This is a genomic window from Enterococcus sp. AMC1086, assembly GCF_058216575.1.
In genome coordinates this window covers 980,412-1,211,097 of sequence record NZ_CM177100.1, presented here as the reverse complement: position 1 = coordinate 1,211,097, position 230,686 = coordinate 980,412, and the positions used below count along the sequence as shown (strand labels likewise).

Below are 230,686 nucleotides of genomic sequence, written 5' to 3'. Positions count from 1 at the left end.
GACGTCTGAGAAATGAAGATCGATAATGTTTCCTTTTATTGCACCACCTGTATCGCTGGCAATTGCTTCTCCATATCCTTCAACATATAATTTCGTACCTAACGGAATTACACTAGGATCAACAGCGATAGCCATCGGATCTACATATAGATCTTGTCCCATTGCGGTCAAATTCCCTCCACCAATAAATCCCTCATTACAGGAATAAGCTGTTGCTTCCATCATCATTGTTTGCTCTTTTTCTTTGGCTTTTTCAATTTTTTCTTTTTCTTCTTTTTCTTTTTCTATTTCTTTATTTAAAATATCAGTTTTTACTTGTTTAAAGGCTTCATTTTCCGTCACTGAATAAATCAGCGAGCTTGATAAATTTTGTGCTGTTTTTTTCCGATACAACTGTATAGTTACTTAATCCATTACTATCATTGTTTTTATTTTCTACTGCATATACTGGTATTATTGATCCTGTAATAAAACAAGTAACAATAAACAAAATGGCCGTCCATTTTCTCTTCATTAAATAGTTTCCCCCTAAAATTCGTACGAAAGTTATCATATCACGCCACGAATGTTCAATGGTTACCATTTAATTAAAACTACGTTACAGACTGTTAGAAACCATTCTAAGGATTGTTACATTGGAAATAAAAGAAAATCTCATTTTTATTTTACATTCTTTCAATTTTTTTATTACAAGAAACATTAGATTACAGAATAGTAACAACTGCAAATATAAAAATGAATAAAAAAAATAATCCAAACAGAAATACAGTTTGGATTATTTTGGCTCTATACTTTTTGATATTGGTGAACAATCACCGGCATCTTTTTTAATGCAAAATAATAGAAAAGACACCCTGATATCCTTTAGAATTAAGTCGTCTAAAACCAATCAAAAGGGGAAATCAAGATGTCCTATACAAATCTTATCAAAGAAACCTTAGATATTCTAGACTTAAACATTACTTTTAATGAAAATTCTTTAAAAAAAGAACGCATTAAAGGACGGATCTGCCAGGAGTTTTCTGGTACGTTGGACTATTTAGCGCACTCCTGTCCTCATTGTGGTGCCCATGAAGACGGATCGATTATTCGTTGGAGCTTTACAACCTGTCTGATTTTACTGAATGATGTTTCTGAATACCAAACATACTTACGCTTGAAGAAACGTCGTTTCTTCTGCCATTCTTGTGATAGAACTTTTGTCGCTGAAACAAGTCTTATCGAAAAGTGTTGCTCGATCTCTAAGAAAGTTAAGCTTTCGATTGCCGAGCGTCTACGAAACACTTCGTCTATGACCGAAATTGCCCGTCAAAAGAAGGTCTCTGTTTCCTCTGTTTATCGCGTATTGAAACAGTTTTACGAACCCCTAAAAATCAATCGACTCATCTTGCCAGAAGTTCTTTGTTTTGATGAATTTAAATCAGTGAAACAAGTCGCTGCCTCTATGAGTTTCATTATGATGGATGGACAAACAACGCAATTACTCGATGTCGTTGAAAACCGCCAGTTGCCTTTTTTAGAACGCTATTTCTCACGATTTTCTTTATCTGTTCGTGAAGGTGTAAAATACATTGTTTGCGATATGTATGCGCCTTATTTTTCTTTAATTAAGAAACTATTTCCCAAGTCTCAGATTGTTCTTGATCGCTTTCATATTGTGCAACACATTGGGCGAACGTTCTTAAAACACCGCATTCAACGAATGAATACCTTTCTCCATCAAGGATCTGTAGAAGCAAAAAAATACCGTCACTTGAAGAAATACTGGAAACTACTTCAAAAGAATCAATCGAAGCTCCATTTTGAAAAACGCCAATGGCGTCCTTCCTTCCGTGCTTATTTAACAGAAACCGAACTCGTGGATCGATTACTTGCCTATGATGAAGAATTAAAAGCTGGCTATACCTGTTATCAGGATTTTCTCTATGCCATACAAACAAGAGATTACACACGGTTTCACGTGTTATTAGAACAAGATTATTCTAGGCTTCCAGCTTATTATCAAACAACAATTACTACCTTTAAAAAAGTTCAAACGGGCATTAAAAATGCGTTGGATTTGCCTTATTCCAACGGACCGTTAGAATGCTTGAATAACCATATCAAAGTATTAAAGAGAAATGCCTAGGGCTTCCGTAACTTCTATAATTTTAAATTGAGAATTACTTTATGCTTTGGGTCTGTTCTTTTTCAACCAAATAGAAAAACCTAGAGGCATTTCCCTCTAGGCTTCATCATTGATTTAATTCGGCTCTATACTTTCTGATGTTGGTGAGAAATCACCGGCATCTTTTTTTAATGCAAAATAATAGAAAAGACATCTCGATATCCTTTAGAATTAAGTCGACTAAAACCAATTAAAAGGAGGAAATCAAGATGTCTTACACCAATCTTATCAAAAATACCTTAGATATTCTAGACTTAAACATTACTTTTACTGAAAATTCTTTAGAAAAAGAACGCATTAAGGGACGAATTTGTCAGGTATTTTCTGGTACATTAGACTATTTAGCCCACTCCTGTCTTCATTGTGGAGAGAAAGAAAAAGGAAAGATTATTCGTTGGGGCTATACGACTTGTCTTATTTTAATGAACGATGTGTCTGAGTATCAAACGTATTTACGCTTGAAGAAACGCCGTTTCTTCTGTTATTCCTGTGAAAGAACGTTCGTCGCTGAAACAAGTCTGATCCAAAAAGGGTGTTCGATTTCTAAGAAAGTGAAGCTATCCATTGCCGATCGATTAAGAAAGGTCACGTCTATGAGTGAGATTGCGCGTCAAAAGAAGGTCTCTGTTTCTTCTGTCTATCGCGTCTTGAAACAATTTTATGAACCGAAAAAAATCAATCGCCTGACCTTGCCTGAAGTCCTTTGTTTTGATGAATTTAAATCGGTTAAACAGGTCGCTGCTTCTATGAGTTTTATCATGATGGATGGTCAAACAAAGCAGTTAATTGATGTCATTGAAAACCGTCAATTGTCCTTTTTACAACGTTATTTTTCACGATTCTCTTTGTCTGTTCGTGAACGTGTAAAATATATCGTTTGTGATATGTACGCTCCTTATTTTTCTCTCGTCAAAAAATTGTTTCCTATGGCTCAGATTATTCTCGATCGCTTTCACATTGTCCAACACATTGGACGAACCTTTTTAAAACACCGCATTCAACGAATGAATCTGTTTCTCCAGAAAGGAACTGTAGAGGCAAAAAAATATCGACACTTGAAGAAGTACTGGAAACTTCTTCAAAAGAACCAATCGAAGCTCGATTTTGAAAAACGCCAATGGCGTCCTTCTTTCCGCACCTATTTAACAGAAACAGAACTCGTTGATCGACTCCTTGCATATGATGAGGAGTTAAAATCTGGTTACACCTGTTATCAGAACGTTCTTTATGCGGTACAAACACGAGACTACACAAGATTCCACTCGCTATTAGAACAAGATTGTTCTGGACTTCCCGTCTATTACCAAACAGTTTTTTCTACCTTTAAGAAAGTTCAAAATGAAATTAAGCATGCTCTAGAATTATCCTATTCCAATGGCCCATTGGAATGCTTGAACAACCATATCAAAGTGTTAAAGAGAAATGCGTATGGGTTTCGTAACTTTTATAACTTTAAATTGAGAATTGCTTTATGTTTTGGTAACGTTCTTTTTCAGCCGAATAGAAAAACCTAGAGGTATTTTCCTCTAGGCCTTACAATAATTGATTTAATTCTTTGGATTTTCTTCACCAACATTAGTTGACAAAGAGCCATTATTTTTACACTAAACACTTATTTAAAAAAGTCTAGAATATGAGTCCAAATTTCTTCTTTGAACACATCTTTTGGATTTCCTCCACCAATTACTCCATAACCGATCATTGTTCCGGCAACAAATAAAATAATCACTAAGGCAATCACTACTAAAACTTTCAACAAAGTCACTATAATATAGCGTGTCGAACTCATATCTATTTCCCCTTTTAGCTAACTGTTGACATTTTCTTTTCTGTCGCTTTTTCGTCGTTTACTCGTTCCACTTTAGCTCCTAATTTTTGAAGTTTTTTATGGAATTTATAGTAGCCGCGATCTAAATATTCTAAGTGTGATACACGAGTTATACCTTGGGCACGTAATCCAACTAAGATCAATGCAGCAGCAGCGCGTAAATCTGTTGCTTCTACAGCAGCACCTTGCAATGCTTGACTACCATTGATAATAGCAATATTACCATCCATTTTTACATCGGCATTCATTCGTTGCATCTCTTCTAAATGTTGGAAACGATTTTCAAAGACAGTCTCAGTTACAACACTTGAACCATCTGCCACCATTTGGATCGCAGTCATTTGAGCTTGCATATCCGTTGGAAAACCAGGATGCGGCATTGTTTTGACATCAGTGGGTTTGATCACTTTAGGTCCAACAACACGTAAACCGCCTCTTTCTTCACGAATCACAGCACCCATTTCAGTCAATTTAGAAATAAGCGGACGATTATGTTCTGGAATTGCTTCTTCGATCAGAACATCTCCTTCAGTCATTGCAGCTGCAACCATGAATGTTCCTGCTTCAATACGGTCTTGAACAATCGAATGTTCAACTGCATGAAGTTTTTCCACTCCTTCGATACGCATCATTTCAGTACCAGCTCCGACGATTTTAGCACCCATCTTGTTAAGGACATTAGCTAAATCAACGATTTCAGGTTCTCTAGCAACGTTTTCAATTACTGTCATACCTTTAGCTTTAACTGCCGCCATCATGATATTTTGAGTAGCACCTACGCTTGGAAAGTCTAAATAAATCGTATTTCCGATCAATTCATCGGCGATGGCTTCAATATAGCCATTTTTTTGAATGATTTTAGCACCTAATGCTTGGAAGCCTTTTAAGTGTAAGTCAATTGGACGTTTGCCAATTGCACAGCCACCAGGCATCGCAACTTTTGCATGACCATTACGCGCTAATAGAGGACCCATAACAACGATTGATGCTCTCATTTGGCTGACATACTCGTAATTTGCTTCGATGCCTAAAGGTTGTGTTGCATCTATCGTGACTTGGTTTTCTTCTTCATTAAATTCAATATCTACATTTAAGTGTTTGATTACTTGGTTCATTGTAAAAACGTCTGAAAGAATTGGTACATTATTTAATGTTGTTGTTCCTTCTTCTGCTAAAAGGGTTGCTGCTAAAATTGGCAATACTGCATTTTTAGCCCCTTCGATTTTCACAGTTCCTTTTAATTGGTTACCACCATGAACAATGATCTGTTCCATTTTGTTCCCCCCAAAAAAGTTAGAATTGGATGCTTCGCTCCAAAATCTTTTCTATTATACCACTAATTACCAACAAATAGTATCTTTTCTTTTTATTCATCATCCTTATGGGAAAAATACAATAAATAAGTTACGGCACAATGCAAGAAACTCTAAGAAAAATGAACTTGCAGTGAAACCAATAACAATTGAAAAAAGAACAATCAATAAGCGAACTTGAGAGGTTTGATGCATCTTAAAAAATTGCTCTACTCGAATAGATTGCATCGCCCAAAAACTAACGTATATAAACATTATATGACTGATGATTCGAACTAATGCATCAATACCAAAAAATTGCATAAATTGATCTCCTTAATTTAAAAGCGTAATGGGCTAATTTAGTCACAACTGACTTATTTCTAAAGCCACATACATAATTGCATAAATATAGTTTATCATAGATTGTCTCAAACAAAAAATAAAGATTCTCGATTCTCATAAAATTAATATATGTATACTGATTTGACTTACAATAAAAGATAGAGTTTAAGACAAAAGTATTTTTTACTTTTGTCTCACCCTCCACTATTTTACGTATGTTTTGACACGTTGATTCGATTGATTGCTCGATGAAGTGCGACTGTTGCACGACGTAATTCATCAGAGTTTTCATTTTCTTTCGCTTTTTCAATCATGCGTTCAGCTCGTTTCTTAGCACGTTCTGCGCGGCTTACATCGATATCTCGTTCACGTTCTGCGCTATCAGCAATGATTGACACAACATTATCACGGACCTCCATAATACCACCGTTCACAGCAATCCAATCGGTATGTTCATTCGTGTCGATTCTTTTTACACGAACTTCATCTATTGCTAAAGGAACAATGATCGGGGCATGTTTAGGTAAGATACCTATTTCGCCATCTGTTGTTTTTGCAACAACGATAGTTGCATGATGATCATAGACTAACCCATTAGGAGTAACCACATTGACAGTTAAATAATCCATTTTTGTGTCTCCTCCTTATTTAGTAGTTCAACGTTTTTGCTTTTTCGACAGCGTCTTCGATTCTCCCGACACTACGGAATGCTTCTTCTGGCAGATCATCGTATTTTCCATCAAGGATTTCTCTAAACCCTTTAACTGTATCAGCAACAGGAACGTAAGAACCTGGTTGTCCTGTAAATTGTTCTGCTACATTAAAGTTTTGTGATAAGAAAAATTGAATACGGCGAGCACGACCAACCAAGATTTTTTCTTGGTCAGATAACTCATCCATCCCTAAAATTGCAATGATATCTTGCAACTCACGGTAACGTTGTAATACATGTTGGACTTCTGTTGCAACGGCATAATGTTCGTCGCCTACGACTTCTGGCGCTAAAGCACTAGAAGATGAAGCCAGCGGATCCACGGCTGGATAGATACCCATTTCCGTTAAACGACGTTCTAAGTTAGTTGTTGCATCTAGATGGGCGAACGCTGTTGCTGGCGCTGGATCAGTATAGTCATCGGCTGGTACATAGATTGCTTGAATCGATGTGATCGAGCCTTTTTTGGTAGAAGTGATACGTTCTTGCAATTGTCCCATTTCAGTAGCAAGTGTCGGCTGATAACCAACGGCTGAAGGCATCCGACCTAGTAAAGCTGAAACTTCAGAACCTGCTTGTGTGAAACGGAAAATATTATCGATAAATAATAGCACATCTTGACCTTCAACATCACGGAAATATTCCGCAATCGTCAAACCAGTCAACGCCACACGCATACGCGCACCAGGCGGTTCATTCATTTGACCGAAAACCATAGCTGTTTTTTCAATAACACCAGAGTCTTTCATTTCAAAATAAAGGTCATTTCCTTCACGTGTTCGTTCACCAACACCAGTAAACACAGAAATACCACCATGTTCTTGAGCAATATTATGAATCAATTCTTGAATTAAAACGGTTTTACCAACACCGGCACCACCGAATAGTCCAACTTTACCACCTTTTAAATAAGGGGCTAGTAAATCTATAACTTTGATACCCGTTTCTAAAATTTCGTTGCTTGTGCTTAAATCTGCAAAATCAGGGGCTTTTTTATGAATGCCGCTACGTATTGCATCTTCTGGGAATGGTTCTTCCAAGTCGATTGTATCGCCTAAAACGTTGAATACACGGCCTAAAGTTTCTTTTCCAACAGGAACCGAAATTGGTTTTCCGGTATCGATAACTTCCATTCCACGCTGAAGACCATCTGTAGACTCCATTGCGATCGAACGAATAACGCCGTCGCCTAATTCTAATGCTACTTCCAGCACGACTTTTTGTTTTTCTTCGCCATTTTTGTATACGACTAATGCATTATTTATATCTGGTAAGGATTGATCTAGTGAAAATTCCACGTCAACAACGGGACCGATTACTTCAACAATCTTTCCTGAACTCATGTCTGTTTCCTCCGTTTCGTTTGAAGAGGCTATAAAACTATCGAGCGCTCGACAGTTTTATACCTAACGAGGTCGTAATAAAAACCTGTCTTCTCTATTACTTAGTAAAGACTTCAAGCCAAGCTGACTTGAATCTTGATTATTACTCTAATGCCGCTGCACCAGCTACGATTTCTGTGATTTCTTGTGTGATCGCACCTTGACGAGCGCGGTTGTATGAAATCGTCAAATCACTAATAATATTTTGTGCATTATCAGTGGCTGTCTTCATCGCTGTCATCCCAGCAGCATGTTCTGCTGTTTTTGCATCGATAATAGCACCATAAATCAAACTTTCGGCATATTGAGGCAACAAATTATCTAAGATAGCTTCCTCAGAAGGTTCTAGAATATATTCTTGCTCATATGTTGTTGCTTCTTCAGGATCTAAATCTGAAATTGGAAGCATCTGCTCTACTCGAAATTGACTCGTCAATGAATTGATATGGTGATTGTAACAAACGAACAATTCGTCAAACACTTCATTTTCGTACATTGAAGTCGCTGTCGAAACGATTTTTCTAACTTCATCAAAACTAGGCTGATCACTTAGGCCACGAAGTTCATATGCTACATTTATTCCACGGGCTTTAAAAAAATCTGCGCCCGTTCCGCCGATAGCAATCAAAACATACTCATCTTGAGATTTATGATCATCTGCCATCATTTTCATCGTTTGTTTCAAGATTGAACTGTTATAGCCACCGACCAATCCTTTATCAGAGGTGATGACGATATAACCCGTTTTTTTCACTGGACGTGATGTCAGCATCATATGATAGTTATCCGTTTCGGATACTCCTTCATGATCATATGAATCCAACACTTCTAGATCACTTAGCTGAGCTGCAACAAGATGCGTAACGATAGAACGGATTTTTGACGCATATTCTTGAAAACTTCTAGAAGCCGCTTCTGATTTCGTCAGTTTAGCGCCAGAAACCATCTGCATAGCATTGGTAATTTGGCTGGTTTTTTTCGTTGAAGCAATGCGTTGTTTGATCTCATTTAATGAAGCACCCAATTCTTGTCACCTCTCTTACGCATTTTGAATTGATTCAAGTGTATCTTTAGTTGTTAATCCTTCTGAATTAGCAGCACCAAAAATTTCTTTGAATTCATTGATTGCTGCATCTAAATCTTCTGATTTAGGTAAATCTTTTGTTGTACGGATCGTTTCAAAAAGTTCAGGATGCTTTCCATCTAAATAGTCAAATAGTTCTGATTCAAAATCTAGAATTTTTGCAACACTGATACTATCCAAAAATCCGTGTGTCAAAGCATATAAAATAACAACTTGTTTTTCTACTGCTAGTGGTGCATGTAATTTTTGTTTTAAAATTTCAACGGTACGACGACCACGATTTAATTTTGCTTGCGTTGCCGCATCTAAATCAGAACCAAATTGAGTGAAGGCTTCTAATTCACGGTAGCTTGCCAGATCTAAACGAAGGGTACCGGCTACTTTTTTCATTGCTTTGATTTGTGCTGAACCCCCAACACGTGATACAGAAAGACCGGCATCAACGGCTGGACGCGTGCCTGCATAGAACAAATCGCTTTCTAAGAAAATTTGTCCGTCAGTGATTGAAATAACGTTTGTTGGGATATAAGCAGAAATGTCTCCAGCTTGTGTCTCAACAAATGGTAAGGCAGTCATTGAACCGCCGCCTAATTCGTCACTTAATTTTGCCGCACGTTCTAATAGACGTGAATGTAGATAAAATACGTCACCCGGATAAGCTTCGCGACCTGGAGGACGACGTAAAAGTAATGAAAGTTCACGATAAGCTACAGCTTGTTTTGATAAATCATCAAAAATAATCAAAACATGTTTGCCGTTATACATGAATTCTTCACCCATAGCAGCTCCAGCATAAGGCGCAATATATAATAATGGCGCTGGTTGAGACGCACCTGCGTTTACGATAATCGTATAATCTAATGCACCATAAGCTCTTAACGTTTCAACTTGGTTACGAACTGTTGATTCTTTTTGGCCGATAGCAACATAAATACAAATGACATCTTGCCCTTTTTGATTGATAATCGTATCAATCGCAATCGACGTTTTACCTGTTTTACGGTCACCGATTACTAATTCACGTTGACCACGACCGATTGGTACCAATGCGTCGATTGCTTTAAGCCCCGTCTGCATTGGTTGATCAACTGATTTTCTTTGCATAACACCTGGAGCTGCTGCTTCAACCGGACGCGTTTTATCGGTTTTAATTTCGCCTAATCCATCAATTGGTTGACCTAATGGATTAACGACACGGCCGATCATTGCTTCACCTACAGGAACTTCCATGATTTTACCAGTTCGTTTAACTTTATCGCCTTCTCGAATGGTTTCAAAATCACCTAAAATAATAATACCGACATCATTGATTTCTAAGTTTTGCGCCATTCCATATGAACCATTAGAAAATTCAAGTAATTCTCCACTCATTGCATTCTCTAACCCATGGGCACGAGCAATTCCATCTCCAACATATGTGACAGTCCCAATTTCTTCAACTTCTAATTCTTGTTGATAATTCTTGATTTGTTCTTTAATCAAGGCACTGATTTCTTCTGCTTTGATAGCCATTCAATTCACCTCTTTATTGTGCTGAACGTTATTTTAATAACAATTCTTGGATTTGTTCTAACTGTTTGTGGATACTACCATCGATCACTTTATAATTGGCTTCTATAATTACACCACCAACAATATCTGGGTCGATTAAATTGATTAAATTAGCTCGTTCATAGCCTAAAAGTTTTGCTGCTTTTTCTTCCATTAATTGGTGTTGTTCCTTGGTCAACGGAATAGCTGTTGAAGCAGTACCTAAAAGCAAACTATTGTGCTCATCGTAACGTCTTTCATATTCATCAATCATCAATAATAAATCATTCATACGTGAGTAATTATAAACAACATATAAAAAGTTTTCCATCGTACCTTCATAATCACTAACTAAGTGCTTCATGATTTCATCTTTTTCATAAGGTTCCAAACGTGCATCACTTAGTATCTCACCTAAGTCGGGAACATCATGAAAAATTTCTCTTAGTGCGATCAAATCTTGATAAATGCTATCAGCTTCTTGGTTTTCAATTGCCAATTCAAACAAAGCTTTGCCGTAGCGTTTACCTACCGTATACTTATCTAACTTCATTTGACTTACCTAAGCCTTCGATATAAGAATTGATCAATGAATCATGTGCATCTGGAGTCAATTCTTTGTTTAATATTTTCTCTGCAATTTGAAGAGACAAATTTGCTACTTCATCTTTAACAGATGCTAATGCTTCTTCATGTTCTTGAGAAATATCAAGACGTGCTTTTTCTCGTAAACGTGAAACTTCATCATTTGTTTCTGCTAAGATTTTTTGGCGATTTTGGTCTCCATTCTCTTTCGCATGTTTAATAATATCTGCTGCTTCAGATTTAGAAGAAAGCAATTTTTGTTGACGTTCTTCTTGTAATTTAGCAGCTGCTATTCGAGATTGCTCTGCAGAATCTAAATCATTGGCAATTTTATCTTCACGTTTTTTTAACATATCAGTGATTGCTTCCCAAGCGAATTTCTTGATTAGAAGCATCAAAATTAGAAAAGCACCACTTACTACAATCATCGTACCTATTGTTGTACTTGGTCCTGCTTCACCAATTACTAAATAATTTAGCATGAAGTTTCAACTTCCTTTCTCTGCAATTCTCTGTGGTGATGTTGTTTAATTGGTTCTTTGTATGGTTTGGTCACCTTAATTGGGTGAAGTTTGATGTTTCTATTAATAGGTTACTTCTCTCTTCGTTCGCCAAGTACTGCTCAACATCTGCTTTTTTGTTTTGTTAAAGCTTTACAGTAAGCTTGTGTTCTTGACGGTCTGCTTTGCTTTGGAGAAGCTTGATGTTTCTTTTAATAGGTTACTTCTCTCTCTTCGTTCGCCAAGTACTGCTCAACATCTGCTCTTTTCTTTTGTTAAAGCTTTACAGTAAGCTTATGTTCTTGACGGTCTGCTTTGCTTTGGAGAAGCTTGATGTTTCTTTTAATAGGTTACTTCTCTCTCTTCGTTCGCCAAGTACTGCTCAACATCTGCTCTGCCAGAGGCAGTCGCAGTGTTTCGCAGCAAAGAAAGCAGCAACGCGTGGCGTTTTAAAAACTCAGCGTCCTGCCTTCTAAAGAGATTATTTAAGCACTAATAACAATGCAATAACTACACCTAGAATTGGAACCGCTTCGATCAAGGCTACCCCGATAAACATTGTTGTTCTTAATTGTCCAGCCATTTCTGGTTGGCGTGTCATTGATTCAATTGTTTTAGAGATAACTTTTCCGTTACCATACGCTGCTCCGACTGCTGCTCCGAAAACTGCGATTGCTGCTGCGATATAATTTAATCCGTCCATTTTTGTTTCCTCCTAAGAAATAGTTGTTTTTATTTATTGTTTATTCTTCGACTTCAACTTTGTGAGCCATGTAAACCATTGATAACGTTACAAATATAAATGCTTGAATTGCTCCTATAAATAATGAAAAGGCTAGCCAAATCATTTCAAGCGGTATCGCAAGTGGAATCGTCCAAAGTCCTACACTTGATACAAGTCCTGCAATCAGTCCAAGTAATACTTCACCCGCATAAATATTTCCATATAAACGCAGTGCCAAGGTAAGCAGGTTCGTAAATTCTTCCATCAACTTGATTGGCATTAGAAAAGCTACTGGACTTAAAAAACTATTTTTGAAATACCCTTTTAGACCAAAACGACTAACACTAAAGAAATGTGTTAAAGCAATCATGATCAAAGCTAAAGTTAATGTAACCATTGGATCAGCTGTCGGGCTCTTCCAATAAGTATAATCACCAATAGCGACTTTAGTCACTAAACCAATAATGTTCGCAACTAAAACAAACATGAACATCGTGAATGCTAGCAGGTGAAAATTTGTTACTTCTTTACTTGGCATATTGTCGGTAATAATACTCCGAACAAAATCAATGAGATACTCAATGACATTTTGTTTGCCTTTAGGTTTCAGTTTGAGATTCCTTGTGCAGAAATATACTATCCCGAAGACAACGACACAGGATAACAGAACCATCAAGCAAATCGTTCCATCAAACCAAATTGGCCCAATCTTGAAGAGTAATGTCTTCTCTTCCAAATTATTTCACCTCTTTTCCAACAAACTTGCCAGAAGCTTAAAAGGCTTCTATTTCTTAACCACACGTATCATACCACCAACACTAAATAATTTCAAAAGAATTTCATGAAAATTGGACACTTCTTTTAATATGACAAACGATTAAAGAAAATGTGTCTTATTGGTATTTGGTAGCACATAGGTCAGTTACTGAAAAAACGATGAAAACTCATCAGTTTCCTTACACTCTACCAAACTTTTCACATAAGTTAAAGCAAAGAAAACAAATATGCGAAAAAGAATAAATTTAGCATTGAAATTGTTTCATCTCATACATGAAATTCATACATTTTGATTTATTTAACGTAAATTATTTTTGAGTGTTCGGTTAATTTCACGATTGATCTCTTTACGTTTCAAATCTTCTCGCTTATCGTATTGTTTCTTTCCTTTTGCGAGACCGATCAGTACTTTGGCATAACCATTTCGTAGATATACTTTTAGTGGAATGATCGTGATTCCGGTATTTTTAGTCTCGGTAATTAGCTTAGCTATTTGCTTTTTGTGCAATAATAATTTTCTTGTCCGTAAAGGATCATGATTAAAAATATTCCCCTGCTCATAGGGACTGATATGCACATTGAGCAGGTAGACTTCTCCATTTCGAACTCTAGCAAACCCATCTTTTAAATTGATTCGTCCGTTTCTAATTGACTTGATTTCAGTACCTTGTAACACGATTCCAGCTTCCATTGTATCAACAACGGTATAGTCATGCCTAGCTTTACGATTTTGGGCAATCAGTTTCCCTTCCCCTTTTGGCATACCCATTCCTCCGCTTTCTATTTTTTCTTCTGTTTTTTTACTTTTTTCTTTTTAGCTACTTCTTTATAAAATGGCTTTTTGCCCTTTTTCTTGTTCTTCTGTGTAAATGATTTTTTATCCGTTTGCTTGCGATCAGAAGTTCTTCTGCGGCGACCATCTTGACGTTTTTTTTGTTTTGGCGTCTCGATTCTTTCTACTTCTTCTGCTTCAAGAAATTCAAAATCAATTTCTCTTGTTTCGGGATCAGCTTTATCGACTTTAACTTTAACTTTCTGGCCGATCTTCAGTGTCATTCCGGTTCTTTCGCCAACTAATGCCATATGATTTTCAATAAAATGGAAGTAATCTTGTTTTAAATTGTTGACGTGAATCAACCCTTCGATTGTATTTGGCAATTCTACAAAAAGACCAAAACGAGTGACAGAACTGATAATACCATCGTATTCTTCACCAATTTTATCAGCCATAAATTCTGCTTTCTTCATAGAATCAACTTCACGTTCAGTCTCAACAGCTCGACGTTCCATTCTTGAACTATGATCTGCAATGTCAGGTAAATCTTGTTCCCATTTTTCTTTTAACTTTTCTGAAACATTCCCTTCGTAACTACGAATCAATCGATGTACGATCAAATCAGGATAACGACGAATCGGTGAGGTAAAGTGAGTATAGTATTCTGCTGCCAAACCATAGTGTCCATAATTATCTTCTGAGTATCGCGCTTGTTGCATACTGCGTAGCAACATGGTATTGATCACTGCTTCTTCTGGTTTATCTGCTACTTGTTCTAAAACTTTTTGTAAGTCTTTAGGAGTGATATCTGCTTTCGTCCCTTTAACTAAGATCCCTAATACAGCTGCAAAATCAAAGAATCGCTGCATTTTTTCTTCTTTTGGCTGTTCGTGGATTCGATAAATAAAAGGGACTTTTAAATCGTTGAAATGTTTAGCTACTGTCTCATTGGCTGCCAACATAAATGATTCAATTAGCCGTTCGCCTACACCTCGTGTGCGTAATAAAATATCATGTGGATGTCCTTGTGAATCAACCAGTACTTTTGCTTCACGATCTTCAAATGAAATCGCACCTCGTTTTTCACGCATTTGTTCAAGAATATGATGCAGCTCACCCATTTCGTTAAACATCGCTACTAATTTTTTGTAGCGTTTCATCGTCTCTGGTTTTTGTTCTTCTAAAATTTCATTAACGGCTGTATAGGTCATACGTTCTGTTGTTTGGATCACGCTTTGGAAAATCTCATGGTTGACTACATACCCTTCTGGCGTTATCTCCATCTCACAACTCATAGTAAGCCTTGGCACATTAGGGTTCAGCGAGCAAATACCGTTAGACAATCTCTGAGGTATCATTGGGACAACTCGATCAGTTAGATAAACACTAGTACCACGTTCATATGCTTCTTGGTCTAACTCATTACCTTCTGTCACATAATAAGAAACATCTGCAATATGAACACCTAAAAAATAATTACCGTTTTCTAATTTGCGTACCGTCACTGCATCATCTAGATCTTTAGCATCTTCCCCATCGATCGTTACGATCATTTGATCACGTAAGTCTCTGCGGCCTTCGATATCTGCTTCTGAAATTGCATCAGGTACGTTGTCAGCTGCTTCGATCACTTCATCAGGAAAGCTTGTTGGAATCCCATGAGCCACCACAATCGATAAAATATCCATTCCAGGATCATTTTTGTGACCAACCACTTTTTTGACTATTCCCTCTAAACTCTTTGGGTACTCTTTTTCAGGGTAATGAGTCACTTCAACGATCACAATACTACCATCAACAGGTCTGATTCCTTGTGCAGCAATATTAAAGGTCAAACCAGTCATTTTTTTATCTTTTGGAACAGCATAACCATATAAGTCAGTCTCATTCACTTCTTTTTCGTCATAGGCGATAAACTCACCGACTACCTGCGTGATTGCACGAGTTTTGATTGCGATGACTTTTCCTTCCGCTCCACGGTCTGAAAAAGCATCGGCCGGTTGAACGATATCGATGACAACAATATCACCATCCATCGCAAAATTGACGGCTTCTTTTGGAATATAGACATCTGCTTCTTCTGGATCAATCGTTACAAAGCCAAAGCCACGTTCATTCGCACGAAAAGTCCCTTCGATATCTCCATTTTTTTGTGGTAGACGAATCTTACCTTTTTTATTGAATTCTACTAATTTTTCGCGTTCCATCAAGGCTACAGTCTGAACAAGTAATTTAAAATCTGAGCTCTTTTGCAGCTGCAAGCCTTCCGCTATTTCTTCCATAGAAAAACTTTTTTTCGTGTGCGTTTCCATAAAAGATAGGATTTTCTCCTTGATTGTTTGTTTTGTCATTCTTTCTCCTCATTCCAAGACAATGTATTCAAAAATGCGGATACATCTTGTTCTAATTGTTTATGATCTGGTCCAATCGTCAGCACATGTCCGCTATTTGGATACCAGTTTAATGTAAATCGTGTTTGCTGCAGTGCTTGGGCTGTCTTATAGACACCCATCGGATCAATCATTTGATCAACTCCTGCCTGCCCCATAAAAACGGGAACCGTAATTTGACCAAGCTTAGTTGCGGTCTTTTCCGAAAAAGTTTCAATATCTTTTAATTGAACACGAGAGGCTTCTTTGATTTTCACCATTCGTTTCACCCGTTCTTGATCTGAAATACCCGCTGTTTTTAAAACTTTATCGGCATATAAAACGAAATTTTCTGGAACACTATTTTTTACTGGAAAAATTGGTGAACAGAAGAAACCACCTCCGATGATTCCTTCTACTTGATCCGTTAGTGTGTTCATTGTAAAAATACCACCCATTGAAAGGCCAAAAACGGCTATTTCTTGGTAGCCTTTATCTTTTAAGAATTGAACGGCATCTAGTGTATCTTGCCACCAATCATTGGTTGATTTTCCCAATATATCTTCTGGTGCAACTGTTGCATGTCCAGAAAAATTAGGAGAATATACGGTGTAATTTTCTTTTTCTAAATAACGGCTCAACATCCGAACATCGTTGCTGCTTCCTGAGTAGGCGTGCAAAAGTAATACAGCACGGGAACCATTTTGCGTAAACAATGGTTTAGGTAGACTTATTTTTTTCACTATCTAATTCACCTCATCCCCATTTTAGCACATTATCCAGTGAAAACCTTATGAAAAGAAAGATGTTGCACGAACTTTTCACTAATGCTTATCCAATTTTTTTTAAGAAAAAAGTCCCTCAGTAAATGAGGGACTCCAAAGGTCTTACTTCGATGATAATAAAGCTAAAATAAATAATAGTAACATCCAAACAGCACCAATGATTGCTGTTGCGCGTTGCATAACAGCTTCAAATCCGCGTGCTTTTTGTTTACCGAAAAGTTTATCTGCGCCACCTGTAAATGCACTTGCTGCACTGTTTTGTTTACTTGGCTGCATCATAACGGCAATAACCATCACAACTGAAAGGATGATTACAAGTGCTAAAATAAAATTATACATAGTCTAATTCTCCCTTATTCACAAAATACATCTATTATACTTTAGCATATTTTCAATACAAATACCAGCTGTATTTGTATAATCTTGATTTTTTTCATCTATATTGAAAGAAAAAATGAGGAAGGATCAAAAACATTTACTTTCAAGAAATAAGAAGAGATTTCTGAAAATTGTTCTTTAAATTTTTGATGACTTTCGGGTCATTTCCGAACGGACTGTTTTTATATCACTATTTATTAGGTTCTTAAAACATCACTATATTCAGGTTTTGTATCAAATTCTTTTTTAGCAAATGGACACAGCGGAATGATTTTTTTCCCCTCACGCCGTGCTTTTTCTACACCGTTAAGTACCAGTTTCTCAGCTAATTTTTGTCCTCTGTACGTCGGATCAACAAAAGTATGATCAATGATCATGATTTTATCTCCAGCATTTGACCAAGTCATTTCACCAATTTCATGATTATGATCGTTTAGTAATACGAAGCGATCTTTTTCTTCTTTGATTTCCATTGTCATTTCCCGTCCTTTCGAATATATTTTAAAGCACCACTTGGACACGTATTAATTACACGAATATTCTCTTCCACACTACCATTATCCGTAATGATCCATGGTCGTCGGCCTACTTCAAAAACATCTGGATTACCGAAAACACAATTACCGATATGAGCGCAAATATCCTTACTGTAATAAATATCCAGTCCTTCTCCTGTATATTTACGGTACCCTTGCGATAAAAGTCGTTCTTCTGTTACATTTTTATCATTAATTTTACTTCCATCCATCATGTTTACCTCCTAATTTAAAAGCATAGCGGGCTCGTTCTGCTCTGTCAGAAAAATAGGGAAAGCTGAGCGTGGTGCTTTTTGCCACAAACAGATTTCATCTTTTTTCCGAAGAGCTAGCCCGTGAAGCTAGATAATAAAAGCGTAGCGGGCTCGTTTTGCTCTGTCAGAAAAATAGAAAAAGTGGACTGTGATATTCTTTCTTTCGTCCAGTATTTATCTATCCACGGAGTCCTTACTATTGCAACATTCTTACTTACAAGACAATATTAAGTTTGATGAATTAATTCTAACAATTCAAATAGGTAGTTGCAACTATCTGTTCTCTTGATCTTATTATTTTAAATTAAAACTACTACTCAATCATTTTTTGCTCGTAAAGAAGAGAGAATAGACACTGTATCCACCACTTCTTGTAAAACCGCACCAAATAATGCTGGAATAATTCCTGTACTTGCTATAAGCATTAAAACTGTACAAATCAAAATACCGATCAAAACCGATTGTTTTGCGATTTTCATAGTATCTTTAGAAATTTTCACTGCTGCACTGACTTTTTCTAGATCGTCTTTCAATATTACGACGTCTGCTGTTTCACTCGCTGCAGTTGCCCCATGAGCACCCATGGCAATTCCAACGTCGGCAACAGCTAATGAAGGTGCATCATTTACACCATCTCCCACCATGATCATTGGACGTTTAGAATCAGGGATTTTTTTTAAGGCATCAATTTTATCTTGGGGCAAGCATTCTGCGTGAACTTCAGTAATTCCAACTTCTCTTGCAATGCTATCTGCTACTTTTTGATGATCACCTGTCAACATCAGCAAGTGGTCAATATTCAAGTCGCGCAATTGCTCCATTGTTTCTTTTGCTTCTGGTCGAATACTATCCGTAAAGGTAATATAGCCTAAATAATGTTCTTCTTGAGAAATGTAAATAGCAGTCTGATCCTTGACCTCTTCAATTTTTCGTTCTGAAACAAATGCGGGTTTGCCGACACGAATCATTTTCCCATCTATTATCGCTTTAACACCTGAACCTGTCATTTCTTCTAGACCGGAAACCTTTTTTAATTTTTCTTGTGCAGAAACAGAGTCTATAAGCGAACGTGCTAATATATGGCTCGATTCTTGTTCCGCGCTTGCCGCCAATATTAGTAAATTATCCGCAGAAAGCGTACCTTCTGGAACAACCTTATCTACAGATAATGACCCCTTTGTGATCGTTCCCGTCTTATCAAAAGCAACTGACTTTGTTTGCGCCATTTTTTCTATTGTGGTTCCGGTTTTTACGACAATCCCGTTTCTACTTGAACGGCTCATTCCAGCGACCAACGCGATTGGTGCTGCTAATATCAGTGGACAAGGGGAAGCTACAACCAATACTTCAGCGAACCTCGTTGGATCTTTTGAACTATACCAAGCTACCCCTGCGATTATATACGCTATAATCGTAAAAGGCACTGCATAACGATCAGCCATACGCACAAAATTAGCAGGTTGAGCTTCTGACTCTTTCACTAGTTTCACAATCGTTTGATATTGACTATCTGCTGCACTTTTTTCAGCTACCATTGTAAGAGAACGATCACCATTAATTGCACCGGACATCAAAAAATCGCCCGTTTTTTTGTTCACTGGATGTGATTCACCGGTCAAAGAAGATTCATCAACAGTTGATGCCCCATTTGTGACATGACCGTCTACAGGAACAATTTCGCCTGGTTTCACAACAAGCTGATCCCCTACAACGACTTTTTCTGCCTCAATATCTGTCAATGCACCACTGATTAGCTGATGTGCTTTTTGCGGCGAATTATCCAACAATGATTTTAATTCTTTATTGGCTTTTTTTGCTGCATAATCTTCAAGAGAATCTCCGCCTGTCAACATGATCAAAATCATCAAACTAGCCCAGTATTCTCCAACTGCTAATGTTGCAATGATCGCTGTGATTGCTAAAATGTCTATACCATATTTGCCAGATTTCAACGTCTTTACCATCTCGATCAGCATTGACAACGCCATTACAGAACCTGTAATAACGATTACTCCATAAGCCCAAGCTTCTTGATGAAAAATAAATTCAAATAATAACGCTAAAACCCCTGTTGTGATCGTGATCATCAATTTTGTCAAATGTTTCATTTAAGCCACTCCTTTAAAAAACGAACTTATCATACTAAGATTACACTTGGTTAGATAAATAACAAAGGTAAAAGACTTAAATGAAAATGATTGTCATTCTTTATTAGGATGTTTTCTACTAAAAAGGATGTGAGACAAAAGTAAAATCTACTTTTGTTTCACATCCTAAATGCGAATAAGCGCTGGGATCACAAGCAATTTATTCTTATGAAATACTCCTACCCCAGTCACTTTCTATATAGTTAAATCACTCTTTTTTTCTTCTTCGTTTTTCTATTTTCTTTCCTTTTCTCAACCTCATATATCGCTCTTGTCATAAGTAAAGAAATGTAGTTAAAAATAGAACGACTACCAAGAACCAACGGTAGGTAGAACATAACATTTCTTGTAAACAGTGACGTCAACATAAAGAAATCACCAAAGAATAAGAAACATGCAATAAAGGCAATCAATAAAAGACTGATCATTATTTGTTTTTTTAAATCTAACGGTCGAGCTGCTCTTAATAATACTTGAAATCCTACACAACCTGTAAGCAAGACACACATTGTAGAAACATCTTGTTGTGATAAATCAAACCAGATACCCGCAAGTTGCAAGACTAAAATATTAAATACAACAGTCAACGCTCCAGGAACTGAAATTCGCAATATATTCGTCAAAAAATGCCCTTTGATCCGTTGATAATTCGGCTCTAGTGCCAAAATAAATGAAGGAATTCCAACAGTTAATGTATTGATAGGTGTGAGCTGTAATGGTGCAAATGGATAAGGTAAAAATAAAAAGATAAATGTTACTGCAAGAATCGCAGAATAAATTGTTTTTACCATATACATCGATGCAACACGTTCGATGTTATTGATGACTCTACGACCTTCATTCAGTACTTGGATCATTGAACTAAAATCTGAATTTAGTAAAACTACATCTGATACCGCACGAGCAGCATCACTTCCACTGGCCATTGCTACACTGACATCAGCTTCTCTCAATGAAAGAATATCATTGACTCCATCCCCGGTCATACAAGTCGTATGCCCATTTTGCTTCAAGGCTTGTATCAACTCTCTTTTTTGATAAGGGGTTACTCGACCAAAAACCGTTTTGTTTTCCACTAGTTCATTAAAGTTCTCTGAATCAGAAATAGTACTCATATCTACAAAATTTTCTGCTCCAGCAATTCCTGCTTGTTTCGCTATTTGCGAGACCGTGATCGGATTATCTCCAGAAATAACTTTTAATATAACGTCTTGTTTCGCAAAATAAGAGAATGTATCGACTGCATTTTCACGAATCGTATCTGAAATAATGAAAATTCCAACTGTTTCTTTTACTTGAGGCAATTCAGGTTTTGTTAATTCGTCTGAGAAATGGACTAAAATCAGGACACGATCACCTTGCTCATTATATGGTGCAAGTTTTTCTTTTAAATCCTCAGGAACTTCAGAATAAATAAATTCTGGTGCTCCCATAACAAATGATCCCTTTTCTTCAAATGTTACACCACTCCATTTTCGATCAGATGAAAATGGGATCACTTCTTTGACATTCCATACAGATTTGGACAATGGGAATCTGCTTCTAAGAACTTTTGCTGTTGCATTTTGATCCGATAAGCCTGCCATCATTTCACTCATAGCAAGTTCTATTTCAGTTGTTGGAAATCCCGCTTGAGGAATCAACTCTTTAAAAGTCAACGTACCATCTGTAATGGTTCCTGTTTTATCCAAACAAATGGTATCTACTCGAGCAAGAGTTTCAATACAAGATAGGCGTTGGATTAAGGTCTGTTTTCTAGCTAAATTAGCTGCTCCTACCGCAAATGCCACACTAGTCAATAGCATCAAACCTTCTGGGATCATACTAATTAACGCACCAGAAACACCTAAAACCGTTTTGGGAAATGACTGCGTAGATTGATATTGAGACCAAAATAACAACAATCCGATTGGAATGATAGCAAACGTTAATCCCTTAATCAAAAGATTCAATGAATTCATTAATTCAGAAGTTGAACGTTTCTCCGTTTTCGCTTCTTTAGATAATTTGGAAACAAAATTATCTTCACCGACTGCAGTGATTTTGACAAATCCTAAACCTGAAGTGATAAAACTTCCGCTCATGATTTTGTCGCCATTTTGCTTCATGATCTTATCTGATTCCCCTGTTAGTAGTGACTCATCAACTTCCATCCCTTCTCCATGAAGCACAATGCCATCTGAAGGAACTTGATTCCCCAAGGTCAAAACTAATACATCTCCCAAGACAATTTCATCTTGAAAGATTTTAATTAATTTATTGTCTCTTAAAGCAGTCACCTCTGCTTTATTTACGATAGATAACTTGTCGATAGTCCTCTTTGCATGTATTTCTTGAATCACACCAATTGCTGTGTTGATAATGATGATCCAAAAAAATAAAGCATTTTTAGGATAGCCGACAGCAAACACCGCTACTGCTAAAAACAAGTTAATGAAATTAAATAGCGTTAGCGAATTATCTAAAACAATTTGCTTTGTTGTTCTAGATAAATCCTCAACCTCTTTGTTGATCTTTCCTTGTGCAGAAAGTTCCTGTACTTCTTGATCAGATAAACCTTTGATATCTGATGGAATCCGAATATCATTATCATTGATTGGTTGTGCCTTTTCTTCAGCTGAAACAAACGCCTCATTATCTATATCTCTTTTTTTCCTAAACAATTTTTTCATATTTTCATTCACCTTCTTATTACAGTAATTAAGCCAATTGTAGAGTATATTTTTGATTATTTCAGATAACTAGTTTAATTTTACACTTTTTTTAACCATTTGAAAAAAATGAAGGAGATTAGATTTAAAACCAAGAGTAAAAAAAGAGGTTGGACAGAAGTGTTTATTCGAACTTCTTAAGGGTAGGATATGACTTGTAGAGTTATGTTTTAGCCTCTTTTTGATTGATCTTGATAAGTTCTCTCCTTGGCTATTTGAGTAGGACGATTCTCTAGTGTGTCAAATTCCAGTTTATATATTTTTAATGCACTCACTCTGTATTAGAGTGATACCGTTGCATCGCCCTGTATACGTGGATACTTGATTCATTTCAATCCACTCACTCTATATTAGAGTGAGACAATTGACACCATTACTACACGTATGTATCCTCTTATTTCAATCCACTCACTCTATATTAGAGTGAGACATAGCTGACTATTATAAAACAGTATTGACGATGAGAATTTCAATCCACTCACTCTATATTAGAGTGAGACACGACCTAAAAAAATTTCCGATGTTATGGATTTAATTTCAATCCACTCACTCTATATTAGAGTGAGACAAGGTGATGACCTAATCACCTCAGGGACAAAACAAATTTCAATCCACTCACTCTATATTAGAGTGAGACAAAATCTGGCTGTAGCCCATGTTAATGATGGACTAATTTCAATCCACTCACTCTATATTAGAGTGAGACGTAAAATTGATGAATCATGTCGATAGAGCTTTAATTTCAATCCACTCACTCTATATTAGAGTGAGACGCAGGAACCATCAAAATAACAGCTTTAACTATCGTCATTTCAATCCACTCACTCTATATTAGAGTGAGACAAGAATTGGCGCTGAAGACGGAAAGCCAGGGAAAATTTCAATCCACTCACTCTATATTAGAGTGAGACGAGTTCATATCTATTTTCCTCTTTTCTTATTATATTATATTTCAATCCACTCACTCTATATTAGAGTGAGACTCTCGCTTCTGAAAGCTTGACAACATTGTATAGTTCATTTCAATCCACTCACTCTATATTAGAGTGAGACCCGTTTCTCCCCTTCTCTTGTTCGGTAAAGAGGGTAATTTCAATCCACTCACTCTATATTAGAGTGAGACATCGGTCCTGAAATGCCTAAGTCTATTACAGACGGTATTTCAATCCACTCACTCTATATTAGAGTGAGACAGTTCCGCAGGCACTCGATCATGGCGCTATATTATTTCAATCCACTCACTCTATATTAGAGTGAGACGTTACAACAGCAGTTGTTGTTGGGGTTTATTTGATAATTTCAATCCACTCACTCTATATTAGAGTGAGACCTAATACTGTATTACCGTCATTATCTTCAAACGATTTCAATCCACTCACTCTATATTAGAGTGAGACAAGTGTAACGCTACACGTAACGTTGCACACAAAAAATTTCAATCCACTCACTCTATATTAGAGTGAGACAATAAAGCATGACCAAACTTATCACTAATAGCACAATTTCAATCCACTCACTCTATATTAGAGTGAGACTGTGAAAAAGAAGGTTTATTTGCCAAAATCTCCACACAAATTCCTAATTTCTCAAATAAATTCAAGTAAACATTAAATAAGGATGAGAAAAACAATTGAATCTAGCTTTTTTCTCTTGAATTTTGGTGCGAATCTGTCAGTGATTTCATGTTCACTTGAGGTTCGCACCAAAAAAATCTATTTTCTTCTCTTACTTCCAAAAATTATCAAAAATTGAAATTGGCATATGGCGTTTATGCTGCGTTTTTTTGTACCAGCTTTCGATCGTTTCTTTCGCTTTATCTGATATCGTTTTTCCTTCGAGATAATCATCAATATCATCATAAGTTACCCCGAGCGCGACCTCATCTGCTACCAATGGTTTATCATCTTCTAAATCAGCTGTTGGAATTTTTGTATACAGCTCACTAGGTGAACCTAATTCTTTCAACAATTCCTTACCTTGACGCTTATTCAAACGGAATAATGGTAAAATGTCTGCTCCGCCGTCACCATATTTTGTAAAAAAGCCCGTAATATTTTCAGCGCTGTGATCTGTTCCAATCACAGCGCCTGCTTTCTCTCCTGCAATCGCATATTGAATGATCATGCGTTGACGTGCCTTCATATTCCCTTTATTGAAATCGCTGATAGAAACCCCTGATTCTTCAAAAGAAAGTACACACGCATCAATTGCTGGCTTGATATTTACACGTAAAGAAACATCTGGTTGAATAAAATCTAAAGCTTTTTTGGCATCCGCTTCATCAGCTTGTTCGCCATAAGGTAAGCGAACAGCAACAAACTGATATTGCGCATCTTTTGTTTCATTACGCATCTCTTCCATCGTTAATTGAGCAAGTCGTCCAGCTAGTGTAGAATCTTGCCCTCCGCTGATACCCAAAACAAATGTTTTTAAAAAAGGATACTTATATAAATAATTTTTCATAAAATCAATACTTTTTCGGATTTCTTCTTGTGAATCGATCTTTGGTTTTACCCCTAGTTCTTCAATAATTGCTTTTTGTAATGGTTCCATAGAAATTCCCTCCTAATTTAAAGCGGAACAAATCGGCTGATCCTGTAGAAAATTAGCGCATTTGAATTGATGAGTTTGAATTCAAGTATAGCGCTAGTCCACGCGGATCAGATGCTATTTACCTACCTTCACTCAGCGCTTTTACATCTACTCGTACTTTTTCAAGTAAACGCATTTTATGATTCCAGCACTCAGTCGATAAATCAACTGGATATTTTTGTGGATTAAGATCACGTTTGTATTCTTCCCATAGTGAATCAAGATTTTCTTTTGCGTAGCTTTTGATTTCTTCTAAAGTAGGCATTTCGTAAACTCGTTTTCCATCAACAAAAATATCTTGTAAAACAGCTCTCGCTTCAAAATCTCTGACTGTCTTATTAATAAAGGTATGGACTGGATGGAACATATAGATTTCTTCTTGCTTGCGTGGATCTTCATCCCACAAGGTGACATAATCACCTTCAGATTTTTTATCTGACTTACGCGTAATACGCCAAACTTGTTTTTTCCCAGGTGTTGTCACTTTTTCTGCATTACTTGAAAGTTTGATAGTATCTTCCATCTTGCCATTTTCATCTTCAATTGATACCAATTTAAAGACCGCACCTAAAGCGGGTTGATCATAGGCCGTGATCAATTTCGTTCCAACGCCCCAGACATCGATTTTGGCTTTTTGCATTTTTAAACTTAAAATCGTATTTTCATCTAAGTCATTTGACGCATAGATTTTAGCTTCTGTGTAGCCTGCCTCATCTAATTGTTCACGCACTCGTTTTGAAATATAAGCCATATCTCCACTATCAAGACGAACGCCTAGAAAATTGATTTTATCACCCATTTCCCTTGCTACACGAATTGCACTTGGAACTCCTGATTTTAAGGTATCGTAAGTATCCACTAAAAAGACGCATTCTTTATGTGTTTGGGCATAAGCTGTGAAGGCATCATAATCATTTCCGTAGGACTGTACCAAAGAATGTGCATGTGTTCCACTGACAGGAATACCGAAGATTTTACCTGCTCGAACATTACTTGTCGCATCAGCTCCGCCAATATAAGCTGCACGTGTTCCCCAAATGGCTGCATCTAATTCTTGAGCACGGCGAGTACCAAATTCCATCAAAGGATCGTCCTCAATAACAGATTTAATTCGTGCCGCTTTTGTTGCAATCAGGGTTTGAAAATTTACCATGTTCAAAAGAGCTGTTTCGATTAGCTGGCATTGCGCTAAAGGTCCTTCAACTTGAATCAACGGTTCATTATTGAAAACTAAATCTCCTTCTAAAGCAGAACGAACGGTACACTTAAATTCAAACTCTTTTAAGTACCTCAAAAAATCTTCCGGATAATCCTCTACTTCTCGAAGATAAGCAATATCTGTCTCTGTAAAAGTTAAATGCTCTAAATAATCGACCAGACGTTCCAAACCTGCAAAAATAGCATAGCCATGATTAAAAGGCATTTCTCTAAAATAACATTCAAATACAGAATGTAAGTCTGCTCTACCTAATTTCCAATACGTTTGCATCATGTTGATTTGATACAGATCAGTATGTAACGTTAAGCTATCATCATCATAAACTTTCTTCATTTCAGTTTGCCACCCTTTATTTTTTCTAGAATTTTAATTTCTATTATAACAAAAAACTGTCTTTTTAACTAAAAACTTCTTTTAAGAAGTTTTTTTCTTGAAGATAAAAAACTTGCTGAAGAAGTAATTCAATACAACCACAGCAACTTGAGTCACCATTTTTGCCCAAAAATCAGAGATGTGCATCCATTCAATCATTAAAATCATCAAAGCCATATCAACAACGAATGATAAAATACGATACCAATAGAATAGTAGCATTTCTCTAACAAAAGAGCTAATATCCTCATGACTACTCGCAAAAACAAAGTACTTGTTTGTGAAAAAGGCAAACAACACTGATAAAAACCAGCCAATTGCATTACTTATTTTATAGTCGATTTCTAATACATCCTTACAGATGAAAAAAATAACTATATTAACGATCGTCGTCGCCACACCAAAAACTAAATATGAAATCACTTCTTTATATTTATGAAATAATTCTTTCAACTTTCACGCTTCCTTTCGTTCCTCTTCTTATTTTATCAAAGTTAGAATAGAAATCCTACTGATTTTCCAGTTTCTCCTATTTAATTATTGGTTTAGAAAAAGTTATAGTATGAAATCACTTCGTTGCGATGCAAATCGATACGTTTAAATCAAGTAATTAAAAATGTTGCTTCCAGCCATAATTTAAACTCCCCAAAAAAAGTTAAATTACAACTTTTTCTGAGGAGTTTCTATTTTTATCAGGGAGTAATATTTTTTTGAATCACAATAATATCTTTTCGAGGTGCGCTGAATGAATAGCCTTTTTGTTGCATTTCATTTTTAACACCTATTTGAACTGTTACTTCGTCTCTTGTCGTGTTCAAAAGTTTTTTGATTACATATTCGACCTCTTTTTTAGCGATTTTCTTTTTAGTGTTGATCATTATGATATCGATCTTATCGAATGCATCTGCGTAAATAATTTGTGTACGGTCGAGTGCATATAATTTAAAAAATTTAATTGCTTTAGTGCCAAATACAAACTTAGTGATATTTGGATAAAAATATTCTAAGTCCAGGTTTCTATTAATGGGGGTTTCAATTAATTTCATTTGTCTAGCTCCTTAATTATATATAACTTCTCTTGATAATCTCACATAAAAATTTTACTCTTTCATCTTCGCTTTGTAAATCAAAATATTCGTTTTTGTAAATAAATATGGTATGCTAAAAAAACCGTTGACCTTTACGTTAGGTTAAGGTTTATACTAATTTCATACAGGAGGGAAAAAGATGGAATACACAATTAAAAAAATTGCTGAATTATCCGGAATCAGCACTCGAACATTGCGGTATTATGATGAAATCGATCTTTTAAAACCTGCACGTATCAATTCTTCTGGCTACCGCATTTACGGAACGAAAGAAGTAGACAAACTGCAACAGATTCTTTTTTATCGTTCGATGGAGTTAAAATTAGAAGAAATCCAAAAATTGCTAAACACACCCAACTATGATCCCAAACACGCGTTACAGGATCATTATCAACAATTATTGGAAAAACGTCAGCAAATCGATCATCTCATCCTCACTGTAGAAAAAACATTACGTTATCAAAAAGGAGAACTATATATGACTGACAAAGAAAAATTTGTAGGTTTTAAACAAAAAAAACTACAAGAAAACGAACAAACATATGGCAATGAAATCCGTAAAAAATATGGAGAAGAAACAGTAGAAGCATCTAATCAAAAATGGTTGAATCTAAGTGAAGAGGATTTTTCCAGCATGGAAACAGCTGAAGAAGAGATGCTTGAAGCCTTAAAAATCGTGATAGCGACCAAAGAATATCGTTCAGATGAGGCTAAAACTGTATTTTTAAAACACAAAGAATGGCTACAGTATACTTCACCAGCCTATTCACCTGAAATGCATAGAGGTTTAGGCCAAATGTATGTTGGTGATGAACGATTTGCGGCTTATTACGATGAACGAGTAGGAGCCTTAGCCGCTCAAACTCTAAATCAAATTATTCAAAATTTTGCAAAATAAACAAAAGATTTTTTAAACAATTAAAGGATTAAAATATTTTAAGGGTCAAAAGTGTGCTTCTTTAAGCTACACCTTTGACCCTTAAATTCTTATGTGTACTAGCGAAAATCATTTCATTTGTTTTGAATGACTAAAATAGACCAAAGAAAGCAAATCCAAATAAAATCAGTAAAAAAATAGTTATTGCTGCTGATTTAAGTCTTCGTTTTCTCCGTTTCGCAATAAAATTGGCATTTTTCAAAAGCTCTTGTTTATAACTAGCAGCATACTTGATTTGCGTGATATCATAGTAAAAAAATTGCAATGGTTGTTCTAAGGTTTTCTCATCTAATTCATTCGTAAACCCCACTAATAATGTATACTGTCTGATTTTTGATGGGAAGTTTCGGGAATTTTTCTTTTTTAACTTTACAAATAGCTCTTGATCATCTAAAAAGTAATACGCTTGATCATCTTCTTGAACTTCGATCGATTCCATTTTTTGAAATTCTGCAGGTAATTCCCCTTTAATCTGCTGGAAATACCTTTCAAAGACTTCTGCACGTAAATAACGAAGAATATAGACAACTAAAGCTATCTCAATAAGAAATAATAACACCAACACAGCTCTAACTATTGATTCAGATAGACCGATACCAATAGCTGTTACCAACATGATTGCTAAAAGACTCATTAAATATTTTTGATACTGTTTCATGTACAATTGTCTGATGCCTGATTGATAATATTCTAGATCATGTTCGATATTCTCTTTGATTTCTTCCATTGTTACTCCTCCCACTTTACAATGTACTTTTTTTACTTCCAATGATTTCGTCAAAAATAAAGGTGCCAACACCGCCATCCAAGCAATCTCCGATAATCAACTGACACTGCTCTTTTACAATTTCCTTGGCATTCCCTACTGCAACTGGAATATCGACAACTTCCAACATGGCTAAATCATTTTCACCATCGCCGATACCAAAACTACGTGCATCTGGATAATTTTTCATGAACTCATTAATAGCATTGCCTTTGCTACTCTTTGGATTAACAATTTCCAAACATTGTGTAAATGAAGAAAAAACATCTGCCGACTCACTACTCAATAACTCGCGCAACGTCTCATGCTCTTCATCGCTTGCTTCCATCAATTCTATTTTCATCACTTTTAATTCTGGATGTTTTTTCAAATAAGTAAATGGATCTTTCACATGCTGACATTGTTCTTTGAAGAATGCTTCTTTGAAGTCCATGATTTGCTTGCCAGTTTCTCCCATTGATTCAAGCTTTTGTCTCAATGCAAGTATATTCATTTCGTAATTTTCAACTGGTTTCAAAATGATTCCTTCATTCGTATGGATATGATAAAAAATAGCTCGTTCTTCTAAAATTGCGATGACTCTTTCACATTCAGCCATTGATACACAGTGATTGTACTGAATTGGTTCACCCACCAACTTATGTCCACCACCGTTACTAAAAATAACATCACACTCACTGTCTAATTCATTCATCAATTCAGTCAACTGCGCATAACCGCGCCCACTGATAAAAACAAAATGATCACCCTGATTTTGTAAAGCATAGATTGCATCATAGTTGACTTTTGGCACTTCACCGCCTAAATCTTGAAATGTTCCATCTATATCACAAAAAACAATATTCATTGGTCAAACTCCTTTTTCCTATCGATACATGGCTCTCTTTTTATACTCTATCCTTCATAAAAAAGCATGTATTTTATATTTTTAACTCTTTGAGTATAGCATAAAATCATTAGGATCTTTTTAAATTTATTCATAATAATCAATGAATCAATCCAGCTATTTTCTACTTGGTAATTTTTTTCATTTCAACTAAGCAAAAATAAATTCTTTGATACGGTTGGACTTCATACTGTGGTAAAATGATATATCTCAAATCTAATAAAAAGGAGCACACTTATTGGACTCAAAATCTTTTTTCTCTGGTAGCCAATTGAAATGGATTGCTATTATCGCTATGCTGCTCGATCATACTGCAAAAATCATTCCTTTTCAGCCCTCTGTAACACTGTCGGTTCCGTATGCAGTTGAACCAACTACGAATAATTTGATTGATTTAAGCCAAGCACTTTTCCCCGTATTTATTATGATCGGAAGACTGGCTTTCCCTATATTCTGTTTTTTACTGGTAGAAGGATTTATTCATACTTCGAATACTAAAAAATATCTACTCCGTCTATCCTTATTTGCTTTCATTTCTGAGATACCTTATGATCTGGCTTTTTCACATCGAATAGTCGATTTGAAAAGTCAAAATGTCTTTTTCACCTTATTGATTGGTTTGTTGGTCATTATTGGTTTACAACGATTAAAGAATCACTCAGTAAAGAATATTTTTTTCTCTATTATTATAGTAGGATTAGGGATTTTTACAGCGCAATGGCTGCATACCGATTATGGCGGTTGGATTGGGGTTTTGTTGATTGTCGTTTTGTACCTATTTAGAGATTTTCATCTGTTTAAATGTGTTCTTGGAGCACTTATTCTTTTACAAAATAGTTGGTTTGGGTTGATTGCTTTTATTCCCATCTATTTTTATAATGGTCAGCGTGGAAAGCAATGGAAATATTTTTTTTATTGGTTTTATCCAGCTCATTTGTTGGTGTTAATAGGGATTCAACAGTTTTTGATTCTGCCTTATTTCTGTTAGATAATCAGACAATTGAAACAAGAAAACGAGGATGATACAAAAGTATTTTTTACTTTTGTATCATCCTCATTTTTATTGATTAAAGCTTGATTACATCATGCCACTTACTATCAACTAAAATAACCGACTAGTTTAAATTAGTGTAAAAACACTGATTGATACCTTTTCTTTTAAAAATAGACTAGTAAACACTAATAGAGTTTTTGATTTTTAATTGCTTCTATTTTTAAGAATTTTGAGCACTTACTATTTAATCAATCCAGTAAATTTGAATAGCCTATCTTTTTCTCGTATTAATGGTTTACATTAAATGGTGTTTATGATTTTAATCAACTACTAACTCATAAATACCAGGATTTGTTCCATCGTATCCCTTGGCAAACTGGTCTCCTGAGTTATAAATAATATCTGCCTCTTTATTCATCCACGCAGAATTCGATAATCCTGTATTATATACTTTTTTAAATCTGAACTCTTTTCCTAAAATTAATTTTGACACTGCCGAATTGGTGAATAGATACGACATACTCGTTACTTTTTCTGTATTCCAATTGCTAAAATCAACTTCCTGTAATGATGGAGTATCTTTGAACATTTCAGATGCATCTACTACATTACTCATCGTCTTATCGCTAAATTTGACAGTCTGTAACGCGCTTGCTCCTTTGAAAATAGAAATCATACTCTCTACCTTACTCATATCTAATTGACTCATATCTATTGTGGTAAGTGTTTTAGCGTCTTTAAACATACTTCCCATCGTACTTACTTTGCTTGTGTCTAATTGATTGATATTTACTTTTGTAAGAGCAGTATTACTAAACATGCTTTCCATCGTCGTTACGTCACTTGTATCCAAATTATTCAGCTGTTTAATTTCTTTTAAGTTCGTTAGATTTTCAAATAAATGATTAGCAGCTCTTAACTTCAATTTTTCTGAAAAATCGATCATTTCTATTTGTTGTGGATCAATGTTATTTTGTTCCGCAAACTTCTTCATTGTATAACTATACGCAAAAGTCCCTTTCTTAAAAGTGAGCGTTTTAGTTATTTGATCCCATGTGTAATCCGCCGTACTATTCCCAATTGTATAGGTCCCTGGAACTGTTCCATCGTATCCTGAGACAAACTCTGTTCCTGAGTTATAAATAGTATCTGCCTCTTTATTCATCCACGCAGAATTCGATAATCCTGTATTATATACTTTTTTAAATCTGAACTCTTTTCCTAAAATTAATTTTGACACTGCCGAATTGGTGAATAGATACGACATACTCGTTACTTTTTCTGTATTCCAATTGCTAAAATCAACTTCCTGTAATGACGGAGTATCTTTGAACATTTCAGATGCACCTACTACATTACTCATCGTCTTATCGCTAAATTTGACAGTCTGTAACGCGCTTGCTCCTTTGAAGATAGAAGTCATACTCTCTACCTTACTCATATCTAATTGACTCATATCTATTGTGGTAAGTGTTTTAGCACCCATAAACATTTTTTCCATCGTTGTTACTCCGCTTGTGTCTAAGTTCTCTATACGAATGATAGTTTCCAAATCAGATAATCCTGCAAACAAAGAACTAGAATTTCCACCAGCTTTTACAGGCGCAACAAAACGAATATTTTTAATTTTTTTACCATTTAAAACACTATTTTTTTCAATTTCTTGCGCAATAGATTTACCTTCTGGAAATTGACCGTCATAAAAACTTAACGTTTGAGATTCTTCATTCCATCCCCATTCAGCAGTACCAAATTTCCCCATGGTCTTACTATTAGTAGTGTAAAGATTAATATCGTAAGCAGTTGTTGCTCCATCATTTTTAGGTTCTGTACTCCAATTAATACGACGTCCATTTGCCTCATCAGCATCAGAATATTTAGCATAATTAGAGTCAAGTATATTTTTTCTTAAAAATGGATACTTCTCATAATTGATATAACTGTAGTCACATCTTATAATATTTGAAGAAGGATTATATTTATATCTAACAACAACGGAAATACTCTCATTACTGGTAATTTTTATTGGCTTTTTCAATGCAATTCTTTTAGTTCCAGAACTCTCCATTATCCCAGAGGCAACTTTTTCATAATCCTTCAAGGATGTTTTTTTATTATTCTTTGGATTTATATAGATTTCATAAGGTGCATTAGCTTGATTACTGTTAATAGATACAGCAACAATTGTTTCATCCTTACTTGCATCAATAGAAAAATCATTTGAGAAAAGCATTGATTCTGTTGGCTTTTCTATTCGTCTAGCCCAACTAGTAGTTTCACCGACTTGAGAAATATAGCTATTGTCATAGTTTTTCTCATTATAAACTTCAGAAATGGATCCAATTTTTGTATCAAATAAGAACTTGTCTTCATAAGAAACATAGTAATAACCATTTTTACCATATCTAGTGCCCCAACTATTCTTCATCACAAAAGCACCATTGTTCTTAGGACGGTTTCCTAGTTTAAAATTATCTTTATTATAATTATCGTCCCAACCTACCAAAATCGTTTCATGATTTGTACCTGGAAACTTTTCATAATTATTATAAATACCACCAGTTACTTCATTGATATTTGCTTTAAAGTTTGTATTATACTCATAAGTAATTGCACCATTTTCTTTAATTAGTTGTTTCATAAATTGGACAATTTTCGCTTTTTCCTCGTTAGTTGAATGGGCTGAGGCATTATATGTTACATAGGAAGCAACATCTAAATCTGGATTTTTACCTAACTCTTCAATTTTAATTGGATCAGTGGAATAGCCCTTATCGAAATTCTGAGTAAGAACAGGTAATCTATTTTGTGTATATAATGGCATCGTCTTTGTCCAAGAATGACTGCTTCCTATACCTTGATTTCTATTTGTTGCATAAGGGTTTTCCCCAACTGTGCCTGTTGCATTACTAGCTGAAATATAGTCAACGTATCTTTCCGAAAAATTATATTGTTTTCCTAGTTTAATAGCTGCTGCGTGTTCAACTAGGCCAGTTGCTGAATAAGCCCAACAAATATCTAATGGACCTTGATTTTTGATTGGTGTTCCTAATTTACCATCGAAATTAAATGTTTCAGGTAATTCCTTCTTATAACTCCTAGTGTTTTTTTCGAATTCTTTTGGAAATTCAAATCTCTCTCGTTTAACCTCTTCATCTTTAACTACAGGGTTATTTTTATTGAATTCATTAATAAAATTTTCTTGTTCTTGCGTTAATCCCTCAGTTGCGTTAGCTCTGAGTGGAAAAAATCCCCCTATACATAAAATAGACAACAATAACCCAACTTTTTTCATTAAACTTCCTCCTTTTCTAACTTAGTGTCTATTATAACTAACTTTTATACAAAAAAAAACCCTATATTAATATTAAATAGAGAATTCAACGCTTAATTTTCTTTTTATGTATTTTCACTTTCAAAAAACGTTTGTTTTTAAGAAGATGTATTTTGCATTCATAATTAATCAAAAGAAAGTTATTAATCTAGGATTATCAAAAGTGACTTTTGGTTATCCTCTGTTTTTTTAGACCTTTGTAGAACTAAGTTGATTGGTGTATTGAAGTGAAATATTTTAGCGTAACTTACAATCTCCCCATTAAAATTATAACGTGAGAATTTCATTCCTTTATGCATTCAAATTTTATAATTTATTAGTAAATATAGACATAAAAATAGCCTCTCCGACGCACCAGACAACTATTTTTTATAAACAAAAAAAGGCTAGGGAATAACTCTATGAGTCATCCCCTAGCCTTAAGGAATCTGAATGGACGATAGCAGCAAAAGTAATTCCTGCTGTCCCAGCTTCCCTTGATTTTTACATCATGCCGCCCATTCCCATTGAAGGATCCATTGGAGGCATTGCAGCACCTGCTGGTTCTGGTTTGTCTGCAACTACTGCTTCTGTAGTCAATAATAAAGCAGCCACTGATGCAGCGTTTTGTAATGCTGAACGCGTTACTTTCGTTGGGTCAACGATTCCTGCTTCTACCATGTTTACCCATTCACCATTTGCAGCGTTGAAACCGATACCTAATTCGATATTTTTTAGTTTATCAACAATTACTGAGCCTTCATAACCAGCATTTTCAGCAATTTGACGAATTGGTTCTTCTAAAGCACGAACAACTATTTTCACACCAGTTGCTACATCACCTTCAGCATCTAATGCAGCGACTTTACCGATAACATTTACCAATGCCGTACCACCACCTGAAACCATACCTTCTTCAACAGCGGCACGAGTAGCGTTCAATGCATCTTCGATACGTAATTTTAATTCTTTTAGTTCTGTTTCTGTTGCAGCTCCAACTTTAACAACTGCCACACCACCAGCTAATTTAGCTAAGCGTTCTTGTAATTTTTCACGATCAAAATCAGATGTTGTTTCTGCAATTTGATTTTTGATTAATTGAACACGAGCATCAATACCCGCTTTTTCGCCAGCGCCTTCAACGATAGTTGTGTTGTCTTTATCTACAACAACTTTACTTGCGTTACCTAAGTTTTCGATCGTTGTATCTTTTAATTCTAGACCTAGATCATCCGTAATCACTGTTGCGCCAGTTAAGATAGCGATATCCTCAAGCATTGCTTTACGACGATCACCAAAACCAGGCGCTTTAACAGCAACTACGTTAAATGTTCCACGAATTTTGTTTAATACTAATGTTGGTAAAGCCTCACCATCAACATCATCAGCAATGATCAATAATGGACGACTTTGTTGTAAAATTTGTTCTAACAATGGCAAGATATCTTGGATGTTAGAGATTTTTTTGTCAGTGATCAAAATATACGGATTTTCTAAGGCAGCTTCCATTTTATCATTGTCTGTCACCATATATTGAGATAAGTAGCCGCGGTCAAATTGCATACCTTCAACGACATCTAATTCCGTTTCGATCCCTTTTGATTCTTCAATGGTAATGACCCCATCATTGCCAACTTTTTCCATTGCGTCAGCGATCAATTGACCTACACGGTCTGATCCAGATGAAACTGCTGCTACTTGTGCAATTGCTTCTTTGGAATCAACGACTGTTGAAATATTGTGTAATTCTTCCACAGCAGTCTTTGTTGCCAATTCGATACCGCGACGAATACCTAATGGATTAGCACCAGCAGTTACGTTTTTCAATCCTTCACGAACGATTGCTTGCGTTAAAACTGTTGCAGTAGTTGTTCCATCTCCTGCGATATCATTGGTTTTAGATGCAACTTCAGAAACTAATTTCGCACCCATGTTTTCAAAATGATCTTCTAATTCGATTTCTTTAGCAATCGTTACCCCATCATTTGTAATCAATGGTGATCCGAAAGATTTTTCTAAAACAACGTTCCGGCCTTTAGGGCCTAATGTTACTTTTACTGTATCTGCTAAAATATCTACGCCACGAAGCATTGCTGCACGTGCATCTTCTGCGAATTTGATTTCTTTTGCCATAATTCCTTCACCTCAAAAATTTTATTTTTTCTATTTTAATTAGTTTTTTCATTTAAAAATGTATTACTCCACAATGGCAATAATGTCTTTACCAGAAACGATCAAATAATCATTTCCTTCGTATTTAACCTCAGTACCTGAATATTTTTCAAACATCACGGTGTCGCCTACTTTTACATCGGCAGGAACTTTTGTACCGTTCTCTAAAACACGGCCTTCACCTACCGCGATAACGTTTCCTGTTTGAGGCTTTTCTTGAGCTGCAGATGCTAAGACAATGCCCCCCACTGTTTTTTCTTCTTCTTTCGCGACTTCAATAACGACGCGATCGCTTAATGGTTTTAACACAATAAATCCCTCCATAAAAAATATTTATCTTTTTTAGCACTCTTAGTTATCGAGTGCTAACTACACTATTTATAATACTCATTTCCCTATCGTTTTGCAAGTCTTTTGACTAATTTTATTGAACAAACAATCGAAGGAAGTCTGTTTTCTAGCAAGATTCGGTATATTTCTTCTATATCTTCTATTTCATGGTAAAATAAAAACAGAAAGAGAGGCGATTGAAATGAAACAACGAATCATGGGAGCTTTGACGATAACAGGACTCTATCTAATTATTGCGAATATTGGGAATTTCTTTTTTGGTGTCAGTAGGCGCGTTGACTGGACGACGACCTTATGGGAAGCGGCATTTTTCTTTGTATTTATCTTTCTATTATTAGGCTATCGTAATAATCATAAAAAATAAGCATCTGCTTGCATTATTACAGACTTTGGTATACGTTTATAGTCTGAAACTATTGGAAGGGGTTTTCTATGTTTATGCCTACAAATATGTCTATTAAAAAAGTAAGTTTTTCAATGATTCTACTCTATGGATTGGTGTTTTTCTCTCCTTATATTTTCAGTCCATTTTCTCCAGATATCGTAATCAGTGGTACAACATTTACCTATATTTTAGGCGCTGGTTTGATGATTTGGCTTTATATAAAAAATAAAGAAACTGCCGTTACAATAGTAGAAAAAGAAGCCAAACTGACCTCACCTGTTTTTATCTTCTTACTTGGTGTCAGTGGTATTTTTTTGGCAATGATCATTCAAACAATTGTGTTCAGTATCGAAACCGCCATCACAGGCGCTGATCCAAATTCACAAAACACGCAAAATATTATCAAAGTTATTTTGGCAAATCCACTGTTTATCTTAGCAACAACAATCGGTGGTCCTATTATGGAAGAATTTGTTTTTCGTCGTTCTATGATTGGTTTAACAGAACCTTATACTGGATTTTGGTTCTCTGCTATTATTAGCTCTGCTTTGTTTTCAGTTATTCATCAAGATGGTCATTTCTTTGTTTATTTCTTTATGGGCTTCTTTTTTGCTCTGCTATATAAAATGACTGGGAAAATTTGGACCTCGATCATCGCGCATTGCGGCATGAATACGATCGTGGTGATTGCTCAACTTGTGATCCATTTTGGAAATATTGAAATGCCTAAATAACATAAAAATAAAAAAGTCCTATGAATGCAAATTTTACAAAAAATGCACTCATAGGACTTTTTTAATTATTCTTTACTATCTTCGATTTCAGTATCAACAAATGTATTATCATTGTGCAAGAAGTAAATCAATGTTTGTAATTCATTCGTCAAGTCGACGTTTTGAATCAAAACATCAGTCGGTGCTACTAAACGAGCCGCAGTAAAGTTCAAAATCCCTTTCACTCCAGCATCAGCCAGCTGACTTACAACTTCTTGGGCTTTTCTGGCCGGTAAAGTCAAGATTGCCACTTCGATTTGTTGTATCCGAATCTGTTCCATCATATCCGTCATTGGATAAACTGGGATACCATCAACGATTCTGCCGACAATATCATCGTTGACATCAAATGCACAACTAACTCGAATGCTGTTACTTTGATGGAATTTATACTTTAGTAAGGCACTTCCTAAGTTACCTACACCAATCAAGGCTACATTTGTAAGTTCATCATCATTCAACGTTTTTGCAAAGAAATTCATCAAATTCTCTACATCATAGCCATAGCCACGCTTACCTAATTCGCCAAAATAAGAAAAATCTCGTCGAATTGTCGCGCTATCTACTTGCACCGCATCACTTAGTTCAGTAGATGAAACTTTATTTTTGCCTGCATCATGCAGAATTCTCAAATAACGATAATATAGGGGAAGGCGTCTTGCAGTTGCTTTTGGAATAATTTGGTCTTTCACAATCGTACCTCCAATACTCTAAATATACACAAATATCCACTTCTCATAATATCAGTTATTCTAGAGAAAAAGCAATCTTACAGCTCAAGAAAAGAAATATTTTTCAAACTTTCTTAAATAGCCCAATTAAAATTTATCTCTTACAGTAGGACAGGTGCTTTTTATGATCAATTTATGCTACACTAAAGGCATCGAAATAGAAATGAGGATGCCCCATGATTTTACTCCAAGCAAACCAAATTGCGCGATATTTTGGCGCAGAGACTTTGTTTGACAACATACAAATGGAGATCAGCACAAACAGCCGAATCGCTTTAGTCGGCCGTAATGGTGCTGGCAAATCTACTCTTTTAAAAATAATTGCTGGGATCGATTCTCCAGATGCTGGTACAATTGCTAAAAATAAAACAGCCAGTCTAGGTTACTTAGCCCAAGACACTGGACTTGATTCTGATAAAACGGTTTGGGATGAAATGCTTGAAGCTTTTGTTGATGTCATCACAATGGAAAAGCGCATGCGTGAATTAGAATTGATCATCAGTGAACTGTTGCCTGATGCATCAAATTATGAATCCGTTATGAAAGAATATGATCGTTTACAACATGATTTTTCAGAAAAAAATGGATACGGTTATGAAAATGAAATTCGCTCTGTCTTACATGGTTTTGGATTCAAAGAAGAATTTTACTCAAAAGACATCAGTACCTTATCTGGTGGACAAAAAACCCGATTAGCGTTAGCTCGTATGCTTTTGCAAAAACCAGATATCCTTATTCTTGACGAACCGACCAACCACTTAGATATTGATACTCTCTCTTGGCTAGAGAATTATTTACCTGGTTACGCTGGTGCACTTTTAATCGTCTCACATGACCGGTATTTTTTGGATAAGGTCGTTACAGAAGTTTATGAAATCAGCCGCCATAAAATGCGTTATTACAAAGGTAACTACTCAAAATATTTGGAATTAAAAGCGGAACAATTGACTAGTGAGTGGAAAGCTTACGAAAAACAGCAAACTGAAATCAATAAATTAGAAGATTTTGTCGCTCGAAACTTAGTAAGAGCGTCTACCACCAAACGAGCACAAAGTCGTAGAAAAACGCTAGAAAAAATGGAACGTTTAGACCGACCACAAGGAGATGAAAAATCTGCGAATTTTCTTTTCGCAATCGATAAAGTTTCTGGAAATGTCGTGCTTCAAGTAGAAGATGCTGCGATTGGTTATGATAAAACTATCTTATCAGAACCCGTTTCCTTAGATATTCGTCGCCAAGAAGCCATTGCGTTGGTTGGACCTAACGGAATTGGAAAATCTACTTTACTAAAATCGATTATTGGATCTATTCCTTTTATTAAAGGAAATGCCACATTAGGCACCAATGTCCAAATCGGCTATTATGATCAAGAACAAGCAAATCTACATGGAACCAAAACTGTTTTGGCAGAACTTTGGGACGAACATCCGACGACTCCTGAAAAAGACATCCGTAATATTTTAGGCAGCTTTTTATTCAGTGGAAATGATGTAGAAAAGACGATTCCTCTTTTGAGTGGCGGTGAAAAAGCCCGCGTTGCTTTAGCAAAATTATCAATGGACAAAGAAAATTTCTTAATTCTGGATGAACCGACCAACCATTTAGATATCGATAATAAAGAAGTTTTAGAAAATGCCTTGATTGATTATGAAGGAACACTTCTGTTCGTTTCACATGACCGGTATTTTATTAATCGGATCGCAACAAAAGTAATTGAACTTTCTGAAACGGGTAGTAAGCTTTACCTTGGGGATTATGATTACTATCTAGAGAAGAAAAAAGAAGAGGAAGAATTAGCTGCATTGTTGGCTGACCAATCTATTTTAAAACAAACAGAAACTAGCAAGCCAAAAAACGATTTCTATCAAAACAAAGAGCAACAAAAAATGATACGTACTTTAAATCGAAAAATTACACAGCTAGAAGAAGATTTAGCAACGTTGGATACGACAATTGCCCAGATAGAACAATCGATGAGTGATTCAACACTCATCGATGACCATGTCAAACTAATGTCTTTAAATCAAGAATTAGAGACGCTGCGGACACAACAAGAACAATTGCTGACTGAGTGGGAAGATCTTAGTTTAGAACTTGAAGAAGTAAATGAAAACAATTGACGAAAGGCGGTCGGACATGACTTCAAAACGCATGAATGTGACCAAACCTAAGTACCAACAAATCGCAGTAGATGTTGCCTCTAAAATCGCAGATCAAACATTTACGGTCGGCGATAAAATCCATGCACGTTCAACTTTAGCTAACAAGTACAGTGTTTCTCCTGAAACTGCCAGAAAAGCAATCAGCGTATTGGTCGATTTAGACATTGTACAAGCGAAACATGGTAGTGGCTTTTATGTTCATTCAATAGAAAAAGCCAAACTATTTGTCGAGCAATACCAAGATGTTCAATCTATCCATGATTTAAAAGATGATTTGATCGATAGTGTAAAAAAACAAAAAGAAGAATTGAGTCACTTCTCAGAAATTTTAGATAAACTTGTTGACCAAACCAAACGTTTTGATTCACTTAATCCACTAAATCCAGTAACGTTTACACTAACAGAAGAAGCGTCTCATTTGGAAATGACGATCAGTGAATTGAACCTCTGGCAAAGTACCTCTGCTACTTTGATTGCAATAAAACATGGTGATGAATTACTGGTTTCACCTGGTCCATATGCCAAACTTACCGCAGGTGATACGATTTATTTTGTTGGACATGAGTCAACATTACAACGGATTCAGAATTTTTTCTATCCGAATCTATAATAAAAAAATGATGAGAACAGCTGTATAGGAAATTATCGAAGGTCCGGCCTATCACCGTCCTTATTTGAATCTCCCGTGACGCGAATAAAACTTTTGACGTTTTATTCGCGCCATTTTTTTGTTTTGTCATCGTTAGGCTAGTAATTTGACAAAGTGACTGCACGATGTTAATCTAGTATGGTCACTTTTTTTACAGAAAAGAAAATGATTTTCTTTACATGTAAAATCAAGTTTTAGCGTTTGAGTTAAACGAACTATTACGCTTTTATTATTATCTGGCTTCAAGAGCTAGCTTCTCAGGAAAAAGATAGAACAGAATGAGAGAAAATGGCTCCGTCACTTTTATCTATTATCCTGTCTAAGCTAAATAAGCTCTTTCAGCTTTTAAATTTAGGAGGAATTTTGTTTTGCCCAAAGTAAAAGTCTCACACTTAACAAAAATATTCGGTAAAAGATCCAAACAAGCACTGGATATGATCAAAGAAAACAAAGATAAAACCGAAATCTTGAAAAAAACCGGTGCTACTGTCGGCGTCTACGATGTCAGTTTTGAAGTAGAAGAAGGAGAAATTTTCGTGATTATGGGTCTTTCTGGTAGTGGGAAATCTACCTTGATCCGTTTATTGAATCGTTTGATCGAACCAACTTCTGGAAATATTTTTATTGACAATCAAGACATCTCAAAATTGGACAAAGAAGGACTTAGAGAAGTTCGTCGTAATAAGATGAGCATGGTGTTCCAAAATTTTGGTCTTTTCCCTCACCGAACTATTCTAGAAAATACAGAGTATGGTTTAGAAGTTCGAGGTGTTCCAAAAGAAGAACGAACAGCTAAAGCAGAACAAGCTTTAGAAAATTCAAGTCTACTAGCATTTAAAGATCAGTTTCCAAATCAATTATCTGGTGGGATGCAACAACGTGTTGGTTTAGCTAGAGCATTGGCCAATGACCCAGAAATTTTACTAATGGATGAAGCTTTTTCAGCACTTGATCCTTTGATTCGTCGGGAAATGCAAGATGAGTTAGTTGATTTACAAGATAATGTGAAAAAGACGATTATTTTTATTACCCACGATTTAAACGAAGCGTTACGTATCGGTGATCGGATCGCTTTAATGAAAGACGGTCAAATCATGCAAATCGGAACAGGTGAAGAAATATTGACGAATCCTGCTAATGATTATGTTCGTACATTCGTTGAGGATGTCGATCGTTCTAAAGTTTTAACCGCTCAAAATATCATGGTTCCTGCATTAACAACCAATATTGAAATCGATGGTCCAACTGTTGCATTGACTCGTATGCGTCAAGAAGAAGTTAGTATGCTTTTAGCCGTTGATAAAAAACGTCAATTAAAGGGTGTCGTAAGAGCTGAACGTGCACTAGAAGCTCGTAAAGCTGGTAAACCTTTAACAGATTATGTAGATACTGATATTACTTCTATCGATAAAGATATGTTAGTCAATGACATATTCCAGATCATCTATGATTCACCCACACCCGTTGCCGTAACTGACAATAATAAATTGCTAGGTGTAGTCATTCGAGGCAGTGTTCTTGAAGCACTAGCAGAAACAGAGGTGAACATTCATGAATAATTATCAATTACCTGTAGCAAATTGGGTCGAAACGATTACAGAATGGATGACGAATACTTTTTCTGGTCTCTTCAGTTTCTTCCAAACAACTGGTCAAAACTTAATGGATGGAATCACTTCACTATTAGTCGCGATTCCACCACTACTATTTATTATCATTTTAACAGCAATTGCTTTCTTTATTTCAAATAAAAAAATTGGGTTAAGTTTGTTTACATTCATTGGTTTACTCTTTATCTATAACCAAAATTTATGGACAGATTTAATGAATACCGTGACGCTAGTTTTACTATCTAGTGTAGTTTCAATCGTCATTGGTGTACCACTTGGAATATTAATGGCTAAAAGTAATAAAGCCCAAAGTATTATTACACCTATCTTAGATTTCATGCAAACTATGCCTGGATTCGTTTACTTGATTCCGGCCGTTGCATTTTTCGGAATCGGTATGGTTCCCGGGGTTTTTGCCTCAGTAATCTTTGCATTACCGCCTACCGTCCGTTTTACTAATCTTGGGATTCGTCAAGTACCAAAAGAGTTGGTCGAAGCTTCTGATTCATTTGGGAGTACAGGCTGGCAAAAATTATTCAAGCTTGAATTACCATTAGCTAAAAACACAATCATGGCTGGTGTCAACCAAACGACAATGCTAGCACTTTCTATGGTGGTGATCGCATCAATGATCGGTGCACCAGGTTTAGGTCGTGGCGTTCTTTCTGCCTTACAACGTGCCCAAGTCGGAAATGGTTTTGTTAATGGTGTCGCATTAGTTATTCTAGCAATCATCATTGATCGCTTTACTCAAAATTTAAACAAGAAAAAAACAACTCCAGCAAAATCAAAACTATCTAAAAAACAAAAGATCAGCGGAATTGTTATTGCCGTTGTAGCTGTCATTGCTGTGATTGCAGGTTCTACTCTTTTCTCTTCTGCTAAAAACGATGAAAAAAATATTTCTCTTTCTTATGTGGAATGGGATACAGAAGTCGCTTCAACTCATGTAGTTGGTGAAGTTTTAAAGGATGTTGGCTATAATGTTTCATTAACACCACTGGATAATGCTATTATGTGGGAATCTATTTCAAAAGGTGAAACAGATGCTATGGTTGCAGCTTGGCTTCCTGGAACTCATGGTGAGCAATACAAGCAGTACAAAGATAAAGTAGATGATCTAGGTGAAAACTTAAAAGGTGCCAAATTAGGTATCGTTGTCCCTGAATATATGGACGTTGATTCAATCGAGGACTTAAAAGATCAAGCTGGTAAAAAAATTACTGGGATAGAACCTGGTGCAGGCGTTGTTGCTGCTGCAGAAAAAACACAAAAAGCATACAACAACTTAGCGGACTGGTCTGTCGAAACCTCTTCTTCTGGCGCAATGACTGTCGCACTTGGACAAGCCATTAAAAACAAAGAAGATATTGTTATTACTGGTTGGTCTCCTCATTGGATGTTTGCTAAATATGATCTTAAATATTTAGAAGATCCAAAAGGCACAATGGGTAGTGAAGAAACAATTCATACAATGGCTAGAAAAGGATTGGAAAAAGAAAATCCTGAAGCTTATACTATTTTAAAAAATTTCCACTGGACAAAAGAAGATATGGAATCTGTTATGTTAGAAATCAATAATGGAACCGAACCAACAAAAGCTGCAAGAGACTGGATCGACAGTCATTCAAAAGAAGTAGCTGAGTGGAAAAAATAATAAAAATGCTACCGTGAATTTTCTCGGTAGCATTTTTTATGGAGTAGTCATCATAAAAATAACCTAATGTAAGCTTATAAAATAAGTTTTTTATAACAGAAATAATTTCCAATGCAAATTTGACACGGGTTTGTCAACTAAAGTGTGTAACTGACAAATTTAAGAACGAAAAAGAACATTAAACCATTCCTAAATAACCTTCGGTTAAAAGGGTATAAGAAAGAAACCTTACCAAAAAAGGAAAATTTGATGTTCTTTTTTGATGCAACAGTGACTAGGAAATATATAAGCTATAAGTGTTGATGCGCTCAGAAAACTGTTCATTCGCCATTAATTGATTTAAGACCATTGGCCAATTGGGAATAAAACCAGCTTTCCATTTCTTTTCTAATTCTTTTACTCGTAGATAAAGAAGCTTTAAAAGGGCGGTTTCATTTGGAAATGCGCCTTTTTTAGTTACTTTTCTAAAGCTAGAATGAATACTTTCAATGGCATTTGTTGTGTACATAATTTTACGCACTGCGCTACCATAATCATAAAGTTGTTCCACATGAGAAAAATTACGTTTCCAAACCTCTACAGCACCTGAGTAGTGTGACCACCGTTTTTGAAAGGCATCAAAAGCACTCTGACAAGCTTTTAACGAAGGAGCACCATAAAACTTTTTCATTTCCCGAGAAAATTCCTTGTAGTCTTTATAAGGAACATACCGAAGCGCATTACGCACTAAATGGACGATACAGCGTTGAACGATCACCTTTGGAAAAATAGATTTTGCTCCATCTTCAAGACCAGAAACACCATCCATAGACATAAAGAAAATGTCCTGTACACCGCGAGATTTCAATTCATCAAAAATCTGCATCCAGCGGTTTTTACTCTCGGTTTCATTCAACCACAACCCTAAAATATCTTTTTTTCCTTTTAAATCATAGCCAAGAATTGTATAAACAGCGTATTCTTTGACTTCATAATTTTCTCTTAACGTCACATACATACAATCCACAAAAACAAAGGCATAACACTTCGCCAAAGGGCGATTTTGCCATTCCTCCAGTTCTGGAAGAACAGAATCGGTGATTGTAGAAATCATTTCGTGAGAAATGGAGAACCCATAAATATCATCAATGGTATGAGCGATGTCTCTTTGAGACATGCCTCTGGCATACATGGACAAAACCTTTGATTCGATAGCTGAAACATCCCGTTCACGTTTCTTAATAAGTTCTGGTTCAAACGTGGCTTCTCTGTCTCTAGGTACATCAATAGGGACTTCTCCAAAGCTTGTTTTTACTTTCTTAGAGCCGAATCCATTTCTTCGATTGTTCGTTTCTTTCTCCTGTTTTGAGTGAATATCGTAGCCTAAATGATGGGTCATTTCGCCTTGAAGCATTTGTTCAAATAAGGGACCAAAAATATCTTTTAGCGCTTCTTGCATGTCATCGACATTTTCAGGATTGTAGTTTTCTAGAATAGTTTTCGCTAGTTCGACGGTTTTAGAATCTCTTTTCTGTCTTGCCATATTCTCGCATCCTTTCATTTTTATTTTATCTGAATTTTCTTTACACGAAAAGAAAAACTGTATAAGTAACTTATCTAGAATTAGCTACTTACACAGTTTATTTTACACTCTCTTTGACACTCTCTTAGTTGTAACATATTTACTCAATTATTTTCTCCTTTTTTGAAGACTAATTTCTCCTTAGATTCTTAAAATAACTTTCTTTAATCTAAATTTTTATTACAAACTTTTTACTTCTAATGCAGAGTTCTCTTGCATAGCTTCGTACATAGCTTCTTTTAACACATCAAATAAATTTTCCCCATCACTTGTGACAAAATAGTCTGATAAGTTTTTAATATCTTTACTAATATTATTCTCCCATGGTGGTCTTTTTTCCAAATTTTCAATATCCCAAATAATCTTATCAGGAGAAATTTTCGAAAACTCCTCCTTAATAGTTTTTAATTCTTTTTGTGCTATATGAATATCTTCAACAGATATCTCACCTTCATACAAATTATTCATAACAATTGGGAATTTACTTCCCCACTTCATATTTTCTAAATTACCACATATAGTTGAAAAAAATGAATGAAAAAAGTCCCCAGTTCCTATTGAAAACCATAAAAAATCTACTTTGATTCCAACTGCCACTAATATCACCTCTTAAATATAATTTCTACGTTAGTTACCGATTTTTCTAATATTCTACTTCTAATTTGCTTTAAAACTTCATTTGATACATTTTGACCTCTAACATCAATCAAAATAGTTTGTTCTGTTCCGGATGGTAAATGTGCAACTCTACCTTTTATTTGTTTACTAACATTATTTACCAAATTATTTTGTCCAGAGATACTTTGGACATTATAATTTTTCACTTCTATACTGTGTCCTGATTTGTATAGCTCTGGACGAGTACTTCCTTTTGTTCCATATGGCACTTCTTCACCATTAATAAATGATTTTTGAGCATCATATCCTTTATATTCTAACTCTGCATCAATTTCTGATTGCCTCCAAGTTGGTCTTTTAGAGGGAACTTCTGCTCCTTGAACCTCTTCTATTTTACCATTGTTTACTTGCTTTGTTCCACTCGAAGTTGTAATTTTGTATGATGCATAAGTAAAACCTAAAATTTGGATTGCTTGCCCTAGTTCAGATTCATTTATCCAATTTACCCCATCTTCGATATATTGTGAACCTGCAACAATACCACCTAAAACTGGATTCAATTTTTCTCCAGTTACATAATTAATACCATTTCTCCAACCAGATTTTATTTTTTTATCGTAAGCATCATAAGTCATAAATTGAATTAAATCGGAATCAAGATAATTTCCTGCTTTTGATAAATATCTATATAACTCTGGATTCGTTATACCATAACCTGTTTTTTTGTCCTCTATTTGCCATGAAATTTTTGGGTTTCCATCTGCATCTGTATAGATTACTGCATAGACATTATATTTTTCTAGTTCTTTATTCTTCTTTTCATTTATTCCATGTATGTTATCCTGATAAAGTTTCCATTTATCGCCTATAGTATCTCTCCAAGATAAATCTTTTGGAATAGTAAATGTTCCTGTTGCTCTATTCCATGCAGTACTTGTATGCGCTAGTCCACTATTTATTGCACTTTGCAAACTAGAGATTTCAGAAAATAAATTGGGTGAACTTGCATTAAATGCTAATAATTTACGTAATTGCTCTTCCAATTTTTGTTTTGTTGCACTATACATTCCAATCAACATAGAATTAGCATTCAATTGAAACGATTTTGTTATATCAGGTGTTTTTGAGGAATTTAATTCTCTTCGAATATCTTCTGCTTGATTTAATAATCTATTTGCTTGTCTAATCTTTTCTTCTAACTCGGATTGTTTTAAATTTCCACTGTCCACTTGAGAAATATATTCTTGCGGAAATTTCTTAACTGCCTTTTCAACTGCTTCAGAAAGTAAAATACCTCCTTGTGCTAACGGATACAAAACCGATTGAAAATATGCTTTTGCTGAATCATAAGCTTTTCCTGTTAAAAATGGGGCATTTAAAGTAAAATCATTGATTGCTTTTTGCAACTCCTGATATCCTTCTACTTGTGATTTACACATGGCTGATACACTCGTAGCTTGATTTTGGGAGGACGAAACATACATATCAACACTCATTATTTTCCATCCTCCTCTGCAAACGCTTTTCTCTTTTCATAACCGATATCATCTAATTGGTTCAAAACTTTCTTTTTTTGTATACGTAATTCTTCTTCATCATTTTCTAAACAATCCATTACTTGTCTTGATTTTTGAGAAAATTCATCAAAAATTGATTTGAAAAAATTTCCTTGTTCATTTTTATCAAACTGATAACAAATATCATCAAAAAAATGTCTTACCTCATGGAAATGTTGATCATAGGTTTCTCTAACTCGTTTTAATTGATTTACTTCACCAATTAATGTTTCTTCTTTTAAATATAATTGCTTCTCTTCTGTTTGGATATCCTCTAACCTTCTCATTTACCTAACCCACCAATTGGCTTAAATAGAGTTTTTGCAACTGTCTGGTCTAAAACTTCGAAATCTTTTGCCACACTTTGCAGATTATTAGATGCTGTAAACACTGCCTGTGCTACCTTAGTGGCTGTTTCTTGTGCAGCAGTAATAGCTTCTTGAGCATTTGTATTTCCTGCCACTGTTGTTCGGGAATCACTATTTATGCTTGATTGTTGTATTAACCTATCTGTTGCACTTCTTAATGCAGTAGCTTTTTGATTTGCACCTGCCAAATCACTTTTTATTGCCATCAGTTACCCCTCCTCATAAAACTAATTGTAATAAAATATTATCACACATATCATTTTTATAATAGTTAATTTTTACTTTTTAATATATATTTAGTTCTAAAATTAAAATATTAAAATTTATAATATTTCTGATTCCCTTTTTTTCTAACTTTTACTAAATAAAATGTGAAAAAAGTGATTGCAAAAATTCCTTCACAATCACTAATCTCGTATTAAATTTTCGGAAAATATTTATTGGTAAAACTAACCATTTTTCTTTTTGAAATTTTGAACTCTTCTTACACACCTTTAGGCATTTTTTCGACAAAAATAACCACCGCTGGGTAGGCGGTGGCAAGGAGTTCTTTTTACTTGAGGAGTAAAAATGAAAAAGTGTTTTGTTTGGGTTTGTTATTGGGTATACATACATATTAAACTGAAGATTTGAAGAAACTATGCCCAAATCATTTAGGTTTTCTATAGAATAGTTAAGAAAAAGTAAATAGCACTATTTTGATAAAATAAAATAGCTAATAACAACATCAACCCATTTTAACGCCTATAAATTTTTTGCCATTTAGGTGAAAACAACTAAAATTAATGTACTAAAAATAGAAAGAATTAAGATTAAAACTTCAGAAATAAGAGAAAATTCACAATAACTTGAAACGTACCAAAGAGTGATCGATCAACATTTAATTTGAAATTTCCAGCTTCTTGTTATTTTCGTAAATTCTCACTTGATTTCTTGGAGATTAGAACTTCAATCCAGACCTCTGATTCCTAGAACTAATTTTTATTTTTCTACTTCTGTGATGACAGAATTCGTTTTTTCTTGTATAGATTCTTCATTTGAACTACTTATTTGAGAGGTTTTTTCGTCTTTGTTGGATTCATTGAGTTCATTTTTTTTATTGCTGCAGCTACATAGGATGAGCAGTAAAATTACTACAACGATTAACTTTCTTTTCATTTTGATCCCTTTCTTTTTGTTCTATATCCTAAAACAATCAAAATGATACCGATCCCTACGACAGGTAACATATAATTCATTGTTTCTCCAGCATTTAGAAGTTTCCCTTTATAAGAACTATTTATATTTCCCGGTGTCTCAGGCCGGCTAGGAGTAGTCGTAATAGTTATTTCTGGTTTCTCAGGATCTAATGGTTCATCTGGATCTTCAGAATTTTCCGGAGGCACTGTTCCATTTACAATCGCGATATTTTTAATTGTTCCTGTCGCTTGTTCTGTGACTTTTACTTTGAAGGACACAACGACTTCTTCTCCGCCTTTTAGACTGCCTAAGTTTTGTGTATCCAATTGTTGGCCATTCACTTGATTGTCTGGTAAGGCTTTTGTTGCTCCATCCGGATAGGTTGCTTTTAATGTTCCAGATTCATAACTTAATCCTGCTGGAATTGTGTCGCTTACTTGTACATTATTTACAATCGTCTCTGCTGCAGATTTATTTTTAGCAGACACACGATATTCAATAATATCTCCAACTTTAACGGTTTGATTGTCGATGGATTGCCCTGCTTCATCATAGGCTTTCTTACTTGTCTCCAATGTTCCGGCTTTTGGCATTACTTCCGTCGGAACTCCTGGAATTTCAGGTTCTTTGGGTTTGTTTGGATCTACTGGATCCGTCCTAGGCGTTATGGCCTGTGCTTTATTTACAACAGTCGATCCTGTCGCTTCTTCTCCCACTATTGCTTTAAATTCAACAGTTGCTGTTTCATTTTTATCATTAACTATCACATTCGGTACAGTTAAGACATTATTTTTCCATACATCAGTGTCGTCTTGTGCTTGACCGTTGAATGTTGTTGTTCCTGGCACATAATTTAGATTTGACGGTAACCTATCGATAATACTTCCATTCCATTGACCCGTTCCGTCTTTATGTGTCAATTTAATTGTATACGTAACCGTATCTCCTGGATAGACTTTCGTTTCTAATGTCCCGTTGACTAATTTTTCTCCCGTCACTTCTCCCGGTATACCTACGGATACTTGTGGTTTATCTGGATCCAATGGTTTGTCTGGATCTCCAGGATTGTCTGAGGGTACTGTTCCTTTTACGGATGCAACATTTTTCATCGTTCCTGTCGCTTGTTCTGTTACCTTTACTTTAAAGGACACAATGACTTCTTCTCCACCGTCTATACTGCCCAAGTTTTCTGTATCCAATTGTTGACCATTCACTTGACTGTCCGGTAAATTTTTAATTGTTCCATCTGGATAGGTTGCTTTTAATGTTCTGGCTTCGTAACTTAATCCTGATGGTATTGTATCACTCACTTGCACATTATTTATAATCGCATCTGCTGCAGATTTATTTTTAGCAGACACACGATATTCAATAATATCTCCAACTTTAACGGTTTGATTGTCGATGGATTGCCCTGCTTCATCATAGGCTTTCTTACTTGTTTCAAATACGCCCACTTTTTTAATTACTTTTGTTGGTACTTCAGGTATTTCGGGTGCCTTTGGATTGTTTGGATCTAATGGATCAATCGGCGGTGTTGGTTGCGCCTCTGCTTTGTTCACAACAGTTGTTCCTAGCGCTTCTTCGCCTAGGATCGCTTGAAATTCTACAATCGCTGTTTTGTTTTTATCATTAACAGTCACGTTCGGTAAAGTTAGGACACCGTCTTTCCATACAACACTATCGTCTTGTGCTTGACCGTTGAATGTTGTTGTTCCTGGCACAAAACTTAAGTTTTGCGGTAACGTGTCCATGATACTTCCACTCCATTGACCTGTTCCAGCTTTATGTGTCAATTTGATCGTATAGATCAGCGTATCTCCTGGGTAGGCTTTCGTTCCGGTTGTTCCATTGACTAATTTTTCTCCCGTCACTTCCCCTGGTATACCTACAGATACTTGTGGTTCTTCCGGATCCAATGATTTTTCTGGATCTCCAATATTTTCTGGTGGTACTGTTCCTTTTACGATTGCAACGTTTTTAATCGTTCCTGTCGCTTGTTCTGTTACTTTTACTTTGAAGGATACAACGACTTCTTCTCCACCTTTTAGACTGCCTAAGTTTTCTGTATCCAATTGTTGCCCATTCACTTGACTGTCTGATAAGGTTTTTGTTGTTCCATCTGGATAGGTCGCTTTTAATGTTCCAGCTTCGTAACTTAATCCTGTTGGAATTGTATCACTCACTTGCACATTATTTACGATCGTCTCTGCTGCAGATTTATTTTTAGCAGATACACGGTACTCGATAATATCCCCAACTTTGACAGTTTGATTATCAATAGATTGTCCTGCTTGATTGTATCCACTTTTACTTGTTTCTAATGCTCCCGCACTTGGCACTACTTCTGTCGGTACTTCCGGTATTTCGGGTACCTTTGGATTATTTGGATCTGATGGATCAATCGGCGGTGTTGGTTGCGCCTCTGCTTTGTTTACAACTGTTGTTCCTAACGCTTCTTTTCCAGCAGTTGCCTGAAATTCTACTATCGCTGTTTTATCTAAGTCATTAACAGTCACATTTGGTACGGTTAAAACACCGTCTTTCCATACAACACTATCGTCTTGTGCTTGACCGTTAAAAGTTGTTGTTCCTGGCACAAAAGTTAAGTTTTGCGGTAACGTGTCTGTAATGCTTCCACTCCATTGACCTGTTCCATTTTTATGTGTCAGTTTAATCGTATAGGTCAGCGTATCTTCTGGGTAGGCTTTCGTTCCGGTTGTTCCGTTGACTAATTTTTCTCCTGTCACTTCTCCTGGTATGCCTACAGATACTTGTGGTTCTTCTGGATCTAGTGGTTTATCTGGATCGTTAGGGTTTTCAGATGGTACTATTGCTTTTACCGTCGCGACATTTTTAATTGTTCCTGTCGCTTGTTCTGTTACTTTTACTTTGAAGGACACAACGACTTCTTCTCCGCCTTTTAGGTTGTTCAGATTTTCTGTGTCCAATTGCTGACCATTCACTTGACTATCTGGTAAGGCTTTTGTTGTTCCATCTGGATAGGTTGCTTTCAATGATCCAGCTTCGTAACTTAATCCAACTGGAATTGTATCGCTTACTTGTACATTATTTACAATCGTCTCTGCTGAAGATTTATTTTTAGCAGACACGCGATACTCAATAACATCTCCGACTTTAACCATCTGATTATCGATGGATTGTCCTGCTTCGTCGAACGCTTTTTTACTTGTTTCTAATGCTCCCGCACTCGGTACTACTTCTGTTGGTACTGCTGGTATTTCTGGTGTTTTTGGATTGTTTGGATCTGACGGATCAACTGGCGGTGTTGGTTTAGCCTCTACTTTGTTCACGACAGATGTTCCTACTGCTTCTTTTCCAACAATTGCTTGAAATTCTACTTTTGCTGTTTTATCTGAGTCATTGAGGGTCACGTTGGGTATGGTTAAAACACCGTCTTTCCATACAACATTGTCATCTTGTGCTTGACCGTTAAAGGTTGTTGTTCCTGGTACAAAACTTAAGTTTTGCGGTAAAGTGTCAGTAATACTTCCACTCCACTCACCGGTTCCATCTTTATGTGTCAAGTTAATCGTATAGGTCAGTGTATCTCCTGGATAGGCTTTCGTTCCGGTTGTTCCATTGACTAATTTTTCTCCCGTCACTTCTCCTGGTGTTATTATTCCAGAGAATTGGGCAGAAACTTCATTAGTACTCGATTTATCAGTATCGAATGTACGGTCTGCTGTGTTAGGTACATCTAATAAAACTCCTACTTGATATTTTTTTATTTGTTCAGGAGTGAGATTATCTTTTAACGTTGTTGAAATTTTCATTATATAGTACTGACCATAGTTATTTACATTAGTCAAAAAAGTCGGTTGTGCAGAAGCCGTCACTTTTTGACCGTTTGTTTGTATAGTAAAGTTATTAGATACATTTGTTCCTAATCCATTGTAAATTTGAACATTATTTATTGTTAAAACATCTTCAATAGTATCTTCTAAAATAAACGATGAATATTGATTATCTTCTGTTCTATTAGGCATTAGTTGCGTAATATTAAATGTCGCATTTTTTTCTTCTAACGTCTTATTTTCTACTTCTTTTATAGGATCTGGATTATCGAAATTTCCAGGGAATAATCTACTGAATCCAATAGTACTGCCTACACTACCAGAACGCTCTGCCCCAGGTTTTAATTTAACTTTAGTCGTCGGTCCAAAAGTAATAGAAAATGTATTTCTAGGATCATTCAAACTGACCGAATTACCATCCGTGCTTTGTCTGGCAACCCCTGATACAGTCCCAGCTGGAAGTTCAATCTGGTTTAATACATTGTTTCTCACCACCAGACTTTGAACGATATTTGTTTCTGGATAAAATGCCAACCACTCCTGTAGATCCAATTGTCCCATATTAAAATGTCCTGTAATTTCTGCAGCTTCATTTGTGTCTTCATAAAAAAATCGATATTCTAGTACTGGCGGTAATGAAGACGGTGTATTCCTTATAGATCCTGGCTGGAAGTCCCCTAGTGTAGGAGCGCCTGCAGGGATATTTTTAATAACTATTTGAAATTCGTCTCCCGTAAACTCAACTGGGACTACATTCATTCCTAATTTTCTTCCATTATAATATCCGATATTATCGAATTTAACGTACGTATTCTGGCTAGCAGTAACAGTAGCTTTCCTTATATAGACAGTATCTTGAGAGCCTAAGGATACTTCTGCACCATTTTCAATATACGTTGTTTTCGTTTCTGAGGTGAAAATAGGAGTAAATGAATATTTTGAATCTATAAATGTATTTGGATCCAATATAGTAACATAAGGCGCATCTACTATTTTTCCGATAACTTTAGGACCTGTCGTTATATCAGGGCCTACAGGACCATTTTCACTAGTAGCTCTTTCCATGCCAGAGCTTGGGGGAGCATTTGATGCTTCTTCGCTATTGGCTACGGCACTATTTTCCAAATGATCTTCTGTTGCTTGTGTTGGTTGTGCTACTTGTTCTTCTTGACTTTTTTCAATCTGAGAATTTTGTATTTGCTCTGATGATTCTTTATTTTTTTCGTTTTCTTCTTTTGATGTTTGCTCTGTGGAAGAAACCGAACCCTCTTCTTGTGCTATGCTCGCCATAGGGCTCACATATTGTCCGACCAACATTGCCATTATCAATATTTTTACTAGTTTCTTCATCCTAATTCTCCTAAACGTTTTTTATTTTCAACTCACAAGACCTACTGTCAATAGCCCCCACTCCTTTCAAATAGCTATTCACTTTTTTTAAAATTAAAAAAATAAATTAAAATTGAGAATGCCACACGATTGATTTACATTTGAAAGCCCTTTAAAAATACTGCTTAAACTAGCTAAGATAGTAACCCAAATAATTACTTTTATAGTTAAGAAATAATTATATAAATAATTGTAAAAAACGAACAAATAACTATCAGAAGAGCTTGGGACATAAGTCCTAACGAAAAATCCAGATACCAATCAACTTAATTGGCATCTGGATTATTTTTTTGTACAAAAATAAGAACACCTTTGCTAAAATAAAAGTAACTACTCAAATAAATTAGTGAGGTGTTCTTATGTTTAAAAATTATACCACAAATCAAGTCATTCTTCCTCTAGATTTTAGTTTTCAGTTAGAAAAAAATGATATCGCATTTGTTATTGATCAATTAGTGGAAAGTATCCCCGAGGCACGTTTTCTTCCTTTTCATCATCAAATGGGCCCTTCTTCTTATCATCCAAAAATGATGATGAAGATGATTTTATGTGCCTATACACAATCCGTGTTTTCTGGTCGAAAGATTGAAGCTCTAACGAAAGATAGTATCCGGATGATGTGGCTCACTCAAAGTTATCAGCCTAGCTATCGAACGATCAATCGTTTCCGTGTGAATCCCTTAGTGAACGCACTCCTTCGGGAGTGCTTCGTCCAATTCCGTAGTCAATTAGTCAAGGAACAATTAATCGATGAAGAAGCTATTTTTATCGATGGCACAAAGATTGAAGCCAACGCAAATAAATATACCTTTGTTTGGAGAAAATCCATTGATAACTTTGACAAAAAACTCACCGAAAAATCAACCTTTCTTTATGATGAACTATTGAAAAATACAATTATTCCTGAAATTGAGCGCGAGTCCGAAAAAGAATTATCTGTCACTGAATTAGGCAAGATTGAAGAAAATCTCGCGCATGTTGTAGAAAAGTTTACAGATAAAATCGAACAAGCAAAGGATGGAATTACGCGCAAATCAATTCGTTCTAAACGAAAAGTTCCAAAAAAATTAAGGAAACTTTTCAAAGACTTTAAAGAGCGAAAACTCGCTTATCAAAAACATAGACAGATTTTAGGACAACGAAACAGCTATTCTAGAACAGATCCAGATGCCACTTTTATGCGCATGAAAGATGATCATATGAAAAATGGTCAGTTGAAAGCAGGTTATAATCTTCAAATCGCCACGAACAGTCAGTATATTTTAGGCTATGATCTTTTCTCAAATCCAACAGATACACGAACATTGCGCCCTTTTTTAACCACTTTAAAAGAGTGTTTCTTTGATCTGCCAAACTATATTGTCGCAGATGCCGGCTATGGAGGAGAAGAAAACTATCAAGCGGTTTTAGAGGATCACGAGCGAACACCACTCATCACTTATGCCATGTACCATAAAGAACAGAAGAAAAAGTTTAAACAAAATCCGTTCCTTCCAGCAAACTGGCCGTACCAAGAATTAGAGGATACGTTTCTTTGTCCAAACGGACGAAAAATGAATTTTCGAAACTATTCTATTCGTACAGATAAATATGGCTTTAAACGTTATTTAAAACGGTATGAATGTGAAGACTGCTCGAATTGTCCTCTTCGAAGCCAGTGTACAAAAGCGAAGAGTGACAAGAATCGTGAGATTCAAAAGAACATGAATTGGGAATACTTTAAAGCAAGAATTCAACAGCTGCTTTCAGAAGAAGAAACAGGTAAACTCTATCGTCAACGAAAAATTGACGTCGAACCTGCTTTCGGACATTTGAAGGCTTGTTTAGGGTTCACTCGGTTCTCTGTTCGAGGGAAACAACAGGCACACAATGAAATTGGGCTTGCGCTAATGGCTGTAAATTTGAGAAAATATAGGCTAAGTAAGCTATCAAACAAGAATAATTCTCCCAAGAAACTAAAAAACAGAAGACTAAAAATCATTTTTATGATTTTCGGTCTTCTGTTTTATTTGTCTTAAGACTTATGTCCCAAGGTCTTTGGATACTTATTCTTATATAATTTTAGAGATTAATTTTTCTTATTATTCATTAAAGTAAATTTAACATCTTAGATATATTTTGTAAAATATTAGGGAATTAATATGCTAAAAAGGATATTTTTTGTTTTCTATTGCGAAAGTATAACATTGATTTTTAGAAGCTTCAGAACTATTAAACGATGAATTTTTTAAACACATCCTCTATTTTTTATATAAAAATAATCTGCAAATTACCTTCTAATGTTGGTAATAAATCACTGACATCTTTTTATATAAAACAAAGAAAAAACATCCTGTTATTCTTTAAAATGAATTCTATTAAGAGATGTCACTTTTACTCGACACAAGAACGTCTCTCTTTTTTGAGTTATCGCATGTTTAAAATATTTATCCATTGAAACTGACCTTGCTCCCAATTTTTTTATTTCGATAAATTTAAATCGGTTAAAAAAATCATTTCTGCTATATGTTTTATTAGAACCGATTGCTTAAATTACTATCAATGAAGATCGTTAATTATCTTATTTTAATAGAACAATAGCATTTTTAATTAATCTTATTAACGTACTTTATGCGTTGCATAATACTTAGAATTTTAACCTTAGCTGTTCTCTGTATTTGTCCTATTTTGAGTACAAAAAAGGGCTCTATACTTTCTGATATTGGTGAGAAATCACCAGCATCTTTTTTTATGCAAAAAAAATAGAAAAGACACCCTGATATCCTTTAGAATTAAGTCGTCTAAAACCATTCAAAAAGGAGGAAATTAAGATATCTTACACCAATCTTATCAAAAATACCTTAGATATTCTAAATTTAAATATTACTTTTACTGAAAATTCTTTAGAAAAAGAACGCATTAAGGGGCGAATTTGTCAGGTATTTTCTGGTACATTAGTCTATTTAGCCCACTCCTATCCCCATTGTGGAGAAAAAAAGGGAAGATTATTCGTTGGGGATATACTACTTGTCTTATTTTAATGAACGATGAGTCTGAGTATCAAACGTATTTGCGTTTTAAGAAACGCCGTTTCTTCTGTCATTCCTGTAAAAGAACGTTCGTCGCTGAAACAAGTCTGATCCAAAAAGGGTGTTCGATTTCTAAAAAAGTGAAGCTATCCATTGCCGATCAATTAAAAAAGGTTACGTCTATGAGTGAAATTGCGCGTCAAAAGAAGGTCTCTGTCTCTTCTGTTTATCGTATCTTGAAACAATTTTATGAACCGAAAAAAATCATTCGTCTGACCTTGCCGGAAGTCTTTTGTTTTGATGAATTTAAATCGGTTAAACAGGTCGCTGCTTCTATGAGTTTTATCATGATGGATGGATAGACAAGACACTTGATTGATGTCATTGAAAACCGTCAATTGTACTTTTTAGAACGTTATTTTTCAAGATTTTCTTTGTCTGTTCGTGAACGTGTAAAATATATCGTTTGCGATATATACACGCTTTGTTTCTCTTTAGTCAAAAAATTATTTCCGATGACTCAAATCATTCTTGATTGTTTCATATTGTCCAACACATTGGACGAACTCTTTTAAAACACCGTATTCAACGAATGAATCTGCTTCTCCAGAAAGGAACTGTAGAGGTAAAAAAATACTGGAAACTTCTTCAAAAGAACCAATCGAAGCTCGATTTTGAAAAACGACATTGCCGTCCTTCCGTGCCTATTTAACAGAAACAGAATTCGTAGATCGACTTCTTACATATGACAAGGAATTAAAAGCTGGGTACACCTGTTATCAAGATATTCTTTATGCCGTACAAACAAGAGATTATACACGATTTCACACGTTGTAGAAAAAGAATATCCTACTATTACCAAACGGTTTATTTAACCTTTAGGAAGGTTCAAAATGAATTTAAAAACGTCCTCGAATTACCTTATTCCAATGGAACGTTGAACTGTTTGAACAACCAGATCAAAGTGTTAAAGAGAAATGCGTATGGGTTTCGTAACTTTTATAACTTTAAATTGAGAATTGCTTTATGTTTTGGTACCGTTCTTTTTCAACCAAATAGAAAAACCTAGAGGAATTTTCCTCTAGGGTCTCTTCATTATTATTGATTTAATTCTTTAGACATTCTTACCAACATTAGTTGACAAAGAGCTATTCTTTACTTAGGTGTTACATAAGCTAATGTATTCGCTGTGTCTTTATCGATGACTCTGAATGAAACTACACCAAGACCTGCAACATTCATTTCTGAAATTAGAATGGAACCATCATCATAAACATGTTCAACAAACGCTACATGTCCATATGTTCCATCCGCACCAGCAACAGTTGGTTGGAAGCTGACAGCCGTTCCAGCTTTAGGTTTGTTAGATACTTCATAACCATTGGCTTTTCCAGTTGTTCCCCAATCCATTCCATTCCCCATCGTGGTCTCTACATAACCTTCTAATTGAACAATGCGGTTGTATACATATTGCGTGCAATTTCCTATAGCATAAGCTTCTGAACCAGAGTAAGTTTCTCCAGTATATTCTTTAAAATCACTATCTGGATGACTATCTGAAACTATGATTCCACTAGTTGAAGTAGATGGTTTTTCTTTGTCATATTCAGTCAAGTCATACTCTTCGATAAAAGCATTTAATTTTTGATCATAGCTAGTATCAGTAGCATACAAACCCGTTAAAGATTTAGTCGCTTCACGATAGCTTACTGCATTTGATTTCCAAGTACCTGAATAAATCGTTTTATTTGAATCTATACCTTCCTTCATCAACTTAGCATAGTCTTCAAATGATTCTTTATAACCAGGGTATTTCTTGAACGCTGCATCGATGGTAAACCAATTGCCTGATCCGTCATCTTCTTGAGTAGAAAAGACAACTTTTTCTCCTTTGTATTCACCCTTGATCCCAAAAAGATTGTGATAAGGTTGTTGACTTAAATCACTATTGCCAGAACCTGATTCTAAAATTGCTTGTGCAATCATAACTGAAGCATATAAATCATTTTTTTGGCCTACAGCACGAGCTTTTTCACCAATACGGCGAATGAACGTTTCTGTTGGTTCATTCTTAACGATTTTGATTGTTTGATCCAATTGTGCTTCAGTAGGCACGTGATCAGTCGTTGGCTGAACTGGTTGTTCCGTAACAGTTTCAACTGGAGCACTCGGTTGTGTCTCATCTGTCACTTCTTGACTGCTTGTAGGAGGTTGTACCTCCTCTGTAGATTCTGTGCTGTTATTGGTTTCACTGCTGCCTGTTTCCGTCTCTGATGTAGACGAATCTGTCGTTGTTGTAGAGTCTTCTGTTGAAGAACTTTCAGTTGTTTCAGGTGTTGCCTCTTCAATTGTGCTTGACTCTGAATGTGTTAATTCATCCGCATGACCAACAACTGGAATTAAATTGACACTGAGCAGTACACAAATCATCTGCAGTGATAATATTTTTCTCTTCATTCCTTTTAGTTCCTCTCAAAATATATTAAAGATTCTGATGTTTTTATTGGTTTCTTCTTCCTTTTAAATAAAAACGTTTAAAGCACTTACTACTAAACTGATTTTTTGATCGTCCTAGTAATTAAAATAGCTTGATGATGAAATGCGAAAAATCCCCAACGACTACTGCGTTTTCATTCCTCTTTAAACTATCCAACTACCCTACCTCTAAAAACTTCGTTTAACCTTCTACAAGTTATATTGATTTTACCATAGGTATATCGAAAAATCATGTATTTGATTTAAAAGTTTCGAAAGTTTCGAAAAAAATTTACGCTTCAGACAAAGAATGATCTCTTTTCATCTGGCTTCTTGTCATTTTAGATAAACTTCTCTTTTTCTTCATCATTTTTATATTCCGATGTGTATTGAATGATCATTCGCTGAATGTCTTTGCTGCGGTCACTTTGATAGTTTCTGATCAACACTTCCCAAAGCTCAAAAACTAACTGTCTATTCGCTGCTAATAAATCAGCTAAGTTTGCAATTCCCACTTGAAGACCTGAAATGAAAGCATAAACTGGATTACCTTCTATAATCGTCTTTCATCGCCCAATGCAATCTTCAGTGAGTGCAGAACATAAAACATCTGGAGCATCACGTTCAAAACTTAAATCAAACGAAAATAGGCTAGGATATAACCCGTAAAGTTATGTCCTAACCTCTTTGAAACAATTGGGAAATTTATAGCTGAAACACTCATTATTTCCGATACATCTTAAACTCAAGAAACAAATCATTATAAATTCCCAAATATTTTGCACCTAAGTCTTCATAAACTTCTAAATGCTTGATCACTTCATCATTTGGATAAAATTGTTCATCGCTAGAAATTTCTTTGGGCAATAATTTTTTTGCAGCCTGATTAGGTGTTGAATAGCCAATATATTCTGCATTTTGAGCAGCATTTTCAGGTCTCAACATAAAATTGATAAACGCATACGAACCTTTGATATTTTTTGCGGTTTTAGGGATCACGATATTATCAAACCAAAGATTAGAGCCTTCTGATGGAATCACATAATGAAGATGTTCATTCCCATCGAGCATTTCAGCAGCTTCACCAGAAAACGTTACAGCGGCTGCGCTTTCTTCATTGATCATATACATTTTAATTTCATCAGCTACGATCGCTTTGACATTTGTCGTTAATTTATTTAATTTATTTGTTGCTTCACGCAGCTCTTGATTGTTCTTGCTATTTAGAGAATAGCCTAAACTGTTTAAAGAGAACCCTAATACCTCCCTTGCTCCATCAATCAGCATCACATTGTCTTTCAATTCTGGTTTCCACAAATCATTCCAATGTTTTATTTCATCTTCTCCGATAAATTTGTCATTATAGATGATGCCTAAAGTTCCCCAAAAATAAGGGATCGAATAGTTATTTTGTGGGTCAAAATCTAAATTCAAAAAACGTTCATCGATATTTTGTAGTCCAGTTAGTTTCTTATGATCGATTGCTAATAACATTTTTTCTTTCATCATTTTTTGAATCATATATTCAGAAGGAATCGTGATATCATAAGCCGTTCCCCCCTGCTGGATTTTCGTAAACATTGCTTCGTTTGAATCAAAGGTTTCATAATTGACTTTATACCCTGATTCCTTTTCAAACTTACGTAATAAGTCTGGATCGATATAATCCCCCCAATTATAAATCGTCAAGGTATCAGCACCAGCCATTCCGCTGGCTTTTTCCAGTTGACGGACGCTTAAAAAAAGAATCAGGATGATCGCTAAAATACCGATAAACAAAGATTGTAGTTTTTTCATTTAAGTTTAGCCACCTCGCTTTGTTCTCGACGTATTTTTTTCATGCGCTTAGAGGTATTATCTTGGCTGATAAAATAATAACCAATGACTAAAATCATAGAAAAAATAAACACTAGCGCACTTAACGCATTGATTTCTAAACTGATTCCTTGTCTTGCTCTGGAATAGATTTCAACAGAAAGAGTCGAGAATCCATTTCCTGTAACGAAAAAGGTCACCGCAAAATCGTCTAACGAATACGTAAATGCCATAAAATAACCCGCAATGATCCCTGGTGCTAAAAAGGGCAAAATAATATTCTTGATGACCTGCACATTATTAGCACCTAGATCGCGCGCGGCATCCACCATCGAGTCATTCATTTCTTGTAGTTTTGGCAGCACCATTAGCACTACGATCGGAATACTAAATGCGATATGTGACAATAATACACTAGTAAATCCCAAACTAATAAAACCTACAGCTGTAAAAAAAATCAAAAAACTTGCACCAATGATCACGTCTGGCGAAACAAGCAAAATATTATTAAAACTCATCAAGGTCGTTCTTGTTTTTCTACGCCTTGTATAATAAATCCCCATCGCACCAAATGTACCAATGATTGTTGCTAATAACGCTGATAAAAAAGCCAATAAAAAGGTGTTTAACACAATGATCAACAACCGTGTATCTTCAAATACAGCAGTATAATTCGCAAGCGTAAAACCAGTAAATTGGTTCATCGTATCGGTGTCATTGAATGAGTAAAAAATCAGATAGAAAATTGGCGCATACAATAAAGCAAAAACGATGATCAGATAAAGATAAGACCATTTAATTTTTTTCTTTGTCATTTCACCCGCCCCTTTTTCTTCTTCTCACCTGTCAACAACATCACGATAAACATCGCAACAATCAAAATAACACCAATCGTTGAACCCATCCCCCAGTTTTGTGTCACCATAAAATGTTCTTCAATCGCTGTTCCTAATGTGATCACACGATTTCCACCAATCAATCGTGTCAACATGAATAAGGACAAAGACGGTATAAAGACGGCTTGAACGCCACTTTTTACACCGTTCAATGAAAGCGGAAAAATCACTCGTTGAAAAGTTTCAACACTATTCGCGCCAAGATCTCGACTGGCACTGATCAACGAAGGATTCAACTCCTCAAGCGCATTGAAAATCGGTAAAATCATAAACGGAATTTCAATATACGTCGCTACAAATAGAAAACTAAAATCAGTAAATAATATTTGCTGTGGCCCAATGCCTAGAAAGCCTAAAAATTGATTGACATTCCCATGAATACTAAAAATCCCAATAAATGCGTAAGCTTTCAGCAAAAGATTCACCCACGTCGGTAAAATCACCAGCATCAGCCATAATTGTTTATGTTTCAACTTTGTCAAAAAATACGCTGTTGGGTAACTGATCAAGAGTGTAAACAAGGTTATCAAAAACGCATACCAAACTGAATTAAGCGTCATACTTAAATAAGTGCCTGAAGTAAAATAAGTTCGATAATTTTCTAAAGTAAATTGTCCATTCATATTAAAGAAAGACTGATAAATAATCATTAAAACGGGCGCAATCACAAAGAATAGCAGCCACATCATATAAGGAATCGAATAAATCCGACGCATTGTTTTCATTATTACTCCTCCTATTCTTCGTAACTTTCTAAGCGGGCATCGAATTCTTCCTCTGACTCATTAAAACGCATCACATGAATGTCTTCTGGTTCAAAGAATAAACCAACTTTTGCCCCTTCTGTCGCTTTTTTAGTGGAATGAACCATCCACTCATTTTGATCTTCATCATAACAAATGATTTCATAGTGAACCCCACGAAATAACTGTGTATCAACCGTCACGACTAATTTCCCTTTATCTGCAGTGGTGATTGTCAAATCTTCAGGACGCAACATTATTTCAACTGCTTCAGCTTGGCGCATCCCACCATCCACACATTCAAAACGTTTTCCTACAAATTCTACTAAATTATCTTCGATCATCGTCCCGTTAACAATATTACTTTCCCCCACGAAATCTGCTACAAAGTGATTGATTGGTTCATCATAAATATCAACTGGCGTACCACTTTGCACGATATGACCTTTGTTCATAACAAAAATTTCATCGCTCATCGCTAGCGCTTCTTCTTGATCATGGGTAACAAATATAAAAGTAATGCCTAGACGTTGCTGTAACTCACGTAACTCATATTGCATATCCGTTCGTAATTTTAAATCCAACGCAGAAAGTGGCTCGTCTAAAAGCAGCACTTTAGGTTCATTCACAATAGCACGCGCAATCGCTACACGCTGACGTTGACCACCAGACATTTCGCTGATTTCTCGAGTTTCATAACCAGGTAACTGAACCATGCGTAGCGCATCTTTAACTTTTTTCTCAATATCTGTTTTCGCTATCTTTTTGATTTTAAGCCCAAATGCTACATTATCAAATACATTCATATGTGGAAACAAGGCATAATCTTGAAACACAGTATTCACTTGGCGTTTATTTGCTGGAATATCGTTAATTCTATGACCATCAAAATAAATATCACCTTCGGTAGCATCGACAAAACCCGCTAAAATACGTAAAATCGTTGTTTTCCCACAACCTGAAGGACCGAGTAACGTATAAAACTTTCCCTGTTCTATATCAAAACTGACATTTTTCAGCACTTTTTCATCATCATATTGTTTGACGACATTTTCAAATGTAATAATATTTTTTTTCACTCGCTGATCCTCCTTTAATAAAAGTATACTGGACTCTTTATAGCTCGAATGAAAAATAATAAAATCAGAGTGTGACGTTCTTTCTCACAATTGAATTTTATCTTTTTCTCGAGAAGCTGGCCTTAAAACCAGACATTATAAATAAGATTCTGTTGCAACGATCAATACGCGACTTTTCCCTTTTGAATGATTGATCAGCTGATGGGGTTCTGCGGCTTGATAATACATTGCTTCCCCTTTTTTTGCAGAATAAGTCGTTTCCCCAAGAATCAATGAAACAGACCCATCGATCACATAGATAAATGTTTCAGATAAAGAAGGTTCAAACGTTTTATACTCACCGTTTTTGTCAAATGTCAAAACAATGGGTTCCATCTCTTTTTCATTCGATTCAGGAATTAACCATTTTAATTCATAGCCATTTTCTTCATCGTAATACAGTGTACTATCGTCATCTTTATAAACGATTTTTTGTTCCAACATTTGTTCACTGAAAAATTGTTCTGGTGTGATGCCTAAAACTTCCAAAATATTGAAGAATGTTTCCATTGAAGGTGAACTTAAATCACGTTCCAGTTGAGAAATGTACCCTTTTGTCAAATCTGTTCGTTCGCCTAGTTCTTCTTGGGTCAAATTCTTTTGTACACGTAAATTACGTAACTTCTCACCGATTTCCATTAAACCACCTCATTTCATAAAAATATATAAAAGTTTGCTAATACTAAACTATAAGTTTAATTTTACCTTTTCTAGTATACAAATTTTTCAAAAAATAGCAACAAATTTCAACAATAATATTTTATTTTTTTAGTTTCATCTCATTCTTTAATACTAGCATCGATTTGGTTATTTTAAAAAAATAAAAAAGCATCTATCAATCAGACACTTCCTCATTTTCTGCAGATTTTAAACTTCTTTTTTTGGTAAATTTTAACGGGATAAAATAATTCACTAACAAGGCAATGCCCATCCCAATAAAACTATCGACTACCCTAGCAAATGCATATCCATACGATTGATTTGCTGGAATCATAAATACAATCGTTAAAAGCGTTGCACATGCCCCGACGGTCCCTTCTTGATAGCCCAAACCAGCCAACAATGCAATCATTAACGTAATGATCAGCGGGATAAAAATCAACTGTACAAGCTCTGTTCTACCTAATAAATTGAAAACAGCAATCACAACGATTGACATCAGCGCTCCCATGACATTCCCAATAATACGATGCTTGCCGTACTTCAGCGTATTTTCCATATCTTCTCTCAAGGTAAAAACTGTTGTGATCGCTGCAACTACATATGTTTCCCTTTTCAATAAAATACTGACCAAAATACAAAAAAAGACACTTAATCCTGTTTTAAATGTTCGCATACCAATTTTTAATTTCAACAAACTAAATTCCTTTCAAATAGTGCAAAACGACGATTGCAGTTCTATTCATCTTATTATAATTGAGCCCATCCAATCTATTCTAACTTATTTTTCTTCTATTAAGAAGGGGTCTTCAAGAAATATTTGCTAAAGATAAAAAGAGAATATGTTATGATAGAAACGATCACACTAATTTTTTGATTAAAGTAAAAAAGCCTATTCATCGTCTATATTACAAGGAGGATATTTATGGAAAAGTTTTCTGGATTTCGTGTTAAAAAAATAAATGAAAATGTTAAAACCACTGTAGAAAAAATAGAACATACTGATTTATCTGAAGGAGATGTACTTATTAAAATCGCATATTCCTCAGTCAACTATAAAGATTCACTTGCCATCAGACAAGATGGCGGTGTCATTCGTCATTATCCAATGATACCTGGAATCGATTTAAGTGGTACTATTCTAACGACCAAAGACGATCGGTTTCAAGAAGGTCAAAACGTTTTAGTAACGGGTTACGGTTTAGGTGTTACACACACTGGTGGATTTGCTGAAATTGCTCGCGTGCCAGGTGATTGGGTCGTTCCTTTACCCCATGGATTAAGTTTAAAAGAAGCTATGGTTTTTGGTACAGCTGGCTTTACTGCTGCATTATGCATTCAAGCACTTGAAAATCAAGGATTAGCTACCAACAAGGAGGCCAAAATTTTAATTTCAGGCGCATCTGGCGGGGTGGGAAGTTTAGCCCTTGCTATGCTAAAAAAACGAGGATACAAAAATATCATTGCCTTAAGTCGAAAAAAATCAGCTATACCTTCTTTGAAAAACATTGGTGCCACAGAAGTACTTTTAATAGATGAATTTATGCCAGAAAAAATCAAACCTTTAGCAAAACAAACGATTGATTTTGCAATTGATACCGTTGGCGGTGATATATGTTCTGTATTATTATCTCAACTTAACTATGGCGGCAGCATCGCTATTTGTGGAAACGCGGCTGGGATCAAATTAAATACGACTGTTTTACCTTTTATTTTAAGAAATATAACTTTATTAGGGATCGATTCAGTCAATGTTCCAATGAGCCAACGTTTAGCTATTTGGCAACGTTTAGCTACTGATTTAAATGTAAGTAGACATGAACTAGTAAACGAAATAACGCTACAAGAATTGACCCAAACCTTAGATCAGTTGCAGTCAGGGACTCATATTGGCCGCACGATCGTTAAAATCAGTTAAAGGAGCAAATTATCTATGAATATCTTAATTACTGCAGGTGGAACTTCTGAAAAAATCGATAATGTTCGTTCCATTACAAACCACTCAACAGGACGTTTAGGAAAGACAATCGGTGAAGCCTTTTTAGCGCAAGGACATCTTGTAACGTATGTAACTACACCTCAGGCAGTCCGCCCTACTAGTGATTCAAATTTAAGGCTGGTAGAAATCGAAACAACAAAAGAATTGGAATCCGCTTTACTTGATGAATTTAAGCATCAAACATTTGATAGTATCATTCATAGCATGGCTGTCAGCGACTTTACAACTGAAGCCACCTTGTCAGAAGATGACTTTATCGAAAAACTCGCAGCTAAATTAACAACAGATGATTCCTTATCTGATTTAGCAAATTTGACCGAAGAACTTTACCACAGTTTAGATGAAATTAGTAAATCGATCCAACAAGAAAAAAAAATACCTTCTAAAACAGATCGACTCTTGCTTTTTTTAAAGAAAAACCCTAAAATAATTGCAATGCTGAAGCAAGAACAACCTCATGCGATACTTGTAGGATTCAAATTATTGGTGGGCGTTTCCACTGAAGAACTGATTCAAGTCGGTCAATCGATCTTAGTCAAAAACAGCTGTGACTTTGTTTTAGCCAATGACCTTGAAGAGATTCGTGGCAACCAACATAAAGGAATCTTGATTGATTCTGATGGGCAAACAGAAACAGCTCAGACTAAAAACGAGATCGCTCAATTGATTGTCAAAAAGGTTGAAGAAAAATGGAGGAACCAATGATGAAAACAATATTATTAGGCATTTCAGGTAGTATTTCTGCCTATAAAGCAGCTGATATTACTAGCCAACTCACCAAATTAGGTTATAATGTCGAAGTCATCATGACGACCAATAGTACAAAGTTCATTACACCATTAACATTGCAGTCTTTGTCAAAAAATCCAGTTCATACAGATGTAATGGAAGAGATTGCTCCTGATAAGATCAACCATATTGAATTAGCTAAAAAAGCAGATCTTTTTTTAGTCGCTCCTGCCTCCGCTAATATGTTAGCAAAATTAGCGCACGGAATTGCCGACGATATGCTCTCAACTGTAGCTTTGGCTTTAAAAGAAGAAGTCCCTAAATTTATTGCACCAGCAATGAATACTTATATGTATCAAAATCCGATTATGCAACGAAATTTGGCAATATTAAAAGAAGTCGGTTATCATGAAATCGATCCCCGAGAAGCCTTATTAGCCTGTGGTGATTTCGGCCGTGGTGCGCTTGCAACAGTGGAAGAAATTGTCGCTACAATCAATGAAGGATCAACGAAATAATTTTGAGGAGTCATTTATGAAAAATACAAAGACATTTACATTAACTGCTATGTTTTTAGCAATTTTGATTTTGTTATCTGCCGTTCCTTTTTTAGGATTCATTCCAATTGGACCGATCAACGCTACAACGATGCACATTCCTGTAATCATTGCTTCAATCGTTTTAGGTCCAAGAATCGGGGCCTTTTTGGGAGGTGTTTTCGGTATCATCAGCATGATTCGCAGCACTATCGTTTTGTCTCCCTTGTCTTTTGTGTTCTCACCATTCATTCCTGTGATTGGGACAGATCAAGGTAGCCTTAAAGCAATAATCGTTGCCATGGTGCCAAGAATTTTGATCGGAGTCGTTCCGTATTTTGTCTTTATAGGATTAAAGAAATTGACGAAAAATAACCCTTCTTCTCAAACTTTTAGTTTGTTTGTTGCAGGTTTTTTAGGATCGGCTACGAATACGATTCTTGTGATGAACTTGATTTATTTTCTATTTAAAGATTCTTATGCACAAATTATTGGTGCCAATGGTGCAGCAATTTATACAGCAATTTTAACTGTGATTTTTACTAGCGGTGTTGTTGAAGCCATTGTAGCGGCAATTGCTACAGTGGGTGTAACATCAGTTTTACTGCGCTTAGTAAAAAATAATGCGACACAAAAATTGTAAAAAAGAGCTTGGGACATAAATTCTAACGAAAAATCCAGATACCAGTCAAATTGATTGGCATCTGGATTATTTTTGTTTTACAAAAATAAGAACACCTTTGCTAAAATAAAAGTGACTAAACAAATAAATTAGTGAGGTATTCTTATGTTTAAAAATTATACCGCAAATCAAGTTATTCTTCCTCTAGATTTTAGCTTTCAGTTAGAAAAAAATGATATCGCATTTGTTATTGATCAATTAGTTGAAAGTATTCCCGAGGCACGTTTTCTTCCTTTTCATCATCAAATGGGCCCTTCTTCTTATCATCCAAAAATGATGATGAAGATGATTTTATGTGCCTATACACAATCCGTGTTTTCTGGTCGAAAGATTGCAGCTCTAACAAAAGATAGTATCTGGATGATGTGGCTCACTCAAAGTTATCAGCCTAGCTATCGAACGATCAATCGTTTCCGTGTGAATCCCTTAGTGAACACACTCCTTCGGGAGTGCTTCGTCCAATTCCGTAGTCAATTAGTCAAGGAACAATTAATCGATGAAGATGCCATTTTTATCTATGGCACAAAGATTGAAGCCAATGCCAATAAATATACCTTTGTTTGGAGAAAATCCATTGATAACTTTGACAAAAAACTCACCGAAAAATCAACCTTTCTTTATGATGAACTATTGAAAAATACGATTATTCCTGAAATTGAGCACGAGTCCGAAAAAGAATTATCTATCACTGAATTAGGCAAGATTGAAGAAAATCTCGCGCATGTTGTCGAAAAGTTTACAGATAAAATCGAACAAGCAAAGGATGGAATTACGCGCAAATCAATTCGTTCTAAACGAAAAGTTCCAAAAAAATTAAGGAAACTTTTCAAGGACTTTAAAGAGCGAAAACTCGCTTATCAAAAACATAGACAGATTTTAGGACAACGAAACAGCTATTCTAGAACAGATCCAGACGCCACTTTTATGCGCATGAAAGATGATCACATGAAAAATGGTCAGTTGAAAGCAGGCTATAATCTTCAAATCGCCACAAATAGTCAATATATTTTAGGTTACGATCTTTTCTCAAATCCAACAGATACAAGGACATTGCGCCCTTTTTTAACCACTTTAAAGGAGCGTTTCTTTGAGCTACCAACCCATATTGTCGCAGATGCCACGGGGGAGAAGAAAACTATCAAGCTGTTTTAGAAGAGCATAAGCGAATACCACTCATCACATATGCCATGTATCATAAAGAACAGAAGAAAAAGTTTAAACAAAATCCATTCCTGCCAACAAACTGGCCGTACCAAGAATTAGACGATACGTTTCTTTGTCCAAACGGACGGAAAATGAATTTTCGAAATTATTCTATTCGTACAGATAAGTATGGCTTTAAACGGTATTTGAAACGATATGAATGTGAAGACTGCTCAAATTGCCCTCTTCGAAGCCAATGTACAAAAGCGAAGAGTGACAAGAATCGTGAGATTCAAAAGAACATGAATTGGGAATACTTTAAAGCAAGAATTCAACAGCTGCTTTCAGAAGAAGAAACAGGTAAACTCTATCGTCAACGAAAAATTGACGTCGAACCTGCTTTCGGACATTTGAAGGCTTGTTTAGGATTCACTCAATTCTCTGTTCGAGGGAAGCAACAGGCGCACAATGAAATTGGGCTTGCGCTAATGGCTGTAAATTTGAGGAAATATAGGCTAAATAAGCTATCAAACAAGAATAAGTCTCTCAATAAACTAAAAAACAGAAGACTAAAAATCATTTTACGATTTTCGGTCTTCTATTTTATTTATCTTGAGACTTATGTCCCAAGCTCGCCCTTTATTTCTTAAATTTAATGAGTCGTATTCATTTTAGGATATCTTTTTATTATTTATCAATGTTTCTTTCTTATCTTTAACTCCATTTTATTTAGAAGATATCTTTGAATAACTTAGACTAGAAAATAAGACACCTACAAACTCTAAAATTACACTAAACATATAGCCAGCTCCCTAAATAATTTATTCATCTATTCTTTTTTAGCTAAAGTATTTCTCCAGTTGTAAACAAAGCAATTACTTTTTGTACCCATTCAGATATTTTTGAACTGTTTATATCAGCTGTATAGGGGTAAATTTTAAAGGGATATTTTCTGACAATGATTTTCAAGAAAGTGTAAAGAGAAGATATGTCAAATATGGTTATTAATACGGATTTTCATTGTACTTTTTCTAACAATTCACCGTGGAACAAAATTAATATATTAAATTTCAAGTCATGGTATTTAACCCAAAAATTTATGGGAAATAAAAGGTATGTGTTTTCGGAAAGTATTTATTTTTGAATCTCCGTTTGTTTTACTCCGTATATTACCGTCATTCTTCTTTTTATTTTTAGGTATCTATTACTTCGTACGTTCACTTATAAATGACGATTCAAAATTTAAAAGAAAATAAAAATAAAGAAAGAGCCTCTTCTAGCCAATAGTTCCTTTCTTTATTTTCTAGATTGTCAAATTGGTTGCGACATTACTCCCTGAAAGAGTGCCCAGCAATTTTCCCAGTATAATGCTTTTTTAGGAAGTTTATTTTTTTTCAAGGCAGCTACTTTTTCCTACTCAGAAATCTTAAAAAAATCAGTCCCTCTATAAACAAGCTGTTACAATTTAACTGGAAACTCATCTATGAAATTCCAGAAATAGGAAAATTTTTCTTCTGAATACTTAAACCAAAAATAGAGTTATTCAATGATTTGGGCTTAATTTCCCCACAGTCCTGAAGTCTCATCACGATGAGATTGTCCTCCCCAAGCCAAATATAGCTGCAATCAAAGTAACCAATTATATCCCAATAATTTTTTAAATACTCACCTTACTATATTTTTAAACGTTCAATTTGACAGTTGAAGTCCAACTTATAACCCTCATTATCGAAGAATATCAATTAAATCTTTTTTAGCCGCTTCTGACGCTGGCATCACAGAAAATATCAATCCAACAGTAGAGGACACTCCCACAGCTAATAAAATCGTGAACAAATCAATTGAAACATTGACTTTGATCAGTGAACCTATCCCATAAGCAAACAACATCCCTATTAAATACCCAAAGATTCCACCGGATACGGTTAACGTTAATCCTTCCAGCAAAAATTGAATCATAATTGATTTCCTTGTGGCACCTAATGCACGACGTATCCCGATTTCTTTTGTACGTTCTGAAACAGAAATATACATCATATTCATAACCCCCACACCTGCAATAAATAAAGAAATTCCTGCAACTGCTGAAATAAAGTATGTGATTGTACTTAAAATAGATCCAATCCCTTTTGTAAGCATAGCGGTATCTAACGCCTGATATTCTCCAAAATCTCGCATAGCTCCTTTTTCTTTCAAATTATTTATTACTGCAGTAGTTACTTTATCGGGTTTTACTCCTTCCTCTAGAGTAATTGTTAGAGCAGACGTATTTTTTTCAGTATCAAAATAATACAAGTAGCTATTTTTGGGTATTTGAATGTTTTTTTCAGGCATAGAAAACAGATTCTCTTGGTCCTCACCTGGAAAAATACCAACGATTCTAAACAACTGTCCGTCAAGTTCTATTCCTCTATTCAGAGCTGCTTTTGATGTAATAAAAAGTTCTTTAGCTGTCAACATATCTATCAAGGCTACCTTATTAAAGTTAGCGTTGTCTAAAGCAGTCAAAGACCTTCCTTGCGTGACTTCTTTGCCATTAGTAGAAATAAGCTCAATCTGTTTATTCTTTTTTTTATCTTTAGTATAGACGTCCTTATAAATCTGATCTTCTTCTGTTTTTGCGAATTCTGCTTTCTTAACCCCTTCTATCTTTTTTATTGCAGTTAAATCCGACTCTTGAAAAAAGGACTTATTTGTTTCATACAAATTCGTATCATTGGGAGTAAAATTCAATTGAATTTCGACATTTTTTGATTCACTTTTTGTTAAATTCCTAATCGTATCTTTTTCGAAACCTCGACCAATCGCCAGAATTGTGATTACAGATGAAATACCAATAATGATTCCAAACATGGTTAATAAACTTCGTTTTCGATTGTTTTTAATGGATTTGAAAGCAGAACGCCAATTCACGTAAAAATTCATGGCCTCAGCTCCCTATCTTCAACAATTGCGCCATCTCTAATATGGATTAATCGACGGCAATAAGGAACAACTTCTGGATTATGCGTCACCATAATAATGGTTGCTCCATCTTCCGCATTCAAAGTGGTAAATAAGTCCATAATTTCTTCTGACGTGTGTGTATCTAGAGCACCTGTTGGTTCGTCTGCGATGATAAATTTTGGATTGTTAATTAACGATCGTGCAATCGCAACTCGTTGTTGTTGCCCTCCAGACAATTGTTTAGGATATTTATATTCTTTTCCTTTCAACCCTACTCTATTTAATACATTGAATACCTTTTCCTTTGTTTGAGAAAGCCTATACCCACCGTAAAGAAGTGGCAACTCAACATTTTCAAAAACTGTGTTATTTTCAATTAAACTAAAATTTTGAAAAATAAAACCAACAGTGCGGTTACGTATCTTCGATAATCGATCATCATCCGTATGAATTAACGATTCTCCTTCAAAAAGATATTGTCCTTCGAATTTTCGATCGATAAACCCTAATAAATTAATTAAAGTCGATTTACCTGATCCAGATGGACCCATGATAGCAATCATTTCTCCTTTCGATACCTTTAAATTGATATCTTTTAAGACATGTAAAGATTCTTCTTCATTTTTATAATATTTATTGACATCAGCCAAATCAATCATCACTTCACCGCCACTTCTTGTCCATCTTTCAGATTTTTATCAGGGTTTATGATCACTTGATCTTTTTCTTTTAAGCCATTTTCAACTACATATGTTGTATCGTTATCTTTCAGGGTTACTTTTTGTTTGTGGCTTTTTCCTTCTTTATATAAAAATACAACAGATTCTCCGTCCTCTTTAATAACTGCTTTCTTAGGGACTTCCAATGTATTTAGTGGGACACTAATTTGAACGCTAAACCCGTAATGAATCGCTTCCTTAGGTTCTACAGTAAATGAAAAGTTAGCAACCGTATTCTTTCCAGTCGCACCATCTGTCGGATTGCTTACATCTGTTTCTGGTAGCTGTTCAATTGTTGTTATAGTTCCTTCTATTTCTTTTTTATCATTTACTGGAAGAATCTCTACTTTTTGATCTTTTGCTATTTTCTTATAATCGTACTCCGTAACAAGCCCATTTATAACCGTTTCTGGGCTAACAATTATTGCATAAGGAATTGTATTATTCACTTTGCCTTTTTCATTGATATACACAATCCCTTTAAATGGCGCTGTTATAGTGGTAGTTATTTTCTTCTGAGTTTGTTCAATAGCGTTGTTCGCACTAGACAAATCAACATTTGCGGCATCTAATGCTTGTTTTGCTTGTAAAACTGTCTCTTTTTGTACCTCTAATGTTTGCTGTATAGTGTCTACTTTAGCATCAATTTCAGCTTTTTTTGCTTCTCCCTCCATTGTTTTTGTATCAATAGAATTACGATCTATTTTATTGTTTGCTAAACGAACTTCTAGTTCTTGTTGCTTTTGAACGGCACTATCAAGGTTTACTTGTGCATTTGTGACCGCTAGGTTTAATTTATCTAAAGCTTGTGTTTGTTCTTCTGCTTGATCTTCAACAGTTGTATTTTGATACGTTGCAATTACATCATTTGCATTCACTTCTTGTCCATTCTGGACCGAAATAGTATTGATTTTACCTAAAGTAGAGTCTAAGCTTAAGCTACTAGTATTTTTAGGCTGAACAGTTCCTTTGAATAATAAGGGATCATTTTTCTTCAAAATTTCTATTTTATAAGTGACGGTATTATCTTTGTTAGTATTTTTTGTTTTATAAAGTAGAATACCGCCTATCAGCAAGATAGCGAGAATACCTGCAAGAATGCTTAAATATATTTGTTTTTTTTGACTTAATCTTTTCATTCAGTTTTTTCTCCTATATCTAGTTTGAAAAGGTGAACCAAAATCATTATAATTGGAATTTTCAAAAATAATGGGAAAATAATAATCGGAACGAAAATAATTAAACTGATTACTTGGGTCTCTGTACCTTCAGGTAGAGGTGGGATTGATAATAAAGCATATAGAATCGTAATCACCGTCCATCCTAAATTTAGATAATAAGGATATTTTGGCGGAACAAATCCCTTTTTCATTTTTTGGTTTGCTATAAAAAATAAAAATACAAAGACGATAGAGACAATAAAACCAAAGACTGAAAACAATTTTGTGGGCATACTATTTAATTTATTGTACATATTTATCCCTTGCTCTCCTAAATCTTTATAAATTGACTCGTCTGGATTTAATGCCCCTGGTAATCCAATCGCCGCAAGTACGGTTCCAATCCCTGCAAAGACCAGTGTAACCATATTCCATATTTTTACTTTCTTTAACTGTTTTTCAACATTATTAGCAATCATAAATAAAACCACCTTAAAATTTTTCCTATTCTTTTAAAAATCTGTCTTCATTAAATTAAACTCGCTTGATAAGTATTACTATAAACATAAGGTGAATAAAATTTTCTCCCAAAAATATAATTAATTCGTGGTCTTTTGATAGTCTTCGATTATTGTTAATCCAAGCAGAAATATGTTCGCAAACCCTACACAAAGGTAAGATGACCCACGAAATGGAACCTTTTAGTATTTTTGATAAATTTACATAAACAAATCAACTATATAATTACTATTAGAAAGACTCTCAATAATGAATAAAAACAATAATAAGGGGAGTAGTTTATTTTTCTCTACAAACTTATTGTAATATACAACTACTACATAAATAAAAGTAGCAGAAATTACTTTGAATAGAAGTAAATATGGAGATTCAAAGTTTATTTTAAACCCAAAATTTTCAATTAAAATTATGACTATAGAATACGGAATTAAACTATATAAGATAAAAAGAAAGTTTTTAAGTATTGAAGGATATCTATCAACTTTTAAAAGTAATAGTATTATTCGATAAATAAAAGATTGTAGAAATAAAAACAATATTGCAATTGTTACTATAATAGTTTTAAGAACAAACATAAATAAATTAACATCATTAAACAAGTTATCTTGTTGTATCTTTTGAAAGTTAGATACAAACAAATCATCTACTCTGTATTGAATAGCTAATATGTATAGTAGCAAAGACATTGACAAATAATACAGATTTTTCTTGGTTACTTTTTCCATTTTTCCTCACATCACTTGTAATATATTTTTTACTAATTCTCATTCCTCACATCACCTGAACAGGCTATTCCTAATTTTAATAAAAACAATTAATTAAATTATTGATAAATTTATATATACAAGACTATTATGTTACTAAATTAATTACCTTTTAAACCAGTATATACTCGTGTTGTTTGCTCATAATTTAACTAAAAGTAAAAGATTCTATTACAGCTGCAATAAAATATACAGCTAATAAAACCATATACAAATTCAACAACTTTTTTATATCTATTTTGAACTTCTTTAAATAGACCATTTGAAGATAAATTGAGATATTTAAAGATAGGAACCAACCAAAAATTTCTAAAGGCAGGTGAGGCAGCATAAAAATAGTACTTTCTAATCCGTATAAATTTATTGCTAAAAAAAGAGCCATACCCAACGTAAAAGCATTTATCATTAATATAGGCATAGATATGAATACAGTTAAGCTTAATAAAAATGCAATTTTTATATTATGAAAAAAAATTTCTACCATACTAAGACTTACTGATTTAACGCTATTAGGAGTATAGTTTTCTTTTAAAAACATAGAAAACAACACACCAAATGTAAAAGAAGTAATAATAGGTAAATAGTATTTACAAAAGTATTTTTTTTTTGTCATATTTCACTCATTCCACAATTACTCCATTATTCAACCTTACAATATGATCCACTAAACTACTTATTATCTCAATATCATGAGTGGCAAAGAAGAAAGTTCTAGTCTTTTTATATTTTTTGAAAATATCATTTAATACTAATTTTGAATTTTTATCCAATCCATTGTATGGTTCATCAAATAGTAAAATCTGCTTATTAGACATAATTCCTGTTAAAATTAGCACTTTTTGTTTTTGACCTAAAGAAAGAAACTCTAATTTAGTCTCCATAAAGTTCTCTATTCCTAATTTTTTAAAATCAAAAAAAATGCTCTCATAATTTATAGTATTGTTAATTTCTATAATTAATTGAATAAACTCCTTCACAGTTAATTTATCAAACACAAAATAATCTAAGTTTAAATACAAAATTTCTGAATTATCAAAATCAAATTCTATTTTTCTTATCCCAGCTAACACTTCTAAAAGAGAAGTCTTTCCTGCACCATTCGGACCTACCAAAATGTTAACAGCATTTTTACTTATATAAAATGATACATTATTTAGTATTATTTTTTCACTAGCGCTATATGTTATATTTGAGAAGCTAACTTTACTAATACTAACCACCTACTTTTCTAAATAGATATCCGAAAAAAATGTTTTAATCCAAATTTTAAACAGATATAAAACTAATATATTTAAAAAAAACAGTATAATCGAAAATAAATAAATGTTAATTATGAATATTTTCATTAACGCCAAAAGACTAAACGACAGCATAAAAGCTGAAATGATACCAAAATCAGATATTGTAGAAATATTTTTCAAAGAATTTTTATCAAGAATTTTTCTATTAAATAACAATATAAAAAAGTCGAAATTTATATCCAGAATATACCACCCCAGAATAATAAACATTTTTATAATATTTAAATTGCTAAAATTTACGATTACAGGTATAAGTGATAGTAAACAAGTCTTTTTGATAAAGTTAGTATAATCAAGAATAAAAAAATTTAGTTGTTGTTTAAAGTTTAGTATTTGCTTCAAGTATAATAAGAAAAAACCTAATCTTTCTACACTTACTTGGCTACAATACCTATGCTTACTAATAAGTAGAGCTACAGATAAAACACATAAACTCAACATGAACGGATCCAAAAATCTTGCTAAAGACGTAATCTCATAAACAAATCTAATAAGAATAGCTATTGCTATAAAAATAACAATGGGATTTTTCAGAAATGATAACTCTTTTTTAAAAAAATAAATTATTGCTATAACCGTTTGAATAACTAATATGAAAACAACTAGTTTTTTGTTAGTAATCGCTGTAAATAAATATAGGATTAGAATCAAATTGCCAATGAACAAACCTATTTTATATTTACTATAAATTTTGTCTACGCTGTTATTACTATGTTTCAATTTACCCATCATAAAAATATAGAAATCTAAGAATATGAACATTACTATAAAAATCTCTTTTTGGTAGAATAGAAATTTAAATATTAGAATAAAATACAAAAAATTTACTACGTAATTTAAATTTTCAACTAAAATATAAACCAGTGCAACCCGCACACCCAAAAAGCTAACTACACCTAGATTAATTAAATGACTTCCTATATGTTTTCGAAAAAAAATATAAGCAACAATTAGAGCATACACACAAATTACATCAACATACTCCCTACGAATAACAAAAGGTATATCAAATTTTTTTAAATCTAAGAAAAGTAAACTCGATAGTATTAATATTCTACTTATTATACTAAACTTGATAAAAAGACCACTTATTTTTTCAAATTCCGGAGCAACTCTCCTTATCTTTCCCTTTAATTCATCACATTTTTCCCTATACTTGTTAATTACTATATATTTTATTTTTTTTCTCCTTATTAAAAATTATCAAGTTAAAGTCCTCGTAAAAATTTTGAATATATCTCACGAAGACTTCATCTTATTTTACCATTTTACGAAATTTTTCAAAGTTTTCTTTTTAACCATGTTCCAAACGGCTTTAACCGCTACTCCACCAATTCCAGCTCCAGAAATGATTGCGGCTGCAGTTGCTCCCCAAGAAACCCACTCTAGTGCACGATAAACGTTAGTTGCAAGTAACTCTGTAAATCCTAAAGTTGCTACAGCATATTGAAGTGCTAGTAAAGATAAGAATAATGAAACGATTATGAGTGATACTGCAACAATTCTTTTACTTTCTTTTTGTAATGTTAACATATAACTTCACCTCCTTTTTATTAATTTTATTTTATCATAATACATGTTTTTTTGTAAAGAAATATTTACAAAAAAACTGTAAAAACTTTACTTATTATTCGTAATTATTTATTTGCAACAAAATTTAACTTAAAACACAAGAGTTTAATATTTTTTCTAAATAGTATAAATTTTATATTGATAAATGACATAAACACACATTATATTGAGAAGAACAGTTATATACTTAGAGAGATTCGTCTATCGTGCTGAATAAGTCGAAAAAATGTGAAATTAAAATTTAAAAATTAACAAACCATACTTACTGTTAAATATGCGTATACTCATAATTTACATTAAAAGAGCTTGGGACATAAGTCCTAACGAAAAATCCAGATATCAGTCAACTTGATTGGTATCTGGATTATTTTTTTATACAAAAATAAGAACACCTTTGCTAAAATAAAAGTGACTAAACCAATAAACTAGCGAGGTGTTCTTATGTTTCCACAAATCAAGTCGTTCTTCCTCTAGATTTTCGTTTTCAGTTAGAAAAAAATGATATTGCTTTTGCCATTGATCAATTAGTCGAAAGTATTCCAGAGGAACCCTTTATTCCTTTTCACCATCAAATGGGGCCTGCTTCTTATCATCCAAAAATGATGATGAAGATGATTTTATGTGTTTACACGCAATCTGTATTTTCTGGTCGTAAGATTGAAGCGTTAACGAAAGACAGTATTCGCATGATGTGGCTTACTCAAAGTTATCAACCTAGTTATCGAACCATCAATCGTTTTCGAGTGAATCCTTTAGTGAATGCACTCCTTCGGGAGTGCTTCGTTCAGTTCCGTAGCCAATTAGTCAAGGAACAATTAATCGATGAAGAAGCCATTTTTATCGATGGTACAAAGATTGAAGCCAACGCCAATAAATACACCTTTGTTTGGAGAAAATCCATTGATAACTTTGATAAAAAGCTTACTGAAAAATCAAATTTTCTCTACGATGAATTGTTAAAGAATCAAATTATTCCTGAAATTGAGCGAGAGTCCTCAAAAGAATTATCTGTCACTGAATTAGGCAAGATTGAAGAAAATCTCGCGCATGTTGTAGAAAAGTTTACAGATAAAATCGAACAAGCAAAGGATGGAATTACGCGCAAATCAATTCGTTCTAAACGAAAAGTTCCAAAAAAATTAAGGAAACTTTTCAAGGACTTTAAAGAGCGAAAACTCGCTTATCAAAAACATAGACAGATTTTAGGACAACGAAACAGCTATTCTAGAACAGATCCAGATGCTACTTTTATGCGCATGAAAGACGATCACATGAAAAATGGTCAGTTAAAAGCAGGCTATAATCTTCAAATCGCTACGAATAGTCAGTACATTTTAGGCTATGATCTTTTCTCAAACCCAACAGATACACGGACACTGCGCACTTTTTTAGCTACTTTAAAGGAGCGTTTCTTTGAGCTACCAACTTATATTGTCGCAGATGCCGGCTACGGGGGAGAAGAAAACTATCAAGCTGTTTTAGAAGACCTTGAGCGAACACCACTCATTACGTATGCCATGTACCATAAAGAACAAAAGAAAAAATGTAAACAAAATCCATTTCTTCCCGCAAACTGGTCGTATCAGGAATTAGACGATACGTTTCTTTGCCCTGACGGACGGAAAATGAATTTTCGAAATTATTCTATTCGTACAGATAAGTATGGGTTTAAACGGTATTTAAAACGATATGAATGTGAAGACTGCTCGAATTGTCCTCTTCAAAGCCAATGTATAAAAGCGAAGAGCAACAAGAATCGTGAGATTCAAAAGAATATGAACTGGGAATATTTTAAAGCGAAGATTCAACAGCTGCTTTCAGAAGAAGAAACAGGTAAACTCTATCGTCAACGAAAAATTGACGTCGAACCTACTTTCGGACATTTGAAGGCTTGTTTAGGCTTCACTCGGTTCTCTGTTCGAGGAAAATAACAGGCGCATAATGAAATTGGGCTCGCGTTAATGGCTGTAAATTTGAAAAAATATAGGCTAAATAAGCTATCAAACAAGAATAATTCTCCCAAGAAACTAAAAAACAGAAGACTAAAAATCTTTTTTATGATTTTCGGTCTTCTGTTTTATTTGTCTTAAGACTTATGTCCCAAGCTCTTTTTTTATTTTTTCTGTTTTTTCAATTTATAGGCATACTCGCTGGCTTTAAAAAGTAATCCATTCACAGGCAAATCAAATTCCCCAATAAATTCATTGACTGTTGGATTGAAGTTAGACTTAAACTTAATCAACCCATCATTCAAACTACCTTCCAATCCTCCCATATTACAAGTCGTACAGCCTCGTTCAAAACATTCGTTAATAGCATCAAACCACGTTACATATGCAGGCATATAACGCTTATAACGATCATCCAATCCAGCATACAGAATTTCACTCGTTGAGCCAAATGTAATCGCTAAAGCACCTGCCACGACTGCCATATCACCTGAATGTGCGATATTTTCTTCAAGTTCCTTCATTTCTCGAGTTAAAGAAAAATCAAGTTCTTCTAAGTTATGACGCTTTTTCACTTGATTTTCTTTTAAGTTAGCTAGATCTTCTTTGTTTTTATCAAAACGTAGTTTAGTTTCCTCAAAACGTTCTTTCAAATCCACTCGTGCCAACATGATAAATGAATTTTCAGGATAAATTGTTAATAGTTTTTCAAAATATTCACTATTTCTAAGTGAAATATTTTGACGTTCGGTCGTTAATTCAATAACTTTAGCAAAATCATCGACCAATTCAGTATGGCCCAACGTAACTTTGACCCCTTTTTTCTGTGCTTGTTTCATCATTTTCTTTGTGCTTTTTGATAATTGCTCTTCACTAAAATCTTCTTTGTAGATATTCGCTTGAAAACGTGGTTGGATCGTTGCGTCCATTTCCATCGTCAAACCTTGATATTTCGCGCCACTTGCGATGATATTATCGATAATGGGTTGAGCCATTGGATCAACCGTCGACTCTTCACCTATATGAAAATCTTTATAATGAACAGTCGGGTCCATTTTAACAAATAATGCACGTTTTTTCTTACCGAATTGCTTTAACTCTTTTAAGAAGAATGCAACAAGTTCTGAATTCGTATAATCCATAATTGGGCCGCGCGGTGTGTACAGCATCGAAAATTTCATTGGTAATGGCCTAATCAATACTAAACTAGAGGCAATTAGGATGCCATTTTCATAAACACCGACAATTTCTGATTCCCAATTATCCTTCACTTTTGCCCAGGCAGATGATTGTAACAAGTTACATAAAGGATGGCTCTCCACAAACTTGTCGTGCTCTTTAGCATCGATGCCAATTTTAAATTCAAACATTATAAAAAAACTCCTCTACATTTTAGCTTCTGTATTACCATATCATAATTTATTCAACAGGAACAGTAAAGTTTTTCATGAAATTGGTTAGAAAACTTTAAGAGACTGGATCCAAACTACATTAGTCTTGACTCAGTCTCTCAAAAATGAATTCTTATTCTATTTTTTTATCGATCAAAGTCGATTTTCAAAATGAACGGATTTATTGATCCAATACATCACTGGTGCAGCTAGCGTCATCGTTGCAAATTCGCTAAGTGCCAACGTTGCGTAATTTCCCCAAAAAGCAGCTCCACCATTTGGCGCTAGCATAAAGGCGATAATACACATCGACACAGTGAAAAATAGCGTATTCAGCGCTAAACGTGCTATAGTATTAGGCACTCTTTTTTGCAATAAAGCGGTTAGCCCAAGCGAAATAAATGTTTGTATCCCACCATATAATGCATCCATGGCACCAAAGCCAAAGAAAAAATTATAGACAACCACTCCGCCTAAAACGCCCCACATCAATTTCCGATTGAAAACAACTAAATGATTCAAACTTTCAGAAATTCTAAATTGGATCGGTCCTGACGAAACGGGTGCTACTAACATCGTTAAACCAAGATATAACGCCATCACAATGCCATTCATCGTAATTGCTTTTACTTTACTGTTTGATGAAACAGTATTTTGCATAGTTTCCCCTTCTTTCTCCGAGTTTTTTTACAAGGGATGGTTGATGAACCTTGTCGAGGATTCACTTCCTCAAAAAATGCTACGTAGGCATTATATCTCATAATTCGTCGTTTCACAATGATAACTCACAATTTATAAATCCTTCTGCTCTTGATTCCATATTTAACATTTTCAAGCATCCATTATTCTTAATTTTTCACATGTCTGTTATAATAAGACTTTGCACAAGGAGGAAATAAATGAAGAAACATTTTTATCTCGTTATCAATGAAAAAGCGGGTGGCGGTACCGGACATCTCGCTGCTGAAAAAATTAGTAAACAATTGCAAACAGTCAACATTGATTATACGACTTATTATACAGAATATGCTGGCCACGAAACAGAGATCGTTCAAAACTTAGCTCAAGATCCCTTGATTCCTTGGGATGATGAACTTGAAATCGAAACATTCCCACTTTTAGTTGTTCTTGGCGGCGACGGCACTTTGCATAGCGTAATCAATGCTTTAAAGTCATTCGACTCTAAAATTCCGATCGGTTATATCCCATGTGGTTCAGGTAATGATTTTGCTCGCGGAGTGGGCATCTCTAGGCAGACAGAAAAAGCTTTTTTACAACTACTTAAAGCTGAAATACCACAAGAAATCCAACTTATCACGTATGCTGAATCAATTCAAGATGAAGCAGGATTGGCTGTTAATAATATCGGTATTGGTTTAGATGCGGCGATCGTCAATGCAGCTAATACTTCTACTTCAAAAAGTACATTAAACAAATTTAATATGGGTTCTTTGTCTTATATTTTTTCTATTTTAAAGGTATTATTCACCCAAAAGGGCTTCCCGATTCTTGTTGAAATCAATGGAAAAAAAATTGAATTCGATCGAGCTTTTTTATGTACAGTAACAAAACATCCTTATTTTGGTGGTGGCGTCTCAATAGCTCCAATGGCTGATCCACGTAAACCAGTTTTGGATTTTGTCTTAGTAGAACGAATCAATTTGTTTAAAATTTTCTGGCTTATTCTACTATTGATTCAAAAAAAACAAATGCAGTCAAAATACTTCCATCATTTTCAATCTAGTAAATTCAGAATTATTTCAACGGTTCCTGAATATGTTCATGCTGATGGAGAAATTTTAGGAAAACGAAGTACTGATATTTCTTTCGGAACAACTAGTAGATTATTTTGGTTTTAAGCGTATTAAAATAGGTTATGAAGGAAAAGTACAAAAACTTTTCCTTCATAACCTAAATAGCGATTATAAGTTGGAAGCAGATTAGTCCCTTCGGCTTATTTTTTCGTATCAAAGGTTTCTGTTCTATCCTTGTTTATTAGTTTAATGATTCAAATGCGAATTTCAAATCCCTTATCAAATCCTCACTTGCTTCGATTCCAGTGGAGATTCTCAATAAATCTGGCGTTAAGCCATACGACTCTCTCAACTCTTTTGGGATATCAGCGTGTGTTTGTGTTGTTGGATAGGTGATCAAACTTTCGACCCCACCCAAACTTTCTGCAAATGTAAAAATCGATAAGTGCCGCAAAAATTCTTTGATTGATTCTTCGTTTTTGATTTTGAAACTTAACATACCGCCACGTCCTGGATAAAAAACTTCTTTTACGTTGGGACTGGACGTTAGAAACGTTGCCACTGCTTGAGCATTTTTTTCATGTCTTTCCATCCGTAACGACAAAGTCTTCATTCCTCTAATCAAGAGCCAACAGTCAAATGGTGACAAAACAGCTCCTGTCGTATTTAAGGTATAGCCTAATTGCTCTCCTACTTCTTTTGATTTTGCAATCACTGCCCCTGCCAATAGATCGTTGTGTCCGCCAAGATACTTGGTCGCACTATGAATCACAATATCTGCTCCTAAATCTAGCGGTCGCTGAATCAATGGTGTGTAAAAAGTATTATCAACGATTACTTGGGCATTATGCTTTTTAGCAAAAATTGCAATCTTTTCTATCGAGACTTCCCTCATCAAAGGATTAGTTGGTGTTTCAATAAAGACTGCTGCAGTATTATCGGTGATTTCTTTCTCAAAACCTACTTCATCATCTACATAGATGAACTGATATATGCTTTGTTTCTCTAACTCTTTAAAATAACGGTAACTACCACCATATAAGTCTCTAGATGCAACAATTTGACTCCCTACAGGAAATTGACTGAATACTAATTGAATGGCACTCATTCCTGAACTAGTAGCTAAACCGATTGCTCCATTTTCTAAAACTGCCAATGCCTTTTCTACAACTTCTCTTGTCGGATTTTTAGTTCTCGTGTAATCATAGCCCGTCGACTCCCCTAGTGTCGGATGTTCATACGTCGTTGAAAAATAAATCGGCGTATTGATCGATCCTGTTACTGGATTTTGATGATTCCCGATTTGTGCTAAAAAAGTATCCGTTTGAACGTTTTTCGAATAAAATTCCTGTTCCATTGACTTCCCTCATTTCTACCAAAATAAACGACCTTCATTTGTTATAACATATATTTCTATGTTGCTTTTCATTATATACATCGCTATCCCCTTAAGGCAAGAAAAAACTGGAATAAACGCTTGTCGTTTACCCCAGTTTGTCTATTATTTCATAAAATCATACGGTGTCGTCTGATTCATTCCAATCATTGGATCAATCGTTTGAGTGCTAACTAAATTTGGCGTCAATATTCTTTCCAATTCTTTTTCAATTGTTTCAGTAATTTCTTGTACTGGCTCACTGAATAATGAAATTGTTTCCATTTCAGGTTTAGCTGGTACATCTTCTGATACTTCTTCAATCACAGCTGGTTTATTTTCTTTAGCAGTGTCATATGCAATTGATTTACTTTCGACTGTCTCTGAAAATGGTGCTTCTTTGTTCATTCCTTCTTCATATGCTTCTAACTGCATTCTTGTTGTGAGAGACATATCATCAGCACTTGTGATACGCTCTTTTAACATCGTCAAACGACTGGCAGATTCGTGTGCAACACAGGTATTAAATGCTTGAACTTCGCCCAATAAGATCAAGATATCCTTACTTCTAGTAACAGCCGTATAAAGTAAATTGCGCTGCAACATACGGTGATATTGATGAACCATTGGTAAAATAACCATTTTAAATTCACTACCTTGTGCTTTATGGATCGAACAACAATAAGAAAGAGTGATTTTGTTCCATTCATTTCGTTTATAGCTGACTTCATTATTATCAAACTGAATGACTAATTCGTCGACTTTGTCCTCTGAGTCTTTTGCCAAAATAATACCGACGATTTCGCCCATATCACCATTAAACACATTAAGTTCTGGTGTATTGACTAAATGTAGCACCTTATCCCCTATTCGATAAACGGATTCATTCCACTTTACTTCTTTTTTTGTCCCGTCATTGGGATTAAAAATTTCCTGCATCATTTTATTCAATGCATCAATACCCGCAGCACCTCGATACATCGGAGCAAGCAATTGAATATCTTGCGGTGAAAAGCCTTTTGCTTTGGCTTTCGTTACGATTTGGCGGACATAGGTTTCGATATGATAAACATCACTAGGGAAAAAGGAACGATCCTTTTGATTCACTGTAAAATCTTGCGGTAGTTTCCCTTGTTTGATGTCATGAGCTAAAGGAATAATACTTGATCCATCGCCTTGTCGATAAATTTCGGTCAATTCTCTTTTAGGGATTTCATTGATTTGGAGTAAATCATGTAACACTTGACCAGGTCCTACAGAAGGCAGCTGATCTTTATCCCCAACAAAAATCACTTGCATATTTGTTGGAATCGCCTTAAATAAAGTATTAGCCAACCATGTATCGACCATAGACATCTCATCGACGATCAATAAACCACCTTCAAGTTCTTTCGCTGTCATACTAGGATTTTTTTCTCTTCCGGTCAAGCCTAATAAACGATGAATGGTACTCGCTGGGAGTCCTGTGGTTTCATTCATCCGCTTGGCTGCACGTCCGGTTGGAGCGGCTAATAGAATTGGAAACATCTCTTGGGTATAATCCTTCACATCTAAAGAGAGTCCATTTAGTTCAGCAAATAGTGAAACAATTCCGTTAATAACTGTGGTTTTTCCTGTACCTGGACCACCCGTCAATATAAAAAGTGGCGCTTTGATCGCTTCTTCAATCGCTTCTTGTTGAGAATTTCCATAAAGTATTCCTAATCGTTTTTCGATCCCACGAATATTTTTTTCAACGTCTTTTTTATCGTATTTGATTTCTTTTTTTCGGGATAGCAATCGTTGAATCGAGGTCCCGATCCCCCACTCAGAAAAATACAAACTATTTTCGAAAAGTCTAGTGCCTTCTTGTTGGATTTTTCCCTCTTCCACTAAATGAATAATTTGCTCAGCTACCTGATCAAGAGAAATTTCAACTGGACGACTAGTTTCCAACGTATTGACGGTTTCTCTAAGTAGCATTTCTGCCTCAACATACGTATTTCCAGAACGAACGGAATGTTGAAATATTTCATGAGTGATCGCAGCTCGTATTCGTTTATCTGAATCTGCTTCGATCCCCAATTGTTCTGCAATATTATCTGCTCGTTTAAAGCCAATGCCTTCAATATCTTCAACTAATTGATATGGATTTTCGTGAATGATATCTAAAGTATCTTCTTTGTATGTTTGATAAATCGAAAAAGAAAGCTGACTACCAAATCCATACCGATTTAAACCAACGATTACTTGCTCCATACCATGATTTAAGCGAATGGTCTCAATAATTGTTTGGCGTTTTTTTTCATTTAACTGGGGAACTTCTTCAAGAACATCTGGTGTTTCAATAATGCGATCGATCGCATCTTCCCCTAAAATTTCGACAATCTTCTCAGCTGTTCGCTTCCCAATTCCCGGAAACTTTTCACTGGAAAGATAATTTACAACACCACTAGCAGAAGTTGGGCGTTCTTGCTGATAGCTATCAACTTGAAATTGTTTACCATAACGAGGGTGATCAACAAAATGTCCAAAAAAGCGATAAATTTCTTCTTCCTGAATTTGACCGAAACTACCAGTCGTTACGATTTCTTTTTCTAAATAATCCGTATTCGTATCTGTTATTTTCACCAGCAGAACTTTATAAAAGTTGCTGGGATTTTGGAAAAAAATTGCCTGAACTTGTCCAACCACATATTCTTTTTCCCCATCTCCAAACAATGTATCCATCGATTTCACCTCGCTTTATCAAAAAACTAGTTTATTGTAAAAAAGAATCATCATTCCATAATTTCAAGGTATAGGATTGCTCATCTTCTGCTGTTTCTAAAATTGACAAACTATTGTTAGTAAGTCCACCCATACTTCGTAGCTCACTTAAAGATTTACCTGAAAGTGACTGAATTGCCGCTGTCAACGAAGCACCATGCCCAACAAAAAGATACGGACCATTTCCTTCATCTACTGCTGCGTCGACTACCGCAGAAATACGCGAAATAGCTTGCTCGATTGGTTCACCTTGAAAAATTTCTGGATTATACTTATCTAATTGATAACGCATATGATCCATCTCTTCACTATATATTTTTCTCATTTCAGCAATAGACTGGCCTTCTAATTCTCCTAGACCTAATTCTTTTAGCTCATCTGTATAGATAATTTCAACTGGATTTTTTAATTCCTGATTGATACCTTCAGCGGTTTTTCTTGCACGCGGGGACGTACTCGAAAAAATTTTTTTGAAGGGCACATTTTTAATTTCTTGTCCCAGTAGTTTTATTTCTTCATAACTTGTTGGAAGAAGTGGCGAATCCCCACTCATTCCCTGAAATCTAAGTTCCTGATTCCATTCGGTTTTTCCATGACGAGTAAAATATAATTTCATGTTTCTGCTCCCTTGATTCTAATTTATTGGTATTCTGCTTTTAAATTCCCGCTTATTTATCCTATCTAGTGTATCATTTTCATTAGCAAAATTCCATTTAACTAAAACCTTTATAAAAAACAAATCCGCTTGAATGTATTTCAGCAAAATGTGCGTTATAATAAGCTGGTTGAAAATTCTAATGACAATCGATCGTTTTTATATTAAGGAGGAACCTAATTTGTTTTTTGAACATATCCATCATATCGCTATCAATAGCTCAGACTATTCTAAGACGAAAGAATTTTATGTAGAAAAACTTGGCTTTGAGGTAATTCGAGAAAATCATAGAGAAGAGAAAAATGACGTTAAACTTGATTTAAAATTAGGAAATTATGAATTGGAGATATTCATTTCTCCCCATGCACCCAAACGTCCATCATATCCTGAAGCTCTAGGCTTACGCCACTTAGCGTTTAGAGTTGACGACATTGAAGCCGTTATTTCTTTTTTACGTTCTAAAGGAATTGAATGTGAACCCGTTCGAACAGACTCGTTCACAGGAGAGAAAATGACTTTTTTCTTTGATCCAGATGGTTTACCTTTGGAACTGCATGAATAATCTGTATTTTTTACTTACATTTAATAGACAAAAACTGTTCCCTTCAAATTTACAAAAGGAACAGTTTTTTTATGTCATTTTTAGTCCAATTTATCATTCTCATAATGATGCTTCAATTCTAACGCTGGAAAATTCTGTTGTCTTAATGCCTCGTAAACTACTAAAGCGACTGTATTCGACAAATTCAATGATCGAACATGTTCATCATTCATCGGAATTCGTAAACATTTCTCTTCATTATTCCGCATAAATGCTTCTGGTAAGCCCGTTGTTTCTTTCCCAAACATAAAATAATGATCTTTGTTGTCAGTATAATCCATTTCACTATAGGTTTGATTCGCAAATTTTGTAATCAAATGTAGTGGACGATCTCCTAAATAGGTCAAAAAAGTCTCTAAATCTTTATGATACATAATATTGACGTCATTCCAATAGTCTAATCCAGCTCGTTTCAACTGTTTATCGTCCGTTTGGAAACCTAACGGCTCGATGAGATGTAAAGGAGAATTTGTTGCAGCACATGTCCGAGCAATGTTTCCAGTATTTGCTGGAATTTGAGGCTCAAATAATACAATATGATTTGTCATGATTACAGTTTCCTTTCATTTGAATGACACATTATTTTTTTATTCACAAAAATCAACATAAAAAAAACGTATCGCCTCGGTGTCAATCACTGCGAGTCGCTACGTTAGTGAAGCTCTTTTCACTAACTTTTATCAGAACAGGAACCTGATAAAAACCAATGAAAAAACAACTTGTATGTAATATAACACCATTACAGGAGCTTTGCAAGACCTTTTAGCAAATTTGCCGAATGTAAGCGTTATCTCATCTTTCCTTTTAACATACGAACGTCAATTGTGATTTCAGATAATGGTTGCTTTTGAATTTTGTCTTTTACTTGTGCGGCTACGCCCCACTCAAGTGGAGACATTTCCAATAAATCTAGTCGATTTTCTTCAGGTATACTATAAGTGTATGTTACTCGTTCATCCACTAAAATATCCATTTCTTTAGAAAATTTTGCTAAAACCTTCTCATTTGAATAAGTTTGTTTGGATTTATCATCTGGATAAAAAGCCGACCTTAACTCTTTTAAGTACTCTTTTTCAGGGATTATTTTGATGACTGTGCCATCTTTTTTTAAAACACGCTGAAATTCCTGATAATGAGAGGGCGAAAAAATATTCAAAATGGTATCCATCGATTCATTTGCAAACGGTAGATTTGTTAAATCAGCTACACACCAAAAAGCATCGATTGGTTGATTGCTTGCTAAATAAATTCCGTCTTTTGAAATATCAAATCCAAATTTTGAACCTGCCAGCCCCAGATTAGAAAGCTCAGTTAAAAAACTACCTTCACCACATCCAACATCCAAAGTATTTCCTGTTACATTCATTATATCAACGATTCTCTCTAATAAGGGTTGGTACATGGCGTTTTGAATCATCTTGCCTCTGTGGATCAACATTTTTTTATTATATTCTGTTTGAATACTGTGTGACAGAAAATAAACAGTACCCTTTTTAGACAAATCAAATTGATGATTTTCAGCACAAATCAAACTGTACTCTTTTAACTGAAATGGACTTTTACAAACTGGACAAAGAAATTGTTCTTGATGTGTTTCTAAAAAATTACGGGCAAAATCGATTTTTTTCAACATACGATTACTTCCTATTCACTATAAATTCTACCATTGACCGATAAACTGTCGCTATTTATCTTACAACGAGAAGAAGACTTTGGCAACTGACAAAATTATGGTACAATGCCTGTGAATAAAAAACAAGGAGTGAAATGAATGATCAAAGAATTTTGCGCTGAAAACTTTACAAATATCCCTAATGCTATCAGCAATGGCGCCGGACGAATCGAATTGTGCGACAACCTTGCTGTGGGTGGTACAACCCCTAGTACAGGTGTTATCGAAGAAGTAGTTTCATATGCTGGAGAACAATCAATTCCTGTTATGACAATCATCAGACCTCGTGGTGGAGATTTTATTTATAACGATATTGAACTTAAAATCATGCATACAGATTTGATTGAAGCGAAAAAAATAGGAACTGATGGTGTCGTTCTAGGCTGCTTAACAAATGATGGCTGGCTGGATGAAGAAGCACTAGAATTATTGATCGAAACGGCAGAAGGTTTACAGATTACCTTCCACATGGCTTTTGATGTACTAAGCAAAGAAAATCAATTTAAAGCAATTGATTGGCTTGTAGATCATGAAGTACATCGTATTTTAACCCACGGCGGGCCTTCTGGAACACCCATCGAAGACAATTTTGATCATCTAAAAGAATTAATTAAATATGCTGATGATCGGATTATTGTCTTACCTGGTGGCGGTATTTCTGATAAAAATATTGAATCTGTAATAGAAACATTACAGGTAAGTGAAGTACATGGAACAAAAATTGTAGGCTAAACTTAGACTATAGGAAATTAGGAGCTAGGCGTTGTGGCGCTTTTTTACTCACATCGCCTTTTCACTCCCCTATAGCCATTCCTATAATTCAGCAATAATTCGAGGATTCCATAATTAGTGATTTTGCAGAAAAAGCTAAATTTTGATTCTCTAAGGTCTATAAACTCATTGAATAGTATTAACCATTTCCTCTTTTGATTAAAAAAAGTGAGATTCACATGACCTTTTACGTCACATAAATCCCACTCAAAATTTCATTTTTTTTATTGCCGTTAAACAAAATACTGCATAAAAAGACTAGCAATATTAAAATAAATCAAAACACTGGTTAAATCACTCAACGTTGTAATAAACGGTCCACTCGCAACAGCTGGATCGAATCCTAATCTATCCATCAACATTGGTATCAAACTACCTGCCAAATTCGCAACTGTAATTGCACACAACATTGCCATCCCAATGACAAATCCTAACGGGAAATTATGCTGCCAAATTCCAACAACGATGAAAATAGCTACACCTGTCACAGCGCCTGTCACAAGTCCAGTCAACACCTCACTAATAATCAGACGACCAAAATTATTATCTTTTTCATCCGATATAGCTAATCTTCTGACTGCGACAGCTAAGGATTGTGTCCCCGCATTTCCTGCTGTTCCTGTAATCAATGAAATAAATACCGCTAAAATACTTGCTTCGCTTACTAACTCTTCATAATGGCTGATCAAAGTTGCTGTAGACATTCCTAAAAATAATAACGTAATCAACCAAGGCAAACGTTTTGAAGCTGCCTTAATTGGATTTTCACTAACTTCTTCAATGTTGACACCAGCCAAACCAGAATAATCACTAGCTGCTTCGTCATCAATTACGTCAATAATATCATCAACTGTCACGATCCCTAAAAGATGGTCATCATAATCCGTAACTGGTAATGCTAAGAAATCATAATCTCGAATCGTTTGTGCAACATCTTCTTGGTCATCGCCTACGTGAACAGAAATTACCCGCTCACTCAACACATCTGAAATCATTGTATCATCATCATTTACAATCAAGTCACGTAAAGAAATAACCCCGACTAAATGATTTTCCTGATCGACTACGTAAACATAATAAATTGTCTCAGCCATATCTGCTTGGTTTTTTAACACATACATTGCTGAGCGAACTGTTTGATTTGCAACGATAGATACGAATTCGGTCGTCATGATCGATCCAGCTGTATCATCTTCATAATGCAACAACTCTTTAATCTCACCAGCATCTTCTGTGCTCATCAAGCTTAGGTATTTCGCCTTTTGGCTTTTATCAAGCATATTCAACAAATCAACTGCATTATCCGTGTACATTTCTGACAACATTTCAGCCGCATAACTAGGACGCATTTCAGCTATATAATCTTTCATATTTTCGTTATCTTCTTCGATAACATCAAACATATCTGCTAGCTCTTTTGGAGATAAATAACTATAAATTTGCTTTCTATCTGCTTCATTGATCGATTGGTAAAACTGTCCTTGCTCATAAATGTGGAGCGCTAAAAATAATTCTCGAAATTCAACCATTTGCTGTTTTTTTAATTTTTCTAACAACAAATCAAAATGTTCTTCCATTTCTTGTCCTTCGTTCACTCAAACCGCTCCTTTCAATCTAAAGTTGATCTACAATTTTCTTCATATCTGCTTCTAAAGGAGAAGTTAGTTCTAAACGTTGTTTCGTAAAAGGATGGATAAAGCTCAATTGACAGCAATGTAAGGCTTGGCGTTGGATCCCTCTATCCATTTTACCCCCATACATATCATCGCCTAACAAAGGACACCCGACTGCCTCAAAATGCACTCTAATTTGATGGGTTCTTCCAGTGTGAAGTTGAATGTTTACCAATGCTTGATCCTCATTACGTTTCATCAACCAATATTCTGTCTCGGCTTGCTGACCTGTTTCGACTACGGTTCTTTTTAATATTGAAGATAAATCACGGCCGATTGGACGTTCTATCGTATCATGTTCTTTTAAATGTGATACCTCTCCTGCGACCAATGCCTGATAAATCTTTACTACTTCTTTTTTACGCAGCTCTTGGTCTACCATTGCATGAGCAAAACCGTGTTTAGCAAACAACATTAAACCTGTTGTATCTCTATCCAATCGCGTCACTACATGGATCACTTGATCTTGATAGTTTTGCGCTTTAAAATAGGCTTTCACTCGATTTGCCATTGTTCCATTAGGATGATATTGTGCAGGAATTGACGCAATCCCAGCTGGTTTGTTGACCACTAAATAATGGGCATCTTCAAAAATGATATCGATCGGTACATCGTCAACAAGTAATGTTTCGTGTTCTCTTTCATCTGGAATCGTAATTTTCACTTGATCTCCAAAAGATAATTTGAAAAGTACATTTTCAACGGATTGATTCACTTCGATTTTTCCACCTTGAAACTTGATTTTAGCTAAAAGTCCTTTAGAGATTCCTTGCTCCTTTAAAAAAGATTTCACTTGCTGTGTTTCTTTTTTTTTAAATATCCAATTAAATTCCATTACTTTATTAATCCTCACTAATAAAGGCATCTTTTACTCGATGCCAAAAATGCATATGCCGATAGGAAGCAAAATGAATACGCTCATCCGCGATACGATAATAAATCGACTTAATATCCTCTTGATAAATATCTAGTTGATCCACTGTGATCAAATAGTCATTACTTTCTTGTAACTTGATTTCCATCCATTCAGTATGTGCAATCACGATGGGTGATCCTAACGTTCTAAAAACACGATTATTCAGTGAAGCAATCTCAGCCAATTGAAACGCATTGATACTAGGATGTAAGACAGCTCCACCAATACTTTTATTATACGCTGTCGATCCTGTCGGTGTAGAGACAGATAGACCATCACCACGGAATCGTTCGAATAACTCATCCTTGATAAACACATCAGCGACCATAGTACGATTTGCACGTTTGATCGTAGATTCATTTAAGGCTAAAAAATGTTTATCTGGTTTATTTCCATGAAAACTTATTTTCACATCCAACAATGGATAACTAACACTCTTTTCTTGATGAACTAAAAGACTTTGAACTAATTCTTCTAATTCATAATCTCGCCAATCCGTATAAAACCCCAAGTGCCCCGTATGGACACCTAAAAAACTAACTTCATTTAGTCGATGACTGAAACGATGGAACGCTGATAATAATGTACCATCTCCACCCACAGAAATCACGAGATCTGGTTGTTGGTCATCAATTTCTATTTTATTTTTCTTTAAAAGCAGGAGTAAATGACGGGTAACTTCATTTGATTTTTGTTCATGGTTATGAACGATCGTAACTTTCATCCTACCCCTCCTATTCTTTGTCTGACTTCTCTTTATTATCGTTGAATTTTTGATAATAATTATCCTTTGATTTACCTCGACCATGTGAGAAAAGATGCTGCGCTTCTTGAATTTCTTCACGGATCGTGGACATTTCTTCATCTAATTGATAAGCAGCTTCGGCAGCTCGTTGCAGTCGTTCTTTCATTTCTTCTGGAAATACGCCTTGGTATTTATAGTTTAATGAATGCTCGATCGTTGCCCAAAAATTCATAGCTAGTGTCCGTATTTGGATTTCAGCTAAAATCATTTTTTCACCTGTGATCAATTGGACAGGATATTCGATCACCAAATGATACGAACGATAACCACTATCTTTTTTATTTGTAATATAATCACGTTCTTGAATGATTTTTAGATCTTTTCGATTGCGGATGATGTCGACCACTTGCCGAATATCTTCAACAAACTGGCACATAATCCTAAGCCCTGCAATATCTTGCATTTCTTCTTCCAATCGGTCAACCGCGATATTTCGCAATGCTGCCTTCGTTAAAATGCTATCTACAGGTTTCACTCGCCCCGTTACAAACTCAATAGGTGTATGCTTATTTTGTTCTCGAAACTGCTTGCGGATGCCGCGCAGCTTAACTTTCATTTCTCCAACAGCCTGTTCATACGGTGCCAGAAAAAGCTCCCACTCTTTCTCCATCCTAATCCCTCTATTTCTTTGAATTTGATTCACAGCTTATTTTACCATAGAGCCGTGAAAAATAGGGTAATTTAAGAAATTGTCTAAATTTTTTCGACAATAGCGAATTTTTTAACTTCTAGTTCACTTTTCTTGACGTAAATGGGTAAAGTATGCAAAAATTGAATTAAATTAAAGAAGGTAGGTCAAAAACCGTGAGTGAACATTTAGAAATAGAATTTAAAACATTATTATCTATTGAAGAGTTCTCACGTACAGTTGACTATTTTCAACTAAAGCCAGATCAATTTTTTACACAAACCAATTATTACTTTGATTCAGCCGATTTTCAATTAAAAAAAAGACATATCGGTTTAAGAGTTCGTGTACTATCAAATAATGCAGAAATCACTTTAAAAATACCTGAAAAAGTGGGCTTATTGGAAATCAACGATGCCTTGTCTATTGAAAAAGCCCAACACATCGTTGAAACAGCAACATTTCCAGATTCTGGTAATGTATTCAACAAGCTAGCAATTTTAGGAATAAACAAAGATGATTTACGTTTAATCGGTAGCTTAACAACTAAACGAGCAGAAATAAAACTTCCCCAAGGTTTACTCGCGCTAGATGAAAGTTGGTACAATGAGCAACATGATTTTGAGCTGGAATTAGAAGTAGATGATGCAAGCAATGGAAAGAACGATTTTATTGCCTTATTGGATACTTTGAATATCAAAGAATCTCCATCACCAAACAAAATCCAACGAATGATTTTAAGCTCAAAATAGAAAGATTAAGAAGTTATTATAGTGAAAACATATCATTTCATTTTTCCCAGATTTTCTGATAAATTAGGGACACTTAGTTGAGAAATGATGTCTAGTCGCAAAAGAGTCAAATTGGAGGAAGTATGAATGATTGAAATCTATCTGTTCGTTAATCCTTTGGGGGGCATTTGTCTCAACGTAGAAAAGGATATTTTAAAATTGGTCGAAACTGAAAATAAAAAAATTCAATTTCGTTTTATTCCGCTTGTTAATATGCGGACCATAAACCACCTTATAAAGTTATTTGATATTCCATCTCATGATATTGAACAACGCAATCAATTGTTTGAAGATGTCTATTCAGCGGCATTGGATTATAAAGCTGCACAACTACAGGGCAAGAAAAAAGGACGCTATTTGCTTCTTGGCTTACAACAAGCTGTTGCAGTAGATAAAATTCCTTATTCTTCAGAACTAACTGAAAAATTTGTAGTAGAGGCTGGTGGTGATTTGGATATGTTTAAAGCGGATCGCCAATCTGATTTTGTAAAAGAATCTTTTCAAACGGATCAACAAATTGCTCGCGAAATGGGGATTGTGAAACATCCATCTGCGGTAGTATACAATTATACATGTGATCGAGATTTCGGTGTACTTGTAGAAGACTGTCAATCCATGGATGAAATCAAAAGACTTTGTGAGACATCTGAAGATAATCTTCAGTATTTTCATGAGAAATTTGAATTAAACCATTATAATGAACCACGAATTCCACACGGGCATTTACACTTACTTTAAACTAGTGTGTTTTGGATGATGGATCTATTCAAAATAAAGAAACAGGCTCGATTTTGACAATGATCAAAATCGAGCCTGTTTCTTTATTGGCACTTTAATTGTAAAAACATAACTGCCTTTTGTTTCTTATAATCAAAAAGTAGGACAATGATCAAGATATTTTGATCATTGTCCTACTTTCATTTATTTTTCGAATGTCGCCACAAGTTGTTCCAATTCACCTAATCTTGTTTCAAAAACAAGCATGGCGTCTTCTATATATTGTGGTTTTGTCATATCTACACCAGCTTTTTTCATAACTTCAATCGGATAATCACTGCTTCCTGACTTCAAATAAGTCAAAAAGTTATCTAAAGCTTGAGGCTCATTTGCCAAAATTTTGTTTGCTAATGCTGAAGCAGCAGAAAAACCTGTAGCATACTGATAAACATAATAATTGTAATAAAAATGAGGAATTCGTGACCATTCTAAGGAAATTTCTGGATCCTTTGTCACTTCTGGACCATAATATTTCTGATTCAATTCTCCATAATAATCACCCAAATACTCACTAGTTAGAGGTGTCCCCTTAGCATCTTCGGTATGAATAAAATGTTCAAATTCAGCAAATTGAGTTTGACGGAAAATCGTTCCTTTAAATCCATCTAAATAATGATTCAATACATATGCACGAATCCGAGGATCGGTTTCTGTCTCCAACAAATATTCTGTTAAAAGATTTTCGTTGGTCGTTGATGCTATCTCAGCTAAGAAAATTGAATAGTCTCCATATACATAGGGCTGATTATTACGTGTAAAATAACTGTGAACACTGTGACCCATTTCATGAACCAATGTGTATAATTGATCTAAACTATCATGCCAGTTCATTAAGATGTATGGGGCTGTATCATATGCTCCAGATGAATAGGCACCACTTCGTTTCCCTTGATTTTCGATAACGTCAATCCAACGGTCACTGAATGCCGTTTTTACTACATTCAAATATTCTTCTCCCATCGGATTTAAAGCAGTGATTGCTTTTTCTTTTGCCTCTTCATAAGAATATTTAATTGATGTTTCACCCAAAATAGGCGTGTACATATCATACATATGGAGCTCATCTAATTTCAATAAACGTTTTCGCAAGGAAACATAACGATGCAACAACGGTAGATTTTTATTTACCACGTCTACAAGTGTATCATAAACACTTTCTGGAATATGATTGTTACTCAACGCAGCTTCTCTTGCAGAAGAGAACTTACGCACTTTCGCTTTATAATTATGTGCTTTAACATGGGAGCTCAATGTTTGAGCAAATGTATTTTTAAATTGGTCATAAACAGTATATAGACCTTTAAATGCTTCTTCACGAACACTTCGATGAGTATTCTCCATTAACTGACCATAAACACCATGAGTTAGTTGAACCTTCTCTCCATGTTCATTTTCAATTACTGGAAATTTTAAATCTGCATTATTCAAAATAGAAAAAGTATTACTAGACGCTTCGAAAATTTCACCCGCACCAGCTAGCAATGCTTCCTGATCAGCAGATAAAATATGGGGACGATCACTTAAAATATTTTCAATAAAATGACGATAGATCTCCAACTTTGGTTCTTCCTCAAAGTAGTGCCAAATCTTGTCATCACTTAATGACAATACTTCCGGCTCAAACCAAGCAACAGATTCGCTCGCTTGAGCTAATAAAGAACTTGCTCTGGCATACAAAGCTTGATAAGTAGTATTCGTTGTGTCTTGGTCATTTTTTAAATGAGCATACACATAAATTACTTCGATTTTACGATAGATACTTAACAACATTTCAACGCTGCCTAAAAATGCATTACTGTCTTTCTTTAATGTCCCCTTAAAATGTTCAACTTCTTTTAATTCATTTGACAACGCTTGAAAAGCTTCATCAAAGGCTTGATTATCTTTAAAAATTTTGGTCAAATCCCAAGTCTTCTCTATTGGTAAACTTGAACGTTCTGGTAATTGCTTTGTTTCACTCATTACATCGGCTCCTTTTCAAACTATTCTTGTATAAGTTCATCTTATCACATTTTTTATAGGAGTAGCAGTGATTAAGCACTTATTTTCAATCTTTTTCAACCATTTTCTCACATCCGATATGCTATACTTAGAAAATCCTATTTCAATTTTCCACCCATTTTCAACTCTAATCAAATGATTACAATCAATTAGCTGACGAAGCATTTGATTTAAGCAATAAATTTGAACGATCTCTGATGGAATATTAGGCAACTCATAAAACAATCCTGCAGATTGATCCAAATTTGTTTTTAATAGTTGAATCAATTCTGAATACTTAAAAACATTCTGATCAAAAAACTGTACCAAATTCCAAATGCTAATTTTTAATAATATATCCGATTCTCTACAACAAAAAAGATGAAGACCTGGATAATAAAACCAATTTGGCAATTGAATCAGATGTAGGCGATTGTTATATAATTTAGATTGAAGTTTTCTGATCTTCTCATCTCTCCTATATAATTTTCTATTCAACTCAGAATAATACGCATTTATAAGTTGTCCAACTTTATATTTTCGTTGGATATAAACATTGGAATTCTTAGGAAAATTAAAAATTTCTAACAAATAATAACCATAAAAAGACCAACTTTTTTTTGTAGAATATAGTTTCTTTTTGAAATCTTCTTCAATATGATAATCTATGGTCAATTCTTCTTTATCCAAATCTGCTGACCATAAATAAAATCCTACTCTATCAGAATAATAACACAGATTTTTAGCCAATTCGTTTAAGGTTTGGTGGTTAGAAAAGAGCTTTTTACCACAAATCCAAATAACAATATAGCCATGTTTTTGATAGTTCTGAGTTCGTTCAACCAATCGTTGTGCGCTCAATGGACTACACTGAATCTCAAGTGCAATATTTCCTATCAAAAGATCTGGACGTTGATTCAATGCTGGGAGATACTTTTCCAGCTCATATTCAATCGCCTCTTTCTCACACCACTTAGCAAAAACTGCCTTCAGTGCCAAATGCTCTAGTGTCTCACCTTCTGAATAAATACTGCAAGTACTGTTATTATAATGAGAAAAATGCGGTAATTTTACCTTACCATTTTTTATTCGAACAGGATGATCACAAACTGGACAAAAGTATTTGTTGTCCTTCATTTGTTCTATCTCTGCTCTTGTTAAATTCAGTAATGTGACAACTTTTTTCTCTTTTGAATATGCATTGAACATATAATTCACCTCATAAATAAAATACGCAAAAACAATGCCGATTCATCAAAAAAAGACTAAAACAAAGCATAATCGCTGTGTCTTAGTCTTTTTTACGTCTATTCGAAGTAGTATCTTGTTAATTCCAATGCATTACGTTCCATAATACATGTCCCATATTCATTCAATGTCTCTGGAGTAACCATTGATAGATTAGCAAATTCCAATAACTGTGCTAATTCATTTTCGACGTCATTTTTGCCTAATTCATCTAATAAGAAAATAACTTGGAGATAATAGGTTCCTTTAAAAGTATACAAATTTGCTATCACAGACTGCAAGAAAACTTCATTTGACAGCTGTACCATTGTGTCAAAATCATTAAGTTCAAACACCAGATTTTTTACTGTATTATCAGCAAATTCCTGTGTCTCATCAACGAAATCTTCTTCGATTTGTTTACGAATTATATTACTAACTTCTTCTGAATTAAGATCGTTAAAACCTTCAAAATTAGAAACTTCATCAATCGATGCATTCTTACTAATAAACAGTTCCAATCCATCGCTCTTAGGCAGAACCTGAAAAGTAACAGCTTCACTGCCTTGAAATTCATCTTCCACATCAACTTCTTCTAAAATACTATAGAAAAAATTTTCTACCTCTTTATGATTACCGAGTAAATCTAAAAAAGTGATTCCTCTGTCAGCCAAATCTTCATTACCGATCAACACACGTATAGTATTTTCATTGATATGTTCCATTTCCATGTCGCTACACCTCACTTTTGCTAATCAGGAAACTTATTCTTACGTACATTGTAGCGGAATCACGCCAAATGTAAAGGGAAAAGTAATAATATTCCTAAATAAACTATTGTCTTAGTATATTCCTAAAAACTTATTCTAGATACTTATATGTCTTGTATGTACTTTTTTATAATTATTTAAAAAAAAGTAATAAATCAATTATTATGTATAAATAATAGAAAAAGAAAACCTTTGTCACAAGGACAAAGATTCTCCTTTTACATTTTATAAACCGGCCATCAATTGTGCTTGACGTAATTCCAACTGTCTAACTCCTCTTGGTAAGAAGCGTCGAATTTCATCTTCGTTAAAACCAACCTGTAATCTTTTTTCATCAATCATTATTGGTCGACGCAACAATCCAGGATTCTCTTTTACTAACTCTAGCAAGTCTTGCAACGGAAGTTCATCCAAATCCATATTAAGTTTTTGGAAAACCTTAGAACGGGTAGAAATAATCTCCTCTGTTCCATCTTCTGTCATTCGCAAAATTGCTTTCAATTCAGAAATATTCAATGGTTCTGAAAAGATATTTCTTTCTTTGAATGGAATCTCGTGTTCTTGTAACCATGCACGAGCCTTACGGCAAGACGTACAACTTGGGGAAGTATAAAGTGTCAACATGTGCATCACTCCTTTATGCGATTTTCATCACTTTTTTGAAACAGGAAGTTGAACTATTTTCCTATTTAATGTAAGTATACCTAATTTCCAATAAAATTACTAGCTCTTTTCCAAGAAAAAAGATAATTTTTCGTTATTTTACGTGTTTTTTTTTAATATTGAAATAAAATTTGATTTTTTTTTACATAAAATTGTAGCGTTTTCAAAACCTGGAAAAATGATACAGCCATTACAACCTACTACAACTGTATCAGTCTAAAAATTCTGACATTTTATTTTTTCTCTGTAATCCTGTTTTTTTTTACTTTTAGCTGTATAATGATATCAATGACTTTTTATTAATTGATTAAGGTGGTTACTTTATGGAAACAATTTTTTCAGGCATTCAGCCTAGCGGAATACCAACTATCGGAAATTATATTGGTGCGATGAAACAATTTATCGAATTACAAAATCATTATGATTGTTACTTTTGCATAGTAGATGAGCATGCAATCACAGTTCCCCAAGACCCATTGAAACTACGTCAACAAACGCGTAGCTTAACAGCTCTATACCTTGCTGTAGGGCTTGATCCTGATAAAGCAACGATTTTCATTCAATCTGAAGTTTCAGCTCATGCTGAGGCCGCTTGGATCATTCAATGTAATACAACGATCGGTGAATTAGAACGTATGACTCAATTTAAAGATAAATCACAAAAAAATGGACGTGCAGGCGTAAGCGCTGGTCTTTTAACTTATCCTCCATTAATGGTCGGTGATATTGTTTTATACAATGCAAATCTCGTTCCTGTTGGAGATGATCAAAAACAGCATTTAGAATTAACGCGTGATTTTGTGGAACGTTTCAACAAACGATATGGACAAACTAATCAAGATATCCTAGTTCTTCCAGAAGTGAAAATTGCTGAACAGGGTGGACGTGTGATGAGCTTGCAAGATCCAACAAGCAAAATGAGTAAATCAGATTCAAATCCAAAAGGTTTCATCTCAATGTTAGATGAACCAACTATTATCCGTAAAAAAATCAAATCGGCTGTAACTGATTCAACTGGCATCATTGAATACGATCCAGAAAATAAACCTGGAATTTCTAATTTACTGAGTATTTTCTCTTCTGTTACTGGTCGCTCAGTTGATGAAATCGTTACTGAATATGATGGAAAAGGATATGGCGACTTTAAAACAGATTTAGGTGATGCAGTCGTTGATTTACTTGCCCCGATCCAAGAACGTTACCATGCACTACTTGCGTCTGACGAATTAGATGATATTTTAGATCAAGGTGCCGAACAAGCTCGTCTAGTCGCAAATAAAACTTTACAACGAATGAAAAATGCGATTGGCTTAGGAAGAAAACCTCGCAAAAAAAAGTAATATAAAAACATTTGAGCCAACCATTCATGAATGGTTGGCTCAAATGTTTTTCAATCTCTAAATTGTGCATCATGCAATCGGCGATAATGTCCACCTTTTGCAAGTAATTCTTTATGAGATCCTTCTTCTAAGATGCCTTTATCGCTGACCACAACGATCCTTGTCGCGTGTTTGATCGTTGCCAGACGATGAGCAATAATAAGCGTGGTTCTACCTTGTGCTAAAGAATTTAGTGATTCTTGGATCACTTGTTCTGTCTCAGTATCTAATGCTGAGGTCGCTTCATCCAAGATTAAAATTGGTGGATTTTTTAAAAACATACGAGCAATTGCCACCCGTTGTTTTTGGCCACCTGAAAGTTTGACACCGCGCTCTCCAATCATCGTATCTAAACCTTCCGACATTTCATCCACTACTTTTTCTAAATGAGCTAATTTGACAGCTTTTTGAATTTCCTCTTCAGTTGCATCCAGCTTACCATAAGCAATATTATCTCGAATGGTTCCCGGAAATAAAAAAACATCTTGTTGAACAATCCCAATTTGACTTCTCAATGAAGCTAGTGTCATGTCTTGAATATTGATACCATCAATGGTGATTTGTCCTTCTGTTACCTCATAAAATCTTGGTAGTAAGTTGCATAATGTTGTTTTTCCTGAACCACTTTGACCTACAAAAGCGACTGTTTCACCAGGCACAATCTGCAAATTTATATGGTTCAACACTTTAGTAGAATCAGCATACGAAAATGAAACATCGTCATAAATGATATCACCATGTAAATGATCTACCAATAGTGCGCCAGGCTTATCTTGAATGGTTGGCTTCTTATCGATTTCTTCAGTGAATCGTTTAAACCCAGCAATTCCTTTAGGGTAACTTTCGATCATATTGTTGACTTTTTCGATAGGGCGTACAAAAACATTCGATAATAAAATAAACCCAACAAATTGCCCATCTGTAATTTCGCCTTTGATTGTATAATATGCACCAAATATCAATGCGAATAAATTAATAAGACGAATTAAAAAGTAATTGTATGCGGAACTGATTCCCATTACTTTATAAAATGTAATTTTTGATTGGCGGTAAGCTTGGTTCAATCCTTCAAAACGTTTACGCTCAAATGGCTCGTTGGCAAAAGACTGTGTCACGCGAATGCCACTGACAGAAGCTTCGACGCCAGCATTAAAATCCCCAAGATTATCATAAATTTTTGTATTGACCTTTGTCATCTTTTTATTGAAGAAAACCAAAGCAATCGTGATAAAAGGCAAGACAATAAACGTAGCCACAGCTAATTGCACATGTATCCTAAGCATCAAGTAAAATGACCCGACGATAGTCATCACGGTAATAAACACATCTTCTGGTCCATGATGGGCAACCTCAGAAATTTCAAATAAATCGGTTGTCAATCGGCTCATCAATTTTCCGGTTTTTTGATTATCATAATATTCAAATGGCTGCGTCTGCAAATGTTCGTATAGTTCTCTACGCATATCGGTTTCAATATCTACCCCTAATTTATGACCAAAAAATACCACGATGTACTGTAAAAAAGTATTGAGTATATAAAATAAAAGTAGCCCGATAGAAGCTAATGCAATCAATCGGAAATTTCCCTTAGGCATGATTTTATCGATGACTTGATTTACAACAACTGGAAATGATAATTCCAACAAACCAGCTAGAACAGCACAACCAAAATCTAAAATAAATAAATGCTTATATGGTCGATAATAACTAAAAAATCGTTTTAACATAAACTCCCCTTTCTTTTGACACTGTTACTATTATACGCAAAGAAAGTATAGGATGCAAAATTTGAAGATTCCTATTTTTTTATGAAATAATCTATATTTATAAGCTGATAAAGCCAACTTCGAAATAGGTAGAAGACATCCTCTTCAGTTTTTTATACATTTTGAAAAAAAGCGAAATGCTGTTATATCAATCACTTGAAAATATGAAAATAATTTGCTAAATTATAGCTATACATGTACATCATAAAAAACACCGATGAGTTGCTTATGTCTTGGGGAAGATGGGCCTGATCGGTGTTTCTGTATTTTATTATACTAAATGTAGGAATTTTTTCCACTTCAAGCTTTTACTAACGATAATACTTTTTTGAAGAAACGTTTCTCAAAAATATGTTTTTTTATTCTATCTTTTATTAAGAAATCATTGTTTTTTAATGAGAATCGTTAAATTTTTTTTGACACCATTTTGCATGACTTTTAAAGATTTTCCTTCTTGATCCATCTATTCAATTAGCATTCTAATCTAAATTAAAATTTTCTTTCTGTTCTTTTGTGAAAAAGTTCGCTACAATGAAAAAGGATTTTGAAAAATTTCCTGAAAATTATTAAGGGGTGCAATTTTTTAATGAAAACTATTGTTTTTGATGTTGATGATACCATTTATGACCAGCAACAACCATTTAAAAACGCAATCAAATCAGTCTTTCCTTACGTAAAAGATACAGACATGCACGCACTATATATTCGTTTTCGTTTTCATAGTGATGAAACGTTCCCAAAGGTTATGGCGAATGAATGGACACTAGAATATATGCGCTTTTTCCGAATCAATGAATCATTGAAAGATCTTGATTATCCAACTGTTTCACAAGAGAAGGGTCTACTCTTCCAAAAAATGTATGAGGATGAACTAGATAATATCGTCATGCATCCAGAAGTAAAAAAAGTTTTTGATTTCTTAAAAGAGAAAAACATTCCGATGGGGATCATCACAAACGGTCCCACAGATCACCAATTCAAAAAAGTAAAACAACTTCAATTAGAAAATTGGGTTCCGACCGATAATATTATTATTTCTCAAAGCACTGGCTTTCAAAAACCAGAAAGAGAAATTTTTGATCTTGCTGCAAAAGAGTTTGATATGGACTGCGAACGTACATTATACGTCGGTGATAGTTTTGAAAATGATATTGCAGGTGCTAAAAATGGTGGCTGGAAATCTTTATGGTTCAATCATCGTTTACGCGAAATGCCTGCTGATGAAGAAGCTTATCATATTAAAGAAGTTACTTCATTTGATGATTTATTTCCGACGATCCAATCGTTATTTTCATAAAAAAACAGCGTAAGCTTAGATTTTTCTCTAAGTCTACGCTATTTTTTTGATTATTCTCCAATACTCAAAATCATTCGAATATCATCTTCAGTCATTTTCGCTAATTGCTCTTCATTTCCTTGAATCACTTTCTGGAATAGCTCACGTTTTTCTTGTTGCAAGGAGTCCATTTTTTCTTCAACAGTACCTTCTGCAATCATTCGCCATACTTCTACAACACTTTTTTGACCAATTCGATGTGCTCGTCCAGCCGCTTGCTCTTCCACTGCAGGATTCCACCACAAATCATATAAAATCACAGTATCCGCACCTGTTAAGTTCAATCCAGTTCCTCCAGCTTTTAATGAAATCAAGAAGATATCCTTCTCACCAGCGTTAAATGCATCTGCCATTTCCATCCGTTCTTTAGGTTTGGTGCTCCCTCTTAAATAGAAAGTTGATAACCCAAGTTCGTGCAATTCTTTTTCAATGATCGATAACATACTTGTAAATTGTGAAAACAGCAACACGCGGCGATTATTTTCTTTGGCAGCTACCAACAAGTCTTTTACTTGCTCTAACTTTCCTGAACCGCCTGTATAATCATCAATGAATAAGCTAGGATCACAACAAATTTGGCGTAAACGAGTCAACCCTGCCAAGATACTCAAACGATTTTTCTTGAACGCATTCTGATCCATTTGGCTAACATCTTCTTGCATTTGTTTTAAGTAAGCCAAGTATACAGTTTTTTGTTCTTCAGTAAGGACGCTGTATAGATTACTTTCAATCTTATCAGGTAAATCTGCTAATACCGTTTTCTTATCTCGTCTTAAAATAAACGGCTGGATCATTTTAGCAATTTCTTCAGGCTTCATTGATCTAAACAACGTTTTTGATGGGAATAATCCTGGGATGATCATTTGGAAAATGGACCATAGTTCATCTAAATTATTTTCAATCGGTGTTCCACTTAAAGCAAAACGTTGTGGTACTGTCAAACTTTTTAAGGCTTGTGCTGTTTTGGTTCCACTATTTTTCACCATTTGTGCTTCGTCTAAAATCAAGTAGCCTAAATTTAATTCTTGATACATATCGATATCTTGTCTAAGACTAGCATATGAGGTGATCAATACATCTAGCTCAGCCTGATTAGCCAATTTTTCGCGCTCTGATTTATTTCCAGCAACAACATCTGATTGTAAATCAGGGGCAAATTTCTTCAGTTCCGCTGCCCAGTTATAAATCAAGCTAGCTGGCGCTACGATCAATGCTGCTCCTTTTTGTTTCTGTTCCTCTTTTTCAGATAATAAATAGGTGATCGTCTGAAGTGTTTTCCCTAATCCCATTTCATCAGCTAAAATACCGCCAAATTGATAATAGCTAAGCATTTTTAACCATTTAAAGCCATCTATTTGGTAGTTTCTAAGCGTTGCTTGAATAGTTTGAGGTAAAACTGCATCAAACTTTTCTGGATGGGTCAGGTTTGACACCATTTCTTTAAAAGAGTCTGAAAAATGAGCCCTAGTGTTGTTTTCTAACATATTTTCGATCATCAAGCCCTGATTTCTCGGTACTTGAATCGTTCCCTGAACGTTTTTCATATTTTTTCTCAACAGTGTTAAAATTTCACTTGTCTGCTGAAATTCTTCTGAATCCAACGAGAGAACTTCACCTGTTTCCAACGTATAAAACCGATCATTTCTTAATAAACTTGCTAAAACAGCATCGATTTCCTGCTCCGCTATTCCAGTAATATCAAAACGCACATCCAACCAAGAATCAGAGTCAGAAACTTCGATCAACGGTTGATGATGAGCCGCATCCAAATATAGTTCACGCAATTTTTTTCCCATCCGAACTTCACCTAAACGACGGAAAGTTGGCACCTCTGCTTTAAAGAAATAATACAAACGTTCCCCTACTGGTAATGCTTTTTCATAACCGTCGACAACTTTTTTATAACCGAAAGCTGTTAATTGTTCTATAATTTCTTGTTCTTTTTTACTATCACGAACCACTTCTTGATTCGCTCCTGAGGCCACTGAATGCTCATTATCCGTTGAAAAAACAACCTCACCATAAGTAAAATCGACCCTAACTTTGATCATTCCTTTGATTTTCCGAAAAATAAAAATGGTTTCTAAGGGATGATAAACTACTTCTTGCTTGACCTTTTCACTAACGATCACCGTACCAATTTTTTTCAATAAGGGAATAACACTGCCAAATAGATCTGACAACTCTGGTTTTTCATACATAATCTCAGGTTTTTCGACGCGTTTTAATAGTTGCAATAACGTCGCGTAGATTGCTTCTTGTTCTTGTGTAAAAATATAAACTTGATCTTTGCTGAAGCCCCACTGATAATGAGATAAAAAGGTGGATATCTGGTCATCGATCCTTAATTTATACTTATTATCTGGCTGTTTACTTATATCAAAAAAGAGCGGTAATGTGCCTCTTACGAATGAAAGATGACGATATTTTTTTTCCTCGTCATTTAATTGGAAATGAGGAATCAAACTCATTTTTTCAAGTAGTTTTTGACCTTGATCGATTGGCAACACAAGATAGCGTTTATCGATTTTCCCTTTGACTTGAATTCCATTAGCGCCAAGAAGTTGACTCGTTTGATAAATGGCGGATAGTTGATCTAACAGCTCTTGATTTTCAATTGAAAAAGCTTCTTTTATTAAGTCAAAATGATGTTGTTTATTGATCAAAAAACTTCCTTCTTTTTGGAAGGTCTGGAAAAACTCACCGATATTTTTAATGATATAGGTTTTAGGTTTGATTCCCTGATTTCCAAGACGCAATGAAACCCCTAGAACAGCTAATTCTGGATAATAACTATTCGTCTCAATAACATCGACGATATATTCAACTGTCAGCGGCGTAATTTTACTCTTTGCCTCAACTTGATTTAGGTTTGCAAAACCCTTAGTAAACATTTCTGAAATAGATAAAGATCGTTTTTCAAAGATTACAGGTTGATCTGCTTTTATGATTCGGGAAGTTCCTTTTTGACGTAAATATAACTCAACTGCGACCGTATGCTTGCAATAACCATGATCTTTCCAATAAGGGCATTCACAAATATCATTTTCTTTAGCCGTTCCATCTAACTGCACACGATACAGTTCATTCCCTAAAACTTCCGCATGCCAGATTTTTTGTTCTGGATCTTGTACGACCGACAAGACCCTACCTTCTTTCATATATTCCCTGCCGCGTTCAACGATTCGTTCTGGAATACTCCACTTCATATTATCACCTCCTAGGCTGTTTAAGCCGTTTGATAGGTCACTTGACTTTGACCATTTCCATTTGTTTTGATTTGCAATTGCTGTGGAATTCTTGCTTTTAATTCACTTACGTGGCTGATAATACCAATCATTCTTCCTTCATTTTCGATTGTTTCTAACGCCTCCATTGCCATTTCTAGGGCTTCTTCATCTAAAGAGCCAAATCCTTCATCAATGAACAAAGCTTCAATTAAAACACCGCCGGCTTGTTCTTGAATCACCTCAGCCAAAGATAAGGCCAAAGCCAGTGCCGCAATAAAACTTTCACCGCCAGACAATGTATGAGCACTGCGGGTACTCCCTGCATTATCATCATAAACATTGATTTCAAGCCCGGTCTGATTTTTATAACTCCCTGAAACTTGGTTTAATTCAAATTGATAACGATTATTCGTCAGTAATCCTAAACGTTGATTGGCTACTTTTAAAACGTCTTCCAAATACGTTTGTAAGACGTATCTTTCCAAACTCGTTTTTCTTGGATTATCGCCATTGACGGTCGCTGCTAATTGGTGCAAAGCCGTTACCTCTTCCCACTGTTGCTCAATAGACGCGATCAATTCTTTCACTTGTTTTTGAATCTTCTCATTGGCCTTTATTTTTTCTTGATGTTGGTAATAATTTGCCTCTTTAGTTTGAAGTGAAGAAGTCAATACGTCAATTTCCTCTAGTAAACTCGTTATTTCCGGTTGTTCCTTGTTTTTAAGTTTTTTTTCTAGTTCGCTTAATTGAAATGTCAATTGATCTTTTTTCTTATCAAAAACTGTTAATTCTTCTTTGATTGCTTCTAATTTCGATACTTCACTTAATAAAACGCGGACTATTTTTTCGTCTAATTCAAGGTTTGATTCGTTTATAGCTTTCGATAATTGTTTTTCTAATGTCATTTTTTCTGTCAGATTTAATGCTTGTTCTTTGGCAAGATGTTCTTCCGTATTTTTTAGCAGTAGACAGCGTTCTTTTCTTTTTGCAAGGTGCTCATCGATTTCTTTTTTCTGTGATTCCCATTGCATTATTTGATCTTTAAGTTGTTGTTTTTGATTTGTTATTTCAGCTAAAGACAGCTGTTTGTCAATCAATTGTTCTGATATTGTTTTTAGTTTGGTTTGATTTTCAGTTTGTTCTTGCTGCTGTTCAATGACGAGTTTTTCTTGTTCAAACACGTTATTTTGTTGCTCTTCAACTGTTTTTTCTAGCTCAATGATTCTACTTTTAGCGTCTTTTATTTGGCTCAACTCAAGTTCAATTTTTTCTGTTACACGCTGAAAATCATTAGAAATCTGTTCGATTCTTTCCGAAGTCAAAGGCTTTTCTAAAAAGACAATTTGTTTTTCTTGCAGGTTTTTAAACAGTGAATCGACTTTATTATGCTGCAGTTCTGACTCTTTTTGCAGCTCTTTTTCTGTCATTTTAGTCTGGCTTACTTGAGCTTGTAGTTTAGCAACAATCGCTTCTTGTTCTTGAGCCTGTTTTTCACTATTATTGAGTTCATTTTCTATTGTTTGAATTTCTTCTAATGAAAATTCTTGATGTTCTTTTTGACTTGGGTGCTCTAATGAACCGCAAACAGGACATGGTTCACCGTCAACTAAAAGCAAACTTAAGCGACTGATCTGCATTTTTGCCCATTCACTTTTTTGTTTTACGACTTGTACATGGATCGTTTCTTTCTCTTTTACTGCCTGCTTTAGCTCTATATTTTTGCCACTTAACGCTTCTTTTATAGCAATTATTTTTGCTTCAAGTTGTTGCTTTTTTTCCCAATTTTCCATAAACGTCTGCCATTGTTCCTGATGTCGTTCCAATTCTAGCTGCTCTTTTTCAATTTGAACTTGTCTTTCTATAACAACGAGTTCATTTTGATAAGCTTGTTCAGCTTTGAATTGTATTTCTTTTATTTGCGCGAGCTTTGTTTTGGCTTTTTCTAGCTCTAAAGAATTTTTTTTGATGGTCCTTTTTACTTTTTCTTTCTCTTCGTACAGAGGAATTTGAAATTGCAGTTTATGGACGATCTCGTTTATACTGCTTATTTCAGCAGTTTGGTCTAATTTTTCTTTTTGGGTACTTTCTAATTGTCGGATTATTTGTTGTTCTGCTTGTTGTTCTGCTTGATTTTCTTTCAACTCTTTTATGTACGTTGAAAGTAATTTTTTCTTCTCATCGATTTTCTCAATTAGCCCTTGATGGTTTTTCACCCATTGAAGTTGCTGTCCTTCTGTTCGCAATTTTTTGATCATTTCACTAGCCTGATCTAGTTCTTCTTTTTGTTTATTTAGCTGATCTTGTTTTGCAAACTCATTCGCTAGTTCTTCTAATATAAATTTTTCTTGTTCTTTGCGCTGCTTTTGTTTTTGTAGAATAGACAGTTCCGATTCTTCTGCCGCTTGTTGCTTGATCATCACTTCTTGCTGTTGATCTAACGCGGCTAATTGTTGCTCTACAGATAGTTCTTCTAATAATTGTTCTTGCCAGTATAGTTGATCCAATTTCGCTTGGATTGTTTGCTGCGTCAATTCAATTCCTTGATTGACTGACTTTAATTGCGTCTTAAGTTGTTCATTTAGCGTCTGATACAATTGTGTGCCAAACAAGTTTCGTAATACTTTTTCTTTATCGTTACTATTTGCAATCAAAAAAGTTCTAAATTCGCCTTGAGGTAAAAGAACAATCTGAGCAAACTGAGTTGCATCAAGATGTAACAATTCCTGAATAAAACTATCGACTTCTCGACGTTTCGTGTATTCTCTAAGTTCTTTTCCTGAACGATCTTTGACAACCAGTGAAATTTTCGCACTTTGAGTTCGAGTACCGTCACCTCTTTTTTTATACAGTTCTTGTTCTGGTTTTCTCGTGATATCGTAAAAATAGTCCCCATGAGAAAAGGCCAAATGAACCTCGGTCGGCTCTGATGGATCAGCAAAAGTAGAACGCATTTCTTTGCCTTGTCGTAACTTCCCTGAGCTTTCACCAAATAAAGCATAACTCATTCCATCAAAAATCGTTGTTTTACCCGAACCAGTCTTACCACTAATCAAAAATAAAGAAGAGTCTTCAAATTTAGTAAAGTCAATCGTTTCAGCAATATAAGGGCCGAAGTTTTTTAATGTCAGTGTTAATGGTTTCAACTTATTTCCCTCTTTCTGCTTGATGAAGCACTGCTAGACTGTCTTTGATCCAAGTTTGTTGTTGTACTGTCAACTCTTCACCTGTTACTTCTGAAAAAAACTGATCCACTAATTCTGTTGGAGCTAAAGCTTTTGTTGCTTTTTTTGACTTACTTTCTTTGTGCTGCACTTCTCTTCCAAATAAACGTTCTATGCCAATGATTCGTGGATAAATTTGTCGTAATTGATTCATCATATTCGGAATCACAGCTCGATCTGTTAATTGGATATGAAAATAACTTTCACGGTCGATCGACTCATAAAATTCTTGTGCAGTCAGTTCTTTAAAACTGCCCTCTATTTGTTTAACGTCTCTTAGCGGTATGATTTCTTCAAATCTAAATGTCGTCTCTCCCTCTTCAGTATCTACTATCCAAACGCCCTTTTTTTGATTCATTTCTGATAATGAAAATTTCAATGGTGAGCCACTATAACGGGCATTTTCAGCTTGCAAGGCATTTTTTCCATGTAAATGACCTAACGCTATATAGTCAAATGATTTTAGTAATGACAACGGGACGGTATCCAAACCGCCGACCATTAATTTTGTTTCCGAATCCGATTTTTCACTGCCAGCGACAAAAAAATGACTGACTAAAACATGTGCCATATCAGATTTGAATTGTTTTTCTATTTCTTTGATGACTTCTTTGATTGCTTGTTCAATCGTCCGAATTTCTTCATTATCGAAATATAATCGAGCTGAGATCGGTTCAAAATAAGGTAATAAGAAAAATTGAGTATTTCCCATCTCTACAGGTTCAAATGCTTGATCCAATCGGGTGTTCAAATGAAAATCCGACTGAGCAAACCAAGGCCCCCCTGTCTCTAGACGAATACTGCTGTCATGATTCCCAGAAATCGCCAACACGGGAAATCTTTCTTTTAAATTCATTTCTACGATCATTCGATTAAAGACCTCGATTGCTTCAACAGAAGGAACAGAGCGATCATATAGATCCCCAGAAACGACGATTGCATCCACCTTTTCCTCTTTAGCGATTGCTAAAATCTGCTGAAATGCATCTACTTGCTCTTCTAATAAATCGTAGCCATGTAATTTCTTACCGATATGCCAATCTGCTGTATGTAAAAAACGCATTTTTCCACCACCTAAAAAAGTCCTTCTTACTATTATACCAAATTTTTGGAGAAATATATGGTTCAAACGTGCAGAATCTTTCCAAAACAAAAAAAAGCCTGAAATATAACTTATCAAGTCATATCTAGGCTCTAATGGATAAAAAAAAGGCTAACTATTATTCTTTCACTTCATATTTAAAGTTAGGATCGATTTCTTGATCTAAGCTGTCAAAAGAGGCTTGCAGTCTTCGTTCAACCTCAGCGATCCCTTCTTTATCCATTTTAGCAATATCGCTAACATCGATTGGTTCACCAAAACGAACATTTACTCGACGACGTTTGAATAGCTCTTTTAATGTTAGTGGACCTTGGTAGACAGCTGGCACAATTTTAACTTTTGCCATTTTAGCAATCAACGCTACACCGCCTTTTAACTCAGAAGAATGACGAGTACCACTTGGAAACATCACTAAACTTAAATCAGTATTCTTTAATGTTTTAACAGGTGTCTTAATAGCACTTGGACCTGGTTTTTCACGATCGACAGGAAAAGCATTCGCATGCTTTAAAATGAAACTTAAAAATGGATTCTTAAATAATTCCTTTTTTGCCATAAAACTAAACTTTTTTGGTGATCCGCCTACAGCTAAATATAATGGCTCCCACCAAGTTCTATGAGGCGCAACTAAAATATAATTTTCATTTTGAGGAATACGGTCTTTCTTGTCATAATGTGCATTGCCGTTGATAATAAACAAAACAACCCGAACAACACCACGCATAAATGTAAAAAACATGTTTTTCTTCCTTTCTTTTCACTGCTATAAGTATGCCGAAAACTGTTGCTTTTGACAAGTCTTTTTCACAGGTTTCTTCTAATCTTAATTGTAGTATAATATAAAGGATACTATCTGTTCCATAAAAGAGCTTTACTCTATAATTGAAGAAAATGGGAGGTTACAATGATGATTGAATTTAAGAAATTGAATCAACAAGAAAACGACGCGAAATTGATTGCGCTACTTTCTCAAAATCAAGTAGAAGAAAAAAAGATTCCCGCTGAAAAAAATACCGTCTTCTCTTTAGCCCTCTATGATGATACGCTTTATATTGGTGGGGTCACAGCTAATAAGTGGATGAATACAACTCATATTTCTTTACTAGCTGTCGCTAAAAATTATCGTGGTAAAGGATACGGCTCACAACTGTTCAAAAAAGCTGAGACATTTGCTATCGAATCTGGTTCTGAACTCATAACCGTTCACACTCAAGACTATCAAGCAAAAGCATTTTATGAAAAATACGGTTATCACGTTTTTGGACAATTAAAAGATACCACGTTTAGCGGCACTACAAAGTATTATTTAGTAAAACGAATTTAAACTGAAAAAATCAAAGGAATGAATCTTACATGTTATTACCAGATGAGCGAATCGATCAATTATACGCAGATGATATTCAAATCATACAAAGTAAAGAAGTGTTTTCTTTCTCCATCGATGCTGTTTTATTAGCAAACTTTCCGATTTTTCCAAAAAAAGGCACGATTGTTGACCTTTGTGCTGGAAATGGAGCAGTCGGCTTATTTGCTAGCCGAAAAACTAAAGCTAAAATCACACAAATTGAATTACAAGAGCGGTTGGCTGATATGGGGAAAAGAAGCATCCAGTTAAATCAGCTAGAGGATCAAATGACTATGTTTGAATTAGATCTAAAAAAAGCAACGACGATCATCAAACCAGATTCGGTTGATTTAGTCCTATGTAATCCGCCTTACTTTAAAGAGCTACCAACAAGTCAAAAAAATCCAAATCCACATCTAGCAATCGCCCGGCATGAACTTCATACGACGCTGCCAGAAGTAATTGAAGTATCAGCAAAACTTTTAAAAACAAATGGTCGGCTAGCAATGGTTCATCGTCCTGATCGGTTTTTAGACATATTGCAAGCCATGGAATCAGCAAATATTGCACCAAAGAAAGTGCGATTTATTTATCCTAAAGCTGGAAAAGAAGCAAATACGTTATTGATCGAAGGAATCAAACAAGGAAAGAAAGATGGTTTTCGCATATTGCCACCCTTATTCACTTATGATGAACAAAATAACTATTCACCAGAAATGAAGGCGATGTTGTATGGAAACTAATCATTATTTTTATGTCCTTTATTGCAAAGATAATACATTTTATGGAGGATATACCACAGATCCTGAACGACGTTTAACTGAACACAACAGCGGTACTGGAGCAAAATATACAAGACTTCCGTCACGTTTACCGGCAAAAATGATCCATGTTGAAAAATTCAGCAGTCGCAGTGATGCTACAAAAGCAGAATATGCCTTTAAAAAATTAACAAGGAAACATAAAATCGATTATTTAAAAAAGCGGGGTGTTCCAGACTGGACCTGATAATTCGAAAATCAAGGAATGCTGATGCTCATAAAATCGTGCGACTTTTAAACAAAAATCTTTTAGAAGTAAATAGTAACGATGATCCAATCAACTAAATGAAAAATAGATTGCTGAATTTACTTCTAAAATAGTGACTGTACATGGTTTTTTTGTATTAAAAAAGAGGCAAACTAAAATAGTTTTACCTCTCTGTTTTTATTCGATTATCTCTGCACCTAAGCTTTGTTTGAAATGATTCAACGCCCATTCATGTCCGATTGGATCAAAACTTGCAACTGCCTGTTTATAAATAATGATTTTATAACCTAAATTGTAAGCATCAACAGCCGTGTGTAACACACAAATATCGGTACAAACACCTACTAAATGCACCTCTGTAATACCTCTTTCACGTAGACGAATATCTAAATCGGTCCCACTAAAAGCTGAATAATGGCGTTTATCAATCCAATAAACTGTAGCTTGTTTACGCGTTCTTTCATAAACATCTGCAAGTTTCCCGTAAAGATTTCGCCCAGTCGTTCCCACAATATTGTGAGGTGGAAATAAATCATTCTCTGGATGGTAAGGATCATTTGTATCATGGGAATCAATCGCGTAAACCACAAAATCTTTATTTTCAGTGAATGTTTTTGTGACTTCCACTAACGCTTCCTCAATAGCTTGACCCGCACTACCCGTTGTTAAAGCAGCCTTCGTTTCCACAAAATCATTTGTGTAATCGATTGAAATCAACGCTCTCATTCTAGGTCCTCCATTTCAACTATAAGATAGATTAAACCAGATGCTCTACAAAATTAATCACCATTTGTGCAGATTTTTCTCCAGCTTCTTCAATAAATTCATCAAATGTTTGAGAAGCTTCATGGTCTGCTGTATCACTGATTGCTCTAACTACTAAAAATGGGATATTAAATTGAGCCGCTGCTTGCGCAATTGCCGCACCTTCCATTTCACAAGCCAATGCTTCTGGAAATTCCGTAATGATTTCTTTGACTTTTTTCTGATCGTTGACAAAAGAATCTCCTGTTACGATCAATCCGTTATGAATCGACATTCCTGTTTTATCTGCTGCTTTTTTCATTTCAATTTTTAAGTAGTCACTTGATTCAAAATACAATGGCATCCCCGGTACTTGTCCCAATTGATAGCCAAATCCAGTAACGTCCACATCAAAATAAGCTAATTTGTCCGCGATGACTAAATCACCTACAGCTAAACCTTGGCCAATACCGCCTGCAGAACCTGTATTAATTACCATATTAACACCATATTGATGAATCAAAATAGTCGTCGTAACGGCTGATAAAACTTTACCAATACCAGAACGAACAACAATCACTTCATGACGTCCTAAAGATCCAGACACAAATACTGCCCCAGCCTTTTCCCAAGATCGAGTATCCGATAATTTTTCTTTTAAAATTTTTACTTCTTGATCCATAGCGCCGATAATTCCAATTTTCATTGTGATTTCCTCTTTTCTATAAATTCAATACTATAAATATAACAATAGCTAGCAAAATTCCCACAACAATGATCGCTTTAGTTAATGTGTTGCTGCGTTCACGGATTTTTGTTTGCTCATTTGAACGAGATTTTGTAACTTCCTTTTGCTTTTTATGCTCTTTACGATAGAAGTTAGATATTTCTTTTTCTTTTTTACGGTACTCTTTATCAGCTTCTTTTTGTTCCTGCTCAAATAATCTTTGTGCTTCTTTGTCAGCTTCTTCTTTTCGTCTCCGTAATTCTGTCCGAGTGACTAGCGGACCTTTACTCATTGTTTATCCTCCTTCAGCAGCCTTTTTAATTGCTGCAGTTCCCAAAATTGCACGGCAAAGATCGTTTTTGCATCACAAATTAATCCACTAGTGATTTCAGCCTTCGCTTCCTCTAGTGTTAATGTATATAATTCTAAAACTTCATCGTCATCTTGAGGACGAGGATTAGGAACTTTTTCTAAATCTTCGGCATAATAAACATGAAGTAGTTCATCAGCGAATCCAGGAGAAACATACATAGAAGTTACAAAGGTCAATTTATTTGCTCGAAAACCAGTCTCTTCTTCTAACTCTCTTTCTGCTGTCTCTTTTGGGTAGTCATGTTCACCAGGATCGATTTTTCCAGCAGGAATTTCCAAAAGAACTTTCTCCATTGGTTTTCTAAATTGCTTGACCATAATTATTTTATTATCCGCAGTAATCGGAATGACCGCAACAGCTCCTGAATGGAAAACTAATTCACGTGTGCTAGTTTCACCATTTGGCAAACGTACTTCATCTACGACAACCTCAATGATCTGCCCTTTAAATATTTCTTTTCTGGAAATCGTCTTCTCCTCAAACTGTTCAAAGTTCATCATGTCCTTCACCAATCTTTCTATGGATATAATACCTCAATTTTGAAATTTTATCACTTATCATTCTTTTTGTGAATCCTTTGTTCGCTATATTCAGGTATTTTCTGCTCTTATTAACAATTAATTAAGTATTACCATAATTTTTCTACCTCAATTAATTATATCAGTCTATAAAATTTGCACCAGTTTCATCTAATATTAACATAGGAAAAAGAGAAGCAACACTAGATTACTAGCTTTGCTTCCCCTTCTAAAAGTATAATCAGTTTATTTAGCTTACTTGCATGTTCTTATTTTTGTAATTCAACCAGAGAGTTCATGATTTTGATCATATCATCTTTGTTATTCTCTTTTTTATCCGCCAATGTCCAACTGATGCACTGTAAATAATGATCTTTACTTTCCATCAAATCATAGATATAGAAAACTTCTACATCATCTTTGGTCGCAGTGAACATACGGCGCTCACCCTTAAGTTCATTGTATTTGATCGTTTCTTTCTTCTCATCTGTTCGTTCACCTAAGTCAGATAAATCGACTGAGTTTTTGAATGCATCAAAACTGTCAAAATCTTTTTTGGCTTCACTTAAAACCATATAATATTCTTCATTTGCAGTATTTTTCAAACTTACATCAGCATTATCACTTAATTCCTTTGTCTCTACTGACTGCCAACCATCTGTTAGTTCTACTTTAAAGTTGCCATTTTTTGTTTTGATTACTTCTATCTTGCCTTTAGCTTGATCTTTTGGTTCTTCAGTGGCCTTTGTATTTTCATCGACTGACTCACTTGTCGAAGTCGATTCTCTAGGTTCATAAAACACTTCATCGTCCCCATAAGAACTTGATTCTTCTATACTAGAACTTGTTTCCTCTATATAACTATCATCGTCATCTTCCACGACTTTACGTCCAGAACAGCCCGAAATCATCAATCCAATCAATAATATAGTAATGATTTTAAGTTTTTTCACAATGTTTCTCCTTTTTATCGTAATCATTATCTACTATTATACCCCACGTTTGTCTATTTTTCTCATATTTTTTTTGACTTTTCTGTGAAAGATTTCATTCTTTCTACATCTTAAGTAGTAAAAAACGCTATTTTCTCTTGCCATTTCTTACATTTTCTCTAAATATCAAAATCAACCTTTGGACTGATATTCTTTATTGAGTAGAATGTGCTAAAATAACTTATATAACGAAAGATAGTAACTTTCGATGAAATGAATGATTGGAGGGAATTTAAAATGAGAAAAAGAAAACTTATCAAGATAATAACTTACTTAATTTTAGCAGGTATCGTTCTGCGTTTTATTACCGGTGTCCATATACCAGCAGTTGCGGTGGTTCTTTTGATTCTTATAGTCCTGATTTTCACTGGTTCAAAGAAAAAAGCTGAGAAAAAAGAAGAACTGCCTAATCTTACAAAGTCCAAAGAGGAACACTACGAAACGATCGGCATGACTGATCAAGAGATCATTTTTTTCCGAGATACGATGAACACTGCTAAAAAACAAATCGTCCAGCTACAAGAAAATATGAACACTTCTACTAAATTAAGAGCGATCGATTTACGTAATGATACGTTGCGTGTATCAAAAGCTTTATTTAAAGAATTAGTCAAAGATCCAAAAAAATTACACTTGGCTAACCATTTTCTTTATACGCACTTACCAAACTTGGTAGATCTAACAAGTAAATATTTGGAAATTGACGCTCATGAAATCAAAAATAAACAAACTTATGGAAAACTGGAAGAAAGTGCTCAAATTATCGATCAAGTCTCTAAATTGATCAAAAAGGACTATGAACAGTTCGTATCAGAGGATTTAGAAGATTTAGATGTTGAGATATCCGTTGCTAAAAATAGTTTAAAAAGAGATAATGATAGTAGTCAAAATAAAGAGGAATAGATTTGCTTAAAAACATAGTGATTAAAATGAGCTGATGTTGAAAAGAACTGATGAGAGCATTACACCCCTTCTTACTCTCATCGGTTCTTGAGAGTATAAACTCGATAGATGTAAAATAGAAATTGAACGAACTCTTTCAGCTTTTAGTCGTATCTAGCTTCAAGAGCAAGCCTCTCGGGTAAAAGATAAAAAATAACTGGGGTTAAAAGCACCTCAATCATTTTTTTCTATTTTCCCATCGAGGCTGACCAAGCTCTTTCAGCTTTTAAATTTAGGAGGAATTATAATGGAAAATGAGCCAAAAGATATAACGCCAGTAAATGACACGCTGGATGATTTGTTGAATAACCCGTTTTCAACACCCATTGATTCGTTGACAACAACACAAAAAAGTGAGATTTCTGCTCTGCAGGATAAGCAAGTCGCTGACCGTTTAGTGGATAAATTGCCTGCAGATAGACAAGCACAAGCACGAGAACTTGCTTCAAAGATCGATGTTCAAGATTCGCAAGCTGTTATTACATACGGTTCTGCTGCCCAAACGAAATTAAGTGAATTTTCTCAATCAATGTTAAATCATGTACAAGCACAAGATATTGGTCCTGTCGGTGATTCATTAACTGACCTTATGTTCCGTTTAAGTGAAGCGAATCCTGATCAACTTAGAGCAGGTGAAGGGAATTTCTTTTCAAAAATGCTTGGAAAAGTAAAGCAATCGGTTTTTGAAATCACTGCGAAATATCAAAAAATCGGTGCCCAAATCGATAAAATTTCGATAAAATTGGATCATGAAAAAAATGGTCTTTTGAAAGACAATTTAATGCTTGATCAGTTATATAATAAAAACAAAGACTATTTTGATGCATTGAATATTTATATTGCCGCAGGGGAGTTGAAGATGGAAGAACTTCAAACAACTATCATCCCCGAAGCGATGAAAAAAGCCGAAGAATCTGGCGATCAAATGGATGTTCAAATAGCGAATGATTATACACAATTTTTAGATCGCTTAGACAAAAGAACTCATGACTTACGTTTAGCTCGTCAAATCACGATTCAACAAGCACCGCAAATCCGTTTGATTCAAAATACGAATCAGGCGTTAGCAGAAAAAATTCAAGCATCAATCAACACAGCCATTCCACTATGGAAAAACCAAGTCGTGATTGCCTTGACTTTATTACGACAAAAAGATGCTGTTACAGCACAACGTCAAGTATCTGAAACAACCAATGATTTATTAAAGAAAAATTCAGAAATGCTTAAAATCTCTGCAATCGAAACTGCTAAAGAAAATGAACGCGGAATCGTGGATATCGACACATTACAAAAAACTCAAAATGATTTAGTTGAAACAATACAAGAAACCTTGCGAATCCAGCAAGAAGGTAAAGAAAAACGTCGTGCTGCTGAAATCGAATTAGGTAACATGGAAGAAGATTTAAAAAGCAAATTATTAGAATTAACGCAATAAAATCAATAAGAAGCGAAGTTGGGACAGAAGCGTTTATTCGGATTCCTTAAGGCTAGGATATAACTCGTAGAGTTACGTCCTAGCCTCGTTTCGTGTATTAATTTATAATTGTCTAAAATTCTTATATACTCATAGTCAATTCCACCCGATACAAAGGCTATTGTGCTTTCTTAACTGAAATAATAATGCGCATGATTCTTACACTCTACATTAAATTGATGCTCACAGTTTGGACATTTTTTATACTTTGTATACTCTAAAAACGTCATTTCATGATGACACACGCCGCAAAGTACAACTTTATCGCTTGGATTCTTTTTTGTTGGCCATGGTAAAAAATCATGATTTTCCTGATTATTATGACAACGATAACAAGCATAATACTTTTTACAACAGTAACATTTATTAGCAATAACATCCTCTAACAAATCATAATGAATACATCTACCAAAATTATCAATAGTTAAACCAAAGATTTTTTCTATACTATCATCCCTTTTTGTTCAAAGTTTTTGATATTCTTCGAGCTAGAATAGCCGTAATAAATGCCTTGATTATATCCCCTGGAATAAATGCCAAACTAGCAATCAAACTATTTGATAATGAAACATTTGAAATCAGACTGATCCCTACTGCACCCAAAAAATCTATAAATACAACACCGAAAAGAAATGTAATGACAAAGGCAGCAAAGACTCCTTTATTGTTTGGATTAAATTTTTCGGTCATCCAACCAATCAAAAATGAAGCAAATGGATAGGCAATAAGATAACCGGCCGTAACACTGAAAAAAACCATCAGTCCACCTCGACCACCAGCTAATAATGGAAAACCTAACGCTACTAATAATAAAAACAGTACTGTAGAAATCGTTCCATTTTTTTTTCCTAGTAATAAACCACTGAGCATGAAGCCCGCATTTTGAATTACGATAGGAACTGGCAGTAAACCTATTGGAATTGGCGGAAAAAAACCTAAAACAATAATGATACTGATCATAATAGCAATTTTTGTGATCTCTTTTGTTTTCATATTTCCCTCCCTATTAAACTATTTTTATCTATTTAAAAATACTATTTCTCCCGACTTTTGTCAACCTTTTCAAAATAAAGGTTGACAAAAGTCGATTATTCCTTAAATAAAAATAGAACTCCTTTATTTTAAAAGCTTAATTTTAGTGATTCATTACTTTTTCCAGTATCTTTGGTTGTTTTTCCTGATGAGAATGATACAATAAAGTAAAAATTACTTTTATCTAGTTTAGAGAGGATGAATAACTTGATACACTTTAATTCAAAGGAAGAAGAAAGACAGTATTATGAACAACAAGCCGATGAAACGACATTTTTAAAATGGTACCATCAACAAGAACTTCCTGAATACGAAAAACCTTCTCTGACTGTAGATATTGTTTTGATGTGTTATAACAAGGAAGAAGACCAACTAAAAATACTTTTAATTAAAAGAAAAGGTCATCCTTATAGAAATTCTTGGGCCTTACCAGGTGGGTTTGTGAATAGAAATGAATCAACTGGCGAAAGTGTGCTGCGAGAGACGAAAGAAGAAACAGGCGTCTTTATCTCAAAAGAAAATATCGAGCAGCTTCACAGCTTTAGTCGACCAGACCGTGATCCACGAGGCTGGGTCGTAACGGTGAGTTATTTGGCATTTATCGGAGAAGAGCCTTTGATTGCAGGAGATGATGCTAAAGAAGTTCGCTGGTTTACGATGGAACGTGAAAATAACACTCTTTCTCTTACAAACGCTGATGTAGAAATTATTTTAGATTTAACCACCGGATCTTCGACTGGAAAAGATGCCTTAGCCTTTGATCATAGTGAAATTATTTTGAAAGCTTTTAATCGAGTGGCAAATAAAATGGAGCATGATCCTCAGGTTCTTCAAGTCTTAGGAAAAGATTTTACGATTACAGAAGCCAGGAAGGTTTTTGCTAAGTTTTCTGGTATTGATTATAAAAATATTGATCACTCAAATTTTAAAAAAGCGATGTTTCATCATTTTGAAGAAATTGGAGAACGCCCTGTCGGGATCGGTCGTCCTTCGAAAATTTATCAGCTAAAATCTGAACATTCATAATCACCAACAACACACTTATCAAAAAGAAGGATAATGACATGGTCGTCTATTTAAGAAAAGCTGTACCAACTGATTTACCTAATATATTGCAGATCATTTCATCTGCTAGAGAACACCTCTTTAATAATAATATTCCTCAATGGCAACATGGAGAAGGACCCACTCAACAGATATTAGAGCAAGATATCTTTCAAGAACACTGTTATGTGTTGATTGTTGATCAAAAAATTGCAGGTTTGGGAATTATCTCAACAGATATTGAACGTCCTTATGAGGAAATCAGAAATGGTGATTGGCAACAAAGCAATCTTAGTTATGCAACAATTCACCGTGTGGCTCTTGGTTCTGATTATCAGGGTAAAGGATTAGCATTAGTTTTGATAAATCACCTTATTACCACCGCTAGGCTAAATAATTATTTAAACATTCGGATTGATACCCATCCAAAAAATAAAGCTATGTTACAGCTAATAAAGAAAGCTGGTTTTACCTACCAAGGCGATATTTTATTACCAAGTTCCAACGGTGAGCGAGTTGCTTATCAATTAGTATTACGTTAATAAAGATATCAATTTAAAATAAGAGGAAGAAACAAAACTTAATATCTGTTTTGTTTCTTCCTCTTAAATCAATTATTTTAGAATTTGTTTCGCAATAAAACTCGAATATCTTACTTGCCCATCCACATTTGGGTGGACACGGTCATCATAAAACCACTCTTCATGTTCATTACTATAATCATACCAATCTATAACAACTAAATTTTTGTATTTATTTTTCATTGTTTCGAGCATAGTATTGACTTCGTTTTGCCATCTCCTTGTGGGAACTCGCACATTAATCCAAAAGACTTTACGTTCTGGACCAATTGCTTTCATAAATTCATCAAATTGAGCTTCAGTGAATGATCCGTTCGTCCCAAGGCCAACTAAAACATTATTTTTTAATAATTTTTCTTTATCTAATTTTTCAATAATTGGGGCACTCGTATAAAGTTGTCTACCTACTTCACCATCAACAATCATCTTAGGAAAAATCTCTTGAAGTCCTGCCGCCGCATCCAAAATAACGGAATCTCCAAATGCTGTTATTTCCATTTCTTGTGCTTTCTTAACTTCTTGCGCAGTTAAATCAAAATTTGCTTCTGGTTTTGGTGCTGGTTGTTTGGTAGAATCTTGCGTTTCCCCTTCATTTTTAGCTTTTTCTTCCTCTTTTCTCTGCTCTGCTTTCTTTTTATTCGCTTCAATATTTTTTTGCAACTGTTGCTGGTCAGCGGTCACTTCATTAGAAGGGGCAATCGCTAGGGCGAACAATGCAAAGCAAGATAACACAACACTGATCAACGCGGTCATTTTAGAAACTGTAAACCAAGGTTTTCGGAAAAAATCTTTGATGGCCAACCACGTATATTTATAATAAAATTTGCCTAGTGGTTTTTCAATAAAACGATATGATAATTCGCTGATTCCCAAAATCAAGGCAATCTCTATCAAGGAGTGCAAATACACATGATCACTGAGATTTTGGATTTTAGCTTCATAAAAAATCATAATTGGAAATTGATACAAATAAATGCCGTAACTTCTTTTTCCTACCCATTTAAACACAGGATTCGTCAACCAATTGTTTAAATCAGCTCCTGGATGAGCGGTAACGGCAACCAATAACGTTGCAAAAATACTAACAATAAACATGCCTCCGTAATATACAAAAGCTAGATGATCGGATAAGGATACGAATGAAAGTAGTAAGACTACTAAAGAAAAAATTCCTATACCGTTCAATAATTTTTTTGCTTTTATCGGGATTTCTTCTTTCAAACGGAAGCTAGGCCAAACAAAAGCCAATGCACTTCCCATTAAGATCGAAAATAGTCGTGTATCTGTTCCATAATAAACCCTCGTTGGATCTGCTCCTGGAGTATACAACACTGCCATTAAAATTCCTGATCCAACAGCTAGCCCCATAACTAGTCCAAAAATTTTACCGCTATTTTTAACATACTTTTTAAGAACAATAAATAACAAAGGCCAAATCAAATAATTCTGTGTTTCAACAGCTAATGACCAGATATGAGTAAATGGAGACTGCGTTGTAAAACGATCAAAATAAGAAAAACCTCTAAAAATCTGCCACCAGTTATTATAGTAAAATACACTACTGGCGACTACACTGCGTAAATTATTTAATAAATCTCTTTGAAAGAGCACTATATAAGCCGATGAGGTAATCAGCATGGCAAGCAATCCCGGATAGAGTCGTTTCATCCGACGAATGTAAAAACCTTTAACGTCAATCGTTTCAGTTTTAAGCCATTCTTGTCTAAGTAAATCAGTAATAAGATAGCCAGAAACTGCAAAAAAAATAGGGACACCTAAATAGCCCCCACGCATTGTGTTAGGGAACAAGTGATACAGAATCACGCCAACAACTGCAATTGTTCGAATCCCATCGAACCCAGTAATATAACGGCGATTTACTGTCCTTTTAATATTATTCATTTATATTCCAACTTTACTAGTATTCTTTTTTTTTATTTCGTGTAATTTTTAACAAAGATGTCATGATAGTTAAAAACATTGATTATAGAAAAAATATGTGATGTTTAATTAAAAAGTAGTCAATTGAAGGAAACCAATTTCTATCTGGCTCATGATCTTTGACAGTCGTAGTTTTTGACTGATTTAACGTAGCAAATTAAATATACGTTCTTTCTTAGTAAATGGCAAGAACTCTTACTCTGTTTCTTTATTTTTTTAAGTAAATTTTAGATAATTTTAACGTATGTTTTGATGGCTTTTTTTTAACTTCTATGAAACACTATTTTTAAGTTTTTAAAAAGCTAACATAACAACACGAACATCGAAATTTATATTATTTTAGTCCATTTTTAGTTTGTCTTAATGGGCTTGATTTTAAAGACAATTATTCTTTTTCTGGATATTAATGCAGATTTCCCTTAAACTTGTTAATAAAAAAAGAAGCTAGAACATAACTCTACGAGTTATATCCTAGCCTGAAAAATTGATGGATCGTTCAAAAAAACTCTATTTAAATAAGATTAAACAAGCAATGCATATAATGATGGATTATCACTAAGATCAATATAATTTGGATCAAAAGAAGCCATTTTATTTAATAAATTCGATAATTCATTTTTGTCTTTCAATAGTATTCCTAAAACGACTGGTCCTGTTCCACGATTGACTTTTTTAGTATATTCAAAACGAGTGATATCATCATTTGGTCCTAAAATATCTGTTACAAATTCTCTTAAGGCTCCTGGCCGTTGCGGGAAATTAATCACAAAATAATGTTTTAATCCTTCAAAAATCAATGAACGTTCTTCGATTTCTTCCATACGGTTGATATCATTATTGCCACCACTGATGATGCAAACTACATTTTTTCCTTTTATGTCTTCCTTGATTAACTCTAAAGCAGAAACACTTAAGGCTCCAGCTGGCTCAACAACGATTGCTTGTTTAGTGTAGAGCTCTAGAATCGTTGAACAAACCTGTCCTTCGTCTACTGCCAGCAACTCATCTACATACTCAAGTGCATGTTCATAAGTTAAGTCTCCAACTTGTTTGACTGCTGCCCCATCTACAAATTTTTCAACACTATCTAGCATGACTGGTTTTCCTTCATTAAAAGCAGCGCGCATTGATTGAGCCCCAAGTGGCTCCACACCTATGACGGCCGTAGTTGGACTAACGCTTTTTGTATAAGTTGAAACGCCACCAACTAAACCTCCACCGCCAATTGCCGCTAATAAATAATCTATTTGAAATTCAGACTCTTTTGCTTCTTGAAATACTTCTACCGCTACCGTTCCTTGTCCTGCCATAATATTTAAATCGTTGAAAGGATCTATAAAAGCTTGATTATTGGCTCTGGCATATTCTTTAGCGGCTTTAGCTGAAGCATCGAAAGTATCACCGATCAATTGAACCGATACTTCATCTCCGCCAAAAAATTTTACTTGAGAGATTTTTTGTTGTGGTGTCGTTGTCGGCATAAAGATTGTTGCAGACACTTTCATTTCATGGCAAGTATACGCTACTCCTTGAGCATGATTTCCTGCGCTGGCACAGACAACTCCGTTTTTCAGCATATTGTGAGGCGTTTGCTTAATTGCATAGTAGGCCCCTCTTAATTTGAATGAACGAACTTTCTGTAAATCTTCTCTTTTTAAATAAACATTGCATTGGTATTTTTGCGATAGGTACATATCATACTGCAATGGTGTTTTGGTTACTACGTCTTTCAGCACATCGAATGCGTTCTCTATATTTTCTTTTGTTAATTCTACCAAATTTTCCTCACCCTTTATTATTATGTAAAAGGTTGAGAAAAAAATTTCTCAACCTCTTTTTTTCGTTTAGTCTTCTTTTGATACGAAAGGCATCATTTTACGTAACTCTGCTCCAACTTTTTCAATTGGATGTCCAGCATTGTCTTTACGCATTTGGTTGAATTCTTTAAAGCCATTTTTATTATCATCGATAAAGCCTTTAGCAAACTTGCCATTTTGGATATCTGTAAGAACTTCTTTCATGTTCGCTTTTGTTTCAGCAGTCACAACACGAGGACCTGAAACGTAATCACCATATTCAGCAGTATTTGAGATTGAGTTACGCATTTTTTCAAATCCTCCCTCATAAATAAGATCAACAATCAATTTCAATTCGTGACATACTTCAAAGTAAGCTAATTCTGGTTGGTAGCCAGCTTCTGTTAAGGTTTCAAAACCTGCTTCAATCAAGCTAGTCAAACCACCACATAGTACTGCCTGTTCACCAAATAAATCTGTTTCAGTCTCTTCTTTAAATGTTGTTTCTAATACCCCAACACGGGTTGCGCCAATTCCTTTGGCATAAGATAATGCTACATCACTCGCTTTGCCTGTTGCATCTTGATATACTGCAAATAATGCTGGCACTGCAAATCCTTCTGTAAAGGTACGACGAACAAGATGTCCTGGTCCTTTAGGAGCAACTAAGAAAACATCCACATCTTTTGGTGGGTTGATTACATCAAAATGAATATTAAAGCCGTGACCAAATGCTAACGCATTGCCTGCTTCTAAATTAGGTGCAATCTCTTTGTCATAAAGATCTCCTTGGATTTCATCCGGAGCCAAAATCATGACTACATCTGCTTTTTTAGATGCTTCTTCAACTGATAATACATCAAAGCCATCGTTCTTGGCCGCTTCTGCTGATTTTCCTTCACGAATCCCGATGATCACTTGGTTTCCATTGTCTCTTAAGTTTTGTGCATGTGCATGCCCTTGTGAACCGTAGCCAATGATTGCGATTGTTTTTCCTTGTAACTGATTGTTTTCTACTGAGTTATCATAATATACTTTTGCCATTGTTAAACCCTCCAAATTTTTTATGCTTATAAGCGTATGCTTTAAGACCTGTTTTTAGTTGTTGCCTCTGGTAAATCCAGTGACGCCTGTTCGTGCTAGTTGTTTAATGCCATATGGTGCCACGACATCAACGAAGGCACTGATTTTTTCACTAGTTCCTGTGACTTGAATCACCACTGAGCGAGTACCGACATCGATAACATTCGCTCTAAATGGATCGATCACTGAAAACAATTCTGCTCGTGTAGCAGCTGGAGCATTGACTTTCACTAACGCTAGCTCTCTTTCTAAATGAGGTTCGTCCGTAATGTCGGAAACTTTTATCACATCGATCTGCTTGTTTAATTGTTTAGTCACTTGTTCGCTTTCATTTAAGTCTGCTACTTGAACAATGATCGTGATTCTTGAAACCGCCTCTAATTCCGTTGGTCCTACGGAAATACTATCGATATTGACCTGTCTTCGTGTCAAAACGCCACTAAAGCGATTTAAGACACCAGAATTATTATTGACTGTAGCTGTAATGATTCGTCTCATTTTAGTCCACCCCCAGCATTTGATAGTTTGCTTTGCCCGCGGGAACCATTGGTAACACATGTTCTGTTGGCGAAACCATGACTTCTATCAACAACGGGCCAGTTTCTTTAAATGCTTCTGTTAAATCAGCTTCAACGGTCTCCGGATCATCTATTCGAATCCCTTTAATATGATAGGCTTCTGCCATTTTGACAAAGTCTGGTTGCGTTTCAAAAACGGATTCTGAACGGCGCTGGTTAAAGAAACTTTCTTGCCATTGACGCACCATTCCTAATGATTGATTATTCAAAATCACGATTTTGATTGGAATATTGTATACATTTAAAATGGCTAATTCTTGGTTCGTCATCTGGAATCCGCCATCCCCTACAAAAAGGACGACCTCTTTGTCTGGACAACCTAGTTTTGCGCCAATGGCCGCAGGTACACCGTAGCCCATCGTTCCAAGACCGCCACTTGTAATAAGTTGTTTCTCATTTTTAAATGGATAAAACTGAGCAGTCCACATTTGATGCTGCCCTACATCGGTTGCAACAATCGCATCGCCATTTGTCAATTCACCAATAAATTCAATCACTTTTTGTGGCTTGATTTCAGCTATTTGTTCTCTATTGTATTTGAATGGATGTCGTTTTTTTCTTGAAAGATTTAATTTTTTCCAATCTGTACGTTCTGTACACTCTACATCGTTTTTTAGCATTTCTTTTAAGGTTTCTTTAGCATCCGCCACGATTGGAATCTGTGTATCAATGATTTTCCCGATTTCTGCTGGATCTACATCGATATGAGCAATCACAGCATTTGAAGCAAATTCTTTTGGAGCACTAGCTAACCGATCATCAAAACGAGAGCCTATATTGATCAACAGATCGCAATCGGTCAAGGCCATATTAGCAGCAAAAGAACCGTGCATTCCACCCATGCCTAAGAATAATTCATTTTCTGTTGGAACTGCTCCTAGACCAAGCAAGGTACTTAGCGCAGGTACTTGATATTTATTGATAAATTCTATTAGTTCTTTACTGGCATCTGCATGGAGAACTCCTGCACCGACTAATACCAATGGTTTTTTTGCACTAGCCAAGGCTTCCATTAATTTTTTCACTTGAAGCTTATTTGGTTTTATCGTCGGTTGATAACTTGGTAAATTTAGTTTTATCTCATCCTCTGTAGCTGCTTCCATTATGGTTATATCTTTTGGCAAATCGATCACAACAGGACCTTTTCTTCCTGTTGTTGCAATATGAAAAGCTTCTTCGATGATTCTAGGCAATTCTTTGGTCTCTCGAACTTGGTAATTATTTTTAGTAATCGGCATTGTCAGTCCAATCACATCCGCTTCTTGAAAAGCATCTTTGCCAATCCCATCAGTGACAACCTGTCCTGTAAAAATAACCATTGGGATCGAATCACTCATTGCGTCAGCAATTCCCGTAATTGCATTTGTTGCGCCAGGTCCGCTAGTTACGATCACCACACCTGGTTTGCCCGTTGCTTTGGCATATCCTTCGGCTGCATGGACAGCCCCTTGTTCATGTCTGGTTAATATATGAGGAATGTCTCCATCATATAATGCGTCATACAGAGGGAGGACCGCTCCACCTGGATATCCAAAAATCATTTCTACTTTTTGTTTTAGCAATGCATCAATCAAAATCTTTGAGCCGTTTTTCATTTTCCCCTGTTTTTCAACCATGAGCTTCCCTCCTCTAGTCTAGCAAATCTTCTGGAATCTGCATGATTCCTCCCGTGTGAGCTGAAGTTACCAATGCTGTGTAGCGAGCGAGGTATCCTGTTTTTACCTTTGCTTTGAATTTAGGTAATTGATCATTTCTTTTCGCCAACTCTTCATCAGAAACATGTAATTCTAGTGTTCGGTTTATCAAGTCGATTTCAATTTCATCACCATCGTGGACCAAGGCAATCGGACCTCCAGCCGCGGCCTCAGGAGAAATATGTCCAACAGCTATTCCACGAGTTGCTCCTGAAAAACGACCATCTGTAATCAACGCGACATCTTTTCCTAATCCCCGTCCAACAATACTAGATGTCGGTGCCAACATTTCTGGCATACCAGGACCGCCTTTTGGTCCTTCATAACGAATAACGACAACATGACCTTTTTTCACGGTATGATCATCGATCGCTGCAACAGCTTCATCATGTGAACTAAAACAAATCGCTTTTCCTACAAATTTTTTGATAGATGGATCTACCCCGCCAACTTTAATTACACTTCCTTTTGGGGCAATATTTCCATACAAAATAGATAAACCTCCAACTGGGCTATAAGGATTTTCTTTTGGATGAATAACTTTCTCATTTTTGATTACAGCATCCTGAACATTTTCACGAATTGTTTTTCCAGTAACTGTAATACGATCTGGATGAATTGCATCGCCTAAGTCAACGAGTTCTTTCATGATAGCTGGAACACCACCAGCTTCATGAACATCATGCATAGAATACTCTGAGGATGGAGCAATTTTAGATAAGTAAGGGACACGTTCAGCAATGGCATTGACTTCTTCTAGGTTATAATCGATCTCTGCTTCATTAGCAATCGCTAATGTATGCAAAACTGTATTTGTTGAGCCGCCCATCGCCATATCTAATGCAAAAGCATCGTCAATTGCTTCTTTTGTGATGATATCTCTTGGTTTCACTTGATTTTTGACCAAGTCCATCAAATGAAATGCCGATTTTCTAACTAATTCTCTACGCTCATCAGATACAGCTAAAATTGTTCCATTTCCAGGTAAAGCCATTCCCAAAACTTCCATCAAACAATTCATCGAATTTGCTGTAAACATCCCTGCACATGATCCGCAAGTCGGACATGCATTTTTTTCCATGAAGTTGAATTCTTCTTCGGTCATTTTGCCTTCTTTAAACGTACCAACCGCTTCAAACATATTCGAAAGTGTGGTTGTGTGTCCTCTTGGATCAATACCTGCTTTCATCGGACCGCCTGAACAAAAAATTGCTGGAACATTCGTTCTAACACTTGCCATTAGCATTCCTGGAGTGATTTTGTCACAGTTTGGAATGTAGAAGACACCATCGAACCAATGAGCATTGATCACGGTTTCGGCAGCATCTGCAATAACTTCTCTACTGGGCAATGAATAGCGCATACCAATATGTCCCATGGCGATCCCGTCATCAACACCGATCGTATTAAATTCGAAAGGGATTCCTCCTGCTTCGCGGATTGCTTCTTTAGCAACATCTGCTAATTCTCTCAGATGTACATGACCAGGAACAATATCAATATAAGAATTGCAAATTGCGATAAACGGTTTGTTCATATCTTTGGCATTTTTTACCTGACCGGTCGCATAAAGTAGGCTTCTAGCTGGTGCTGCTTCGATTCCTTTTTTTATTTTATCACTACGCATTTTCATTCACTCCAATTCAATTATTTACAGAAGATCACCATTTTTGATTTCTTCTGGTTCATTTTCTTATTTATTACGATTGCCTCTTTATAATACTTTCGACAAAAAAAACATCCCATCAATTGAATGGGATGCTTTAGTAAGACCCCCATTTACCAAAGACAAACAGGACTCTAACAACTGCGAAATTTCTCAGTGTTCTAAGCCCTACACGATAAAATAATGACTAATACGTGGTTGTTGTTTGTCTTGTTCATGGCAATGGTCTCCTCTTTTAAAAAATCTATAAAGATTAAAATAGCATGTGATAAATAAAAGCTTTTGTTAACTATAAACCTAATAAATGAGAATGTCAACATAATTTGATAAAAAGATTCAGAAAATTCTAAAAACGTTAGTCTTTACTTTCTTACTTAATGTTTAAGTATAATGAAATCGAATGAAAAAGACAACCCCACTAAGTAATGAAGCCAAAACCAATCTCGAAGACACAAAGATGAGTTTTCAATAAAAACAGATAAAAACTTATTTAATTTTGAAAAAATCTAACTATTTTCTACACTGATTCAAAAAATAACTATAAAAAAAAGAGCTCTCTTGAAAAATAAATCAATTTAATGAATAATTTTTGAAAATTTATCTTATAGCCGATTTTTCTTCTATTGATAACAAAGAAAAAGTAGATACTTTTATTGCACGTAAAAAAGTTGAAAATTTAATTTCTTTTCATTTTAACTAAGACAAAAAATTATCATGATAAACTGGATCAGCAATCTGGTCTACTCTATTTTCATACATTTGGTCACTGGACACATTTTTTCAGGTTCAAACAAATAGAGATAGTCCATATGTAACCTTATATCTGAATAAAAATAGTCTAAAAAAAGGCTAGGTCATAACTCTACGAGTTATATCCTAGCCTTTAGGAGTCCGAATAAAGGTTTCTGCCCCAACCTCTTTTCAATTTCTTTGAAAATAATACAAAGGTTTATTGGTTAAACGTTTCATTTGTCTCTTTTTATCTTCAATAATAGAAAGTAACTCTTCAGAAAAGCTTTCTAAAATAACTCGGCCGCCTTTGTAGGTACTTCCTCCCATTGAAATTACTTCATCTGGTGTTAAAATCACTTTTCTATGTGCAATTTTCTTAAAAAATTCTTCAATCAAATAGGTCGGCAAATAAAAATTATTTTGTGCCGAAAATGATTCTAAATAGATAAAATCATCAATACTGATATAACAATCATCCATCGATAGGAAGTTCACAGACTTGTCTACGTAGATATCTCTTTTTTGTAAAATCTCATTGATTTTTTTGTTTAAAAGATTCAGCGTTTCTATCTCCTTGACAAAATTTTCTAATTCTCGATAGCGTATCGCTTTGCGTTCATCATAGGTTACGCGTAAAGCAACACCAATCGATACAATAACTGCGCCAATCAAGACACCAGTCATACCTGCTATAAAAACAACCATTCGGATTCCCTCACTCTTTTCTTTCTTGTTTTTTCAGTATACCATATTCTTTCAAGTGAACAAAAAAATATGAAAAAATTTTATTGTCCTTACTTATTTTTAATTTTTTTTATTTTTTGATTATTTACTTTCTTGAAATGTCTATATTACACATTCAATTGATTATATAATATAACATAGGGAGTTGGAGAATTTAATATGGGGAAAAAGGTTATTAAGTTAGATTTTGATGATGTAGTCATTGCAAATGAAGATGGCAGCACAACACATGCATTATATGAATGGTTTAATTTTAAGCCAGAGATTGGTGATCTCGTTGACGTATTCGAAGATGGCGATGAATTAATCATCCATAAAACAGAAAAGACTGTAAGTGCAGCAGAAAATTTACAAGATAAAATCAATATCAATATTGTTAATGAAAATAATAATACACAAACAGTTGGTGGTTATGTACAACATGGGAGAGTCGTTAATAAATGGGTTTATTTTATATTAGCATTTTTCTTAGGCTGGTTAGGTGCACATAAGTTCTATTCTGATTTCATTGGAAAAGGAATTATGTACCTAGTATTCAGTTGGACAGCAATCCCAGGAATAGTAGCATTTTTCACAACGATTATTACATTGCTTAAACCTGCAGATCAAAATGGAAATATTGTTGTAACTTCATAATAATCGTCAATAAAGTCTTAGGATATTCTAAGGCTTTTTAATTACTTTTTTTTGCTTAGTTTAATGCATTAAAGTTGACCTTTGTTGACCAATAAAGTATACTTTTTTTAAGCATTAAGGTATGCTTTGTGATAAAATGATTTGAAGAGTTTTTTATATAGGAGGAATATACTATGAATTTAATACCAACAGTCATTGAACAATCATCTCGTGGAGAAAGAGCATATGATATTTATTCACGATTATTAAAAGATAGAATTATCATGTTAAGTGGTCCGATCGATGATAATGTAGCAAACTCAGTCATTGCCCAATTACTATTTTTGGATGCACAGGACTCTGAAAAAGATATCTATATCTATATCAACTCACCAGGAGGAAGTGTTTCTGCTGGATTAGCAATTTTTGATACAATGAATTTTGTTAAAGCGGATGTACAAACAATCGTCCTTGGTATGGCAGCTTCTATGGGAAGTTTCTTATTAACGGCTGGTACAAAAGGCAAACGTTTTGCATTACCGAATGCCGAAATTATGATCCACCAACCACTAGGTGGCGCACAAGGGCAAGCAACTGAGATTGAGATTGCAGCTAAACACATTCTTGATACACGTGATCGCTTGAATAAAATCTTAGCAGAACGCACTGGCCAACCACTTGAAGTCATTGAACGTGACACAGATCGTGATAACTTTATGACAGCTCAACAAGCAAAAGAATACGGTTTGATCGATGAAGTAATGGAAAACAGCAGTTCTTTAAGCAAATAATAAAACCTATGCCCAAAATTTCTTTTGAAAATTTTGGGCATTTTTATTTAAACTAAAGTCAAAAAGCGCTACACTAAAGATAGTAGAATGAAAGGATGTTACGAAAATGGATATTTCAATTATTGATGCAACAAAAGTTACAACTAAAAATGGTTTAGCTATTGGAAAAGATTCTGCTCCAATAAAAATGGTCGAGTTTATGAATGTTCGCTGCCCCTATTGTAAAAAGTGGTTTGAAGAATCATTTGATTTATTGAATGAATATGTAAAAGAAGGAAAAGTTCAACGAATCATCAAACTTTTAGATAAAGAAAAAGAAAGTTTGCAACGCGGTAATGTGATGCATCACCATATCAATTATGATTTGCCTGAAAAAGGCTTGACCGATCTGAAACAAATGTATGATACGCAAGATCAATGGGGAAATCTTTCTTTAGAAGATGTAGCAGTATTTGCAGAAGATAATTTACAACTACCTGAAAAAGAAGAGCCTGAGATTGTCCAAGCTGTGATTGAAGAAGCCGCTGCGGCAAATATTAAATTTGTCCCAACAATCGTGATCGGTGAACTTATTTTTGATGAATCCATTACAAAAGAAGAATTGATCAGCTATATAGAAGGTAAGTAAAAAAGATGGGACGAAGCTATTTTAGCTTTGTCTCATCTTTTTTAGAACTATCATCAGAGGTCGGATTTTTGTATGTTGAAGAATCTTCAATCTCTTTTTCAGCATCTTCTCCAAAACTTAAAATCTTATCCACATCTTCTTTTCCAAGAAAAGTCCCAAGACCTTCTCCAAGTTGTTTGATCTGCCTCATAATAAAATCTTTATCTTCTACACCCATCATTTCCACCTAGCTCTCTGTTATTTTATAATTAGCACCCTATAAAAAGTTATGCACTTTTTTCTCTCAGTTTATCTGCAAATTCATTTATTTTTCGAATGCGATGATTGATACCTGATTTTGAAATAGCACCTGACGGGATCATCTCACCTAATTCTTTTAAACTCACTTCTGGATATTCCAATCGTAATTCAGCAATTTCTTGCAATTTTTCAGGTAAAGCTGTTAATCCTACAACACTTTCGATGAACTGAATATTTTCAATTTGTTTTGACGCCGCATCAATCGTTTTATTAAGATTTGCCGTTTCACAGTTGACTAAACGATTCACAGAATTGCGCATATCACGAACGATTCTGACGTCTTCAAATTTCAACATAGAATTCGTCGCACCAATCAGCGTTAAAAAATCAGCGATTCGTTCCGCACCTTTTAAATAGGAAATATATCCATTCCTTCGTTCCAATGTTCGTGCATTTAAATCATAATAATTCAGCATCTGACAAATATCGTCGTTATGCTCTTCGTAAATCGAAAATATTTCTAAATGATAGCGACTTGTTTCTGGATTGTTGACTGATCCAGAAGCCATAAATGCGCCCCTTAAATAAGATTTCATTTTTTGGGCATTCCCTATAATATCATCTGATACATGAGTATTAAACATCATACCGTCTAGAATATCTAAATCAGCAAGCACACTTTTTGTATCTTGTTTTAACCTTACGATATAGACGTTATTCTTCTTTAATTTCATTTTTTTTCGGACTAATAATTCTGAGCGAACATCATAATGATCTTTTAAAAGAGAATAGATTCGTCTGGCGATTGCTGCATTTTCTGTTTGAACATTCAATACAAATTGTTGATTCACAATACTTAGTGAACCGTTCATTCGAATTAAAGCAGCTAATTCTGCTCTAGCATGTTCCCGATGAACCTCTAACGTCGTTAATTCTTTTTTAACATCTGCTGCAAAAGACAATCTCCTCGCCCCCTCTCTTATTCATAGGTTTTAATATCTTGCGCCAAACACAATTCGGAATAGTTCATCCACTACCTTATCACCATCATGAAAAACGCCGCCATCTCGAAGTTTTAAAAAGTCTGTGGAAATTACACGACAGCCTTCGTCTCTCAATTTCTTAAAGTCATGTTCCACTTGAACTAAATATTCATCATAAATTTCTGGATCCATATAACCTTCAGGTACATTTTCCGTATTAACTAAAACAGTATCAACGAATTTATTTTTAAGATGTTCATGCAATACGCAAACATGGTCTGCATCCGTAAAATGTTCGGTTTCACCTTTTTGAGTCATAATATTACAAATATAAACCACTTCGCCCTTGGCATTGATGATTGCATCTCCGATTTCACTGATCACTAGGTTAGGTAAAATACTAGTAAACATACTCCCAGGCCCTAAAACGATCATATCGGCTTCTTCAATTGCTTTTACTACTTTTCGGGCAGCTTTCGGCTGTTCTTCATCATTTGTATTCGTCACAAAAACATGATCAATCGTTTTTCGATCTACAGCTATACTAGATTCACCGACAGCAATAGAACCATCCTTAAAAACAGCATGCAAAGTCAACGGTCTTTCAGATGAAGGAAAAACATGTCCATCTACATGCATCATTTTTGAAAGTAACTGAATCGCTTCATACGTACTACCTCGCATCTCTGAAACGGCGGCAATAATCAAATTACCGATGGCATGATTAGCAAAATATTTATCTGATTTGTCAAAACGATATTGAAAGATATCTTCATATAATTGCGGCATATCAGATAACGCAACTAAGACATTGCGGAGATCACCCGGTGGCGTCATATTCATCGATTCTCGAATCTCCCCACTGCTTCCTCCATCATCTGCAACAGTCACAACCGCTGTAATATCTGCACTTTGATTCCGTAAACTTTTTAAAATAACAGGTAAGCCAGTCCCTCCACCGACCACAACGATTTTGGGTTTTCGAATTCGATAAGTTTTCATCTTCATGATCGATTTACCGTCTCTTTCCTCTTACCTTTATCTCGATGAGTAATATTGACATGATAATCTTGTCCAAGTTCTTTTCCTACACGTTCTGTCAATGCAACGGAGCGATGCTGCCCACCAGTACAACCAATGGCGATCGTAATACTCGATTTCCCTTCTTTTTCATATCCAGGCATCACATTTTTTAACAAATCAATAAATCGAGTATAAAAGTTTTCAGTTTCAGGGAAACTCATCACGTAATCATAGACAGATGGATCTTGTCCTGTCAACGGTTTTAGCTCTGGAATATAATGAGGATTTGGTAAAAAACGAACATCCATAACAATATCTGCATCAATTGGCAAACCATATTTAAAACCAAATGAAACGAGTTCAACACGAAATTCATGCGTATCTCTAGTTTTAAACTCTTCATTGATTCGTTCTCTCAGTTGTCTTGGTGATAAATCAGTTGTATCGATCACAACTTGGGCATCACCTCTGATTTCTTCAAGAATTGCTCGTTCTTTTCTAATTCCTTCTGTGATCAAACCATCCATCGCTAATGGATGAGCACGACGCGTTTCTTTATAACGAGAGACAAGCTCTTCATCCGTCGCATCCAAAAACATAATTGTTGTATCAATCAAGTTCGTATTTTCAAGTTCGACTAACATATCTTGAATTTCTCTAAAAAAATTACGAGAGCGTAAATCAATCACTAGCGCTATCTTGGTCACTTTTCCAGATTCTTTGATCAATTCCCAAAACTTAGGAATCAAGCTTGGCGGCATATTATCGATACAAAAATACCCCATATCTTCAAAACTTTGAATAGCTACAGTCTTTCCTGCTCCGCTCATTCCAGTGATTATAACTAATTGTAAATTGTCAGCCATTTTTTAGCGCTCCTTTTAAATCATTTTACTAATTATAGCATCCCGGGTGTATCAAAGAAAGCTTTTCAAACAATTCTAGCGATTCATTCATACTTTCTTAGGCTTTAACGATTTATATAAAATTATTTACTGCTATTCTCAATTATGCGAGACTTTAACACATATATATTTTTTTAATATTTATTATTTTAAAAAAATAATGAAAAAATAATTCGAGTTTACATCTGTGCATTTTTTTCTGAAAACAAAAAAACAGAATAAACATTTTATCGTTTATTCTGGTCTATTATTATTATTTGTTCATTTATCTGACAATTTATATTACTATTTATTAAACATTTTTCTTCTTATATTCATAAACACACAGCTAGAATCTCTAAAAATCAAGCATCTTCAATTACATTAAAATAATTCAAGTTTAGAATCGGATCATCACAATTTATAGCTATACGATCCGTTGGATGGCATTTAATCACTCTAACTTGTAAATCTTTTTCTTTTTTGGAGATGGCCTCTCCTACAAAAAACCAAGAAAAATTCGATCCATGACAAACATAATGTGCACCAATCTGTATTTCTTTCTTTTCCAAGAAAAAATCATCCTTTCATACTGTTTTCATAACTATAGAATATCATGTTTTTAAAAATAATATCGTTCAACTTGCGTATAAACATTTTCTTTTTTTGACTATTTTTAAATTTAAATGATTAAAAAATATAAATTTTCATTCATTTCATTATTTTTTTCTCATTTATATTCATTTAATAGTTCTCATTATTTTTTTAATTAAATATAATAAATGTACAAAAAAAGACAGCCTTTCAATTAATGAAGGCTGTGCTTTTCTTTTTTGAACGGATTATTTATAGAAGGATAGATATATACCAATTAGGTTGAACAATATATCTATCTGACTGTGATTTTACTTCAAAATCACAGAGAAATCAATAGCAATCATATTTTTTTATTCAACCTTCAAACTTTCTTTAAAAGTGGTGTAACACTTTCCAAATAGAGTATACCAATTTATAAAACTCGTTTCAGATAGTTTCCAGTATAGCTTGCTTTTACTTTGGCTATTTCTTCAGGTGTTCCTGTTGCAACAATCGTTCCACCACCGTCTCCGCCTTCTGGACCTAAATCAATTACATGATCTGCTGATTTGATTACGTCTAGATTGTGTTCGATTACAAGCACTGTATTCCCTGCTTCAACAAGTCTTTCTAATACAACAAGCAAACGGGCGATATCATCTGTATGCAATCCTGTTGTCGGCTCATCTAGAATATAGAAATTTTTACCGTTTGAATTTTTATGAAGTTCACTTGCCAATTTCATTCGCTGTGCTTCTCCACCAGATAATGTGGTTGCTGGTTGTCCTAAGGTAACATAACCCAAGCCTACATCAACAATTGTTTTCAATTTGCGATGGATTTTTGGAATATGTTGGAAGAATTCTACCGCATCTTCAACAGTTAAATCTAATATATCAGAAATATTCTTTCCTTTATAGTGAACTTCTAATGTTTCAGAATTGTAGCGTTTGCCATGGCAAACTTCACAAGGCACATAGACATCAGGTAAAAAGTGCATTTCAATTTTAATGATTCCATCACCACGACAAGCTTCACAGCGGCCACCTTTAACATTAAAACTAAATCGTCCTTTTTTGTATCCACGCACTTTGGCTTCATTTGTTTTCGCAAATAAATCACGAATATCATCAAAAACACTTGTATATGTTGCTGGATTACTTCGTGGAGTGCGTCCAATTGGACTTTGATCAATATCGATGATTTTTTCAATATTTTTATATCCAGTGATACTTTTATGTTTTCCTGGTTTATTGGAATTACGGTTGATTTTTTGTGCTAAAGCTTTTTTCAATATCTGGTTCACTAAAGTACTTTTTCCTGACCCAGAAACTCCACTAACGGCTACAAACTCTCCTAAAGGAAACTCCACTGTAACATTTTTTAAATTATTTTCAGTTGCCCCCGTCACTTTAATTTTCTTACCATTGCCTTTACGACGTTCTTTAGGAACAGGAATCACTTTTTTTCCAGAAAGATATTGTCCCGTTAATGAATTCGGATTTTTAGCAACTTCATCTGGTGTTCCGCAAGCAACGATTTCACCACCTAAATGTCCAGCACCTGGTCCCACATCGATTAAATAGTCAGATGCCCACATCGTGTCTTCATCATGTTCAACAACGATCAGTGTATTGCCTAAATCACGCATTTTCTTAAGTGACTCGATCAAACGGTCGTTATCACGCTGATGCAGTCCAATCGACGGTTCATCTAAGATGTATAATACACCAGATAAGTTGGAACCAATTTGTGTTGCTAAACGGATCCGTTGCGCTTCACCACCTGATAAAGTTCCCGCCGCTCGGCTAAGAGTTAAATAATCCAGCCCAACGTTTTTTAAAAAGTTCAAACGATCTTCTACTTCTTTTAAAATTGGTTTGGCAATCATTTGTTCTTGTTCCGACAATTTAACTGTTTCAAAAAATTGAACTGCATTTTTGATAGCTAGTTCACTAACTTGACCAATATTTGTATTATCTATTTTGACTGATAAAGCTTGAGGGTTCAAACGATACCCCTTACAGGTCTGACAGGTCAATTCTGTCATGTATAAACGCATTTGATCACGTATAAAATCACTATTTGTTTCATGGTAACGGCGTTTTATATTCGTTAAAACACCTTCAAACGGGACTTCCACATCACGGACTCCACCAAAATCATTTTCATAATGGAAATGGAAAGGTTCACCATTAGATCCGTTTAAAATAATATCTTGATGCTCTTCTGGCAACTCTTCGAATGGTGTATTCATGTCGATATTAAAACTATCGGCCGCTTGTTCCAACATTTGAGGATAGTATTGTGAGCTAATTGGATTCCAAGGGGCAATTGCTCCTTCACGCAATGTTTTCGTCGGATCAGGAATCACTAGATCACGATCGACCTCTAATTTTATTCCTAATCCATCACAATCAGGACAGGCTCCAAATGGTGCATTGAAAGAAAATAGTCTTGGTTCTAATTCACCGACTGTAAAACCACAGTAGGGGCAAGCGTAATGTTCACTGAAGAGCATTTCTTCCCCATCTATGACATCTACTAACGCATACCCATCAGCAAGTCTTAGGGCTGCTTCAAATGAATCAAATAAACGAGAACGGATTCCTTCTTTTACTACGATTCGATCAATGACAATTGCAATATCATGTTTTTTATTTTTCTCAAGTTCAGGTGCTTCCGTTACGTCATACGTTTCTCCATCAACACGCATCCGAACATAGCCTTCACGTTGAATCATCTCAAATATTTTTTTATGTTGGCCTTTTTTCTTGACGATCACAGGAGCTAATACTTGAAGTTTCGTTTTTTCTGGTAATTCCAGCACTTTGTCTACCATTTGTTCAACAGATTGACTGCTGATTTCAGTCCCATCGTTAGGACAAATCGGATGACCTACGCGAGCGAATAACAGTCTGAGGTAATCATTGATTTCTGTTACTGTTCCGACGGTTGAGCGCGGGTTTTTACTTGTTGTTTTTTGATCGATAGAAATCGCTGGACTCAGACCATCGATGCTGTCGACATCTGGTTTATCCATTTGACCTAAAAATTGTCTAGCGTAGGCCGAAAGACTTTCTACGTAGCGGCGTTGGCCTTCCGCATATAGTGTATCGAAGGCAAGTGAACTTTTCCCAGAACCAGATAATCCGGTAACTACAACCATCTTGTCACGGGGAATCGTAACATCTATATTTTTTAAATTATGTGCGCGTGCGCCATGAATGACGATTTTATCATTTGCCATTAGTTCTCTCCTTTATTTATTGGTCCGATGTCCCTTACTTCTACGCGAATAAATTCGCAAGAGTAACGGCTCTCCTTTGCTTATTGGTCCGATGTCCCTTACTTCTACGCGAATAAATTCGCAAGAGTAACGGCTCTCCTTTGCTGTGAAACACAGCGAGTATTCTTATGAGCTGATGTTGAACAGTACAAGGTGACCGCAGGGAACGTTGATCCTTTTAGCGAACCACAGTGAGTGTCATTTAATCTGCTGCTTTCAATTCCAAAATCGTGTCTCTTAAAGTCGCTGCAGTCTCAAAGTCTAATGCTTTCGCTGCATCTCGCATTTCTTTTTCTAATTTCATCAATAAATCAGCTTTTTCTTGACGAGTCAATTCATGATAATCTTTATCAATTTTGAACGGCTCACCTTTTTCATTTGTTTTAGAAATTGAAATCAACTCACGAATTTCTTTGATGATCGTTTTTGGTATAATACCGTGTTCTTCATTGTATTTTTCTTGAATTGAGCGACGACGTGCGGTTTCATCAATAGCTTTTTGCATCGAATCAGTCATTTTATCTGCATACATAATGACACGACCATCTGAGTTACGAGCGGCACGTCCAATTGTTTGAATCAATGAGCGCTCACTTCTCAAGAAGCCTTCTTTATCGGCATCCAAAATCGCAATCAATGATACTTCCGGTACATCCAGTCCTTCACGAAGTAAATTGATGCCAATCAGCACATCAAACTCTCCTAAACGTAAATCCCGAATGATTTCTGTTCGTTCTAACGTTTTGATATCACTATGAAGGTACTTGACCTTGATTCCTAATTCTTTAAGGTAATCCGTCAAATCTTCAGACATTTTCTTCGTTAAGGTTGTGATAAATACACGTTGATCCTTCTCTACACGATCATGAATTTCACCGACTAAATCATCAATTTGCCCCATGATTGGACGGACTTCAATCAATGGATCCAACAATCCTGTCGGTCGGATGATTTGTGGAATCACAGTATCTGTTTGTTCATATTCATAAGGTCCAGGTGTAGCAGAAACATAGACCACTTGATGGACATGCTTTTCGAATTCTTCTAAACGTAATGGACGATTATCCAATGCGCTAGGCAAACGGAAACCATAATCTACTAGCATTTGTTTTCTAGCTCGGTCACCATTATACATACCTCGAATTTGAGGCATCGACACATGAGATTCATCGATCACAAGTAAAAAGTCATCTGGAAAGAAGTCAATCAAGGTATACGGCGGTTCTCCTTCTGAGCGACCATCCATATGACGGGAATAATTTTCGATCCCAGATGTGTAGCCCATTTCTCTCATCATTTCAATATCGTAATTGGTCCGCTGTTCTAAGCGTTGTGCTTCTAACAATTTATTTTCATTACGTAAGACGGTTAAACGAGCCTCTAATTCTTCTTGAATTTGTGAAATCGCATGTTCCATATGATCTTCATTCGTCACAAAGTGGGTCGCAGGGAAAATTGCAACATGTTCAGTCTCGCCCATTACTTCGCCGGTCAAAGCATCGACTTCTCTTATACGTTCAATTTCATCCCCAAAAAATTCAACTCTTAAGGCATGGTCATCTCTTGAGGCAGGAAAAATCTCCACCACATCGCCTCTTACACGAAAACGACCACGTTGAAAATCGATATCATTTCGCTCAAATTGAATGTTTACTAGGTCTGTCAACAACTGACTGCGATCCATTTCCATCCCTACACGAATAGAAACCACTTGTTCACTATATTCCTTAGGATCACCTAAACCAAAAATACATGAAACGGAAGCAACGACGATCACATCGTTTCTTTCTAGTAAAGAACTTGTGGCTGAATGGCGCAATTTATCAATCTCATCATTGATACTGGCATCTTTTTCTATATATGTATCGCTCGAAGGAACGTATGCTTCTGGTTGATAATAATCATAATAACTAACAAAATACTCGACTGCGTTATTAGGGAAGAATTCTTTAAACTCTCCATAAAGCTGTCCAGCTAAAGTCTTATTATGAGCAATGACCAATGTCGGTTTGTTCACTTCTGTTATCACATTAGAAATCGTAAAGGTTTTTCCGGTTCCTGTAGCACCTAATAAAATTTGGGCTTTTTCTCCGCCTTCGATGCCTTCAACTAATCGCTTGATTGCTTCTGGCTGATCTCCATCCGGCTTGTATTTTGATACTAAGTCAAACGTATTGGAGGTCTCTCTTTCTATCATTCAACATCCTCCTCTTGCTCTATTTATCAGAATTTTTATCTTTAAAATTGAAAAGAAACATCTGTATTTATTTTAACATACCGAACATATTTTCGCTAGTTCTAGAATACATTGCGTATACGCATTTTTTATCGATTTACATTTTATTTAATCTTTTGTTTGTCTTTAATAATGATGAAGAATACTATTTTCGCACCACAGTCGCGTTATATTTTATAACATAAGATGTCATAAAATGATTTTTTTTTGAAATTCTAACTGTCAATGACTTGTGCTTTCACCTTTTTTTACTATATAATTATACAATATGCAAATATAGGAGGTATTTTATGAAAGGGAAACACTTTTTACTCTCATCCATTGTAATGATGGCAAGTCTACTGACATTTACCCTTGGGCATCCCGCTCAAGCTGAGGAAAAAACATATAATATAGGAACTGATTTGACTTTTGCTCCCTTTGAATTTCAAGATTCAAAAGGAGAATATGTCGGTATTGACGTTGATTTGCTTAATGCTATCGCTAAAGATCAAGATTTTAAAGTAAATCTTAAACCACTTGGCTTTGACAGTGCCATCCAAGCCGTACAATCAAACCAAGTTGACGGGATGATTGCTGGTATGAGTATTACGGATGAACGAAAAAAATCTTTTGATTTCTCAGAACCTTATTTTGACAGTGGTCTGCAGATGGCTGTCAAAAAAGGCAATGACAAAATCAAAAATTATGAAGACTTAAAAGGACAAACGGTCGCCGCAAAAGTCGGAACTGAAAGCGCAACTTTCTTAGAGAAAAATCAAGAAAAGTACGGCTATACAATAAAAAATTTCGATGATGCAACAGGTCTTTATCAATCGCTTGAAAATGGTGAAACGGATGCGATCTTTGACGATTATCCGGTTTTAGGATATGCCATAACAAATGGACAAAAACTTCAATTAGTTGGAAAAAAAGAAACAGGTAGTTCTTATGGTTTTGCTGTGAAAAAAGGGCAAAATAAAGAATTGATCGAAAAATTCAATGCTGGGCTGAAAGAACTGAAAAGTTCAGGTAAATATGATGCTATCGTAAACCAATATATTTCCACTGGAACTGAATCCGAAACAGATACTGATTCTAAAATGAAAAAGATTCAACCAAAAAAAGAAGCTTACGTTATTGCAAGCGACTCTACATTTGCTCCGTTTGAATTCCAAAATTCAGATGGTAAATACGAAGGAATCGATGTCGATTTAGTGGAGCGAATTGCAGAACTACAAGATTTTAATGTTGAGTTTAAATTTATCGGCTTCAGTTCTGCTGTTCAAGCGGTCGAATCTGGTCAAGCTGATGCAATGATCGCAGGAATGACGATTACTGACGAACGTGAAAAATCTTTTGACTTCTCTACACCTTATTTCAACAGCGGTATTCAAATTGCTGTCAAAAAAGGCAATGACAACATCCACTCATATGAAGATTTAAAAGGTAAAAAAGTTGGTGCTAAAATTGGGACTGAAAGTGCTGATTTCCTTGAAGCTAACAAAGATAAATATGATTATTCAATTAAATATTTAGATACTACAGACGCTTTATACAGCGCCCTTGAAATTGGCGAGATCGATGCAATGATGGATGATTATCCTGTGATCGGTTACGGGATTTCTCAAAAACAACCACTGTCAACACCGATTCCTCGTGAAGAGGGTGGAAAATACGGTTTTGCTGTGAAAAAAGGTAAAAATCCTGAGTTAGTCCAAATGTTCAATGAGGGATTAGCTGAATTAAAACGAACTGGTGAGTATGATGAAATCATCGGAAAATATGTAAAAGACGGTGCTACTGAAAATAAAGTGGATGAATCAACGCTTATCGGTATGATTCAAAATAACTGGAAACGCCTATTGAGCGGTCTGTGGATGACCATTCAATTAACACTGATTTCATTTATTTTAGCTTTGATAGTGGGTGTGATCTTCGGATTGTTTAGCGCTTCTCCATCCAAAGCATTGCGTGTGATTTCTACTGTTTATGTCGACATTATTCGCGGGATTCCTTTAATGGTACTAGCCTTCTTCATTTACTTCGGCTTACCAGGAATTTTAGGATTTAATATCCCCGTGTTCCTTGCTGGAATCATAACATTGACGTTGAATGCCAGTGCTTATATTTCTGAAATAGTCCGAGGCGGTATCAATGCAGTGCCCGTTGGACAAATGGAAGCTTCACGAAGTTTGGGTCTTTCATACAATCGAACAATGCAAAAAATCATTTTACCCCAAGCAATCAAAATCATGATTCCATCTTTCGTCAATCAATTTGTTATTTCTTTAAAAGATACAACGATTCTTTCAGCAATCGGCTTGATCGAATTGTTGCAAACAGGTAAAATCATTGTTGCCAGAAACTTACAAAGTACTATGGTTTACTTTGTGATTGCAATGATGTATTTGATTTTGATCACAGCCTTAACGAAATTAGCTAAAGTTTTGGAAAAGAAGGTGAAATAATATGGCTGAAAAAATTCTAGTAGAACATTTAATAAAAAAATATGGTGATAATACTGTTCTTAACGATATCAACGTATCTATCCAAGAAGGCGATGTTGTTTGTGTCATCGGCCCATCGGGTTCTGGTAAAAGTACCTTTCTTCGTTGTTTAAATCAACTTGAAGAAGCAACCAGTGGTGATATTATTATCGATGGAGCAAACCTAACAGATAAAAATACAAATATTAATAAAATTCGTCAACATATCGGAATGGTTTTTCAACATTTCAATCTATTCCCACATTTGTCGATCATGGAAAATATTACTTTGGCTCCAACAGATTTAGGTCGTCTTTCAAAAAAAGAAGCCGAAGAAAAGGCGATTAAATTATTAGATACTGTTGGCTTAGCAGATAAAAAAGATAGCTATCCTGAGTCATTGTCCGGTGGTCAAAAGCAACGTGTCGCCATTGCCCGTGCTTTAGCAATGAACCCAGACATCATGTTGTTTGATGAACCGACTTCAGCTCTCGATCCTGAGATGGTAGGCGATGTATTGAACGTCATGAAAAAATTAGCCAAACAAGGAATGACGATGGTCATCGTAACACATGAAATGGGCTTTGCAAAGGAAGTAGCCAATCGTGTCATGTTCATAGATGGCGGTAATTTCTTAGAAGATGGCACACCACAACAAATCTTTGAAAACCCGCAAAATGAACGGACAAAAGATTTCTTGGATAAAGTTCTTAACATTTAAACAAAGAAAAAATGGATTACTCTTGATTGATAGAGAGTGATCCATTTTTTTCCGCTTAGAATGCTCTTTGTTCTTGATAATTCCTGCTTTTTAAAGTAAATTTGAACAGACTCTACCAAGTAAAAGTAGTGTTTTTAAATGAAACGATTTATTTCTTTTTTCACCAATGATTTATTATTTACAAGCTCTTTTCTGATCGCTCTTATCAGTTGCTTATTCGGTTCGTTCTCCTTAAAATCAATTGATTTTAAAGTTATTTTTTGCCTATTTAGTTTGATGCTTTTTGTAAAGAATATTGAAAAGCTGGGTATTCTATATTATTTTGCTGAAAAAATGATCGATTTTTCTTCGACAACCCGTAGTTTAATCAGAAATATTGTGCTATTAGCATTTATTAGTTCAATGATCCTGACGAACGATGTGGCGATCCTTACATTAATGCCTATTTATTTAACGATCATACAGAAATTTACAGATATGGAAAATAAGATTGCCGGTGCTGTATTATTAATTATCGCCGCTAACTTAGGCAGTAGTTTTTTCCCATTTGGAAATCCGCAAAATCTTTTTTTATTTTCTTACTATTCTCTCTCCACTGCTACATTTTTTGAATGGTCTTTTGTCTTACTGCTTTCTTCCGTTTTATTTTTATTGCTTTCATTTCTATTTATAAAAAAACAACCGATTACAAAACAAACTGATTCCGTTCCGAGAATCAATAAGAAACAGACGATTATTTTAAGTTTGATTGGAGTATTCATTCTTCTTGGTGTTTTTAATATCTTGCCTTATTTCATTGTAATTCCAATCGCTACAAGTATCCTCATTATTTACGATAAAGAAATGCTTTGGCAAGTCGATCATAAATTGTTATGGACATTTATCTTTTTCTTTATTGCTGTAGGCAATTTTTCTCAAGTAGAAATAATTGCAACATTTATAAAAGACCAATTTACGACAAACACGCATACATTTTTTGGAAGTATTTTAGTGAGTCAGATAATTAGTAACGTTCCTGCAGCTATTCTGATTGCTCCTTTCACAGATCGATCGCAAGCTCTTTTTTGGGGAGTAAATGTCGGAGGCTTAGGCACGATTGTTGCTTCGTTGGCTAATCTGATTGGTTTTAAGCTTTTTAAAGAGTATTATCCAAAGCAATCAAAAAATTTCCTTCTACAATTTACGCTAATAAATTTAGCTTTTTTAATCTGCTTTGTCCTATTTTTTATCTTTTTGTTGTAAAAAATTGTGTCCTATTCAAGTAATAAACGTTGGGAGCAGAAGCAACCTTGTTTTTCTAATGAGCTATTTTATATCCTCTCAAACTAGAATTTTGATGAGTATTCAATTGTCTTTTTGAACTGATTCTAGCTTACACTAACTTTCGTATATAGCGACGATATCATGTATTCTACGCTTCATTTCTGCACGAATATGTAACGGTCCTAAACACTCGCATTTATCCCCGAAACTAAAAAGGATATTGTAGTAATACTCGTTCTCTATGAAAGGAAAATCGACAATATAATGCTCCTCACCATCTGGAGAAAAGTGTTCAAATGTACAATGATCAAGTACTCTGTCCATTACAGATTTATGGATCCAAATATTGATTTTTGTTTGCATCGTTTTCAGAATATCCGTAAAATCCAATTGCAGTTTTTGATACTTCCGTGGGATAAAGAATCTCATTTGTATTTGGAGGTTGGATATTCGAGACAGCCTGAACAAACGAAAATCATTTCTTTTAAGGCAATACCCTTGTAGGTACCAATGGTTACTTTTCAATATAAGCTGATAAGATTCCACTGTTCGTTCAGTTTTGTCTCCATAGCGATCTGCATATTCAAACGATAGTAGCTTTTTTTCCTGTAAAGCTATTTTAATCATTTCTAAATAAGATTGTATCTCTCTATTGCCCGTCCATGAAGTTAAATCTAGACAAAATTGATTTGTTCTCAGTTCAATTTCTTTTGCTTTATCAGCAGGAATTAAACTTTTTATCTTTGTCAGGGTGTGTATCAGCTCATCTCCTCGTATCATAGTAGAAAGACTAGAAAGTGCCATCAAGATAGTAGAAAGGTCCACATCTGAAAAAACCTTACTATCAATCTTGTAATTGGGCATGATTTCAAATCCACCTCCCACTCCCGATGTTGAGCGAACAGGAATACCTATCCTATTGATCGCCTCTATATCGCGGTAGATTGTGCGTAGTGAAACTTCAAAAATGTCTGCTAGTTTCTGCGCACTTATGCGCTCTTTATCCAGTAAAATGATTATAATACTAATAAGTCTTTCAACTTTCATCTAATAATCCTCTTTCAAATTTTCTTTTATTTTATATTGTTGCCATACTGGTGTCAACAATCGCATGATATGCTAAAAGTAAAGGAGGATAAGACTTTATGAAAAAATCTTTAGTAAAAATGGATCGTTAAAACGGCATCTCAAATAATTAAAAATATCATCGATGCTATTCCTATTCGTTAAATAGGGTATGAAAATTTACCTACTGTTATAAGAACAGGTAAAAACCATTATATATGGAGCTGAATTAGCAATAGATAAATATTCTATTATCAAATCACATCCTTGTAGCAAAAAAAATTACAATGGAGGAAATTTATGTTTACAATCTATGTTTACGTTCTTGATACTTTAGCCGACTGGGAAATGGGATACGTTCTTTCTGAGCTAAATTCTGGTCGTTTTTTCAAAAAAGAGGCTCAACAACTATCGTTAAAAATGGTTAGCCATTCTATGGAGCCAATCCATACAATGGGTGGACTGACCATTGTGCCTAATTGCTTGATTGATGCTATTGATGTGAGTGAAACAAGCATGCTAATATTACCAGGTGCAGACACGTGGGCTGACCCAAAACATGGTGCTATAATAACAAAAGCCAGTGAATTTCTCGCTCTAGACTTTACAGTCTGTGCTATCTGTGGGGCCACTGCTGCACTTGCTAATGTTGGGCTATTGGATAAGCGTCCTCATACCAGTAATGGAGCAGGATTTCTTGAAATGGTTTCACCTGCTTATAAAGGCCAACGCTTTTATATAGATCAGCCATCAGTGGCGGATCACAATCTTATTACTGCAAATTCTACCGGAGCTTTGTTATGGACAAAACAAATTATTGAACATTTAGGAGTTTTTCAATCGGACACACTGAATTTTTGGTACGATTATTTTAATACTGGTGAGGCTGAATATTTCTTCTCACTCATGCAAACTTTACCCTCTAGTAATCAAGATAATTAGCCATTATCCTAAACAAATTGGATCTAATCTAAATCGATTTTTAATTAAATTTACTAGAATAAACTTAGTGCTTCAGATGATCTAGCTTACAATCATAAAAAGACCAGACAAAATTTTTTGTCTGGTTAAAAATTAATTATCTACTCTTTTGACTATCGACTTCTAAAACTTTCGAAAATAAGCTCAAGGTTTAAGAACGATTTTCTTTAATCCTTGATTACAACGAGGGATGAATTGCTCTCTCCTAATACTCTAACACTTTAGATTAGAGAGAAAAATTCAAACGATCAGTTTTCCCTCTAATCTAAATATATTTTTCACCTACTAGTTTGCAATCGCTTCTAGTCTCTCCTTAACTTCTTCTTTTGACAGTTCATTTCTCATCACATAACGATTTGCAGGATGATGACGACATTCATCAGAACAACTACCAAGATATTTCGCTTCGTTTTCTTCTGAGGCTAAAATTTGTTTGTTACAGAAAGGATTGGCACAATTGATATAACGTTCGCATGGCGTACCATCAAACCAATCTTTCCCGATGATTTTTTTATCAACATGATTAATTTCAACACTGATTCGTTCGTCAAAGACATACATTTTACCGTCCCATAGCTCGCCTCTTGTCTCTGGATCTTTTCCATAAACAGCAATACCACCATGAAGTTGAGAAACATCTTCAAAGCCTTCTTTCATCAACCAGCCAGAAAATTTCTCACAGCGAATACCACCAGTACAATAAGTGACAACTTTTTTATTCATAAATTGTTCTTTATTGTCTCTGATCCACTGCGGCAATTCTCTAAAATTGCGAATATCTGGGCGTACAGCACCTCTAAAATGACCTAAATCAAATTCATAATCATTTCTTGCATCGATTACAACAGTGTTTTCGTCAAGTAATGCTTCTTTAAACGCAGCTGGTTCTAAATATTTTCCAGTTATTTCTAACGGATTCACATCTTCTTCTAAGCTTAAAGAAACGAGTTCTTTTCTAGGACGGACAAACATTTTATGAAACGCATTTTCTGGCACTTCATCTATTTTGAAATAAGTATCTTTAAAGCGTTCATCAGCTAGCATTGCGTCCATATAAGCATCTGTATCAGCAATCGTTCCTGAAAGTGTACCGTTGATCCCTTCTGTTGCAACTAGAATTCTTCCTTTTAGATTCAATGATTTACAAAAAGCTAAATGTTCCTTTGCAAATTCTTCGGGTTTTTCAATCGTCGTGTATTTATAATAAAGTAATACGCGGTAATCCATTTTATCTTTCTCCTTTTTCTTAGAAACTGTTTTGCTATCTCCATAATAACTGTACAGTCCCTGATTTTTTCTTCATACATATTTAGTATATAAAAAAAGAAATAAGAAAAGCGAGCTATTTGCTTGTGGAAAAATGCACATATAAAAAAAGCGAAACATTCCATTTAGACTATAAATAAATCAGAAAAAAATTTTGTTCAGCTATCTAGTTTGTGCAGCTGAATCAATAAAAAATCGATAAAAGTATCTTACCTTTACAATTACACTAGATAAAAAACTAGCCAAACTTTCCTAAAAAAGTTTGGCTAGTTTTTTCAAATTGATTCCTTACTGACCAGATACAGCAAAATAATTTTCATCATTATCAGCAAAGTTAAATACTAATCCTGTTGGTAATTGTACTAGTTCACCTACTCGTACGCCTGCTTCTTTCATTCTTTTGTATAGTGCCATCACATCATCTGCGAAAAACATCAATGATGGTGTATTTCCAGCAACTTCTGGTGAGTGTTGTTGAATAAATTCTAAATCGTATAAAACAATCATTGTATCTGCATTTTCAGTTGGTGAAATCTCTACAACTAATGTGCCATCAACAGCATCTCTTTCTTTTTCTACAAAGCCGATTTTTTGCCAGAACTTACTTGACTCTTCTACATTTGTTACGTATAACATTATTTTGATTTGATTTGTAAACATGATTTTTGCTCCTATTCTTTAGTTCATTCTGTTTTTCGTTTAAGATACGTGCTTTTCTATTATATACTTTCTATCATAACTTATGGTAATATTTATGCAAATATAATTGCTTTAAGAGGAGGAAATATGAAACTAACTGTTTTGGTAGATAATAATGTATACATCGATCATTATTATTTGGGTGAACCTGCGTTGTCTTTTTATATTGAGGATGAAAAAGAAAAAATTCTTTTTGATACGGGATTCAGTGATGTTTTTATAAAAAATGCTGACTTATTAAATATTGATTTGAGTAAAATAACAAAATTGGCTTTATCTCATGGTTACAATGATCATACTGGTGGTTTAAAATCAATTTCTGAAATTTTTTCAAAGCAAAAGCCACAAATCATAGCCCATCCACTGACTTTTTTACCTAAGAAAGAAGACGAATTGGCTATCGGATCTTCTGTAAGCACGGAAGAACTTCAAGAAAATTATAAGCTACTTCTTTCAAAAAACCTATTAAGCTTTCACCAAATATTACATTTCTTGGAGAAATACCCGAACTAGTAGATTTTGAACCATGTAAACAAGTTGGTGAAACAAAAATACTAGAATATTTTACGCCGGATTATGTGTTAGATGACTCTGCTCTGGTTTTCGAGGGTCAAGATGGCATTTATATCATCACTGGTTGCTCTCACAGTGGCATCAGCAATATTTGTGAATATGCTAAACAAATTACTGGTAATCAAACAATTCGAAGTATCATCGGTGGTTTTCATTTATTTGATGACGACTTACAATTAGATAAAACAATCGAGTATTTCAAAAATAATGAAATAACTAGTTTATATCCTTATCATTGTGTCTCCTTTCAAGCAAAAGCAAAAATTCATTATCAACAATCCATTGAAGAAGTTGGTGTCGGAATGCAAATCGAATGGAACTAAAAAGGAGGCTAGGATATAACTCATAGAGTTATATCCTAGCCTCAAGGAGTCCGAACAAATGCTTCTGTCCAACCTTCTTTTATACTTAATTTTCTCAGTGAAGATAAATAATCACTTTTTATGCATTTTCTTCAACAACTAAATTACTATCATTTAAAACATCTCGATCTAATTCGTTGATTCGTGCGCTAGTTACGATCCCTGCTACCATACTGTCACTGACATTTATAGCTGTTCTAGCCATATCGATCAATGGTTCTACAGAGATTACTAATCCAACAATAGCCACCGGTAAATTCATAGAGCCTAAAACAATCAACGAAGCAAATGTTGCACCACCACCGACACCAGCCACACCAAACGAGCTGATCGTTACGATCGCAACTAACATTAAAATAAATTCTAAACTAAAAACATTAATCCCAACAGTCGGCGCAACGATTGTTGCCAACATAGCTGGATACACCCCGGCACAACCGTTTTGACCAATCGATAAGCCAAAGCTTGCTGCAAAGTTAGCTGTTGCATCATCAACACCTAATGCTTTTGTTTGTGTTTCAATATTTAAAGGTAATGCTCCAGCACTTGACCTTGAGGTAAAAGCAAAGCTCAAAACTGGGAAAGATTTTTTCAAATAATTCACAGGATTTACTTTAACTGCAACCAAGATCAATAAATGAACGAACATTACAATAAGCAACGCAGTATATGACGCTAGTACAAATTTTCCTAAGTTAAGAATCGCATCAAAGTCGCTTGTCGCTACAACATTTGTCATCAACGCTAAAACGCCATAAGGTGTTAAACGTAAAACTAAAGTCACAATACGCATCGTGATTTTATAAAGGCTGTCAATCAAATTCGCAAAAAATTCTGCTTCTTTCGGTGCTTTTCTTTTTATACCTAAGTATGCAACACCGACAAATGCTGCAAAGATCACAACACCGATCGTACTTGTTGCCCTTGTACCTGCAAAATCTGCAAAAACATTTCTAGGAATAAACGCTAAAATTTGCTGAGGAATCGATAGATTTTCAACGGTTTCCTGTCTCGTCGCAAGTTCTGCAATTCGTGCCGTTTCTGCCATTCCTTGTGTAAATTTTGCTCCTTGTAAGCCAAATAATAAGGTTGTACCAATTCCAATCAACGCCGCAATAGCTGTTGTACCTAATAAGGTTGCTAGTACATTGAAACTAATTTTACCTAATTGTTTGGACTCTTTCATCTTAGTAAATGCTCCGACGATAGAAACAAAAACTAAGGGGATTACGAGCATTTGTAAAAACGCTACGTATCCATTACCTACAATACCGATCCATTCCATTGCTTGCGTTGTAACTTCGTCTTGGGTACCGAATGCGAATTGAATAATTGCACCTAATACAATACCTACACCCAATGCGGCAAAAACACGGGTTGAAAATTTATAGTGTTTTGTCTGCATACGATAAAAGACGTATAACACTGCAAGAAAAGCAAGGACCACTAAAACAGTGATGAGTGTTGTCATTTTTTTCCCTCCTAAATTTAGATGCGTAACGGGCTCATTCAACACTGATAGAGAAATAAGAAATTATAGTTGTGATACTTTTTATCACAGGTAAATTTGATCTTTTTCCCGAAAAGTAACTAGTGAAGCCAGAAGACGCAATTGAAATGACAAGTCCATCAAAGGAAGTAAAGGTTCCCGGGGATCGTTCTTCAACGATCCGCCCTAAAAATAAATCAATTCATTTTCAGTGATAAATCTATTGTACCTAATTTGAAAGACTAATAGCTATTATTTTGTTTCTGCAATGATACAAAAAAAGAGTTTGTGATAGTCAAAAACTATCACAAACTCTTTTTTAAACGATTTTAGTTTAAATAGTGTTCATTATTCAGCTGCTGATTGGAAGTTTAATTGGATACCTGGTTTATCTAACGCGATTTCAGTAATTTCATATGCCATGCGTTGTACGATATTAAATAGTGGACTAACTAATTCATCCACTTCTTCTTGCGAGATATCTTCCTGACTTTCAATTTTATGATTGATGATATGATTGATCTGGCTAACTGAACCTGACAAGATATACTCTTCAAAAATCAGACGAAACTCTAAACGAGCAGCAATGATCGAGTTTTCCTTTGGATAGTTTTCATCAGTTGATTCGATTGGTGAAAATCCTACTCTAAGATCTGTTTCAACTTCTTCCATATCTTGAGTCCGCATATCGTAATGAAAAGCCTCTACGACTTCTTGTTGACGTTTTATTTCCATGAATTAAACTCTCCCTTTTTTTAAGTTCAATAATGATTATCTCTATTCAAATAGTTCTGAACAAACAATAGTTTATCTACAATTTTATTATACCACACATCTTTTTATCACGAATACTCAAGCCCTTTTTTTAATCTAATTTTTAAATGAATGAATGGGCGCGGGAATCCGTCCACCACGTAAAATAAAGTCTGTCGAAGCATAATCATTTACTTTCATGACAGGTGCTCTGCCTAATAATCCACCAAATTCTACCATATCACCAACTTTTGTCCCTTTAGCTGGAATGATTCTAACAGCAGTTGTTTTGTGATTAATCACACCGATTGCAGCCTCATCTGCAATCATCGCAGCAATTGTTTCGGCCGATGTTTCACCAGGAATAGCGACCATATCTAAACCAACGGAGCAGATTGCTGTCATTGCTTCTAATTTTTCTAAATTCAGCGCACCATTATTGACCGCATCGATCATTCCGGCATCTTCTGAAACTGGTATAAAAGCACCTGATAGCCCACCGACATGATTACATGCCATCACGCCACCTTTTTTCACTGCGTCATTTAATAACGCTAAAGCTGCTGTTGTGCCATGCGTTCCCACACTTTCTAGACCCATCTCTTCTAAAATATACGCTACGCTATCTCCTACAGCTGGTGTTGGTGCAAGGGATAGATCCACAATTCCAAAAGGAACATTTAGACGTTCTGATGCAATTTTACCTACTAATTGTCCCATTCTAGTAATTTTAAAAGCTGTTTGTTTTACCACTTCTGCCACAACATCAAAAGGCTCGCCTTTTACTTTTTCGAGCGCACGTTTAACAACACCTGGTCCACTGACCCCGACATTGATTACGCAATCTGCTTCGCCAACTCCATGAAATGCACCTGCCATAAAGGGATTATCTTCCACTGCATTTGCAAACACGACTAACTTGGCACAGCCCATATCGGATTTTGCAGCTGTCTCTTTGATTATGTATCCCATATGACGAACTGCATCCATGTTGATGCCAGCTTTTGTTGATCCGATATTTACGGAAGAACAAACAAATTCTGTTTCAGCTAATGCTTGAGGGATCGAATTGATTAAAATCTCATCACCATGTTGGTAGCCTTTTTCAACCAATGCACTGAATCCACCGATGAAATTAACTCCCACTGCTTGTGCTGCTTTATCTAGTGCCTTGGCATATTTTACATAGTCTGTATCAGAACTCGCAGCCGCAATGATTCCGATCGGTGTTACTGAAATTCGTTTGTTAATGATCGGAATCCCATACTCAGATTCAATTTCTTCTCCAACTTTAACTAGATTTTGAGCTAAACGAGTGATTTTATCATAGATTTTTTGACAAGCTCGATCGCTATCACTATCAATACAATCTAACAATGATATACCCATTGTGATCGTTCTAATATCTAAATTTTCTTCTTCGATCATACGGATCGTTTCTAGAATTTGATTTGTTTCCAAAGTTTTTCCTCCTAAATTTAAACGTTGAAAGAGCTTGTTCGACCTTGACAGAAATTACGCTTGTGACCGTTTTTATCACAGACATCTTTTCTCTTTTTCCTAAAAGCAAGCCCGGGCAGCTGGATAATGTAGTGTCTATTGCTGACCTGTATAACTAGATGACTCAACATTGATTTTTATAATTTATGCATAACATTGAAAATTTCTTCATTTTGAATACTGATTTTCACACCTAACGTTTCTCCTAAAGAATTTAGTTCGGAACGAATCATCTCGACATTATTGTTGTCTTTAGACATTTCTAGTACCATCATCATTGTAAAGTAACTATCCATGATCGTTTGTGAAACATCAATAATATTCATATCCAATTCGGCTAATTTTTGACTGACTCCAGCGATTATTCCGACTTTGTCTTTACCGATAACTGTCAATACTGCGCGCATATAGTTTCCTCCTAAATATAAAAGCTAAAATAGCTAAATAAGTTTTTCCTATTATATCATAATTTGTTCAATTATTAACAAAAAATCAGAACAAAAAACGTTGAAAATTAATGAACGTTCGTTTTTTATTTAACAAAAAAACTTCTGAACTTTTATTAAATTCTCTCAGAAGTTTTCTTATTCAAACAGTTTTATTGAATTGTTCTTTGCAAGTTGAGCAAGTGACTTTAATCTTGCCTCTTCCTCTTGGTGCTCTTAGTTGTTGTTTGCAATTGGGGCACTTAAAAAAAGTATACGTTTTACGCGCTTTGAGCTTTTCTTTTGAAAAATCAAACTTGCTTTTTAGTTTCTGCATTTTAACTATGTAGCGAGTATTTTCATTGGAGCGCAGGTAAATTCTCTTGGAAAAGAAACGGTAGTTTAGTCCTAATAAAAGTAACGCCGCTAACCAAAAAGCAATCATTGTCGGTAAAAATAGATTGACCAGCAATAAAACTAACATTCCTTTCAATAGTGTTATGTTTAATTGATCCATTCTAGCATATCTTCCTACCAATAATTTTTGGATCTTTGCATTCCAGCGAAGTAGTCGTTCAAGCCAAATTTGTCCCATATGATCCCTCTTTTCTCTATTATTATCTCAGTCATAAATCATTGTTTCAAGAGGTATAATCAAAATTGAATCAAAAATAAATATGGCTGATTTTTAAAAACTCATCTTTGATGATTGATCCAATCGTGTTTGCTTCATCTTCTCGTCCACATGTTGAAAAATCAACAGCAATTTATTGTTCTACTTTTTTGAATACAAAGGAAAGTTTAATGACTAGAAGAGTGATACTTTTTAGGTTGGTTGCTGTTAAATGTTGTAGTCCCACAATATTTTGATCGTGCTCATCATCAGCAAAAGTAGCGGACAAAATAATGGAGATCCAATTAAAGGATGCCTCTATTTCGTCCGCTTTAAGCTTATACTGGAACTTATAAGGCAGACAAACTTGAATCGCTACACCCTGTGTATCGACACTTTCAGCTGTTCTGCCAGACTTATTGCTTTGTCTTTATTCATCATCCTTAAAATCCAAAATCAATTTACTCTCTTCGCCAATAAAATCATATTGATAAGACCCCGTCAAACCTTGTAATTCTCCCGTACTTTTAATGATCATTCCTGGTGAATCCAGTGATCCCTTATCAAAAATCCCCTTTTCAGCTGCTGTAAAGGTTCCTGTTTTTCCTTTATATTGGCCTTCAAAGTGAAGAAATCCTGTGATCCTTGCTGTTGCCAAGTGACCATCTTCTTTGTTGCTCTCTAAATAATAAAGAAGATACTCGACCCAAGCTTTGCCTTGTAAAAGACCTTCTAGTTCGTATTCTGCCTGAACACGATTCACTGGAAAATCTAATTTTTGTTCGTCTACTGGTTGCTCTTCCCATTTTGTTACGTTGAATGCTATGCTCACACTTATCCCTCCTTATAAATACCAGATTAGCAAACATACGTTCTTTTTGCAAGTTAAAATGATCAAATTAAGCGCGAGATTTTTTGAAAAATCTTTTGTATAGTTTATTTTTCTGCTAAAATGTAAACGTATATTTTGTAATTGGAGGTATTTATTTGTTTTCAAAAATAGGGAAAAATAAAAGAACAAAAGGAATTCTCTTAGCAGTAATAGGGGCAATACTTTGGGGAATAAATGGAACTTTTGTAGATTTAGTCTTTTCAACATTAAGAGCTCCAGTAGAATGGGTAGTCGGGACTAGATTATTAGGAGCAGGAATCATCATTCTATTATATTCAACGTTCATAAAAAAGGAGAAAATATTTTCAATATTCAAATCTAAAAAAGACACGGGCATGCTGCTTCTATTTGCATTGTTTGGCATGAGTGGTTGTCAATATTTATTTTTTTTATCAATAGAAAAAAATGGTGCTGGTTTAGCAACTATTCTTCAATTTACTAGTCCAATATTTATTTACCTTTATTTAGTTCTAAGGAAAGAGAAAAAATTGCTTTTGCAAGAATTATTTTATATCGTACTTGCTTTTGTAGGTGTTTTTTTAATTGTTACGCGAGGAAATTTCACAAAATTAGATGCTAATATTTCGGGATTGATAATAGGGATAGGTTCAGCTATTGGCGTTGCTTTTTACACATTGCAACCCCGAAGAATCTTGATAAACTATGGTTCACCTGTTGTAGTTGGTTGGGGAATGTTAATTGGGGGAGGCGTATTTCAGCTTATCCGTCCAATCTGGCAACCTGGTTTTGCTATCGATAAAAAAGTTATTTTGTATATGGGATTTATAATTGTCATTGGTACTGCGGTTTCATTTTGTTGTTTTTTAGGCAGCTTAAATTACATTGAAGCATCGTTATCAAATATAACGGCTGCTTTAGAACCTTTAGTTGCTAATATTTTAACACCACTACTTTTAAGTCAAGTTCTTCCCCCAATACAAATAATTGGGATTGGGATTGTATTGTTATCAGTACTGTTATTTGCAAACTATGGCGAAAAAATTAGCAAAAATAAAAAATTAGAACTAACTGAGTAACTATTTGATGGATGTCATTCAGTTAAGTTTAATGACTTTTCGTAGAATATCTCATAAGGTTTTTCCCACCCTAAACATTTTCTAGGTCGGCTATTTATTTTATGAATGAGAAATAATGAACGAATAGCAAACAACCGTCATTATTTAATGATCCTATTAGTATTATAACGGAGGCTGGTCATCTAGATTTATCAAAATTCTTCCGTACATCCCAATTCAGAGTTTCCGTTTCTTTATGTGAACTAGAGCAAACGGGCTGGCTTTAAAAAAAGAACCCCTCACTATAAAATAAAAAAATCGAGAACCAGCGTCTACTGATTTTCGACTTTTTATGTTATCTTGTTTTTACGATCATTTCCAGTGCTTTTGCCATATCTTCGCTGGCTAAATCGATCATTTCATCTTCCATACATTGCTTCAGGTTTTCAGTTACGACAAGTCCGATCACTTTATCAATACTAGATCGAACAGCCATTAATTGTGTCACCACTTCTTGGCAATCTTTTCCTTCATCCATCATTTTTAAAATGCCGCGAAGCTGTCCTTCAGAACGTTTCAATCGATTCGCTAGTTTAGGATCACACGTCATCAGTAACGTTCCCTTCCCATGCGGACATACCGCCCATTACATTCGTTACATCATACCCTAATGAAGCAAAATATTCACTAGCCATTTGTGAACGTCCACCAGCTTGACAGATAATATAGTAAGATTGTGCTTTATCTAAAGATTCAGCTGTTTCCTGTAACGTACTTAGCGGCATGCTTTTTGCTCCTTTGATATGTCCTGAAACATATTCATCGTCTTCCCGTACATCTATAATAGCTAAGTCATTTCTTTTTTCCAATTGTTCAAATTCATCGATCATCATTGCTTTATACATTATTTAATAACCTCCTGATGGTAAATCATACTGTATAGTTGAAAAGTGCCATCTAAATTTTTAACACTAAAATCATTATTTTTAAGATTCGCTCAGCTAATGAACTACGTTTCCTACATTGACAACTAGCGATGATTTCTTTATTGGTAGTTGTCCTTTTGATGCCCTTGACGATTTGCTGAAGAAGAAAAGATGAAGGTTTTGCGGAGCAGTTTCAACAATTGTCACATTATACCCCTATGGGTATTTAAGAAATTAATTCTAATTGATTTTTTTTGAATTGTAAAGAATCTTGTTTCCTATTTTTAGAATGCAAATAGACTTTACTATCCTACTTCTTGTCAAACTAAAGTATTTCTTAAGAAAATCAAACAAATATTAACTCATTTGGCATATTTTTGTAACATTGAACCTCTATAATGAATACAGTTACTAAAATAACAACAAGAAAAGAGGTTATCACATGAATCAAGGAATGCTTAGAAAACAAAATATCTTCCCTTTACTATTGATTCTACTTCTTTCATTTGCTAGTATTTTTCTGATTTTTAATAAAGAAGAACAACCAATCCAAGATGAAGCGACTGCTTATCAGCAGATTTTTATTGATGAAATAGCATCTGAAGCGAAACTTTTACAAAAGCAAACCCATTTATTTGCCAGTATCACCGTTGCCCAAGCTATTTTGGAATCAGATTGGGGCCGCAGTGAATTGGCACTTGAAGCAAATAATCTATTTGGGATCAAAGGTACGTTTAATGACCAATCCAGTATTATGCCCACAGATGAATTTATTGATGGTGAACGAATCACAATAGATGATTCATTTAAAAAATATGGAACAATTCAAGAATCCATGGCTGACCATATGGAATTTTTAAAAGGTGGCACTTATGAAGGAATTAAAACAAGCAAAAATTACCGTGAAGCAGCTGTTGCCTTGCAAAATGGTGGTTACGCGACTGACCCAGACTATGCTGAAAAATTAATTGAATTGATTGATGAATTTAAACTAAATAAATACGATAAATAGACAAAGCATATCAAAAGCTGTTCTTGGCAACCTGTGATGCTTAAAGTTAGGAGATTGTTGATATGAATGCCTTTTATTATGTTTTAAAAGATAGTATTAATGATCTCCTACGCAATAAGGTCAGAACCATTTTGAAAAGCATTTTTTCTTTTCTGTATTTCTTTTTTTTGGCGATACTGTTTCATGGATGGTTTACTGTGATTCATTTGGAAGAAATAGAACAAAAAAGGATACTGGAACAGACCGATTCATTGGAGGCTTTGCTTCAATCAGATTCTAATGAAGTTTTACTCACTTTATTAAATAGCTTAAAAATCGCGTTACTTATTTTCAGTATCGGTTTATTTTTATTTGGAGTTTTGTATCTTTTCCTCTATTTTCATAGAGCTATAATACTGGATAAAAAAGAACTTATCATCAAAAAAATGTTAGGTGCTTCCGTGCTGCAAGTAACCCGGGAGCTTTTTCTTGGCTCTTTGTTGCTAATTGTTCCTAGTTGTATCTTGAGTTTTTTCGTAGCTGAAAGTCTTTATACATTCTTTTTTTTATCGTCAGATTCTTGGCTGACAAGTGTTTTGTATCCGCCAAGCTATTTCGTCTTTTATGTAGATTTTTCGTTGATCGAATTATTTTCACTTTTACTTGTTTGCCAATTCCTTTACTTAAAACAAAAAATAACAGATCTTTAAAAGGAGTCTTTTCATATGAATATTTTAGTTGCCGATGATAGTCCGGAAATGGTCCAAATCGTTAGTGCCTATTTAAAAAAAGCTGGTTTTACGGTCTTTGCTGCGCTGGATGGTGAAGCAGCCTTAGATATTTTTTATCAAGAAAAATTAGATTTAGCCATTATTGATTGGATGATGCCTGAAATCGATGGCATTGAAGTCATTAAAACGATCAAAGCTGAAAGTTCATTAAAGGTATTGATGCTGACCGCAAAATCAACTGGTGAAGATGAGTTTCTTTCTTTATCCAGCGGTGCAGATGACTACATCACCAAACCTTTTCATCCTCAAGTATTATTATTACGTGTTAAAAAATTGCTTGGTCTAACGCATTCGTTTTATGTAAAAGATTTACTGATTGATCCAGCTAATTTAAAAATTTGGAGAGAGGAACAAGTTCTGGATTTAACAAAAAAAGAATTTGATTTGCTGATGATACTTGTTAAAAACCGCGGGAGTATTTTAACAAGGGAACAGCTTTTAGTCGGTGTTTGGGGAATGGACTATGATGGCGTAGCACGAACTGTTGACACACATATTAGACGACTTCGTGAAAAAATTGGCGATGAGATCATCACCACCAAAAGAGGAGTGGGCTATCTCATTGAAAAAGAAAACTAGAAAAATCAGTACGACGCTTACTTTGACCTTTTCATTGATCATCATTGGCAGCTTTATTGTTATGTTTGTTTTGAATAGTTTAATCGTCCCGCACTACTATTTTTCAAAAATGGAACATAAAGTTAGCTCTGTTATGACTGATATAAAACATCAAGCCGATTCAGAACAACAACTAATTGAACTAGAAAACAAAAATCAAGTCACGATCATTACTCGAAATTTAGATGATACCTCACTTGATGATTTCAATGAATCTTTGAATATAGAGTTGAATCGAAAAAAAGTAGCATTAAATCGTTTTTGGATCACACAAGAAACATTGGATCAACTACAAAATGCTCCTCAACCTGTTCAACGTAATTTCGATCAAGGAAAACAGAAATCCACTTTCTTAGTTGAGATGCGCGTGATTGATAACACTTTTTATTTGGTCGGTATTTCTACGGTGAATTTTTCTGAAACAGCGAGCTTGATCAATACCTTTAATTTTATTTCTTTGAGTCTGACCTTGGTTTTAATTATTGTATTGATTTATATTTCTGTTCGAAAAATAACTGATCCTTTGGTCAACTTAAAAACAGTTGCAGAAGAAATCACTGAGTTGAGTTTTGTCACAACAGATGATATTCCGTCAAATGAAATTGGTGAGTTAGCTCTTAGCATCAATAAAATGAGTTATGCTTTGGCAACTTATCAAAAGAACTTACTTGTTAAAAATGAACAGTTGAAACAATTTACAGCTGACTTAACTCATGAGTTAAAAACGCCGATCGCCTTGATCAAAGCATACGGTTCAGGAATTGAAGACGATTTGGACGACGGAACTTATCTAAAGGTGATTTTACAGCAAACTCAGCGATTGAATGATATCGTTGATCAGATGTTAGATTATGCAAAATTAGAACAGCAACAGCCGATCCATAAAGTGCCGATTCAATTATCAGATACTTGGCGGCAAACTTTAACAGAACTTCGACCTACAATGGAAAAAGAAGAAATTTTGTTACTGGAAGCAGACACAGATAGGTTGCTTTCATTGATTGAAGCAGATCCAATTCTGCTTAAAAGAGTTTTTGATAATTTATTGACCAACAGTATTAAATACACTACGGACAAAGAAATCCAAGCCAGTTGGCGGGAAACGGAAGAATTTATTGAATTTACGATCAGTAATCAAACCTCCCTAGCTTCGGATTTTGAGGTGAATAAGCTTTGGGAAGCCTTTTACGTCCATGAAAAATCACGGAATAAAAATCTCTCAGGAACAGGTCTTGGCCTGTCAATCGTTCAGTCGATCATGGATGAACATAGCTTTACGATCGAAGCAAGATTGATCCATCAGACATTGATTTTTGTTTTACATTTTTATAAAGTCAGTAAACAAGCGTAGTATTTTTGCGCTTGTTTTTTTGTGTTTGATTTTGGCATTTTTCTGTAACATTGAGTTGGTAGACTTAGTTTATGTTATTGAGCTTCACGGGCTTGCTCCTAGGAAAAAAGATGCAATTTGAATGAGGCAAAATGCACCTCAGTCATATTTCCCTATTTTTCTCTCGGATCAGAACGAGCCTGCTCAGCTTTTAAATTCAGGAGGTCATCATGAAAAAATTTACTATCTATCTAAGTCTAGCCGCAATCACACTTTCTTTATCAGCTTGTAGCTTTAATAAAACAAATGCGTCTAGCAAGCAAGAAGAGCTGGTCGTCAACAAAGAACTCGAGAAAAATAAGACCTATGCTAAAACAGATTTCTCATTCGATGTTGATCCTCCAACTTTTACAGTTTCAATTACCGAAAATGGTGAAAAAGCAGAAGTATCAAAACCGCAAGAAATAAAAGAAGTGACTGATTTAAAAAAGAATACGGATGAGATCAGCTGGACTTATCCTAATGAACAGCTCAAAGTCAAACTAAAAAAAGAGAACAATCATCTAGCTGTATCACTCACAAGTTTATCTGATGAAGATGCAACATTTAACTGGCCTAAATTAGATGCTAAAAATTACGTATTACCGATTGCAGAAGGAAAAACAATTCCTAATGATCAAAAAGAATGGCTTGCTTACTTTAAGCAAAATGAAGAATTATCCATGAGCGAAGCTTTCTCGATGAGTTTTTTTACAACCAATCAAGAAACCTTTGCCACAACATTTGTAATGGATAATACCTTTAATAGCGAACTTTTAACCAAAACTGAACCTCACCTCACATTGGAAGCTAGCCATAATTTTATCGGCTTCGACAAAAATAAAACGCTGAATTATCGACTTTATGTTACAGACAATGATCCGGTCGCAATCGCAAAAACGTATCAAATGGACCGAATCAATTTAGGTGAATTCAAAACGCTTGATGAAAAAGAAAAAGAAAATCCTGAAATCAAAAAAATGCGCGGCGCAATCCAAGTTTACTATTGGAACAGTCGTATTTTAACATCGGAAGATATCAACTGGGCGAAACTACCTCAAATGATAGACGAACCAATTTTTCAATGGATTAGTGAATTATTGACTCAGTATGGTGAAGATGGTTCTGAGGAATATCTAAAAGCTTTGGATGCATTTAAAAACAACGAAGGGTATCAGTATGAGAAAAATACCTTCTTGACATCGATCAATTATGTCTTACTTTATCCACAGTTTTATAACAAAGATATTTTTAAAAATCCAGATGAAGAGGCTCAAAAACTAATCGACAAAGGTATCGATACATTAAGTGAACAAGAGCGTTATACATTAAATAAACATCTATTAGCTAGCGTTCTTGATGATTTGACACCGCCAATCGAACAATGGGGACAAGCAACATCATCTGATGTTTTCAAAGATATGAAAGCCTCTGGTATCGATAATGCTTGGATCGGTCTACCCAACTGGGCAAATGGCTTGATGAATCCTGCGATGGTCAAAACAGCGGTTGATGAAGGCTATCTAATTGGCCCTTATGATTCTTATCAATCCATTCAGGAAAATGCCAGCATTGATTGGAACACTGCCTCTTTCCCTAATAAAAATCTCTACGAAGAAGCAACAGTCTCGAAGAAAAATGGTGAAAAAGTTGCCGGTTTCTTAGGCAAAGGTCGTAAGCTTAATCCGACACTCATTTTCCCTGATGTAAAAGAACGTTTTAACGGAATCGTGCAAAATAAAATTCCATTCAATTCTTGGTTCTTAGATACAGATGCTGCCGGTGAAATTTATAATGACTATGACCCTGACCACTTGACTACCCAAAGTGAAGATGTTGCTGGACGATTAAAAAGAATGGATTATTTTAATCAAAATGGTTTAGTGGTTGGTTCTGAAGGCGGAAATGACTTTGCTTCCAAAGATATGGTTTTTGCTCACGGTATTGAAACTCCCGTCATCATGTGGTCAGATCCAGATATGCGTGAAAATAAAGAAAGTGATTATTATGTAGGAAGTTACGCAGCATTAGATGGTGGTATTCCAACAAAATACAAAAAAGTCGTACCAATCAAGGAAGAATACAAAGCAATCTACACTGATCCTGTTTATTCTCTGCCCCTTTATAAACTTGTTTACAATCGTTCTGTGATTACTTCTCACCAATGGGAATGGGACAGCTATAAAATCAAAGATCAAGTCGGCGAGCGTCGTATCAAAGAATATTTATATAATACACCGCCAATGATGCACATCGACAAATCCGCTTGGGATGAACATAAACAAGATATCTCTGACAATGCGCAAATCTGGAGTCCGTTCCAAAAAACGGCTTTAAAACATGAAATGACAGATTTTAAAATCTTAACTGAGAATCGATTAGTTCAAAAAACAGAATTTGGTGATACATTATCTGTGATTGCTAATTTCTCTGATACTGATTACGATGCAGAGGGTGTTAAAGTTGCCAGTCATACTGCTTTGATCATTGATGATGGCAAAGAAACTGTTGTAAAAACGAACGGATAAATAGGACAGAAGTATTTATTCAAATTTTTTAGGCTAGGACATAACTCGTTGCGTTATGTCCTAGCCTCTTAATTTTTCAACTTAAAGGTCATCTCAACCGGATTATGATCCGAATGTTCAAATTCAGCATCTATCACTTCTCCACTGACGTTTTCTACGTTATCCGAAATAATGAATCCATCGATTAGTGCAACAAACGACTCTCCTTTTTTGTAAGGTTTATCCAAATTACGAACGGATGGTACAGAGACATTGGCTTGGCTTATCGTAGCGACGTGTAAATTTTTCGGCAACTCTTTTTTAGGAAAAGGTTGTAACCAAGTGTATTCTTCTGTTGGATCATTTTTAAATGTCTCAGACGAAGAATCTAGTAGATCATGATTAAAATCGCCACCACCAACAACATAATTGCCTTTTTTATATTCATTTTCCATATGATCGAATAATTTATGCACTTGTTCTTTTTGGATTTTTTGGTCTTTGATGTAGGCTGATAAATGAACATTATACAGCATAAGAAATTTGCCATTTTCAACTGGGATTTTCGATACAGTAAATGCACGATCTAAATCAAAAAATTTATTGAAATTGGTTTCGATTGGTAAACTGTAGCGCGTACTTGTTTCAATTTCTTTACTGCTCAAAGTCAGGATACCTGATTTTGATTTTCCGATTGGGTCAAGAACTGGATACATTAAAAATGCTGAATCATAATTTGTGGCAAATACACTAGAATAGCTATTAAACTGCTGATTGATTTGTGCTACTTCATCCACGCTGTGACTACGAGTCGCTTTTTCATCGACTTCTTGAAATAAAGCGAAATCTGGATCGATTTTTTTAGTCGTATCAATCACACCAGAGATATTTTTAATAACACTCTCTTTACTCACCGCTTTTGACTGTTTGCCACCGTCCATGAAGAATGTATATTCAGGCGTATAAGAACCGTAGCCAATGTTAAAGGTTGTGATTTTGTATTCTGTATTTGTAGTTGTTTGTTTTGTTTTAGCTTTTTGAACCGCTTGGATTGGTATATTATCAGCAATTCTTGAATAACTAAAATAGACATAGCCAACATAAGCTAGAATTACTACAAGAAATGTGACAAGAATACCTAAACAGATTTTGATACTTTTTCTTAAATTCATTATTTTCTCAACTTTCTAAAGTAATAAAGCAGGTGAAAAAATATTTCTAGGTTTGATAGTATATAGTAAACCAGCTTTTTTGATCATAAATAGATTATTTTTTATAAATGATCATACTAATTTTTCACCCAACACAGTGTCATTTTTTTAACATACTATTCATTATAATCATAAAATCAATAAGATTCAATACAGTATAAAGGTCCGTTCAGAGGCGACTACATTCTCTTTTGGCAACATACTTTTAAATGTTTCAGTTATCTTTTTTTTATAAGCTCTGCTAGCTTGTTCACAGTATTGGCATTTCTGATCGTAACTCGACTGTATATCTTAGTTCCAACAATTTTTGACCAACGGCTTTTGGAAAATGTTTTAATTGGTGCTGACCAAAAAATAACTCGTTCATGATAAGCAACTTTCTCATATTCTTCTTTGGCTTCCCCCACGGATGCACTCACTTCTTCTCTTGTCGTCGGCGGGATAATAAAAATAACATTGTGTTTTGATTCTTTATCTGTATTCCACCATTTGGGCGTCTGCTCTAGCACTTCTAACAGATCAGTTCCTGATATAATTGTAACAGCTATTTCAAACCCAAACTTTAATTCAATTAACGCTTCACAGTCTTTTTTCAGTTGTAAAATTTCCGTTTCTTCACTATCAAAAATAACATTTCCACTGTTTAGATAGGTAACGACATTTATAAATCCATGTTGTTCAAAACACTCTTTCAACGTTGCCATGACCACACGGTTTTTTCCCCCTACATTGACGCCACGTAATAAAGCTATATACGTTATCATTTTAGATTCCTCCAGCCAAATAATTCCTGATTAAATGCTAATATTGTCTTCTATATTGCTCTTATATTATAATAAAGAAAACGATAACTAGAAAGAAAAGAGGCTATCGCAATGAAAGATATAAATGATTTTTTATTAAACATCAGTGAACTAGAACACCGCCAACGTGTAGAAGAATTAGTTGACTGGACTATAAAAACCTATCCACAATTCAGTGTTGTTATCAAATGGAATCAACCTATGTTTACTGACCACGGTACCTTTATTATCGCATACAGCACTTCTAAAAAACATATTTCAATCGCACCAGAAACAGTCACCATTTTAGCTTTCAAGGATGACATCGAGAAATCTGGCTATCAACATACAGATAACCTTTTCAAAATAACTTGGGACCAGCCAATCGACTATTCATTATTGAAAAAAATAATTGATTACAACATTCAAGAGAAAATTAATTACACAAAATTTTGGAGAGAATAAGCTCTATACGACTTGTTATATTCAAAAATGTTTTATCAATCGGAAATTATTGAAGTGGTAAAATCACTCTAAATCAATTATTATTTAGACATAGAGAACCCTTAATTATCTTCCCCAAAGATAAAATAGAAATTGATCCCACTTAAATGAAGGTGGGATTTTTTTGTATATTGAATGGTCCACCTTTTTAATTATTCTTCCTATCAAACTTTTTAAACATCGAACAAAAGATTAAGAATTTCTTTAGACAAAAACCCACTTATGCTTATAGTTCTACACTCATTTTTTACTCATTTCGTTTAATTTTTACTATTTTTAAAAACTTATTGACTAGAGTCCTATCTTTAAGTTAAGATAATATTACAAAACCAAATAAAAAAAGGCGCCCTGCAGGAAGACCGCAAATCATCCCGCAGAGCCCTGTATTATAAGCCAGAACTAATAATACAAGTTGCCTCCGTCAATATCTATTGACTATTCCTATTGTACTAAAAGTAAGAAAAGATTGCTAGTCTTTTTTACTTAATCAAGGAATTTGTCGATGTTTATTTGTTGAATGCTTCATGGTATTAGTAGCTGACTAATACCATTTTTTTGTGTTTTGTATAATGATAAGATAATTAGAGCGAAAAACAAAATAAACAGGCACTCTGTAAGAAGACTGCAAATCCTCTGACAGAGCCCTGTATCGTCAGCCAGAACTGACAATACAAGTTGCCTGAGTCAATGTTACATTGACCTATTCATTTTACCTAATTTTTGTAAGAAATACTAGTACTTTTTACAAATTTTAGTAAATTAATCGGTTAATGATTATTTATTGAACTCTTGCGCGGTATTGGTTGGTGACCAATGCCGTTTTTTTCGCTCTTTTTATAAATAGTAAACACTAAGTTCTCCTTTTTTCTTGATAACTTTCCAAAGTAAACTCTTAGTGTTTACGAGCTAGTGTTACTGAGATCAATCGCTCATCATGCTTTTCTATTCAGTCAAAAAAAGGTTGCCGAGTCAATGTGCAAAATATAAATAAACAGACAAACAAATAATTTTCCTTAGATTTACCCGACTGAATAACGAAAAGTAGCGAATGATTTCTTGTACACTAGTAATAGTTAGAATTTTCCTAGCGGAAGGTAAGTTCTAACTTGCAAGTAAAAAAATAGTAGAGTTGCAGAATCTACTATTTTCAAGCAGCTGCTTACCAGCTATTCCTTTTTATAATAGAGTCGTATCCAACCATTTCAATAAACAGAAGGTAAGCAGCTACTTGTTTTTTAAAGTATTCCTTTATTAAATTGAATTAGATTTAAGTAAAGACTAACTATAAACTATAGGACAATACTATGAATAGCTTGATTTTTTTCATATATTTGTTCAAACAGTCATATAGACTATAATTTATTTTTTTATCAATATAGATAAAGTTCCTTGACTATTTTGAAAAAAATTTCAAAAAACGTATACAACCTTATATATGAGTACCTTTTTATTCATTGATAGCTTAGGTAAAAAAACTAGAAATATTGCGATCACATCACGAACCTTTTCTCTCCTGATTTTAGTGAATGTTTGAATTGGATTATTAGAAAATAATGTACAAAGTGAAATAAAATTTCAATTTGGTGTTTTTATCCTAATTGATGCGAATTAAATGGTCATCCACTCAACGCATCCGCATCATCTTTTTTTGCATTTTAATTCTTTTTAAATTCATTTTTATTTTAAAGCCACTGTCCTTTTATATTACATAGGATCATCATCGTGTTGGATTTTTTTAATCTCATTTTTTTCGTCACAAAAAAACAGCAGTCTCTTAGAAAAGATTTCTGCTGCCTCAACGATACTATTTTCCTTTTTAGCTTTATTATTAAATACGACCTAATGTCCAATTGCTTGATTTACTGTATCTTCAAACACTCTATTTATTATAAATTTTCGGACCTTTTCGCATATTTTTACGATCATTTTTAGGCTTTTCCATTTTTTCAGATCTGCCTCCGCCTTGTTTTTTCTTAATCAATTCAAGCATTTTTTTCTTTGTATCCATTTATTGCACCGCCCTTGTTATGAGAGTCACTGACTCGATATGTGTTGTTTGTGGGAAGTTATCCACTGGTTGAACTTCTTTTACTTCAAAGCCACCTTCGACTAGTAGGGCAAGATCTCGTGCCAATGTTGCTGGATTACAACTCACATAAACAATACGTTCAGGTTTGGTTTCGATCAAGGTTTCTACTAAACTCGCTTCTAGGCCTTTACGCGGTGGATCAACAATCACAACATCAGGCTTGATGTCATTTTCGATCATTCTTGGTAATGCTTCTTCAGCTAAGCCTGCTGTAAAAGTTGCATTCGTGATATTGTTCAATTTTGCATTGCTTTCAGCATTTTTTGCTGCTTCTTCAATGACTTCCACACCATAAACATGCTTTGCATCTTGCGCTAATGTTAAACCGATCGTACCGATCCCACAATACGCATCCACCACGATTTCTTCACCAGTCAATGCTGCGTATTCTTTGACTTTATTATACATTACTTCTGTTTGTTGCGGATTTACTTGGTAGAATGAACGAGAAGAAATCTCAAATTTCAAATCAAATATCGTATCGATCATTTTATCTTCTCCGTGTAAAAGAATCGTTTCATCTCCAAAAATCACGTTTGTCTTTTTAGCATTGACATTTTGCACGATGCTGACAACTTCAGGCAACGCTTCTAAAATATCAGGAATGATTTTGCTTGTTGGGAATAATTTTGGTGTTCTGGTAATTAAAACAACCATCATTTCCCCTGTGTGATAGCCACGGCGAACAACGATATGGCGTAAATTACCAGTGTTATCTGATTCGTTGTATGGCTTGATGCTGTAACGTCTCATAATATCACGAATTTTGATGACTGCTTCATCGATTTTAGGGTCTTGAATATAGAAATGTTCTAATGGAATTAAATCATGACTATTTTTTCTGAAGAAACCGGTTTGCAACTTATCATCGATTTTTCTTACTGGAATTTGTGCTTTATTACGGTAGCCCCATGGATTGTTCATACCTAGTGTGTCTAATACGGGAACTTCTGGCAATTTTGCTACGCGCTGCATCACATTTTTTACTTGGTCTGTTTTAAAAGTCAATTGAGCACCATAGGCTAAATGCTGTAATGGACTTATTCCAACTTTAGTAAAGTTTGCATCTTTGACTGGTACACGGTCTTCACTTGATTTTAAGATAGTCAAAACTTTCCCATAGCCGAAACTTTTGCCGACTTTTAAGACTTTGATTTCGATTTTTTCACCTGGTAAGGCATTTTCTATAAAAAGCGGGTAGCCATCAACTTTGGCAACACCCATTCCTTCATGTGTCAGATCAATAATATCAACTTCGATTGTTTCATTTTTGTTTACTGGAAAATTATTCATAAGTCGCTCCTTCTTTTATGCGCTTCACTCATTCTAATGAAAAACTGCTAGAAAAGCAATAGAGAGTTTGTTTCTACAGCTAAAAGAAGCAAAAATTAATCTTTCTACTTAGTTGATTTCAGCTAGTTTATTTTCGATAAGCTGGATCACTTGTTTTTTTGCTTCTTCACTTTCGATAAAATCGTACCTGTCCCCATCAATTTGGATTTTAGGGCTCTCATTGTATTCTTCAAACCATTTTTCATAGCGGCTATTCAATTCTTTATAATAGTCATATAATGAAGAATCTCGTTCTACTTGCTCATAAGGGCGCCCTCGCCTTTGAATACGTTCCAGCATTTTAGGAAAGGATATTTTAATGTGAACAAGTAAATCCGGACGTTTTTTATTGGCTGCATAGGGTAGTTCTTGTAACATATTTTCTAATAAAGAATCGTATACTTTTACTTCTGTCTCATTCGCTCTCCCCAAGTCAGCATTTAGATGAAACAATAAAGAATCTTCATATATCGAGCGATCCAACACATTATTTTCATGAGAAAGTGCTTGTTTAATACTAGCAAATCGCTTGTTTAAAAAATAAATTTGTAATAAAAATGCATATTTTTTAGGATCTGCATAAAATAAAGGCAACACTTCGTTATCATCAACAGACTCATAAAAAGCATCTGATTCTAAATGTTCTGAAATAATTTCGGTTAAACTTGATTTACCTGCACCAATTGTACCTGCTAAAACGATCACTGACATCGAACTCCCTACCTATTAATCATTATTATTTTATTTTTAATCGATGGATCGTGCCATAAATTGTATTCATGAAACACACAACAATAAAGCCACTCTCCAAACGCTTGAATTACCTCTTTATACGATAATACTATTGAAAAAAAGATTTCTGTATCTCTTTCTCAATCTTTAAACTCATTTGCACTTCTATTTGAGCCACATCATACAAGCCTTTTATCCACTAAATCCTATTATTTTTTTTGCAGCGTTGATGATTTATTTAATTTACTCTTGATTCAGTCACAAGTCAATATTACACTTTCTTAGCCATCGATTATGAGATATTTCTCATACCATATTCCATTCTATTTTATTCAACCATTAAAAAAGTACCTAAGATAAACAAGCATTTGTTTTATCCTAGATACTTACTTCTATTTTATTTTTGATAAATCAACCAATTTTTCCGTTGTTATCAATATCCTCTTCAGTTAAACGTTCGACTTCTTTTACAAACTCTTCACTCGTTTTTTGATACTCGTCTTCATCTTCATCGTAATCCTCTAAGACAGAACCCATGATTGCATTGGATGGAATCGCATCTGCATTGGCAAACATTTCAATGTGCTGATGCAAATTAGTAAATTCCATGGGCGCATCTCCACCATACTCACCGTCCAAATTGATCATCATACGACTATTTGGTTCAAGCGTTTCAGCGTGTAAATAGCTAGTTTTTGTATAGACCAAACGATGATCTTCGATATGCTTACCACCGTTGAGCATTAATGCAGCTAAATGTAAAATCTCAAAAACGTTAGCTGTTTTCACAATAATCAATGAAAACTTCCCATCATCAAGTTTTGCATCTGGCGCAATCTTTTCAAAACCACCGACCGAATTGGTCAGTCCTAAGAAAAACATTGAAGCATTGCCTTCATAAACACCCTCATCATATTCCATCCGCATTTTGACTGGCTTGACCCGAGGCAACATTTCTGCCCCTTTTGCTAGATAAGCAAGGTAACCAAAAATACTTTTAAGTTCTGAAGGAACTTCGTAAGTTAGTTCAGTTAAATGACCGCCAGCTGCAATATTAATAAAATAGCTATCTTTTGCTTTACCGATGTCCATTTTCACAGTTTGATTTTTTTTGATGACTTCTGCTGCTTTAACAATATTGTCTCTCGGAATTTTTAATGCTCTCGCATAATCATTGGTTGTTCCTGCAGGTATGATCGCCATAGACGGCCTTTTTTCTAAAGGAGCAATGCCATTTACAACTTCATTTATTGTTCCGTCGCCACCAGCTGCAACAATTAGGTCAAAACCTAATTCTGCAACTCGGCGTGCTTCGTTCTTAGCGGAATTTTTATCTGGAGTTGTAGCAAAAGCACTGGTTTCATATCCGCATTCTTCCACTATTGAAAGAATATCAGCTAGATTTTTTTTAACTAGCTCTTTACCTGAAGTTGGATTATAAATCACTCTTGCTTTTTTCATAATCATCTGCTACTTTCTAGCGTTTTGCCAATTCTTCTTGTAACAGTTTATTTACTATCCCTGGGTTCGCTTGGCCTTTCGTTGCTTTCATGATTTGGCCGACTAAAAAGCCAACAGCGCGGTCTTTTCCATTTTTGAAATCATCTACAGATTGTTGGTTGTTATCTAACACTTCATTGATGATCGGTAGCAATTGTGATGGATCAGATAATTGAACTAAGCCTTTTGCTTCAACAACTTCTTTGGCATCTCCACCATTTTCGATCAATTCTTTAAAGACTTTTTTAGCGATTTTAGAACTGATTGTGCCATCTTCGATCAATGTGATCATACCCGCTAAGTTTGCTGGCGTTAATTTTGTATCTGGTAATTCAATTTTTTCACTATTCAAATATGCTGAAACTTCACCCATCAACCAGTTAGAAACTTGTTTTGCATCTGCTCCTTCATTTAAAGCAGCTTCAAAGAAATCAGACATTTCTTTTGTCAATGTCAGAACCATGGCATCATATTCCGGTAAGCCTAGCTCTTTGATATAGCGAGCTCGACGAGAAGCTGGCATTTCAGGTAAGCTATGACGTACACGCTCGATCCACTCATCATCGATCGCAAAACGTGGTACATCTGGTTCAGGGAAGTAACGGTAGTCACTTGATCCTTCTTTAACACGCATCAATAATGTTTTATTCGTTGTTTCATCGAATCGACGTGTTTCTTGTTGGATCTCTCCACCAGATAATAAAACTTTTGCTTGACGCTTTTCTTCAAAAGCAAGGCCTTTTTTAACAAAACTCATTGAGTTCAGATTCTTAAGTTCTGCTTTTGTTCCAAACTCTTCTTGACCATATGGACGTAAAGAAATATTAGCGTCACAACGCATTGACCCTTCTTCCATTTTTACATCTGAAACGCCTGTAAATAGGATGATTGAACGGATTGCTTCTAAATAAGCATACGCTTCTTCTGGCGAACGCATATCTGCTTCTGAAACGATCTCGATCAGAGGCGTACCTTGACGGTTTAAGTCAACATACGAATAGCCGCCATCACCATGAATATTTTTCCCAGCATCTTCTTCTAAATGCACTCGTTCAATACGAATACGTTTTGTTTTACCTTCAACTTCGATATCGATCCAGCCATCATGACCAATTGGTTGATCGAATTGAGAAATTTGATAAGCTTTGGGATTATCTGGGTAGAAATAGTTTTTACGGTCAAAATGTGTATCTTTAGAAATTTCACAATTTAATGCAAGAGCCGCTTTCATACCAAATTCAAGTGCTTGTTTATTCATTACGGGCAATACGCCTGGATAACCCCAATCGATTACATTTGTATTGCTATTTGGTTCTGCGCCAAAGTGTGCTGGTGCAGGTGAAAAGATTTTAGAATTTGTCTTTAATTCTACGTGGACCTCAAGTCCGATGACAGTTTCAAAATTCATTAGTCATTCCCCCCTAAGATCACAGGTTTTTTCGTATGGAAATCCGTTGCTTGTTCAAATCCATAGGCTGCTTTGTACATCGTACTCTCATCGAAAGGTTTACCGATAATTTGCAAGCCGACTGGCAAGCCTTCTGAAAATCCTGCTGGTACTGACATACCAGGTAATCCCGCCAAATTGACTGGAATCGTTAATAAATCGTTCATATACATTGTAATTGGATCATTGATATTTTCACCTAAACCAAATGCGACAGTTGGTGAAGCAGGGCCAATGATAATATCATATTTTTCAAAAACAGTATCGAAATCTTGTTTGATCAAGGTTCTTACTTGTCCCGCTTTTTTGAAATAAGCATCATAATAACCGGCGCTCAAAGAGAACGTTCCTAGCATAATACGACGTTTTACTTCGACACCAAATCCTTCAGAACGTGAATTTACATATACATCTTCAAGATTTTTCACATTTTCAGAGCGGTAACCATAACGAATACCATCAAAACGTTGTAAGTTAGAGCTTGCTTCAGATGAAGCGATGATATAATACACAGCCACACCATATTTAGAATGTGGTAAACTCACTTCTTCTACTGTTGCGCCTAACGCTTTAAATGTTTCTGCTGCTTTAAGAATTGCTTCACGAACACCAGCATCAACACCTTCACCAAGATACTCTTTTGGTAACGCCACTTTCATGCCTTTGATATCTCCTGTTAATCCCGCAGTAAAATCAGGTACAGACGCACCCGCAGAAGTGCCATCTTTTTCATCAAAACCACTGATTGCATTCAGTGCTAACGCATTATCTTTAACATTTCTTGTCAATGGACCAATTTGATCCAAACTAGAAGAGAACGCAATTAAACCAAAACGAGACACACGTCCATAAGTTGGTTTCAATCCAACAATTCCGTTAAATGAAGCAGGCTGACGAATACTTCCACCAGTATCACTTCCTAAAGAAACTGGAATCTGACCAGCTGCAACGGCTGATGCTGAACCACCAGAAGAACCACCAGGAACTTTCGTATGGTCCCACGCATTTTTTGTTTTCTTGAAGTGCGACGTCTCAGTACTTGCCCCCATCGCAAATTCATCCATGTTTAATTTTCCTACAGGGATCATATCCGCTTGATAGACTTTATCCATAACAGTCGCATCATAAATTGGATTGAAGTTGTGGAGCATTTTTGATGCTGCTGTTGTTAAAATATCTTTCGTTACGATATTGTCTTTGATTCCGATTGGAATACCCGCTAAAGGATTTGATTCAGTAATCCCTTTAAGATCGATTGCTTTGGCTAATTCTAACGCTTTTTCATCACTGATCGTAATAAATGAATCCACATCTTTTTCAGTTTCATTGATGCGGTTCAATGTTGCCTGTGTTAAATCAGTTGCTGTAATTTCTTTTGAGACAAGTAAATCATGCAGTTCTGTTAGTGACTTATCGTATAATTTTTCCATTATGCACCAGCCTCCCCGTTATCGATAATCGCTGGCACTTTGATGTAGCCATTCTCTGATTCAGGCACATTTTTCATTAGTTCATTGCGATCCATACCTGGTGTTACGACATCTTCTCTCATTACATTGATTGCTTGCGCAACATTAGAGGTAAATGGAACACCCTCCGTATCGACTTCTTCTAATAATTCCACCATGTCGATGATTTTTCCTAATTGATCTGTAAAGTCTTTTAATTCCTCATTTGAAAAAGACAATTTAGACAATTTGGCTACATGTTTTGCTTGTTCTTCACTGATTGCCATGGATACCCTTCTTTCCTTTAGAAAAACTCTATCAAGAGTTCACTAGTTCATTTTTATACTGTTATGCGATATTTCGCGTTTAAAAACAGCTTTTTTCTTATTCTATCATAAAATTCTAAAAATTTTTGAAAGAGATGGAAGAAAATAGTCTGAAAATGTAAAAAATAGCATCGAAAATTCGATTTGTTTCATTTTTAAGCTATTCGTCTGCTTCTTTTGTATAGCTATTATCTAATGCGGTAACCATTTGCTGCTCATCCCAGACCTCGATGCCGAGATCCTGTGCTTTCGTCAATTTACTACCGGCATCTTCACCTGCAACAACGATATCCGTTTTCTTCGAAACACTGCCAGTTACTTTTCCGCCTAGATTTTCGATTTTTTCTTTTGCTTCTTCTCTATTGTAATGTGTAAGTTTCCCCGTTAAAACCACTGTTTTATCTTTAAATGGCGATTCTACAGCTTCTAATTGAGAGATACGAATTCCTTTATACTCAAAATTAACTCCAGCTTTTGTCAGCTCATCCATTAGTTCGTGCACTTCTTCATTTTCAAAATACGTGACTAAGCTATCTGCGATGATCTCACCTATCGAATCAAGTGCAACGACCTCCTCTTTGGTCGCTAAGCTAATCACACGTAAATCACCAAAATGTTCTGCTAAAACTTTAGCTGCTTTAGCCCCCACATGGCGAATGCCTAATCCAAAAATTAAGCGCTCAACGGAATTATCACGACTTGCGGCAATTGCTTGATAGATATTATTTGCTGATTTTTCTTTGATTTTTTCAAGAGTCATCAGCTGCTCTTGCGTTAAAAAGTAAAGGTCTGCCACATCTGCGACTAACTCTTTGTCATACATTTGTTCTAAAACCCGAGGACCTAATCCATCAATATTCATCGCATTTCTAGATACAAAATGATTCAATCCTTCTTTGATTTGAGCTGGGCACTTTGGATTGATACAACGTAAAGCCACTTCTTCATCCAGATGAACTAATTCACTGTCACAAACTGGACAATGAGTTGGAATTTCATAAGGTTGGCTATTCTCATCTCTTTTTTCGGTCAAAACTTGCGCCACTTCTGGAATAATATCTCCTGCTTTATAAATGATCACAGTGTCATTTAAACGGATATCTTTCATCTCAATGAAATCAGCATTATGCAAACTTGCACGGCTAACAGTCGTACCTGCCACACGAACTGGTTGCATTACAGCCGTGGGTGTGACAACCCCTGTACGCCCAATCGTCCATTCGATTTCATCTACAACTGTTTGCGCCTCTTCTGGTGGAAATTTATAAGCGATTGCCCAACGAGGTGCTTTGACAGTGAAACCTAACTCGTCTTGAATCGTAAATTCATTCGTCTTAATTACAATCCCATCGATTTCATACGGTAATTCTGACCGTTTTTCATGATATTCTTCTATATAAGCCCAGACTTCATCGATATCTTGGCATAATTTTTTTTCAGGATTGGTCCTAAGGCCGATTTCTGATAGTTCATTCAGTGCATCGTACTGTGTTTTTGCGGTCATTGGACCAAAATCAGCAACTGTATATAAGAAAGTACTAAGATTTCTTTTGGCAACCATACTTGTATCTAATTGACGTAAACTTCCAGCTGCTGCATTTCTTGGATTCGCAAAGACATCTTGTCCAGCTTCTTCTCGTTCTTTATTCAAGTTCACAAATGATAGTTTTGGCATATAACATTCGCCACGGACTTCAACTGAAATTGGTTTTTTCAATTCTAAAGGAATCGATTTAACTGTTTTTAGATTTTCCGTGATATTTTCACCAACTGTTCCATCACCACGAGTTGCTCCTTGAACAAATTTGCCGTTTTCATATTTTAATGAAATAGCTAATCCATCAATTTTCAGCTCACAGCAATAGCTGACAGATTTTCCCGCTAATTTTTGAACGCGTTCGTCAAAATCGTAAATGTCTTCTTTACTAAAACCATCATTTAAACTATACATCTGCACTTCATGCGTAACTTTTTCAAAGCCTTGTAAAATCTTTCCGCCAACTCGTTGCGTTGGTGAATCAGAAGTGATCAAATCTGGATATTCGGTTTCTATGTCTAATAATTCTTTGTACAAGCGATCATACACATAATCTTCTACGGTCGGTTTATCCGCTACATAATATTCATGAGAATACTGATTTAACTGCGTCCGTAGCTCTTTTGCTTTATCTGTCGCTTCGGTTAATGTTAGTGGCTTTTCCGCCATAGTTACTCCTCCTAATTTAAAAGCGTAGCGGGCCCGTCTAGGCTCGCAGAAAAATAGGAAAATATGTTTGTGACGCTCTTTGTCACAGATATGTTTTATCTTTTTTCCTAGAGTCAGGCCCGCGGAGCTAGAAAACATATCGAAAACAAAAGGTTCGTCCAGATCATTTCCCCTAAATTTAGCCCTTGTCGCTAGATATTTTTTCAATCGGAGCAAATGCTGCTAATAAGCGCTTGATGCCTTTTTCAGGAAAAGCTACGTCTAATTCCAAGTCTTTAGCGGTACCGCCAACTCGAACGACTGTACCTGTTCCCCACGCTTTATGTCTGACCTTATCTCCTGCTTGCCAGGCCATTGATTCTCCACCACTGGCAACTTTATCCGTTACTGGCTGTCTAGTCGGCTGTGCATAAGATGGTTTGAATACTTTTGGTTCAAAGGTTCTTGTAAGTGCTGGTGAAGCAATCGAACCTTGTAAATCTAACAATTCTTCATCGATTTCATCTAAGAAACGACTGGGACGATTGTATTGTGTTCTTCCATATAACGTTCTAGAAAAGGCATTTGTGATAAATAAAATTTCCTCTGCTCGCGTAATGCCTACATAGGCTAAACGGCGCTCTTCTTCTAATTCACTTTCTTCTAACATGGCACGAGATAGTGGAAAGACGCCTTCTTCCATCCCAATCAAAAAGACAACTGGAAATTCAAGTCCTTTTGCTGCATGCAGTGTCATCAACGTTACTTGAGAGGTACTTTCTTCTAAATTATCTAAGTCTGAAACAAGCGCTAAATCATTTAAAAATACCGCTAATTTTTCATCTGGCGCATCTGCCTCTTCTTCATCCTGACGTTCGTAACGTTTGTCGAATTCTTGGGTAACGGTTAAGAATTCATCTAAGTTTTCTAAGCGCGCTTGCGATTCTAAATTATTTTGTCTGACTAATTCTTCACGATAACCACTGCGATCCAACACTTCTTTCACTAATTCAGTGATCGTTAAATATGGAATCATCTGTGTCAGATCTTGAATCATCATCCCAAAGCTCCCTAATTCTTTACCAGCCTTACCTGAAATATTTGCTAGATCTACATTTTGTGAAGCCTCGAGTAATGACCAGCCATGCATTTGAGAAAAACTTCTTAATTTTTCGACAGAACTTTTACCAATGCCTCTTTTTGGTTCATTGACTACTCGTTCAAAACTAAGTGAGTCCATTGAATTGGAGATAATGTTTAAGTATCCTAAAATATCTTTAATTTCTTTACGATCATAGAATTTATGTCCGCCAACCATCGTATAAGGAATATTCGATTTAAGCAGCATTTCTTCCATTACTCGAGATTGAGCATTCGTGCGATATAAAACTGCGAAATTACCATAGATACGGTCTTTTTCGCGTATTTCTTTTTGGATTTGCCCCACAATAAACTGCGTTTCATCCCGCTCGTTATCACCACGATAATAAACAATTTTTTCTCCATCCGTATTTTCTGTCCATAATTGTTTATCTCGGCGATTGCTATTGTTTTTGATTACGTTATTCGCTGCATCAAGAATTTTTTTGGTGGATCTGTAATTTTGTTCTAGCATAATCACAGAGGCATCAGGATAATCTTTTTCAAAATCTAAGATATTCTGCATATCTGCTCCACGCCAACCATAAATACTTTGGTCAGCATCTCCCACAACACACAAATTTTTGAAACGTGCCGCCAGCATATTGACTAATGTGTACTGCGCATGGTTAGTATCTTGGTACTCATCTACGTGGATATAATGGAATTTATTTTGATAATAGCTCAACGAATCAGGATGCTCATTAAATAGACGAATCGTGTTCATGATCAAATCATCGAAATCCATACACTGATTATTTCTTAATTCTTTTTGATACATTTTATAGCATTTAGCGACAACTTCTTCGTAAGGTGTTCCTTGTAATTCTGCTACTTTTTCAGGAGTCTGCAGTTCATTTTTAGCGTTACTGATCGTACCTAAAATCGAACGAGGATCATATTTCTTTATATCGATGTTTAGTTCATTCAAAATTCGCTTCATCAACGTTCGCTGTTCAGAAGTATCAATAATCGTGAAATTACGATTATAACCGATATGATCGACATCACGGCGCAAAATACGCACACACATCGAGTGAAATGTCGAAACCCAAACATCATTTCCGCCAACTTCTAATAACTTTCCAACCCGTTCTCTCATTTCTTTTGCGGCTTTATTGGTAAATGTGATTGCTAAAATATTCCATGGATTAACATCTTTTTCTTCAATTAAGTAGGCAATACGGTGAGTTAAAACTCTTGTCTTTCCGCTACCTGCACCCGCCATAACTAATAAAGGCCCTTCAGTATGTAGAACGGCTTCTTTTTGTCTCGGGTTCATACCTTGGATCAAGGCGTTTTCTTGTGCCATCATCAACGTCCTCTCTCTTTTTTCAATCTTATACATTATACCAAAAAAAACACAAAAGCTGAACAGATAGAACAAACCTTGCGTAATAACATACAAAAAATTTTAATGATACTTATCACAATGGATGTTTAGATTATGATGCACAGCTTAAATCCGTCAAACAAGATTTTAGAAGTAAAATTCTTTTATTGTCAAAAAAGAGTTAGCGTATCTTAATATCATTTTTAGTCCATCATCATTTAGTCTATGAACAACTTATTTCCGAAAGCGTTACTTTTGCTCCTGCCGTTTGTTCTAGCCTCCAATTAACCCAAAAAGCACCCGTATCATTTGATACAGATGCTTTTTGTAATCTCTTTGCTCAAAAATAGGAATAAATGAGCCTCACTAAAATAATAATATTCGTAGGATTTCAATTATCTCAATTCCATTTTGTTTGTGCTGAACTTTTATAAAATAAGGATGAGACAATATTTATTATCAGCAAATGTTAGCCAATAATTGATTTTTTCATCTCCATTAGGAAAAATTCGCGACCACGCGATCGACATCCGAAATGTTTTAAAATCTAGTTCAGCAAATAGTGCAATATCTTCTTTATACACGTGATAATGATCGATACCAGAATGATTTGGATCATAGATATCCTCTTGAATTGACGAGGTAATTTCCATAGCCCTACTATGAGAACCAGCGATTAGTACATCACAAACACTGATTCCCTTCCCATCTTGATCCCAAGCACCTTCTATTTGATGCGCTGCAACGGCTCAGCCCCAAAGAAACGTTTCTTTCATCACCAACCATTTTTCTTAGCCGATTTCAGCTACTGCTATTTTTTCTGTTTCCATCTCTTTTTGAATCTGTGTTTCTTCTTTAGCTAGTTCTTGTTTTTCACAAATTTTGAAGAATGGGTAATAAATAGCCACGCTCAGCAGTAATGATACAACGCCCCAAATCACAGCCGGAATATTTCCTCCAGTTGCTAAGTATGCATTCACTAAAGGCGGTGTCGTCCATGGCGGATTAAACGCAATTCGCCCAATAATATTCGTTACGGTTAAAATATAAGTCCCGATACAAAGAAGCAACGGCGTAATTATAAAGGGAATCATCATGATCGGATTCATCACGATGGGAAAACCAAAAATGATAGGTTCATTGATACAAAAAATTGCTGATGGTAATGCCATTTTCCCCAATGATTTATATGACTTACTTTTAGACATCAGCATATTGATAACCAAGCCTAATGTTGAACCAGTTCCCCCATAACATAAAAATGTTATATAAAACCCACCAACAAAAATATTTGGTAATGGCTCCCCTCTTGAGAAAGCTTCTGTATTCGCTGCAAATAAGGCTAGAAAGATCGGATCTCCAATGCTGCCCATTACGTTACTTCCGTGAATTCCCGCACACCATAATAACAAAATCATAAATGTATACAGCAACATGCCTGGCAACGTGTTTAATCCTGTTGCTAATGGTGAAAACATCCATTGAACGAAGCTGTTGACATCAAATTCCAATAACACACGAATAATCCAAGCCAAACCGATAATCGCTGCTCCTGGTATTAAACTAGCAAAACTTTTAGAGACTGCTGGCGGAACACCATCTGGCATCCGAATGATCAAATTCTTTTTAATAAAGAAATTAATAATCAAGACTGTCCAAATTGCCGTAACAATTCCGGTAAACAATCCAGAAGCACCTAATGTTGCTATATCGATACTCCAATCTTTGGACGCTTGCAGCATTAAAAAGGATGACATCGCTAAAACAACTGAATTGATTGGATCAATCCCATATGTTTCAGAAAGATAATAAGTAATTCCTGCACAACCTACCAATCCCAAAATACCAAATGTAAAACCAATCGGGACTCCTAACTTGATGCCAAAACTACCCAAAAATTCAGTCCAACCATTAAATGGAAGGTTAGCAACAATCAAAAAGGCACTCCCGATGATCGTCAACGGCATTGTCACAGCGATCCCATTACGGATTCCAACCAAGAACCGATTCTCACTAACTTTTAGAACACCAGGCATAACTTTGTCTTGAAACACATCAATAAACTTGTCCATTTTACGCTCCCCTAACTCTATTTTTCTATTTATAGCTAATGACCAAACGAAGCTCCGCTCATTATCTCCATTGTGACCCGAATTTCTTCTTCACTGACAATACTTGGTGCATCGTGGAAAATCATCTCAACTACTCCATCATAAAAACAACCATAATCACCTGTCTCAGAAACTATCGCTTTTTCTATCCAATCACCATTAGCATTTTTATAGGAAATAACGCCATATTCTTTAGGAGTGTCCAAACCAAAGCCTGCATCTCCAGGAAAAACCCCTAATTTCAAATCATTTTCTTGTTGATCGGGACTATATTTTTCATAAATGCCTGTCGTGCCTAACAATCTAAAACGTGGACCCAATTTTGCCACAACTTGACTGGATTTCAGAATCACTTTCAATGCCCCATAAATAAGTTGCACATCGTAGTAATCATCCACTGTACTTTCATTATTTTGAACATTTCTCAAGTCATAATAAACAGTATCTGGCTTTCCAAATAGGGAAGCTATCTGGTCAACAGCATGCACACCTAATCCATAAAAACTACCATCAAGAATCGTTCCTTTACGTTTTTCTGTATTCGGTCGATAATAATCAATATGTGCTTCCAGTTCAATCAATTTTCCTACATAGTTTCTTTCGATCACTTTCTTTAAGGTTAAAAAATCACTGTCAAAGCGTCTGTTTTGATAAGGTATCACATGGACATTGCTTTTCTTTGCCAATTGAATCAACGTTTGTGTTTGCTCCATTGTTTCACAGAATGGTTTTTCTATAATTACATTTTTTTTAGCTTCTAGACAAGCTTTTGCAAGAGAAAAGTGAGTTTTTGGTGGTGTACACAGTGTAATTACAGCAACCTCTTTATCCGCCAGAACATCAGTTAAATCTGTCACTCCTGTTATATTTAGCTTACTTAATTCTTCTAAATCTTCTTTTGTTAAGGCTAAATCGCAGACGTATTTCACTTGGATATTTTCTCTTAGTTTAATGTATGGAAGATGGTATCTTTTAGCACTTTTTCCGTATCCGACAATCGCCATTACTAATTTTTTCATTAAATGACCTCCTTTATTTTCAAATGAGTCAAATCAAATTGAGGTAGATACTCTTCATTTGCGATTAACATCTCATCTAAAATCTCCTTTGCTTTAGTATCAGAAGAAACTAATGGATTGATCGTCATGGCAACTAAGGCTTTTTGATAATCTCCTGTCACAGCAGCTTCACAGGCTACTTTTTCAAAAGCTTTCATTTGTTGGATCAAACCATTTAACGCATCAGGTAATTTTCCAGTTGTCAGCGGAATCGGACCAGCTTTAGTAATCAGACAATTGACCTCAACGACATCGGATAATGCTAAATTATCAATGGCTCTCATGTTTCGGGTATTGACCGTTTGAACATCCCGCTTGTCTGTGTGTAGCGATAAAATCAAATCACAAGCACATTCGCTATACCCTGCTCCGCCTCTTTGAGACAATATCCCTGGTACGTCATCAAGATCACTATCTGCATAAACTGAAAACAACTCTTTTTCTAGTTTTTTTGCAACTACTGCTCGTGAGCCTTCGTTATTTGCTGCCTGATGTTCAGCCTTTAATACCTCATCTGTTTTCCAGTAATATTGTAAATAGCTCATTGGAATTGCTTGAATTCCGGTCAGAAAATCAGCATCCCAGTTTGAAACCCCTGGATTGTCGATTTTGACTTCCCCACGTACTAGCTGATCCACAACAGAAGCTGTCACCTCTTTCCCATCTAACAAAATACGTTTAGCAAAAACCAAATGATTCAACCCTACAAACTCAGCGAAAACACGTTTTCGATCAACGCCTAATGCATCAGCAATTGCATGCTCTATATTTAACGGACCGTTACAAATACTGATCATTTTTTCCCAGTTCGTATGATTCAATACTGCTTCTGCCAACATTCCAGCTGGATTGGCAAAATTAATCAGCCAGGCATCTGGACATAACACTTCCATTTCTGTACAAATATCGATCATCACAGGAATTGTCCGAAATGCATTCAATAACTCTCCGGGACCATTTGTTTCTTGTCCCACGAAACGATATTTTAATGGTATATTTTCATCTTTTACTCTTGACGATAATTGACCTGCTCGAATCTGCGTTAATACAAAATCAGCATCATTTAAGGCCTCTCTTCGATTTAGAGTTGACCTCAATTGTATTGGACAACCAGATTTATCAATGATTTTTTGACAAAGCTTTGTAATGATTGCTAATTTTTCTGCTCCCTCTTTTACATCAACCAACCATAACTCATCAATTGGCATTTCTTCATATCTAGTGATAAACCCTTTGACTAATTCCGGTGTATATCCTGATCCTCCACCGATCGTTACAACTTTTAACTTTTTATCCATCCTCTGCACCTCTACGATCTAATTTTATACTGTTATTTTCCAGTTCATTGATGAAGTATAGCATCTACGTTTAATATTTATAATAGTTCTTTACAGGTTAGATATGTAAGCGCTATAATAATAATTGTATCAACAAAGATACACACTGTATTATCTAGAAAGGATGAATATTGTGCTATTTTTAGAAAAAACACCCGTTTTATCTCCTCTTGACTATGATATCTATAACTATATCGTTGATCATATGGATAAAGTCGTCTTTATGAGAATCAGGGAGCTCGCAGAAAATACACATACAAGTGTTGCCACAATTCAACGATTCTGTACTAAATTTGAATGTGAAGGCTTTTCAGAATTCAGAATTCGCCTTCGTTTGTTTTTAAATGAAGAAAAAAAACAGTCTGAAACGATCATGATCGATACATCCAGCCACGTTAATTTTTTATCTCGTGTAAACGAACAGCAATTTCAGGATAAAATCAAAGAAGCGATCTCCATTATTATGAATAAAGAACTAATTCTCTTTTTAGGAGTGGGCTCGTCTAATGTCATGGCAGAATACGGTGCCTTATATTTTTCTTCTGTTTTCCAAATGGCTCTCCGGATCGAAGACCCTATTACTAATCCTAGAAATTATCTATCCAAACAATTATTGGAAAACTCATGTGTCATTGCTCTTTCTGTTTCAGGTGAAACAAAAGAAATCATCCATTACCTTAGCAGCTATAGCTTTAAAGATACACCTATTATTTCAATTACAAATACTGCTAATTCAACGATTGCAAAATTATCCAGCGTGAATATTCCTTACTATATCGCAGAAGAAAGATTGTGGGAACAAGACATCACCTCACAACTGCCTCCGTTATTTATTATTGAATACCTTGCAAAATCACTGCATAACATGAAAAAATGACGTAGCAGCAGTTTGCGCTATGTCCACTTAATTCAACAGAGTCAGACTAAAAAAGATGTGTCCTGGTTTCACCCTTAAATCAACTATTCCAAAGACGATAAAAAACTGCATAAGTAGATGATCCATCATCGCCTATCTATACAGTCTGTTTATACTCTAATCGGGGTTCATATATCAGTTAAAGGAGCTTTTACATTTATGCTCACCTACGAGAAAACCATTTAAAAAATTTTCGTAAAGTAGTAATGAAATAAGGCTAATGAAAACCAAAAGAATAGACATCATTAAATTTATTTACTCTTCAGATGTCACGCTCTTTTTTGCCTCTCACGAACTCAAACAATGAACGACTCTCGCCTACTATTCATCAATTACGTTAGTTAATTTTTCTACGATTTCTTCATTTACATAAACTGAAACTTCTCCACCATTCACAGGAAATATCCCGCCACCTGTTTCGTCCAAAGTTACTTTTGCATCATTATTTTTCAAAATATCCACAAATGTTTTTCCAGCATGCACTGCACTGATCGTCATTTTTTTTTCGCCAGCTTGAGCGTTGGTCATTACAACTGCATAGCCTGATTCTTCTCTGTCAAAATTGCCTGTTCTGATCCAGCCGATCACATTGGCATCATCAAAATAATCTATTTCGCTTCCATAAGCTAGTTTTTCACGAATTTTTAGTAATAGCTCTAAATTTTTTCCCACTCTATCCACGTTTTGTGAAGGAATACCAAATAAATCTCCCCAGAATACAACAGGTGTTCCAGCATTTCGCAACAAAATCAACGCATACGCATGAAGCTTGAACCATCCATCGACCCAAGACTCCAAACTTTGTCCCTTTTGAGTATCGTGGTTATCAACAAAGGTTACCGCCCATTCCGAACGCTCTTTTGCCAATGTTCCATCAAAAATAGTTCGCATATCATAGTGGCCGTCAGAGTTTGCTGCTTCATAAAAATGATAGTGTAAAGGTACATCAAATAAAGAAATCAAGGTTCCTGAACTATCGATATAATTCGTCAGTTTTTCAAGTTCACCATTCCAATATTCTCCGACTACAAATAAATCCTTACCTTTTTCTTTTCTTCTATTTAATAACCAATCGACAAAATAATTGAACTGAATATGTTTTACAGCATCTAAACGGTACCCATCGACATCCGTCAATTCTTGATACCATTGGCCCCACTTATTTAATTGGTCAACCGTTTCAGGGTACTCCATATCCAAATTACATCCCATCAAATAATCGTAATTGCCATTTTCATTATCAACCTCTTCATCCCAACCCTTTCCATCAAAATTGAAAATCCCATGATCTTTTCGTCGGTCATCAAAGTCAACGCCAGAGAAATTTCTCCACGTCCAAATATAACGATTATATTTTTGATTTCTGCCTGGAAAAGTGAATTTCGTCCAAGCTGAAATTTCTTCTTTCCCACTAACTGCTTCATTTCGGTTATCTGAACGATATTTTACGGCTGAAACATTTTCTTCCTCATCCGCTCCCATAAAATGATCAAATACAATATCACCATAAACTTCTATTTCAGCTCTTTTTAAAGCTGTGATGCACTCCAAATATTCTTTCTTTGTCCCATATTTAGTAGGAATTGTCCCTTTTTGATCAAATTCTCCTAAATCGTACAAATCATAAGGCGCATAGCCAACATCCTCAAAACCATTTGCCCCTTTATATGCAGGAGGAAGCCAAATACCATTGATCCCTTTTTTATATAATTCTTCTGCTAGTTCAGTTAGACGTTGCCAGTGCTTACAATCTGCTGGAAGATACCATTCAAATCCTTGTAATATTGTACGATTATTCATACTTATCCCTCCGTTTTTCTCTATTCTCATTAAGCCAAAGAACAAACATCTTTGTCAAATAATAGAATCCTATCTATCAATGCCTTGAATAATCGTTTTATTTCGTTCTTGACCGTTTTTGACCGTTTTTGATTGCATCAGTCAATTTAATGTGCTATTATAGACATTGAAAAGAGGTTTGAAAATGCTTACAGAAGAAAGACATCAAGCAATTTTACGTTTATTAGATCAACAATCTATTGTTAAGTCTCAAGAATTATCTACACTTCTGAACGCTTCTGAATCAACGATACGTCGAGATCTACAAGAATTAGAAGATGCAGAATTATTAGAACGGGTTCATGGTGGAGCAAAACGAATCTTGAATCTAGGCTTCGAACAAGATATGACTGAGAAATCAGTCAAAAACACGCAAAAAAAACAAGAAATTGCTTTCCTCGCTGCTCAATTTGTTCATGATAGTGACGTTATTTATCTGGATGCAGGATCAACCACTTTAGAAATGCTACCATTTTTAGTTGAAAAAAATATCACAGTTGTTACTAATTCTGTCCATCATGCAGCAAAGCTTGGCGATTTAAATATCAACACCATTATTCTTGGCGGTTCACTAAAGCTATCTACAAAAGCTATCGTGGGTTCTACAGGAATGGAACAACTCAGTCATTTTCGCTTCAATAAAGTTTTTATGGGAATGAATGGTGCCCATCTTGAGTTTGGTTTAACAACACCCGATCCTGAAGAAGCTGCATTAAAGCGCTTAGCTATCGCTCAAGCAGAAGAAGCCTATGTCTTGATCGACCAAACAAAACTAAATAAAGTAACTTTCACAAAAGTCACCGAACTTGATGATGTCATTATTCTCACCAATCAATGTTCACCTGAGTTACTTGAAAAATTCCAGAAAAAAACAACGATAAAGGAGGCAGTACAATGATCTACACAGTAACATTAAATCCTTCAATTGACTATATCGTTCATGTAAAAGGACTTAAATTAGGCGATTTGAACCGAATGACCAACGATTTTAAACTACCCGGCGGTAAAGGCATTAACGTTTCCAGAATTTTAAAAAGAATTCAAGCTGAATCAACAGCTCTTGGTTTTCTAGGTGGTTTTACAGGTAATTTTATCTCTGATTGGCTGACAAAAGAACAAATCCAAACTAACTTTACAACAGTTCGAGAAGATACTCGAATCAATATCAAACTAAAATCTGAATCTGAAACTGAAATCAACGGTTTAGGTCCCGCTATCAGTAATGAAGAGATGCAAGACTTAAAAAAATCATTAAGCATGATTTCATCAGGGGACATTGTCGTTTTATCTGGGAGTACTCCTGCATCACTCCGAAAAGGTTTTTATGAAGAATTGATTCAAATTATCAAAGATAAGAATGCTGAATTTGTCATTGATACTACTGGTAAAGATTTAATGAATGCTTTGCCACAAAAACCTTTGCTCATCAAACCAAACAATCATGAACTTGCAGAATTGTTTGATGTAGAATTTCAAACGATAGACGATATTTTACCGTTTGGAGAACGTTTATTAGATGATGGCGCCAAACATGTGATCATTTCAATGGCGGGTGACGGTGCCTTGTTGTTCACAAAAGAAGGAATTTATCGTTCAAATGTATTGAAACGATCCCTGAAAAATTCTGTTGGCGCAGGAGATTCTATGATTGCAGGCTTTGTCGGAACATTTTCTAAAAATAATGATCCTGTTGAAGCTTTTAAATGGGGCGTTGCATGTGGCAGTGCGACTGCCTTTTCAGATGATCTAGCCTCAGTAGATTTAATTAATGAATTGATCTCTGAAGTAGAAATTGAAAAAATCAACTAATGACATGACTTAATTTCTCGAAAAAAGATAAAAACCGTTTGTGGCAAAAAATGTCCCTCTCAATCTTTCCTATTTTTCTTTCGAGGATGCGCGAGCTCATTCAGCTTTTGTGCGGAATATTGTTACTTATATAATTAGGAGGAAAAACAATGAACATCAAAGACTTACTAGTCAAAGACGTGATGATCATGGATTTGCAAGCGACCGATAAAAAAGGCGCAATTGATGAAATGGTCCAAAAATTGTATGATGGTGGTAGAATTTCTGATATTACAGAGTATAAAGAAGGAATTTTAGCCCGTGAAGCACAAACTTCAACCGGCCTTGGTGATGGAATTGCAATGCCACATGCTAAAAATAGTGCTGTTAAAGAAGCAACTGTTCTATTCGCTAAAAGCAACAAAGGTGTTGATTATGAAGCACTAGACGGACAGCCGACTTACTTATTCTTTATGATTGCAGCTCCAGAAGGCGCTAATGATACTCACTTGCAAGCTTTAGCTGCCCTATCTCGCCTATTGATCGATCCTGATTTTGTAGCGAAATTAAAAGAAACAAAAACACCTGAAGATGTTCAAAATCTATTTCAATCTGCTGAACAAGCGAAAGAAGCCGAAGAAAGACAAGAACAACTAGAAGAAGCATCTAATAATAATCAGGATACAAATCGTAAATTCGTCGTTGCCGTTACAGCTTGTCCAACTGGAATCGCTCATACTTATATGGCAGAAGATGCTTTAAAGAAAAAAGCGAAAGAAATGGGCATTGATATCAAAGTTGAAACAAATGGTTCCGAAGGGATTAAAAATCGCTTAACAGCAGAAGATATTGCCCGTGCTGATGGTGTGATCGTTGCTGCTGATAAAAAAGTTGAAATGAATCGCTTTGACGGTAAAGAGTTAGTAAACCGCCCAGTGAGTGATGGGATCCGTAAAACAGAAGAATTGATAACTTTAGCAACTAGCGGAACCGCTCCAACTTTCCATAGTTCTGAATCAGATTCTAGTGAAGAAGATGGCTCTGCAGATGGTTCTGTTGGTTCAAGAATCTATAAAGACTTGATGAATGGTGTGTCACATATGTTACCATTTGTTATTGGTGGCGGAATTGCCATTGCACTTTCATTTATGATCGATCAATTTATCGGTGTTCCTCAAGACCAATTGAGTATGCTTGGCAATTATAATGAAGCCGCAAGTTGGTTTAACCAAATTGGAGGCGCAGCATTTGGATTTATGTTACCCGTTTTAGCCGGATTCATCGCTTCAAGTATTGCGGATCGACCAGGATTAATCGTAGGTTTTGCTGCTGGTGCGCTAGCTAATACAGGTGGCGCAGGCTTCCTAGGTGCTTTAGTCGGCGGGTTCTTAGCCGGATATGTTATTATTTTCTTGAAAAAAGTTTTCAAAGGCTTACCAAAATCACTTGACGGAATCAAAACGATTTTATTTTATCCTGTCTTTGGATTACTGATTACTGGTGGTTTAATGCTTTTAGTCAACGTCCCAATGAAAATCATCAATGACGGGTTAAATGGTTTCTTATTAAGTTTAGATGGCACAAATGCCGCACTTTTAGGTGCCTTACTTGGTGGTATGATGGCGATCGACTTAGGTGGTCCAATCAACAAAGCAGCTTATGTGTTCGGTACAGCTTCGATTGCTGCGACTGTTACAGAAGGCGGTAGTATCATCATGGCATCTGTTATGGCCGGTGGTATGGTTCCTCCATTAGCAATTTTTATCGCAACATTGATCTTTAAAAATAAATTTACAAAAGACCAAAAAGATGCTGGTTTAACTAACCTAGTAATGGGTCTATCCTTTGTAACAGAAGGTGCAATTCCTTTTGCTGCAGCAGATCCTATACGTGTTATTCCAAGTTTTGTTGTTGGTTCAGCACTAGCTGGTGGTTTAGTAGGTGGTTTTGGAATTCGCCTTTTAGCCCCTCATGGTGGAATCTTCGTGGCATTATTATTAAGTCACCCAATTCTATATCTAGTATTTATTGCGATTGGTGCAGTCGTTTCCGCTATGATTTTAGGGATTGTAAAAAAACCTGTTCCTCAATAAACTTAAACATGATTATCAAGCCTCAAATGATGCAGACCTCGTTCTCATTCATTTGAGGTTTTTACTTGCTGAATAACTTGATTGTAGAGTTTTTTTTAGACGAATAAATTATTAGGAAATGTAATATTGATCACGAACGGACAAAGCAGTATTAGCATTGTACCTGCTAAAGTAGCTGCCAAAGAAGGAGCCCTTGCTATTGCAACTGACAAATGTTTGGATAAACTCTCTGCTGTTATTTCAGAGAGAACTACGTAAGCTCTGTCGATAGTTGGTAAAAAGTAAGTTCAGAGATAAAAAATAAATACGGAAAAATCGATATTTTGGCCAATAATATTGGGATTTTACCCGCGAAAATGTTGTTGGATTCATCTTTTGAAGAATAGTATTATTTATCTATCTTGCAATGAAGCAAGTTTTGTGACCGATGCTAAGTTCGTTATTAACGGAGAAAGAATTGCTAAATTGATATTGTTTTAGAGGCTGGGAAAGTAAGTGTTACTTCTGTTTCAACTGTCTATTCGCATTTAGGGTGCGAGCGAAAAGTAGGATTTACTTTTGGCTCACACCCTATTTTGATACATATATCATTTACTCACTAATATCAAGCGTCTGATGCATTGTTTCTAAATAACTTGAATCCAAAAATACAACACGTAAATGATTCTTAGCCTTTTTCAAATCAAAACGGGTAGATGCTTCTTTTTGTTTTAAATTACTAATATTCACATCAAACAATTTTTCCCATAAGGCTTCTAAAGGAATCTCTTTGATTGCTTCTTTTGGCAGATAAATGCGTAAAACAGAGACAAATTCATCATATTTTTGATCCAAAACATCGATTTCCAAAAACTGCCGTATATAAAACTCGTACGCTGAGAGTCCATCATCTATTGCCATTTCCGGATTCAATACACGGTAATTCATCATCTTACGACTTTTCTCATCGATCCACGGAAAGTAAGCTTGCGCGTTCAACATTCCTTTTGTGCGATTTACGATATATTTTTGATGTGGAATATCATAACTTCTAGTAACAAAGTACGTTGCACTTTTCTTTTCAACAGGCTGATAATAACTATTTTGATACTGCACCGTTTGTGTAACATCTTCAGCAAAAGCATATTCAATATAAGGAGCTCGTAACACGCCGGTCCCATTATTCCAAACCAATTGATCATACCCCATCTGATCCCTAAACAAGCGCTGATACTTTTGATTAATAGGCAACGCCCAATTAAACGGGTTTTTGAATAACGTCACTTTGATCACTTGATTAGCCATTTCTTCTACAGCGTGAACTTGCTGTACTTCTAAGAAAATCGGTTTAGGAATAATTTGATAGTATAAACTTGAATAATACATCTTCCAGCATGAAGTCAAACACAACCCTTTAAAATGAATGTCATAACCAGCAAATTGATTACAATCAACGATCACTTCTTTTTCACTATTGTACCGTTTAGGTAATTTTTCAATCTCACTATCTGTTTCAAATGTTCTTTTTTCAATACGCTCAACATTATTATATAAATATTCATCTAACGGTCGAATATAAGCGTATATGCCATTTCTAATCATTCGGGTTTCGCAATAGTCTTCAATCATCGTTTGATTATCTAAAAAAATTGTATTTTCTAGAATCGTTCGCTCATGAAGAGTTAACTTAGAGATATGGAGCTGAAATTCTCCGCCTTGACTGTTTACTTTAATCCATATATTTTCTTCTTCTGTAAGTTGTTGAACCTGATGAATGATTTTTTGAAAATCAAATGTTTGTGCTTTTTCATCACCAAAACGATAACTTTTTGGTATGCTTACAATACGTAAAAAGCTCACCCAATCCAAAACATCTTGTTTCAACTGTTCTAAAGAAAAATCAGTCCGTGCGATTACCATATATATTTTCTCAGTTTTTTCCATTTGCCCCACCTCGTTTCTTTAAATCAAGTATAACGAAAATAAAGACAGACTTCATCTAATATACTCTTAGAATTCTAAAGTAGATTTTTGAAAAATAAAAAAACACCTTTTTCTTTTGATTTTAAGGAATCAAAAAAGTAAGGTATTTTTTATGAATGATCAATTAGCCATTTTATTTTTTTCCCCAATGAAACGATTTATCAAGTAAAATAATAAGGTCCCAATCACTATAATTAGAATTGCTAAATAAAATGCATATAGTTTAGATCCAGTAATATCAGAGATTTTCCCGGTTAATGATGGAACAATAACGGATGCTGACATACCAAAGAAGTTAAATACACCATACATCGTTGCAACACTACCTTTAGGTGCGGATTCTCCTAACCATGAAATAATGATCGGCTCAACTGCTAACTTGCCAAAGAACCCGTAGGCCATAATTCCTACCACTAAAATCGTTTGATTTGTTGTTGTCACTGTAATAAATAAAACACTAGCTGCTAATAATTCGAGTAGGATGATCATTTGTATTTTTTTCTTTGGAATACCATCTGCAATTCGGCTAAAAATTAGGGCACCGGGTATTGCTGTAAAAAATACTAATGATGAAGCTAGCCCTACTGATGTTCCTGAAAAACCTTTTTCTGTTTCCAAAAAATTTGGCAACCATGTATCGATCAAATAGTACGTATACAATGTTGAAAAATACAGGATATAAGCAGAAATCATTCGAGGCTTAAAAAGAGCCTTAATCGAAATTTTTGGGGTTCCTTCAGATTGTTTTTTGATTATTTTTTTTGGTTTCTCTAATCGAATAAAGCGTAAAAACATAGCTACTGCTAATAAAATCAACACAACTGTAGCAAATATCAAGGCTTGCCAAGGCAAGACACCTGTTCCTACTAAGTAACTGGAAGAAATCAACCCTAAGCCGCTACCTATCGCCGTTCCACTATTGACAACAGCCGTTGATAAGCTTCTCTTAGATACAGGTACATATTCTGCGGTCAAAGAATAGGCGACACCGTAATACGTCCCACAACCCAGGCCTGCTAAAATACTCCCGATAAAAACAACGCCCATACTTTGTGCTACTCCAACAATCAATGCACCTAGACCAAATAATAAAAATCCAGGAATCAGAATTTGTTTCTTACCTATTTTATCTACCAACACCCCTGAAGGGATTTGCATGCAAACATAGCCTAAAAAATAAAAACTTGAAATCTGACCAAGCTGGGCATCTGTTGCTCCTCCAAAATAATCACTGATGATTGGATAAATAGGCGTTAATACAGTTCGATAAATCCAAATAACGATCCAACCAATCGTTAATATATATATGATCTGTTTCCAATATGGTATTCGTTCATTCGACTTTTTTTGTTCATACATCGTACACATTCTCCTTTATCAGGCTAAATAACTAAATAAGTAGCTACTTATTCTCAAAAGAAAGAATGATCAGACAATAGCTATTATCATGCCTGATCTTTCTCTTATCTTATTAACTTAACTACTTCTTGATAAAAGTACCAACGAAATCAGTTGAAACTCCCTCTTCTTTTGTATAGATAACATGACCTCTTAAAATAGTTTGCATAACTTGAGCACCAATTTCACGGCCAATGTAAGGACTGATTTTATTACGATATTCTAAATCTTCAGCTTTTAGCGTATATGGCGCATTTGGTTTGATCAAGACAAAGTCAGCATCTTTCCCAACACTGATTCGACCTTTTTGATCCAAATCATAGCGATCAGAAGGATTTGCAGCAATAATATCTGCAAACTGTTTCAATGACATGCCTCTTTTTTGAACTCCTTCATCAAAAAGAACATCTACATTATTTTGAACACCTGAGATTCCGCCCCACGCTTCAAAAGCATTGTCTTTATCTTTTAAATCAGGCGTACAAGGAGAATGATCAGATGTTACAAAATCAATTTCACCTGACAAGACTTTTTCCCACATACCATTTTGATTTTCCTTGTCACGGATCGGCGGTGAGCATTTTACAACTGGTCCAATTGCATCTAATTCATCTGTATCGAAATATAGGTAATGCGTGCACGTTTCACATGTGACATCAACACCAGCTTCTCTTGCCTTTGTGACTTCTTCTACACCTTCTGGACAAGCAATATGACAGATGTGAATACGACAACCAGTTTCTTTAGCAAACAAAATGGCTCTACGAATTGGCTCAACTTCTGTAAAGACTGGACGGCTTTCAACATAAGCTTTTAGTGTTGTTTCTCCATTTTTATAGGCAATTTCTCCTAGTTTATCTGTGATTGCTGCATTTTCTGCATGAATTGCTAGAACTTTTCCTGTTTTAGCAACTTGTTTCATTCCTTCATAAAGAGAATAATCATCTACATTCATAAAATCACCATCAATACTACGGTCACCACAAGTTGCCATGAAACATTTATATGCCGCTACTCCGCCATCATCTAACTCTTGAATACCGCCTGTCAGATTAAATGGTACTAAACCGCCAAATGAACCAACATCGGATTTCAATTTACCTTTACCCGCATCGTATTTTATTTCAAGGGATTCCCCATCGACTGTTGCTGGTACTTGGTTTAAAGGCATTTCCATAAAGGAAGTAACGCCGCCTTTTGCACATGAAGCTGTCCCAGTGATATATCCTTCCCATTGATCGCGATAACCGCCGCCTGGATCCGTAATATGCACGTGAGCATCCACCATTCCTGGACTTACAACTAAACCTGCTGCATCAACGACATGCTCAGCGTCACCAAGATCATGGCCGATTGCTGCAATCAAACCATCTTTTACAGCCACATCTGTCTTAACTTCTCCTGATTCCAAAATCACTAAACCATTTTTGATCACTAAATCATAACTCATTTGTCTTCCTCCTAAATTTAATAGCTAAACAGGCTTACCTAAATAGCTAGGTAATATACATTTATACTGCTCGTCATTGTGATAACTTGTAACAACTTATTTTTTATCAAAGAATTTCCTTAATAATAAATATAAAACAAAAGCAGATACAAAACCAGAAATCCAAGAAATATCAGAAATTATTTTTAAAGCCGGAATAAAATTACCACTTAAACAAACAACCAACGCCACAACAGTAGCAACATATGCAGGTTTATTTAACCCTTTGTAGATATTATGACTATTATCCGCTTTTGGATCCATATACAACTGATTCAAATCGATTTTTTGTTTCTGAACAAAATAGTAGTTAGCAATCATTGTCCCCGCAACAGGTCCTAATACTGCACCGATTGTATTTAAGAAAATGAAAATACTATCTGCATTCTCCATTAGTTTCCACGGCATGATCAGAAAACTAATGATACTGGCAAGCAGCACTCCTTTTTTATAATCAACTTTCTTAGGAAATAATGCACATAACTGATAAGCAGCCGGAATGATATTTCCTGTTGCATTTGTAGATACTGTTGTTAATAAGAATACCAACATCGCAACAATAATAGCAAATGAATTATCCCAACGATTCACGATATTTAAAATATTCCATTCCTGAATACCATAACGAATAGAACCTCCGATTAAAATCACTACACTTGAAAAAGCAAATATCCCATACCCAACTAAAAAACTAGCAGTTTGACCAATCGTTTGATCTTTCGTTGATTTTGCATTTTGAGTGAAATCTGACACACTTGAACCAGGTGCTGCCCAGACTGCCAAAACTGAATTAATAATCATAAAATAAACAAACACTGGTGAAATATTATGAACAGCTCCTGTAACATCATAAGATAAAATTGGTCCTAAACCACCTGCTGCACCAATCGCCCAAATCGCCATTCCGCCAAATACAATATAAATCAGCGGGCTCAAAATAGCAGTGAACTTATTAAGAATTTTACCTCCACCAAAACCAATCAACATATTCACTGCCCAAAATATTGTAAAAGCGATCAATCCTGGAATAGAAATACCAAAAATCATTGTATCTCCGCCAAGATTTAAAAAGTCAGGCCAAATTTTACCAATTAAAATCAATAACGCTAATGAGCCTGTATAATTCTGCAATCCAAACCAAGCGATTGCAGCTACACCTCCTCTAAGAAAACCTGGTAGCTTCGCACCAATATCTCCATAAGTTGACCGCAAATGAATGGCAAAAGGAATGCCATACTTCGATCCTGCCCGACCATTAAAGGTCATAAACAAAGCGACTGCCATCGCACTTATCACCAAAGCCAACATAATATTAATTGGAGAAAGTCCTAAAAATAAAAATCCTCCTACCGCTGTATAATTAGGAATATTATGCACTGAGCCCATCCATAACGTAAAATAGTTCATTTTTCCCATCATTCTTTTCGACAACGGTTTAGGAAGTAGATCTTCATTATAGCCACGCTCTCGATAACGTTGAAGTTCTTCTTCAGTAATTTGATAATCTTGTTGTTCCATTGTTCCGCCTCCCTTTAAGCGCTTACATGCCGTGATATGCCAAATAGTATATTATTTTATGTATTGCTTTTAGAGAAAAAATAGGATGTGTTTAGTCTCTTTCTACTATATTAGTTTCAGAAACTAAACACATCGTTTTTTTATCTCCTATGATTACAACTACTTATTGAGCAGCTGCTTTCTTTTTGTTTAAGTTTGCTAATAAGAATAACGCCGTTCCAACCACTAATAAAATGACTGAAATATAAAAGCCCATTTCTTTTGAACCAGTTGCATCCGAAATCGATCCTGTCAAGGTCGGAGCAATAACTGAGGATATCATTCCAAAAAAGTTAAATACACCAAGTGTTGTCCCGATACCAACTTTAGGTGCGTTTTCTCCAAGCCAAGAAATAATGATCGGCTCTACAGCTAGTTTACCTAAAAATCCATATAAAATCAAACCAATTAATAACAATGTTGAATTTGTTGCTTGTACGGTCAATAGTAGCATTGCTGCCGCTAAAAATTCTAAGATAACGATAAACTGTACTTTTTTATGCATAAATTTATCAGCTAAACGGCTGAAAAATAATGCTCCTGGAATCGACGCAAACGCTACAAGAGAAGCAGAAAATCCAATTGCGGCACCTTCAAATCCACGTTCAGTTCCCAAGAAGTTTGGCAACCAAGTAACGGTCATATAGTATGCATAACAAGTAGCAAAGTATAAAATATAAGCAAATAACATTTTTGGTGCAAATAATTTTTTGATTGAAACATGTTCTTTTTCTACTACTGGCGCTTCTGGTGCAGCAGCTGCTGCTTCTGCTGCCTCAGCTGCTTCTGATTGTGCTAAAAATTCAGCATCTTCTTTATTATTACGAATAATTGCAACAAATGCCACTAACATCACAGCGATCAATGCTACAGAAATGTACATCATTGTTTGCCATGGGAATTGTAATTGAACAACTAAGAAACTAGATAAAATCAAGCCTAAACCTGAACCAACAGCTGATCCACTGTTTACAATTGCAGTAGAAAAACTTCTTTTTTCTCGTGGAATGTTTTGAGAAGTTAATGAATAGGCTGATCCATAAAAAGATCCACAACCCAAACCTGCTAAAACACTACCAAAATAAATCATTTGGATATTCGTTGCTTGAGAAATCAAGAAAGCGGCGATCCCAAAAACAATAAATCCAGGAATCAATACTTTTTTCTTTCCGATCTTATCTACTAAGAAACCTGCTGGAATTTGCATTGCTACATATCCAAAAAAGTAACAAGTAGAGATGAAACCTAACGCTGTATCTGTGATATTTCCGCCAAGAGATTCATTTATTTGCGGATATGCTGGTGATAGCGCTGAACGATACACCCATATCGTTACCCAACCTGCACATAACAAAATAACAATTTTTTTCCAATAGTCCATTCCGGAACCCTTACTTTTTGCATCCATCTCTTATCCTCCATATGTTATTTTTTAAATGTTTCATGGGTAAAATGTTTGTGTAATTCCACTTCAAACATTTAAATAAATAACTTCTTATTCGTTTCAATTGTAAGCGGTAGCAAACTTTCATGCATCATTATTTTTCACAAACTTGTTAAAAAGTTTGTGCAAAATAAACAATCACTTGTTTTTTCACACAAACAATTTTTACTATTTTCCTATTTTTTGTAAATCGATAATGCTGCTTTTACAGCCTCACCTTTATTGATATCGGCCCCATAATAATTAAGCGCACCTTCCAAAGCAGATAATACATGAAGTACATTAGATTTTCTGCTGCTGTAGCCCATATTTCCGATACGCCAAACTTTTCCTTGAAGCGCACCAAAAGATGAAGCTATTTCTACACCAAAATCATCAAGCATCAGGGCACGAACTTTTTCACCGTCGATTCCAGCCGGAATCATAATAGGTGTAACTGTTGGCATTTTAGTCGTTAAATCACCATAAAAACCTAAGCCCATTGCTTTAATACCCGCAACGATCGCTTGATCATTTTGAGCATGTCTAGCATAAACATTGTCCATACCTTCTTTGAGCATCATTCTCAGACCTTCATGTAGCCCGTAGATCATGCTTGTCGCTTCAGTATGATGATTGATCCGCTCTTCGCTCCAATAGCGTTGTAACTGACTTAAATCAAGATAATTACTGCTGATATGATTTTTATTGCGAATATCTTTACTTAGTCCCAATTCTTTTTGATAACGACTTGTAAGAACTTTTTCCACTCGGTCATTGTATGTGATCAATGATAAACCTGACGGAACACTCACACATTTTTGTGTTCCAGCAATAGCAATATCAACACCCCATGCATCAACTTCAAGAGGCACACCACCATATGTCGCAACCATATCTACGACAAAGAAAATATCATTTTCTTTACAGTGTTGACCAATTTTTTCCATCGATTGCATTTGGCCATTGGCTGTTTCACCATGAACCATAGCGACAATTTTCGGTTGAAATTTCTTAATTTCTTCAATTACTGTTTCTTGTTCAAATGGAGCGTCCCATTCTTTTTCAAGATAATGAATTTCTGCTTTAGCACGCTCACAGATTTCTCCTAAAAGGTACGCAAAACGACCATAGACTGGGATCAAAACTTTATCGCCTGGTTCGATCAAGGCAATCAATGCCGCTTCTAATCCAGAACGAGATGTTCCATCAACTGCAAATGCCTGTTCATTTTTTGTGCCAAAAGGAATTTTGATCATTTCTTTCACTTCATCCATTATTTGTAAAAAAGCTGGATCAAATTGACCTAAAATAGAAGCAGACATTGCTCTCAATGCTACTGGATGAGCCTCAACTGGACCTGGTGTCATGATTGTTCTACTTGGTACTGATATCTCTGAAAACATAACTATTCCTCTTTTCTGTTTTAACTTCATCCTACCTTTATATCAGAAAAAGTCATTGTCACTTTTGAATAAAAAAAATGAATTTTCGGTTATTATGTACAAAACATTCTTGAATCTGCACAAGCTATCATTTAGAATAGAAATAGGTAAAAAAAACTGAACTAATAATTAGATATTATGTGGTGACTTAAACTATTGTTGTCACTACTCCTTATCTATCATCCTGAGCTGGACAATCGGAAAAAGCCAACCTTTTTCTAGTAAGTCTAAATAAGCTCATCATACATACATTTTACCCTGTTCAGCTTTTATATTTAGGAGGAAACCCATTGACCACTTTAGAAGATTTATTAAAAATACCAAGATTTTCCGACTTAAAATTATTAACTAATCCTACAAAAGCTAATACGATCGTGAATAGTATCGAAATTTCAGAAACTCCTGACGTGTCAGATTTTATTCCAAAAAATATTTTCCTTTTAACTACTGCAATGGTTTATAAAAATAATCAAAAAGAGCTTATTACATTGATTGATTCTTTAAAAGAACAAGACGCAGCTGGCATCGGTATTAAGGTAGGACGTTTTATCGAAGCTATCGATCCGGAAGTCGTTGCTTATGCAAATCAAATCAATTTTCCAGTTGTTCAAGTACCAAGCACTCAACCTTTGGGTGCTGTATTACACCAATTACTAAATTATTTATGGGATACTAAAACAGAACAACTGAGCTACGCCTTAGATATTCAAAAACGCTTTTCTGATTTACTGATTCACGATGTAAGTATTGCCCGTTTTGTTGCTGATTTTGGTAAAATGATCAATGCACCTGTGATTTTGTTAAGTCCATATCGCAAAGTAATTGCTCATTCAAAACACTTCACACAAACATCAAAACCAGCCGAATATTATGTTGAGCAACTGATCAATAAATACGATAGTTGGAATGAGGATAGTCATGCATCATTTATGATCAAAGATTTGAATCAAGAGCCGTTACAGATTGCTGGTTTTTCAGTCAATGCAAATAGCTATTTTCCTCACCATTTGCTGATTTTAAACCCACAACAAGTTCCTTATCCGATGTCAGAATTTGCAGTAGAACAAGCCTGTTTAGTCTTATCCTTTATGCTATATAAAAATCAAAAAGTACAAGAATCCTTAGATTTTCTCAAAAGTGATTTTTTAGGTCAGCTAGTTGAATACCAACAAACGCCTCATCAATCTAGCCGTGATTGGCTTGATTTAGGTACAAATTATGGTCTAAAGAAAAGCACGCAGTATCAAGTTGTCTATGCCGTTTGCACCCAAACAAAAACAACTGCAACAAAAATCAAATACCAACAAGAAGAAAGTGATGTTGCATTTCAATGGCTATTGGAATCTTTACCACCTAGAATCAAACATATCAGTATTTTTAAAGTAAAAAATACCAATCACTTAGCCATTTTGATCCAAAGTAGAGTGGATGATTTAGAAAAAATTTTAAGCGAATTATCTATGGAATTATCTGAAAAACTTCCGATTACTTTGACTTTTGCTTTGGGAAATCTATATGAAACGATTGAACAAATCGCAAGTTCCTTCATTGAAGCAAAAACTGCTTACGAAGAAATGCTCACAATGACAAATGGTACACTTACTCATCGCTATCACCCTAAAGGAATGAAAAGTTTATTTGAGAAAATGAGTTTGGAAGACATTCATTATTTCTGTGAAACAACACTAAAAGAACTTGCCTATCCTATTGAAGATTCATTTATTGAACTTCGTAAGACCTTGCAATGTTATTTAAGTTTTCAATGTGAAATTTCAAAAACAGCCAAAGAAATGTATTTACATCGTAATACGATTAAATATAGAATCGATCACTGTGCCAAATTACTTGAAAAAAATATTCAAGATCCGACAATTAGCTTGAATTTGCGTTTAGCATTAGAGTTGTCAGAACGATCCAATCAACATTAATAAGCAAAAATAAGTTAGAAGAAATACAACTCATTTCTTCTAACTTATTTTTTATTCACTTATCCTACAATTCTTGTCCCTGCTCTGCCTAATAATGCTTGATCAGCTTCTTCCAAAGAACAAATGATCGCTGTATTCCCTTGAGCAGCAAACCCAATTGCAGCTTCCATCTTCGGACCCATGCTACCATCAGCAAAATGACCTTCATCCATATATTGTTGTGCCTGTTTTACCGTAATCGTCTCTAGTTTTTCTTGATTTTCTTTACCGTAGTTGATGTATACATTGCTTACATCTGTCAGCATCATGAACACATCAGCATCGACTTGTTCCGCTAGCTTCTTACCAGTGCGATCTTTATCGATAACAGCTTCGATTCCTTTTAATAAACCATCTTGATCACGAACGACGGGGATTCCGCCTCCGCCTCCTGCAATCACGATCGTATTTCGGTTTAATAAATTAACGATCGCATCCACACCATGGATCGCTTTTGGTTGTGGAGAAGTCACAACACGACGATAACCACGTCCAGCATCTTCCATCATCACCCAATTTTTTTCTTGCTCCATTTGTTTCGCTTCTTCTTCTGAATAAAAAATACCAATTGGTTTATTTGGATTGTTAAAAGCTTCGTCATCCGCTGAAACTTCTGTTTGTGTAAGTAACGTAATAACATTGCTCGTCAAACCTTTTGTTTCTAATGAATTTTTTAAACTTTGCTCTAACATATAACCAATAAATCCTTGTGATTCAGCATTACATACATCTAAAGGAAATGGTGGAACCACATCTTTTGCCTCTTCATTTTGTCTTAAAATATTTCCTACTTGTGGACCATTGCCATGTGTTAAAACGATTTCATAATCGATCTCTTCAATTTTTGCAACTAGTTCTGCACTGAGTTTGACATTATTTAGCTGTACCTCAAGCGTTGCTTCTTGGTTTGGTTTTAAAATAGCATTGCCTCCCAATGCTATTACGACACGATTTGCCATAAAAATCCTCCTTCATTTAGTCCCTAATATTTGGATTGTTGTTAAAAAGCCTGCCAATAAATCAACACCTGATGTGTGCCCTACCGAAATGACTGTCTTAACTATTTTTTCAATTTTTTCTTCAGTGCTATTTGTCGTTAATGCTTCAATTAGTTTAAGAACAGGTTCACTAAAACGACCTGATAGTCCGCATAACAAATAATGCTTGCTGATATCTGTTGTAACAGACTGTTCTGCTAACAGTTCAGTAAGTAATAGTTCGGTCAAGAGAGAACTTTCTTTATCCAATAGAATTCTTGCAGCAAGATGTCCAACAATCATGTCATCTCCTGATGGTGTTAATCCCATACCTCTACCTATAAGAAAGTCTAAACCTAATTTTTGCTGTAACTGATTTTCAGAACACAGCGCAACAATCGCTTCTTTAAATGGGTTCGTCTCTTTCAAAAACTGAGCTAATGAATAGTGGTTCCCTGTTTCTTTTATGAGAGACTTTGAATATGAAAATAATTTTTTTTGACTTATTTCCATCAAGCTCATCGTTGCCTTATCCACTAACGACGAATACGGTTTCCCGTGTGTCAGCAATAGATGATTTTTAGAAAAATGCAAACAATTTTGCTCCCACGTAATTTGTTCCTCAATTTCAATCGTCGATAAAACGTGTGAAAAATCATCAGATTGCAAATAAATTCCGTTCGGCATAAAAGGATAGTTAGTGGTCGTAATGACCACTAACTGTTGTTTCCTCGCATCTTGAATATTGAAACTATTTTTATATTTACTATGAACCTGCCATTTTTGATTTTCAGCATTATCGATTAAAAGAAGTTGATCTATAAAACAAGCATTAACAAACAATATTTTCACCTTTTATTCTGCAAAACCTAATTTTTTGGCATAAGCTAAAACTGCTTTTTCAAAGCAATCGATTGGCGGTGTTACTGTTCCTGCACCAATTTGACCCAAGCCTGCTTTTTTATTTGCGATTCCTGTGTTGATCACAGGAAGAATGCCTGTTTCGACAACTTTTCTTGCATCGATTCCTAAACAAATTCCTTTAAAGTCCCAAGTTGGAACGGGGAAATTAGGGTTTGTGTCGATACAAATTTCTGTCATTTCATTACTTGTATTCAGTGCATCATAAAAACCACCTGAACCAACGAAACGTGTTACAGCAGGAGCTGCGATCATGGCCATACCACCAACACCAAATGTCTCAGTGATGGCACTGTCTCCCATATCAGGAGCTGCATCAGCTTCACTAAAACCAGAGAAGTATAATCCTTGAGGCGTGTTTACAGGTCCTGTGAACCATTCATCGCCCATTCCAGCAATACGGATACCAAATTCGTAACCATTTCTACACATCGCAGTTACGATCGTTCCTTCTTGAATTTGTCTCGCACCATCCATAACAGCTTTCGCTGAAGCCATCATGATATTTAAGAAAAATTGATCTGTATCTGCTAAAAATTGCACTACTTCTTCCCGTTTTGTTTGGTCGATTTCAGTTAAACCGACTATGATCGGCGCCATTTCTTTTAAAAATGCTAATGATGCTGCAATATTACGTTGGTGGAATTCATCACCCATTGCAATTGCTTTAGCAACCAATACATTAACGTTTAAGCCGTCTTCTTTTGTTTTTAAGGCTGCACTTAAAACAGGTGCTAAAGTATCTCTCATCCATCTTAAACGAGTAATTACTTCATCAGAATAAGCGCCAAAACGTAACACTGCACCGATTCCTTCATTCATTGTACAAAAAGCACGATTACCGTCTGTTTTATTTTCAACAACTAAAACGGCCATATTTGCGGAAGTGATCCCTCCCATTGGTCCAACAGCATTGACATGATGACATGGAATTAATTTTACTTCTCCTGATTCTAGCATCTGTCTTGCTTCTTCTTCAGTTTCACACCATTCTTCAAATAATGCTGCACCTACACAAGCGCCTTGGATTGGATCGACCATTTTATCGTACGTGATTGGAGGTCCTGCATGAAGCAAGACCTTTCCTTCATTTAATTCTTTGATAACTGTTTTTGCTGAAACTACGTCCAATAAGAAAGGAGAACCAGCAACGATTTTTGCGGCTACTGCCTGATTTGCTTCATCGATAGTTTTGTATGACATTTTGATTTTCCTCCGTTGAAAGCTGAATGAGCTTGATTAGCTCCGACAGAAAATAGTAAAAATCGAATGTATTGCTCTTTATCACAATCTATTTTTGTCTTTTTTCTGAGGAGTTAGCTCAGTAAGCTGAATAATTTATTTACCTAATTTCACTTTATTTAAAAACTGTAATGCTTTTTGCAGCGTGATATTTCCACCTGCAACTGGTTGCCAGTCATATTGGACAACTTTTCCACCATGATTGATGATTGCTTCTGAGAAACTGCGTAAGCCTACATTGATAAATCCTTGATTCGTCAACAATGCTAACATTTCTTCAGTTGGTTCAATCACAACTGGTGTTACTTTTGGTGTTGCTTCGATTGCTTTATCGGTCTGAGTCAATGGATGATCTAAAATAGCTAGTGCTAAACGAACAGCTTGCGCATTACTATCACAAAGAATCACACCAGCCTCTTTCATGATTGTTTCTTGTTCATGGATATTTTGAGGGTCTTCATCTGTCCCAACAATCGTACCGATTACAAATAATTCTCTTCCTTCATTCGCTGCTTGTTCTTTAATTTCTTTGATCGTTGGTGCCAACTCTTGTGCCATATTAGCGTGAGAACCATAACCTAATACAACATCTAATAAAATGATTGCTGTTTTAGGATCTTTTCCTGCTTCTTCTAACATTTCTTTACGTTTCGTTGGATCGATCATTGGATGAGGTTTTCCTTGTGTGTAAACATCATCTCCTAAATCAATAATTTCATGTCCTTGATCTTTTAAGATAAAGCCTTCTGGTGCATGTTCGTCACCTGTTAATGCTAGACCTTCTTTGATCAACATAGCTGCTTCATACGCAAGAGTACCACCAGAGTACAAACCTTTAACATATTTTTGTTCTGGTTTTAAAGAATGAGCTGGAACTGTCAGTGTTTCTTTTACAGCTTTGACCGCTTCTTTATTCAGTAATTGAACTGCTGTTTGTGCAGCCTCTTCTAATGTGTAAGCACGATAAAGATTTTCTTCATGTGAGGTCGGTTTTTCTCCTAAGAAAATTGTGACAGCAGGTTTTGAAATACTTCTCAAAAGATTTAATACTTCATCACGAACTTCTGGTGCAGGTGGTTTTGAGATCACGACGATGACTTCTGTATTAGGATCTTTCTCTAACGTCATGATACTGTCTTTTAATGTAACTCCGCCAATTTCAGCTTTTAAGTCACGTCCACCAGTCCCTATTGCGTTCGTTACGCCGCCACCTAATTTGTGGATAATCGTTGTCACTTCTTGAATACCAGTTCCAGAGGCGCCGACAACACCAATTTTTCCTTTACGAACAGCATTCGTAAACGCAACTGGAATCCCATTAATAATCCCAGTACCACAGTCTGGTCCCATTAACAAAAGACCTGCATCATGTGCTTTTTCTTTTAAACGTTTTTCATCTTCGATTGTAACATTATCACTAAAACAAAAAACATGCTTTCCTTCATCCAAAGCTTTTTCAATTTCCAGTGCAGCATGGGTACCAGGAATAGAAAACACAACTACTCCAGCATCTTTACCAAGCTCGAATGCTTTATCCCAAGTTTTTACGACCTCTTCTCCAGAAGTTTCGCCGCCACCTTTTGTTTGTTCTTCAAGAAATACATCGATTTCTTCTAAGACTTGATCAATCAATGAATCATCTTCAATGTCTAACACGATCACCATGTCGTTAGAAGAAGCTTTTTCTAATTCATCTGTGTATAAACCACCTGTTTTGAAAATATCTTTATTTGCAGGTGTACCCATCATTACAGAAACATTATCGACTCCATCGATCGTATTTAATTTGTTCGTTAATAGCATCAATACGATCGAATCTTGATAGCTATTCGCTTTAATTATTGTGTGTAGCATTGAAATTCCTCCATTTGTTTAAAAGTGTAGTAGATCGTTCAACCTTAACAGAAAAATAAGAAAATATGAGCGTCGCGCTCTTCGCCACAATCAGATTTTGTCTTTTCTCCTAGAGACTAGTTCACATAGCTAAATAATTTATTTTGCAAAAAGGTTATTCTGCAAATTTATTTTTATGATCATAGCGATCATAATGAATAGCGTCACTAATTAAGTATTCGTAGATATCATCCACGATTTCAATTCCATTTTCTTCATAATTTTTCTCACGTGCGCGTCCTCGCTCACCTGGATAATTGACTTCTGTAAAACCAGGACTTGGATTGATTTCTTTTAGCTCATCCAACATTGTTGAAATACTTTTTTTGAATACATCCAACCCAATGAAGAAATCTGGATTGATCACAATATGAAGTTGACCTAATTCGCGTCCTTTAGATAAATCATGATACATGGAAGATACGTGTTTGCCAAATGGCACGCCTAGTAAAATACCAGATAAAATGTCTACCATCATCATCAACCCATACCCTTTTGGACCTGCAATCGGTAATAAAGCATTGACAGCTGTAGAATCTGTTGTCGGATTTCCTTTTGCATCTACTGCCCATGAATCTGGTATAGCTTCTTTTTTAGAACGAGCATGCAAAATTTTGCCCCATGCCTGAACCGTCGTTGCCATATCAAACGTGATAACACGTTCATCATTGCTAGGTGCTGCAAAGGCAATAGGATTCGTTCCAAAGTACGGCTCACTTCCACCAAATGGGACAACCATCGGATCTGATTGACAAACTGAGAGTGCGACCATATCTTGTTCTGCTGCTCTTTCAACATAATAAGCAAGCGCTCCGCTATGAGAGATATTGCGAACTCCAACAACAGCTACTCCATTTTTTTTGGCCATTTCAATCGCTAGATCCATTGCTTTTTCTGCTGCAACAAATCCAGAGCCATTATCGCCTTCAAACATACCACAGCTAGGAGCTGTTTGTTTAAAAGAAAAAGTAGGATCATTCGTGATTCCGCCTTTTGCTATTCTTTCTGAATAATATTCCACCCGCATCGCACCGTGGGAATGAATTCCTCTAGCATCTGCAAAGGTTAAAACATCACTTACGATTCCTGCATGTTCCTCTGACAAACCAGCTTTTTGAATTTTATCTTTGATTAGTTGATGTAAATCCGCTTTTTTTACTCTCATTTTAAAACGCCTCCTTTTATTATCAGTAACAATGTTTTGCTTTGCTACACCTTCTACTTTTTAACAGCAACTCATTTTATTTACTGTGTTTCAAAGTAAAAGCGAAGCTGGCTCGCGCAACTAGAAAACATACGGCAACAATTCTCCGCTTCGCTAATACTTATACAAACCAACAACCTTTTTTGTAATGGATCCTAGTTTCATAACAATTTTATTTTTTCTCACCAAAAGCATTCGTATTTTCGTATCGATCAAAATGAAGTGTATCACTCTTTAAATAATCATAAATATCTTTAACGATGTCGATTCCATCAGTCATTGATTTTTCATAATTGATTTGATTGATCTCTCCTGGATAATATACTTGTTTAAATCCATCCGCTGCTGGAATCTCATGTAGCTCTTCCACCATACCATCGACTGATTCTTTGAACATATCTAAATCCGTGAACCGTTTTGGATCGATCAAAATATACAATTGACCAACATTGCGTCCTTTGCTTATATCGTCATACATAGAAGAAACATGTTTACCAAATGGTAAGCCTAACAGCATCCCGGATAAGATATCCACCATCATCATCAAGCCATAGCCTTTTGGCCCAGCAATCGGCAATAGTCCATTGACTTTATGGGGATCAGTGGTAGGTTTTCCCTCTTTATCGACTGCCCAAGTATCAGGAATTTCTTTATTTTTCGAGCGTGCATCCAATACTTTCCCCCATGCTTGAACGGTGGTTGCCATATCAAATACAACTGGCTCATGGCCTTTTCGAGGAGCGGCAAAGGCAATCGGATTGGTGCCGAAATAGTTTTCTTTACCACCAAAAGGGACAACCATCGGATCTGATTGACACATGGCAATTGCTATCAAATCTTGCTGAGCTGCTTTTTTCACATAATAAGATAATGCTCCACTATGGCTGATTTTTGAAATTCCAACTGCTGCAACTCCAGATTTTTTCGCCATATCAATAGCATAGCCCAATCCAATATTTGCAACGAATTGTCCCGCACCATTCTTACCATGGACAATACCTGAACTTGGTCCAGTTTCTTCAAATTCGATTTTTGGATCAAGCGTTACACCGCCTTTATCGATTTGTTCTGCATAATATTCTACCCGTACGGCTCCATGCGAGTGAATGCCGCATGCGTCTGCAAATACCAAATGTGTCGCCACTTCGTCTGCATGTTCTGGCTTTAAACCAGCTGTTGTCAATTTTTTTTCAATCAATTCATGCAATTCTTCTGGTTTCACTACAACAGTTTCATTCATTTCTTAAACTTCCTCTACATTAAATTTCTGGATCACGGTTGCAATCTTTTGAATACACGTACATCAACGGCTCATCACGACCAACAGCGTAGGCTGCTTGCTGTACATATGAGCTCATAAAGATGTAATCTCCTTTTTCGACCGGCATCCATTCGTTATCTAAGTTATACATACCTTGTCCAGAAAGTAAGTAAGCACCATGTTCTTGGTAATGTGTTTCGATATAGCCATGACTTGCTCCAGGCTCAAATGATAGAATATGGAAGTTCATGTCAAATCCTAAATCTTTTGGTAAAAAGTCCCATAAAAGGACATCTTTCATACCTTCATATTCGATTGGTTCCATGTCATTAACGTTTCCAACTACCTTATGCGCTTCGTAGCCTTCCAATGGCTGATAGCGTTTTTTGTATAAGAAAATTTCTGTATCAGCATCTTGACCATTTTCTAAATACATCAATGTGCTGGCTGGAAGATATACATAGCCACCTTTTGTTACTTTGTGTGTTTCGTTTCCATCATTTACGTTTAATACGCCATCGATAACATAGACAATAGTTTCGACACCTTCACCACCAAAACCACGTTGGTTTTTTCCATCTTTGTGCAATGTGATGATGTAATCAACAAAATTCGCTCCTAATTGTTTAGACCCTAAAATCGAACAATCACAATTTTCAAAACCAGGTATCACATTATTTACTAACCCATCATGAGGGAGTAATGCATAATTATTTTTTTTAATAACAGCTCTTGAAGATAATAGTCCGTCAAGATAACCTGTTTGATTATTTTTATAACCCATTTTTTATTTCTCCTACTTTCTTTTATTTATAAGCTAGTTCATATAATGTGCTGGCTAAAACTTTAACACCGTTGACTAAGTCATCGATATCAGTTGCTTCTGCAGGATTATGGCTGATACCATTAATACTTGGCACGAAAATCATAGCTGTTGGGAAATTAGGTGCAATGATTTGAGAATCATGTCCTGCGCCACTGTGCATGACTTTGTATTTCATGTTTTCAGCAATAGCTGCTGTTTCGATTGCTTTGACAATCTCTTCATTCATTGGAACGGGTGCTTCATCCATCCATAAATCAATATCGATCTCTAAACCATGTTCAGCAGCGATATCTTTCATTAATTGTTCAATTTCTTTTGTGAATGCATGAAGTTCTTCGCTATCCGTATGACGGCAATCCATTGTAAATAGAACTTCACCAGGTACAACGTTGACAGTATTAGGTTTTGGTTCCACTTTACCAAAAGTTAAAACAAGAGGATCGCCAACTTTCAATGCACGATCGATTGCTTCAGAACAAATTTTAGCAAATCCATACACTGCATCTTTACGATACCCCATCGGTGTTGTTCCAGCATGATTCGCTTCACCTTTTAAGACGATTGTGTAACGTCTTTGTCCAGCGATATTATTTACAACACCAATTTGTAGTTGTTCTTTCTCAAGTACTGTTCCTTGTTCGATATGAATTTCTACAAAAGCCTTAATGTCATCTCTAGCTGCTTTATTCTCATCTTTGAAATCAAACCCATGACGTTGCATTTCTTCAACAAACTTCAATCCTTCAAAGTCAGCAATTTCAATAACGTCTTCTTTTTTCGCTTCACCAACAAAGTTCTTGCTACCCCAGAATACTGTTGGGAAACGACTACCTTCTTCTTCAGCCATTGAGATGATCTCTAATGAACGTTTTGGTTTGCCATGTGTTTCTAGTAAATATTGAATAGCGACATAGGCTGCTATTACACCAAATTGGCCATCTAAGTTTCCACCATTAACAACTGTATCGATGTGTGAGCCTGATAAAATCGTTTCTTGTGGGTATTCAGTTCCTTCTACTCTACCAAAGAGGTTTCCGATCTCATCAAATGAAGCCGTCATGCCGATTGCTTCTAATTTTTCTTTTACAGATTTTTGCGCTTCCAACCAAGAATCAGAATATAATAGGCGCGTCATTCCACCTGTTGGATCGTTGCCAATAGTAGATAAGTGATCGATATTTTCTTGTAAAACTTTTTTTAAGTCCATTTGATACATCTCCCTCTTTTATTATCATAACTATTGTAAGCGGTTGCCCGTTTTCATACACTATCCACATTTCACAAATTAAGTGCTATCTTTGTGCGTATTAAACATAAAGACTGAGGCTATTTGGGTTAAAATAGAATTAAGTTAGTGAAATTTTCTAAATTTATAGTCTAATCTTCGAAAAAAAGATAAAATAGCACTATGACTTAAATGATCTAAATTAATATTTTTCTGTCTACATTGAAAGGAACGTTCCTTCCATTCATTACTTGACGTTGAAAAATACTAGTTGTTTCATTGCTACCTATTTCAATTCAGGAGGACTGTTAATAATGATAAAACAAAATTTTCTTTACAGTAAGCTAGATGAGTTAGATTTATCCATGACCTTTTACTCAAATCAAAATGACACTTCTGTTAAAGCCACACTCCTTTATTTTCATGGCGGAGGACTGCTATATGGTACGCGAGATGACTTACCAGAAAGCTATTGTGAGCTGTTAGTAGAGAATGGCTATAATTTGTTGACTGTTGATTATCCTTTAGCACCTGAAGTTAAACTTCCAACTATTATGAATTGTTTGATAGAAGCAGTCGATTGGTTCTTGAAAAATCATCAAACGGTTTTGGGTTTGGATTGCTCAGATTATTTCTTGTTTGGACGTTCAGCTGGCGGTTTTCTTGCCTATTTATTATCTGCTCGACATTCTTTACCCGAGCAAAAAGGACTGATCAGCTTTTACGGTTATTATGATTTGACGAACCCAGCTTTCAGTCAGCCTAGTAGCTACTACAATCAATTTCCAAAAATAGCACCAATGACTGCCCAAGCGATGATTCAACCCAAACCAATTGCAGCGGTTTCTATTAATGAACGTTTTTCACTCTATTTATCTGGTCGACAATTTGGTAATTGGTTGAGTTATCTAGTCAACACCCCTAGTGAAAAAGAAACCTTTAGCCTATCGGATACAGAGCTTGCCAAATTGCCGCCTGTCTTTTTAGCTCATAGTTCAGCTGATCAAGATGTGCCCGTTGAACTATCACGTGATGCTAGCAATAAGATCCCTAATGTTACATATGAAGAAGTTGAAAAACTCCCTCATGATTTCGATGGTGACATTACTAAAAGTGAAGGACTCCAGGTTTATAGCGCTCTGATTGCATGGCTTGATCAGACCTTAACTACTACTTGATTTAATATAAATGTTCCCTTATATAAATAGAGTAAAAAAGACATTCCCGATCACTCAGGAATGTCTTTTAAATTGTATTTATTTTTCAGTTGCAGTTTCTGTAATAACTTCTACTGCGCGTTTCATGCGGATATCATGTTTTAGCATATCTTCAGTTAAAACTTTTTTAACTTGATCGATCGGCATATTGTATTGTTCAGATAATTCATTGATTTCTTTATCCATATCTTCTTGAGATACTTCAATATTTTCAGCTTTAGCGATTTCTTCGATCACAAGGTTTGTTTTCGTACGAACTTCAGCTTCTGCCTCAAATTGTTTGTGCAAATCATCTTCTGTTGTTCCAGTTAATTGATAGTACATTTCTGGAGCGATTCCTTGACGTTGCATATTATTTAAGAATTCATCCATTGAACGGTGAACTTCATCATGTACCATTACATGTGGCAGTTCAATGATTTCTGCATTATCAACAGCTTGACGGATAGCCGCTTCGTCTTTTGCTTCAGTTGCAGCAGTTTCTTTAGATTCAGTTAATTCTTTACGGTATTTTTCTTTTAATTCGTCTAATGATTCTACTGAATCGTCAACGTCTTTAGCGAATTCATCATCTAATGTTGGTAATTCTTTTGCTTTCACTTCGTGAACTTTCACTTGGAAAACAGCTTCTTTACCTGCTAGATCTTCTGCTTGGTAATCTTCTGGGAATGTTACTTTTACTTCAAGTTCTTCACCAGCTTTTTTACCAACTAATTGTTCTTCAAAGCCTGGGATGAAAGAGTTAGAACCTAATTCAAGAGAATAGTTTTCACCTTTTCCACCTTCAAAAGCCTCACCGTCTTTGAATCCTTCAAAGTCGATTACGACAGTATCGCCATCAACAGCGGCTTCGTCTTCTTTGATTACTAGTTCAGCTTGTGCATCTAATTCACGTTGGATGCGTGCATCTACGTCTTCATCTGTTACTTCACGGTCTTGTTTTTCAACTGTTAAGTTTTTGTATTCGCCTAATTTAACTTCAGGTTTTACAGTTACTTCAGCAGTTACTACCCAATCTTCACCTTTGTTCATGCTTTCAACATCAATTTTAGGTTGAGATACAGGATCGATTCCAGCTTCTTTTACAGCTGCTTCGTATACTTCTGGTAAGACTGCGTTCAAAGCATCTTCATACAATGCTTCTTCGCCGTACATACGGTTGAATACTTGACGAGACACTTTCCCTTTGCGGAATCCAGGTACGTTAAGATTTTTTTTGACTTTATCGAATGCTTGTTTCAAGCCTTTTTCAATTAGAGTTTGATCAACTGAAAAAGTTAACACACCATCATTGGTGCCTTTTTTTTCAAATTTCGCAGACATTTGTTTCCCTCCGAATAACTTAATTTTATACATGAATTTATGTTATGCATACCTTTAAATATTACACTATAGCTAGATAAATGTAAACATTTTAGGTGAGAAGAAAAGAAAATAAACTAGATTTTTATATTGTAAAATGAATTACTTAATAAACGAACTGGACTAATTTGCCTATTTTTTATATTTTTCGGCTAATTTTAAATACTCATTACGAATGTTTAAATCCTTTGAACGATTTTTCTTTGATTTAAGATAAGCTCTTTTGACAAGCTTGCTTTTTATACCGAAAAACAACCATGAACCTATTCCACCAATAAATAGTGACATCGTAATAATTATTTACAAATAGGTGACCTATTAATAGACTCCACAAAAAAGATGTTCAGCTTTTTAAAGCTCAAACGTCTTTGTAATCACTTAATTACCTTCTACTATGCGAATTCACCTTCTTGTCTTTTAAAATGCATGACGTGAAGCTTTCTCCAAATGAACATCAAAAGATGCCACCCTAGCTCCTGCAATATCAAAAATTCCGCGAATAATTACTATCCTACTGATTATTTTATTTAACCCCAAACCTCATTCGCCACATCGATCACTAATGCAAGTTTTTTCCACTGATCTTCCTCTGTCAAAATATTGCCTTCTTCTGTCGAAGCAAATCCACATTGAGGACTTAAACTTAAGCGATCTAACGGTACAAATTTACTTGCTTCTTTAATTCTATTCACTATTATTTCTTTCTCTTCTAACTTGCCGTCCTTACTCGTAACCAAGCCTAAAACCACTTGTTTGTCTTCTGGAACAAAGCTTAATGGTTCAAAATCGCCTGAACGTTCGTCATCAAATTCTAAGAAAAAGGCTTCTACATTTTGATTCCCTAACAATGTGTCTGCAACAGGCTCATAACCGCCAGAAGTAGCCCATGTTGAATGATAATTACCACGACACACATGGGTTGTTACATGCAAATCATCAGGTAAATCAGCAATCGCCTCATTATTCAAACGTAAATATAACTCTTGCAGCGCTTGGGTATCATATTCTCCGTTGGTCATCGTTGTCCAAAAATTCTTATCGACTAACATGCCCCAAGTACAATCATCCAGTTTAATATCTCGGCAACCTAAGTCATATAAAGCTAGAATCGTTTCCCGATATGCCTTAGCAATATCTTGATAAAGTAGTTCCCGATCTGGATAAAATTCATTGACCTTTTCTTCATTAGAGCTTCGAACCAACTCTGCTAATAACTGGGCTGGTGCTGGAATACTTTGGCGAACGGGTGTCCCACCAGCAATTTCTGTTAAAAATTCGTACTCCCCAAAAACTGGATGTTCTGGATTAAAGCTTATTTTTCCTGTTAAACGTGCTGAATCCGCTCGTGTTTCTTCCCCATGAAATAAATACCCTTGATCCATTACATTATGCTCGATTCCATTGAATCCCCAGAAAAAATCAAGATGCCAGTAACTCCGGCGAAATTCTCCATCACTGATAAATTTCAACCCGATTTCTTTTTGTTTTGCGACTAAATCCCGAATTGCTTGATCCTCAACTACTTTTAATTCATCTCCAGAAATCGTACCAGCTGCAAACTCTTCCCGAGCTATTTTCAATGATTCTGGACGTAAAAAACTTCCTACGATTTCATAATGATGTACTGAATTTTGACACATAATTGATTTCCCCCTCATTTTTTAAATAGAAAACAAAAAAATCCCTAGAAAAGTCAAAGACTCTTCTAAGGATGTAATAAACATACATGGTACCACCTTAATTTACAAAAATCATATGATTTTCGCCTCTACTCTAATACGCCACTAACGTTTGATATTAGGATTCTTGCTAACGGGAATAACCGTGCATCTCTAAAACATGTTCTCGAAATGCCCACTCAAAAGCCATTTTCAAATTCGTTTTCTTCCGCCTCTTTTCAGCTACCAAGGCTCTCTTTTAGAAATTCCACAGAATTTTACTTTCTTTTTCTACGTGTTTTTTTATTTATTTTTAATTATAATAGCAGATGAGGTGATGGGTGTCAAATTGATAGATGAAGAATAAAAAAAATTTTTACTTAATCTTCAAGAAATAAAAACAGATTCATTCTCAACTTCTTCTCTGTCGTTCTGAAGACTTTCCATATGTTTTTCCGTCATTCTAACCATTCTCATCGCAATTTTATCCCCATAATATGAACTAAAGTTTGTTTCCAAATAAACTCTCTTCTTTGATTTAGGTAAAATAAATTCTTTTTTACTGAAAAACTGTTTTCCACTTGGATGAACAGGTTCAATCATAGAATAGATATATCTTTTTTTAGTAGATGTTAGCATACTCGTTGGCAATTCACAATTCCGATCTAAAAACTCAAGAATATTAATTAATTTATCCGGCACACTTTCATATTTTTTTAGTATATCTGTTGCTTGTTGCTCTATTGGGCTCATATCTATTTTTTCAATTATGTTTTCTTCTTTTGGTTCTTCTGGCTTTTGTTCATCAATGTAGTTATCTACAAGCTTAATAAATATTTGTATTTAAAACTTTAATTGTTTCCTGACTCGAATACTTTTCTTTTCCAAACAATAAAAATTGAGATTCGTTTTTTATCTTTGTCCACTCCATCTTAGCAACACAAAGTTGAAATTGCTCCATAATCTCTACAATAACATTTATAGTATTCTCATTAATAATAATTTCTCCTTTTTTTATCTGTTCAATCGCTTCATCCTTTTCACTTGTATTGACTTGTTCTATAATATATCTATTAATTGCATTCATAAAAATGAACATATGAGCTTCACAATCATCAGGTTTTTTCATCATTGCTTTCTCTGAACTAAAAGCTTCAAAACACTCTTTAAGTCCCTTATCATTTCCATATGCTTGAAAATCATTTGCTTTAAAACTCATAAGAACATTAATTCGAGATTTTTCCAATTGTTTTCTATTCTCTTTTATTATCTCTGCATTTTTGACCACATCTTCATTCATCAATTCTTTTATTTCCGATAAAGTCTCATTATATTTTGCAAAATTCTCTTTTAATTGAGCTAACCATTTGATACGACTACTGGAAATATTACTGTTTTGAATATTTCTATATGTTACAAACAGTGTTCCCAACATTGTTATTAGTACTGGGACAATATAAATCAAAAATTCTGGCATAAAATCATTCCCTTTCAAAAAGTTCTAGTTAAACAAGGTATCATGTAATTTTTTTGCATAGCCATCAGTCATATTACAGATAAAATCAACAGCCATCTTCAACCGATAATAATCCTTTTCAATTTCTAAACTGGTTTCCGTCTCTCTTTTATATAACTCTTCTGCACTCCTTGGTAAATTATTGAACAAGCGCTCTTCATATTTGTTCATTGGTTCTTTATCATATTTTAAAACGACTGGAATAAACTCGGACAATAAACGATTTATAATATTAAAACCTAATACTTCCTGATCCAGTATTGTTTTCGTTTGAAAAACATATTCATAAGAAAATTCTTTTAAAGCATGGAAACATTTTACTTCATCACACTCTTCATTGATAATTTCACCATAAAAAGTACCTGCCATAATTTCTTCATAATGGTCAACAAAAGTTTTACTTGCACTTTGATAGACCTTTCTTTGTGTTTCTCTTAAAAACTCTTGGATAGCTGCTGCTTCTGAATTAATATTAATTAAAAATTTGTCTATTCCAGTTCTATCATCAATAAAAGATTTTATTTCTCGATAACTATATAAACCATAGTTATATGCATCTTCAATATCTGAAAATGTATAAGCTAAATCATCTGCCGCTTCAAGTAGAAAGACCAAAGGATGACGATTACCAGTTGTTCCAGTTACAATCTTAATATTTTTAAAAACCTGTTCTTCCGAAAAGAAACAACCAACTTTTTTTGTTAAAATATTCTTTTTATCTAATTGATCTGCACTAGCAGTATATTTAATTACCGCATCCAAAGTCGAAGCGGTCAGATTCATTCCTTTTTCTGAAGAATCATTATCATTGTGTAGCTTCGTCAACAAGCGAATAGTTTGAGCATTTCCTTCAAACTGTAAAAAATCTTCTTTTTGTTGCTCAGTAAAAGAGGACCAGCACTTTAGTAAAGGAGCACTTTTACTAAACCAAATTCGAATCGCTTCTTCCCCAAAATGACCAAAGGGAGGATTTCCAATATCATGAATTAGAGCTGCAGTTTCTAATAAACGGTAGCTCTCGTTTAATTCAACAATCACTAGTCCGTTCTTATTTAATTTGGTGATGACAGAAGTTAGCAAATCCCTTGTGTGCATTGCAACTTCTAAACTATGAGTCAAACGAGTACGAACAAAATCATTTCTCTCTAATGGAAAGACCTGAGTCTTATCTTGTAAACGTCTAAAAGAGTCGCTTTTAATAACTCGACGATAATCACTATTAAAAGCTACACTTAAATCTAAAAGATAATTTTCGTGTGTTAATTTATCATTTGGACAAACTTTGTCGTTCTTTGAAGAAATTCTAAACGTTCCAACTAACCGATTCCATTATTTGTAACCTCCATTTTCTTTTTCTAAATATAAAAGATTGTTATTTCCAAAATCACTATTTTTAATCATATATCAGAACACATTATATCAAACAAATAAACTAATTGTAAGTTATTTTCATTAAATAAAGATAAATCATTATCATTTTATGAAATATTTTCTCTATATAATAGTTAAAAGTATAACATCTATAAATTCATTAGTATTAAAAATTTTATCTAAACCTTTGTTTTTTTTACATTACAAAGAGGCTGCTGATTGTATTTACAATCAAACAGCCTTTTTTGTATGTATAATTCTTTATAGTACATAAATTTAAACTTCTTCATCTATATTTTATACTCTAGTTGATTCCCCATCAAAATCATACTTTCTCTTATGTTCATGAGGATATTCAAGATATCTTTTAAGTTTTATTCATACGGAAACCTTCTTGCGTAATACGAGTTGGGTCAATGCTTTACAATTTGCAACTTGGACTAAGCCTGCACTAAATTCTACTTCACACGCTTCACAATCAGAAAAAATAGTTGCTGAATGAGCATTATATTCATGAAACTTCCTCAATTTTTCTTGACGTTTCTCAATAGTTTCACACGCATTGATATAACGTCGCTCTAAATCTGGTCGTGTCGTTTTGGCTATGCTCATTTGTTGGTCAATATCACGTTTGACCTCTTCAAACCGAGCGATTTGTTCCAAAATTTCATCTTCGATCGTATCAATGCCACAAACCATGCTCTGATAGTCGCTTATCAAGCGTTTATTCGCACTTTCTAGCGCTTCTCCTGTCATTATAGCAGATTGGCACAACGGTGTGTACGCTACCATAAAATAGCTTTTCGCTGAATCATAGGCTTTACTGGATAAGGGCGCTGATAAAAAGGATTGAATACTCGTTTGCAGTGAAGCGATTGCTTGGCTCGCTTGATTATTCATCCGAGCGGCTTGATTCGCCTGTGCTTGAACTTCACCGATATAAAAATCAAGTCCCATTTTGTTGTTCCTCAAGTTCTCTTTACGCTTTTTTAGCCAGTTGCAAAGGAGGTTAAATTTGAAGGGTTTATAAAAAATTTTTTGTTATTTTTCCTTATATATAAGAGAGAGGATTTTAGGTGTTATTTAATCATAGAATGTAAGATTTTTTATTGCGAATTGCTATTTATTTCGGTATACTAACATCTATAGGATAGAAATAATAAACAAGGAGAACAGCGGACTTTCACTCAGCCAGAAATGAGCGAATTAGTGGCTGTTACTCCTAACGATAAAACTAAATAATTGGCACTTCCTGATCTGGCTACCAACCAAACTAGTGAAGTTTTGATTAAACAGTACGACCTGCTTAAGCAAATCGCCAATAGTGTACGTCAAATTCTTATTTTTACATACTTTTGTCTACCAGAAGACCACAACTCTTCTCCTTTCAAGTACAAACGAGTAAAAATAGCCGTTCTTTGACTTGCCTATTGTCAACGATTGCAGGGAGTCTGTGATCGTTTTTTTGTTGCTATCCTATAAACTTTGAGAAAAAGAATAAAAAAAATAGGCACTTCACTCACCGGTACCACCCAGTGAATGAAGCCCCGAATAGATATTACGACCTATCTATCCAAGTTGCCTGATTACTAGTACCGTAGCACTAGCTTCTTTATTGTACCTAATTTTTGTAAGAATTTCTAGACAGTTTTTGAAATTTCTTCAAATTGGGCTAAGAAATGCGCTATAGTCTGTTAGTCATCCCAACGATAGAGACGGCAATCTCTATCGTTTTTTCTTTTTCTTAATTGTTGATTGTTGCTTAACTAAACAATAAAAAGGAGAACTTACTTATGAAAAATTCTGCACTTTGTATTAAAGCTGTTCCTTATCAGGATATTATTGATCTTAGAGATACGGTTGAACGATTGCAATCATGGCAAGAACCTTTGGCGGTTTTGGATAAGTATTTTACGAATCCGAATACGCTGATTAATAAGAAACAAGTTGTGAAAGATTATTATGCTTGTTCAAAACTTTTCCAAACTTTTAATACAGAGTTTAAAAACCTCAACTTAACTGCTGAAAAACAAGTGTTGACCATTCAAAAGGGTCATAAACAATAGTAGCAAAGAAGTTAAGATAAGGTTATTTTTAGGTTTATTCCCATTTTCTATTACATTCACTTAATAAAAAGTGAAAACGGCTAAATCTTACAAAGTATTAGCGAAAGCTCAAATTTCAATCCACTCACTCAATAAAGAGTGAGACATAGTGATGGTAAACAAACTCTCAATGTCACTGTCATTTCAATCCACTCACTCAATAAAGAGTGAGACAACAAGAGGCCGTACCTCCTATTGTGAGTCAAAGTATTTCAATCCACTCACTCAATAAAGAGTGAGACACCAGTAGAAAGCAGATCAACTAAAAAATAGTAAAATTTCAATCCACTCACTCAATAAAGAGTGAGACATGAAGATCCTGACTGGTATCAAAAACCTGATACATTTCAATCCACTCACTCAATAAAGAGTGAGACTTGACAATTCCGCCTAACCATTATAAACTAAAAAAATTTCAATCCACTCACTCAATAAAGAGTGAGACCGAAATTGTAGAAGATATTGAGGAATATTTAGCCATTTCAATCCACTCACTCAATAAAGAGTGAGACAGCGATGCCAAAATGATTACAGCCTAGGTCCACTATTTCAATCCACTCACTCAATAAAGAGTGAGACCAATGACAAGGGAGAGAAATTAGTATGTTAAAAGTATTTCAATCCACTCACTCAATAAAGAGTGAGACGTTTCTTCGTCCGAGTACATAACTATTAAAACATGAATTTCAATCCACTCACTCAATAAAGAGTGAGACGGTAAATTTATCGCAGAAGTAGTGAAGTGCTATGATTTCAATCCACTCACTCAATAAAGAGTGAGACTCCAAAGGTGGTATGTTTTTTCTTGCCAATTCATGATTTCAATCCACTCACTCAATAAAGAGTGAGACTGTCAAGGATCAGGCAAAACCTCAAGTATGATCATTTCAATCCACTCACTCAATAAAGAGTGAGACCAAAACCTTTATCTAAAAAGTCCCAATTTTCAGATTTCAATCCACTCACTCAATAAAGAGTGAGACATAGTAATGATTTTTATGAGTGATGTTAAATAAAATTTCAATCCACTCACTCAATAAAGAGTGAGACTGGGTGTACTTAAGAGTTCGGTCGGCAGTGCTGTAATTTCAATCCACTCACTCAATAAAGAGTGAGACAATTTTTACCTTTGAAGAATATAATGAATTAAGCATTTCAATCCACTCACTCAATAAAGAGTGAGACATTACAGAAATGGGCGGTGATCCTTTTGACGGTATTTCAATCCACTCACTCAATAAAGAGTGAGACATGTAATCATGACTTTTACACAAGGTAATGTATTAATTTCAATCCACTCACTCAATAAAGAGTGAGACCATTTTTATCTATAGTTTCATAAATTCTTTTTAAAATTTCAATCCACTCACTCAATAAAGAGTGAGACTAAGGACGTTTTGCGGACGGTTACACAACAGAGATTTCAATCCACTCACTCAATAAAGAGTGAGACGAAGTACGTTGAACGGTCATTTGAGCGCTCGAATCATTTCAATCCACTCACTCAATAAAGAGTGAGACAAAAAGTCCCAATTTTTAGGAATTATTAAACTAAATTTCAATCCACTCACTCAATAAAGAGTGAGACCATTTACCATTTCACCAAGATTCAACTTTTTAAATTTCAATCCACTCACTCAATAAAGAGTGAGACTTTTTAGGCGTTGAGTAGTAGGAAATGATTGTCTATTTCAATCCACTCACTCAATAAAGAGTGAGACAGAGTTTGATAGTTTGAAAGATTTTTTCCGTAGTATTTCAATCCACTCACTCAATAAAGAGTGAGACTTGCATGTCCGAGTACATAACTATTAAACCACAGATTTCAATCCACTCACTCAATAAAGAGTGAGACTTGCATGTCCGAGTACATAACTATTAAACCACAGATTTCAATCCACTCACTCAATAAAGAG

Annotated in this window: 188 protein-coding genes, 9 pseudogenes, 2 CRISPR repeat arrays and 1 other annotated feature (2 of these 200 only partly in view); of the genes and pseudogenes, 56 read left to right on the top strand and 141 right to left on the bottom strand. The window is 35.2% G+C overall.

What is annotated here, in order from left to right:
* A pseudogene (locus AC4BC4_RS05655) lies at positions 1-231 on the bottom strand (3D domain-containing protein); its annotated part reaches 54 nt to the left of the window's first position; the annotation flags it as partial.
* A gap of 97 nt (positions 232-328) precedes the next feature.
* The gene (locus AC4BC4_RS05650) at positions 329-514 is read right to left on the bottom strand and encodes a hypothetical protein (RefSeq protein WP_490477046.1); all 186 of its coding nucleotides are present in this window, start codon (positions 512-514) and stop codon (positions 329-331) included.
* Positions 515-907: 393 nt separating this feature from the next.
* On the opposite strand from AC4BC4_RS05650, the pseudogene AC4BC4_RS05645 reads away from it, so the two are divergent.
* A pseudogene (locus AC4BC4_RS05645) lies at positions 908-2,212 on the top strand (ISL3 family transposase).
* Positions 2,213-2,376: 164 nt separating this feature from the next.
* Entirely contained in the window at positions 2,377-3,681 is a 1,305-nt protein-coding gene (locus AC4BC4_RS05640) for an ISL3 family transposase (RefSeq protein ID WP_438755906.1), read from the top strand.
* A 98-nt stretch (positions 3,682-3,779) separates the two neighbouring features.
* Here AC4BC4_RS05640 and AC4BC4_RS05635 read toward each other — a convergent pair whose 3' ends face one another.
* The 23 genes from AC4BC4_RS05635 to AC4BC4_RS05525 all read right to left on the bottom strand — a co-directional run bounded on the left by AC4BC4_RS05635 (position 3,780) and on the right by AC4BC4_RS05525 (position 28,110).
* Positions 3,780-3,956, bottom strand: a complete 177-nt coding sequence (locus AC4BC4_RS05635; RefSeq protein ID WP_069639825.1) for a DNA-directed RNA polymerase subunit beta — start codon at positions 3,954-3,956, stop codon at positions 3,780-3,782.
* A gap of 14 nt (positions 3,957-3,970) precedes the next feature.
* On the bottom strand, positions 3,971-5,269 hold the full coding sequence (gene murA / locus AC4BC4_RS05630) for a UDP-N-acetylglucosamine 1-carboxyvinyltransferase (RefSeq protein ID WP_438756440.1): 1,299 nt from the start codon (positions 5,267-5,269) through the stop codon (positions 3,971-3,973).
* Positions 5,270-5,374: 105 nt separating this feature from the next.
* On the bottom strand, positions 5,375-5,611 hold the full coding sequence (locus AC4BC4_RS05625; protein ID WP_490477045.1) for a DUF1146 family protein: 237 nt from the start codon (positions 5,609-5,611) through the stop codon (positions 5,375-5,377).
* Between the two features lie 230 nt (positions 5,612-5,841).
* Positions 5,842-6,261, bottom strand: a complete 420-nt coding sequence (locus AC4BC4_RS05620) for a F0F1 ATP synthase subunit epsilon (RefSeq protein ID WP_438756442.1) — start codon at positions 6,259-6,261, stop codon at positions 5,842-5,844.
* A gap of 19 nt (positions 6,262-6,280) precedes the next feature.
* Complete coding sequence (gene atpD, locus AC4BC4_RS05615) at positions 6,281-7,687, bottom strand: F0F1 ATP synthase subunit beta (protein ID WP_438756443.1); 1,407 nt, start codon at positions 7,685-7,687, stop codon at positions 6,281-6,283.
* A gap of 142 nt (positions 7,688-7,829) precedes the next feature.
* The gene (locus tag AC4BC4_RS05610; RefSeq protein WP_438756444.1) at positions 7,830-8,750 is read right to left on the bottom strand and encodes a F0F1 ATP synthase subunit gamma; all 921 of its coding nucleotides are present in this window, start codon (positions 8,748-8,750) and stop codon (positions 7,830-7,832) included.
* A 15-nt stretch (positions 8,751-8,765) separates the two neighbouring features.
* Complete coding sequence (gene atpA, locus AC4BC4_RS05605) at positions 8,766-10,322, bottom strand: F0F1 ATP synthase subunit alpha (protein ID WP_490477044.1); 1,557 nt, start codon at positions 10,320-10,322, stop codon at positions 8,766-8,768.
* Between the two features lie 28 nt (positions 10,323-10,350).
* On the bottom strand, positions 10,351-10,893 hold the full coding sequence (gene atpH, locus AC4BC4_RS05600; protein ID WP_438756446.1) for an ATP synthase F1 subunit delta: 543 nt from the start codon (positions 10,891-10,893) through the stop codon (positions 10,351-10,353).
* The gene (gene atpF / locus AC4BC4_RS05595; protein WP_438756447.1) at positions 10,880-11,407 is read right to left on the bottom strand and encodes a F0F1 ATP synthase subunit B; all 528 of its coding nucleotides are present in this window, start codon (positions 11,405-11,407) and stop codon (positions 10,880-10,882) included. Before atpF ends, atpH begins: the two co-directional genes overlap by 14 nt.
* A gap of 499 nt (positions 11,408-11,906) precedes the next feature.
* Complete coding sequence (gene atpE / locus AC4BC4_RS05590; RefSeq protein ID WP_069654656.1) at positions 11,907-12,128, bottom strand: F0F1 ATP synthase subunit C; 222 nt, start codon at positions 12,126-12,128, stop codon at positions 11,907-11,909.
* Between the two features lie 40 nt (positions 12,129-12,168).
* Positions 12,169-12,885, bottom strand: a complete 717-nt coding sequence (gene atpB / locus AC4BC4_RS05585) for a F0F1 ATP synthase subunit A (RefSeq protein ID WP_438756448.1) — start codon at positions 12,883-12,885, stop codon at positions 12,169-12,171.
* A gap of 339 nt (positions 12,886-13,224) precedes the next feature.
* Positions 13,225-13,689 (bottom strand): SsrA-binding protein SmpB, encoded by a 465-nt coding sequence (smpB, locus tag AC4BC4_RS05580; protein WP_438756449.1) that lies wholly within the window; start codon positions 13,687-13,689, stop codon positions 13,225-13,227.
* A 17-nt stretch (positions 13,690-13,706) separates the two neighbouring features.
* Positions 13,707-16,052 carry a ribonuclease R gene (rnr, locus tag AC4BC4_RS05575; RefSeq protein ID WP_438756450.1) on the bottom strand — a complete coding sequence of 782 codons (2,346 nt, stop codon included), beginning with the start codon at positions 16,050-16,052 and terminating at the stop codon, positions 13,707-13,709.
* Positions 16,049-16,816, bottom strand: coding sequence for an alpha/beta hydrolase (locus AC4BC4_RS05570; protein ID WP_490477352.1), 768 nt, complete (start codon positions 16,814-16,816; stop codon positions 16,049-16,051). The genes rnr and AC4BC4_RS05570 overlap by 4 nt, the downstream gene beginning before the upstream one ends.
* 141 nt (positions 16,817-16,957) lie before the next feature.
* Positions 16,958-17,194 (bottom strand): preprotein translocase subunit SecG, encoded by a 237-nt coding sequence (gene secG / locus AC4BC4_RS05565; RefSeq protein ID WP_438756451.1) that lies wholly within the window; start codon positions 17,192-17,194, stop codon positions 16,958-16,960.
* A 236-nt stretch (positions 17,195-17,430) separates the two neighbouring features.
* On the bottom strand, positions 17,431-17,706 hold the full coding sequence (locus AC4BC4_RS05560; protein ID WP_490477043.1) for a GNAT family N-acetyltransferase: 276 nt from the start codon (positions 17,704-17,706) through the stop codon (positions 17,431-17,433).
* A 2-nt stretch (positions 17,707-17,708) separates the two neighbouring features.
* Positions 17,709-17,981, bottom strand: a complete 273-nt coding sequence (locus AC4BC4_RS05555) for a (4Fe-4S)-binding protein (protein ID WP_438756453.1) — start codon at positions 17,979-17,981, stop codon at positions 17,709-17,711.
* A 359-nt stretch (positions 17,982-18,340) separates the two neighbouring features.
* On the bottom strand, positions 18,341-20,131 hold the full coding sequence (locus tag AC4BC4_RS05550) for a heavy metal translocating P-type ATPase (RefSeq protein ID WP_490477042.1): 1,791 nt from the start codon (positions 20,129-20,131) through the stop codon (positions 18,341-18,343).
* Between the two features lie 242 nt (positions 20,132-20,373).
* Positions 20,374-22,842 (bottom strand): HAD-IC family P-type ATPase, encoded by a 2,469-nt coding sequence (locus AC4BC4_RS05545; protein WP_490477041.1) that lies wholly within the window; start codon positions 22,840-22,842, stop codon positions 20,374-20,376.
* Positions 22,843-23,140: 298 nt separating this feature from the next.
* Positions 23,141-24,416: direct repeats of the CRISPR family, unit length 34 nt; unit sequence ATTTCAATCCACTCACTCTATATTAGAGTGAGAC.
* 190 nt (positions 24,417-24,606) lie between these two features.
* Entirely contained in the window at positions 24,607-25,434 is an 828-nt protein-coding gene (gene nadE, locus AC4BC4_RS05540) for an NAD(+) synthase (protein ID WP_490477040.1), read from the bottom strand.
* Between the two features lie 118 nt (positions 25,435-25,552).
* Positions 25,553-27,025: a nicotinate phosphoribosyltransferase gene (locus tag AC4BC4_RS05535; protein ID WP_490477039.1), complete on the bottom strand. Its 1,473-nt coding sequence runs from the start codon at positions 27,023-27,025 to the stop codon at positions 25,553-25,555.
* A gap of 81 nt (positions 27,026-27,106) precedes the next feature.
* Positions 27,107-27,517 (bottom strand): GtrA family protein, encoded by a 411-nt coding sequence (locus AC4BC4_RS05530; protein WP_490477038.1) that lies wholly within the window; start codon positions 27,515-27,517, stop codon positions 27,107-27,109.
* 239 nt (positions 27,518-27,756) lie between these two features.
* A complete protein-coding gene (locus tag AC4BC4_RS05525; RefSeq protein ID WP_490477037.1) occupies positions 27,757-28,110 on the bottom strand; it encodes a DUF1827 family protein in 354 nt (117 codons plus the stop codon).
* 181 nt (positions 28,111-28,291) lie between these two features.
* On the opposite strand from AC4BC4_RS05525, the gene AC4BC4_RS05520 reads away from it, so the two are divergent.
* The gene (locus tag AC4BC4_RS05520; RefSeq protein WP_490477036.1) at positions 28,292-29,050 is read left to right on the top strand and encodes a MerR family transcriptional regulator; all 759 of its coding nucleotides are present in this window, start codon (positions 28,292-28,294) and stop codon (positions 29,048-29,050) included.
* 130 nt (positions 29,051-29,180) lie between these two features.
* Here AC4BC4_RS05520 and AC4BC4_RS05515 read toward each other — a convergent pair whose 3' ends face one another.
* Both AC4BC4_RS05515 and AC4BC4_RS05510 read right to left on the bottom strand, forming a co-directional pair.
* Entirely contained in the window at positions 29,181-29,816 is a 636-nt protein-coding gene (locus AC4BC4_RS05515) for a hypothetical protein (RefSeq protein ID WP_490477035.1), read from the bottom strand.
* A 16-nt stretch (positions 29,817-29,832) separates the two neighbouring features.
* Positions 29,833-30,702, bottom strand: a complete 870-nt coding sequence (locus AC4BC4_RS05510; RefSeq protein ID WP_490477034.1) for an HAD-IIB family hydrolase — start codon at positions 30,700-30,702, stop codon at positions 29,833-29,835.
* Between the two features lie 277 nt (positions 30,703-30,979).
* On the opposite strand from AC4BC4_RS05510, the gene AC4BC4_RS05505 reads away from it, so the two are divergent.
* The gene (locus AC4BC4_RS05505; protein ID WP_490477033.1) at positions 30,980-31,729 is read left to right on the top strand and encodes a TraX family protein; all 750 of its coding nucleotides are present in this window, start codon (positions 30,980-30,982) and stop codon (positions 31,727-31,729) included.
* Positions 31,730-32,054: 325 nt separating this feature from the next.
* Here the strand turns inward: AC4BC4_RS05505 and AC4BC4_RS05500 are convergent, their stop codons facing one another.
* The 3 genes from AC4BC4_RS05500 to groES all read right to left on the bottom strand — a co-directional run bounded on the left by AC4BC4_RS05500 (position 32,055) and on the right by groES (position 37,529).
* The gene (locus AC4BC4_RS05500) at positions 32,055-35,030 is read right to left on the bottom strand and encodes a BspA family leucine-rich repeat surface protein (protein ID WP_490477032.1); all 2,976 of its coding nucleotides are present in this window, start codon (positions 35,028-35,030) and stop codon (positions 32,055-32,057) included.
* Positions 35,031-35,552: 522 nt separating this feature from the next.
* Complete coding sequence (groL, locus tag AC4BC4_RS05495; RefSeq protein ID WP_438758738.1) at positions 35,553-37,181, bottom strand: chaperonin GroEL; 1,629 nt, start codon at positions 37,179-37,181, stop codon at positions 35,553-35,555.
* A gap of 63 nt (positions 37,182-37,244) precedes the next feature.
* A complete protein-coding gene (gene groES, locus AC4BC4_RS05490; protein WP_069639783.1) occupies positions 37,245-37,529 on the bottom strand; it encodes a co-chaperone GroES in 285 nt (94 codons plus the stop codon).
* A 223-nt stretch (positions 37,530-37,752) separates the two neighbouring features.
* On the opposite strand from groES, the gene AC4BC4_RS05485 reads away from it, so the two are divergent.
* Positions 37,753-37,935 carry a hypothetical protein gene (locus tag AC4BC4_RS05485; protein WP_490477031.1) on the top strand — a complete coding sequence of 61 codons (183 nt, stop codon included), beginning with the start codon at positions 37,753-37,755 and terminating at the stop codon, positions 37,933-37,935.
* 86 nt (positions 37,936-38,021) lie between these two features.
* Entirely contained in the window at positions 38,022-38,690 is a 669-nt protein-coding gene (locus AC4BC4_RS05480) for a CPBP family intramembrane glutamic endopeptidase (protein WP_490477351.1), read from the top strand.
* Positions 38,691-38,755: 65 nt separating this feature from the next.
* Here AC4BC4_RS05480 and AC4BC4_RS05475 read toward each other — a convergent pair whose 3' ends face one another.
* The gene (locus tag AC4BC4_RS05475) at positions 38,756-39,421 is read right to left on the bottom strand and encodes a redox-sensing transcriptional repressor Rex (RefSeq protein WP_438758736.1); all 666 of its coding nucleotides are present in this window, start codon (positions 39,419-39,421) and stop codon (positions 38,756-38,758) included.
* A 215-nt stretch (positions 39,422-39,636) separates the two neighbouring features.
* On the opposite strand from AC4BC4_RS05475, the gene AC4BC4_RS05470 reads away from it, so the two are divergent.
* The 4 genes from AC4BC4_RS05470 to AC4BC4_RS05455 all read left to right on the top strand — a co-directional run bounded on the left by AC4BC4_RS05470 (position 39,637) and on the right by AC4BC4_RS05455 (position 45,538).
* Positions 39,637-41,580, top strand: coding sequence for an ABC-F family ATP-binding cassette domain-containing protein (locus AC4BC4_RS05470; RefSeq protein WP_490477030.1), 1,944 nt, complete (start codon positions 39,637-39,639; stop codon positions 41,578-41,580).
* Positions 41,581-41,596: 16 nt separating this feature from the next.
* On the top strand, positions 41,597-42,232 hold the full coding sequence (locus AC4BC4_RS05465; protein ID WP_438758734.1) for a GntR family transcriptional regulator: 636 nt from the start codon (positions 41,597-41,599) through the stop codon (positions 42,230-42,232).
* Between the two features lie 407 nt (positions 42,233-42,639).
* Positions 42,640-43,830, top strand: coding sequence for a quaternary amine ABC transporter ATP-binding protein (locus AC4BC4_RS05460; RefSeq protein WP_438758733.1), 1,191 nt, complete (start codon positions 42,640-42,642; stop codon positions 43,828-43,830).
* Complete coding sequence (locus tag AC4BC4_RS05455; protein ID WP_438758732.1) at positions 43,823-45,538, top strand: ABC transporter permease/substrate binding protein; 1,716 nt, start codon at positions 43,823-43,825, stop codon at positions 45,536-45,538. The genes AC4BC4_RS05460 and AC4BC4_RS05455 overlap by 8 nt, the downstream gene beginning before the upstream one ends.
* Before the next feature lie 274 nt (positions 45,539-45,812).
* Here the strand turns inward: AC4BC4_RS05455 and AC4BC4_RS05450 are convergent, their stop codons facing one another.
* The 7 genes from AC4BC4_RS05450 to AC4BC4_RS05420 form a co-directional block, all read right to left on the bottom strand.
* Positions 45,813-47,060: an IS256 family transposase gene (locus tag AC4BC4_RS05450; RefSeq protein ID WP_438755885.1), complete on the bottom strand. Its 1,248-nt coding sequence runs from the start codon at positions 47,058-47,060 to the stop codon at positions 45,813-45,815.
* A gap of 219 nt (positions 47,061-47,279) precedes the next feature.
* Positions 47,280-47,696, bottom strand: coding sequence for an immunity 70 family protein (locus AC4BC4_RS05445; protein ID WP_490477029.1), 417 nt, complete (start codon positions 47,694-47,696; stop codon positions 47,280-47,282).
* A gap of 5 nt (positions 47,697-47,701) precedes the next feature.
* Entirely contained in the window at positions 47,702-49,201 is a 1,500-nt protein-coding gene (locus tag AC4BC4_RS05440; RefSeq protein ID WP_490477350.1) for a T7SS effector LXG polymorphic toxin, read from the bottom strand.
* Between the two features lie 11 nt (positions 49,202-49,212).
* On the bottom strand, positions 49,213-49,560 hold the full coding sequence (locus tag AC4BC4_RS05435; protein ID WP_490477028.1) for a DUF3958 family protein: 348 nt from the start codon (positions 49,558-49,560) through the stop codon (positions 49,213-49,215).
* A complete protein-coding gene (locus AC4BC4_RS05430; RefSeq protein WP_490477027.1) occupies positions 49,557-49,847 on the bottom strand; it encodes a TIGR04197 family type VII secretion effector in 291 nt (96 codons plus the stop codon). Before AC4BC4_RS05430 ends, AC4BC4_RS05435 begins: the two co-directional genes overlap by 4 nt.
* 775 nt (positions 49,848-50,622) lie before the next feature.
* A complete protein-coding gene (locus tag AC4BC4_RS05425; RefSeq protein WP_490477026.1) occupies positions 50,623-50,799 on the bottom strand; it encodes a hypothetical protein in 177 nt (58 codons plus the stop codon).
* A complete protein-coding gene (locus AC4BC4_RS05420) occupies positions 50,796-55,988 on the bottom strand; it encodes an isopeptide-forming domain-containing fimbrial protein (RefSeq protein WP_490477025.1) in 5,193 nt (1,730 codons plus the stop codon). Before AC4BC4_RS05420 ends, AC4BC4_RS05425 begins: the two co-directional genes overlap by 4 nt.
* Before the next feature lie 398 nt (positions 55,989-56,386).
* Between AC4BC4_RS05420 and AC4BC4_RS05415 the strand changes: the two genes are divergently transcribed.
* Together AC4BC4_RS05415 and AC4BC4_RS05410 are read left to right on the top strand one after the other, a co-directional pair.
* Complete coding sequence (locus AC4BC4_RS05415; protein ID WP_490475503.1) at positions 56,387-58,045, top strand: IS1182 family transposase; 1,659 nt, start codon at positions 56,387-56,389, stop codon at positions 58,043-58,045.
* A 792-nt stretch (positions 58,046-58,837) separates the two neighbouring features.
* Positions 58,838-60,104: pseudogene (locus AC4BC4_RS05410) on the top strand (ISL3 family transposase).
* 86 nt (positions 60,105-60,190) lie between these two features.
* On the opposite strand, the gene AC4BC4_RS05405 reads toward AC4BC4_RS05410, so the two are convergent.
* The 8 genes from AC4BC4_RS05405 to AC4BC4_RS05370 form a co-directional block, all read right to left on the bottom strand.
* Complete coding sequence (locus AC4BC4_RS05405) at positions 60,191-61,492, bottom strand: glucosaminidase domain-containing protein (RefSeq protein ID WP_490477024.1); 1,302 nt, start codon at positions 61,490-61,492, stop codon at positions 60,191-60,193.
* A gap of 359 nt (positions 61,493-61,851) precedes the next feature.
* Positions 61,852-62,025, bottom strand: coding sequence for a hypothetical protein (locus AC4BC4_RS05400; protein ID WP_490477023.1), 174 nt, complete (start codon positions 62,023-62,025; stop codon positions 61,852-61,854).
* Positions 62,026-62,233: 208 nt separating this feature from the next.
* Positions 62,234-63,307, bottom strand: a complete 1,074-nt coding sequence (locus AC4BC4_RS05395) for an ABC transporter substrate-binding protein (protein WP_490477022.1) — start codon at positions 63,305-63,307, stop codon at positions 62,234-62,236.
* On the bottom strand, positions 63,304-64,140 hold the full coding sequence (locus AC4BC4_RS05390) for an ABC transporter permease (protein ID WP_490477021.1): 837 nt from the start codon (positions 64,138-64,140) through the stop codon (positions 63,304-63,306). Before AC4BC4_RS05390 ends, AC4BC4_RS05395 begins: the two co-directional genes overlap by 4 nt.
* Positions 64,137-64,946, bottom strand: a complete 810-nt coding sequence (locus AC4BC4_RS05385) for an ABC transporter permease (RefSeq protein ID WP_438758722.1) — start codon at positions 64,944-64,946, stop codon at positions 64,137-64,139. The genes AC4BC4_RS05390 and AC4BC4_RS05385 overlap by 4 nt, the downstream gene beginning before the upstream one ends.
* An 11-nt stretch (positions 64,947-64,957) precedes the next feature.
* A complete protein-coding gene (locus tag AC4BC4_RS05380) occupies positions 64,958-66,043 on the bottom strand; it encodes an ABC transporter ATP-binding protein (protein ID WP_438758721.1) in 1,086 nt (361 codons plus the stop codon).
* Between the two features lie 135 nt (positions 66,044-66,178).
* A complete protein-coding gene (locus AC4BC4_RS05375) occupies positions 66,179-66,721 on the bottom strand; it encodes a helix-turn-helix domain-containing protein (protein WP_438758720.1) in 543 nt (180 codons plus the stop codon).
* A 196-nt stretch (positions 66,722-66,917) separates the two neighbouring features.
* On the bottom strand, positions 66,918-67,436 hold the full coding sequence (locus AC4BC4_RS05370) for an FUSC family protein (RefSeq protein ID WP_438758719.1): 519 nt from the start codon (positions 67,434-67,436) through the stop codon (positions 66,918-66,920).
* 231 nt (positions 67,437-67,667) lie between these two features.
* Here AC4BC4_RS05370 and AC4BC4_RS05365 point away from each other — a divergent pair, with 231 nt between their 5' ends.
* The 5 genes and pseudogenes from AC4BC4_RS05365 (at position 67,668) to AC4BC4_RS05345 (ending at position 72,481) form a co-directional block, all read left to right on the top strand.
* Positions 67,668-68,660, top strand: a complete 993-nt coding sequence (locus tag AC4BC4_RS05365) for an oxidoreductase (protein ID WP_490477020.1) — start codon at positions 67,668-67,670, stop codon at positions 68,658-68,660.
* Between the two features lie 15 nt (positions 68,661-68,675).
* Entirely contained in the window at positions 68,676-69,446 is a 771-nt protein-coding gene (gene coaB / locus AC4BC4_RS05360; protein ID WP_490477019.1) for a phosphopantothenate--cysteine ligase, read from the top strand.
* Positions 69,446-69,988, top strand: coding sequence for a phosphopantothenoylcysteine decarboxylase (gene coaC / locus AC4BC4_RS05355; protein WP_490477018.1), 543 nt, complete (start codon positions 69,446-69,448; stop codon positions 69,986-69,988). Before coaB ends, coaC begins: the two co-directional genes overlap by 1 nt.
* A gap of 16 nt (positions 69,989-70,004) precedes the next feature.
* Positions 70,005-70,649, top strand: coding sequence for an ECF transporter S component (locus AC4BC4_RS05350; protein ID WP_490477017.1), 645 nt, complete (start codon positions 70,005-70,007; stop codon positions 70,647-70,649).
* A 144-nt stretch (positions 70,650-70,793) separates the two neighbouring features.
* Positions 70,794-72,481 (top strand): annotated as a pseudogene (locus AC4BC4_RS05345) (IS1182 family transposase).
* A gap of 1,075 nt (positions 72,482-73,556) precedes the next feature.
* Here AC4BC4_RS05345 and AC4BC4_RS05340 read toward each other — a convergent pair.
* From AC4BC4_RS05340 to AC4BC4_RS05310, 7 genes are all read right to left on the bottom strand, one after another.
* Positions 73,557-74,756, bottom strand: coding sequence for an ABC transporter permease (locus AC4BC4_RS05340; protein WP_490477016.1), 1,200 nt, complete (start codon positions 74,754-74,756; stop codon positions 73,557-73,559).
* Positions 74,753-75,436, bottom strand: a complete 684-nt coding sequence (locus tag AC4BC4_RS05335; protein WP_490477015.1) for an ABC transporter ATP-binding protein — start codon at positions 75,434-75,436, stop codon at positions 74,753-74,755. Before AC4BC4_RS05335 ends, AC4BC4_RS05340 begins: the two co-directional genes overlap by 4 nt.
* Positions 75,436-76,635, bottom strand: a complete 1,200-nt coding sequence (locus AC4BC4_RS05330) for an efflux RND transporter periplasmic adaptor subunit (RefSeq protein WP_490477014.1) — start codon at positions 76,633-76,635, stop codon at positions 75,436-75,438. Before AC4BC4_RS05330 ends, AC4BC4_RS05335 begins: the two co-directional genes overlap by 1 nt.
* On the bottom strand, positions 76,632-77,135 hold the full coding sequence (locus tag AC4BC4_RS05325) for a hypothetical protein (protein WP_490477013.1): 504 nt from the start codon (positions 77,133-77,135) through the stop codon (positions 76,632-76,634). The genes AC4BC4_RS05330 and AC4BC4_RS05325 overlap by 4 nt, the downstream gene beginning before the upstream one ends.
* Positions 77,136-78,087: 952 nt before the next feature.
* On the bottom strand, positions 78,088-78,552 hold the full coding sequence (locus AC4BC4_RS05320) for a stage II sporulation protein M (protein ID WP_490477012.1): 465 nt from the start codon (positions 78,550-78,552) through the stop codon (positions 78,088-78,090).
* A 7-nt stretch (positions 78,553-78,559) separates the two neighbouring features.
* Positions 78,560-79,159: an ATP-binding cassette domain-containing protein gene (locus AC4BC4_RS05315; RefSeq protein ID WP_490477011.1), complete on the bottom strand. Its 600-nt coding sequence runs from the start codon at positions 79,157-79,159 to the stop codon at positions 78,560-78,562.
* A 1,341-nt stretch (positions 79,160-80,500) separates the two neighbouring features.
* The gene (locus AC4BC4_RS05310) at positions 80,501-80,773 is read right to left on the bottom strand and encodes a hypothetical protein (RefSeq protein ID WP_490477010.1); all 273 of its coding nucleotides are present in this window, start codon (positions 80,771-80,773) and stop codon (positions 80,501-80,503) included.
* A gap of 479 nt (positions 80,774-81,252) precedes the next feature.
* On the opposite strand from AC4BC4_RS05310, the pseudogene AC4BC4_RS05305 reads away from it, so the two are divergent.
* A pseudogene (locus AC4BC4_RS05305) lies at positions 81,253-82,902 on the top strand (IS1182 family transposase); the annotation flags it as partial.
* A gap of 23 nt (positions 82,903-82,925) precedes the next feature.
* On the opposite strand, the gene AC4BC4_RS05300 reads toward AC4BC4_RS05305, so the two are convergent.
* On the bottom strand, positions 82,926-84,131 hold the full coding sequence (locus tag AC4BC4_RS05300; RefSeq protein WP_490477009.1) for an aminoacyltransferase: 1,206 nt from the start codon (positions 84,129-84,131) through the stop codon (positions 82,926-82,928).
* A 174-nt stretch (positions 84,132-84,305) separates the two neighbouring features.
* Positions 84,306-84,812, bottom strand: coding sequence for a QueT transporter family protein (locus AC4BC4_RS05295; protein ID WP_438758713.1), 507 nt, complete (start codon positions 84,810-84,812; stop codon positions 84,306-84,308).
* 239 nt (positions 84,813-85,051) lie between these two features.
* On the opposite strand from AC4BC4_RS05295, the gene AC4BC4_RS05290 reads away from it, so the two are divergent.
* Positions 85,052-86,011, top strand: coding sequence for a diacylglycerol/lipid kinase family protein (locus AC4BC4_RS05290; RefSeq protein ID WP_490477008.1), 960 nt, complete (start codon positions 85,052-85,054; stop codon positions 86,009-86,011).
* A gap of 136 nt (positions 86,012-86,147) precedes the next feature.
* On the opposite strand, the gene AC4BC4_RS05285 is transcribed toward AC4BC4_RS05290, so the two are convergent.
* The 3 genes from AC4BC4_RS05285 to AC4BC4_RS05275 form a co-directional block, all read right to left on the bottom strand.
* Positions 86,148-87,263, bottom strand: a complete 1,116-nt coding sequence (locus tag AC4BC4_RS05285; protein ID WP_490477007.1) for a PLP-dependent transferase — start codon at positions 87,261-87,263, stop codon at positions 86,148-86,150.
* Positions 87,264-87,407: 144 nt separating this feature from the next.
* A complete protein-coding gene (gene recD2 / locus AC4BC4_RS05280; RefSeq protein WP_490477006.1) occupies positions 87,408-89,990 on the bottom strand; it encodes an SF1B family DNA helicase RecD2 in 2,583 nt (860 codons plus the stop codon).
* A 31-nt stretch (positions 89,991-90,021) separates the two neighbouring features.
* The gene (locus AC4BC4_RS05275) at positions 90,022-90,645 is read right to left on the bottom strand and encodes a histidine phosphatase family protein (protein ID WP_490477005.1); all 624 of its coding nucleotides are present in this window, start codon (positions 90,643-90,645) and stop codon (positions 90,022-90,024) included.
* A 220-nt stretch (positions 90,646-90,865) separates the two neighbouring features.
* Here AC4BC4_RS05275 and gloA2 point away from each other — a divergent pair, with 220 nt between their 5' ends.
* Positions 90,866-91,246 carry an SMU1112c/YaeR family gloxylase I-like metalloprotein gene (gene gloA2 / locus AC4BC4_RS05270; protein WP_438758708.1) on the top strand — a complete coding sequence of 127 codons (381 nt, stop codon included), beginning with the start codon at positions 90,866-90,868 and terminating at the stop codon, positions 91,244-91,246.
* A gap of 80 nt (positions 91,247-91,326) precedes the next feature.
* Here the strand turns inward: gloA2 and trmL are convergent, their stop codons facing one another.
* Complete coding sequence (gene trmL / locus AC4BC4_RS05265; RefSeq protein WP_490477004.1) at positions 91,327-91,833, bottom strand: tRNA (uridine(34)/cytosine(34)/5-carboxymethylaminomethyluridine(34)-2'-O)-methyltransferase TrmL; 507 nt, start codon at positions 91,831-91,833, stop codon at positions 91,327-91,329.
* A gap of 239 nt (positions 91,834-92,072) precedes the next feature.
* Positions 92,073-92,918, bottom strand: coding sequence for a methyltransferase domain-containing protein (locus AC4BC4_RS05260; protein ID WP_490477003.1), 846 nt, complete (start codon positions 92,916-92,918; stop codon positions 92,073-92,075).
* A 138-nt stretch (positions 92,919-93,056) separates the two neighbouring features.
* Between AC4BC4_RS05260 and AC4BC4_RS05255 the strand changes: the two genes are divergently transcribed.
* Positions 93,057-93,689, top strand: coding sequence for a copper homeostasis protein CutC (locus tag AC4BC4_RS05255; protein WP_490477002.1), 633 nt, complete (start codon positions 93,057-93,059; stop codon positions 93,687-93,689).
* Between the two features lie 272 nt (positions 93,690-93,961).
* Here AC4BC4_RS05255 and mgtE read toward each other — a convergent pair whose 3' ends face one another.
* The 4 genes from mgtE to yjbM are packed head-to-tail and all read right to left on the bottom strand — an operon-like array spanning position 93,962 to position 97,732.
* Positions 93,962-95,323, bottom strand: coding sequence for a magnesium transporter (gene mgtE / locus AC4BC4_RS05250; protein WP_438758704.1), 1,362 nt, complete (start codon positions 95,321-95,323; stop codon positions 93,962-93,964).
* 19 nt (positions 95,324-95,342) lie between these two features.
* Positions 95,343-96,236 carry an RluA family pseudouridine synthase gene (locus AC4BC4_RS05245; RefSeq protein ID WP_490477001.1) on the bottom strand — a complete coding sequence of 298 codons (894 nt, stop codon included), beginning with the start codon at positions 96,234-96,236 and terminating at the stop codon, positions 95,343-95,345.
* A 7-nt stretch (positions 96,237-96,243) separates the two neighbouring features.
* Complete coding sequence (locus AC4BC4_RS05240) at positions 96,244-97,041, bottom strand: NAD kinase (protein ID WP_438758702.1); 798 nt, start codon at positions 97,039-97,041, stop codon at positions 96,244-96,246.
* A 10-nt stretch (positions 97,042-97,051) separates the two neighbouring features.
* The gene (gene yjbM / locus AC4BC4_RS05235) at positions 97,052-97,732 is read right to left on the bottom strand and encodes a GTP diphosphokinase (RefSeq protein WP_438758701.1); all 681 of its coding nucleotides are present in this window, start codon (positions 97,730-97,732) and stop codon (positions 97,052-97,054) included.
* A gap of 194 nt (positions 97,733-97,926) precedes the next feature.
* Here yjbM and AC4BC4_RS05230 point away from each other — a divergent pair, with 194 nt between their 5' ends.
* A complete protein-coding gene (locus AC4BC4_RS05230) occupies positions 97,927-98,502 on the top strand; it encodes a CYTH domain-containing protein (RefSeq protein ID WP_490477000.1) in 576 nt (191 codons plus the stop codon).
* A 126-nt stretch (positions 98,503-98,628) separates the two neighbouring features.
* Positions 98,629-99,279: a DsbA family protein gene (locus tag AC4BC4_RS05225; protein ID WP_490476999.1), complete on the top strand. Its 651-nt coding sequence runs from the start codon at positions 98,629-98,631 to the stop codon at positions 99,277-99,279.
* A 183-nt stretch (positions 99,280-99,462) separates the two neighbouring features.
* Here the strand turns inward: AC4BC4_RS05225 and pepF are convergent, their stop codons facing one another.
* The 4 genes from pepF to spxA all read right to left on the bottom strand — a co-directional run bounded on the left by pepF (position 99,463) and on the right by spxA (position 103,919).
* Positions 99,463-101,280, bottom strand: a complete 1,818-nt coding sequence (gene pepF, locus AC4BC4_RS05220) for an oligoendopeptidase F (RefSeq protein ID WP_490476998.1) — start codon at positions 101,278-101,280, stop codon at positions 99,463-99,465.
* Between the two features lie 36 nt (positions 101,281-101,316).
* Positions 101,317-102,507, bottom strand: coding sequence for a competence protein CoiA (locus AC4BC4_RS05215; protein ID WP_490476997.1), 1,191 nt, complete (start codon positions 102,505-102,507; stop codon positions 101,317-101,319).
* A gap of 98 nt (positions 102,508-102,605) precedes the next feature.
* On the bottom strand, positions 102,606-103,256 hold the full coding sequence (locus AC4BC4_RS05210) for an adaptor protein MecA (protein ID WP_490476996.1): 651 nt from the start codon (positions 103,254-103,256) through the stop codon (positions 102,606-102,608).
* 264 nt (positions 103,257-103,520) lie between these two features.
* Positions 103,521-103,919 (bottom strand): transcriptional regulator SpxA, encoded by a 399-nt coding sequence (spxA, locus tag AC4BC4_RS05205; protein WP_010760718.1) that lies wholly within the window; start codon positions 103,917-103,919, stop codon positions 103,521-103,523.
* 362 nt (positions 103,920-104,281) lie between these two features.
* On the opposite strand from spxA, the gene trpS reads away from it, so the two are divergent.
* Positions 104,282-105,298: a tryptophan--tRNA ligase gene (gene trpS, locus AC4BC4_RS05200; RefSeq protein ID WP_438758694.1), complete on the top strand. Its 1,017-nt coding sequence runs from the start codon at positions 104,282-104,284 to the stop codon at positions 105,296-105,298.
* A gap of 50 nt (positions 105,299-105,348) precedes the next feature.
* Here the strand turns inward: trpS and AC4BC4_RS05195 are convergent, their stop codons facing one another.
* Positions 105,349-107,064: an ABC transporter ATP-binding protein gene (locus tag AC4BC4_RS05195; protein WP_490476995.1), complete on the bottom strand. Its 1,716-nt coding sequence runs from the start codon at positions 107,062-107,064 to the stop codon at positions 105,349-105,351.
* 625 nt (positions 107,065-107,689) lie between these two features.
* Between AC4BC4_RS05195 and AC4BC4_RS05190 the strand changes: the two genes are divergently transcribed.
* Entirely contained in the window at positions 107,690-108,400 is a 711-nt protein-coding gene (locus AC4BC4_RS05190; RefSeq protein WP_490476994.1) for an HAD family hydrolase, read from the top strand.
* A gap of 50 nt (positions 108,401-108,450) precedes the next feature.
* Here AC4BC4_RS05190 and AC4BC4_RS05185 read toward each other — a convergent pair whose 3' ends face one another.
* The 5 genes and pseudogenes from AC4BC4_RS05185 to AC4BC4_RS05165 all read right to left on the bottom strand — a co-directional run bounded on the left by AC4BC4_RS05185 (position 108,451) and on the right by AC4BC4_RS05165 (position 116,731).
* Positions 108,451-111,648: a DEAD/DEAH box helicase gene (locus AC4BC4_RS05185; protein ID WP_490476993.1), complete on the bottom strand. Its 3,198-nt coding sequence runs from the start codon at positions 111,646-111,648 to the stop codon at positions 108,451-108,453.
* 20 nt (positions 111,649-111,668) lie between these two features.
* Positions 111,669-112,217, bottom strand: a pseudogene (locus AC4BC4_RS05180) (SbcC/MukB-like Walker B domain-containing protein); the annotation flags it as partial.
* A gap of 2,004 nt (positions 112,218-114,221) precedes the next feature.
* A pseudogene (locus tag AC4BC4_RS05175) lies at positions 114,222-114,812 on the bottom strand (AAA family ATPase); the annotation flags it as partial.
* Between the two features lies 1 nt (position 114,813).
* A complete protein-coding gene (locus AC4BC4_RS05170) occupies positions 114,814-115,953 on the bottom strand; it encodes an exonuclease SbcCD subunit D (protein ID WP_490476992.1) in 1,140 nt (379 codons plus the stop codon).
* A 157-nt stretch (positions 115,954-116,110) separates the two neighbouring features.
* Complete coding sequence (locus AC4BC4_RS05165) at positions 116,111-116,731, bottom strand: lysophospholipid acyltransferase family protein (protein ID WP_490476991.1); 621 nt, start codon at positions 116,729-116,731, stop codon at positions 116,111-116,113.
* A 168-nt stretch (positions 116,732-116,899) separates the two neighbouring features.
* Here AC4BC4_RS05165 and AC4BC4_RS05160 point away from each other — a divergent pair, with 168 nt between their 5' ends.
* From AC4BC4_RS05160 to AC4BC4_RS05150, 3 genes are read left to right on the top strand one after another with little or no spacing between them, the layout of a single operon-like run.
* Positions 116,900-117,316 (top strand): GNAT family N-acetyltransferase, encoded by a 417-nt coding sequence (locus AC4BC4_RS05160; protein WP_490476990.1) that lies wholly within the window; start codon positions 116,900-116,902, stop codon positions 117,314-117,316.
* A 29-nt stretch (positions 117,317-117,345) separates the two neighbouring features.
* A complete protein-coding gene (locus AC4BC4_RS05155) occupies positions 117,346-118,080 on the top strand; it encodes a tRNA1(Val) (adenine(37)-N6)-methyltransferase (RefSeq protein ID WP_490476989.1) in 735 nt (244 codons plus the stop codon).
* On the top strand, positions 118,070-118,345 hold the full coding sequence (locus AC4BC4_RS05150; protein ID WP_490476988.1) for a GIY-YIG nuclease family protein: 276 nt from the start codon (positions 118,070-118,072) through the stop codon (positions 118,343-118,345). Before AC4BC4_RS05155 ends, AC4BC4_RS05150 begins: the two co-directional genes overlap by 11 nt.
* Positions 118,346-118,543: 198 nt before the next feature.
* Here the strand turns inward: AC4BC4_RS05150 and AC4BC4_RS05145 are convergent, their stop codons facing one another.
* The 5 genes from AC4BC4_RS05145 to AC4BC4_RS05125 all read right to left on the bottom strand — a co-directional run bounded on the left by AC4BC4_RS05145 (position 118,544) and on the right by AC4BC4_RS05125 (position 121,681).
* Positions 118,544-119,092: a cysteine hydrolase family protein gene (locus AC4BC4_RS05145; RefSeq protein WP_490476987.1), complete on the bottom strand. Its 549-nt coding sequence runs from the start codon at positions 119,090-119,092 to the stop codon at positions 118,544-118,546.
* A gap of 31 nt (positions 119,093-119,123) precedes the next feature.
* Positions 119,124-119,816: a 5'-methylthioadenosine/adenosylhomocysteine nucleosidase gene (locus AC4BC4_RS05140; protein WP_438758683.1), complete on the bottom strand. Its 693-nt coding sequence runs from the start codon at positions 119,814-119,816 to the stop codon at positions 119,124-119,126.
* A 16-nt stretch (positions 119,817-119,832) separates the two neighbouring features.
* Positions 119,833-120,129 carry a cell wall synthase accessory phosphoprotein MacP gene (gene macP, locus AC4BC4_RS05135; protein ID WP_438758682.1) on the bottom strand — a complete coding sequence of 99 codons (297 nt, stop codon included), beginning with the start codon at positions 120,127-120,129 and terminating at the stop codon, positions 119,833-119,835.
* Complete coding sequence (locus AC4BC4_RS05130; RefSeq protein WP_490476986.1) at positions 120,126-120,710, bottom strand: NUDIX domain-containing protein; 585 nt, start codon at positions 120,708-120,710, stop codon at positions 120,126-120,128. Before AC4BC4_RS05130 ends, macP begins: the two co-directional genes overlap by 4 nt.
* 287 nt (positions 120,711-120,997) lie before the next feature.
* Positions 120,998-121,681 carry a hypothetical protein gene (locus AC4BC4_RS05125; protein ID WP_490476985.1) on the bottom strand — a complete coding sequence of 228 codons (684 nt, stop codon included), beginning with the start codon at positions 121,679-121,681 and terminating at the stop codon, positions 120,998-121,000.
* Positions 121,682-121,957: 276 nt separating this feature from the next.
* Here AC4BC4_RS05125 and AC4BC4_RS05120 point away from each other — a divergent pair, with 276 nt between their 5' ends.
* Both AC4BC4_RS05120 and AC4BC4_RS05115 read left to right on the top strand, forming a co-directional pair.
* Positions 121,958-122,623 carry a 5-bromo-4-chloroindolyl phosphate hydrolysis family protein gene (locus AC4BC4_RS05120; protein ID WP_490476984.1) on the top strand — a complete coding sequence of 222 codons (666 nt, stop codon included), beginning with the start codon at positions 121,958-121,960 and terminating at the stop codon, positions 122,621-122,623.
* 286 nt (positions 122,624-122,909) lie between these two features.
* On the top strand, positions 122,910-124,097 hold the full coding sequence (locus tag AC4BC4_RS05115) for a toxic anion resistance protein (RefSeq protein WP_438758678.1): 1,188 nt from the start codon (positions 122,910-122,912) through the stop codon (positions 124,095-124,097).
* 489 nt (positions 124,098-124,586) lie between these two features.
* Here the strand turns inward: AC4BC4_RS05115 and AC4BC4_RS05110 are convergent, their stop codons facing one another.
* Complete coding sequence (locus AC4BC4_RS05110) at positions 124,587-125,129, bottom strand: biotin transporter BioY (protein ID WP_438758677.1); 543 nt, start codon at positions 125,127-125,129, stop codon at positions 124,587-124,589.
* Between the two features lie 246 nt (positions 125,130-125,375).
* On the opposite strand from AC4BC4_RS05110, the gene AC4BC4_RS05105 reads away from it, so the two are divergent.
* Together AC4BC4_RS05105 and AC4BC4_RS05100 are read left to right on the top strand one after the other, a co-directional pair.
* Positions 125,376-126,194: an NUDIX domain-containing protein gene (locus AC4BC4_RS05105; protein ID WP_490476983.1), complete on the top strand. Its 819-nt coding sequence runs from the start codon at positions 125,376-125,378 to the stop codon at positions 126,192-126,194.
* 38 nt (positions 126,195-126,232) lie between these two features.
* Positions 126,233-126,754 (top strand): GNAT family N-acetyltransferase, encoded by a 522-nt coding sequence (locus tag AC4BC4_RS05100; RefSeq protein ID WP_490476982.1) that lies wholly within the window; start codon positions 126,233-126,235, stop codon positions 126,752-126,754.
* A 72-nt stretch (positions 126,755-126,826) separates the two neighbouring features.
* Here AC4BC4_RS05100 and AC4BC4_RS05095 read toward each other — a convergent pair whose 3' ends face one another.
* From AC4BC4_RS05095 to AC4BC4_RS05065, 7 genes are all read right to left on the bottom strand, one after another.
* Positions 126,827-128,695, bottom strand: a complete 1,869-nt coding sequence (locus tag AC4BC4_RS05095) for an acyltransferase family protein (RefSeq protein WP_490476981.1) — start codon at positions 128,693-128,695, stop codon at positions 126,827-126,829.
* Positions 128,696-129,255: 560 nt separating this feature from the next.
* A complete protein-coding gene (ilvA, locus tag AC4BC4_RS05090; protein WP_438758673.1) occupies positions 129,256-130,512 on the bottom strand; it encodes a threonine ammonia-lyase IlvA in 1,257 nt (418 codons plus the stop codon).
* A gap of 66 nt (positions 130,513-130,578) precedes the next feature.
* Complete coding sequence (gene ilvC / locus AC4BC4_RS05085) at positions 130,579-131,574, bottom strand: ketol-acid reductoisomerase (RefSeq protein ID WP_438758672.1); 996 nt, start codon at positions 131,572-131,574, stop codon at positions 130,579-130,581.
* A 54-nt stretch (positions 131,575-131,628) separates the two neighbouring features.
* The gene (gene ilvN, locus AC4BC4_RS05080; protein WP_438758671.1) at positions 131,629-132,111 is read right to left on the bottom strand and encodes an acetolactate synthase small subunit; all 483 of its coding nucleotides are present in this window, start codon (positions 132,109-132,111) and stop codon (positions 131,629-131,631) included.
* A 1-nt stretch (position 132,112) separates the two neighbouring features.
* Positions 132,113-133,807 carry a biosynthetic-type acetolactate synthase large subunit gene (gene ilvB, locus AC4BC4_RS05075; RefSeq protein ID WP_490476980.1) on the bottom strand — a complete coding sequence of 565 codons (1,695 nt, stop codon included), beginning with the start codon at positions 133,805-133,807 and terminating at the stop codon, positions 132,113-132,115.
* 13 nt (positions 133,808-133,820) lie between these two features.
* Positions 133,821-135,512, bottom strand: coding sequence for a dihydroxy-acid dehydratase (gene ilvD, locus AC4BC4_RS05070; RefSeq protein WP_438758669.1), 1,692 nt, complete (start codon positions 135,510-135,512; stop codon positions 133,821-133,823).
* Positions 135,513-136,472: 960 nt separating this feature from the next.
* The gene (locus AC4BC4_RS05065; RefSeq protein ID WP_490476979.1) at positions 136,473-136,988 is read right to left on the bottom strand and encodes a hypothetical protein; all 516 of its coding nucleotides are present in this window, start codon (positions 136,986-136,988) and stop codon (positions 136,473-136,475) included.
* A 198-nt stretch (positions 136,989-137,186) separates the two neighbouring features.
* On the opposite strand from AC4BC4_RS05065, the gene AC4BC4_RS05060 reads away from it, so the two are divergent.
* From AC4BC4_RS05060 to AC4BC4_RS05050, 3 genes are all read left to right on the top strand, one after another.
* Positions 137,187-137,663: a TM2 domain-containing protein gene (locus tag AC4BC4_RS05060; RefSeq protein WP_438758667.1), complete on the top strand. Its 477-nt coding sequence runs from the start codon at positions 137,187-137,189 to the stop codon at positions 137,661-137,663.
* Positions 137,664-137,836: 173 nt separating this feature from the next.
* Positions 137,837-138,433 carry an ATP-dependent Clp endopeptidase proteolytic subunit ClpP gene (clpP, locus tag AC4BC4_RS05055; RefSeq protein ID WP_010760682.1) on the top strand — a complete coding sequence of 199 codons (597 nt, stop codon included), beginning with the start codon at positions 137,837-137,839 and terminating at the stop codon, positions 138,431-138,433.
* Between the two features lie 106 nt (positions 138,434-138,539).
* Positions 138,540-139,061: a DsbA family protein gene (locus AC4BC4_RS05050; RefSeq protein WP_490476978.1), complete on the top strand. Its 522-nt coding sequence runs from the start codon at positions 138,540-138,542 to the stop codon at positions 139,059-139,061.
* A gap of 16 nt (positions 139,062-139,077) precedes the next feature.
* On the opposite strand, the gene AC4BC4_RS05045 is transcribed toward AC4BC4_RS05050, so the two are convergent.
* The 7 genes from AC4BC4_RS05045 to uvrB all read right to left on the bottom strand — a co-directional run bounded on the left by AC4BC4_RS05045 (position 139,078) and on the right by uvrB (position 148,253).
* Complete coding sequence (locus AC4BC4_RS05045; RefSeq protein WP_490476977.1) at positions 139,078-139,278, bottom strand: hypothetical protein; 201 nt, start codon at positions 139,276-139,278, stop codon at positions 139,078-139,080.
* 49 nt (positions 139,279-139,327) lie between these two features.
* Complete coding sequence (whiA, locus tag AC4BC4_RS05040; RefSeq protein WP_438758664.1) at positions 139,328-140,263, bottom strand: DNA-binding protein WhiA; 936 nt, start codon at positions 140,261-140,263, stop codon at positions 139,328-139,330.
* Positions 140,264-140,293: 30 nt separating this feature from the next.
* Complete coding sequence (locus AC4BC4_RS05035; protein WP_438758663.1) at positions 140,294-141,292, bottom strand: gluconeogenesis factor YvcK family protein; 999 nt, start codon at positions 141,290-141,292, stop codon at positions 140,294-140,296.
* On the bottom strand, positions 141,289-142,173 hold the full coding sequence (rapZ, locus tag AC4BC4_RS05030) for an RNase adapter RapZ (RefSeq protein ID WP_438758662.1): 885 nt from the start codon (positions 142,171-142,173) through the stop codon (positions 141,289-141,291). The genes AC4BC4_RS05035 and rapZ overlap by 4 nt, the downstream gene beginning before the upstream one ends.
* Positions 142,174-142,556: 383 nt before the next feature.
* Positions 142,557-142,763, bottom strand: a complete 207-nt coding sequence (locus tag AC4BC4_RS05025; protein ID WP_438758661.1) for a hypothetical protein — start codon at positions 142,761-142,763, stop codon at positions 142,557-142,559.
* Between the two features lie 437 nt (positions 142,764-143,200).
* A complete protein-coding gene (uvrA, locus tag AC4BC4_RS05020) occupies positions 143,201-146,017 on the bottom strand; it encodes an excinuclease ABC subunit UvrA (protein ID WP_490476976.1) in 2,817 nt (938 codons plus the stop codon).
* 241 nt (positions 146,018-146,258) lie between these two features.
* Complete coding sequence (gene uvrB / locus AC4BC4_RS05015; protein WP_490476975.1) at positions 146,259-148,253, bottom strand: excinuclease ABC subunit UvrB; 1,995 nt, start codon at positions 148,251-148,253, stop codon at positions 146,259-146,261.
* Between the two features lie 329 nt (positions 148,254-148,582).
* Between uvrB and AC4BC4_RS05010 the strand changes: the two genes are divergently transcribed.
* From AC4BC4_RS05010 to AC4BC4_RS05000, 3 genes are all read left to right on the top strand, one after another.
* The gene (locus tag AC4BC4_RS05010; RefSeq protein ID WP_490476974.1) at positions 148,583-150,742 is read left to right on the top strand and encodes an amino acid ABC transporter substrate-binding protein/permease; all 2,160 of its coding nucleotides are present in this window, start codon (positions 148,583-148,585) and stop codon (positions 150,740-150,742) included.
* A 1-nt stretch (position 150,743) separates the two neighbouring features.
* Positions 150,744-151,481: an amino acid ABC transporter ATP-binding protein gene (locus AC4BC4_RS05005; protein ID WP_438758657.1), complete on the top strand. Its 738-nt coding sequence runs from the start codon at positions 150,744-150,746 to the stop codon at positions 151,479-151,481.
* A 138-nt stretch (positions 151,482-151,619) separates the two neighbouring features.
* Positions 151,620-152,723 carry an SLC13 family permease gene (locus AC4BC4_RS05000; RefSeq protein ID WP_490476973.1) on the top strand — a complete coding sequence of 368 codons (1,104 nt, stop codon included), beginning with the start codon at positions 151,620-151,622 and terminating at the stop codon, positions 152,721-152,723.
* Between the two features lie 135 nt (positions 152,724-152,858).
* Here AC4BC4_RS05000 and AC4BC4_RS04995 read toward each other — a convergent pair whose 3' ends face one another.
* Positions 152,859-153,791, bottom strand: a complete 933-nt coding sequence (locus AC4BC4_RS04995; RefSeq protein WP_490476972.1) for a helix-turn-helix transcriptional regulator — start codon at positions 153,789-153,791, stop codon at positions 152,859-152,861.
* A gap of 318 nt (positions 153,792-154,109) precedes the next feature.
* On the opposite strand from AC4BC4_RS04995, the gene AC4BC4_RS04990 reads away from it, so the two are divergent.
* On the top strand, positions 154,110-154,751 hold the full coding sequence (locus tag AC4BC4_RS04990; protein WP_490476971.1) for a type 1 glutamine amidotransferase family protein: 642 nt from the start codon (positions 154,110-154,112) through the stop codon (positions 154,749-154,751).
* Positions 154,752-155,075: 324 nt separating this feature from the next.
* On the opposite strand, the gene trhO is transcribed toward AC4BC4_RS04990, so the two are convergent.
* Both trhO and AC4BC4_RS04980 read right to left on the bottom strand, forming a co-directional pair.
* Positions 155,076-156,017 carry an oxygen-dependent tRNA uridine(34) hydroxylase TrhO gene (gene trhO / locus AC4BC4_RS04985; RefSeq protein ID WP_490476970.1) on the bottom strand — a complete coding sequence of 314 codons (942 nt, stop codon included), beginning with the start codon at positions 156,015-156,017 and terminating at the stop codon, positions 155,076-155,078.
* Between the two features lie 327 nt (positions 156,018-156,344).
* Positions 156,345-156,716: a VOC family protein gene (locus AC4BC4_RS04980; RefSeq protein WP_438758652.1), complete on the bottom strand. Its 372-nt coding sequence runs from the start codon at positions 156,714-156,716 to the stop codon at positions 156,345-156,347.
* A gap of 126 nt (positions 156,717-156,842) precedes the next feature.
* Between AC4BC4_RS04980 and AC4BC4_RS04975 the strand changes: the two genes are divergently transcribed.
* Complete coding sequence (locus AC4BC4_RS04975; RefSeq protein WP_490476969.1) at positions 156,843-157,268, top strand: MBL fold metallo-hydrolase; 426 nt, start codon at positions 156,843-156,845, stop codon at positions 157,266-157,268.
* Positions 157,269-157,333: 65 nt separating this feature from the next.
* Positions 157,334-157,651, top strand: a complete 318-nt coding sequence (locus AC4BC4_RS04970; protein ID WP_490476968.1) for an MBL fold metallo-hydrolase — start codon at positions 157,334-157,336, stop codon at positions 157,649-157,651.
* Positions 157,652-157,769: 118 nt separating this feature from the next.
* On the opposite strand, the gene AC4BC4_RS04965 is transcribed toward AC4BC4_RS04970, so the two are convergent.
* The 6 genes from AC4BC4_RS04965 to AC4BC4_RS04940 form a co-directional block, all read right to left on the bottom strand.
* The gene (locus tag AC4BC4_RS04965; protein WP_490476967.1) at positions 157,770-159,161 is read right to left on the bottom strand and encodes an L-cystine transporter; all 1,392 of its coding nucleotides are present in this window, start codon (positions 159,159-159,161) and stop codon (positions 157,770-157,772) included.
* 366 nt (positions 159,162-159,527) lie between these two features.
* Entirely contained in the window at positions 159,528-159,914 is a 387-nt protein-coding gene (locus tag AC4BC4_RS04960; RefSeq protein WP_438758649.1) for a DUF1149 family protein, read from the bottom strand.
* A 135-nt stretch (positions 159,915-160,049) separates the two neighbouring features.
* Positions 160,050-161,393: a PFL family protein gene (locus AC4BC4_RS04955; RefSeq protein ID WP_438758648.1), complete on the bottom strand. Its 1,344-nt coding sequence runs from the start codon at positions 161,391-161,393 to the stop codon at positions 160,050-160,052.
* 176 nt (positions 161,394-161,569) lie between these two features.
* The gene (locus AC4BC4_RS04950) at positions 161,570-161,839 is read right to left on the bottom strand and encodes an ACT domain-containing protein (RefSeq protein WP_438758647.1); all 270 of its coding nucleotides are present in this window, start codon (positions 161,837-161,839) and stop codon (positions 161,570-161,572) included.
* Positions 161,840-162,020: 181 nt separating this feature from the next.
* The gene (locus tag AC4BC4_RS04945) at positions 162,021-162,452 is read right to left on the bottom strand and encodes a hypothetical protein (protein WP_438758646.1); all 432 of its coding nucleotides are present in this window, start codon (positions 162,450-162,452) and stop codon (positions 162,021-162,023) included.
* Positions 162,453-162,900: 448 nt separating this feature from the next.
* Complete coding sequence (locus tag AC4BC4_RS04940) at positions 162,901-163,302, bottom strand: DUF3224 domain-containing protein (RefSeq protein ID WP_490476966.1); 402 nt, start codon at positions 163,300-163,302, stop codon at positions 162,901-162,903.
* A gap of 155 nt (positions 163,303-163,457) precedes the next feature.
* Between AC4BC4_RS04940 and AC4BC4_RS04935 the strand changes: the two genes are divergently transcribed.
* Positions 163,458-164,399, top strand: a complete 942-nt coding sequence (locus tag AC4BC4_RS04935) for a DMT family transporter (RefSeq protein ID WP_490476965.1) — start codon at positions 163,458-163,460, stop codon at positions 164,397-164,399.
* A gap of 334 nt (positions 164,400-164,733) precedes the next feature.
* Here the strand turns inward: AC4BC4_RS04935 and AC4BC4_RS04930 are convergent, their stop codons facing one another.
* Together AC4BC4_RS04930 and AC4BC4_RS04925 are read right to left on the bottom strand one after the other, a co-directional pair.
* Entirely contained in the window at positions 164,734-164,988 is a 255-nt protein-coding gene (locus AC4BC4_RS04930) for a metal-sensitive transcriptional regulator (RefSeq protein WP_438758643.1), read from the bottom strand.
* A complete protein-coding gene (locus AC4BC4_RS04925) occupies positions 164,978-165,283 on the bottom strand; it encodes a rhodanese-like domain-containing protein (protein WP_438758642.1) in 306 nt (101 codons plus the stop codon). The genes AC4BC4_RS04930 and AC4BC4_RS04925 overlap by 11 nt, the downstream gene beginning before the upstream one ends.
* 463 nt (positions 165,284-165,746) lie before the next feature.
* Here AC4BC4_RS04925 and AC4BC4_RS04920 point away from each other — a divergent pair, with 463 nt between their 5' ends.
* The 5 genes from AC4BC4_RS04920 (at position 165,747) to AC4BC4_RS04900 (ending at position 171,601) form a co-directional block, all read left to right on the top strand.
* A complete protein-coding gene (locus AC4BC4_RS04920) occupies positions 165,747-166,316 on the top strand; it encodes a glycoside hydrolase family 73 protein (protein ID WP_438758641.1) in 570 nt (189 codons plus the stop codon).
* Positions 166,317-166,483: 167 nt separating this feature from the next.
* Positions 166,484-167,005, top strand: a complete 522-nt coding sequence (locus AC4BC4_RS04915) for an FtsX-like permease family protein (RefSeq protein WP_490476964.1) — start codon at positions 166,484-166,486, stop codon at positions 167,003-167,005.
* Between the two features lie 15 nt (positions 167,006-167,020).
* Complete coding sequence (locus AC4BC4_RS04910; RefSeq protein WP_490476963.1) at positions 167,021-167,665, top strand: response regulator transcription factor; 645 nt, start codon at positions 167,021-167,023, stop codon at positions 167,663-167,665.
* Positions 167,649-169,055, top strand: coding sequence for a sensor histidine kinase (locus AC4BC4_RS04905; RefSeq protein ID WP_490476962.1), 1,407 nt, complete (start codon positions 167,649-167,651; stop codon positions 169,053-169,055). The genes AC4BC4_RS04910 and AC4BC4_RS04905 overlap by 17 nt, the downstream gene beginning before the upstream one ends.
* A 209-nt stretch (positions 169,056-169,264) precedes the next feature.
* Complete coding sequence (locus tag AC4BC4_RS04900) at positions 169,265-171,601, top strand: glycoside hydrolase (protein WP_490476961.1); 2,337 nt, start codon at positions 169,265-169,267, stop codon at positions 171,599-171,601.
* A 68-nt stretch (positions 171,602-171,669) separates the two neighbouring features.
* Here the strand turns inward: AC4BC4_RS04900 and AC4BC4_RS04895 are convergent, their stop codons facing one another.
* The gene (locus AC4BC4_RS04895) at positions 171,670-172,752 is read right to left on the bottom strand and encodes a hydrolase (RefSeq protein WP_490476960.1); all 1,083 of its coding nucleotides are present in this window, start codon (positions 172,750-172,752) and stop codon (positions 171,670-171,672) included.
* 257 nt (positions 172,753-173,009) lie between these two features.
* Complete coding sequence (locus AC4BC4_RS04890) at positions 173,010-173,555, bottom strand: DUF1697 domain-containing protein (RefSeq protein ID WP_490476959.1); 546 nt, start codon at positions 173,553-173,555, stop codon at positions 173,010-173,012.
* A 111-nt stretch (positions 173,556-173,666) separates the two neighbouring features.
* Between AC4BC4_RS04890 and AC4BC4_RS04885 the strand changes: the two genes are divergently transcribed.
* Positions 173,667-174,038, top strand: coding sequence for an iron chaperone (locus tag AC4BC4_RS04885; protein WP_438758634.1), 372 nt, complete (start codon positions 173,667-173,669; stop codon positions 174,036-174,038).
* Positions 174,039-175,956: 1,918 nt separating this feature from the next.
* Here the strand turns inward: AC4BC4_RS04885 and AC4BC4_RS04880 are convergent.
* From AC4BC4_RS04880 to AC4BC4_RS04820, 13 genes and pseudogenes are all read right to left on the bottom strand, one after another.
* Positions 175,957-176,085: a hypothetical protein gene (locus AC4BC4_RS04880; RefSeq protein WP_438758633.1), complete on the bottom strand. Its 129-nt coding sequence runs from the start codon at positions 176,083-176,085 to the stop codon at positions 175,957-175,959.
* Positions 176,086-177,459, bottom strand: a complete 1,374-nt coding sequence (gene rlmD / locus AC4BC4_RS04875; protein ID WP_438758632.1) for a 23S rRNA (uracil(1939)-C(5))-methyltransferase RlmD — start codon at positions 177,457-177,459, stop codon at positions 176,086-176,088.
* Between the two features lie 108 nt (positions 177,460-177,567).
* Positions 177,568-178,209 (bottom strand): deoxynucleoside kinase, encoded by a 642-nt coding sequence (locus tag AC4BC4_RS04870; RefSeq protein ID WP_438758631.1) that lies wholly within the window; start codon positions 178,207-178,209, stop codon positions 177,568-177,570.
* 432 nt (positions 178,210-178,641) lie between these two features.
* A complete protein-coding gene (locus tag AC4BC4_RS04865) occupies positions 178,642-179,691 on the bottom strand; it encodes a diacylglycerol kinase (RefSeq protein WP_438758630.1) in 1,050 nt (349 codons plus the stop codon).
* 16 nt (positions 179,692-179,707) lie between these two features.
* Positions 179,708-181,138 carry an Asp-tRNA(Asn)/Glu-tRNA(Gln) amidotransferase subunit GatB gene (gatB, locus tag AC4BC4_RS04860; RefSeq protein WP_438758629.1) on the bottom strand — a complete coding sequence of 477 codons (1,431 nt, stop codon included), beginning with the start codon at positions 181,136-181,138 and terminating at the stop codon, positions 179,708-179,710.
* Positions 181,138-182,607: an Asp-tRNA(Asn)/Glu-tRNA(Gln) amidotransferase subunit GatA gene (gatA, locus tag AC4BC4_RS04855; RefSeq protein WP_490476958.1), complete on the bottom strand. Its 1,470-nt coding sequence runs from the start codon at positions 182,605-182,607 to the stop codon at positions 181,138-181,140. The genes gatB and gatA overlap by 1 nt, the downstream gene beginning before the upstream one ends.
* Entirely contained in the window at positions 182,607-182,912 is a 306-nt protein-coding gene (gene gatC / locus AC4BC4_RS04850; RefSeq protein ID WP_438758627.1) for an Asp-tRNA(Asn)/Glu-tRNA(Gln) amidotransferase subunit GatC, read from the bottom strand. Before gatC ends, gatA begins: the two co-directional genes overlap by 1 nt.
* 199 nt (positions 182,913-183,111) lie before the next feature.
* On the bottom strand, positions 183,112-185,157 hold the full coding sequence (gene ligA, locus AC4BC4_RS04845) for an NAD-dependent DNA ligase LigA (RefSeq protein WP_490476957.1): 2,046 nt from the start codon (positions 185,155-185,157) through the stop codon (positions 183,112-183,114).
* Positions 185,158-185,335: 178 nt separating this feature from the next.
* Positions 185,336-187,588, bottom strand: a complete 2,253-nt coding sequence (gene pcrA / locus AC4BC4_RS04840; protein ID WP_490476956.1) for a DNA helicase PcrA — start codon at positions 187,586-187,588, stop codon at positions 185,336-185,338.
* Positions 187,589-188,097: 509 nt separating this feature from the next.
* A pseudogene (locus AC4BC4_RS04835) lies at positions 188,098-188,385 on the bottom strand (family 1 glycosylhydrolase); the annotation flags it as partial.
* Between the two features lie 15 nt (positions 188,386-188,400).
* On the bottom strand, positions 188,401-189,681 hold the full coding sequence (locus AC4BC4_RS04830) for a PTS sugar transporter subunit IIC (protein ID WP_490476955.1): 1,281 nt from the start codon (positions 189,679-189,681) through the stop codon (positions 188,401-188,403).
* Between the two features lie 35 nt (positions 189,682-189,716).
* Entirely contained in the window at positions 189,717-190,739 is a 1,023-nt protein-coding gene (locus AC4BC4_RS04825) for a Gfo/Idh/MocA family oxidoreductase (RefSeq protein WP_490476954.1), read from the bottom strand.
* Positions 190,739-192,076: a 6-phospho-beta-glucosidase gene (locus AC4BC4_RS04820; protein WP_490476953.1), complete on the bottom strand. Its 1,338-nt coding sequence runs from the start codon at positions 192,074-192,076 to the stop codon at positions 190,739-190,741. The genes AC4BC4_RS04825 and AC4BC4_RS04820 overlap by 1 nt, the downstream gene beginning before the upstream one ends.
* A 172-nt stretch (positions 192,077-192,248) precedes the next feature.
* Between AC4BC4_RS04820 and AC4BC4_RS04815 the strand changes: the two genes are divergently transcribed.
* Positions 192,249-192,992 carry a MurR/RpiR family transcriptional regulator gene (locus AC4BC4_RS04815; RefSeq protein WP_490476952.1) on the top strand — a complete coding sequence of 248 codons (744 nt, stop codon included), beginning with the start codon at positions 192,249-192,251 and terminating at the stop codon, positions 192,990-192,992.
* Between the two features lie 360 nt (positions 192,993-193,352).
* On the opposite strand, the gene AC4BC4_RS04810 is transcribed toward AC4BC4_RS04815, so the two are convergent.
* Positions 193,353-194,831: an alpha-amylase gene (locus tag AC4BC4_RS04810; RefSeq protein WP_490476951.1), complete on the bottom strand. Its 1,479-nt coding sequence runs from the start codon at positions 194,829-194,831 to the stop codon at positions 193,353-193,355.
* 184 nt (positions 194,832-195,015) lie between these two features.
* On the opposite strand from AC4BC4_RS04810, the gene AC4BC4_RS04805 reads away from it, so the two are divergent.
* From AC4BC4_RS04805 to AC4BC4_RS04790, 4 genes are all read left to right on the top strand, one after another.
* Positions 195,016-195,768 (top strand): DeoR/GlpR family DNA-binding transcription regulator, encoded by a 753-nt coding sequence (locus AC4BC4_RS04805; RefSeq protein WP_490476950.1) that lies wholly within the window; start codon positions 195,016-195,018, stop codon positions 195,766-195,768.
* Entirely contained in the window at positions 195,765-196,679 is a 915-nt protein-coding gene (gene pfkB / locus AC4BC4_RS04800; protein WP_438758618.1) for a 1-phosphofructokinase, read from the top strand. Before AC4BC4_RS04805 ends, pfkB begins: the two co-directional genes overlap by 4 nt.
* A gap of 149 nt (positions 196,680-196,828) precedes the next feature.
* Positions 196,829-198,751 carry a PTS fructose transporter subunit IIABC gene (locus AC4BC4_RS04795; RefSeq protein ID WP_438758617.1) on the top strand — a complete coding sequence of 641 codons (1,923 nt, stop codon included), beginning with the start codon at positions 196,829-196,831 and terminating at the stop codon, positions 198,749-198,751.
* A gap of 126 nt (positions 198,752-198,877) precedes the next feature.
* Positions 198,878-199,009 (top strand): hypothetical protein, encoded by a 132-nt coding sequence (locus AC4BC4_RS04790; protein WP_438758616.1) that lies wholly within the window; start codon positions 198,878-198,880, stop codon positions 199,007-199,009.
* A 333-nt stretch (positions 199,010-199,342) separates the two neighbouring features.
* On the opposite strand, the gene AC4BC4_RS04785 is transcribed toward AC4BC4_RS04790, so the two are convergent.
* From AC4BC4_RS04785 to AC4BC4_RS04760, 6 genes are all read right to left on the bottom strand, one after another.
* Positions 199,343-200,674 carry a hypothetical protein gene (locus AC4BC4_RS04785; RefSeq protein WP_490476949.1) on the bottom strand — a complete coding sequence of 444 codons (1,332 nt, stop codon included), beginning with the start codon at positions 200,672-200,674 and terminating at the stop codon, positions 199,343-199,345.
* 159 nt (positions 200,675-200,833) lie between these two features.
* Entirely contained in the window at positions 200,834-202,072 is a 1,239-nt protein-coding gene (locus AC4BC4_RS04780; RefSeq protein ID WP_490476948.1) for an MFS transporter, read from the bottom strand.
* 121 nt (positions 202,073-202,193) lie between these two features.
* Complete coding sequence (allB, locus tag AC4BC4_RS04775; RefSeq protein WP_490476947.1) at positions 202,194-203,561, bottom strand: allantoinase AllB; 1,368 nt, start codon at positions 203,559-203,561, stop codon at positions 202,194-202,196.
* A 96-nt stretch (positions 203,562-203,657) separates the two neighbouring features.
* Positions 203,658-205,118, bottom strand: coding sequence for an allantoin permease (allW, locus tag AC4BC4_RS04770; RefSeq protein WP_490476946.1), 1,461 nt, complete (start codon positions 205,116-205,118; stop codon positions 203,658-203,660).
* Between the two features lie 163 nt (positions 205,119-205,281).
* Entirely contained in the window at positions 205,282-206,565 is a 1,284-nt protein-coding gene (locus AC4BC4_RS04765; RefSeq protein WP_490476945.1) for an MFS transporter, read from the bottom strand.
* Positions 206,566-206,777: 212 nt separating this feature from the next.
* Positions 206,778-207,986, bottom strand: a complete 1,209-nt coding sequence (locus AC4BC4_RS04760) for a pyridoxal-phosphate-dependent aminotransferase family protein (RefSeq protein WP_438758610.1) — start codon at positions 207,984-207,986, stop codon at positions 206,778-206,780.
* A 329-nt stretch (positions 207,987-208,315) separates the two neighbouring features.
* Between AC4BC4_RS04760 and AC4BC4_RS04755 the strand changes: the two genes are divergently transcribed.
* Complete coding sequence (locus AC4BC4_RS04755) at positions 208,316-209,953, top strand: PucR family transcriptional regulator (RefSeq protein WP_490476944.1); 1,638 nt, start codon at positions 208,316-208,318, stop codon at positions 209,951-209,953.
* A 59-nt stretch (positions 209,954-210,012) separates the two neighbouring features.
* Here the strand turns inward: AC4BC4_RS04755 and arcC are convergent, their stop codons facing one another.
* From arcC to allC, 8 genes are all read right to left on the bottom strand, one after another.
* The gene (arcC, locus tag AC4BC4_RS04750; RefSeq protein WP_490476943.1) at positions 210,013-210,951 is read right to left on the bottom strand and encodes a carbamate kinase; all 939 of its coding nucleotides are present in this window, start codon (positions 210,949-210,951) and stop codon (positions 210,013-210,015) included.
* Between the two features lie 12 nt (positions 210,952-210,963).
* Entirely contained in the window at positions 210,964-211,821 is an 858-nt protein-coding gene (locus AC4BC4_RS04745; RefSeq protein ID WP_490476942.1) for an oxamate carbamoyltransferase subunit AllH family protein, read from the bottom strand.
* Between the two features lie 3 nt (positions 211,822-211,824).
* Positions 211,825-213,093, bottom strand: a complete 1,269-nt coding sequence (locus AC4BC4_RS04740) for a YlbE family protein (protein WP_490476941.1) — start codon at positions 213,091-213,093, stop codon at positions 211,825-211,827.
* A 135-nt stretch (positions 213,094-213,228) separates the two neighbouring features.
* Positions 213,229-214,986 carry an acyl-CoA synthetase FdrA gene (fdrA, locus tag AC4BC4_RS04735; protein WP_490476940.1) on the bottom strand — a complete coding sequence of 586 codons (1,758 nt, stop codon included), beginning with the start codon at positions 214,984-214,986 and terminating at the stop codon, positions 213,229-213,231.
* A gap of 154 nt (positions 214,987-215,140) precedes the next feature.
* Entirely contained in the window at positions 215,141-216,190 is a 1,050-nt protein-coding gene (gene allD, locus AC4BC4_RS04730; protein ID WP_490476939.1) for an ureidoglycolate dehydrogenase, read from the bottom strand.
* A 211-nt stretch (positions 216,191-216,401) separates the two neighbouring features.
* The gene (gene allD / locus AC4BC4_RS04725; protein ID WP_438758603.1) at positions 216,402-217,469 is read right to left on the bottom strand and encodes an ureidoglycolate dehydrogenase; all 1,068 of its coding nucleotides are present in this window, start codon (positions 217,467-217,469) and stop codon (positions 216,402-216,404) included.
* Between the two features lie 19 nt (positions 217,470-217,488).
* On the bottom strand, positions 217,489-218,274 hold the full coding sequence (gene allE, locus AC4BC4_RS04720) for a (S)-ureidoglycine aminohydrolase (RefSeq protein ID WP_490476938.1): 786 nt from the start codon (positions 218,272-218,274) through the stop codon (positions 217,489-217,491).
* Positions 218,275-218,296: 22 nt separating this feature from the next.
* Positions 218,297-219,523: an allantoate deiminase gene (gene allC / locus AC4BC4_RS04715; protein ID WP_490476937.1), complete on the bottom strand. Its 1,227-nt coding sequence runs from the start codon at positions 219,521-219,523 to the stop codon at positions 218,297-218,299.
* Positions 219,524-219,855: 332 nt separating this feature from the next.
* On the opposite strand from allC, the gene AC4BC4_RS04710 reads away from it, so the two are divergent.
* Positions 219,856-220,719, top strand: a complete 864-nt coding sequence (locus AC4BC4_RS04710; RefSeq protein ID WP_490476936.1) for an alpha/beta hydrolase — start codon at positions 219,856-219,858, stop codon at positions 220,717-220,719.
* Between the two features lie 78 nt (positions 220,720-220,797).
* Here AC4BC4_RS04710 and tig read toward each other — a convergent pair whose 3' ends face one another.
* The 6 genes and pseudogenes from tig to AC4BC4_RS04680 all read right to left on the bottom strand — a co-directional run bounded on the left by tig (position 220,798) and on the right by AC4BC4_RS04680 (position 227,622).
* Positions 220,798-222,081 (bottom strand): trigger factor, encoded by a 1,284-nt coding sequence (gene tig / locus AC4BC4_RS04705; protein ID WP_490476935.1) that lies wholly within the window; start codon positions 222,079-222,081, stop codon positions 220,798-220,800.
* A 566-nt stretch (positions 222,082-222,647) separates the two neighbouring features.
* The gene (locus tag AC4BC4_RS04700; protein WP_490476934.1) at positions 222,648-223,760 is read right to left on the bottom strand and encodes a 5-methyltetrahydropteroyltriglutamate--homocysteine S-methyltransferase; all 1,113 of its coding nucleotides are present in this window, start codon (positions 223,758-223,760) and stop codon (positions 222,648-222,650) included.
* A 64-nt stretch (positions 223,761-223,824) separates the two neighbouring features.
* Positions 223,825-224,081 (bottom strand) — a binding site (T-box leader).
* Positions 224,082-224,165: 84 nt separating this feature from the next.
* Positions 224,166-224,531, bottom strand: a complete 366-nt coding sequence (locus AC4BC4_RS04695) for a hypothetical protein (protein ID WP_490476933.1) — start codon at positions 224,529-224,531, stop codon at positions 224,166-224,168.
* A gap of 73 nt (positions 224,532-224,604) precedes the next feature.
* Entirely contained in the window at positions 224,605-225,255 is a 651-nt protein-coding gene (locus AC4BC4_RS04690) for a hypothetical protein (RefSeq protein ID WP_490476932.1), read from the bottom strand.
* A gap of 24 nt (positions 225,256-225,279) precedes the next feature.
* A pseudogene (locus tag AC4BC4_RS04685) lies at positions 225,280-226,608 on the bottom strand (deoxyguanosinetriphosphate triphosphohydrolase); the annotation flags it as partial.
* 435 nt (positions 226,609-227,043) lie between these two features.
* Entirely contained in the window at positions 227,044-227,622 is a 579-nt protein-coding gene (locus AC4BC4_RS04680; RefSeq protein WP_490476931.1) for a T7SS effector LXG polymorphic toxin, read from the bottom strand.
* A gap of 836 nt (positions 227,623-228,458) precedes the next feature.
* Between AC4BC4_RS04680 and AC4BC4_RS04675 the strand changes: the two genes are divergently transcribed.
* Complete coding sequence (locus AC4BC4_RS04675) at positions 228,459-228,731, top strand: hypothetical protein (RefSeq protein ID WP_490476930.1); 273 nt, start codon at positions 228,459-228,461, stop codon at positions 228,729-228,731.
* Between the two features lie 112 nt (positions 228,732-228,843).
* A CRISPR array of direct repeats spans positions 228,844-230,686; the repeat unit is 33 nt; unit sequence ATTTCAATCCACTCACTCAATAAAGAGTGAGAC; it runs 278 nt beyond the window's last position.

Coding starts and splice junctions, on each gene's coding strand:
- AC4BC4_RS05650 (WP_490477046.1), bottom strand. CDS start 514: ATGAAGAGAAAATGGACGGCCATTTTGTTTATTGTTACTTGTTTTATT.
- AC4BC4_RS05640 (WP_438755906.1), top strand. CDS start 2,377: ATGTCTTACACCAATCTTATCAAAAATACCTTAGATATTCTAGACTTA.
- AC4BC4_RS05635 (WP_069639825.1), bottom strand. CDS start 3,956: ATGAGTTCGACACGCTATATTATAGTGACTTTGTTGAAAGTTTTAGTA.
- murA (WP_438756440.1), bottom strand. CDS start 5,269: ATGGAACAGATCATTGTTCATGGTGGTAACCAATTAAAAGGAACTGTG.
- AC4BC4_RS05625 (WP_490477045.1), bottom strand. CDS start 5,611: ATGCAATTTTTTGGTATTGATGCATTAGTTCGAATCATCAGTCATATA.
- AC4BC4_RS05620 (WP_438756442.1), bottom strand. CDS start 6,261: ATGGATTATTTAACTGTCAATGTGGTTACTCCTAATGGGTTAGTCTAT.
- atpD (WP_438756443.1), bottom strand. CDS start 7,687: ATGAGTTCAGGAAAGATTGTTGAAGTAATCGGTCCCGTTGTTGACGTG.
- atpA (WP_490477044.1), bottom strand. CDS start 10,322: ATGGCTATCAAAGCAGAAGAAATCAGTGCCTTGATTAAAGAACAAATC.
- atpH (WP_438756446.1), bottom strand. CDS start 10,893: ATGAAGTTAGATAAGTATACGGTAGGTAAACGCTACGGCAAAGCTTTG.
- atpF (WP_438756447.1), bottom strand. CDS start 11,407: ATGCTAAATTATTTAGTAATTGGTGAAGCAGGACCAAGTACAACAATA.
- atpE (WP_069654656.1), bottom strand. CDS start 12,128: ATGGACGGATTAAATTATATCGCAGCAGCAATCGCAGTTTTCGGAGCA.
- smpB (WP_438756449.1), bottom strand. CDS start 13,689: ATGCCAAAAGGGGAAGGGAAACTGATTGCCCAAAATCGTAAAGCTAGG.
- rnr (WP_438756450.1), bottom strand. CDS start 16,052: ATGACAAAACAAACAATCAAGGAGAAAATCCTATCTTTTATGGAAACG.
- secG (WP_438756451.1), bottom strand. CDS start 17,194: ATGTATAATTTTATTTTAGCACTTGTAATCATCCTTTCAGTTGTGATG.
- AC4BC4_RS05560 (WP_490477043.1), bottom strand. CDS start 17,706: ATGGAAATCAAAGAAGAAAAAGATCGCTTCGTATTACTAAACGATCAT.
- AC4BC4_RS05555 (WP_438756453.1), bottom strand. CDS start 17,981: ATGGATGGAAGTAAAATTAATGATAAAAATGTAACAGAAGAACGACTT.
- AC4BC4_RS05550 (WP_490477042.1), bottom strand. CDS start 20,131: ATGAAACATTTGACAAAATTGATGATCACGATCACAACAGGGGTTTTA.
- AC4BC4_RS05545 (WP_490477041.1), bottom strand. CDS start 22,842: ATGAAAAAATTGTTTAGGAAAAAAAGAGATATAGATAATGAGGCGTTT.
- nadE (WP_490477040.1), bottom strand. CDS start 25,434: ATGGAACCATTACAAAAAGCAATTATTGAAGAACTAGGGGTAAAACCA.
- AC4BC4_RS05535 (WP_490477039.1), bottom strand. CDS start 27,025: ATGAAGAAAGTTTATGATGATGATAGCTTAACGTTACATACTGATCTG.
- AC4BC4_RS05525 (WP_490477037.1), bottom strand. CDS start 28,110: ATGAAATTAATTGAAACCCCCATTAATAGAAACCTGGACTTAGAATAT.
- AC4BC4_RS05520 (WP_490477036.1), top strand. CDS start 28,292: ATGGAATACACAATTAAAAAAATTGCTGAATTATCCGGAATCAGCACT.
- AC4BC4_RS05515 (WP_490477035.1), bottom strand. CDS start 29,816: ATGGAAGAAATCAAAGAGAATATCGAACATGATCTAGAATATTATCAA.
- AC4BC4_RS05510 (WP_490477034.1), bottom strand. CDS start 30,702: ATGAATATTGTTTTTTGTGATATAGATGGAACATTTCAAGATTTAGGC.
- AC4BC4_RS05500 (WP_490477032.1), bottom strand. CDS start 35,030: ATGAAAAAAGTTGGGTTATTGTTGTCTATTTTATGTATAGGGGGATTT.
- groL (WP_438758738.1), bottom strand. CDS start 37,181: ATGGCAAAAGAAATCAAATTCGCAGAAGATGCACGTGCAGCAATGCTT.
- AC4BC4_RS05485 (WP_490477031.1), top strand. CDS start 37,753: ATGAAACAACGAATCATGGGAGCTTTGACGATAACAGGACTCTATCTA.
- AC4BC4_RS05480 (WP_490477351.1), top strand. CDS start 38,022: ATGTCTATTAAAAAAGTAAGTTTTTCAATGATTCTACTCTATGGATTG.
- AC4BC4_RS05470 (WP_490477030.1), top strand. CDS start 39,637: ATGATTTTACTCCAAGCAAACCAAATTGCGCGATATTTTGGCGCAGAG.
- AC4BC4_RS05465 (WP_438758734.1), top strand. CDS start 41,597: ATGACTTCAAAACGCATGAATGTGACCAAACCTAAGTACCAACAAATC.
- AC4BC4_RS05455 (WP_438758732.1), top strand. CDS start 43,823: ATGAATAATTATCAATTACCTGTAGCAAATTGGGTCGAAACGATTACA.
- AC4BC4_RS05450 (WP_438755885.1), bottom strand. CDS start 47,060: ATGGCAAGACAGAAAAGAGATTCTAAAACCGTCGAACTAGCGAAAACT.
- AC4BC4_RS05440 (WP_490477350.1), bottom strand. CDS start 49,201: ATGTATGTTTCGTCCTCCCAAAATCAAGCTACGAGTGTATCAGCCATG.
- AC4BC4_RS05435 (WP_490477028.1), bottom strand. CDS start 49,560: ATGAGAAGGTTAGAGGATATCCAAACAGAAGAGAAGCAATTATATTTA.
- AC4BC4_RS05430 (WP_490477027.1), bottom strand. CDS start 49,847: ATGGCAATAAAAAGTGATTTGGCAGGTGCAAATCAAAAAGCTACTGCA.
- AC4BC4_RS05425 (WP_490477026.1), bottom strand. CDS start 50,799: ATGAAAAGAAAGTTAATCGTTGTAGTAATTTTACTGCTCATCCTATGT.
- AC4BC4_RS05420 (WP_490477025.1), bottom strand. CDS start 55,988: ATGAAGAAACTAGTAAAAATATTGATAATGGCAATGTTGGTCGGACAA.
- AC4BC4_RS05415 (WP_490475503.1), top strand. CDS start 56,387: ATGTTTAAAAATTATACCACAAATCAAGTCATTCTTCCTCTAGATTTT.
- AC4BC4_RS05405 (WP_490477024.1), bottom strand. CDS start 61,492: ATGAAGAGAAAAATATTATCACTGCAGATGATTTGTGTACTGCTCAGT.
- AC4BC4_RS05395 (WP_490477022.1), bottom strand. CDS start 63,307: ATGAAAAAACTACAATCTTTGTTTATCGGTATTTTAGCGATCATCCTG.
- AC4BC4_RS05390 (WP_490477021.1), bottom strand. CDS start 64,140: ATGACAAAGAAAAAAATTAAATGGTCTTATCTTTATCTGATCATCGTT.
- AC4BC4_RS05385 (WP_438758722.1), bottom strand. CDS start 64,946: ATGAAAACAATGCGTCGGATTTATTCGATTCCTTATATGATGTGGCTG.
- AC4BC4_RS05375 (WP_438758720.1), bottom strand. CDS start 66,721: ATGGAAATCGGTGAGAAGTTACGTAATTTACGTGTACAAAAGAATTTG.
- AC4BC4_RS05365 (WP_490477020.1), top strand. CDS start 67,668: ATGGAAAAGTTTTCTGGATTTCGTGTTAAAAAAATAAATGAAAATGTT.
- coaB (WP_490477019.1), top strand. CDS start 68,676: ATGAATATCTTAATTACTGCAGGTGGAACTTCTGAAAAAATCGATAAT.
- coaC (WP_490477018.1), top strand. CDS start 69,446: ATGAAAACAATATTATTAGGCATTTCAGGTAGTATTTCTGCCTATAAA.
- AC4BC4_RS05350 (WP_490477017.1), top strand. CDS start 70,005: ATGAAAAATACAAAGACATTTACATTAACTGCTATGTTTTTAGCAATT.
- AC4BC4_RS05340 (WP_490477016.1), bottom strand. CDS start 74,756: ATGAATTTTTACGTGAATTGGCGTTCTGCTTTCAAATCCATTAAAAAC.
- AC4BC4_RS05335 (WP_490477015.1), bottom strand. CDS start 75,436: ATGATTGATTTGGCTGATGTCAATAAATATTATAAAAATGAAGAAGAA.
- AC4BC4_RS05330 (WP_490477014.1), bottom strand. CDS start 76,635: ATGAAAAGATTAAGTCAAAAAAAACAAATATATTTAAGCATTCTTGCA.
- AC4BC4_RS05325 (WP_490477013.1), bottom strand. CDS start 77,135: ATGATTGCTAATAATGTTGAAAAACAGTTAAAGAAAGTAAAAATATGG.
- AC4BC4_RS05320 (WP_490477012.1), bottom strand. CDS start 78,552: ATGACAAAAAAAAAATACTTTTGTAAATACTATTTACCTATTATTACT.
- AC4BC4_RS05310 (WP_490477010.1), bottom strand. CDS start 80,773: ATGTTAACATTACAAAAAGAAAGTAAAAGAATTGTTGCAGTATCACTC.
- AC4BC4_RS05300 (WP_490477009.1), bottom strand. CDS start 84,131: ATGTTTGAATTTAAAATTGGCATCGATGCTAAAGAGCACGACAAGTTT.
- AC4BC4_RS05295 (WP_438758713.1), bottom strand. CDS start 84,812: ATGCAAAATACTGTTTCATCAAACAGTAAAGTAAAAGCAATTACGATG.
- AC4BC4_RS05290 (WP_490477008.1), top strand. CDS start 85,052: ATGAAGAAACATTTTTATCTCGTTATCAATGAAAAAGCGGGTGGCGGT.
- AC4BC4_RS05285 (WP_490477007.1), bottom strand. CDS start 87,263: ATGGAACAGGAATTTTATTCGAAAAACGTTCAAACGGATACTTTTTTA.
- recD2 (WP_490477006.1), bottom strand. CDS start 89,990: ATGGATACATTGTTTGGAGATGGGGAAAAAGAATATGTGGTTGGACAA.
- AC4BC4_RS05275 (WP_490477005.1), bottom strand. CDS start 90,645: ATGAAATTATATTTTACTCGTCATGGAAAAACCGAATGGAATCAGGAA.
- trmL (WP_490477004.1), bottom strand. CDS start 91,833: ATGACAAATCATATTGTATTATTTGAGCCTCAAATTCCAGCAAATACT.
- AC4BC4_RS05260 (WP_490477003.1), bottom strand. CDS start 92,918: ATGTTGAAAAAAATCGATTTTGCCCGTAATTTTTTAGAAACACATCAA.
- AC4BC4_RS05255 (WP_490477002.1), top strand. CDS start 93,057: ATGATCAAAGAATTTTGCGCTGAAAACTTTACAAATATCCCTAATGCT.
- AC4BC4_RS05245 (WP_490477001.1), bottom strand. CDS start 96,236: ATGGAATTTAATTGGATATTTAAAAAAAAAGAAACACAGCAAGTGAAA.
- AC4BC4_RS05240 (WP_438758702.1), bottom strand. CDS start 97,041: ATGAAAGTTACGATCGTTCATAACCATGAACAAAAATCAAATGAAGTT.
- yjbM (WP_438758701.1), bottom strand. CDS start 97,732: ATGGAGAAAGAGTGGGAGCTTTTTCTGGCACCGTATGAACAGGCTGTT.
- AC4BC4_RS05225 (WP_490476999.1), top strand. CDS start 98,629: ATGATTGAAATCTATCTGTTCGTTAATCCTTTGGGGGGCATTTGTCTC.
- pepF (WP_490476998.1), bottom strand. CDS start 101,280: ATGAGTGAAACAAAGCAATTACCAGAACGTTCAAGTTTACCAATAGAG.
- AC4BC4_RS05215 (WP_490476997.1), bottom strand. CDS start 102,507: ATGTTCAATGCATATTCAAAAGAGAAAAAAGTTGTCACATTACTGAAT.
- AC4BC4_RS05210 (WP_490476996.1), bottom strand. CDS start 103,256: ATGGAAATGGAACATATCAATGAAAATACTATACGTGTGTTGATCGGT.
- spxA (WP_010760718.1), bottom strand. CDS start 103,919: ATGTTGACACTTTATACTTCCCCAAGTTGTACGTCTTGCCGTAAGGCT.
- trpS (WP_438758694.1), top strand. CDS start 104,282: ATGGAAACAATTTTTTCAGGCATTCAGCCTAGCGGAATACCAACTATC.
- AC4BC4_RS05195 (WP_490476995.1), bottom strand. CDS start 107,064: ATGTTAAAACGATTTTTTAGTTATTATCGACCATATAAGCATTTATTT.
- AC4BC4_RS05190 (WP_490476994.1), top strand. CDS start 107,690: ATGAAAACTATTGTTTTTGATGTTGATGATACCATTTATGACCAGCAA.
- AC4BC4_RS05185 (WP_490476993.1), bottom strand. CDS start 111,648: ATGAAGTGGAGTATTCCAGAACGAATCGTTGAACGCGGCAGGGAATAT.
- AC4BC4_RS05170 (WP_490476992.1), bottom strand. CDS start 115,953: ATGCGTTTTTTACATACAGCAGATTGGCATATCGGTAAGAAATTACAT.
- AC4BC4_RS05165 (WP_490476991.1), bottom strand. CDS start 116,731: ATGTTTTTTACATTTATGCGTGGTGTTGTTCGGGTTGTTTTGTTTATT.
- AC4BC4_RS05160 (WP_490476990.1), top strand. CDS start 116,900: ATGATTGAATTTAAGAAATTGAATCAACAAGAAAACGACGCGAAATTG.
- AC4BC4_RS05155 (WP_490476989.1), top strand. CDS start 117,346: ATGTTATTACCAGATGAGCGAATCGATCAATTATACGCAGATGATATT.
- AC4BC4_RS05150 (WP_490476988.1), top strand. CDS start 118,070: ATGGAAACTAATCATTATTTTTATGTCCTTTATTGCAAAGATAATACA.
- AC4BC4_RS05145 (WP_490476987.1), bottom strand. CDS start 119,092: ATGAGAGCGTTGATTTCAATCGATTACACAAATGATTTTGTGGAAACG.
- AC4BC4_RS05140 (WP_438758683.1), bottom strand. CDS start 119,816: ATGAAAATTGGAATTATCGGCGCTATGGATCAAGAAGTAAAAATTTTA.
- macP (WP_438758682.1), bottom strand. CDS start 120,129: ATGAGTAAAGGTCCGCTAGTCACTCGGACAGAATTACGGAGACGAAAA.
- AC4BC4_RS05130 (WP_490476986.1), bottom strand. CDS start 120,710: ATGATGAACTTTGAACAGTTTGAGGAGAAGACGATTTCCAGAAAAGAA.
- AC4BC4_RS05120 (WP_490476984.1), top strand. CDS start 121,958: ATGAGAAAAAGAAAACTTATCAAGATAATAACTTACTTAATTTTAGCA.
- AC4BC4_RS05115 (WP_438758678.1), top strand. CDS start 122,910: ATGGAAAATGAGCCAAAAGATATAACGCCAGTAAATGACACGCTGGAT.
- AC4BC4_RS05110 (WP_438758677.1), bottom strand. CDS start 125,129: ATGAAAACAAAAGAGATCACAAAAATTGCTATTATGATCAGTATCATT.
- AC4BC4_RS05100 (WP_490476982.1), top strand. CDS start 126,233: ATGGTCGTCTATTTAAGAAAAGCTGTACCAACTGATTTACCTAATATA.
- AC4BC4_RS05095 (WP_490476981.1), bottom strand. CDS start 128,695: ATGAATAATATTAAAAGGACAGTAAATCGCCGTTATATTACTGGGTTC.
- ilvC (WP_438758672.1), bottom strand. CDS start 131,574: ATGGCAAAAGTATATTATGATAACTCAGTAGAAAACAATCAGTTACAA.
- ilvN (WP_438758671.1), bottom strand. CDS start 132,111: ATGAGACGAATCATTACAGCTACAGTCAATAATAATTCTGGTGTCTTA.
- ilvB (WP_490476980.1), bottom strand. CDS start 133,807: ATGGTTGAAAAACAGGGGAAAATGAAAAACGGCTCAAAGATTTTGATT.
- ilvD (WP_438758669.1), bottom strand. CDS start 135,512: ATGCGTAGTGATAAAATAAAAAAAGGAATCGAAGCAGCACCAGCTAGA.
- AC4BC4_RS05065 (WP_490476979.1), bottom strand. CDS start 136,988: ATGGTTGTTTTTATAGCAGGTATGACTGGTGTCTTGATTGGCGCAGTT.
- AC4BC4_RS05060 (WP_438758667.1), top strand. CDS start 137,187: ATGGGGAAAAAGGTTATTAAGTTAGATTTTGATGATGTAGTCATTGCA.
- clpP (WP_010760682.1), top strand. CDS start 137,837: ATGAATTTAATACCAACAGTCATTGAACAATCATCTCGTGGAGAAAGA.
- AC4BC4_RS05050 (WP_490476978.1), top strand. CDS start 138,540: ATGGATATTTCAATTATTGATGCAACAAAAGTTACAACTAAAAATGGT.
- AC4BC4_RS05045 (WP_490476977.1), bottom strand. CDS start 139,278: ATGGGTGTAGAAGATAAAGATTTTATTATGAGGCAGATCAAACAACTT.
- AC4BC4_RS05035 (WP_438758663.1), bottom strand. CDS start 141,292: ATGAAGATGAAAACTTATCGAATTCGAAAACCCAAAATCGTTGTGGTC.
- rapZ (WP_438758662.1), bottom strand. CDS start 142,173: ATGGCTGACAATTTACAATTAGTTATAATCACTGGAATGAGCGGAGCA.
- uvrA (WP_490476976.1), bottom strand. CDS start 146,017: ATGGCAAATGATAAAATCGTCATTCATGGCGCACGCGCACATAATTTA.
- uvrB (WP_490476975.1), bottom strand. CDS start 148,253: ATGATAGAAAGAGAGACCTCCAATACGTTTGACTTAGTATCAAAATAC.
- AC4BC4_RS05010 (WP_490476974.1), top strand. CDS start 148,583: ATGAAAGGGAAACACTTTTTACTCTCATCCATTGTAATGATGGCAAGT.
- AC4BC4_RS05005 (WP_438758657.1), top strand. CDS start 150,744: ATGGCTGAAAAAATTCTAGTAGAACATTTAATAAAAAAATATGGTGAT.
- AC4BC4_RS05000 (WP_490476973.1), top strand. CDS start 151,620: ATGAAACGATTTATTTCTTTTTTCACCAATGATTTATTATTTACAAGC.
- AC4BC4_RS04995 (WP_490476972.1), bottom strand. CDS start 153,791: ATGAAAGTTGAAAGACTTATTAGTATTATAATCATTTTACTGGATAAA.
- AC4BC4_RS04990 (WP_490476971.1), top strand. CDS start 154,110: ATGTTTACAATCTATGTTTACGTTCTTGATACTTTAGCCGACTGGGAA.
- trhO (WP_490476970.1), bottom strand. CDS start 156,017: ATGGATTACCGCGTATTACTTTATTATAAATACACGACGATTGAAAAA.
- AC4BC4_RS04980 (WP_438758652.1), bottom strand. CDS start 156,716: ATGTTTACAAATCAAATCAAAATAATGTTATACGTAACAAATGTAGAA.
- AC4BC4_RS04975 (WP_490476969.1), top strand. CDS start 156,843: ATGAAACTAACTGTTTTGGTAGATAATAATGTATACATCGATCATTAT.
- AC4BC4_RS04965 (WP_490476967.1), bottom strand. CDS start 159,161: ATGACAACACTCATCACTGTTTTAGTGGTCCTTGCTTTTCTTGCAGTG.
- AC4BC4_RS04960 (WP_438758649.1), bottom strand. CDS start 159,914: ATGGAAATAAAACGTCAACAAGAAGTCGTAGAGGCTTTTCATTACGAT.
- AC4BC4_RS04950 (WP_438758647.1), bottom strand. CDS start 161,839: ATGCGCGCAGTATTGACAGTTATCGGTAAAGACAAAGTCGGAATAATC.
- AC4BC4_RS04945 (WP_438758646.1), bottom strand. CDS start 162,452: ATGGGACAAATTTGGCTTGAACGACTACTTCGCTGGAATGCAAAGATC.
- AC4BC4_RS04930 (WP_438758643.1), bottom strand. CDS start 164,988: ATGACGTGTGATCCTAAACTAGCGAATCGATTGAAACGTTCTGAAGGA.
- AC4BC4_RS04925 (WP_438758642.1), bottom strand. CDS start 165,283: ATGTATAAAGCAATGATGATCGATGAATTTGAACAATTGGAAAAAAGA.
- AC4BC4_RS04920 (WP_438758641.1), top strand. CDS start 165,747: ATGAATCAAGGAATGCTTAGAAAACAAAATATCTTCCCTTTACTATTG.
- AC4BC4_RS04910 (WP_490476963.1), top strand. CDS start 167,021: ATGAATATTTTAGTTGCCGATGATAGTCCGGAAATGGTCCAAATCGTT.
- AC4BC4_RS04900 (WP_490476961.1), top strand. CDS start 169,265: ATGAAAAAATTTACTATCTATCTAAGTCTAGCCGCAATCACACTTTCT.
- AC4BC4_RS04895 (WP_490476960.1), bottom strand. CDS start 172,752: ATGAATTTAAGAAAAAGTATCAAAATCTGTTTAGGTATTCTTGTCACA.
- AC4BC4_RS04890 (WP_490476959.1), bottom strand. CDS start 173,555: ATGATAACGTATATAGCTTTATTACGTGGCGTCAATGTAGGGGGAAAA.
- AC4BC4_RS04885 (WP_438758634.1), top strand. CDS start 173,667: ATGAAAGATATAAATGATTTTTTATTAAACATCAGTGAACTAGAACAC.
- AC4BC4_RS04880 (WP_438758633.1), bottom strand. CDS start 176,085: ATGGATACAAAGAAAAAAATGCTTGAATTGATTAAGAAAAAACAAGGC.
- rlmD (WP_438758632.1), bottom strand. CDS start 177,459: ATGAATAATTTTCCAGTAAACAAAAATGAAACAATCGAAGTTGATATT.
- AC4BC4_RS04870 (WP_438758631.1), bottom strand. CDS start 178,209: ATGTCAGTGATCGTTTTAGCAGGTACAATTGGTGCAGGTAAATCAAGT.
- AC4BC4_RS04865 (WP_438758630.1), bottom strand. CDS start 179,691: ATGAAAAAAGCAAGAGTGATTTATAATCCAACTTCAGGTAAAGAGCTA.
- gatB (WP_438758629.1), bottom strand. CDS start 181,138: ATGAATTTTGAAACTGTCATCGGACTTGAGGTCCACGTAGAATTAAAG.
- gatA (WP_490476958.1), bottom strand. CDS start 182,607: ATGGAAAAATTATACGATAAGTCACTAACAGAACTGCATGATTTACTT.
- gatC (WP_438758627.1), bottom strand. CDS start 182,912: ATGGCAATCAGTGAAGAACAAGCAAAACATGTAGCCAAATTGTCTAAA.
- ligA (WP_490476957.1), bottom strand. CDS start 185,157: ATGGCGGAAAAGCCACTAACATTAACCGAAGCGACAGATAAAGCAAAA.
- pcrA (WP_490476956.1), bottom strand. CDS start 187,588: ATGGCACAAGAAAACGCCTTGATCCAAGGTATGAACCCGAGACAAAAA.
- AC4BC4_RS04830 (WP_490476955.1), bottom strand. CDS start 189,681: ATGGACAAGTTTATTGATGTGTTTCAAGACAAAGTTATGCCTGGTGTT.
- AC4BC4_RS04825 (WP_490476954.1), bottom strand. CDS start 190,739: ATGAAAAAATTAGTAATGGCGATTGTCGGATACGGAAAAAGTGCTAAA.
- AC4BC4_RS04820 (WP_490476953.1), bottom strand. CDS start 192,076: ATGGATAAAAAGTTAAAAGTTGTAACGATCGGTGGAGGATCAGGATAT.
- AC4BC4_RS04810 (WP_490476951.1), bottom strand. CDS start 194,831: ATGAATAATCGTACAATATTACAAGGATTTGAATGGTATCTTCCAGCA.
- AC4BC4_RS04805 (WP_490476950.1), top strand. CDS start 195,016: ATGCTTACAGAAGAAAGACATCAAGCAATTTTACGTTTATTAGATCAA.
- pfkB (WP_438758618.1), top strand. CDS start 195,765: ATGATCTACACAGTAACATTAAATCCTTCAATTGACTATATCGTTCAT.
- AC4BC4_RS04795 (WP_438758617.1), top strand. CDS start 196,829: ATGAACATCAAAGACTTACTAGTCAAAGACGTGATGATCATGGATTTG.
- AC4BC4_RS04785 (WP_490476949.1), bottom strand. CDS start 200,674: ATGGAAAAAACTGAGAAAATATATATGGTAATCGCACGGACTGATTTT.
- AC4BC4_RS04780 (WP_490476948.1), bottom strand. CDS start 202,072: ATGTATGAACAAAAAAAGTCGAATGAACGAATACCATATTGGAAACAG.
- allB (WP_490476947.1), bottom strand. CDS start 203,561: ATGAGTTATGATTTAGTGATCAAAAATGGTTTAGTGATTTTGGAATCA.
- allW (WP_490476946.1), bottom strand. CDS start 205,118: ATGGAACAACAAGATTATCAAATTACTGAAGAAGAACTTCAACGTTAT.
- AC4BC4_RS04765 (WP_490476945.1), bottom strand. CDS start 206,565: ATGGATGCAAAAAGTAAGGGTTCCGGAATGGACTATTGGAAAAAAATT.
- AC4BC4_RS04760 (WP_438758610.1), bottom strand. CDS start 207,986: ATGTTTTCAGAGATATCAGTACCAAGTAGAACAATCATGACACCAGGT.
- arcC (WP_490476943.1), bottom strand. CDS start 210,951: ATGGCAAATCGTGTCGTAATAGCATTGGGAGGCAATGCTATTTTAAAA.
- AC4BC4_RS04740 (WP_490476941.1), bottom strand. CDS start 213,093: ATGTCATACAAAACTATCGATGAAGCAAATCAGGCAGTAGCCGCAAAA.
- fdrA (WP_490476940.1), bottom strand. CDS start 214,986: ATGCTACACACAATAATTAAAGCGAATAGCTATCAAGATTCGATCGTA.
- allD (WP_490476939.1), bottom strand. CDS start 216,190: ATGAGAGTAAAAAAAGCGGATTTACATCAACTAATCAAAGATAAAATT.
- allD (WP_438758603.1), bottom strand. CDS start 217,469: ATGAATGAAACTGTTGTAGTGAAACCAGAAGAATTGCATGAATTGATT.
- allE (WP_490476938.1), bottom strand. CDS start 218,274: ATGGGTTATAAAAATAATCAAACAGGTTATCTTGACGGACTATTATCT.
- allC (WP_490476937.1), bottom strand. CDS start 219,523: ATGGACTTAAAAAAAGTTTTACAAGAAAATATCGATCACTTATCTACT.
- AC4BC4_RS04710 (WP_490476936.1), top strand. CDS start 219,856: ATGATAAAACAAAATTTTCTTTACAGTAAGCTAGATGAGTTAGATTTA.
- tig (WP_490476935.1), bottom strand. CDS start 222,081: ATGTCTGCGAAATTTGAAAAAAAAGGCACCAATGATGGTGTGTTAACT.
- AC4BC4_RS04700 (WP_490476934.1), bottom strand. CDS start 223,760: ATGTGTCAAAATTCAGTACATCATTATGAAATCGTAGGAAGTTTTTTA.
- AC4BC4_RS04695 (WP_490476933.1), bottom strand. CDS start 224,531: ATGAGCCCAATAGAGCAACAAGCAACAGATATACTAAAAAAATATGAA.
- AC4BC4_RS04690 (WP_490476932.1), bottom strand. CDS start 225,255: ATGCCAGAATTTTTGATTTATATTGTCCCAGTACTAATAACAATGTTG.
- AC4BC4_RS04680 (WP_490476931.1), bottom strand. CDS start 227,622: ATGGGACTTGATTTTTATATCGGTGAAGTTCAAGCACAGGCGAATCAA.
- AC4BC4_RS04675 (WP_490476930.1), top strand. CDS start 228,459: ATGAAAAATTCTGCACTTTGTATTAAAGCTGTTCCTTATCAGGATATT.